This window comes from Rhodococcus indonesiensis, from assembly GCF_047782815.1.
In the GTDB taxonomy this organism is placed as follows: Bacteria; Actinomycetota; Actinomycetes; order Mycobacteriales; family Mycobacteriaceae; genus Rhodococcus; species Rhodococcus indonesiensis.
In genome coordinates, this window is record NZ_CP180630.1 from 2,724,546 (window position 1) to 2,955,231 (window position 230,686).

The window sequence follows — 230,686 nt, forward strand, 5'->3', positions numbered from 1 at the left end:
TGACCAGCCGCGGCGAGCTGACCGTCGAACTCCTGCAACGCCGCCGTCAACGCCGACCGAGCCGCCTTGCGGGCTCCGTCCCCGCCCTTGACCGTCGCCGTCGCCGCCGACAACGCCGCGTACAGCGCCCCCACCGCCGCGGGCACCGCAGGCACATCCCCGTCCGCCCGGGCGAGCCGAGCCACCACCTGCTCCGGCGCCGGCCACTCCACTGCCGCCGACGGCCACCGCAGCTCCTCCGAGATCCCCAGCAGCGCCAGCACATCTGGCCGCGCATACGGCGCCAGCTGCGCCGCATCAATCCCCGTCTCGGTCAGCGCCGACCGCAGCGCCTGCTCCGCCGCGGCATGTGCCGCCTCCGCCTTCCCGAGCTGTTCGACCGCGTCGTCGTGCGCGCGGCGCGCGGCGCGTTGCTCCGTCCGCGCCGCCTCGATCCGTTCGCGGGCCTGTGCGAGTTGCGCGTCGATCTGCTGCGCGTCGGCGCCCAACGCCTCACGCAGTGTCGCCAGCCGCTGCTGCTGTTGCCGCAGCGACTCCTCGGCCGTGACCGCCCGTTCGGCGGACGCACCGGCCGCCGCCCGGGTGTCCTCGCGCCGCACCTGCGCCTCCCGTGCGCGCTCGGCCGCCGCGACCCGCTCGCGCCGGGTGCGCAACACCGCCTGGCCCTGCGACTCGAAGAACCGGATCGCCGCCGCCAGCTGCTCGAGCTCGCGGGTCGTGTGCGGCGCCCGGTGCCGGGCCGCCACCGACCGCACCTGCCGCTCCTTCACGGAGCATTCGGCGATCACCTGATCGAGGTCCCGGTCGGCCGCGGCCGCCGCCTCCCCGGCGGTGCGCAGCGCCCCCGCACACTCGCTGACCTTCCGCAATGCCGCGAGCACCGCGCCGGTGCGCGGCACCGCCGAGGCGGCCCGATCCAGCCGCGCCAGCCGTTCGCCGACCGCCACCCGCGCCGACTCCGCGTCCGCCATCCGCGCCCGCCCCGCGGCGATCTCCGCCTCGAGCTCGGACGATCGTAGGTGCCGGCGACGGGCCCGCGCGGTCGCCCCGATGTACTCGGCCTGCGCCTTGGTGTGCCGACCCAGCTGCACCCCCTGGCGGTAGCCACCGCGCTCGTCGACGGCCGGGCCGGTCTCGTCCGTCACCGCATCCGGCACCGCGACGGACGCCAGCACCTCCCGCACCCGCTCGGCCGGCACCCCGGTGTCCGGTTCCACGACCAGCACGTCGGCCAGCGTCCGGCCCGCGGGCCGCTGCGCCGGCGGCGCCGGCACCAGCACCGCGGCCCCCGCGGGCGCGTCCTCTGCTGCGCCGCACACCCAGCCCGTCAACAGGTTCGCCGCCTCCAGCGCAGCCTCGAGTCCCGCGGCCGCCTCGGCGCTCACCGCGTCCGCGAACCGCACCAGCCGCCACAGCGGCGCTCCCGACGTGCCGGTCGGTGCGGTCGACGCAGGGAACGCCGGGGGAGCGTCGTCGCGCTCGGCCTCGATCATGTCCCGCTCGGCCTGCAGCAGCGCGATCCGCTCCTGCTCGTCTGCGATTTCCGCGTCGAGGCCGCGGCGGCGGAACCGCAACTCCTCGACCATCGGCGCCGTGTGCTCGGCTAGCACCGCCGCCGGCGTCGCCGCCTCGTCGCCACCGGCCGCTGCGATCGCCGCCCCCAGCGCCTTGAACAGCTCCTCCGGTCCGTCGACTGCCGACCACGCATCCCGATGACCGGTCCACCACTCCCGCAACAGGTTCGACGCCTCCGCGCGGGCCGCATCCACCGCCGCGTCCGCCGCGTCCACCGCCATCCGGGCCGACTCGAGCTGCGCGCGGGCGCGCTCGGCCGCCGCTTCCGCCCGCACCCGCGCCGCCGACGCCCCTTCGGCGGCCGCCACCGCGGTCCGCACCGCTCGCACATCCGCGGCCCGTTCCTCCGCGCACGCGGCGACCCTCGCTGCGATCTGTTCACCGCGGGTGTCCTCGGCCGGCACCGTCCACTCGATGCCCGCATCGCGCGCCGCCGCGGCGAGCGCGTCCTCGGCGCGGTGCGCGGCGGCCGCCGCATCCACGGCCGCCTCCGCGGCCCGTCGCGCTTCCTCCTCGCGTTGTGCCAGCTCCGTCTGCGCGCGCTGTGCCTGCTCTGCCTGCCCGGCCGTGGTGCGCTCGAGATCCGCCACCACCTGCGCCAGATCGTCGAGCTGCTGCTTGCCCTCGTACGCGCTCGACCGCTGCAGCGCCTCGAGCGTCGCGCGGGCCTGCTCGAGGTCCCGCTCGGCGACCTCGAGCCGCTCGAGGGTCAGCGCCCGCTCCGCACCGGCCCGATCGAACGCCGCCACCGACGCCGTCCACTCCGAGGTGCCGGCGTCGACCGCCGCCAGCCGGGCCCCGAGCCGGTCGACGTCGGCGCGAGCCTGCTGACCCAGGTAGGTCGTATACACCGCGACGAACCGCTGCGCCGCGTCGTCCGCCGCCGCCAACGATTCCAGCGTGCGGGACACCTCCTCCATGTCAGCGAACGACCGCGCCGCCTCGAGCACCAGCTGCTCGTCGAGCGGCCGCAACCCGTCGGTCAGCGCCTGCGACAACCCCTTCGGATCCAGATTCTTGGCCAGCTGCGGCCGGCGCAGCGTCAGGATCAGGTTGATCAGCTGCTCGTAACGCTCGATCCCGAGCCCGAACAACCGCGCGTCGATCGCCGCCCGGTAGTCCACCGGCCGGTCCGTGACCGCATCGGCACCGACCTCCTCGATCAGCTGCCGCCGCGTCAGCGGACGATCGGCCTCGTCGAGCAGCGAGAAATCCACACCGACCCGGCCGTCGACGACGAAGTACCACCGCGTGACCTTGTCGTTGCCGCGCGCCGCGCGCATCCCGACCCCCACGGTCACCGCTTCCGGATCGTCCCGGCGCCCGCGGCAGAACTCCATCCACACATACGAATACGCACTGTCCTGCCCCTGATACAGCAGGTTGGACCGCATCGTGCGCTCCTCGCCGGCGAACGGATTCAGCCGTCGCGGCTCGATGCGTCCGTCGAAGACGAACGGGAACAGCACCTCGAGCGCCTTGGTCTTGCCCGACCCGTTGGGTCCCCGCAGCACCAGCCGACCGTCCGCGAAGGAGAACTCCTGATCCCGGTAGTCCCACAGGTTGATGATCCCGGCACGTGTGGGCCGGAAACGGGCACTGCTCACGACATCTCCGCTTCGTTCGAATCCTCGCCGGCCAGTGCGAGACGCGGGTCGCGTTCGCGCACCGTCACCACCACCCCCCGGAACCGGGCCAGCGCCGGCAACGCCAGCACCCCGCCGGGCACCCGGGCCACCAGCCGTTGCCGCTCCAACACCGTCAGCGCCGCCTCGAGCAGGCCGGCCGGATCGGCCTGCCATTGCGCGGCGAAGGTACGGCCGAACTCGTCGGCCAGCTTCGCCGCCGTCTCCGCCAGCCAACTGTCCTCGACCAGCGGATGCGTCGGCGCCGGCTGCGGCACCGGCGGCGCCTCCGCCGGAGCCGCGTCACCCGCCAGGGACGCGAACACCCCGGCCGCCGGGATCGCGGCGTCCAATCCCGCCTCGAGCTCCGCCTCCGGGTCCGCCGGCCTCGGCCACCGCACCGGTTCCGACCCCGGCTCCGACACCCGCGCGCAGATCTCCCCAGCCAGCAACAACGCCACCTGCGGAACCGTCCCCACCCCCGGAAAACGCAGATCCGACATCCGCCCCGACGAGTCCACCAGCGCGACGCCCTCCGCGCGGCGCTCGGCCACCAGCCCCGTCACTAGCTCGATCCCCGCGGTCGTGCGCGGCAGCGCCAGCTGCAGCCGCTCCTCGTCGTCGAGTTCCTCGGCGTACACCACCGGCCGCTGCACCAGCGCCCGGCGCACCCGCCGCGCCACCTCCGCGGTGCCCACGCTCCGGCCGCCGTCGCGGCGGTCACCGGCGGTGAGCAGGCCCCGCACCGAGTGCAGGTGCTGCAGCGCGCGCGGCGGCCGGAACAGCGCCGCCACCACGGGCCGGTCGATGTCGTAGAGGGCCTCACCCCGGTCCGGGTCCGACACCCAGCCGCCGGCGTCGCCGTCCGCCAGCGCGATCGCCCCTCGCGCCGCCAGCCACGCCACCGCGTCGACGAACGCGTCCCGGTCCGTCGCCCGCTCGGGAGCCAGTTCGACCCCGGGCACCTGCCCGGCCTCGGACGCGACCTGCTCGGCCAGCTCCGACAGGGTGATCTGCCCACCCGCGCGTCCCAGCGCCGCCAGCGCCAGCGCCAGATATGCGTACCGGCGACGGTCGAAGGGCCGGTCGGTCACCGAGCGCGCGCCGCCCCCGGGATCGAGCCGGTCGGCGACGGTGAACAACCGTGCGGTCGTCTCGGTCACCTCGAGCCGGTACCCGAACAACTCGAGCAGGTCCTCGCGCAGCTCCGTCGCCCACCGGCGCAGCAGCGGCAGCGCGGCCCGGTCGGGGTACCGGGTGGTCACCAGGTGGTGCGACAGGATCAGCCGCGCCGCCCGCTGATAGGAATCCCGGTCGAGCGGCGAGATCCGCCGGGCTCTCACTGCACGCTCACCCGCAGCCCGTCCAGATGCAGCCGGCCGCGCGCCGTCCGGACCACGGTGCCCTCCGGGGCCGGGCTCAGCGTCAGCCGTACCCCGTTCTGGGTGCCCGTCGCACCCGGCACGGTGCCGCTGACCGGAACCCGCGCCGACAGCGCCGCGTCGAGCAGACCCAACAGCACCTCGGTCTCCGGCTCGGACAACTCCCGCTCGTCCACGCCGCCCGCCGCGAGGGCGCGTGCCGCCTCGGCGCGCGCCCGCTGCGTCGCCAACTGCCGCTCTCGCAACCGCCGGATCCCGGATTCGTTGCGCTGCACCCGCGCCGGTGCTCCCGCGGACGGGGTGCGCCCGGTCTCGGCCAGCGTCCGGGCGATCGGCACGGGTGGCGCGTCCCACCACGACGTTGTCACCGGGACTGTCTCCGGGTCGGGATGCACGACGGAGAAGTGCCGCGGGCGGCCCAGGTCGAACACCGCGTCGAACAGCGCGTGCGCCGACCGCTCGTCCGGCGCGGCCGCGAACCAGCCGGCCAGGTGCCGCAGTTGCGATTCCCGGCTCACCCCGCCGCGTCGGGTCTCCGTCAATCGCCGCAGCAGCGCCAGCACCGCCGCGATCGCGCTCATCGTGCCCTCCCGTAGCCGCTCCGACTCGCTCGGCACGTCGGCGGCGCCGACGAACCACCGTTCGAGGCCGCGCCACCGGGCCCGCCAGTCCGCGTGCCGCTCGGGCACGGGCATCAGCACCCGCTCGTCGTGCGCGGCGGCGAACCCCAGCATGCGGTCGATCCCGGTCTCCCGCACCCGCGCCAGCGCCGCCGCCAGTTTGGGTCCGTAGCGGGCCAGGTCGGTGCTGAACTCCCGCATGTGGGCCAGCACCGCATCCTTGTGCGCCAGGAACGATTCGGGTGTGACCTCGGTGGTGCGCACCAGGTCGCCGAGCATCAGGTAGAACCCCGCCGCGCGCTCGGCCATGTCCGACAACGTCGTGTCCAGGCGCGACAGTTTGCGGTAGACGAGCTCGCCGTCCCCGGCCTCGTTCGCCGCCGCCAGCTCGGTCAGGTCGGCCAGCAGATCCGCCAGCGCGAGACGCGACAGCGACGCGTCCTCGCCGCGCGCGCTCAGCACCTCCTCCACGGCGCGGAAGGCGTGGTAGCCGGCGCGGCCGAACTGATACACGTAGTGCCGGTTGCGGTACTCGGCCAGCGACGCCGCCCGGGTGCCGTCGTAGCTGCGTTCGAGCACCCCCCAGGCGTGCAGCTGCTCGAGCAGGGGCGCCACGTCCTGGGCGGACAGTGCCGCCGCCGGATCCGTCGAGCCGGTCCGCTCGAGTATCGCCCCGACCTCGGCGGCGTGCAGCAGCACGACGTAGTTGGCCCGAGCGATATCGAAAGCCCGCAGTACCCAGAGGTATTCGGCCCGCTTCTCGGCCGTGGCGAACGAGAACAACCGGAGCCGGTCGTCGGCCACTCCGGACCCCGGTTCGGTGTGCCCGACGGGCGGTTGCGTTTCGTTCACCGTGACAGGGTAGGCGGGGACGGCTCCCGGGCCGCGTAACCCCCGGTGCCGTGCCTGCCACACCGGCGACAGGGGAGGGGAGACCGGCCGACGACAGTCGCCGGTGACCGTGGTCGGCCGGAGGGAGCGGGCGGCCGGATGCCGACGATGCTGCCTGTCGGCGCCGGGTCCCGCAGGATTTTTCTGGGATCGTTCAGAATTTCGACGGTTGTTGCCGGAATGCCGGGTCAGCGCTTGTCGTCCGGCGTCCGGGGCGGGTCCTCGCCCTGGCGGCCGGTCCCGGCCGCGCGTGCCGCGTCCAGCTCGGTGCGCAGGCGATCGCGCTCGCTGCGGAGCGGGGCGACCTCGGCACGGAGCTCGGCGACCTCGGCGCGGAGCTGGGTGATCTCGGCGCGCAACTCGTCGCCGCGGTCCCGGGCCGCGGATTCGGCGGCCTGGGCTGCCGCCGCGGTGACGCGCGCCTGTTCCAGCGCGCCGCGCAGGTCCTCCACCCGGGTGCGCTCGGTGGTGAGTTCGGCGTCGAGTCGGGCCAGCGCCGCGGCGGCGGCCGCTGCCTCCTTCTCGGCAGCGGCTCGGGTGCGGGTCAGATCCTCGCGCAGGGTCTCGAGTTCCGGTTCGAGCCGGGCGAGCTGTTGTTGCCGTTCGGCGAGGGTGGAGCGGTAGCCGGCGACCTCCTCCGCGTGCGCCTTGTCGGTGGCGTCGATCCGTTCCTGCCAGCTGCGCAGGGTGTCGGCATGCTCCTCGGCGGCATGTGTCAGCTCGGTCCGGTGCGCGGTTTCGAGTTCCGCGACCCGGGTCTCGTGCGCCGCGCGGGCGTCCGCGAGTTCCCGGTCGACGGCCTCGACGGCTGCCTCCGCGTTGTCCCGGTCCTCGGTGGCCTGGGCGAGTTGCTCCCGCAGACGGGCGATGCGAGCGTCCGCGTCGGCCTTCACCTTGGCCAGCTCGGTGCTCGCGCGGTTCATCTGCGCTTCCAGGGCGTCCGCGTCGGTGAGCTTGTCGACCGCGGCCGTGATCTGCGCCGCGACCGCGCCGTACTGCTCGAGTGATGTTGCCGCCAGCGTGCGCAGCGCGGAGACCGCGGAGGTCAGGTTCGCGGCGGCCTCGGCCGGGCCCGGGGGAGTGCTCAGCTCCGCGAGCGTCGCCGCCTCCTTCTTCTGCCGTTCCCGTTCCCGATAGGCACGCACCCGGTCGGCGGCCGACGCGTACTTGCGCGGCCTGCCGGGTCGTGGGCGCTCGTCGGGCGCGGATTCGCCGGTACTCGGCTCGTTCATCGGTCCTCGTCTCGGTGGGGTCGGTGCGTTGCTGTGAGCAGAGCTTCGGGGGAAGCACCCGAAGCCGGTCGTTCAGAATCGGTGGCGGACGGAAACGAAAAGTTATCCGAACTCAACTCGTGCCTACTCCCGCGACGCTCAGGACACACCCCGAACACTTCCGACGGGGGGCATTCGGCGATACGCGACACCCTTTGAACGTTACTAGAAATGAAACAAAATACGAAACGTATTGTTATTAAATTAAAGGGCAGTGAGTCGGTCCAAGTGAACTGACCAGATGCCGGGGAGATACGGGAATCGTTACGGAGGAAGCGCCTGAGCGGGTTTTGGAGACGAAGATATGCGCATGTATTGATGTTCGAGGGTTGATCGTCATAATTCCCGCTTATAGTGAGTCAGGCGCCCGCGGGTGGGCGAAAAGTGGGAGGTGCCGTGCCGGGGTTCGGCGGCGGTCCTCGAGTACCCCGGGGGTGGGGCGCGGGGGGTGACTCGCTACGAATCACACTGGTGCGAAACAAGTTTCGTGGCCGGTCGGGCGCGAAGATGCGCTCGTTCGCCCTGCTTGCCGAACAGGCTGAGGAACTCGACCGGTTCGGCAACGGCGGCGCCGAACCAGTGCGGCACGCGAGTGTCGAACTCGGCCGTCTCCCGGGCGAGAGAACCAGGTCGTGCTCACCCAGGGCGAGCCGTCGCCGCCCGTTGAGGACGTAGATCCACTCGTGCCCCTCGTGGGTCTGGGGTCGTGGCGGTGGAGACAATCGACGACCGCCTCGCGGGGGTACGGCTGCGTGGGGATCGGACGATCGCCCGGGAGGCACTGGTGGTGGCGCCGCGGATGGTGGTGCGCGCCGAGTTCCTCGCGCCGCTCGGAGTGCGGCCGACGGAGCATCCCGCCGGGGTGGGACAGCACATTCCGGCGGACGCGACCGGTCGCACCGACGTCCCCGGCGTCTGGGTTGCCGGCAACGTCACCGATCCCGCCGCCCAGGTGGGTGCGGCCGCGGCGGCAGGCGCGGCCGTCGCCGCCCGCATCAACGCGGACCTGGTCGCCGAGGAGACACGGCAGGCAGTCGACGTCTGGCGTGCCCGAGTTCCGGGTCCGTCGCACACGCCCGGGCGCTGACCGGCGGGCACAGCCGATGCCCCGGTCCGAGCGACGCACGCCGCGCCGGACAGGACGCGCCGGCCGGTGGCACCGACGCGAGGTGCGCGGTCGACGCGTATCCTCCGTTCGCGAAGGGTCGGGCATGAGGAGTGGTGTCACCGTGACGAATCAGTTGCCGGGCAACGATTCCCCTGAGGCACCACTGCCTGCGCCGGTGCTTCCCCCCGGTGTGGAGGAGGCGATGCGCCGGCTCCGCGCCAAGGCCGCCTCGGAGAACACCCGCGCCGCCGTGACCAGCGACTGGAGCAAGTTCGCCCGGTGGTGCGACTCCGTCGGTCACGTACCGCTCCCGGCGGCGCCCGACCTCGTGGGCTGGTACCTGACCGAGAAGTCGAGCGAACTGCGACCCGACGGACGCTGGGCGTACGCCCCGTCGACCCTCGCGCGATGGGTCGCGACGATCAACAAGATGCACGCCTTGGCGGGACTGCCGAGGCCGGGACATCACGAGGCGGTGCGGGACGTGGTGCGGGGCATCCGGCGGACCCGTGCGGCGCCGCCGGCCCGCCGCACACCCCTGCTCACCGACGACATCCGGGCGATCGTCGGCGCGATGCGCGCCGCCGCCACCGAGTGGCCGGATCGGGTAGCCGAGCGCCGCGACTCCGCCCTGCTGCTGCTGGGGCTCGCCGGTGCGATGCGTCGGTCGGAGCTGTCCGCACTCACCACGTCCGATGTCGTCGCCCATCGGTCCGACGGGTTGTACGTGACGATTCGTCGTTCGAAGGCGGATCGGGACGCGCGCGGACGGACCGTCACGCTCCCGTACGGGCGGGATCCGCAGACCTGCCCGGTGTGCGCCTACCGGCGTTGGCGCGAGGTACTCGACGTGTGGGACGCGGTCGGTGGGGTGGCGGTGCGGGAACTGGTGAGCGACGAGTGTGCCGTCGGCGACGAGCACTGCTGCCGCGGGGTGGCGCCGGGGACGGGGGGTGGGGAACGGCCTCTGTTCCGCACGATCCACCGCACCGGCACCGTCGGCAGCGGCGCCCTGAGCGGGCAGTCGGTGCACTCGATGATCCAGCGTCGGGCGCGGCAGGCGGGGTTCGCGGCCGAGGTGGTCGCCACCCTGGGCGGACACAGCCTGCGCGCCGGGTTCGTCACCCAGGCCGTCCGCAACGGGGCCACGACCCAGACGATCATGACGCAGACGGGGCATGCCGACGAGCGGATGGTGGCGCTCTACAGCCGCCAGCACGCCGGGCTCGTCGGCAACGCCGTCACCGTGCTCGGCCTCTGACCCCGTTCACGTGCGCCCGACTCACGTGCGCCCGACGGGCCGGCGCCACGCGCTCGGGTCGGCGGTGAGCGCCGCGATCAGGTGTTCGGCGGCGTTCGGATTGCGGAACGGGCCGGCCAGCAGGTCCGCATAGACCTGGGACGGTGCCGCGAAGCGCAGTCCGTCGCGCCGCTGCATCCGCTCGAAGACCACCGACGACCACGGCGTGGCCACCACGACGTCGGCGCCGCGGTCGATCGGGCGCAGACCCAGGGCCTGGGCAAACGTGTCCGGGTCGTCGGCGTACACCTCGAGGACCTCGGCGCCCGCGTAGTCGGTGGCCCCGAGGCCGGTGATCGCGTAGCTCAGGTCGAGCGGTTCGGAAAGATCGGCCCGTACCGTGCCGATGCCGTCGGGTGCGGCGAATCCCCTTGTGACGCAGGGTTTACGGTCCGCAGCCCACGCGCGCAGCATCTTCTCCCAGTGCACCATCGTGATCGGACCGCGCGGAATGCGGCGGATCAGTTCCCGCTCCCCGAGGACCTCGACGACGCGGTAGGTGGCACCGGTGGAGGCGCCGGAGAGCCGGATCAGCTCCGGTACGGACATCTCCCCGGTGAAGTCCGCGAGCGCCCGGACCACGCGTTCGGACGGTTCACCGGTGAGTACCCCCGAGGGCCGGCCGGGCCCGCGCCACGGGTCGGCGTCGGCGCCGCGGTTGCGCACCCACATCGCCGGCCGGGACGCGACGAGCGTGAGGTTTCCGGTCGCGTCGGAGTACGAGATGCCATGCTGATCGAGCTGGCGGCGCACCGGATCGGAGAGGTAGTGGGCGCACACGAATCCGCGGTCGGACTCGGACAGTTCTGCGGCGATGCGCGCGACGTCTCCGCTGAGCACACCGCGGGACGCAATGACCGCGTACGACACCGACTCGCCGTCGGGCGCGGTCACGAGGATGCGATCGGGGGCCGCGGGGGAGCGGGGGCGGTCGGAGGTGACCGTCCAGCCCAGGGGCAGGCACGCCTCGACCACGGCGATGGCGCGCCGGTAGATGTCGATGGGCCGCTCCGGGCGGGGGCCCGTCGCGCTGTCGGCTGGTTCTGCGAGCGGTGCGGACGCTGTCATATGCCCACGATAGATAATCGGTACGACACGGAAGCCTGACAATTTACGAATACTTTCGCTGCCGACCCGCAACGTCGGGGGAGCGGAGCGCGCTGTGACCAGGCGAGAGGTCGGAGCCACCGTCTCGTCGAGAGGGTGATTCGGTGTGGCCGGCACCGATTCGAAGTGCCCTCGAAGACCTCGAGCGAGGAGATCGAGGCGAGGGCCAGTGGAGAGCCACCACGAACTCGCGATATATTCCGAATAATACGGAACTCTATAAAATACTGAACTCCCTCCCGGCTACAACCCAACCCCAACCCAAAACACAACGGCCAGCCCACCATCCGCCGCACCCGAGGGCTACAGTCCGGGAGTGCCTGCGCCGCGTCCGAATCGCCCGTCTCGCCGGGCTCTGCTGATGTCGCTGGTGGCGGCAGCGATCGCTGTGTACGCCGGTGTCCTCGTCCTGTTCGGGGTGAGCACACACGAACGGCGCGAGTGGCGGCCCGTGGAGGTGGCTGCGGACTCGGTGCTCGTGGTGGTGACGATGAAGTCGCTGCAGCCGACGGTCGACCGGGTCCACGCCGAGGTCACCATCTATCCCGGGGAGTCGTTCCTCGATGCGAACGGGGCCACACTCGCCGCGCCGTTGAGTGTGCTGCTCGTGCCGGCCGTCTCGCAGTCGGAGTTGTTCTTCCCGGCGCACACCGTGCCCGTCGGCTACCCGGTGGAGTTGCTGGCCCGTGGGCAGGCGATCCGCTGGCCTTTCGACGTCTTCGACGTCACGCCGGTCGTCGTGGAGGTCGATGTGGGGGAGGGAGCGGAGCGGGAGCCGGTGCCGTCGGATGTGCTGATCGACGGCCGCATCGACGGGTGGTCGATCGACCGTAGAGCTGTCGTGGCGGCCCCGGAGCTCGGTTTCCCCGACGGGGTGGACGGCACCGAGGTGGTGTTCGTGCGCACCGGGGGCACTCTGGTGTACGCGGCGATCCTGCTGCTGATGATGGTCGTCCTCGCGGTACTCGCCGCGTTCGTCGCGGTGCAGACGTTCCGGCGGCGCCGCGCAGTCGAAACCGACATGCTCGCCTGGATGGCGGCCATGTTGTTCGCCGTGGTTCCGCTGCGGGGCATCCTGCCGGGTTCGCCGCCGATCGGGTCGTGGGTCGACGTGACGGTGACCATCTGGGTGGTCACCACCCTCGTCGCCGCGCTGACGCTGTACGTGTACTGCTGGTGGCGTGACAGCCACCCGTCGCTCACCCGACGGTGACGACGATCCGGCCGTCGCGCACGTGCGCCGCGTAGGTGTGGACGGGGTCGATGCCGGGCGTGGTGCATCGGCCGGTGTCGAACCTGAACGCGTACTGGTGCAGGGGGCATACGACGAGGTCGTGGTCGATCTGGCCGTCGGCGAGTGGTCCGCCCCGGTGTGGGCACACCGCGTCCAGTGCCCGGACGGTGCCGTCGTCGAGCAGGAACACAGCGATCTGCCGTCCTCCCACGGTGTAGGTACGGCCTTCGCCCGGTGTCAGATCGGTCAGCGTGCCCACCTCGTACTCCGGCGCGGTGGTCCGGCTTTCGGTGGTGGTCATCGGACCGGCACCTGCGGCAGCGGGAGCAGCGGCAGCGCGGGACGGAACTGCGCCGGCGACTTCTGGGCCGTCCGTTCGAGCCAGGGGTCCCGGTATGCCGCGACGGCGGCGCCGATGCGTTCGTCGAGTCCGGTCACGATGTCCTCCTCGTCGCGGACCAGCAGCGCCTGGAGCCGGTCGATGCCGATGCGGGGCACGAAGTCGTAGGTTCGCTCGAGCCATCCGGCGTTCTCGCGGTAGTACTGAATGAACCGGCCGGCCAGGGCGAGGACGTCGTCACCGGACACGGGGCCGGCGAGCAGGTCACCCTTGCGGATGTGGGCGCCGGCGGCGCCGCCGACGTAGATCTCCCAGCGGCCGTCGCCGACCGCGACGACACCGAAGTCCTTGCAGAGTGCTTCCGAGCAGTTGCGGGGGCATCCGGCCACGGCGAGTTTCAGTTTGGCGGGAGTCTCGAGTCCCTGGAAGCGTTCCTCGAGGGCGATGCCGAGTGCGGTCGAGTCGCCGAGGCCGAAGCGGCAGAAGTCGCTGCCGACACAGGTCTTGACGGTGCGGAAACTCTTTCCGTAGGCGTATCCGGAGGGCATGTCCAAGTCGGCCCACACCTTGGGCAGGTCCTCCTTGCGGATGCCGAGCAGGTCGATGCGCTGGCCGCCGGTGACCTTGACCATGGGCACGTCGTACTTGTCGGCGACGTCGGCGATGCGCCGCAGCTGGGCAGGTGTGGTAACCCCGCCCTTCATCTGCGGCACCACGGAGAAGGTGCCGTCGCGCTGGATGTTGGCGTGGACGCGGTCGTTGATGAACAGCGCACCCCGTTCGTCGACCCAGTCCGGGCCCCACACGGTGCGCAGCAGGGACGCGAGCGGCATCTTGGCGGTGGCCTCCTCGCGGCCGCCGGGGGCGAGTTCGGCGAAGACCTGGGAGACCGCACGCAGCTCGCGGCGACGGATCTCGGCGATCAGGTCCGGTTTGGTGAGCGGGATGCACGGCACGTACCAGTTCGCGGCGGGGTCCTCGGCGAGGGCGCCGCCGGCGGCGCAGGCGACGATGTCGGCGACCAGGCTCTTGCACGAGCCGCAGCCCTTCCCGGCGCGGGTGCCGGCGCACACCTGCGCGAGGGTGTCGGCGCCGGCGCGGACGCAGGCGACGATGTCGCCCTTGCTGACGCCGTTGCAGTTGCACACCGGGGTTTCGTCCGGCAGGTCGGCGGCGACGTCGGCGCCCTGCGGGTCGCCGAGGTCGAACAGCAGCGCCGCGCGGTCCGCGGGGATCTCGATCCTGCCGTCGAAAGCCTGGGTGAGGGTGGTGGCTCTGCTCACGTCGCCGAGCAGCATGGCGCCGACGAGCCGGTCGTCGCGCACGACGATGCTCTTGTAGACGCCGCTGCGCGGATCGTAGAACTGGACGAACTCGTCGTCTTCGTGTTCGGGTCCCTTGATACCCATCGCGACGACGTCGATACCGGCGACCTTGAGGGCGGTGCCGGTGCGCGAGCCCTCGTACGCGGCGTGGGGATTCGTGCCGGTGAGGTGTTCGGCGAGGACGACGGCCTGTTCCCAGACGGGTGCGACGAGGCCGTACACCTCGCCGCGGTGCTGGGCGCATTCGCCGACGGCGTAGATGCTCGATTCTTCTTCGCAGCGCAGCTGGTCGTCGACGACGATGCCGCGTTCGACGACGAGGCCGCCGGCGCGGGCGAATTCGGTGTTGGGGCGGATGCCGGCGGTGACCACGACCATGTCGGTGCCGAGGACGGTGCCGTCGGCGAAGTGCACGGCGGTCACGGCGCCGCGGTCGTCGCGCAGGACGGCGGTGGTGCGGGTGCCGGTGTGCACGGCGATGCCGAGCCTTTCGATTTCGGTGCGCAGTACCCGTCCGCCGCGCTCGTCGAGCTGCTGGTTCATCAGGTGGGTGGGCGAGTGCACCACGGTGACGGTCAAGCCCTGGGTGCGCAGCCCGTAGGCGGCTTCGAGGCCGAGCAGGCCGCCGCCGACGACCACGGCCCGGACGTCGTCGTGGGCATCGGCCATCTGCAGCATGCCGTTGGTGTCGGAGAGGGTGCGGAAGCCGAAGACGCCGCGGCCGAGCCGCCCGTCCGGTTCGCGCAGCCCGTCCATGTTGGGGAAGAAGGTGTTCGATCCGGTCGCGACGACGAGCAGGTCGTAGGGGACCTGCCGGCCGGACTCGCACGTGACAGTCTTGCCGAAGCGGTCGAGACGGGTGGCGCGGTCGCCGGCGTACAGGGTCACGCCGTTCGCGCGGTACCAGCTCATGGGATTGAGGACGAGGTCGTCGTCGACGTCGGCCTGGCCGGCCAGCACGTGGGAGAGCATGATCCGGTTGTAGTTGCCGTACGGCTCGTCACCGATCATGGTGATGTCGAACTGGTCCCGGCCGCCGCGCGCGAGGATCTCCTCGACGGTGCGGGCGCCGGCCATGCCGTTGCCGACGACGAGCAGGCGCCGGCGCGGGCCGTGGTGGTGCGACGCGGTTGGGGTCATGCGTCCAGGGTTGCCGGGGGCGGTGACGGCTCGGCGGCACCGGGGTTACGCGGCGGTCAGGAAGTGCTCACTGCCGCTGGGGTGAGGATGTCAGCGGGAGGGGGAGTCGCGGCGCGGCATCGCCAGCGGGGAGACGACGGCGAGCACGAGGGCGGGCACGACGAAGCTCGCGACCGGGGCTGCGGCGTAGAGGGGGGTCAGTGCCAGCGGGGCGACGGCGCCGCCGGAGAACCGGAACGCCTGCACCACCGAGACGGCGCCGCCGCGGTTGCGGCCCGAGGAGCCGAGGACGGCGGCGTTGACCCCGACGAGCACGCACTGGGAGGCGATCCCGGCGACGAACCAGGCGGCCGCGACCAGCCACAGCAGTCCGGCGGTGCCGACGACGACGACGAGACCGGCGCCGGCGAGGGCGCCGAGCAGCACGGTGCGGGTGGCGCCGATGCGGTCGATGAGGGTGCCGACGCGGCGGGCGGTGAGGATGCCGGCGATGCCGAAGCCGGTCAGGAGCAGTCCTCGTTGCGTGGGGGTCAGGCCGAAGACGTCCTCGGCGCGGAAGGCGAGCAGGAAGTTCAATCCGCCGAGGGCTCCCCAACCGAGCAGGGCGACGACCCCGATGCGCACCACGTCGGGGCGCAGCGCGTCGCGCAGCCGTGGCGGTGCCTCCCCGGTGGGCGCGGTCAGCTGCTCGGGCAGGCCGATCACGGCGAGGACGGCGGCGGCCGCGGCGATCACGACGAACGCCCACCGCCAGTCGACCTCGGCGGCCAGCCCCCCGACGAGCGGGGCCGAGGTCTGTCCGGCGGCCTGCATCGCCCCGAACAGGCCCAGGGCGCGGCCCAGTCGTGCCCGCGGGACGAGCGCGGCGAGCGCGGCGAGCAGCAGCGGGGTGGTGAAGGCGTTGGCGACGCCCTGCAGGGCCCGGGATGCGAGCAGCAGCCCGAGGGTGGGGGCGAGCGCGGACGCCAGCGACGCGAGGGCGTAGACGAGGTACGCGGAGCGGACGGTGCGGACCCGTCCCCACCGGGCCCCGAGGGTGCCGGAGACGAGCATGGTCAACGCGAACGGCCCGAGATAGGCGGTGAGGGTGCTCGCGGCCGCGCCGGCGCTCACGCCGGTGGAGGCGCCGATCTCCGGCAGCATCGACGCCACGACACCGCCGCCGAAGGGGCCGAGGAATCCTCCGGCGTAGAGGGCGGCACGCGGCAGCGAGGCGCGTGCCGCCCTCACTGGGTGAAGCCGCCCGGGCCTCGCCGCCGCAGGTAGCGTTCGAACTCGGCGGCGAGGGCGTCGCCGTCGATCTTGGCGATGACCTCGGAGATGTCCGATTCGGCGTCGCCGCGTTCCTCGAGGGCGCGAACGTATTCGGCGATCTCCTCGTCGTCCTCGGTCATCGCGGTGACGGTCTGTTCCCATTCCTCGGCGAGGACCGGCAGTTCGCCGAGCGGGACCTCGAGGTCGAGGACGTCTTCGACGCGGCGCAGCAGCGCGACGGTGGCCTTGGGGTTGGGGGGTTGCGAGACGTAGTGGGGGACGGCGGCCCAGAACGACACGGCGGGCACGCCGGCGCGGACACACGCGTCCTGGAGGACCCCGGCGATGCCGGTGGGCCCTTCGTACCGCGAGCCTTCCAGGTTGAATCGTTTGGCGGCGTCGGTGCTGTAGGCGGTGCCGGTGACGGGGACGGGCCGGGTGTGGGGGGTGTCGGCGAGCAGGGCGCCGAGGATGACGACGGTGTGCACGCCGATCTCGTCGGCGAGTTCGATGATGGCGTCGCAGAAGCTGCGCCAGCGCATGTTGGGTTCGATGCCGCGCAGCAGCACGACGTCGCGCTCGCTGCCGGGGGGTGAGCACACCGACAGTCGGGTGGCGGGCCATTCGATCTCGCGGGTGACGCCGTCGACGAGCCGCACCATGGGACGGTTGACCTGGTAGTCGTAGTAGTCCTCGGAGTCCAGTTCGGCGAACGGTTCGGCGTCCCAGATGAGCTCGAGGTGTTCGACGGCGCCGCTGGCCGCGTCACCGGCGTCGTTCCACCCTTCGAAGGCGGCGACCAGCACCGGGTCACGCAGGGTCGGCACGTCCGGTTCCGGGGTCTCGGCGAACTCGCTTGCACTCACCTGTCCAGCCTACGGCGAGAGCCGGACGGGCCGCCCACTAGTCTGGAGCGCATGTCCACCCCATTGCACTCTGCCTTGCTCGATGCGCTCTCGCAGCGCGTTGTCGTGGGAGACGGGGCGATGGGCACGATGTTGCAGGCCGCGGATCTGAGTCTGGACGACTTCCGCGGCCTCGAGGGGTGCAACGAGATTCTCAACGACTCCCGGCCCGACGTCATCCGGGGGATTCACCGGGCGTACTTCGAGGCCGGAGCGGATGCCGTTTCCACCAACACCTTCGGTTGCAACCTGCCCAACCTCGCCGACTACGACATCGCCGATCGCATCCGGGACCTGTCCGAACGCGGCGCCCGCCTGGCCCGGGAGGTGGCCGACGAGATGGGTCCCGGCCCGGACGGTACGGGACGGTTCGTGCTGGGCTCGATGGGTCCGGGCACGAAGCTGCCCACCCTCGGTCATGCCCCGTTCGCCGTGTTGCGTGACGCCTACACCGAGTCCGCGCTGGGGATGCTCGACGGCGGCGCCGACGCCATCCTCGTCGAGACCTGCCAAGACCTGCTGCAGGCGAAGGCCGCGATCGTCGGCAGCCGCCGCGCGATGGAGCGGTCCGGCCGGCGCATCCCGATCGTCACGCACGTGACGGTGGAGACGACCGGCACGATGCTGCTCGGCAGCGAGATCGGGGCAGCCCTGGCGGCGCTCGAGCCACTGGGCATCGACCTGATCGGGCTGAACTGTGCCACCGGCCCGGAGGAGATGAGCGAGCACCTGCGGCATCTGTCCAAGCACGCCCGGCTCCCGGTGTCGGTGATGCCGAACGCGGGCCTGCCGGTGCTCGGGGCGAACGGCGCCGAGTACCCGTTGACCCCGGAGGAACTGGCGCAGGCACTGAGCGGGTTCGTCGCCGAGTTCGGGCTGGCGCTGGTCGGCGGCTGCTGCGGCACCACCCCCGAGCACATCCGGCAGGTTGCCGAGGCGGTGCGCGAGACCGAGCGCGCCGAACGCGATCCCCGGCCGGAGCCGGGCGTGTCGTCGCTGTACTCGGCGGTGCCGTTCGAGCAGGACTCGTCGATCCTGATGATCGGTGAGCGCACCAACTCGAACGGGTCGAAGGCGTTCCGGGAGGCGATGCTCGCCGGGGATCATCAGAAGTGCCTGGACATCGCGAAGGATCAGATCCGCGACGGCGCGCACCTGCTGGATCTGAACGTGGACTACGTGGGCCGCGACGGCGCCGCCGACATGGCGGATCTGGCGAGCCGGCTGGCGACGGCGTCGACGTTGCCGATCATGATCGATTCGACGGAGCCGGACGTGATCCGGGCCGGTCTTGAGCATCTCGGGGGCCGGTGCGCGGTGAACTCGGTGAACTACGAGGACGGCGACGGCCCGGGTTCGCGATTCGAACGGATCATGGAGCACGTGGTCGAGCACGGTGCCGCGGTGGTCGCGTTGACGATCGACGAGGAGGGCCAGGCGCGTACCGCCGAGCACAAGGTGCGCATCGCCGAGCGGTTGATCGCGGATCTGACCGGCAACTGGGGCCTCGGCGAGGAGGACATCATCGTCGACGCCCTGACGTTCCCGATCTCCACCGGGCAGGAGGAGGTCCGCCGGGACGCCATCGAGACGATCGAGGCGATCCGCGAGATCAAGCGCCGGCATCCGCGGGTGCACTTCACCCTCGGCATCTCGAACGTGTCGTTCGGGCTGAACCCGGCGGCGCGGCAGGTGCTGAACTCGGTGTTCCTGCACGAGTGTGTGCAGGCGGGGCTGGACACGGCGATCGTGCACGCGTCGAAGATCCTGCCGATGGCGCGGATCCCGGACGAGCAGCGGGAGACGGCGCTGGATCTGGTGTACGACCGGCGGCGCGAGGGATACGACCCGCTGCAGAAGCTGATGACGCTGTTCGAGGGGGTGTCGGCGGCGTCGTCGCGCGAGTCCCGCGCGCAGGAGCTCGCCGCGCTGCCGCTGTTCGAGCGGCTCGAGCGGCGGATCGTCGACGGCGAGCGCAACGGGCTCGAGGCGGACCTGGACGAGGCGATGCAGACGACGCCGCCGCTGGCGATCATCAACGACACGCTGCTGTCGGGGATGAAGACGGTCGGGGAGCTGTTCGGCTCGGGGCAGATGCAGCTGCCGTTCGTGCTGCAGTCCGCCGAGGTGATGAAGGCGGCGGTGGCATACCTCGAGCCGCACATGGAGTCCACCGGCGACGAGGGCAAGGGCCGGATCGTGCTGGCCACCGTCAAGGGCGACGTGCACGACATCGGCAAGAACCTCGTCGACATCATCTTGAGCAACAACGGCTACGAGGTGGTCAACCTCGGCATCAAGCAGCCGATCGCGACGATCCTGGACGCGGCCGTGGACAAGAACGCCGATGTGATCGGCATGTCCGGGCTGCTGGTGAAGTCGACCGTGGTGATGAAGGAGAACCTCGAGGAGCTCAATCACCGCGGGGTGGCGGAGCGGTTCCCGGTGCTGCTCGGCGGTGCCGCGCTGACCCGCTCGTACGTCGAGAACGACCTGGCCGAGATCTACGAGGGTGAGGTGTCCTACGCGCGCGATGCGTTCGAGGGGCTGCATCTGATGGACCGGGTCATGGCCGTCAAGCGCGGCGAGGGCCCGGCCCCGGACAGCCCGGAGGCGGTCGCGGCGAAGGAGAAGGCCGCCGAGCGCAAGGCGCGGCACGAGCGGTCCAAGCGGATCGCGGAGAAACGCAGGGCTGCCGAGACGCCGGTGGAGGTGCCGGAGCGTTCCGATGTGGTCGCCGACCTCGAGGTGCCCACCCCGCCGTTCTGGGGCACCCGGGTGGTCAAGGGTGTGGCGCTGGCCGACTACGCGGGCCTGATCGACGAGCGGGCGTTGTTCCTGGGGCAGTGGGGGCTGCGCGGGCAGCGCACCGGGGACGGGCCCACGTACGAGGAGCTGGTGGAGAGCGAGGGCCGGCCGCGGCTGCGGTACTGGCTCGACCGGTTGTCCACCGAGGGCATCCTGGCGCACGCCGCGGTGGTGTACGGGTACTTCCCGGCGGTGTCGGAGGGCGACGACGTGGTGGTGCTGGCCGAGCCGCACCCGGATGCCGCCGAGCGGTACCGGTTCACCTATCCGCGCCAGCAGCGCGGCCGGTTCCTGTGCATCGCCGACTTCGTGCGGTCGCGGGCGGATGCGCGCGCGAAGGGGCAGGTGGATGTGCTGCCGTTCCAGCTCGTGACGATGGGGCAGCCGATCGCGGACTTCGCGAACGAGTTGTTCGCGGCGAACTCCTACCGGGACTACCTGGAGGTGCACGGCATCGGCGTGCAGCTGACCGAGGCGCTGGCCGAGTACTGGCACCGGCGGGTCCGGGAGGAGCTGGTGCTCGCCGGCGGTCACAACCTGGCCGAGGAGGATCCGGCGGACGTGGCCGAGTTCTTCAAGCTGGGCTACCGCGGGGCGCGGTTCGCGTTCGGCTACGGGGCGTGCCCGAACCTCGAGGACCGCATCAAGCTGGTCGAGTTGCTCGAACCGGACCGGATCGGGGTGGAGCTGTCGGAGGAGCTGCAGCTGCATCCGGAACAGTCCACCGACGCGTTCGTCCTGCATCACCCCGAAGCGAAGTACTTCAATGTCTAGCGCGGTGGCCACGTCGACGCTGCGGGCAGTCCTGTGGGACATGGACGGCACGCTGCTCGAATCGGAAACGTTGTGGGACATCGGGATGCGGGAGTTGTCGCTGCACCTGGGCGGGCCCATGACGGACGAGACCCGGCGGGCGACGATCGGCGCGTCGAGCGCGTTCGCGTTGCAGACGGTGTTCGCCTCGCTCGATCTCGTCCCGGACCCCGACGCCCTGGTCGCGGCGAAGTCGTGGCTGTACGGGCGCATGGGGGAGCTGTTCGCGCAGGGGCTGCCGTGGCGGCCCGGGGCCCGCCGGACGCTGGGGGCGGTGCGCGCCGCCGGGCTCGGGTCCGCGCTGGTGACCAACACCGACCGGGCGTTGTGCGAGTTCGCCCTGGACACGTTGGGGCGCGAGCACTTCGACCATTCGGTGTGCGGTGACGAGGTGCCGGCCGGCAAGCCGGATCCGGCGCCGTACCTGCGGGCGGCGCAGCTGCTCGGGCTCGACCCGGCGCAGTGCCTGGCGGTGGAGGACTCGCCCACCGGGGCGGCGGCCGCGGAGGCCGCCGGCTGCACGGTGCTGGTGGTGCCGTCGTTGACGGACGTGCCCGGCTCGCCGCGGCGGGTGTTCCGGGCGAGCCTGGAGGGCGTGACCGTCGCGGACCTGCACGCGCTGCACCGGCCGGGGGCCGGCTGAGGTGGCGATCCCGAAGATCGTGTTGTTCTACCGGTTCACGCCGCTGGCCGATCCGGAGGCGATCCGGTTGTGGCAGCACACCCTGGCGGCGTCGCACGCGCTCACCGGCCGCATCCTGATCTCCGAGCACGGCATCAACGCCACCGTCGGCGGCGACATCGCCGACGTCAAGCGGTACGTGCGGGGCACCCGCGCGTATGCGCCGTTCGCCGACGCCGACATCAAGTGGTCGGACGGGACCGGGCGGGACTTTCCGCGCCTGTCGGTGCGGGTGCGGCCGGAGATCGTGACCTTCGGGGCGCCGCACGAGGTGAAGGTGGACGAGCACGGGGTGGTCGGCGGCGGGGTGCGGCTGTCGCCGCACGGGCTGCACGAGTTGCTCGGCGAACGCGGTGACGAGGTGGTGTTCTTCGACGGACGCAACGCGTTCGAGGCGGAGATCGGCCGGTTCCGTGGGGCGGTGGTGCCGGACGTGGCGACCACCCGCGAGTTCGTGTCGGTGCTCGACAGTGGCCGCTACGACCATCTCAAGTCGCGCCCGGTGGTGACCTACTGCACGGGCGGGGTGCGCTGCGAGGTGCTGTCCGCGCTGATGCGCAACCGCGGGTTCGAGCAGGTGTATCAGCTCGACGGCGGCATCGTCCGCTACGGCGAGACGTTCGGCGACGACGGGCTGTGGGAGGGTTCGCTGTACGTCTTCGACGGCCGGATGAACGTCGACTTCTCGGACGCGGCGGCGGTGCTGGGGCGCTGCACGGTGTGCGGGACCCCGACGTCGCGCTACCGCAACCACCCGGAGATCAACGGCCGGGAGCTGAGCCTGGTGTGCGAGGCGTGCGTGCCGGACCCGGTCGGGCCCTGACCGTGGCCGCGCCGCCGCTGCCGGTGCGTGACGGTCTCGGCCCGGACCGGCTGCGGCTGCCGGTGACCGATCCGGCCCGCACGATCCTGGGGTTCCTGCACCGCGCCGAGCCCGGTGAGGACTGGCAGCGCCACGCCGCGGCCGGGGAACTCGTCGACGAGCACGGCCGGCCGGTGACCGAGGACACCGGTTATCAGCCGGGCCGGTTCGTGTACTTCTACCGGGAGCCGCCGCCGGAGGTGCCGGTGCCGTTCCCGGTGACGGTCCTGCACCGCGACGAGGGACTGGTCGTCGTGGACAAGCCGCATTTCCTGGCGACGATCCCGCGGGGCGCACACATCCGGGAGACGGTGGTGGTGCGGTTGCGCCGCGACCTCGGTCTGCCGGATCTGGTGCCGGTGCACCGACTGGACCGGATGACGGCGGGCGTGCTGCTGTGCACCGTCGACCCGGAGTTGCGGGGGCCGTACCAGCAGCTGTTCGAGCGGCAGCGGGTGCGCAAGGTGTACGAGGCGATCGCCCCCTACCGGCCCGGGCTCGAGTTCCCCCGCACGGTGCGCAGCCGGATCCGGAAGCGGCACGGGGAGCTCACGGCCGTGGAGGAACCGGGCGAGGCCAACTCCGAGACGTGGATCGAGCTGGTGGAGCGGCGCGGCGCGCTGGCCCGGTACCGGCTGCATCCGCGGACCGGGCGCACCCATCAGCTGCGGCTGCACCTGAACTCGCTGGGGGCACCGATCGTGGGGGACAACTTCTATCCGCGGCTGCGGCGCCGCGCGCCGGACGACTTCTCCGATCCGTTGCGCCTGCTGGCGCGGACCGTCGAGTTCGACGATCCGCGCACGGGGCGGCGGCGCCGGTTCGACAGCGGCCTCACCCTCGGGTTCTGACGGTCCGGGCCGGGTCGGCGGGGGCACTGGGTGCGGGAGCGTGCCGCGGTCGTGAAACAATGAATCCCCGTGAAGACCTTCGATTCCCTGTTCGCCGAGCTGTCCGAGCGTGCCGTCACCCGTCCCGAGGGGTCCGGCACCGTCGCCGCCCTCGACGCCGGGGTCCATGCCCAGGGCAAGAAGGTGATCGAGGAGGCCGGTGAGGTGTGGATCGCCGCCGAGTACCAGAGCGACGAACAGCTGGCGGAGGAGATTTCGCAGTTGCTGTACTGGGTGCAGGTGCTGATGGTCGGGCGGGGGCTGAAGCTCGAGGACGTCTACAAGCATCTGTGACGGCGCGCCGCCGGGCCGTGGCCCGTGGCCGGCCGTCGTGCCCGCGAGACCTCCTGCACGTTTCCCCGCCCCTTGGTGTTCGCACCGTCGCCGAAAGGACCGTCCATGCTGCGCGTCGCAGTTCCGAACAAGGGCTCGTTGTCCGAGTCCGCCGCCGAGATCCTGCGGGAGGCCGGATACCGGCGCCGCACCGACTCGCGCGATCTGACCGTCATCGATCCGGTCAACGACGTCGAGTTCTTCTTCCTGCGGCCGAAGGACATCGCCATCTACGTCGGGTCCGGTGAGCTCGACCTGGGGATCACCGGCCGGGATCTGGCGCTGGATTCGGCGGCGCCGGTCACCGAGCGTCTCGCGCTGGGATTCGGGTACTCCACGTTCCGGTACGCGGCGCCCAAGGGCCGGGACTGGAAGGTCGAGGATCTGGCCGGTCTGCGGATCGCCACGTCGTATCCGAACCTGGTGCGCCGGGACCTGGCGGCGCGGGGGATCGAGGCGACGGTGATCCGGCTCGACGGTGCGGTGGAGATCTCTATTCAGCTCGGGGTCGCCGACGCGATTGCCGACGTCGTCGGCTCCGGGCGGACGCTGCGCCAGCACGATCTGGTGGCCTTCGGGGAGTCGCTGTGCGACTCGGAGGGTGTGCTGATCGAGCAGGAGGGCGCGAGCCGCGGGGATTCGGCGCGCAACCAGCTCGTCGCGCGCATCGAGGGTGTGGTGTTCGCGCAGCAGTACGTGATGCTCGACTACGACTGCCCCAAGCCGGTGCTCGCGGAGGCCGTGCAGATCACGCCGGGGCTCGAGTCGCCGACGATCTCCCCGCTGGCCGACGACTCGTCGGTGGCGGTGCGGGCGATGGTGCCGCGCAAGGGCCACAACGCGGTGATGGATCGGCTCGCCGAGATCGGGGCGCGGGCGATCCTGGCGACGGACATCCGGTCGTGCCGCGCGATGCGCGGCGTCGAGTAGCCGCGGCCGGGCGCCCGGCGCGTCAGCGCCCGGGGCAGGTGCCGGGGGCGGCGGTACCGGCGAGACGCTGTTCGGTCCAGGTGAGCAGGTCGGCTAGGAGGGGGGAGTCCTCGGCGACGAGCCCGAGGTGGTCCCGCCCGGGATAGCTGCGGTAGTCCAGGGCCCAGTTCTCGGCGCAGCGGTCGTGGACGTAGCGGTCCTGCACGGCGGCGGTGACGAGGGGGTCGGTGGCGCCCTGCGCGAGCAGGACGGGCACGGTCATCGGGCCGGTGGGGACGTTCTCCGCGAGGCGACGGCCGAGGGGGCCGGTGGTGGGGTCGGTGCGCAGCACGGGCCGGTCGCGGGTGAGCGAGAGTGCCGACAGGACCGAGACGTAGACGGCGGGTTCGGACAGGCACCTCGTCGCCATCTCGCGCACGAGGGTGCGGGCGGCGGGCCGGATGTAGGTGTCGCCGTCGACGTCGTCGTAGACCGCGGTGTAGGCGGCGAGGACGTACGAGGCGAACACACTGCCGCCGGGAACGGTGTCGAGACTGGTGGTCAGCGCGACGGTGTCGCTGGCGGGGGCCATCGCGGCGACCCCGGCGACGGGTGTGTCCGGGGCGTAGGTGGGGGCGAGCAGCCCGGCCCACAGGGCGGCGTGCCCGCCCTGCGAGTGCCCCCACACGACGGTGTCGTCGGCGAGGTCGAGGTCGTCGAGCTGGTGGGCCGCGCGTACAGCGTCGAGCACCGAGCGTCCTTCGCCCTGCCCGATCAGGTACGGGTGCGGGCCTGCGGTGCCCAGGCCGACGTAGTCGGTGGCCATCAGGACCCAGCCGCGGTCGAGGAGCGCGGACTCGGCGGGCAGGGCGCCGGCGCCGAGCGGGTCGTCGAGGAGGGTGGGCGCGCAGGGTTCGGCGAAACCGGTGGTTCCGTGGGCCCAGGCGATCACCGGTCGCGGTCCGGGCGGGGTGTTCTTCGCGACCATGACTAGGGCGCTGGCCACGGCGGGCTGGTCGTCGTCGCGGGTGGTGGTGTAGAGGATGCGCCAGGCCTCGGCGCCGTCGGGGACGGCGCGGGTGAACGGTTCGGCGCGCAGCAGCGCGCCGGGATGATCGGGGATCTGGTGCGGCGCGGTGTAGAACGCGTCGACGACGGGGGAGCCGGCGCGCAGGCGGACCGCCACGCCGGCCGCGGCGACGGCCACGAGCAGCGCGAGCACCGCCACGGCCGGTCGCCGGTACCGGGCCGGGGTGCGGCACGGCGCCGTTGCGGTGGGGTCGGGGGTGCGGCCGCCGAGGGCGGCGAGTCCGTCGCCGATGCGGGCGAGGCCGAAGAACACGGTGCGGATGCCGAACAGGAAGGCGACGACGAGGAGCGTGACGTCGGGCCAGCGCCAGGCGAGGACACCGAAGACGATGTCGGCGACGCCGAGGACGGCGGTGGTGAGTCGCTCGTCGAGGTCGCCACGGACGGCGCGGACCAGACGTAGGGCGCCGCCGACGACGAGGGCGAGCGCGACGGCGGGGGCGAGCAGATCCAGGGCCCGGCCGAGCCAGGCGAGGACGACGATGCCGAACCCGATCCAGGCGAGTGCGGTGGCGGTGGCCGCCGCCCCGGAGCGGTACGCGGCGAGCAGGTCGGCGGTGCCGGCGGTGATCGCGGCCAGCCCGATGAGCAGGCCCAGCGTGGACAGTGAGGTCAGCGGTCTCGTCGTGAGGAGCAGGCCGAGCAGCAGGCAGACGAGTCCGAGGAGCACGGACGTCCACCACGGTGCCGCGCGCAGCGCGGCGGTGGCGGCGCGGGCTCTGCGGCGGGGGCCGGTCGTGGGCATGTCGTCCTCCCTGACGCCGACCGAAATGTCCGGTCGAGTGTGGCACGATCGGCGGGCGCCCGACCGGTGATCGGGGTCGACGACCGGGCGCGGTCAGCGGGGGCGGACCTGCACGGTCTGCGCGATCCGTCCGACGGCGCCGTCCTCGTCGTAGAGCACGCCGGCGGTCATGCCCACCCCGTCCGGGCCGGTGGAGGTCTCGGCGCTGATGCCGACCCATTCGCCGGTCGGTTCCCGGAACAGGTGCACGGTCAGGTCGGTGTTGAGGAATGTCCACTCGGCGGGGTCGAGTTTGGACCCGACACCGTTGGCGACGTCGGCGACGGTGAACAGCCGCTCGACGGGGGTGGGGGATTCGCCCTCGACGAGGGCGACGTCGGTGCGCAGCCACGCGGCCGACGGCCCGGGCGCCCCGATGGGGGTGATCGTGCGCCAGTCCAGGGTGCGCACGAACCCGGTCTGCCAGAAGTCGGCGTCGGGGTGTTCGACGGTGCCGCGAGCGGGGGGTGGCAGCGGCGCGTCGGCGGCGTGGGCGACCGCGGGCAGTTCGGTGGTCTGCATGCGCCAGGCGGTGCCGCGGGCCACGGCCCGGGCGGTGCCGTCGGGGCCGGCGGCCCACAGTTCGGCGACGACGAGTTCGACCTTGCGGCCGGGGCGGTCGATGCGGGTGCGGACCTCGATCTCGGTCAGCGGCACCGGGCCGAGCAGTTCGACGCAGATGCGGGTCAGTCGGGCGTCGGGGCGGCGGCCGTGGCGGTCGAGGGCGCGGGCCAGCAGCGCCGACGGCGGGGCGCCGTGCTGCATCGTCGGTGCCCACGTGCTGACGGTGTGCGCGGTGGGTTGGAAGCGTTCGATGTCGGCGCCGGGGTTGCTGCCGTCGATCGGCACGAAGTACGCCGCGTCGCTCACTCGTTCGTCTCCTCCTCGGTGCGCCCCGCACCGGCGTGTTCGTCCGGGGGGTCCGGATAGGGCGGGGCGGTGCCGCCGAATGCCGGGCACCGCACCCGATGATCGCACCACCGGCACAGCGGTCCCGGGTTGGGCCGGAAGTCGCGTGCGTCGGTCGCGGTGCGCACGGCCACCCAGAGGGCGCGCACGGTGGTTTCGAAGCGGCGCAGCTCGTCCTCGTCGGGGGTGTAGTCGAGCACCTGTCCGTCCGCGAGGTACAGCAGCCGCAGCCGCGCCGGCACCACCCCGCGGGTGTGCAGCATCACCAGGGCGTAGAACTTCAGTTGGAACAGCGCCGCCGCCTCGCCGTCGGGCCGGGGGGATCGGCCGGTCTTGTAGTCGACCACGCGCAGCAGGCCCTGCGGGGAGATGTCGAGCCGGTCGACGAAGCCGCGCAGCCGCGGCCCGTCGTCCAGGTCGGTCTCCACCCGCAGTTCGCACGCCTCGGGGGTGAATCCGGTGGGGTCTTCGAGGGTGAAGTAGCGGGCGAGCAGGGTGCGGGCCTCGGCGAGGAACCGGTCGCGCTGGTCCTCGCCGATCACCTCGGCGAGGGCGGGTTCGTGCTCGACGAGCCGCTGCCAGGCCGGTGCCACCAGTTCGGTGGCCGGCGCGGGCAGCCGGTCGGCGGCGGGCAGGGTGAACAACGCTTCGAGGGCTGCGTGGACGAGGCTGCCGCGCAGCTGGGCTCGCGACGGGAGCTCCGGGATGCGGTCGATGGCCCGGAACCGGTAGAGCAGGGGGCAGCGTTTGAAGTCGGCGGCACGGGACGGCGACAGCGCCGGGGTCCGCGGCGCCGCGGGCCGGTCGTCGGTGGGGGGCGTGGTCGCGGCCGGGTTCACACCTGGCAGGGTATGGCCCGGGACCGACACGGTGTCGGTACCGCTGGAGCGGACGAAGGTGGATACGGCGATGGCAGCAGGTGGACTCGGGCGCAGCGGACCGTTCGAGGTCGGTGACCGGGTGCAGCTCACCGACGCCAAGGGCCGCAAGTACACGGTGGTGCTCGAGGCCGGTAAGGAGTTCCACACCCACCGCGGTGGAATCCTGCACGATGCGCTGCTCGGCGCGGACGAGGGCAGCGTCGTCACCTCCACGAACGGCACCCCGTATCTGGCGTTGCGGCCGCTGCTGACCGATTATGTGCTGTCCATGCCGCGTGGAGCGCAGGTGATCTACCCGAAGGATGCCGCGCAGATCGTGCACGAGGGTGATGTGTTCCCCGGTGCCCGGGTGCTCGAGGCCGGTGCCGGTTCGGGCGCGCTGACCTGTTCGCTGCTGCGGGCGGTGGGACCGACCGGCCGGGTGGTCTCCTACGAGGTGCGCGAGGATCACGCCGAGCACGCGGTGCGCAACGTCGAGACCTTCTTCGGGCAGCGTCCCGAGAACTGGGATCTGACGGTGGGGGACGTCGCGGACTACGACCTGGACCGGCACGGTCCGGTCGACCGGGTGGTGCTGGACATGCTGGCCCCGTGGGATGCGCTGCCGACGGTGGCGAAGGCTCTGGTGCCCGGTGGGGTGCTGATCGTGTACGTGGCGACGGTGACTCAGCTGTCGAAGGTGGTCGAGGCGCTGCGGGAGCAGACCTGCTGGACGGAACCGCGGTCGTGGGAGTCGATGGTGCGCGGCTGGCACGTGGTGGGTCTGGCGGTGCGGCCGGAACACCGGATGCAGGGGCATACCGCGTTCCTGGTCAGCGCCCGCCGGCTCGCCGAGGGCACCGTCACGCCGAAGCCGCAGCGCCGGCCGAGCAAGGGCTGATCCGGGCCGGGCGCCGAGGGCTCGGTCACGGGCAGGTCAGCGACCCCATCGCCAGGATCTGGCAGGTGCTCTCGTCCGCCAGGTGCCAGGTTCCGTCCGCCCGCTCGAATGTCAGCGGTATCGGGGCGCCGCCGTGCGGGCCGGTGACCTGCGCGGTCGCCGTGACCGTGTCGCCGTCGACAGCGGCGACGGTGTCGACGTCGGCGGTGAGTGGGTAGCCGGCGAGCATCCCGTTGAACTGTTCGAGCAGCGCGGCCCGTGCCGCGCCGTTCTCGACGATCGCGGTCTTGTCGGCCGCGGGCACCGCCGGGTCGAAGAACGTCGCCAGCACGGCGTCGAGTTCGGCCGCGGACGCCGCGGCGGACGGGGCCGGGGTGGACGACCTGTCGGCACCGGTGGAGTCGCCGGTGCCGCAGGCCGGCAGCGCGGTCAGGGCGGTGGCGGCGACGGCGGCAGCTGCCCACCTGGTGCGAGTGGTCACGGAAGTCCTTTCGACCCGACTGGGAGAAAGGCAAGGCTAACATCGGTCGCGGCGTCGCGGGTTGCCGCCGCCGTGAGGAATCCGACACGCATTCGCAGCATGCCGATTTCGCGTCGCACCACACAGTGGGCCGTCTGCCGGTAGCGTGGAATGACCGATAGTGGAGGGAGTCGCACATGAGCTCGACAGAGAACCCGGATTCGGTTGCGGCGGCACAGGAACTCGAAGCGCTGCGCGCCGAGGCGACCGCCCTGCGGCGGCGGCTCGTCGAACCGTCCGAACAGGTCCGTGACCTCGAGGCCCGGATCGACTCCCTGACCGTGCGCAACGGCAAGCTGATGGACACCCTCAAAGAGGCCCGCCAGCAGCTGATCACCCTGCGCGAGGAAGTCGACCGGCTCGGTCAGCCCCCCAGCGGTTACGGGGTGCTGCTCGGCATCTACGACGACCAGACCGTGGACGTGTTCACCTCCGGCCGCAAGATGCGGGTCACCGTGTCCCCGAACCTCGAACCCGATTCCTTCGTCTCCGGGCAGACGGTCCGGTTGAACGAGGCGCTGACCGTCGTCGAAGCCGGCGGCTTCGAGCGGGTCGGGGAGATCACCACCTTGCGCGAGGTCCTCGACGACGGCACCCGCGCCCTCGTGGTCGGACACGCCGACGAGGAACGCATCGTGTGGCTGGCCGCGCCGCTGGCCGCCGCGGCGGCGGCCGCGGCCGGGATCGTCGAGGTCGGCGAGGGCGACGACGACACCGAAGCGTCGTTCAAGCTGCGGCCGGGCGACTCGCTGCTGGTCGACAGCAAGGCCGGGTACGCCTTCGAGCGCATCCCCAAGGCCGAGGTCGAGGACCTCGTCCTCGAAGAGGTTCCCGACGTCGACTACAACGACATCGGTGGCCTCGGCCGGCAGATCGAACAGATCCGCGACGCGGTGGAACTGCCGTTCCTGCACAAGGACCTGTTCCGTGAGTACGCGCTGCGCCCACCCAAGGGGGTGCTGCTCTACGGCCCGCCCGGCTGCGGCAAGACCCTCATCGCCAAGGCCGTCGCCAACTCGCTCGCCAAGAAGATCGCCGAGGCCCGCGGCGAGGATTCGAAGGAGGCCAAGTCCTACTTCCTCAACATCAAGGGCCCCGAACTGCTCAACAAGTTCGTCGGCGAGACCGAACGCCACATCCGGCTGATCTTCCAGCGGGCGCGGGAGAAGGCGTCCGAAGGCACCCCGGTGATCGTGTTCTTCGACGAGATGGACTCGATCTTCCGCACCCGCGGCTCCGGGGTGTCCTCCGACGTCGAGACCACGGTGGTGCCGCAGCTGCTGTCGGAGATCGACGGTGTCGAAGGTCTCGAGAACGTCATCGTGATCGGTGCGTCCAACCGGGAGGACATGATCGACCCGGCGATCCTGCGGCCCGGCCGGCTCGACGTGAAGATCAAGATCGAACGGCCCGACGCCGAGGCGGCACTGGACATCTTCTCCAAGTACCTCACCGAGGGGCTGCCGGTGCACGCCGACGACCTCGCCGAGTTCGGCGGGCACCGCGGTGCGTGCGTGCGCGCGATGATCGAACGGGTCGTCGACCGGATGTACGCCGAGAGCGAGGAGAACCGCTTCCTCGAAGTGACGTACGCCAACGGCGACAAGGAGGTCCTGTATTTCAAGGACTTCAACTCCGGGGCGATGATCCAGAACATCGTCGACCGCGCCAAGAAGTACGCGATCAAGTCGGTGCTCGAGACCGGGGCCCCGGGCCTGCGGGTGCAGCACCTGCTCGACTCCATCGTCGACGAGTTCGCCGAGAACGAGGACCTGCCCAACACCACCAACCCGGACGACTGGGCACGGATCTCCGGCAAGAAGGGCGAACGCATCGTCTACATCCGCACCCTGGTCACCGGTAAGAACGCCAGCGCCAGCCGGGCGATCGACACCGAGTCCAACACCGGCCAGTACCTGTGACGCCGTCCCGGTGGGGCCGCCGCGTGGAGCGGTGGCCCCACCGGGACCCGACGCGACCGGCAGGAGGGTGAGCGTGCCGCTGCCCCGTGCCCTCGCCCTGTTCAACCGGGTGGTCACCAACCGGCTCGCCCGGCCCGTCGCCGGGTACCTGCCGGGCACGGCGGTCGTCGAGCACCGCGGCCGGCGCAGCGGACGCCGCTACCGCACCCCGGTGCTGGTATTCGGCTACGCCGGCGGCTACCGCATCGCGCTGACCTACGGTCCCCGGACCGACTGGGTGCGCAATGTGCGTGCCGCGGGCGGCTGCACCCTGCACCACCGCGGCCGCCGCATCGACCTCGTCGACCCCGTCGTCGGTCGCGACCCGGCGGCGGGCTGGGCGCCGCCCGGGGTCCGCCGGGTCCTGCGCGCGACCGGCTCGGTGGAGTTTCTCGATACCACCGTCGCCCCGCCGTCCACCCGTCCCGGCCCGCCCGGCCCGGCGCCGATCGCCTAACCTCGACGTCATGCAGCGGATCATCGGCATCGAGGTCGAGTACGGGATCTCCTCACCCAACGAGCCCACAGCGAACCCGATCCTCACGTCCACCCAGGCGGTGCTGGCGTACGCGGCCGCCGAGGGCGTGCCCCGCGCCAAGCGCACCCGCTGGGACTACGAGGTCGAGTCCCCCCTGCGCGACGCCCGCGGCTTCGACCTGGGCCGGTTCAACGGCCCGGCCCCGGTCATCGACGCCGACGAGGTCGGCGCCGCCAACATGATCCTCACCAACGGTGCCCGGCTCTACGTCGACCACGCCCACCCGGAGTACTCCGCGCCGGAGGTCACCGACCCCCTCGACGCGGTCATCTGGGACAAGGCCGGCGAACGAGTGATGGAGGCCGCCGCCCGGCACGCCTCGAGCGTGCCCGGAGCGCCGCGCCTGCAGCTGTACAAGAACAACGTCGACGGCAAGGGCGCCTCGTACGGCACCCACGAGAACTACCTCATGGCCCGCGACACCCCGTTCTCGGCGGTGGTCGCCGGGTTGACCCCGTTCTTCGTCTCCCGGCAGGTGATCACCGGTTCCGGCCGGGTCGGCATCGGCCAGTCCGGCGACGAGGCCGGCTTCCAGCTGTCCCAGCGCGCCGACTACATCGAGGTCGAGGTCGGCCTCGAGACCACCCTCAAACGGGGCATCATCAACACCCGCGACGAGCCGCACGCCGACGCCGACAAGTACCGGCGCCTGCACGTGATCATCGGCGACGCCAACCTCGCCGAGATGTCGACCTACCTCAAGGTCGGCACCACCGCGCTGGTGCTGGATCTGATCGAGGCCGGCGTGGACCTGTCGGATCTGCAGCTGGCGCGGCCGGTCACCGCCGTGCACCACATCAGCCACGACCCCACGCTGCGCAAGACCGTGGCCCTGACCGACGGCCGGGAGCTGACCGGTCTGGCCCTGCAGCGGATCTACCACGAGCGGGTCGCGAAGTTCCACGACGGCACCGACGACAAGCGGGTCCGTGACATCCTCGACAAGTGGGCGATGGTCCTCGACCTGCTCGAACGCGACCCCATGGACTGCGCGCACCTGCTGGACTGGCCGGCGAAACTGCGCCTGCTCGAGGGGTTCCGCAACCGGGAGGGCCTGGCGTGGTCGGCGCCGCGGCTGCACCTGGTGGACCTGCAGTACTCCGACGTGCGCCTGGACAAGGGCCTGTACAACCGGCTCGTCGCCCGCGGCTCGATGGAGCGCCTGGTCGCCGAGCAGGATGTGCTCGACGCGGTGCACACCCCGCCGTCGGACACCCGCGCATTCTTCCGCGGCGAATGCCTGCGCCGGTTCGGCGCCGACATCGCCGCCGCCAGCTGGGACTCGGTGATCTTCGACCTGGGCGGCGAATCCCTGGTGCGCATCCCCACCCTCGAGCCGCTGCGCGGCAGCCGCGCGCACGTCGGCAAACTGCTCGACTCGGTGGATTCGGCGGCCGCACTGGTCGACGAACTGACCAGCTGACCCGCCCGGGCGGGCGCGACACGCGCGTAGTCGCGCGGAGTGTCGCATCTGCTCGGTAGGGTGGAGGTCCGAGCAGTCGGTGCTCGCGCCGGTCGCGGCCGGGGCGGGCACCACGAACGAACGAGGAGGTCGACCGCTATGGCTCAGGAGCGGACCACACGCGGTGGCGGAGGCGACGACGACGAGGTCGTCGGCGACGGCGGTGCCGGTCAGGAACGACGCGAGAAGCTCGCGGCCGAGACCGACGACCTGCTCGACGAGATCGACGACGTGCTCGAGGAGAACGCCGAGGACTTCGTGCGTGCGTACGTGCAGAAGGGCGGCCAGTGACAGCGGAGCGTTCGCCGATCCCGTTCCCCGTCCACGCGCCGCACATGCCGTTCGGTTCGCCGCTGTCCTCGTTCTCCGACCACCTGCGCCTGCACGCGCCGGAACTGCTGCCGGAGAATCGTCCCGGGCTGCGCGGCGCCGATGCGGATATCGCCCCGCACGGCACCACGATCGTCGCGGTGACGTTCGCCGGCGGGGTGCTGATCGCCGGTGACCGGCGCGCCACCATGGGCAACATGGTCGCCAGCCGGGACGTGCAGAAGGTGTTCGTCACCGACAGCTACTCCGCGGCCGGGATCGCCGGCACCGCCGGCCTGGCGGTCGAGCTCGTGCGCCTGTTCGCGGTGGAACTCGAGCACTACGAGAAGATCGAGGGCGTCCCGCTGACCTTCGACGGCAAGGCCAACCGGTTGTCGTCGATGGTGCGCGGTAACCTCGGGGCCGCGATGCAGGGGCTGGCGGTGGTGCCGCTGCTGGTCGGCTACGACCTCGAGGCGCCGGACCCGCAGCACGCCGGCCGGATCGTGTCCTACGACGTGGTGGGGGGCCGTTACGAGGAGCGGGCCGGCTACCACGCGGTCGGCTCGGGTTCGTTGTTCGCCAAGTCGTCGCTCAAGAAGCTCTACCGCGCCGACGCGGACGAGGCGGCGGCGCTGCGCACCGTCGTCGAGGCCCTCTACGACGCCGCCGACGACGACACCGCCACCGGCGGCCCGGACACCGCCCGCGGCATCTATCCCACGGCGGTGGTCATCACCGCCGACGGCGCCGTCGAGGTGCCGGAGCAGACGTTGTCGGAGCTGGCCCGCACCGTCGTCGCGGACCGCACCGTCACCGAGTCCGGGCAGGGAGGTGCGCTGTGACGCTGCCGTACTATGCGTCCGCCGAGCAGATCATGCGCGATCGCTCGGAACTGGCGCGCAAGGGCATCGCGCGGGGCCGCAGCGTGGTCGTGCTGATCTATGCCGACGGGGTGGTGTTCGTCGCCGAGAACCCGTCGAAGGCCCTGCACAAGGTCAGCGAACTGTACGACCGCATCGGGTTCGCCGCGGTCGGCAAGTACAACGAGTTCGAGAACCTGCGGCGCGCCGGGATCGTGCACGCCGACATGCGCGGCTACTCCTACGACCGGCGCGATGTGACCGTGCGGTCGCTGGCCAACGCGTACGCCCAGACTCTGGGCACCATCTTCACCGAGCAGCCCAAGCCGTACGAGGTGGAGATCTGCGTCGCCGAGGTCGGCCGCGCCGAGTCCGCCGACATCGCGCAGCTGTATCGCATCACCTACGACGGGTCGATCGTCGACGAACCGCAGTTCGTGGTGATGGGCGGGCACACCGAACCCATCGCCACCGCGTTGCGTGAGTCGTACCGGCCGGGGCTGTCCCTCGCCGAGGCGGTGCAGGTCGCGGTGCAGGCGTTGCAGCAGGTGCCCGCCGCCGGGCCCGAGAACGGCACCCGGGTGCTCGGCCGCGCCGAACTCGAGGTGGCGGTGCTCGAGAAGGCCCGTCCGCGCCGCGCGTTCCGCCGCATCACCGGCGTCGCGCTCGACCAGTTGCTGCCCGGCAGTGACACCGCGCCCGGCAGCGACACCGGGCCGGGCAGCGACACCGCCGGAGCGGACGGAGCGGAGCCCGCTCAGGGTTCCTGATCGACGGGCCGGTAGACGGTCAGCGCGCCGGGGGCGCTGCGGAATTCGAACCGCGTGCCCTCGGCGAGGACCTCACCGTCGGTGGCCAGGGCGACCCGCCCGTCGCGCACCCGCACCGACAGCGCCGGCGCATCGCGCCGCACGTGGATCGGCGACCCGGCGAGGCTGCCGGTGACCGCCGCCGCGAGCAGCCGCGTCCGCGACCAGTGCAGGTCGGCCCGCAGATACCGCACGTCCAGGGTCCCGGTGTCGAGACGGGGCCGTGACATCGGCACCCGATCGTCCGGCGCGTACCGCCCGTTGCCGACGAACAGCAACCACACCGCGGTGGGCACCCCGTCCAGGGACACCCGCAGCGGGCTGGCGGTCGCGAGGACCGCGGCCAGCGCCGCCGCGGCGGCCGGCCATTTACCGATCCGTGGTTCCCAGCGTTCGCGCAGCCGCACCGAGTCCGGATAGCCGCCCACGCTGGCGGTGTTGACAAACACCGGGCCACCGTCCGGGCCGGACCCGTCGGCACCGTCCGGGCCGGACCTGTCGACCTGTACCCGGCCGAGGTCCACCCGCTGGGCCTGTCCGTGCTCGATCGCGCGCACGGTCTGCTCGAGGTCGAGCAGACCGGCATCGCGCGCGAAGTGGTTCAAGGTGCCGCCGGGGAACACCGCCAGCGGCAGGCCGTGCGACGCGGCCGCGCCGGCCGCGGCCCGCACGGTGCCGTCCCCGCCGTGTACGCCGAGCGCCGCGGGGGCGTGCTCGGCGACGTGCCGGTCGAGTTGGACGGTGAACTCCTGGTCCGGGTCGAGGACGATCACCCGTGCCCGGGGCAGCGCCGCGGCGATCACGTCCGCGTCGTCGTCCCGGCCCGCGTCGGGATTGACCAGCACCAGCAGGTCCCGGCCCTCGGGGAGGGCGGGGGCCGGGGCGGGTGGGCCCAGCCGGGCGGGCTCTTCGGTGCGGACCGCCCACCAGCGGCGGGTGGCCAGGGCCACCGCCGTGCCGAGGGCGACGCCGGTGACCACGTCGGCCGGCCAGTGCACCCCGGTGTGCACCCGGGAGTAGGCGACCGCCGCGGCCACCGGCGCGAGCACGGCCCCCGTCAGGGGGGATTCGAGGGCCATCCCGGTGGCGAAGGCCGCCGCCGACGCCGAATGCCCGGACGGGAACGACGACGAGCGCGGCGTCGGCAGCGAGCGGCGCAGCGGCCCGTCCTGCCGGGCGGGGGGACGGCGGCGCGGCAGTAGCGGCTTGAGCACGCCGTTGGCCAGGGCGCTGGCCCCGCCCAGGGCCAGCAGGCCGCGGACGGCGCCGCGCCGGGGCCGTCCGCCGATCGCGGCGCACGCCGCGGCGCAGCCCAGCCACAGCCGACCGTGGTCGGCGGCGCGGCTCAGGCCACGCAGCACGGGGTCGGCGGGGGAGGGCCGCAGGGCGGCGCTGCCGGCGAACAGGGACCGGTCCAGACGTGTCAGCGGGGCGTGGGTGAACATCACGGGTTCGACGGTAATCCCGTTGCGGCTCATGCTCGGTGATTCCGCGCGGTACTGTCGAAGTGTGCAGCGACGAATCATGGGCATCGAGACGGAGTTCGGGGTCACGTGCACCTTCCACGGGCACCGGCGGCTGAGCCCGGACGAGGTCGCCCGGTATCTGTTCCGTCGGGTGGTGTCCTGGGGGCGCAGCTCGAACGTGTTCCTCCGCAACGGGGCGCGCCTGTACCTGGACGTCGGGTCGCATCCGGAGTACGCCACGGCCGAGTGCGACGACCTTCTCCAGCTCGTCGAGCACGACCACGCCGGCGAGCGGGTGCTCGAGGAACTGCTGATCGACGCCGAGCAGCGCCTCGCCGAGGAGGGCATCGGCGGCGACATCTACCTGTTCAAGAACAACACCGACTCGGCCGGCAACTCCTACGGCTGCCACGAGAACTACCTCGTGGTGCGGGCCGGGGAGTTCTCCCGCATCTCGGACGTGCTGCTGCCGTTCCTGGTGACGCGGCAGTTGATCTGCGGTGCCGGGAAGGTGCTGCAGACCCCCAAGGCCGCCACGTTCTGCCTGTCGCAGCGCGCCGAGCACATCTGGGAGGGCGTGTCGTCGGCGACCACCCGGTCCCGGCCGATCATCAACACCCGCGACGAGCCGCACGCCGACGCCGAGAAGTACCGGCGGTTGCACGTGATCGTCGGTGACTCGAACATGTCCGAGACCACCACGATGCTCAAGGTAGGCTCCGCGTCGCTGGTGCTCGAGATGATCGAGGCCGGGGTGGCGTTCCGCGATTTCGCGCTCGACAACCCGATCCGGGCCATCCGGGAGGTCAGCCACGATCTGACCGGGCGCAGGCCGGTGCGTCTGGCCGGTGGCCGGCAGGCCAGCGCCCTCGACATCCAGCGTGAGTACCACGGCCGGGCGGTGGAGTACCTGCGCACCCGTGAACCCGATCCGCACGTCGAGCAGGTGGTGGATCTGTGGGGCCGGGTGCTCGACGCGGTCGAGTCGCAGGACTTCGCCAAGGTCGAAACCGAGGTCGACTGGGTGATCAAGCGCAAGCTGTTCCAGCGGTACCAGGACCGCTACGACCTGGAGCTGTCCGATCCGAAGATCGCCCAGCTGGACCTGGCGTACCACGACATCAAGCGCGGGCGCGGGGTGTTCGACCTGCTGCAGCGCAAGGGCCTGGCCACGCGGCTGACCGACGACGAGTCCGTCGACGCGGCCGTGCACACCCCGCCGCAGACCACCCGGGCGAAGCTGCGCGGGGACTTCATCGCCGCCGCACAGGACGCCGGCCGCGACTTCACCGTGGACTGGGTGCACCTCAAGCTCAACGATCAGGCGCAGCGCACGGTGTTGTGCAAGGACCCGTTCCGCTCGGTCGACGAACGCGTCGAACGGCTCATCGCCTCGATGTAGGAGTGTCCCGGGGTCGCCGGCCGTACGGGCGGCGTCCGGTAACCGGGTCGGCCGGCGGGCGGGGGATTAGGCTGCACCGCGTGGCGAATTCCAAAGTCGAGCGGCTGGTGAACCTGGTCATCTGCCTGTTGTCCACCCGCCAGTTCCTCACCGCCGAGAAGATCCGCGCCTCCGTCGCCGGATACGACGACTCGGGCAGCGACGAGGCGTTCAGCCGCATGTTCGAACGCGACAAGAACGAGCTGCGCGATCTGGGGATCCCCCTCGAGACCGGCATGCCGTCCCGGTTCTCCACCGTCGAGGGCTACCGCATCAACCGCGACGCCTACGAGCTGCCCGAGATCGAACTGACCAGCGCCGAGGCGGCGGCGGTCGCGGTGGCGGCGGCGCTGTGGGAATCGCCGGAGCTCACCTCCGCGGCGCAGGGCGCGCTGCTCAAGCTGCGCGCCGCCGGGGTGCAGGTCGATGCCGATCCGGCGGGCGCGATCACCGCGATGCCCACCCGCAGTCGCGGGTCCGAGCCGGTGCTGGGGCGGTTGCTCGCTGCCGTCGACGCGCGCCGCGCGGTGCGGTTCCGGCACCGCAGTTCCCCGACCGACCCGTGGACCGAACGCACCGTCGAGCCGTGGGGGGTGGTCACGGTGCACGGTCGCTGGTATCTGGTGGGGTTCGACCGGGACCGGGGGGCGCCGCGCACCTTCCGGCTCTCCCGGATCGACGACGACATCACGGAGTTCGGTCCGGCCGGGGCCGTGCGGATCCCCGAGGGGGTGGATCTGCGGGCGCACGCCCGCGCCGCCACCGTCGCCGGCGACGTGACCGGTCATGCCCGGGTGTGGGTCGCGGACGGGCGCGCCTTCGAACTGCGCCGGCTCGGCACCGAGCACGAACGTCGCGTGGTGGGCGACCGGCCCGGCACCGTCCTGGACGTGCCGGTGCGGTCGTGGGAGTGGATCGGGCGGGTGATCGCCGGGCAGGGCGCCGACGCGCTGGTCCTCGACCCGCCGGAGTTGCGCGAGGAGGTGCGCCGCATCCTGGCCCGGGTGCTGGCCACCACGACGGCCGGCGCCGGTGCCGGTGCGAGCGGCGGCGTGGCCGCCGAGCGGGGGGAGAACCGATGAGCACACGTCTGTCCGGTCGGCTGACCCGGCTGCTGAACCTGGTGCCCTACTTCCTGGCCCATCCGGGGATCAGCGCCGCCGAGGCCGCGCGGGATCTCGGGGTCACCCCGAAGCAGATCATGGACGACCTGAATCAGCTGTGGGTGTGCGGGCTGCCCGGCTACGGTCCCGGCGACCTGATCGATCTGTCGTTCTCCGAGGACAGCATCGTGGTGACCTTCACCGCCGGGATCGACCGGCCGCTGCGGCTGACGTCCACCGAGGCCACGGCGCTGCTGGTGGCGTTGCGGTCGCTGGTGGAGATGCCTGGTGTGGTCGACCCCACCGCGGCGCTCGGGGCGATCGCCAAGATCGAGGCGGCGGCCGGCACGGCTGCGGCCCCCGCCCGCCCCCCGGCGCCCGCCCCTCCGGTCGCCGAGGACCCGGTGGCGGCGACGGTGCGTTCGGCCGTGCAGCACGGCCGGGCGCTGCACCTGACCTACTATTCGGCCTCCCGCGACGCGGTGTCCGAACGTGACGTCGATCCGATCCGCCTCGTGCTGGTCGGGGAGCAGACGTACCTGCAGGCCTGGTGCCGGGCCGCCGACGGGGTGCGGCTGTTCCGGTTCGACCGCATCGACGCCGCCACCGAACTCGACGAACCGGCGAATCCGCCCGAGCGGGCGCTGGACGGGGACGACCACCTCGACCTGTTCGCGGGGGACCCGGCGTTGCCGGCGGCGCGGTTGCGCATCGACCCCGGCTACGGGTGGCTGCTCGACTACTATCCGCTCACCGATGTGCAGGCCCACGAGGACGGCGTCGTCGACGCGGTGATGCACTACGCGTCGCTGGACTGGATGGCGCGGCTGACCGTCGGCCTCGGCGCGGGGGTGCGGGTGCTGGGCCCGCCGGAGCTGGTCGCGGCGGTGCGGGATCGGGCGCAGGCGGCGCTGACGGCGTACGACGTGCTGCCCGGGAACGGGGTGTGAAGCCGCTGCGAACTCCCTGTGAACGCCCCTGTGCGGCGCGCCGCGGCCGGGGTGGTCCGGTAGCATCGACGCCAGCAGATCAGTGGAGGTTGATAATGGGTGCAATGAGCCCCTGGCACTGGGCCATCGTCGCGATCGTCGTGATCATCCTGTTCGGTTCGAAGAAGCTGCCCGATGCGGCCCGCGGTCTCGGCCGGTCGCTGCGCATCTTCAAGAGCGAGGTCAAGGAGATGCAGAACGACGACGCGCGCCCCGCGCAGCAGCAGGCTCCGAGCCCGTTGCCGCCGGCCCAGGCGCCCGTGGAGCCGCAGCCGCAGCCGTCGCATCCCGAATCGCGTTCGGCCTGACCGCATTACCCTGACCGGGACATCCACGCGGATGTCCCGGTCCTCCGCTGATCCCAGCGGCCGTGACAGGAGCTGAGAACCGCACCGTGCGCATCCCGTTCGATCCGCGTCGAAGCCGACGCAAGACCAATCCCGACGGCACCATGTCGCTGGTCGAGCACCTCTACGAACTGCGCACCCGCCTGCTCATCGCCCTCGCCGCGGTGGTCCTCACCACGATCGTCGGGTTCGTCTGGTACAGCACCAGCCTGTTCGGGCTGCCGAGCCTCGGCGAGATCCTGCGCGGCCCCTACTGTGATCTGCCGGCGTCCGCGCGCGCCGACATCAGCCCCGACGACAGCTGCCGGCTGCTCGCCACGGGGCCGTTCGAACAGTTCATGCTGCGGCTGAAGGTGGCGCTGACCGCGGGCATCGTGCTCGCCTGCCCGATCTGGCTGTACGAGCTGTGGGCGTTCATCACCCCCGGTCTGTATGCGAAGGAACGCCGCTACGCGATCGGGTTCGTCGTCTCCGGCGCGGCGCTGTTCGTCGCGGGCGCCGTCCTGGCCTACCTGGTGGTCTCGCACGCATTGTCGTTCCTGCTCACCGTCGGCAACGACGTGCAGGTCACCGCGCTGTCGGGCTCGGAGTACTTCGGGTTCATCATCAACCTGCTCGTGATCTTCGGGGTGTCCTTCGAGATCCCCCTCGTCATCGTCGCCCTCAACGCCGTCGGGGTGCTCAGCTACGCCAAGCTCAAGGCGTGGCGGCGGGGGCTGATCATGGCGATGTTCGTCTTCGCCGCCGTCGCCACCCCCGGCCAGGATCCGTTCTCGATGCTGGCGCTGGCCGCAGCCCTGACCCTGCTGCTCGAACTGGCCATCCAGATCGCCCGCCTCACCGACAAGCGCCGTGCCCGCCGCGACCGGGAACAGGGCTGGGGTGACCTCGACGACGACGAGAGCTCGCCGATCACACCGCCGGCCCCGGTGCCCGCGCCCACCTCCACGCCGCCGCCCGGGCCCGCGTCCGCCGACTACTCCGACACCCTCTAGTCGCCGCCTGTGACCGACTCACCCGACACCGGATCCACCGCGACCACGCTGCCGCCCCGGCTCGCCGAGTTCGCCGCCGAGCTGCCCTTCCCGCTCGACCCGTTCCAGGTGCAGGCCTGCCGCGCCCTCGAGGGCGGGCACGGTGTGCTCGTGTGCGCGCCCACCGGCGCCGGCAAGACCGTGGTCGGGGAGTTCGCCGTGCATCTGGCGCTGCGCGCCGGCAGCAAGTGCTTCTACACCACCCCCATCAAGGCGCTGAGCAACCAGAAGTACGCCGATCTCGTCGCCCGCTACGGCAAGGCCGCGGTCGGGCTGCTCACCGGTGATCAGTCCGTCAACCCGGACGCCCCGGTGGTGGTGATGACCACCGAGGTGCTGCGCAACATGCTCTACGCGTCCTCGACCACGCTGATCGGGCTGACCCACGTGGTGATGGACGAGGTGCACTTCCTCGCCGACCGGTTCCGCGGCGCGGTGTGGGAGGAGGTCATCCTGCACCTGCCCGAGGACGTGCGTCTGGTCAGCCTGTCCGCGACCGTCTCCAACGCCGAGGAGTTCGGCGACTGGATGGAGACCGTGCGCGGGGACACCACCGTCGTCGTCGACGAGGTGCGGCCCATTCCGCTGCACCAGCACGTCATGGTCGGCCCCCGCATCTTCGACCTGTTCGAATCCGCCGCACACCCGGACGCGGCGGACGGCACCGGCCGCCGCGGTGTCGTGGTCAACCGGGAACTCGTCGAGCAGGTGCGCCGCCGCGCCGCCCTCGACTCGGCCGGCCGGTGGGGCGGACCCCGCGGACGCATCGGGTTCCGGCCGCTGCCGCGTCCGGAGGTCGTCGCCCGCCTCGACCGGGAGGGGTTGTTGCCGGCGATCACCTTCGTCTTCAGCCGCGCCGGTTGCGACGCCGCCGTCGGTCAGTGCCTGCGCGCCGGACTGCACCTGACCTCCGAGGACGAGATCGCGCAGATCCGGGCGGTCGTCGACGAGCACACCGGCGACCTGCCGCGCGCCGACCTCGAGGTGCTCGGCTTCCGGGAGTGGCGCGCCGCCCTCGAACGCGGCATCGCCGCCCACCATGCCGGCATGCTCCCGGCGTTCCGGCACACCGTCGAGGACCTGTTCGTCCGCGGCCTGGTGCGGGCGGTGTTCGCCACCGAAACCCTCGCCCTGGGCATCAACATGCCGGCCCGCACCGTGGTCCTCGAGAAGCTGGTCAAGTACAACGGCGAAACCCACGCCGAGCTCACCCCGGGCGAGTACACCCAGCTCACCGGGCGGGCCGGGCGGCGCGGCATCGACATCGAGGGCCACGCGGTGGTGCTGTGGCAGCCGGGTCTCGAACCCACCGACGTCGCCGGGCTCGCCTCCACCCGCACGTTCCCGCTGCGCAGCTCGTTCCGCCCGTCGTACAACATGGCGGTCAACCTGATCGACGCGGTCGGCGCCGAACACTCCCGGGCACTGCTGGAACGGTCCTTCGCGCAGTTCCAGGCGGACAAGTCGGTCGTCGGTCTGACCCGTGGCATCGAACGCAACGAGAAGGCCCTCGCCAAGCTGCGCGACCAGCTCGGCGGCGAGGACGGCGAGATCCTCGACTACCTGCAGCTGCGCGAGGAACTGACCCAGCTCGAACGTGCCCGCGAACGCCAGGCGCGGCAGGACCGCCGGCAGGCGGCGGTCGCGTCGCTGCTCGCGCTGCGCCGCGGCGACATCGTCGCCATCCCCGGCGGCCGGCGTACCGGCCTGGCCGTCGTCCTCGAGACCGACACCGACGTCACCGACCCCCGGCCGCTCGTGGTCACCGCGGACGCCTGGTCCGGGCGGGTGTCGGCCGCCGACTTCCCGGCCCCGGCGACCGCGCTGGGCAAGCTCCGGCTGCCCCGGCACGCCGACGCCCGCACCGCCCGGGCCCGCCGGGACCTCGCGTCGGCGTTGCGCAGCACCGGGATCGCCGCGCCGCGCCGACCCAAGCGCGCCAAGAACGGCGACAGCCGCGAGATCGACACGCTGCGGCGGCGGCTGCGCCGGCACCCGGCCCACCAGCATCCCGATCTCGACCGTCTCGCCCGGGTCGGGGAGCGCTACAACCGGCTGGGCCGGGAGGTGGCCCAGATGCGCCGCCAGTCCGCGGCCACCACCAATTCCCTCGCGCGCACCTTCGAGCGGATCGTCGCGTTGCTGACCGAGCGGGGCTACCTCACCGCCGGCGACGATCCGTCGACCACCGAGGCGGGGGAGCGGCTCGCCCGCATCTACAGCGAGAGCGACCTGCTGGTCGCCGAATGCCTGCGCCACGGGGTGTGGGCCGGGCTCTCGCCCGCCGAGCTCGCCGCGGTGGTCTCGGCCGTGGTGTACGAGGCCCGCGTCGAGGAGGGCGCCACCGAGTACGGGCCGACCGGGCCGCTGCGTCGCGCGCTCGCCGACACCGTCCGTCTGTGCGGACAGCTGCGCGCCGACGAGGTCCGCTTCAAGCTGCCCCCGACCCGGGAACCGGATCCCGGATTCGTCGACGCCATCTACACGTGGGTGAGCACCCAGTCGTTGACCGAGGCTCTGCTCGCAGCCGGCACCGCGGGACGTGACCTGTCGGCGGGCGATTTCGTGCGCTGGTGCCGGCAGGTCATCGATCTGCTCGATCAGATCCGCACCGGCGCCGTCGACCCGCAGATCGCCAAGACGGCCGCCCGCGCGATCGGCGCGATCCGGCGCGGTGTCGTCGCGGTCGATGCGGCGTGAGGACATCGCGTGTGGTTTGATACGCGCGCTGCCACACGGCTTCCTCGTGGTGGATGGGGTGCTACGACTACGGTAATTGGACACAGCGAAGGCAGGTGGAGGCGACAATGAGCGGTCCGCACGACCCGCAGGATTCCGACGATTCGACCAAGCAGTGGGCGCCGTCGCCCCCGCCGTCCTCCGGAGCCGAGCAGGGGCCGGCGCCGACCCAGGCGTTCGGCACGCCGCAGCAGGGGCAGGCTCCCGGCCAGTCGTGGGCCCAGCAGGGCCCGGGCCAGACCCCGCAGCCCGGCCAGCAGTGGGGGCAACCGCAACAGGGCCAGCCGCAGCAGGGCCAGTGGGGACAGCAGCCCGGTCAGCCGCAGCAGGGGCAGTGGGGACAGCAGCCCGGCCAGCAGTGGGGGCAACCGCAACAGGGCCAGCCGCAGCAGGGCCAGTGGGGACAGCAGCCCGGTCAGCCGCAGCAGGGGCAGTGGGGCCAGCAGCCCGGCCAGCAGTGGGGGCAACCGCAACAGGGCCAGCCGCAGCAGGGCCAGTGGGGGCAGCAGCCCGGCCAGCAGTGGGGAGCGACCGGCGCGAACCAATGGAATGCCGGTGCACCGCAGACGAAGTCGAAGACCGGCCTGATCGTCGGCCTGGCCGTCGCTGCGCTGGTGCTGATCGGGGCGATCATCGGCGCCGTCCTGCTCCTCGGCGGCACCGACACCCTCGATCCCGAGGCCGCGCAGGCCGGCGTCGAGAAGGTCCTCACCGAGTCGTACGGCGCCACCGACGTCTCCGACGTGCGGTGCCCGGACGGTGAAGAAGTCAAGGCGGGCAACAGCTTCGAGTGCACCCTCACGGTGGACGGGCAGTTCCGGACCGTGACCCTGACCTTCACCGACGACGAGGGTACCTACGAGGTCAGCCGACCCAACTGAGCACGCCGGTCCGTCGCCCTCACACCCCGGCCACCGCCGCGGTCAACCGGGCGACGGACCGCCCGATCCCCAAGTCCTGCGCCAGCCGTTCGAGCCCTTCCGGATCGACCGGGGTCACCGGGATCGGGTCCGGCCGCGACACCCGGACCGGAGCGTCGGTGGCCACCCGCACCACCGGCACCGCCGCGTCCAGATACTCGCCGGCGTCGACCAGCTTGGCGCGCACCCCCTTCGCCAGTCCCGACGCCGGATCCGCGGCCGCCGCGCGCAGCGCCGCCAGCGACCCGTACTCCTGCAGCAGCGTCGACGCGGTCTTCTCCCCGACCCCCTTGACCCCCGGCAACCCGTCCGACGGGTCCCCGCGCAGCGCCGCCAGTTCGGCGTAGGCCGCTCCGGCCCGCGCGGGCGGAAGCCCGTACCGGGCGGCGACTTCCGCCGGACCGAACACCTCGGCCTTGGCCAGGCCCCGCCCCACGTACACCACCCGCACCGGCGCCGCGCCGTCGCGCACCACCTGCAGCAGATCCCGGTCCCCGCTGACCACCAGCACCGGACCCCGGGCCTCGCCGGCGGCGAGAGTGCCGATCACGTCGTCGGCCTCGAACCCGGCCGCCCCGGCGGTGGCGAGCCCGACCGCGGCCAGCACGTCGATGATCATCGGCACCTGCGGCGGCAGCGCCGCCGGCACCTCCTCGGCGGTGCCGTCCGACCCGGCGGCCACCCGGTGCGCTTTGTAACTCGGCACCGCCGCCACCCGGAACGCCGGCCGCCAGTCCAGGTCCAGGCACACCACCAGCCGCGCGGGCCGATGCTTGGTGATCAGCGACGCCACCATGTCGGTGAACCCCCGCACCGCATTGACCGGGCGGCCGTCCGGGGCGGTGAGCGACTCGGGCAGCGCGTGGAACGCGCGGAACCACAGGCTCGCCCCGTCCAGCAGCATCAACGGGCCGGTGGGGGGCACGGGGGCGGCGGAGGCCGGCGTCGCAGTCACACCGGTCATCCTGCCAAACGCCACTACGCTGTCGGCATGAGTTCCCCCGAGCGCCGCTTCCCCGCCTCCGTGTACGCCGACCGTCTCGCCCGGGCCGCCGCCCTCGGTCACGACGCCGGTCTCGACGCGCTGCTCGTCACCCCCGGCCCGGACCTGCGCTACCTGCTCGGCTCCCGAGCGGAATCGTTCGAGCGGCTCACCTGCCTGGTGATCCCCACCGCCGACGGCCCCGCCTCCGTCGTCGTCCCACGCCTCGAGCTGGCCTCCCTCACCGACTCCGCCGCCGCGGACCTGAACCTGCCGGTCCACGACTGGGTCGACGGGCAGGACCCGTACGGGCAGGTCGCGGCGCTGCTGCCGGAGCGTCCGCGCACCGCGGTCGTCGACGCCATGCCGGCCCTGCACCTGGTGCCGCTCGCGACCCGGTTCGCGGTGCCGCCCGTGCTGGCGACCGAGGTGGTGCGGCAGCTGCGCATGGTCAAGGACGACGAGGAGGTCGCGGCGCTGCGCCGCGCCGGCGCCGCCATCGACCGGGTGCACGCGCAGATGGAACGGTGGCTGCGGCCCGGCCGCACCGAGGCGCAGGTCGCGGCCGACATCACCGCCGCGATCGTCGCCGAGGGCCACACCGAGGCCGCCTTCGTCATCGTCGGGTCCGGCCCGCACGGCGCCGACCCCCACCACGAGGTCTCCGACCGGGTCCTCGAACCCGGCGACGTCGTGGTCGTCGACATCGGCGGCCCGGTCGAGCCCGGCTACTACTCCGACTCCACCCGCACCTACAGCCTCGGCGCGCCCCCCGACGACGTCGCGGCGAAGGTGGGGCTGCTCGAGGCGGCGCAGCGGGCGGCGGTCGACGCGGTCCGGCCCGGGGTCACCGCCGCCTCGATCGACGCCGCCGCCCGCGACGTCCTCGCCGCGCACGGCCTCGCCGAGGTCTTCGTGCACCGCACCGGGCACGGCATCGGGCTGTCCGTCCACGAGGAGCCGTACATCGTCGACGGCAACACCGATGTGCTGCGGCCCGGGATGGCGTTCAGCATCGAACCGGGCATCTACTTCCGCGGCGAGTGGGGTGCGCGCATCGAGGACATCGTGGTGGTCACCGAGGACGGCTGCGAGCCGCTCAACCACCGTCCGCACGGACTGACGGTGCTGCCGGGGTGAGCGGCCCTACTTGTCGAGCACCGAGCCCATCACCCGTTCGACGGTGATCTCCACCACCACCCGGGTCGGGTTGGGCCGCGGCGTCCGGTATCGCGCGGTGTAGCGGCGCACCCCCTCGGCGACGGCCTCCGGTTCCGTCCGCACCCGGGCGGGACCCTCGAGGGTGAGCCAGCGGCCCCGCTCGACCTGGCTGACGGCGCCGTACCCGCGGCGGTCGGCGTTGAGCGCCTTCTGCGAGGTCGCATTGGTGATCACCCGCACCACCCCGGCCTCCGGGTCCCACGTGAAGCCGACGGCCACCACGTGCGGGCTGCCGTCCTTGCGCAGCGTCGTGAGCGTGCCGAGATGGTATTCGGTGAGGAACTGCAACGCGGCGTCGCCGAGCGCGGCGGGGGTGCGGGCCATGCCTGCGACGGTAGCCGAACCCGGCCCGCGCGCCCCGCGGCGCCACCCGGCACACTGGTGCGGTGAGCAACGGGCAGGGTTCGATCGTCGTCTTCGGGGGCCGCAGCGAGATCGGGACGGCGGTGGCCGTCCGGCTGGCCCGCGGCCGCACCGTGGTCCTAGCCGCACGCCGCGCCGGCGATCTCGAGGCGCAGCGCCGCGCCGTGCTCGACGCCGGTGCCGTCGCCGTGCACACCGTCGAGTTCGACGCCGACCGGCTCGACACCCACGAGCAGACCCTCGCCGACCTCGCGATGCTGTACGGGCCGATCGACGTGGCGGTCCTCGCGTTCGGCATCCTCGGCGACCAGCACCGCGCCGAACACGACCCGGCACATGCCGTGGCGATCGTGCACACCGACTACGTCGCCCACGTGGCCCTGCTCACGGCGCTGGCGGAGCATCTGCGTGCCCAGGGGTCGGGCCGGATCGTGGTGTTCTCGTCGGTGGCGGGGGTGCGGGTGCGCCGCGCGAACTATGTGTACGGCTCCGCGAAGGCCGGTCTCGACGGATTCGCCTCCGGCCTGGCGGATGCGCTGCACGGCAGCGGCGTGTCGCTGCTGCTGGTGCGACCCGGGTTCGTCGTCGGCCGCATGACCGAGGGCATGAGCCCCGCGCCGCTGTCGAGCACCCCGGACCGGGTCGCCGACGCGACGGTGACGGCGCTGCGCCGCGGCCGCGGCGAGGTGTGGGTGCCGGCGGTGCTGCGGCCGGTGTTCTTCGGGATGCGGCTGCTGCCGCGGCCGATCTGGCGGCGACTGCCGCGCTGACCGGCGCGATCAGCGGCGGCGGGACTCGAGCAGCCGCAACCACACCTCGCCGACCGTCGGATACGCCGGTACCGCATGCCACAGCGTCTCGAGCGGCACCGCGCCGACCACCGCGACCGTCGCGGCGTGCAGCAGCTCGGCCACGTCGGTACCCGCGAACGTCGCCCCCACCACGGTGTCGGTGGCGCGGTCGACCACGAGGGCGGCGCGTCCGGTGAAATCGTCCCGCGCCAGCGCGGAGCCGGCCACGGCGATGTCGACCTCGAGCACCTCGACGTCGAGGCCGTCGGCGCGGGCGTCGGCCGCGGTGCGGCCCACGGCCGCGACCTCCGGGGCGGTGAACACCACCTGCGGCACCTGGCCGTGGTCGGCGCGCGCCCGGAACCGGGGCGCGTCGAGGGCGCGTCCCTCGGCGCGGGCGGCGATCACGTCGCCGCAGACCCGCCCCTGGTACTTGCCCATGTGCGTCAGCGCGGTCCGGCCGGTGACGTCGCCGACGGCGTAGAGCCAGTGCCCGTCCACCCCGGCGACGGTCATGTGGTCGTCGGTGCGCAGCGGGCCGTCCCCGTCCCACCCGACCGTGTCGAGCCCGAGTCCGGTGGTCGCGGGCCGGCGCCCGGCCGCGACGATCAGCTCGTCGACCTCGAGGCTGCCGCCGTCGTCGAGGCGCAGCCGCACCGGGCCGCCGTGGATGCGTCCGATGCCGGTGTCCGCGACGTCCGGGCGGGACACCTCCGCCGTCGTCGTGCCGAACCGCAGCCGGACGCCGTGCTCGCGCAGCGTCTCGGCGACGGCGGCGCCGGCGAACGGCTCGGTGCGGGCGAGCAGCCGGTGCCCGCGCACCAGCATCGTCAGATCCTCGGTGCCGAGCTCGCGCAGCCAGGTCGCGATCTCGCAGGCGACGACGCCGCCCCCGACGATCGCGGCGCGCCGCGGCACCTGGTGCAGGTTCGTCGCGTCCCGCGAGGTCCACGGCCGGGCCGCGCGCAGTCCCGGCACGTCGGGCACGGTCGCGGTGCTGCCGGTGGCCACCACCACCGCGTGCCGAGCCCGCAGCCGGCGCGGCTGCGGACCGTCCACGGTGACCTCGCACCGGGCGGTGAGGCGGCCGTGCCCGCGCACGACCGCGATCCCGGCGCCGCGCGCCCACTCGACCTGGGCGGTGTCGTCCCGGTTGTCGGTGAACGCGTCCCGGCGGGCGAGGACGTCGGTGACGTCGACGCCGTGGGCGGCGACCTTGGCGGCGACGCCGGGCATGTGCCGGGCCGCAGCGAGCACCTGGCCCGGGCGCAGCAGCGCCTTGCTCGGCATGCACGCCCAGTAGGAGCATTCGCCGCCGACGAGTTCGTGTTCGACCAGCACGGCGGTGCGGTCGCTGCCGGCGATCGCATAGGCGGCGGCGTTCTCCCCGGCGGGTCCGCCGCCGAGGACGACGACATCGAACACCTCGGACTCGGACCCGGCACCGATGCTCATGAGCCCACGGTAGGCCGCGTGCGGGTCGGGCGCGCCCGGAACACGACCGCGGCCGCAGCGTCCCCGCTCGGCTCAGGTCAGCTCGGGGGAGTCGGCGTCGAAGATCAGTCCCATCGGGGCGAGGACCCGCACCACCTGTTCGGCGGCCCATTCGTCGAGGTCGCACAGCAGCACCACCGACCACGGCGTCACCACCAGGGGACGATCCACGGCCGCGAGGAACTCCGCCATCCGCGCCGGCAGCACCGCCCCGGGCAGACCACCGCCGAGGGTGACCGCACCGTCGGGCTGGTCGAACCAGCCCACGGGCCGGGCCGGAGCCGGCGGGCGCGGCACCGGCGGCGCCGACGGCTCCAGGCCCAGGGCGGCGAGGGTGGCGGCGACCCCGGCCCGGTGGGGCCGCTGCGCCGCCGCGACCAGCGTCTCGACGACGTCGCCGGGAGACAGGCGCACCCCGGTGTCGGTGCCGTCGAGCAGCAGCGCCCACCGCCGGTCGGGCAGCGCCGCCGCCCCCACCTCGGGGGCCAGGGCCGCGATGTCGCCGCTGCCGTCGTCGATCCCGACGACGAGGTCGCGGTCCGGCGCGGGCGCGGGGAGGCGACGATGCACCTCGGCGAGGATCTCCCGCACGTCGACGTGCCCGCCGCGGCGGCCGGACAGCGGCGAGGCGAGCAGGCGGCGTCGGTGCTGTCCGGGCAGGTCGAAGCCGTGGCCGGTCAGCTGCGCGGTGAGCTCGGCGCGGTTCCCGCGCAGCCCGAGACCGTCGGTGGTGAGGACCAGGGTGCCCCCGGCGTGTTCGTGGGCGAGGTCGGCGAGGAGCTGCAGCTGCGCCGCCGCGAGCCGGCCGCCGGGCAGGGACACCTCGACCAGGTCGGCGGGTTCATGAGCGTGCGGCATGGCCTCCAGGCTAGACGGCGGCGGTCGGCGCGGCCCGCCCGTCCGTAGGGTGTGGCCCATGACCCCGACCTTCGGCGACCTCGCCGCCGCGAAGTACGTGCTGCTGACCACCTTCCGCAGGGACGGCACCCCGGTGCCGACCGCGGTGTGGGCGGCCGCCGACGCCGACCGGCTGCTGGTGTGGACCGTCACCGACTCCTACAAGGTCAGGCGGTTGCGCCGCGACCCGCGGATCACCGTCGCGGTGTGCGACGCGCGCGGCACACCGCGCAGCGACGCGGTGCCCGGCACCGCCACGGTGCTCGACGCGGCCGGCACCGAGCGGGCGCGGGCGGTGATCGCCCGCAAGTACGGGATCCTGGGGTGGCTCACGGTCAAGGGCAGTGTGCTGCGCCGCGGGCGCGCCGGCACCGTCGGGCTCGCCTGTGTCGTCGAGGCGGGCGACCCCGCCCCGGATCCCGGTCCCGGCCGGTGAGCGGAGACCGGCGGGGCCCGGGTCGCCGCGGGGTCAGCGGGCGCGGCTGACCGACGACATGTGGAAGTCGGGGATCCGCAGCGGCGGCATCGCGGTGCGGGTGAACCAGTCCTTCCATTCCCGCGGCAGGGTGCGCTGCGTGCCACCGGCCTCGGTGGTGCGCCGCAGCAGATCCAGCGGGCTCTCGTTGAACCGGAAGTTGTTCACCTCCGCCGTCACCGCACCGTCCTCGACCAGATACACACCGTCGCGGGTCAGTCCGGTCAGCAGCAACGTCGCCGGGTCGACCTCCCGGATGTACCACAGGGTCGTCAGCAGCAGTCCCCGCTCGGTGCGGGCCACCATCTCGTCCACGCCGGCCGTGCCGCCGCCGGTCAGGAGCAGGTTCTGCCCGGGCGCGGCGGCCGGCGCCCCGAACTCGGCGGCGGCGGCCCGCGGGTACGCCAGCGCGTGCACCGTGCCCGCCCGCACCCAGTCGACCCGCCCGAGGTCCATGCCGTTGTCGAACACCGACACCGAGTTCGACGAGGCGGTGGCCGTGACGAACGGCGCGTACTCCAGGCCGGGGGCGGCGGGATCGGAGAACAGCGTCAACGGCAGCGCGGTGAGCCGTTCGCCGACACGGGTGCCGCCGGGCCGCGACAGCGCGGTGTGCCCTTCCTCGGCGCCGCGGCCCTCCATCGACCACATCAGGTAGATCATCAGGTCCGCCACCGCCGACGGCGGCAGCAGCGTCTCGTAGCGCCCGGCCGGCAGCTCGACGGTGCGGCGCGCCCAGTCCAGCCGCCGCGACAGCTCCGCCAGCAGGGACGGGGTGTCGACATCGGTGAAGTCGCGGGTGCCGGCCCCGGCCCACGCGCTCGGCCCGGTCAGCCCGCCCCGTTTGCCGTTGATCTCCACCGATCCCTCCGGCTCGGTGAACCGGCGCCGCACCCCGCTCGAGGTGCCCAGCCAGGTCGTCGAGATCCGGTGGTGGGCGAAACCGTAGAGCTGATCGGCACCGTCGAAGCCGGCGGCGAGATCGTCGACGAGCCGCCCGAACACCGTGATGTCGGTCCCGGCCGCGGCGTCGGCCCAGTCGCCGGGCTCGCCGTCCCCCCCGACGAGCGGCACCGCGTCCTCGGCCGGGGCCGCCGCCGCGGCCGCCGCCACCGCCGCCTGCACGGTCGGGGCGATGTCGGCCGGGTCGACGCTGCTCGATGTCACCACCCCGACCCGGGTGGTGTCGCCGCGCAGGACCGCGATCACCGTCCAGCTGCGGGAACGAGAGATCCCGTTGGTGGTCATCGAGTTGCCGGCCCACCGCAGCGACGCCTCACCGGTGTCGGTGACCAGCACGATCGTCTCGTCGGCGGTCGAGCAGCGCAGCGCCCGCTCGAGCTGTTCCTGCGCCTCGATCATCGCCGGCCCTCCGCGCGGGTGTTGAGGACGTTCACCGACCGCAGCAGCGCCGACGGGCAGCCGTGGCTGACCGGGGCGACCTGCCCGGGCTGGGCCTTGCCGCAGTTCACGGCGCCGCCGAGTTGCCACGTCGACGGCCCGCCCACCGCCTCGAGCGAGCCCCAGAAGTCGGTCGTGGTGGCCTGGTAGGCCACATCGCGCACCTGCCCGGCGAGCGTGCCACCCCGGATCCGGTAGAACCGCTGGCCGGTGAACTGGAAGTTGTAGCGTTGCATGTCGATCGACCAGGACTTGTCGCCGACGACGTAGAGCCCGTCGTCGACGCGGGCGATGAGCTCGGCGGTGGTGGTGTCGGCCGCCGGGTCCGGTTGCAGCGACACGTTCGCCATCCGCTGGGTCGGCACGTGATGCGCCGAGTCGGCGTACGAGCAGCCGTTCGAACGCGGCAGGCCCAGCCGCGGCGCAAACACCCGGTCGAGCTGGTAGCCGACCAGGATCCCGTCCCGCACCAGGTCCCAGGACTGGGCGGCGACCCCGTCGTCGTCCCAGCCGACGCTGGCGAGCCCGTGCGCGACGGTGCGGTCCGCCGTCACCTGCATCACGTCGGTGCCGTAGCGCAGCGTGCCGAGCCCGTCGGGGGTGGCGAACGAGGTGCCCGCGTAGGCCGCCTCGTACCCGATGGCCCGATCGTATTCCGTTGCGTGCCCTATCGATTCGTGAACCGTCAACCACAGATTGGTGGGGTCGATCACCAGGTCCGTCGGCCCCGCCTGCACACTGGGGGCCGACGCCTTCTCCGCCAGCCACCCGGGGATCTGCGCCAGCTCCGCACTCCAGTCCCAGTGCGCGTCCCCGGCCGCATACTCCCAGCCCCGCCCCACCGGCGGAGCGAGGGTGCGCATCGTCTCGAACTCGCCGGTACGCCGGTCCACGGCGGTCGCCTCGAGCTGCGGGGCGATCCGGACCCGCTGCTGGGTGATCGTCGAGCCGGCCAGGTCCGCGTAGAACGTCTGCTCCTTGACCTGGACACAGTTCGCCGTCACATGATCGACCTCGTCGGCGTCGAGCAGGTGCCGGGAGAACTCCGCCAGCCGCGCCACCTTCTGCGCGGTGGGCACCGTGAACGGGTCGATCTCGTACGACGAGACCCACACCGCGTCCGGGTAGACCGGCTCGTCGGCGAGCTCGACCCGGTCCCGGTTCAGCGCCCGCAACGTCCGGGCCACCTCGATCGCCTGCCGCGCCGTGGCCGCCGCGACGGCCGGGCTCAGCTCGGCATGCGAGGCGAAGCCCCAGGTGCCGTCGACCACCACCCGCACGGCCAGCCCGGTGTCGACGCTGTCGACGGCGGCCTGCACGGCGCCGTCCCGCAGGCTCAGCGACTGGCTGTGCACGCGGTGCACCCGCAGATCCGCGTGGGAGGCACCGGCGGCGCGGGCGGCGGACAGCGCCGCGTCCGCGAGTGTCCGCAACGGCAGGGCGAGGAAGTCGGCGTCGACGGTGCTCACGGGCACCACCGTACTGGGTCGCACCCGGCGCGCCGGCTCACCCGAACTGCTGCCAGCCCAGACGCACCACCATCACCAGCACCACGACCAGCAGCACCGCCCGCACGAATCCCGCGCCGCGGCGCAGCGCCGTCCGCGACCCGGCGACCGCGCCCGCGATGTTGCACACCGCCAGCGCCAACCCCAGCGACCACCACACGTACCCGGCCGCCGCGAAATACACCAGCGCCCCGAAATTGGACCCGAGGTTGATCACCTTCGCCATCGCCGCCGACCGCACGAACTCGGTGCCGAGCAGCGTCGCGAACGTGATGATCAGGAACGTGCCGGTGCCCGGGCCGAGCAGGCCGTCGTAGAAGCCGATCACCGCGGCCGCGGTCAGCACCACCAGGACCGTGCGCCGCGCCGTCGGGGGTTCGTGCACCAGGGTCGTGCCGACCTGCGGCCGCAGCGTCACGAACACCGCGACCGCCACCAGCACCACCATCACCATCGGAACGAACAGGTCCTTGTCGATCCGCGAGACCGTCGCCGCGCCCGCCGCGGCCGCGACCGCGGCCAGGACCGCCGCCGGAGCCAGGACCGGCCACTGCAGCCGGATCCGCCGGGCGAAGGTCATCACCGCCGCGCCGGTGCCGCAGATGGCGGTGAGCTTGTTCGTCGCCAGCGCGGCCGCCGGTGTCAGCTGCGGGGCGACGACGAACAGCGCCGGCAACAGGATCAACCCGCCCCCACCGACGACGGCGTCGACCCACCCGGCGGCGGTCGCCGCCGCCATCAGAACCGCCCAGTCGCCCGCGCCCACGCGGCCATTCGATCACAGCGGCCGGGAGCAAAACCGCGTCGCCGTTCGTTGAGCGGGTATGACCGCCGCACCGTTCCCGGCAGCTGGAAGGATCACCTCATGATCGCGCTGCTGTTCCTGGCCTACGTCGTCGTCGAGATCGGGGCGCTGGCGTGGCTCGGGTCCACCCTGGGCATCGGCACGACCATCCTGGTGTTCCTCGGGGTGAGCGTCCTCGGGTACCTGGTGCTCGCCGCGCAGGGCCGGCGTGCCCTGCAGAACCTGGGCCGGGTCCGCAGCGCCGCCGGCGCGGACCGGGCCCTGACCGACGGCGCGCTGGTCGGTGTCGGGGCCGGGCTCGTGCTCGTACCCGGACCGGTGACCAGCGCCGCGGGGATCCTGCTGCTGCTGCCCCCGACCCGCGCGCTGCTGCGCCCGCTGGTGCGGGCGCTGGCCGCCCGCCGGGTCGCCGCCTCCGTCGCCCGGGGCGGCACCTTCCGCGGGGAGCGCGTCGTGATCGTCGACGGCGAGGTCGTCGAGCACACCGTGGTCGGCCCGGCCCGCCTCGACAGCCCCGCCTCCGGGACCGGGACCGTGCTCGAGGGCGAGATCGTCGACCCCCCGCACCGTCCGCGCCTGCCGTAGCGGGGCACACTGGGTAGCCGTGAAGTCCCCCGCACCGCGCACTCAGCTTCTCGTCGGCGGCCGCATCTACAGCGCCAGCGCCCCCGACGCCACCTCGATGGCCGTCACCGACGGGCAGATCGTGTGGGTGGGGGAGGACCGGCCCGGCCGCGCCCTGCACCCGGACGCCGAGATCGTCGATCTCGGCGGGGCGTTCGTCGCACCCGCCTTCGTCGACACCCACGTGCACGTCACCGCGCACGGCCTGGCCCTGACCGGTCTCGACCTGTCCGGCACCCGGTCCCGCGACGAGGCGCTGCACCGGGTGCGCGACCACGCCGCCCGTCACGCCGGCGCCGTGGTGTGGGGGCACGGCTGGGACGAGACCCGCTGGCCGGACCCCGCCGCCCCCACCACCGACGACCTCGACGCCGCCGCCCCCGGCCGCGCCGTCTACCTCACCCGCGTCGACGCCCACTCCGCGGCCGCCTCCACCGCGCTGCGCGCCGCCGCCGACCTCGCCGGACTCGACGGCTACCACCCGCAGCGGCCGCTGACCGCGGCCGCGCACCACGCGGTCCGCGCCGCCGCCCGCGCCCTGCTCACCCCGGACGAGCGGGCCCGGGCCCGGGCCGCCGCCCTCGACGACTACGCGGCCCACGGCATCGTCGCCGTGCACGAGTGCGGCGGCCCGGACATCGCCGGCCGCGACGACTTCGCCGAACTGCTCGCCACCGACCACGGGGTGCAGGTCCGCGGCTACTGGGGAGAGGCCGTCACCACCGCCGAGCAGGCCCGGGTGCTGCTCACCGCCACCGGCGGGCACGCCCTCGGGGGCGACCTGTTCGTCGACGGCGCCCTCGGCTCCCACACCGCGTGGCTCACCGCGCCGTACACCGACCGCCCCGACTGTTGCGGCACCGCCTACCTCACCGTCGAACAGATGGCCGCGCACCTGCGGGCCTGCACCGAAGCCGGCATCCAGGCCGGCTTCCACGTCATCGGCGACGCCGCGGTCGACGCCGCGGTGCAGGCGTTCGCCGCGGTCGCCGCCGACCTCGGCGGACCGGCCGTCGCGGCCCGCGGACACCGGCTCGAACACCTCGAGATGGTCACCGCCGCGCAGGGCGAGCGGCTCGGCAGCTGGGGTGTGATCGCCAGCATGCAACCGAGCTTCGACGCGCTGTGGGGCGGACCGGACCGGCTCTACGCCACCCGCCTCGGCGCCGGCCGCGCCGCCGGCCTCAACCCGTTCGCCCCGCTCGCCGCGACCGGCATGTCCCTCGCGTTCGGCTCGGACGCGCCGGTCACCGCGGCCCGGCCGTGGCCGATGCTGCGCGCCGCCGTGCACCACCGCACCCCGGGCAGCGGGATCTCCCCCCGCGCCGCGTTCGCCGCCGCCACCCGTGGGGCGTGGCGCGCCGGCGGGGTGCGGGACGGAATCGCCGGCACCCTCGATCCCGGGGCACCCGCGTCGTACGCGGTCTGGGACGCGGGCGAACTCGTGGTCAGCGCACCGAAGGACAGTGTGCAGCGCTGGTCCACCGACCCGCGGTCGCGGGTGGCGCCGCTGCCGAACCTCGAGCCGGGCACGCCCGACCCGGTGCTGCTGCGCAGCGTGCACCGCGGCCGCGTCGTGTACGCCCGGTGACCGGCGCGCGCGCCGCCGCCCGGCCGGTGGTGGTCCGCAGCGTCGCCGCCGTCACGGCGGGGCTGCTGTTGTTCGCGAGCTTCCCACCGCGTCCGCTGTGGTTCCTCGCGCCGCTGGGCATCGCCCTGCTGACCGGGGTGCTGGGGGCGCCGGCGCTGCGCCGCCGTGCCGGATTCGGCTACGGCTGTCTCGCCGGCCTGGGATTCTTCGTGCCGCTGCTGCCGTGGGTCGGGGAGTACGTGGGCCCGGTGCCGTGGCTGGCGCTCGCCGCCGCCGAGGCGGTCTTCGTCGGCCTGTTCGGGGTGGTCGCGGTGCAGGTGCGGGCCCTGCCGGGGGCACCGGTGTGGATCGCGGCCGGCTGGAGCCTGACCGAGTACCTGCGGGCGAGCGTGCCCTTCGGAGGGTTCCCCTGGGGCCGGCTCGCGTTCGGGCAGCCGGACGGGCCGCTGGTCGGTCTCGCCGCGGTCGGCGGTGCGCCACTGGTGTCGTTCGCGGTGGCGCTGACCGGCACGGGGCTGTGGGCGTGCGCGCGGGCCGGGCTGCGTTACGCCCGCGGGCACCGGGAGAAGTCACCGCTGCTGCGGGCCGCGGCAACGACCGTCGCCGCGCCGCTGCTCGCCCTGGCGACCTGGCCGGCGCTGCCCGCCCCCGAGTCGGGCGAGCGCACCGTGACGGTCGCCGCGATCCAGGGCAGCGTGCCGCGGCTCGGTCTGGACTTCAACGCCCAGCGCAAGGCCGTGCTGAACAACCACGTGGCGCGCACCTTCGAGCTGGCCGATCGGGTGCGGGCAGGCACCGCGCCGCGCCCGGACGTGGTGATCTGGCCGGAGAACGCCTCCGACATCGACCCGTTGCGCAACCGCGACGCCGCCGCCGACATCGGCGCCGCAGCGGCCGCGGTCGGCGCCCCGATCCTGGTGGGCGCCGTGCTGGTCAACGGGGACGGCACCACGACCAACTCGGTGATCGTGTGGGATCCGGCGACCGGGCCGGGGGAGCGGCACGACAAACGCATCATCCAGCCGTTCGGCGAGTACCTGCCGTACCGCTCGTTCTTCCGGCTGTTCTCCGACTACGCCGATCGGGCCGGGCACTTCGTGCCGGGCAGCGGCGACGGCACCGTCCACGCCGCCGGCATCCCGATCGGGGTGGCCACGTGCTACGAGGTGGCGTTCGACCGGGCCCTGCGGGACTCGGTGCGCGCCGGCGCGCAGCTGCTGGCCGTGCCCACCAACAACGCCACGTTCGGCGACACGGAGATGACCTACCAGCAGCTGGCGATGTCCCGGGTGCGGGCCGTCGAGCACGGCCGCGCCGTGGTGGTGGCCGCCACGAGCGGGGTCAGCGCCGTGGTCGCGGCCGACGGCACGGTCACCGCGCGCAGCGCCCTGTTCGTGCCCGAGGTACTGGTGGCGCAGGTGCCGCTGCGCACGACGGCTACGCTGGCTACTCGGCTCGGACCGATCCCGGAGCTCGTGCTCTGCGTCGGGGCCGTCGCCGCCGTCGGCGTGGCGCTGGTGCGCACACGCGGGCGGAGCACCACCGTGCCGGCCGCAGCCGGCACCGCGAGATGACCGGCCGCCGGCCGGTGCGACAGGAAGGACCTTCGATGGCAGCGGCGACGCCGGCCGGGAACGACAGCGCGCCGAGCGCCCGGACCCTGGTGATCATCCCGACGTACAACGAACGTGACAACATCGGCCTGATCGTCGGCCGGTTGCACGCCGCGCTGCCGCACACGCACGTGCTGATCGTCGACGACGGCAGCCCGGACGGCACCGGAGACGTCGCCGATCGTCTCGCCGCGGCGAGCGAGGGCCGCATCCACGTGATGCACCGCACCGAGAAGAACGGTCTCGGGGCCGCCTACATTGCCGGTTTCCGATGGGGACTCGAGCGTGGCTACACCGTGCTGGTGGAGATGGACGCCGACGGCAGCCACGCCCCCGAGCAGCTGCACCTGCTGCTCGAGGAGATCGACGCGGGCGCCGACCTGGTGCTCGGCTCGCGGTACGTGCCCGGCGGCACGGTCGTGAACTGGCCGTGGCATCGGGAGGTGCTCTCCCGCGGCGGCAACATCTACTCGCGGCTCGCGCTGGGGGTGCGGATCCACGACATCACCGGCGGCTACCGCGCCTACCGGCGTGAGGTGCTCGAGCACCTCGATCTCGCCGCGGTCGCCTCGCACGGCTACTGCTTCCAGGTCGACCTCGCCTGGCGGGCCGTGCAGGCGGGGTTCACGGTCGCCGAGGTGCCGATCACCTTCACCGAGCGGATCATCGGCGAATCGAAGATGAGCGGCAGCATCGTGCAGGAGGCCCTGATCAAGGTCACCGTGTGGGGCGTGCGCAACCGGTGGACGAAACTGCGCGGCCTGCTGCGCCGCTGAGCCGCGCGCGGGCGGGGGTGGACGGTCGACGGCCGGCCACCCCGATTCGGGCGCCGGGGCTCATTCGGCGTTCTTGACCTCGATCTTCTTCCCGGCCTCCTGCTGTTCGGCCAGACCGATCGAGACGGTGAGGATGCCCTTGGCGTAGGACGCCTCGACGTCGTCGTCCTTCGCACCCGGCGGCAGGGTCACCGAACGCCGGAACGAGCCGTAGTGGAACTCCGAGCGTCCCCCCTCGGATTTCTCCTCGGTCCGTTCGGCCGTGATCTCGAGCTGTCCGGCGTTGATCGAGACGTCGATGTCCTTCTCCGGGTCGAGGCCGGGCAGCTCGGCCCGCACGACGTACCGGCCGTTCTCGACACGGTCCTCGACCCGGATGAGGTTGCCGCCGAGAGCGGGACGTAGACCGGCGAAGGGGAAGGCGTCGAAGAACTCGGACAGGTCCGGGAACACCGAACGGGAACGGCGCGCTGGCACAGTGGACATGTCTGCTCCTCTCCTGGAAGCGGATCCACGGAAGGTGGTTCCGTGTCCATTCGACTCTGTGCGGGGCGCAACCGACAGGGCCGGAAGTCCCGACCACCCACACCCCGAACGTTCGCACCCGGGACGTTATCCAAACGATCGTTCGCACTCGCCGGATGCAGGCTACGAACGTTCGTCGCCCGGGTCCGGGTCGGGTCGGCCGCGTTCGCGCCGCAGTTCCGCGACCTGCATCCGCAGCTCGGCGATGTGGACCCGCGCCTCGCGCAGCTGGGTGGCCCGCTCGTCGGCCAGTTCGGCCCGCACCATCGCGAGATCGGCCTCGAGTTCGGCCACCCGCTGCCAGGCCTCGGCGGCCGAGCGCAGTGCCTCGTCGCGTTCGGTGCGCAGCCGGGTCGCCGCGAGGTCCACCGCCCCGGGGCCGGCCGTGCGGGGCGGATCCGGGACGGCGCCGAGGCGGGTGTCCGCGCGCTCGGGCGGCGACTGGGGCGCCGGCCGGGGTGGGTCGGGGGTCGCTGCCGGTGGTGCCGGGGTGGCGGTCCGGCGCTGGCGTTCGCGCCAGGCGCGCGCACGTTCGGCGCTGTTGGCGTACTGCTTGCGGCGGCCGCCCGTCGCGGGGGTTTCCCCGATCGGTGTGCCGGGCGACGAGGATGCATCGCTCACCACCGCAGATTACCAGGGCGAACCCGCTTCGAACGTTCGAGGGACGACGCCGGATCACGACTCGGGCATCATTCCGAACGTTCGAATCGTTCGTTCGGTATCGATCGTTCTACCAGGTGACGGGCAGCTCGTCCGCGACGCCCAGTTCGGCGCACAACCGGCGGATCGCACTGCAGTCCTGCACCACCCGCCGCGGGGGCGCCGCGGCCACGTCCGCGAGCATCTCCCGCCCACCCGGAACGCGCTCCGCGTCCACGACGGCCGCCCAGGTGCCCAGATCCGAGCCGGTGAACGCCTCGATTCCCGCCGCCAGGGCCGCGAGCAGCTGCGCCCGGTCGCCGGGCCCGAGCTCGGTGAACACCATCTTCAGCAGTTCCGCGGCGAGGGAGGCGTGACTGAGTTCGTCCCGCCGGTGCAGCGCCACCGTCGTGCGGTTGACCGGCTGCAGGTCCGCATCCTCGGTCATCAGACCGAGGAACGCGCTGATGGAGGTCTCGGCGACGGTGGTGAACGCCAACCGGACCAACGCCTGTGCCCGCGGATCCGGCGCCGCCGCCACCGCCGCCCGGTGCTCGCGCACGGTCCGGCACGGGGGCAGCGCCGACTCGGGCATGCGCCAGCCGCGGCGGCGGCGGATCACCGCGCTCGCGTTCAGGTGCATGAGGGTGTGGTACTGCTCGTCGACCATCGCCTGCAGCACGCCCGTGGTCACGGTGTCCGACGGTCCGACCTCGAAGAAGTCCGTCGTGATCAGCGCGAAACCGGGGTTGACCACGTACTGCTCGATGTCCATGACATTTTTGTTGTACGCAATCCAGCCCCAGCCGCGCAGCCGGGCCCGGTGCTCCTCGTCCAGGGCGCGGTACCCGGGGTGGGCGTGGAACGGCACGAGCTCGTCCGGGAAATCCAGCCGGCCCGGATCGAACAGCTCGTCCAGATCCGGTTCACTCTTCTTGACCGTGGCGCGCCGCCCCCACGACCGGGCCAGCCCCCGCACGACGGCGCTCTCGACGACGTCGTACGGATCGTGGTCGGGCAGCGCGGGCGCGAGCAGCGGACCCTGCGAGGCGGGCAGTTCAGGCTCGGCCATGACGGCTCTCCGTTTCCTCGTGCGTCAGCTCCGCGAACAGTTCCGCACACAGCTCACGGTACCGGTCGGTGTCCGCCCCCAGCGGCGTTCCCGCCCGGTCCAGCAGGTCCGCGAACCCGGCCACCGATCCGGTCTCGACCACCGCCTCGAGCTCGTCGAGGGAGGCCCGCAGCGCCGACCGGGCGGCCGCCGCGTGCGGATTGCCGGCCTGCACGTCGAGATACACCTCGGGGGCGCCGCCGGCGATCCGCGCCAGCAACGCCCGCAGCAGCACGTGGGGCGGCGGGGCGGTCGCGGCCGCCACGGACGGGGGCACCCCCAGCCGCCCCAACGCCAGCCCGAACGACAGAACGGCCGCGTGCGTGGCCGCCTGGGTGGCCGCCGCGACCCGGTCGTGGTCGTCCGCCGTCATCCGCACCACCCGCGCCCCCCACCGGTCCAGCGCCGCGAGCAGCGCGTCGACGGCCGGGCCGGGCCGGTACTCGACCGCGGCCACCGGCCGCCCCGCCATACCCAGCGCCGGAGCGAACATCGGGTTCAGTCCGACACACTGCGCGGGCCACCCCCGCTCGCGTCCCGCCCGCGCCCACGCCGACTTCACCGACAGCGTCTCCACCAGCACCGCGTTCGGCGACAGCAGCGGACCGAGCCGGGCGGCGGCCGCCAGCGCCGTGGCCTCGGGCACGGCCAGCACCAGCATCGACGCGCACCGCACCGCGTCCCGCACGGCCGCGGTGGGGGCGGTGACATCGTCGCGCAGTGCACCGGGATCGTCGCCGGCGGCCGGGTCGACCACCAGCACGGCGGCGCCGTCGCGGCGCAGCGCCTCACCCAGCATCCGGCCGACCGCGCCGGCACCGCCGACGACCACGACGAGGCCGGTCGTGTCGCTCACGCGGGGGGACCGTCCTCGGCGGGGTCGTTCATCGACAGGGTCCGGCGCATCGCCACCGCCTTGACCATCGTTTCCTCGAGTTCGTCCGCCGGGTCCGACAACGCGACGATGGCGCCGCCGATGCCGAAGCCCACCTCGTGTTCGGTGGCGACCATGGTGCGGATGACGATCGACAGGTCCGCCGCTCCCGTCGGGGACAGGTAGCCCAGCGCACCCGAGTACACACCGCGGGGGCCGTCCTCGAGCTTGTCGATGATCTCCATGGTGCGCAGCTTCGGCGCCCCGGTCATCGATCCTCCCGGGAAGGCGGCCCGCACGCAGTCCACCGCGGTCGCATCCGGACGCAACGTCCCCCGCACCGTGGAGACCAGCTGGTGCACCGCCGCGTACGTCTCGACGTCGAACAGCTTCGGCACGTGCACCGAGCCGGGTACGCACACCCGCGACAGGTCGTTGCGCACCAGGTCGACGATCATCAGGTTCTCCGACCGGTCCTTCTCGCTGTCGAGCAGGCTCTGCCGCAACGCCCGGTCCGCGTCCTCGGTGGTGCCGCGTGGCCGGGTGCCCTTGATCGGCTTGGATTCGACCACCCCGTCCGGGCCGATCCGCAGGAACCGCTCCGGCGAGGCACTGAGCACCGACACCTCGGGGAACCGCAGCAGGGCACTGTACGGGGTCGGGCTCAGTTCGCGCAGCGTCTCATAGGTGCGCAGGGGATCGACACGGCGCTCCACGGTCGCCGCATTGGTCAGGCACACCTCGTACGTCTCGCCGCTGCGGATCTCGGCGATCGACTGGGCGATCAGCTCGAGATAGCGCTGCGGCTCGTGCCGCAACCGTACCCGCGGATCCTGCTCCGCCCGCACCAGCGGGGCCGCGACCGGCGCCGCGGCGGACTCGGCCAGGGATTCGAGCACGGCAGCGGTCGCGTCGAACCATGCGGTCGTGGCCGGCTCCCCGGCCCGCTCGCTCAGCGCCAGCAGGTAGCAGCAGCGTGTCTCGTGGTCGAGGACCACGGCGCGGTCGGCGAAGACCATCGCCGCGTCCGCGATGGGGGAGGTGTGCACGAGCTGCCCGCCGGTGTCGGCCTTGAGTTCGTACCCCAGGTAGCCCACGTAGCCCAGGGCGAACGCGAACGGCAGGTCGGCGCGCCGGGCGACCGTGCGCTCGGCGAGGCGGCGGTCGACGTGGTCGAAGAAGGTGGTGTGGAACTCGGCGGTCGGGTGCCCGGCGCGCTGTTCCCGCACCAGGGTCTCGGCGACGCTGTAGGTGACGAACTCGGCGCGCGGACCCGACCCGTCCCCGAGGATGGAGAACCGCGAGTTCGGTTCGGTGGCGGCGCTGCCGTCGAGCCAGAAGCTGTGCGGGCCGTCGGCGAACAGCGTCTCGAACACCCGCTGCGGGTCCGGGTGGTGGTCGATCCGGCGGCTTTCGAGGATCAGCGCGGGCGGCGGTGCCGGCGGCGCGGGCGGCGGGACCGGCTCGGGGGGGTGCGGCCGGGCCGGGGTCGCGTCGCGGAAGTTCGCCAGCAGCTCGCGGCCGTATTCGGTGCAGATCGACTCGGGGTGGAACTGCACCCCCCACAGCGGCCGGGTCCGGTGGGCGACCCCCATGAGGAGCCCGTCCTCGGTCCAGGCGACGGCCTCGAGGTCGTCGGGCACCCGGTCGACGACCAGCGAGTGGTAGCGCACCGCCGCGAACGGGGAGGGAATGCCGGCGAACAGTCCGGTGCCGGTGTGCCGGATCCGTGACAACCGGCCGTGCACCGGCTGCGGTGCCCGCACCACCTCGCTGCCGAACAGGTTGCACAGGCCCTGATGACCGAGGCACACCCCGAGCACGGGCAGACCGGAGTCGAGCAGGGCGTGCGAGCTGATCCCGAAGTCGCGGGCCCGGTCGGGGCGGCCCGGCCCGGGGGAGACGACGATGTTGTCGAACCGGTCCAGATCCAGCGACTCCCACGGGGTGTCGTTGCTGACGACCGTGGGCGGGACACCGTTGACCTCGGCGAGCAGGCTGTAGAGGTTGTAGGTGAACGAGTCGTAGTTGTCGATCAGCAGGGTGCGGATCGAACCGGGGGGCGGCGGCGCGGCCATGACCGGTCTCAGGTCCGGGTCTCGCGCAGTTCGGCCGGTGCCGCGCCGGGACCGTCGATGATGAGGTCCTCGACCCGGCACGCCTCCGCGATCAGCAGCGCGTACAACGAATGCAGGAATTCCGGCGACATGTCGTTGCGGTGCGCGTAGGACTCGGCGCGGGCATGCACGACCTGCATCCGGCCCGGCTGCAGCATCGGGATGGCATGCCGCTGTTTCAGGTGCGCGATGCGGGCACAGATGCGCAGCCGGTCGCGGACGGTGTCGAGGAGCCGGGCATCGACCCGGTCGAGTTCGGTGCGCAGCCCGTCGAGCAGGTGGTCCGGTGCGGATTCGGCGGTGGCGCCCGCCGGGTGGTCGTTGCTGTTGTCCATTGCGTTTCGCCCCCTGTACCGCGTCCCGAAACCCCAGGGGGTCATTCCGTTTCGCGTCGTCCGAGGTCGCCGGTCCGAGAATCCGGCCGGTGTTCGATCATGATGACACGCGGGCGGAGCCGCTGTCGGCGTTTGATCTATTTGTGCCGTGCGTGCAACACGGCCGACCCGGCAGGACGCGCACCGCCCCCTCGGTACGCACGAGGCCGCCCCCGGGACGGATCCCGGGGGCGGCCTCGTGCGTACCGGTCGACCCGGTGTCAGGCGCCGCGCCGCTTGGTCTTGAGCAGTTCGAGACGCTCCTTGAGCAGCTCGTCGAGCTCGTCGATGGAGCGGCGTTCGAGCAGCATGTCCCAGTGGGTGCGCGGCGGCTTGACCTTCTTCGCCTCCGGTGCCGCGCCCTCGACCAGGGTGCCTTCCAGGCCGTTCTTGCAGATCCAGGTGCCGGGGATCTCCGCCTCGTCGGCGAACGGAACGTCGAACTCCTCGCCGTTGTCACAGCGGTAGCGGGCGATCCGCCGCGGCGCCAGATCGTGGTCACGGTCGGTCTCGTAGCTCACCGCCCCGAGCCGGCTGCCTCGCAGTACACGATCTGCCATGGTGGTGTCCTCTCTTGTGTGCTCCGCCCGGTGCGCTCGCCTCCGGGGCGAACGCGCGTCCACAGTGCGGTCGACATCGGCGGATGCCGGCCACTTCTGTTCAACGCACACGCGGTCGAATCGGTTCCCGACCGCCCGCGGTCGTGGGCGCGGGTGAGTCTACCGCCCCGGCCGCGGTGGCTCCGGCGGGCGGTAGGGTGTGCGGCCATGACCGGACGTACCCGTGAACCGGAGAACTGCCTCTGGTGTGGCCGTCCGGTCGCCGACGCCCCGCTCGGGCGGCGCCGCCGCTATTGCCGCCGGTCGTGCCGCCAGCGGGCCTACGAACAGCGCACCCTCACCCGGGAAGCGGGCCTGCCGGAGGACGCGGTGGTCCTGACCGCCGAGGAGGCGAGCGCCGTCGCCGACCGTGCCTTCGAGGTGCGGTGCGCGGCCGAGGACGTCGCGACCGCGGTGGGTGAGGGCGCCGGTCCGGCGGAACTGGCGGCCCTGTGCGACGAGCTGGTGCGCCTGGCCCGCGCCGCCGAACGGCTCCGCTGAGCCGTCCGCCTCAGGCGAAGAACGCTCCCATCGTGTACACCACCTGGCAGAAGGTGCCGTCGACGTACTGCACGGACCCGAACAGCGCCGACAGCACCGGGCCGGTGCCGGTATCGAGGGTCTTCGACAGCTGCGGCACCCCGCCCACGGTGTCGTCGAGGGTGTCCACGCCGCCTCGGAAGTTCTCCATGTTCAGCCACACGAACTTCAGGTCGGCCCGCGCGGGCAGGGTGGGGATCGTGGGGGAGACGAAGATCTTCAGCTGGCCGATCTGCACCGGGGGCACCGCGTTGGGGCCCGGCTGGGCCCAGCCGGTGGTCATCGCGTACGGGGTGAAACCGCCGCCGCAGCCGAGCCCGAACGTGGGGGCGGGCTGCATGAACGGCTGCGGGGTGTTGCGCGGGGGCGGCTCGAACAACGCCGGGGTGCGGGCCGCGTCGAGCAGCGACTCCACCGCCCGCAGCGCCTCGGGGGACTCCGCGGCCGCGGCGGCGCGCAACGCGTCCGGCGGCAGCCCCGGGGGGTCGGGTTCCGCGACGGCGTGAGCGGGCACGGCCACCGCCGCAGCGACCGCGGCCGCGGCGGTGAGCGAACGAACGGTCCATCGGCGCTGCTGCATCCAGAGCTCCTCGAGGATGGGACGGGCACGGGCGACGGCGTGGTCGGCTCGACAATAGGGGGGCCGGGGCCGGCGCGGGCCGTTTCCGGAAACCGGACCGAAAAGCGGGTCCCGAAACCGTGATTCGAGCGCATCCGGTGACCGGAGCGCGATGGAACGGTAACAATCTCCCGTCGATCCGCCGTCGAGACGGCCACGGACCCCCGCCCAGGTCTCGACTCGGGAACGATGCGGCCCCGGGGGTCGATTTTTCGCTCCGGTTTCGGGTCGGGACGTCGGCGCGGTGGTCTAGCTTGAGGGAGCGCCCGCTGTCACATCTTCGAGGGCGCGGACGATCGAAGGGGTGAGGGCTACAGCCACGTCGATCCGATCGAGAGGTTTTCCTGCACGGTGCCGGGGGGTGCCAGGACATCACTGGAATCACTTTCGTGAAGGGGAGTTCGTTGCAAGAGCGGCTGCACATTCCGCCCGGGGCCTTCCCGTTGTCGTCCGCCCAGCGTTCGATCTGGGTCGCGCAACAGCTGGCACCCGAGGTCCCCGTCTGCATCGCCCAGTACGTCGACCTGTCCGGAGACCTCGATCTGGATCTGCTGCGCGCCGTCGCGCACGAGGCCGCTCGCGAGTTCCAGTCGCCGTACCTGCGCGTCGTCGAGGTCGACGGCGAGCCCTACCAGTACGTCGATCCGGACCTCGACCGCAGCGACGTCCCGCTGCTCGACTTCTCCGATGCCCCGGACCCGATGACCGCGGCGCAGCAGTGGATGAACACCGACTACGCCACCCCGGTCGATCTGGCCCACGACCCGCTGGTGAACATGACGATCCTGCGGATCGGCGAGCGACGACACCTGTGGTACAGCCGGATCCACCACGTCGCCCTCGACGGTTTCGGCGCCATGACGATGGTCAACCGGATCGCGGCCCTGTACTCGGCGGCCCACGAGGGCCGGGCCCCCGAACCACCCACCGCCGCCGACCTGTACGCCCTCTACCAGTCCGACCTCGACTACCGCGGTTCGGGCCGGTACACGAGCGACCGGGACTACTGGATCGAGCGGGTCGCCGGGCTCGAGGACGGATCGACCCTGGCGCGGCGGACGGCCCCGACCGCCGCGCGCAGCACCCTCGACAGCGTCACCCTGCCCGACGACCTGGTCGCGCGGTTGACCGACGCGGACGCCGCGAGCGGATCGTCGGCGGCCGCGACGGTGGTCGCGGCGTTCGCGTGCTACCTCTCCCGGATCACCGGCCGCGCCGACGTGATACTCAACCTGCCGGTGTTCGCGCGGACCACCGTGGCGGCGAAGCGTTCCGGCGGCATGCTCGTCAACACCGCGCCGCTGCACATCCGCCTCGAGGACGACGACACCCGCGGTGACCTGGTGCACCGCGCCCAGCTGGAGCTGACCGGTGCGCTGCGCCACCAGCGGTTCAGCCTCGAGGACATCCGCCGCGAGACCGGCACCGCCGGCCGGGTCCACAGCTACGGCGGGCCGATGATCAACGTGATGCTCTTCCGGCAGGAGATCGCGCTCGGCCCCATCCGCGGCGAATTCCACATCATGACCTCGGGCCCGGTCGAGGACCTGCTGGTCAACATCTATCAGAGCGGCACCCCCGCCCGGACCTTCCTGGATTTCCGCGGCAATCCCAATCAGTACGAGCCCGGTGAACTGCGCGAGCACCACGGTCGCTTCCTCGAGCTGTTCACCGAGTTCCTGCGGGCCGAACCGGACACGCCGGTCGCGCGGATCCACCCCGCGACCGCCGCCGTCGCCGAGCGCCTGCGCCGCGACGCCGACCTCGAGCGGTTCTGGCGGGCCGCCCTGGCCGGGGCACCCGAACACCTCCAGCTGCCCACCGACCGTCGCCGCACCGGTCCGCGCAGCACCCCCGCCGCCGCCCGGCTCGACCTGCCCCTCCCCGCCGAGGTCGGGGACCGGGTGGGCGCCCTCGCCCGGCGCCACGGCGCCACCGCCCCCGAGGTGCTGCACGCCGCCGCCGCGGTCCTCGTCGGCCGGCTCACCGCCGGCACCGACACCCTCGTCGGCCTCTCCGCCCCGGCCGGGGCGTTGCCGCTGCGGGTCCAGCTCGACGAGAACGAGCCGTTCGCCGAGCTCCTCGGCCGGATCACGGCGATCCACGCTGCCGCCACCGGCCACGCCGACATCCCGGCCGACCGGCTCGCCCGGTGCTTCGACGCCCAGCACGTGCCCGCCCTGCCGGTGCTGCTCGACCCCGCCGGCACCGCCGCCGACGACGGCCTCGCGCACGCCGAACTCGTGCTGCACACCGCGACCGGTCCCGACGGCACCCACCTGCGGTGCACATACGCCACCGACCTCTTCGACCCCGCCACCGCACGATCGTTCTGCGAACGTTTGCTGCGGGTGCTGGGCGCCGTCGTCGCCGACCCCACGGCGCCGGTCGGCAACGTCGACGTCGTCTTCCCGGAGGAAGCGGGGGAGCTGAGCCCGGTCCGCGGACTACCCGGAGCGTCCCCGCAGCTGTGGCCCGAAATCCTCACCGCGGTGGCCTCGCACGTCCCGGAAGCGAGCGCGATCGAGTTCGATGGCCGCACGATGACGTACGGGCAGCTCGACGCCTGGTCCAACCGGGTCGCCCGGGTGCTGATCGACGCCGGCGCCGGCCCGGAGACGTTCGTCGCCCTCGGCATCGCCCGATCCCTCGAATCGGTGGCCGCGATCTGGGCGGTGGCCAAGTCCGGTGCCGCCTACATGCCGGTCGACCCCACCTACCCGGCCGAGCGGATCGAGTACATGCTCGCCGACTCCGGGGCGGTGCTCGGTATGACCACCACCGCCCACCGTGACGGCCTGCCGGACGACGTGCCGTGGCTGGTCCTCGACGACGCGGAGTTCGTCACGGCGCTGGATCCGGTCCCCGACGGCCCGGTGTCGGACCTCGACCGCCGCGGCGCGCTGCACTTCGACCATCCCGCCTACCTGATCTACACCTCCGGCTCCACCGGTCGACCGAAGGGCGTGGTGGTCCCGCACCGCGGTCTGGCGAACCTGTGCGCCGAACTGCACGGCCGGCACGGCCCCACCCCGCACTCGCGGGTCTCGCACTTCTCGTCCCCGAGCTTCGACGCTTCGGTGTACGAGTACATGACCGCCTTCGCGATCGGCGCCACCCTCGTCGTGGTGCCCCCGACGATCTACGGCGGCGAGGAACTCGCCCGTTTCTTCCGGGAGCAACGCATCACCCATGCCTTCTCCACCCCCGCGGCGCTGGCCTCGGTCGACCCGGAGGGCATCGCGACCGAGTCGGTCACCGTCGCCGGCGACGCGTGCCCGCCCGAACTCGTCGCCCGCTGGGCCCCGGGCCGGCGGATGTTCAACGCATACGGCCCGACCGAGTGCACCATCGTCGTCAACATCTGCGGCCCGCTGACGCCGGCACCGACGATCCCGATCGGCACCCCCGTGCGCGGCACCCACGAGGTCGTCCTGGATTCCCGGCTGCGGCCGGTGCCGGTCGGGGTCGCCGGCGAGCTGTACATCGCCGGACCGGGCATCACCCGCGGCTACCGCCGCCGGCCCGGGCTCAGCGCCGAGCGGTTCGTCGCCGATCCGTTCGGGGCGCCGGGGGAGCGGATGTACCGCACCGGCGACGTGGTGCGCTGGCGCACCGACGGCGCCCTCGAGTATCTGGGGCGTTCCGATTTCCAGGTCAAGGTCCGCGGGTTCCGGATCGAACTCGGCGAGATCGACACCGTCCTGACCGAGCACGACGATGTCACCTTCGCGGTGACGATCGGGCACACCGCCCCGTCCGGCGACACCGTCCTGGTGTCCTACGTGCTGCCGCCGGCCGGGCACACCGCCGAACCCGGCGCCCTCCTCGCGCACCTGACGCGGAGCCTGCCGGCGCACATGGTGCCCACGGCGATCGTCGTCCTCGACGCGATCCCGCTCACCCCCGTCGGCAAGCTCGACCGCCGCGCGCTGCCCGCTCCCGTGCTCGCGCCCGACGGCGGCACCTACGTCGCGCCGACCTCCGACGCCGAACGGACGGTGGCGCAGGTGTTCGCCGAACTTCTCGGCGTCGACCGCGTCGGTGTCGACGACAGCTTCTTCGACCTCGGCGGCAACTCGCTGATCGCCACCCGCGTCGTCGCCCGCGTCAACGCCGCCTTCGGCACCGACCTGGGGGTGCGGGCGTTGTTCGAGGCGCCGACGGTGCGGACCTTGGCCGCGCTGACCGCCGGCGCCGCCGCGAGCACCCGGACGGCGCTGGTGGCGGGACCCCGCCCGGACGTGCTTCCGGTCTCCGCAGCGCAGCAGCGGATGTGGTTCGTCAACCAGCTCGACACCACCTCCCCGGCCTACAACATCCCGATGGCGATCCGGCTGCGCGGCCGACTCGACCGCGACGCCCTCGCCGCCGCCGTCACCGATGTGCTCGCCCGCCACGAGGCCCTGCGCACCGAGTTCCCGGCCACCGCCGACGGACCCGTCCAGCGGATCCGCCCGGTCGAGCAGGTGCCCGTCGACCTCACCGCGACGACCGTCACCGCCGGGGAGCTGGCGCAGCGGGTGGCGGCGGAGGTGACCGCGGGGTTCGATGTGGCGGCGCAGGTGCCGGTGCGGGCGCGGTTGTTCGTGCTCGGCGACGAGGAGCATGTGCTGGTGTTCGTGGTGCATCACATCGCGGCGGACGGGGCGTCGATGGCGCCGCTGGCGCGGGATCTGATGACCGCCTACGCCGCCCGCACCGACGGCTCCGCCCCCGCCTGGACGCCCCTCGAGGTGCAGTACGCCGACTACGCGCTGTGGCAGCGGGCGGTCCTCGGCGACCCGGCCGACCCGGACTCGCTCGCCGCCGCCCAGCTCCGGTACTGGCGCGAGACCCTGTCCGGAGCACCGGAGGTGCTGGCGCTGCCCACCGAGCGGCCCCGCCCGCCGCACCAGTCGTTCCGCGGCGCCACCGTCCGCTTCGACATCGGTGCCGAGCTGTACCGGGCCGTCGGCGACCTGGCCCGCACCCACGGCGCCACCCCCTTCATCACGGTGCACGCCGCCCTGGCGGTGCTGCTGGCCCGGCTGTCGGGCAGCGACGACATCACCGTGGGCACCCCCGTCTCCGGTCGCGGCGACCGCGCCCTCGACGATCTGGTCGGCATGTTCGTCAACACCGTGGTACTGCGCACCCCCGTCGACGCCGGGCACACGTTCGCCGAACACCTGACCCGCGTGCGGGACCGGGACCTCGACGCCCTCGCCCACACCGACCTGCCGTTCGACGCCCTGGTCGATGCCGTCCCCGGCCACCGGTCCGAGGCGTACGCGCCGCTGTTCCAGGTGATGCTGGCGTTCCAGAACAACGAGTCGGCCCACCTGCAGCTGCCCGGCCTGACCGTCGACATCTCCGAAATCGACACCGGCACCACCAAATTCGACCTGCATCTGACCCTGACGGAGGTCCCCGGCCAGGACGGGGCCGCCCCCGCTCTCACCGGTGCCCTGTCGTATGCGACCGACCTGTTCGACGCCGGCACCGTCACCGCCCTCACCGAACGGTTCGTGCGGCTGCTCGCCGCCGTGACCAGCGCCCCGCACGTGCCCGTCGGCGACCTCGACCTGCTCGACGGCGCGGAACGCGAGCTGATCCTGCGGCGCTGGAACGCCACCGACGCGTCCCGCACCGCACACACCCTCGCCGACCTGTTCGCCCGGCAGGCCGCCCGCACCCCCGACGCCGACGCCGTCGTGTTCGGCGACGAGACCGTGACCTACGCCGACTTCGACGCCCGCACCAACCGGCTCGCCCGGCACCTGATCGCCGCCGGGGTCGGCCCGGACCGTCTCGTCGGCCTCGCGATGCGCCGCTCGGTCGAGCTGCTCGTCGGGATGTACGCGGTCGTCAAGGCCGGCGGCGCATACCTGCCGCTCGACCCCGACCATCCCGCCGACCGGCTGGAATACGTCCTGGCCGACGCCCGCCCGGTGTGCGTGCTCACCACCACCGCCGACCGGACGCCGCTGCCCACCCCCGCGCCGGTCCTCGAGCTCGACCGGCTGGAGCTGAGCGGCGAATCCGCCGCCGCCCTCACCCCGCAGGAACGCCCCGCCCCGCTGACGGGTGACCACCTCGCCTACGTGCTCTACACCTCCGGCTCCACCGGCCGCCCCAAGGGCGTCGCGGTCACGCACGCCGCGATCGTCAACCGGCTGCGGTGGATGCAGCACACCTACCCGCTCACCGCCGAGGACACCGTCCTGCAGAAGACCCCCTTCACGTTCGACGTGTCGGTGTGGGAGTTCTTCTGGCCCCTGCAGACCGGGGCGCGGCTCGTCGTCGCCGCCCCCGACGGACACCGCGACCCCGCCTACCTCACCGCCGTCGTCGAGCAGCAGCACGTCACCGTGGCGCACTTCGTGCCGTCCATGCTCGCGGTGTTCGTCGCCGCCACCGACGCGACCCGCTGCACGTCGCTGCGGCTGCTGTTCTGCAGCGGCGAGGCGCTGCCCCCGGCCACGGTCACCGCCGCCCGCGCGGCATTCCCCGCCGCCGCGCTGCACAACCTGTACGGGCCCACCGAAGCCGCCGTCGACGTCACCTCGTGGGCCTGCACCGACGACGACCTCGACGTCGTGCCGATCGGGGCACCGGTGTGGAACACCCGCGTCCACGTCCTCGACGCGCGGCTGCACCCCGTCCCCGTCGGTGCCGTCGGGGAGCTGTACCTGTCCGGCATCCAGCTCGCCCGCGGCTATGTCAGGCGCGGCGACCTGACCGCCGACCGGTTCGTCGCCGACCCCTTCGGCCCGCCCGGCACCCGCATGTACCGCACCGGCGACCTCGTGTCCTGGCGCCGCGACGGCAATCTGGTCTACCTCGGCCGCACCGACTTCCAGGTCAAGCTCCGGGGCCTGCGGATCGAACTCGGCGAAATCGAGCACGCGTTGCTCGCGGACCCGGGCGTCGCGCAGACCGCCGTCGTGGTGCACCGGCCCGCCGGCGCCGCCGACGGTTCCGACGGGGTGCTCGTGGCGTACGTGGTGCCCGAGTCCGACCGCACCGTCGACACCGCGGCAATGCTCGAGGCGGCCGCGGCCCGGCTGCCCGGCTACATGGTGCCCACCCACGTCGTCGTCCTCGACCGGTTCCCGCTCAACCCGAACGGCAAGCTCGACCGCAAGGCCCTGCCCGCCCCGGATCTCGCGGCCGGCCGGGCGACGGACCCCGTCGCGCCGCGGACCCCGGTCGAGCAGGTGCTGGCCGAGATCTTCGCCGATCTGCTCGCGGTGCCGAGGGTCGGGGTGCACGACAACTTCCTGGAACTGGGCGGCAACTCCCTGCTGGCCATGCGGATGGCCGCGCGCATCGCCGCCGCCACCGGCACCGACGTGGGCGTGCGCGACCTGTTCGACGCCCCCACCGTCGCGGCCCTGGCCGAGCGGCTGCGCGACCGCGACGCCGCGGCCCGGCCCCCGCTCGCCGCCGCCGCGACCCGGCCGCCGGTGGTCCCGCTGTCCCCGGCGCAGCAGCGCATGTGGTTCATCAACCAGTTCGACACGACGTCCCCGGCCTACAACATCGCCGTCGCGTTGCGCCTGACCGGGACGCTCGACCACGCGGCGCTGCGGGCCGCCGCCGCCGACGTCGCAGCCCGCCACGAGACGCTGCGCACGCGCTACCCGCTCACCGACGACGGCCCGGTACAGGTCGTGCTGCCCGTTGCGGTGTGGCAGCCCGACCTCACCGTCACCCCCGTCGAGACCGAGGACACGGTGCCCGCGCACATCGACCGGATCGTCGGCACCGGCTTCGACGTCGCCACCGAGGTGCCGGTGCGGATCCGGCTGCTCACCGTCACCGACACCGACCACGTGCTGGTCCTGGTCGTGCACCACATCGCCGCCGACGGATTCTCGATGGGGCCGCTGGGGCGGGATCTGATGACCGCGTACGCCGCCCGCGCCGAGGGGCACGCCCCCACCTGGTCGCCGCTGCCGGTGCAGTACGCCGACTACACGCTGTGGCAGCACACCGTCCTCGGCGACGAGTCCGAGCCCGCCACCCTCGCCGCGCGGCAGCTCGCGTTCTGGCACGAGGAACTGGCCGGGGCACCGGAACTGCTCGAGCTGCCGTGGGATCGGCCGCGTCCGGTGCAGCAGTCCGGCCGCGGTGCCCGCGTGGCCTTCGAGATCGGCACCGAGACCCATCGCGGGATGCTCGCGCTGGCCCGCGCGCACGACGCGTCGCTGTTCATGGTCGTGCACGCGGCGCTCACGGTGCTGCTGGCGCGGCTGTCCTCCAGCGACGACATCGTGATCGGCACCCCCGTCGCCGGCCGCGGCGACCGCGCCCTCGACGATCTGGTCGGCATGTTCGTCAACACCGTGGTGCTGCGGGCCCCGGTCGACGAACGCGAACGGTTCGACGCGCTGCTGCGGCGCATCCGGTCGGCGGACCTGGCGGCGTTCGGGCAGGCCGACGTCCCGTTCGAGCGGCTCGTCGAGGCCCTCGACCCGCCCCGGTCGACGTCCTACCCGCCGCTGTTCCAGGTGCTGCTCGAATTCCAGGACATCGAGCGCCCCGAGATCGCCCTGCCCGGCGCCACGGCCCGCGTGCTCGACCTCGATCCCGGCCTGTCCCCGTTCGACCTGCAGCTGTCGATCGCCGAACGGCCCGGACACGCCGGCGTGCAGGCGGCGTTCACCTACGCCACCGATCTGTTCGACGCCGCCACGGTCGCCTCGTTCGCGGACCGGTTCGTGCGGATCCTCGACGCCGTCACCGCGGATGCGGCCGTGACGGTGGGGGACGTGGAGATCGTCACCCCCCGTGAATTCGCCGCCCTGGCCCCGGCGCGGGGCCGGCCCGCGGTCTCCCCGCAGCTGTGGCCCGAACTGCTGTCGTCGGTGGCGGCGATCGTGCCGGAGGCGGTCGCCCTGTCGTTCGAGGGCCGCACCGTCACCTACGGGGAGCTCGACGCGTGGTCCAACCGGCTGGCCCGGGTCCTCGTCGAGCGCGGCGTCGGGCCCGAATCCTTCGTCGCGCTAGGGATTTCCCGGTCGATCGAGTCGGTGGCGGCGGTGTGGGCGGTGACCAAGTCCGGAGCGGCGTTCGTCCCCGTCGATCCCGGCTACCCGGCCGAGCGGATCGCCTACATGCTCGACGACTGCCGGGCCGTCCTCGGGCTGACCACCACCGCGCACCGCGACGTGTGGCCCACCGACTCGGTGCCGTGGCTGCTGCTCGACGACCCCGGCCTGCGCCGCGGGCTCGACGCCGTCTCGCCCGCCCCGGTCACCGACGACGACCGTCGGGCCCCGCTGCGGTACGACCATCCGGCCTATCTGATCTACACCTCCGGCTCGACCGGCCGCCCCAAGGGCGTCGTCGTCACCCACCGCGGCCTGACGAACCTCAACGCCGAAGTGCGCGAACACTTCTCGATCACCCACCGGGCCCGCGTGTCGCACCTGGCGTCGCCGAGCTTCGACGCGTCCCTGTTCGAGCTGACCAAGGCGTTCTGCGCCGGCGCCACCCTCGTCATCGTGCCGCCCACCGTCTACGGCGGCGAGGAACTCGCCCGCATCCTGCGTGAGGAACACATCACCCACGCCTTCGTGACCCCCACCACCCTCGCCTCCCTCGACCCCACCGGGCTCGACGAGCTGCGCGTGCTCGTCGTCGCCGGGGAGGCCTGCCCACCGGAACTGGTCGAGCGGTGGGCGCCGGGCCGGCACATGTACAACGGTTACGGCCCGTCCGAGGCCACCATCGAAACCAGCGTCAGCCCCGACATGCGTCCGGACACCACCGTCACCGTCGGCGGGCCCGCGATCGGCTTCCACGAAGTCGTCCTCGACGAACGACTGCGGCCGGTCCCCACCGGGGTCGCCGGTGAGCTCTACATCGCCGGCGCCGGCCTCGCCCGCGGCTACCATCGTCGCCCCGACCTCACCGCCGCCCGGTTCGTCGCCGACCCGTTCGGGGCGCCGGGGGAGCGGATGTACCGCACCGGCGACGTGGTGCGCTGGCGCACCGACGGCACCGTCGAGTACCTGGGGCGTTCCGATTTCCAGGTCAAGGTCCGCGGGTTCCGGATCGAACTCGGCGAGATCGACACCGTCCTCGCCGCCCACGACGACGTCGCCTTCGCGGTGACCATCGGGCACACCGCCCCGTCCGGCGACACCGCCCTCGTCGCCTACGTGCTGCCGGAGACCGGCCACCACGTCGACACCGCCGCGCTGCGCGGGCACGTCGCCGGGCAACTGCCGGCCCACATGGTGCCCGCCGCGGTCGTCGTCCTCGACGCGATCCCGCTCACCCCCGTCGGCAAACTCGACCGCCGCGCCCTCCCGGTGCCGGACCTGTCGGCCACCGGCGAATACCGCGCCCCGGCCACCGACACCGAGACCGTCATCGCCGAGATCGTCGCCGAGGCCCTCGGCCACGAGAAGGTCTCCGTCGACGACAGCTTCTTCGACCTCGGCGGCAACTCGCTGATCGCCACCCGCGTCGTCGCCCGCATCAACGCCGCCCTCGGCACCGACGCCGGCGTACGGGTGCTGTTCGAGGCCCCCACGGTGCGGACCCTGGCCGCCCGCATCCTCGACGACCACGCCGGCGGCCCCCGCATCCCCCTCACCGCGGGCCCGCGCCCGGACCGGATCCCGCTGTCCCCGGCGCAGCAGCGGATGTGGTTCGTCAACCAGTTCGACACCACCTCGGCCGCCTACAACATCCCCCTGGCGATCCGGCTGACCGGCCGCCTCGACCGGGCGGCGCTCACCGCCGCCGTGCACGACCTGATCGTCCGCCACGAAACCCTGCGCACCTGGTACCCGAGCGAGAACACCGGACCGGCGCAGCTGGTCACCGATCCCGCCCAGGCCACCCCCGACCTCGACCCGGTCCCGGTGTCCGCCGGGGAGCTGGCGCAGCGGGTGGCGGCGGAGGTGACCGCGGGGTTCGATGTGGCGGCGCAGGTGCCGGTGCGGGCGCGGTTGTTCGTGCTCGGCGACGAGGAGCATGTGCTGGTGTTCGTGGTGCATCACATCGCGGCGGACGGGGCGTCGATGGCGCCGCTGGCGCGGGATCTGATGACCGCCTACGCCGCCCGCACCCGCGGGCAGGACCCGGCCTGGACGCCGCTGCCGGTGCAGTACGCCGACTACGCGCTGTGGCAGCGGGCGGTCCTCGGCGACCCGGCCGACCCGGACTCGCTCACCGCCCGGCAGCTCGACTACTGGCGCACCACCCTGGCCGACCTGCCCGAGATCCTCGCCCTGCCCACCGACCGGCCCCGCCCGCCGCACCAGTCGTTCCGCGGCGCCACCGTCCGCTTCGACGTCGAACCCGAACTGCACCGCCGCCTCGCCGACCTCGCCGCCGCGCACGGCGCCACCGTGTTCATGGCCGTGCACGCGGTGCTGGCGGTGCTGCTGGCGCGGTTGTCGGGCAGCGACGACATCGCGGTGGGGACTCCGATCGCCGGGCGGGGGCATCGTGCCCTCGACGATCTGGTGGGCATGTTCGTCAACACCCTGGTGCTGCGCACCCCGGTCACCCCCGCGCTGCCGTTCACCGACCACCTCGAACGCACCCGCGAGGCCGATCTCGCCGCGTTCGGCCACGCGGACCTGCCCTTCGAGAAACTCGTCGACGCACTCGCCCCGACCCGCGCCACCGACCACGCCCCGCTCGTCCAGGTGGTCCTCGAGTTCCAGAACAACGAACGCGCCCACCTGCAGCTGCCGGACCTGACCGTCGACGCCCTCGACGCCGACGCCCCCGTCGCCAAGTTCGACCTGCAGCTGACGATGGGGGAGAACCCGACCGCCGGTCCCGACCCCGCCGGCATGACCGGTGCCTTCACCTTCGCCACCGACCTGTTCGACGCCGACACCGTCACCACCTTCGCCGAACGGTTCGTGCGGCTGCTCACCGCCGTCACCACCGACCCGGCCCGGCCCGTCGGCGACCTCGACCTGCTCGATCCCACCGAGCGACCCGCGCCCGCGCCCCGCGCCGGCCGGCACGCCGAGACCCTCACCGCCGTGTTCGCGCGGTCCGTCGCCGCCGGACCCGACACGGTCGCGATCACCGCCCCCACCGACCCGGCGACCCCGGCGCTGACCTACCGCGAACTCGCCGCGCGGGCCCGTCGCCTGGCCCGGGCCCTGGTCGCCCACGGAGCCGGACCCGACCGGCTCGTCGCCGTCGCCGTGCCCCGCTCCACCGACCTGATCGTCACCCTGCTCGCCGTCCTCGAGACCGGCGCCGGATACCTGCCCGTCGACGTGTCCTACCCGCCGGAGCGGCTCGCGTTCCTCTTCGACGACGCCCGGCCGGTGTGCATCGTCACCACCACCGCCACCACCGCCGCCCTGCCCGCCGGGGACACCCCGATGCTGCTGCTCGACACCCCCGACACCGCCGCCCGCCTCGCGGACCTGCCCGACGGCCCGCTCACCGACGCCGACCGGCTCGGTGCGCTGCACCCCGACCACACCGCCTACGTCATCTATACCTCCGGCTCGACCGGCCGACCCAAGGGCGTCGTCGTCCCGCACCGCAACGTCGTCACCCTCCTCGCCGAAACCCAGGGCCGATTCGGGTTCGACGAGCACGACGTGTGGACCATGTTCCACTCCTACGCCTTCGACTTCTCGGTGTGGGAACTGTGGGGCGCCCTCGCCTACGGCGGCCGCCTCGTCGTCGTCGACCACCACACCGCCCGCTCCCCGGAGGCGTTCCTCGACCTGCTGCGCCGCGAGCACGTCACCGTGCTCAACCAGACCCCCACCGCGTTCTACCAGCTGATCGAGGCCGACCGCGCCGCCGGTGACCACGCCCTGTCGCTGCGCTACGTCGTCTTCGGCGGCGAGGCCCTCGACCTCGCCCAGCTCGAACGCTGGTACCGCCGCCACCCGGACACCGCCCCGGCGCTGGTGAACATGTACGGCATCACCGAAACCACCGTGCACGTGACCCTGCAGCCGCTGGACCGGCAGTTCGCCGCGACCGCGTCGGCCAGCGTCATCGGCGACGCCATCCCCGGCCTGACCGTGCACGTCCTCGACCGGCGCCTGCACCCGGTGCCGCCGGGAGTGATCGGCGAGATGTACGTCTCCGGGGAACAAGCCGCCCGCGGCTACCTCGGCCGCCCCGACCTGACCGCCGCGCGCTTCGTCGCCGACCCGTTCACCGGACCGGGCGCCCGCATGTACCGCACCGGCGACCTCGCCCGCCGGCGCCGCGACGGCCGCCTCGAGTACCTCGGCCGCAGCGACTTCCAGGTGCAACTGCACGGTTTCCGCATCGAACTCGGCGAAGTCGAGGCGGCGCTGCTGCGCTGCCCGGGCGTCGCCCGCGCCGTCGTCGTGCTCCACCGCGACGAACGGGCCGCCGACCGCCTCGTCGGGTACGTGGTTCCGCAGACCGGCGCGACCGTCGACGTGGCCGCCACGCTCGAGCAGGTCGCCGGCGGTCTCGCCGCCTACATGGTCCCGGCCACCCTCGTCGTCCTCGACACCCTGCCGGTCACGGCCACCGGCAAGCTCGACCGCAGGGCACTGCCCGACCCCGACTTCGGTGCGCTGGTCACCGCAACCCGCGCCCCCGCCGGCCACCTCGAAAGGCAGCTCGTCGAGCTGTTCGCGCAGGTCCTCGGCCTCGACACGGTCGGCGTGGACGACTCGTTCTTCGCGCTCGGCGGGGACAGCATCATGTCCATCCAGCTGGTCTCGCGCGCCCGCGCCGCCGGGATCGAGCTGAGCCCCCGGGACGTGTTCGAACGCAAGACCCCCGCCGCGCTCGCCGCCGTCGCCACCCTCGGCGACGGCCCGGCCGTCCTCGCGGAGCTGCCCGGCCGCGGCGTCGGCGCCGTCCCCCTGACCCCGATCGTGCGGTGGATGCTCGAACGCGGCGGCAGCATCGACCGCTACTCCCAGGCCGCGCTGCTGCGGCTGCCCGCCGGGCTGGACCGCGCCACCCTGACAGCCACGCTGCAGGCGGTGCTGGACCGGCACGACATCCTCCGCGCCCGCCTCGTCCCCGACGTCGACGACCCCGCCGGAGTCGGCCTGCAGGTCCGCGGACCCGGCGCGGTCACCGCCGACACGCTCATCCACCGCGTCCCCGTCACCACCGCCGCCGACACCGACGACTTCTTCGCCCTCGCCGCCGCCGAACTCGACGCGGCCGCCGACCGGCTCGACACCGCCGCCGGAATCCTGCTGCAGGCAGTATGGTTCGACGCCGCCGCCGGCTCCGGGCGCCTGCTGCTGGTTGTGCACCACCTCGCCGTCGACGGCGTGTCCTGGCGCATCCTCGTCCCCGACCTCGCGGCCGCATGGGCCGCCGCCCGCCACGGCACCGCGATCGAGGACACCCCCGCCGGCACCTCCGTGCGGCGCTGGGCGCACGCCCTCGTCGACGCCGCGCACCGCGCCGACCGTGTCGCCGAACTCGACCGCTGGACCACGATCCTCGACGGGGACGACCCGCTGCTCGGGGACCGTCCCCTCGACCCGGTCGTCGACACCAACGCCACGGTCCGCACCGTGGCCACCGACCTGCCCGCCGACGTCACCGCCGCGCTGCTGACCACGGTGCCCGGCGCGTTCCACGGCACCGTCAACGACGGCCTGCTCACCGCCCTGGCACTGGCGGTCACCGCCTGGCGCCGCGACCGCGGAACCGTCACCGACGACGTGCTGATCGGCCTCGAAGGCCACGGCCGCGAGACCGCGGTCGCCCCCGGCGCGGACCTGTCCCACACCGTCGGCTGGTTCACCACCATCCATCCGGTCCGACTCGACCTGAGCGATGTCGACCTGCCGGACGCGCTCGCCGGCGGCGACGCTGCCGGCGCGGCCGTCAAGGCCGTCAAGGAACAGCTCGCCGCCGTCCCCGACCACGGCATCGGGTTCGGCCTGCTGCGCTACCTCAACGCCGACACCGCCGCCCGGCTGCGCACCCACCCCGCCCCGCAGATCAGCTTCAACTACCTCGGTCGTCTCACCCCGGCCGTCGCCGACACGGACACCCCGTGGCTCCCGGTCGACGCCTTCGACCGGGGCGGCGCGCAGAGCCCGGACATGCCGGCCGCCGCGGTCGTCGACATCAACGCCGTCACCGTGCCCACCCCCGACGGGCCCGTGCTGCGCGCCACCTGGTCCTACCCGCAGCACCTGCTCGCCGACACCGACGTCGCCGCCCTCACCGAGCGGTGGGCGGCCGCCGCCGCCGCCCTCGCCCGGCACGTCCACCGCCCGCACGCCGGTGGCCTGACCCCGTCCGACGTGCCCCTCGTCGCCCTCGACCAGCCCGCCCTCGACCGCCTCGAACGCCACTACCGCGGGGCCGGCCACGACGGCGGCCTGGCCACCGTGTGGCCCGTCGCCCCGCTGCAAGCCGGACTGCTGTTCCACGCCCTGCTCGCCGAGCAGTCCGCCGACGCCTACGTCGTCCAACTCGTCCTCGACCTGCACGGCACCGTGGACCCCGACCGGCTGCACCGCGCCGCGCAACTGCTGCTCGACCGCCACCCCAACCTGCGGGCCGCGTTCGCCGACGACGGCTCCGGCGGCTTCGTGCAAGTTGTGCCCGCCCGCGTCGACCTGCCCTGGACGGTGCTCGACCTGACCGGACTCGACGATCCGGACCGCCAGGCGGCACGCCTGCTCGACGAGGACCGCCGCACCCGCTTCGACACCGCCGTCGCCCCGCTGCTGCGCGCCACCCTCGTGCGGGTCGCCGTCGACCGGTACCGGCTGGCCCTGACCAACCACCACATCCTGCTCGACGGCTGGTCCACCCCGCTGCTGGTCAAGGATCTGCTGTTGCTCTACGCCACCGACGGCGACACCGCGTCCCTGGGCCGCCCGCGCAGCTACGGCGACTACCTGCAGTGGCTGGCCGGGCAGGACACCGACGCCGCCGCGGACGCCTGGGCCCACGCCCTCGCCGGTCTCGACGAGCCCACCCTGCTCGCTCCCACCCACCGGCCCGGCCGCACCGCCGCGGTCTCGCAGGACCTCGACCTGGACCTTCCGGGTGGGCTCGCCGCGCGCCTCGACGCCGTCGCCGCCGACCGCGGCGTGACCGTCAACACCGTGGTGCAGACCGCATGGGCGCTCGTGCTCGGTGCGCTGACCGGCCGCGACGACGTCGTCTTCGGCGCCACCGTCTCCGGCCGGCCCCCGCAGGTCACCGGAATCGAGTCGATGGTGGGGCTGTTCATCAACACCGTCCCGGTCCGGGTCACCGTGCGCCCCGCCGAGACCCTCGGCGCCCTGCTCGACCGGGTACAGGCCGAGCAGGCAGCCATGCTCGACCACCACCACATCGGTCTGAGCGCCATCGAACGCCGGGTCGGCGCCGCCGCCGGCTTCGACACCCTCACCGTGTTCGAGTCCTACCCCGTGGACCGGGCCGGTCTGACCGAGGACACCGACATCGCCGGGATGCGGGTGGCCGGGATCAGCGGCCACGACGCCACGCACTACCCGCTGAGCATCGTCGCCCACCCGGCCGGCAGCGGGGACACCGCCACCCTGCACCTGCGGCTGAAGTACCTGCCCGAGGTGTTCGACCGGGCGACCGTCGAGACCGTCGCCCACCGCGTCGAGAAGGTCCTGACCGCTCTCGCCGGCGATCTGCACGCCCCGGCCGCGGCCATCGACGTGCTCGTCGGCGACGAACGCGCCGCCCTGGCGCCGGTCCGGGGTCCCGTCGGCGGCACCACCCGCACCCTGCCGGAGGTGTTCGGCGCGACCGCCGCCGCGCACCCGGATGCCGTCGCGATCGTCGACGGCGCCGCCCGGTGGACCTACCGCCGCCTCGACGACTGGTCCACCCGTGCCGCGCGGATCCTGGCCGACCTCGGCGTGGGCCCGGAAACGTTCGTGGCCCTGGGGATTTCACGGTCACTGCATTCGGTGGCCGCGATGTGGGCGGTGACCAAGACCGGTGCCGCGTTCGTGCCCGTCGACCCGAACTATCCCACCGACCGCATCGCCTTCATGCTCGCCGACAGCGGCGCCGCCCTCGGGCTGACCACCGCCGCGCACCACGACACCCTGCCCGGCACCGTCCGCTGGCTCCCCGTCGACACCGACGACTTCGCCGCCCGGCTCGCCGCCACCCCGGCCGTCCCCCTCGGCGACGCCGACCGCCGCGGCCCCCTGCGGCTGGACCACCCCGCCTACCTCATCTACACCTCCGGTTCCACCGGCCGCCCGAAGGGTGTGGTGACCACCCACCGCAGCCTCGAGAACTTCGCCCTCGACCAGCGGGAGCGGTTCGGGGCCGGGCCCGGCGCGACCGTCATGCACTTCTCCTCCCCGAGCTTCGACGCCTCGATCTTCGAGTACCTGCTCGCGTTCGGCTCCGGCGCCGCCCTCGCGGTCGTGCCGCCCACCGTGTACGGCGGTGAGGAACTCGCCCGCGTCCTGCGCGAGCACGGCGTCACCCACGGCTTCATCACCCCCGCCGCCCTCGCCTCCCTGCCCGCCGCCGACCTCGACGCCTTCGTCGACCTCGCCGTCGGCGGCGAGGCGTGGCCGGCCGAACTACGCGACACGTGGGCACCGGGCCGACGCATGGTCAACGCCTACGGCCCCACCGAGACCACGATCATGGCCGCGATCAGCGCCCCGATGACCGCCGCCGGACCCATCACCCTCGGGGGCCCGCTGCGCGGTGTCCGCGCCGTCGTCCTCGACGCCGCCCTGCGCCCCGTGCCCGCCGGCGTCGCCGGCGAGCTGTACCTCGGTGGCCTCGGCCTGGCCCGCGGCTATCACGCCCGCCCCGACCTGACCGCCGCCCGGTTCGTCGCCGATCCGTTCGGGGCGCCGGGGGAGCGGCTGTACCGCACCGGCGACGTGGTGCGCTGGACCGACGCCCTCGAACTGGAATACGTGGGCCGCTCCGACTTCCAGGTCAAGGTCCGCGGGTTCCGCATCGAACTCGGCGAGATCGACGCCGCGTTGTGCAGTCACCCGGACGTCGCGTTCGCCGCGACCCTCGGCCACACCGCACCCTCCGGGGAGACCGTGCTCGTCGCCTACGTGCTGCCCACCCCCGGCCACGGAATCGGCACCGACGCCCTGCGCGCGCACGTCGGCGACCGGCTGCCCGCGCACATGGTGCCCGCCGCGGTCGTCGTCCTCGACGAGATCCCGCTCACCCCGGTCGGCAAACTCGACCGCCGTGCCCTGCCCGCACCGGACCTGTCCGGCGGCAGCGGGGACTACACCCCACCGGCCGACGGGCTCGAATCCGCCGTCGCCGGGGTGTTCGCCGACGTCCTCGGCCTCGACCGGGTCTCGGTGACCGACAACTTCTTCGACATCGGCGGCAACTCCCTCGTCGCCACCCGCGCCGCGTCCCGTCTCGGCGCCGCCCTCGGCGTCGACCTCGGGGTACGGGCCCTGTTCGAAGCGCCCACCGTCCGCGCCCTCGCGGCCCGGCTGGCCGCGACCCCGGGCGCCGAACCGGCCACCGGTGCCGGCCCGGTCCGCCGCCCCCGCCCGGACCGCATCCCCCTGTCCCCGGCCCAGCAGCGGATGTGGTTCGTCAACCAGTTCGACACCAGCTCCCCGGCCTACAACATTCCGCTCGCGATCCGGCTGACCGGTCATCTGTCCGTCGCCGCGCTCGACACCGCCGTCCGCGACGTCCTGGCCCGGCACGAGAGCCTGCGCACCGTCTACCCGGCCGGTCCCGACGGGCCCGTGCAGCGGATCCTCGACGCCGACGACGTCGGTCTCACCGTCGACGTCGTGCCCGCGACCGAGGACACCGTCCTCGCCGCCGCCGCGGAGTTCGCCGCCACCGGATTCGACATCACCGTCGACGTGCCGCTGCGGGCACGGGTGTATGCGCTCGGCCGCGACGAGCACCTCGCCGTCCTCGTCGTCCACCACATCGCGGGGGACGGTTTCTCCACCGGGCCTCTCGCCCGCGACCTGATGACCGCCTACCAGGCACGCACCCGCGGCGACGCCCCCGCCTGGGCGCCGCTCGACGTGCAGTACGCCGACTACACCCTCTGGCAGGTCGACCGCCTCGACGACGCCGCCGTCCCCGGTTCCCTCGCCGCCACCCAGCTCGACTACTGGCGCACCGCCCTCGCCGGTCTGCCCGAAGTCCTCGCCCTGCCCACCGACCGGCCGCGGCCCGCCCAGCAGTCCTTCCGCGGCGACGTCGTCCGCTTCCCCGTCGACGCCGCCCTGCACCGCCGCCTCGCCGACCTCGCCGCCGCGCACGGCACGACCGTGTTCATGGCGGTGCACGCGGTGCTGGCGGTGTTGCTGGCGCGGTTGTCGGGCAGCGACGACATCGCGGTGGGGACTCCGATCGCCGGGCGGGGGCATCGTGCCCTCGACGATCTGGTGGGCATGTTCGTCAACACCCTAGTGCTGCGCACTCACGTTCCCGGACAGCTCACCTACGCCGAGCTGCTCACCGCCGTCACCAGCACCGACCTCGACGCCTTCGCCCACGCCGACGTCCCCTTCGAACAGGTCGTCGAAACCGTCGACCCGGCTCGTTCCACAGCCCACACGCCGCTGTTCCAGGTCTCGCTCGAATTCCAGAACACCGCACGTCCCCGTCTCGAACTGCCGCACCTGACCGTCAGTGGGGTGCCGCTCGACCCGACGGTCGCCAACTTCGACCTCGAACTCCTCCTCGGCGAGAACCACGACGACACCGGCGCCCCCGCCGGCTTCGACGCCGCCCTCGTCTACGCCACCGACCTGTTCGACGCCGACACCGTCACCGCCTTCGCCGACCGGTTCGTCCGCCTCCTCGACGCCGTCACCGCCGCCCCCGACACACCTGTCGGTGACATCGACCTCGTCACCGCCGAGGAGAGCCGCGCCCTGGTCCCCGCCCACGGCCCGCACACCCTCGGCACCCGGGTGTGGCCGCAGATCCTCGCCGACGCCGTCGCCGTCGACCCGGACGCCCTCGCCGTCGTCGACGGGCCCCGCCGCGCCACCTACCGCGAACTCGACGCCCACTCGAGCCGCCTCGCCCGGATGCTCGTCGACTACGGCGTCGGCCCCGAGACCGTCGTCGCCCTCGGTCTGCCCCGCAGCCTCGACTCCGTGACCGCCCTGTGGGCCGTGACCAAGACCGGCGCCGCATTCGTGCCTGTCGACCCGAGCTACCCGCGTGAACGCATCGAGTACATGCTCACCGACAGCGGCGCCGCCCTCGGCCTCACCGTCACCGCCCATCGCGACGAGCTGCCCGCCACCGTGCCGTGGTTCGCGCTGGACTCCGCCACCACCACCGCCGAACTCGCACCGTACTCACCGGAACCCCCGACCGACGCCGAGCGCACCGCCCCCCTCGACCCCGATCATCCCGCCTACCTGATCTACACCTCCGGGTCGACCGGCCGCCCCAAGGGCGTCGTGCTCACCCACCGCGGGCTGTCCGACCTCGCCGTCGAGGAACACCTGCACCTCGACGTCCGGCCCGGCAGCCGCGTCTCGCACCTGGCCTCGCCGAGCTTCGACGCCTCGGTGTTCGAACAGATGATGGCCCTCTCCGCCGGTGCCGCCCTCGTGATCGTGCCCCCGGCCGTGTACGGCGGCAGCGAGCTCGCCGAGGTCCTGCACACCGAGCAGGTCACTCACGCGTTCATCACCCCGACCGCGCTGGCGTCCCTCGACCCGGACGCCGTCGACAGTGTCGGGGTGCTCCTCGTCGCCGGGGAGGCCTGCCCACCCGAACTCGTCGCCCGCTGGGCCCCCGGCCGCCGCATGGTCAACGCCTACGGCCCCACCGAGGCGACCATCATGACCTCCATCAGCGATCCCCTGGCGCCGGGTGAGCCCGTCACCATCGGCCGCCCCACCCGCGCCTTCCACGCCGTCGTCCTCGACGCCCGGCTGCGGCCGGTGCCCGTCGGCGTCGCCGGCGAGCTGTACGTCGCGGGACCGGGCCTCGCGCGGGGCTATCACGCCCGCCCCGACCTGACCGCCGCCCGGTTCGTCGCCGATCCGTTCGGGGCGCCGGGGGAGCGGCTGTACCGCACCGGCGACGTGGTGCGCTGGACGAAGGACCACAACCTCGAGTACGTGGGCCGTTCCGATTTCCAGGTCAAGGTCCGCGGGTTCCGCATCGAACTCGCCGAGATCGACGCCGCGCTCACCGGGCACCGGGACGTGGTGTTCGCCCACACCGTCGGCCGCACCGCCCCGTCGGGGGAGACTGTCCTCGCCTCCTACGTCCTACCGGCCCCCGGCGCTGCCCCCGATCCCGCCGACATAAAATCATTTGTGGCACAACAGCTTCCGTCCCACATGGTGCCGACGGCCGTGGTCGTGCTCGACGGGATCCCGCTCACGCCGGCCGGCAAACTGGACCGGCGCGCCCTCCCGGAGCCGGACTTCGCGGCGCTCGGCGGCACCTACCGTGCCCCGGCCACGGAACTCGAGCGCACTGTGGTGGGGGTGTTCGTCGACTACCTCGGCCTGGATCGGGTCTCGGTCGACGACAACTTCTTCGACCTCGGCGGCACCTCGCTGCTCGCCACCCGGATGCTGCCGGCGCTCGGTGAGCGTCTCGGGCGGCCCGTGCCGCTGCACTCGATCTTCACGCATCCGACCCCCGCCGGCCTCGCGGCTCATCTGAGCGGTCCGCAGGACCGCGCCGGCATCGACGCGGCGCTGCAGGTACTCGTACCGCTGCGCGACGGGACCGGCGCGCCGCTGTTCTGCGTCCACCCGGCCGCCGGGTTGTCGTGGGCCTACGCGCCGCTCGCCCAACGCGTCGGCGGTGACCGCCCCGTCTACGGGCTCCAGTTGCCCACTCTCAGCGGTGGTCCCGCCCCGGAGTCGGTCACCGCGCTGGCCGAGCGGTACGTCGAGGAGATCCGCCGCATCCAGCCGCACGGCCCCTATCACCTGCTCGGCTGGTCGCTCGGCGGGGTCGTCGCCCACGCCGTCGCCGTGGAGCTGCGCCGGGCAGGGGAGCGGGTGGACACCCTCGCCCTGCTCGACAGTCACCTCAGCGTCCGCGGCGCCGGCTCGGTCGGGGTCCGCGACATGCTCCGCGATCTGGGTGTGCCGTTCGACACCGAACAGGAGCCGACCTACGAGCAGGCGTCGGAACTGCTCGATGCGGCGCTGGGCGGCGACACCGGCCTGACGGCCGCGCACCTCGAGCGGATCCACCGGGGTTCGGCCGCCGCGTTGCGGGCGGCCCGCCGGCACGCGCCCGCCACCTTCGACGGGGACGTGCTGTTCTTCACCGCCGTCCGGTCCGCCGCCCCGGTCGCGGCGGTCGCGGCGTGGCACAACGTGGTGTCGGGGGAGATCCACCAGTACCGGATCGACTGCGATCACCACGAGATGGTGTCCCCGCACGCGGTCGAGGCGATCGTGCAGGTCCTGTCGGCGCGGCTGGCGGACCCGGCGGTCACCGGCGCGGGCCCGCGGAACTGACACCGCCGTCCGGACCGCATCATCTTCCGCCACCGGGCTGCTCATGCGATCCGCCGCGCGTCGCTCGAGGCGAGGGCCGGGCACGCGGCGGTGACCCGGGATCAGCGTTCGGTCACCGCCGCGAGTGCCCGCTCATCGTCCGAGCGGGCTGGAGAAGACCAACCCGTTGCCCTTGTTGTCGTAGACCGCGGCGCGGCGCTCGTGCGCGTCGTCGTACGGGCCCTTCACGATGCCGCCGCCGGCTTCTTCGACGGCCTGCTAGAACTTGATCGGCTCGTCGGTCGACAGCACGATCATCTTCACTTCATGGCTGCTCACGAAAACCCTCGTTCGGCGAATGTCCGGAAAGCCTGAGGTGATCGCCACCGAGACAACGAGAGTCGATCGTCCCGTCGGACACCGGTCGACCCACCCCGCCCGAGTTACGTCACAGTGTCGAATCGATGCGGATCTATCCACGGGCGAGGGGAGGAGGCTCGCGTCCGCATCGCGAGCCCACGGCGGCGATAGTCCGCCCCGCACGATGCCGGCACACGCCGGATGCTTCCGAGGTGTGCCGGCAACGCGCGCGAGCGAGTCGCCGTGGATCGAATGCCGGTGCGCCAGCGCACGACCCCGGACCTCGCCCCGTTAATCGTCACTGTGACGAATTGATCGTCAGCCGCCGAGCCGTGGAGGGGACGAGGCGGGTCGCGCCGGAACGCGAGCGAGGCCGAGCGGAGATTCGCGGGTGGCAGCCGGGACGCGTTCGGCCGGCGGGTGCATGCAGTCGTCGCGCCGGTCACGAACCGCCGATGCGAATGCCGGGCGGCGTGCGCCGCACCGGGGCGGACGAACGCCGTCAGTGCGGGCGCCGCCGGCACGGACACATTCGCGGCATTCTCGGCACTCGATCGGGCCTCGCGCGGAACAAGCTGCTGGTCACCGTCGTACACCGGATTGCCGATAAGGCACATTATGTCAAGTAGCGTGCCGGAAGCCTCCCCACGGGACGGTGGGACGCGGGTGCCCGAACCGGCCGATGGCCCGAACCGGGCGCGTGCAGAATCGGCACCGGCAGACGTGACCGGCCGGCCCCACCCGCGCCTCCCGCCGCCGGCGCGGCGTCACGCCCGGTCGTTTGCGTCGCCTCGACGATCAACCGAATCGTCGCATTCGACAGGCAATCTTCCCGGCGTGGATCCAGGCGTGACAGCCGGTGCCGCACGAGCCGTCGATGCCCGTGCCCCATGCGCCGCAGCACCGGCCCACGCCCTCTCCCCACCACTCCCGCGGACCACTCACCTATTATTGATAACAATAATGATGGATAATCACCGTTATCCATCACACCCGCAAGGGTGCGCGGCGGTGTCGTTGGACGAGCCGCGCCCGGTCCCCCCACGGCGCCGCCGCGGGCGTCGAGCCTCGGCCTACCCCGAGTCGTTGCCGACCGCCACGCCCGCTGACCGCCGGCCCCGCACCGCCCGCACTGTCGCGGCGAGGGCTGTCACACACCACCATCTCCTCCCCCTCGGTGGACGAGGTCGGCCACGTGGCCGGACCGGTCCCCCTCGCCGTACAGTCGGTGCGACGAACGGCAGGTCCGTGGGGCCGGCCCCGGAGTCGGGAGGAACGGCGATGCCGCCGAACGTGTGGTTGACCCCGGGCGAGTTGTCGGCCCGGTCGGGGGTGGCGGTGTCCGCGCTGCACTACTACGAGGCCCGCGGCCTGATCGCCAGCAGGCGCACCTCCGGGAACCGGCGCAGTTACCGGCGTGACACGCTCCGTCGCCTGGCCTTCATCCGCGTCGCGCAGGGGGTGGGGGTTTCCCTCGACGAGATCCGGGAGGCCCTCGACTCGTTGCCGGACAGCCGGGTGCCCACCGCGGCGGACTGGGCGCGGCTGTCGCGGCAGTGGCACGACCGGCTCACCGAACGGATCGAGGCGCTCACCGCCCTGCGGGACAGTTTCACCGAGTGCATCGGTTGCGGCTGCCTGAGCCTGGCGTCGTGCCCGTTGGCCAACCCCGGCGATGTGCTCGGCGCCCGGGGACCGGGACCCCAGCGCCTCGGCGGGACCGGGTCACCCCGGTAGTCCGCGACCGCAGGTCCCACCGTTCCCGTCGGCCCCGGATGTCACACTGGTATCGCACAGGTGTACGACGGGGATGCGGGGAGGGTGATGACAGGCCGGGTGGATCCGGGGCTGCTGGACTGGGTGGCCGCGTACCTCGAGACCCTGCAGACGGCGAAGCGGTCCGCGCACACGATCAAGGCGTATCGGCTGGATCTGCACGCGGTGTGCGAGGAGCTCGCCGTCCGGCTCTCGGTCGCCCCGGGCGAGCTGTGCGTGCAGGACATCACGATCCGGGCGATGCGCTCGGCGTTCGCCACCTTTGCGCGGGAGCGGCAGCCGGCGTCGGTGCGGCGGGCCTGGTCGGTGTGGAACAGTTTCTGCAACTTCCTGGTCTCCGAAGGCGTGTCGGAGGGCAACCCGATGGCGTCGATCGCCCAGCCGAAACGCCCCCAGCACACCCCGAAGTCGTTCACGCCCAAGGCGATCGGGCAACTCGTCGACACCCTCACCGTCGAGGCGCAGCGGCCCGCCGCCTCGGCGCGGCAGTGGCCCCAGCGGGATCTGGCGCTGATCGCGACCTTGCTGCTGACCGGTATCCGCTCGGAGGAGCTGATCCGTCTCGATCTCGGCAGCGTGCTCGGCGGCACCCGCTCCCCCGTGCTGCGGGTGATGGGCAAGGGCGCCGTGGAACGGCAGATCCCGCTCGAGCCGAGCTGGACCGCGATCGTCTCGGCGTATCTCGAGGAGCGCTACACCCGGTTCCCGCCGACGCATCGGCCCCGGCGCGGCGACGACGAGACGCTCGCGGTGTGGGAGCGTTATCCCCCGGCCGATCCGCTGTTCGTCGGCGCCGACGGCCGCCGGATCACCCGCGGCACGCTGCAGTACCGGGTGCGGCGGATGTACCGGATGGCGGGCATCGAGGGCGAGCGCAAACGCGGCGCCCTCGCCCACGCGCTGCGGCACACCTTCGCCACCAGCCTGGCCGACGGCGGGGCGACGATGGTGGAGCTGCAGCAGCTGCTCGGCCACCGGTCGCTGCAGACCGTGCAGATCTACACGTCGGCGACGGACGACGCGGTCCGGCACGCCGCCCGGCACAACCCGGTCTACGGGCTGCTCGACCGGCACGAGTGACGCCCGGGCCGCACGGGACGCGTAAGCCTGTGGCGAGCGGGTATAGCTGACAGACTGGGGGCGGCGCGGGAGCCCCGCCGCTCCTCCGCCACCGGTTGCCCGGTCGACCCGAGACATCGAGGAGCACGGAATGAGCATCCAGTCGGTTGAGCCACGTCGTCACCATGTGGTGGTGATCGGATCCGGATTCGGGGGTCTGTTCGCCACCAAGGCCCTCGCACGTGCCGACGTGGACGTCACCGTCGTCGCTCGGACCACCCATCACCTCTTCCAGCCGCTGCTGTACCAGGTGGCGACGGGCATCCTGTCGGTGGGTGACATCGCGCCGCCGACCCGGCTGGTACTGCGCAAGCAGAAGAACGCGCAGGTGCTGCTCGGCGACGTCGAGTCGATCGATCTGGCGCGGCAGACCGTGACGTCCCGGTTCCTCGAGCGGGAGACGGTCACGCCGTTCGACAGCCTGATCGTGGCCGCCGGGGCGGGCCAGTCGTACTTCGGCAACGATCACTTCGCCGAGTTCGCGCCCGGCATGAAGACGATCGACGACGCGCTCGAGTTGCGGGGCCGGATCCTGGGGGCGTTCGAGCAGGCGGAGCTGTCCGAGGACCCGGCCGAGCAGCGCCGGCTGCTGACGTTCGTGGTGGTCGGGGCGGGACCGACCGGGGTGGAACTCGCGGGACAGATCGCCGAGTTGTCCCATCACACGCTGCGGGGCGCGTTCCGCAACATCGATCCGGCGGCCGCGCGGGTGGTGCTGCTCGACGGGGCGCCGGACGTGCTGCCGGTGTACGGGGGCAAGCTCAGCGCCAAGGCCCGCCAGACCCTCGAGAAGCTGGGGGTGGAGATCCAGCTCAACGCGATGGTCACCGACGTGGATGCGACGGGCCTGACGGTCAAGGACAAGGACGGCACCGAGCGCCGGATCGAGTCGCAGTGCAAGGTGTGGTCGGCGGGCGTGTCGGCGAGTCCGCTGGGCCGCCGGCTCGCCGAGCAGTCCGGTGCCGAGGTCGACCGGGCGGGCCGAGTGCTGGTGAATCCGGACCTGTCGCTGCCCGGTCATCCGAACGTGTTCGTCATCGGCGACATGATGGCGCTGGACAAGTTGCCGGGCCTGGCGCAGGTGGCGATGCAGGGCGGCAAGTATGCGGCGCGGCAGATCGTGGCGGGCCTGGCAGGTCACAGTCCGGCCGAACGCAAGCCGTTCAAGTATTTCGACAAGGGGTCGATGGCCACGATCAGCCGGTTCAGCGCGGTCGCGAAGGTCGGCAAGCTCGAGATCAGCGGGTTCGTCGGCTGGGTGGCCTGGCTGGGGATCCACCTGCTGTACCTGGTGGGGTTCTCGAGCAAGCTGTCGACCCTGCTGTCGTGGGCGACGACGTTCCTGACCCGGGGCCGAAACGAGATGGCCTCGACGGAGCAGCAGGTGTTCGCCCGCAACGCGATCGACCGGCTGCAGCGACATACCGAGGAGGCCGAGCGCGGCAGCCGCGGGCGCCGCGCCGCGGGGTGAGGCGGGTCGGCAGCCGGGCCGCCGGTCAGTTGCCCAGGGCGTCGGGATCGAGGATGTTGGCCAGGCGCACCTGCCCGTGCGCGACGGTGCGCTGCTGCTCGTCGGTGATGGCGACCTGCCACAGCTGCTGGCTGCGCCCCCGCTGGACGGGGGTGGCGGTGGCGGTGAGCACCCCTTCGCGGGTGGCGCGGATGAAGTCGGTGTTGTTGTTGACGCCGACCACCTTGCCGCGGTCGCCGAGCCAGATGCTGCCGGCGAAGCTGGCGACGGATTCGACGACGGCGCAGTAGACGCCGCCGTGGACGATGCCGAACGGCTGGTGCTGGTTCGGGGTGACGGTCCAGTGGGCGCGGACCCGGTCGGGAGTCAGTTCGGTGAACTCGAGGCCGAGGACGGAACCGAAGCCGTCGTTGTGCTGGGCGGTGACGGCCGCGGGGTCGGAGAGTTGTTCCTGGGTGGGCAGATCGGTCATGTGTCACTCCGTCCGGGTCGTGCCAGCTTCCTGGCGCGGGCCCGGCGCCGGTCGCCGGGTCTGGAAGGGATGCTAGGACATCGCCGGCGGCACGCAGTGCCGGGACGAGCCGGCGGGCCTCGCGTAGTGCACGCGAGGCCCGCCGTGGGAAGGACCGGGGGTCTCTGCAGCCCTCAGGACTCCGGCGCGGTCCGGCAGTAACAACACCGCCAATTATAGGGAAGGCTTACCTAATTTGTAAAGCCCACGTACCGGCACACCCAGCGCCAGGAACGCGTCCAGCAGGAGCTGACCCCGGCGCGCCGCGACGGCGCGGGAGGTGCCGGCCAGCAGGGGGATCTGCGCGGCGCCCGCCACGACGGTGCGGCCGAGCAGGGACCACAGGCGCGGCTGCTCGACGGGGGCACACCGCGCCAGCGACGCGTAGGCGGCATGCAGCGCGGTGGTGGCGCGGTGTGCGGTCCACCGGGCGAGCGCCTCCTCGCACGGCAGCACGACGACCGTCTCGGCGGCGGCGGGATCGTCGGGCAGCACCCGCAGGGTGTCGTCCGCGACCGCGGCCCAGTCGATGCCGCCGTCGCTGTCCTGGTGGATCCACAGGTTGTCGAGCCCGGGGTCCCAGCAGCGCGCCTCGAGCAGGTAGGGGGCGAGGACCCGGCCCGCGACGACGTGGACGAGGGCGGCCGCCACCTGGTCGGCGGCGATCCGCGGATCGGCGACGTCCTCGAGCGCGCGGGCGTACAGCAGCGCGATCCGCCGGTCCCGGTCGGGGTCGGCGAGCCGCCACCAGCGGCGGCGGGGTTCGTCGTCGATGCGGGCGACGGCGTAGACGCGGGGAGCGTGCGGCACCAGCAGCCGCAGGCGGGCGTCGGTGTCCCCGAACGCGGGGACCTGCACCGGGGTGGATCTCGGTGGCAGCAGGGTTGTCATCGACACCTCCTGATCGGCGGATCATCACTATTAGGTAAGCCTAACCATGGCATCGCGGCCCGGTGGATGCAACCCCGGAAGATAGGGTTCGGTAACCTAACCCTCGTTCGGCCGAGAACGCGTCCCCCCGAGGAGCCCCCGCCTGTGACCACCCTCCGCCCCCCGGAGACGCCGCCTGTCGCGGACGCCCCCTCCCTCCCCCGCCGTCTCGCCGCCGAGGCCGGCGACCTGAGCCTGCTCGCCGTGCCCGCCGTCATCGGCGTGCTGCTCGTCCGCGCCCTGTCCGACGCCCACGGCGGCGGCCAGACCGACCGCGTCGTCTTCGGGGGCACCGCCCTCGCCGTCACCGTCGGCCTGTGGTGGTACAACCGCGGGCACCGCGAAGGCACCACCGGACGCAGCCTCGGCAAACAGTGGACCGGACTGGTCACCCGCGACCGCGGCCACGGCGGACCGGTCGGGGCGCGGCGCAGCCTGCTGCGCCGCGGCACCGAGGTCGTCACCGACCGCGTCGCGGCCGCCGACGGATTCGTCCCCCTCGCGGCCGACACGAGTGTCGGCGCCGTCCGCCGTCGCCGCCTGCTCGGCCTGCTGGCCATCGCCGCGGTACTGGTGGTGGTGCTGCTCGCCGGGATCGCCGTCGGCGCCCGGCCGATGACCATCGCCGAGGTCGTCCACGCCCTCACCGCCGCCGACGGCTCCGACACCGACGTGATCGTGCACACCCTGCGGATCCCGCGCACCGTGCTCGGCCTCGTGGTGGGCATCGCTCTCGGCGTCGCCGGCGCCCTCATCCAGGGCCACACCCGCAACCCCCTGGCCGACGCCGGCCTGCTCGGACTCAATGCCGGAGCGGCCTTCTTCGTGGTCCTCTCGATCTATCTGCTCGGGATGGCCACCCCCGGGCAGTACCTGTGGTTCGCCTTCGCCGGGTCGTTCACCGCCAGTGTCGTGGTCTTCGGGTTGTCCTCCCTCGGGGGCGGCCGCGCCGGACCGTTGACCCTGGCCCTGGCGGGCGCGGCCGTGGCGTTCTTCCTGCAGGCGATGACGCATGCGGTGGTGCTGCTCGACCAGACCACCCTCGACGGCTACCGGTTCTGGATCGTCGGTTCGGTCGCCGGCCGCGACCTCGAGGTGCTGTGGCAGGTGCTGCCGTTCCTCGCGACCGGACTGCTGCTGGCGGTGGTGAACACTCCCGGCCTCAATGTGCTCGGACTCGGTGAGGACGTCGCCCGGTCCCTGGGCACGAACGTCGCCGCCGCCCGCACCGTCGGCATCGTCGCCATCACCCTGCTCACCGGCGCCGCGACCGCGGCCTGCGGACCGATCGCCTTCATCGGCCTCGTTGTCCCGCACGTCGCCCGGGCGATCACCGGCCCGGACTACCGCTGGTTGCTTCCCTACGCCGGGCTGCTCGGCGGAGTGATGCTCGTCCTGGCCGACGTCATCGGCCGGATCGTGGTCCGCCCCGGGGAACTGCAGGTCGGCATCGTTCTCGCCCTGATGGGTGCACCGTTCTTCATCGCGCTCGTGCGCCGGCGCCGGCTGGTGGCCCTGTGACCGCGCCGGCCGACACCGGCCGCACCCGGGCGACGGTCCCGTCCCGACCGGCACTGCGGATCGGCCCGGTCTCCCTCGTGTGGCGACCGCGTGCGGTGGTCGTGTGCCTGGCCCTGGTGGCGGCGACGTTCCTGCTGCTGTGCGTCGGGCTCGGCCGCGGCGACTATCCGCTGTCGGTACCGCAGGTGATCTCGGTGCTCGCCGGCGCCGGGGAGCAACTCGACCGGTTCATCGTCCTGGAGCTGCGCCTGCCGCGCGGCCTCGCGGCGGTGCTCGTCGGCGCGGCACTCGCCGTCGCCGGTGCCCTGACCCAGACGGTGTCCCGCAATCCGCTGGCCAGCCCGGACATCCTCGGCGTCACCGCCGGCGCGAGCGCGGCCGCGGTCGCGCTCATCGTCGCCGCCGGATCCGGGACGCTCGCCGGGGTACTCGGCGCGCTCGGACTGCCCCTGGCCGCGCTGTGCGGGGCCCTGCTCACCGCCACGGCGGTGTACGTCCTGGCCTGGCGCGGCGGGGTGGAGGGCTTCCGGCTCGTGCTGATCGGGATCGGCACCAACGCGCTGTTCGTCGCGCTGACGAACTGGATGCTGGTCTCGGCCGACATCAACGACGTGTCCCAGGCGCAGGTGTGGCTCACCGGGTCGCTCAACGGCGCCGGATGGTCGCAGGTCGTGCCGACGGCCGTGGCGCTGGCCGTCCTGACCGGCTGGCTCGCCACCGCCGCCTTCACGATGGGGGCCCTGCGGCTCGGGGACGAGACGGCCCGCTCCCTCGGGGTGCGATTGCAGACCCAGCGGGCGGTGCTGCTGCTGTCCGCCTGCGCCCTGGTCGGTGTCGCCACCGCGGCGGCGGGGCCGATCGGGTTCGTCGCGCTCGCGGCCCCGCAGATCGCCCTGCGCCTCGTGCGCTCCCCCGGCCCGCCGCTGATCGCCTCCGCCCTGACCGGAGCGGCCCTGGTCACCGGCGCCGACATCCTCGCCCGCACGGTGCTGCCCGTCGCGCTGCCCGTCGGTCTGGTCACCTCCGCCCTCGGCGGACCGTTCCTGCTGTATCTGCTCGTGCGCTCGAACCGGAAGGTGTCGCTGTGACCCGAACCCCCCGCACCGACGACGTCGCCGCGCCCGATCCCGCGGACAGCGCCGGCGCCCCGCCGCGGCTCGTCGCGCGGGACCTCGCGCTCGGCTACGGCGACCGGCTCGTCGTCGACGGCCTGGAGCTGACCGTGCCCACCGGGGTGATCACGACCGTGATCGGGCCCAACGGGTGCGGCAAGTCCACCTTGCTGCGGGCGCTGGCCCGGTTGCTGCGCCCGCGCCGCGGCAGCGTGCTGCTCGACGGGCACGCGATCTCCTCGATGCGCACCCGCGACGTCGCGCGGGTGCTGGGCATGTTGCCGCAGGCACCGGTTGCGCCGGAGGGCCTGACCGTCGCCGACCTCGTCGCCCGGGGGCGGCACCCGCACCAGTCGTGGCTGCGGCAGTGGTCCGCCGACGACGAGGGTGAGGTCGCCGTCGCACTGGACCGGACCGGCATCACCGAACTCGCCGACCGCCCGGTCGACCAGCTCTCCGGCGGGCAGCGGCAGCGGGCTTGGATCTCGATGGCGCTGGCGCAGGGCACCGACGTGCTGCTGCTCGACGAGCCGACCACCTATCTGGATCTGGCGCACTCGGTGGAGGTGCTCGACCTCGTCGACCGGCTGCACTCGGAGCTCGACCGCACCGTGGTGATGGTGCTGCACGATCTGAATCTCGCGATCCGCTACAGCGACCACCTGGTGGTGATGAAGGAGGGCCGGATCGTCCGCGCGGGCCCGCCGGCGCAGGTGATCACCGAGGAGTTGCTGCGGGAGGTGTTCGCGCTCGACGCGGCGGTGATCGACGACCCGGTCTCGGACCGGCCGCTGGTCGTACCGATCGGCACCCGGCACGTGTTCGGCACGGCGGGCGGACCGGACACGAGAACACGTACTACTTCAGGTAGTACGACACACTCGTCGGAGACCCGGTAAACTTGTGTCATGGCAGCACTCGGAGAACTCGAACGCGCAGTGATGGACCACCTGTGGTCCTCCACCGAACCGCAGACCGTCCGGCAGGTCCACGAGGCCCTCGCCGCCCGGCGCTCCCTCGCGTACACCACCGTCATGACCGTTCTCCAGCGCCTCGCGAAGAAGAACCTCGTCATCCAGCAGCGCGACGACCGCGCCCACCGCTACGTGCCGGTGCACGGCCGCGAAGAACTCGTCGCCAGCCTCATGGTCGACGCCCTCGACCAGGCCGACGAGTCCGCCGGGCGGGTCGCCGCCCTCGTCCACTTCATCGGGCGTGTCAACCCCGACGAGGCCGCCGCGCTGCGCGAGGCCCTCGCCGCCCTCGAGGCCCAGCAGGACGGGCAGACCCGTCCCGCCGTCGCCGACCCGGGTACCGGTCGGGCGAGCTGACTGGCACACTCGGTGCCATGAACGCGACCACCGCGCTGGTCTTCGGCATCCTCGCGCTGCTGCTGGCCGGGCCGGTTCCGGCCCTGCTCAGTCGCGCCACCTGGCCGTACCGCAACCCCCGCCCCGCCCTGGTGCTGTGGCAGGCGGTGGCGCTCGCGGCCGTGCTGTCCGCGTTCAGCTCCGGCCTGGCCATCGCATCGCTGCTGCTCGTCCCCGGTGAGGACGGCCGGCCCACCACCGCCCCGCTCCAGGAGATCGACGCCCTCGGCCTGCCCCTGTGGCTGACCTACGTCGTGGTCTTCGCTCTCACCGTGCTGATCGGTGCACGGCTGATGTATTCGATTCTGCGTGTCGGTGTCCGCACCCGCCGCCGGCGGGCCCGGCACCGCATGCTCGTCGACCTGCTCGACCGGCGCGACAGCGGCGCCTCGGTGCGACAGCTGTCCCATGTGCGCGTCCTCGACACCGCCGAACCCGTCGCCTACTGCCTGCCGGGCCTGCGGCACCGGGTCGTGCTCAGCGAAGGCACCCTCGACCACCTCGCCGACGACGAGATCCGCGCCATCCTCCGCCACGAGCACTCGCACCTGCGGGCCCGGCACGACCTCGTCCTCGAGGCGTTCACCGCCGTCTACGAGGCCTTCCCCCGCTGGGTGCGGTCCCGGTCGGCGCTCGGCTCGGTGCAGCTGCTCGTCGAGATGCTCGCCGACGACTCCGCCGTGCGCGTCACCGGCCCCACCCCGCTGGCCCGGGCCCTGGTCGCCTGCGCCGGCGCCCGCACCCCCCAGGGCGCCCTTGCCGTCGGCGGCCCGTCCACCGTGCTGCGGGTCAAGCGCCTCGCCGAACCCGGACCGGACCTGCGCACCGCCGTGACCGCCTACACCGCGGCCGCCGCGATCCTCGTCGTGCCCACCGTCGCGGTCGCCGTGCCGTGGCTGACCGAACTCGGCCGCCTGCTGCGCGCCTGGTGACCCCCCGCCGGCCGCGCCGGTAGCACGCCCCCGATTTCGATCCCGTCCGGGTTCGGGGGAAGCTGTACCCATGACCGTCGAACGCACCGAGAATCCCCGCGCCCAGATCGGCGTGACCGGCCTGGCCGTCATGGGGTCGAACATCGCCCGCAACTTCGCCCGCCACGGCCACACCGTCGCGCTGCACAACCGCAGCGTCGCCAAGACCGACGCCCTGCTCGAAGCGCACGGCGACGATGGCGACTTCGTACGCACCGAAACCATCGACGAGTTCGTCGCCGCCCTGCAGAAGCCGCGCCGGGTGCTCGTCATGGTCAAGGCCGGCGACGCCACCGACGCGGTCATCGACGAACTCGCGCACGCGATGGAACCCGGCGACATCATCATCGACGGCGGCAACGCCCTCTACACCGACACCATCCGCCGCGAAGCCGCCCTGCGCGCACGCGGCCTGCACTTCGTCGGCGCCGGCATCTCCGGCGGCGAGGAGGGCGCCCTCAACGGCCCGTCGATCATGCCCGGCGGCCCCGCCGAGTCCTACGAGGCGCTCGGCCCGCTCCTCGAGTCCATCTCCGCCCACGTCGACGGCACCCCGTGCTGCACCCACATCGGCCCCGACGGCTCCGGCCATTTCGTGAAGATGGTGCACAACGGCATCGAGTACGCCGACATGCAGCTCATCGGCGAGGCCTACCACCTGCTGCGCGACGCGCTCGGCTACGACGCCCCGAAGATCGCCGAGGTGTTCTCCGAGTGGAACACCGGCACCCTCGAGTCCTACCTGATCGAGATCACCGCCGACGTCCTGCGCCAGACCGACGCGAGCACCGGCAAACCCCTCGTCGACGTCATCGTCGACGCCGCCGAGCAGAAGGGCACCGGACGCTGGACCGTCAAGTCCGCCCTCGACCTCGGTGTGCCGGTCACCGGCATCGCCGAGGCCGTGTTCGCCCGCGCCCTGTCCGGCTCCCGCACCCAGCGGGCCGCCGCCCGCGGCCTGGCCTCCGGCACCCTCGGCGACAAGCCCACCGACGCCGCACAGTTCACCGAGGACATCCGCCGCGCCCTCTACGCGTCGAAGATCGTCGCCTACGCGCAGGGCTTCGATCAGATCGCCGCCGGCAGCGCCGAATACGGCTGGAACGTCGACCGCGCCGCCCTGGCCACCATCTGGCGCGGCGGCTGCATCATCCGCGCCCAGTTCCTCAACCGCATCAAGGAGGCCTACGACGCCGACCCGCAGCTGCCCAGCCTGATCCTCGCCCCCTACTTCCGCGAGGCCATCGAGGCCGGCATCGACAGCTGGCGCCGCGTCGTCGCCACCGCCACCATGCTCGGCATCCCCGTCCCCGCGTTCGCCTCCTCGCTGTCGTACTACGACGGTCTGCGCGCCGACCGCCTGCCCGCCGCCCTCACCCAGGGCCAGCGCGACTTCTTCGGCGCCCACACCTACGAGCGCATCGACGCCGACGGCAAGTTCCACACCCTCTGGAGCGGGGACCGCACCGAGGTCCGCGCCTGACTGCGCCCGCACGGCACCTCGGTAGGGCATAGTTTGTGCCCATGAGCGGCACCGTCACGGCGTCCGTCGTGTGCGCGCTGGCCGCCGCGCTCCTGTTCGCGGCGGCCAGCGTCGCCCAGCAACGCTCCGCCGAAGCCGTTCCCGCCGGCGAGCCCCTCGTCGCCGCCCTGATCCGCAGCCCCCGCTGGTGGGCCGGGGTGGTCGGCGACGGCGGCGGCTACCTGCTGCAGGTCGCCGCCCTCGCCCTCGGGCCGGTTCTGGTGGTCCAGCCGCTGCTGGTGTCGTCGCTGCTGTTCGCCCTCCCCCTGTCCGCCGCGTTCTCCGGTTCCCGCATCACCCGCCCCACCTGGCTGACCGCGGCGGCGTTGTGCGCAGCGCTGGTGGTGTTCCTCGTCGTCGGCGACCCCACCGCCGGCGAGATCGACGCCCCCTGGCACGAGTGGATCCTCCCACTCGGCGCGGTGTGCGCCGTCGTGTCCGCCGCCGCCGCGACCGGGCTGCTCGGCCACGACCCCGGCACGCGGGCGATGGCGCTCGGCGCGGCCAGCGGCCTGCTCTACGGCGTGGCGGTGGCGTTCACCAAGTACGTCACCGACCTGTTCGAACACGGCCTGCGTCCCGTGGTCGGCGCCTGGCAGACCTGGGCCCTGCTCGGCGCCGGCCTGCTCGGCGTCTACCTCCAGCAACGCGCCTTCCAGGCCGGCCCGCTCGCCGCGTCCCTGCCGGCGATCACCATCGGCGAACCCCTCGCCGCCGTCTTCCTCGGCATGACCGTCCTCGACGAACGGCTCCGGGTCGACGGCCCGGCCCTCGCCCTCGTCGTCGCCTCGGTCGTGGTGATGCTGATCGCCACGGTGGCGCTCTCCCGCAGCCAGGCCCGGCTCACCACGCCCGCCGCCACCGGCGCGTAGCATTCGGCAGGTGCGCTTCCTCGACGGTCACCAGCCCCCGTACGACCTGACCTACGACGACGTGTTCCTCGTCCCGAACCGCTCCGCCGTCGCGTCCCGGTTCGACGTGGACCTGTCCACCGTGGACGGTTCCGGCACCACCATCCCCATCGTGGTCGCCAACATGACCGCCGTGTCCGGGCGCCGCATGGCCGAGACCGTCGCCCGCCGCGGCGGACTCGTCGTGCTCCCCCAGGACCTGCCGGCCGGCACCGTCGCCGAGACCGTCGCGTTCGTCAAGAGCCGCCACCTCGTCGCCGACACCCCCGTCACCCTCGGTCCCGAGGACTCCGTCTCCGACGCCCTCGCCCTCCTGCCCAAACGCGCCCACGGCGCCGTCGTCGTCGTCGACGAGAACCGCTGCCCCGTCGGGGTCGTCACCGAAGCCTCCTGCCGCGAGGTCGACCGGTTCGCGCGGCTGCGCACGGTCGCCATCCGCGACTTCGCCACCGCCTCCGTCGGCTCGTCGCCCCGGGAAGCGTTCGCACTGCTCGAAGCCAAACACGACCCGCTGGTCGTGCTCACCCACGACGACGGCACCCTCGCCGGGGTCCTGACCCGCACCGGCGCCGTCCGCGCCGGCATCTACACCCCGGCCGTCGACGCCGCCGGGGCACTGCGCATCGGCGCCGCCGTCGGCGTCAACGGCGACGTCGCCGCCAAGGCCGCGGGCCTCGTCGACGCCGGCGTCGACCTGCTCGTCCTCGACACCGCGCACGGTCACCAGGAGAAGATGCTCGACGCCCTGAAACGGATCGCGGCGCTCGACCTGCCCGTCCCTCTCGTCGCCGGCAACGTCGTCTCCGCCGCCGGCACCCGCGAACTGCTCGACGCCGGCGCGGACATCGTCAAGGTCGGCGTCGGACCCGGAGCCATGTGCACCACCCGCATGATGACCGGCGTCGGACGCCCCCAGTTCTCCGCCGTCGCCGAATGCGCCCGCACCGCCCGCGAACTCGGGGCGCACGTCTGGGCCGACGGCGGGGTGCGTCACCCCCGCGACGTCGCGCTCGCCGTCGCCGCCGGCGCCGCCAACGTCATGATCGGGTCCTGGTTCGCCGGCACCTACGAATCGCCCGGCGAACTGCGCTACGACGAGACCGGCCACCCCTACAAGGAGAGCTTCGGCATGGCCTCCAAGCGTGCGGTCGCCGCCCGCACCGTCGACGACTCCGCCTTCGACCGCGCCCGCAAGGCCCTGTTCGAGGAAGGGATCTCCACCTCCCGCATCCGCATCGACCCGCAACGGCCCGGTGTCGAGGACCTGATCGACCACATCTGTTCCGGGGTGCGCAGCACCTGCACGTACGCCGGTGCCCGCACCCTCGAGGACCTGCACACCAACGCCGTCCTCGGCGTCCAGTCGGCCGCCGGATTCGCCGAAGGACGGCCCCTGCCCACCGGATGGTGACCGCACCGCACGAGGCCGGACACGGTCCGTAGAATGATGCCTCACCGTGAACGCCCGCACCTCGGGCCCGACGAGAGGAAACCGGTGCCTGCGGCACCCACCACCATTTCGACACGACCTCCGGCCACCACGGGCGACGCGGAGTCCGACTCCGCCGGTTCGGAGGGCTCCCCTAGCGAGCCGGGTGACATACCCGGCCGGACCCCCACGACATCGGAGCGGAGCTTGCCACCGGCCCGGGAGCGGTGCTGATGTCCGTCCTCCTGTCCATCCTCAGCCTCATCGGGTTCATCGCCCTGACCGCGGGCACCGCGGTGTTCGTGGCGGCCGAATTCTCCCTCACCGCCCTCGAACGCAGCACCGTCGACGCGCACGCCCGCGACGGTGACCTGCGCGCACGCCAGGTCCAGCACGCCCACCGCACCCTGTCCTTCCAGCTCTCCGGCGCCCAGCTCGGCATCACCATCACCACCCTGATCACCGGCTACCTCGCCGAACCGGTCCTCGCCCGGTTCCTCGACCCGCTGCTGCGCGCAGCCGGACTCGGCGCCGCCCTCGCCTCCGGCATCTCCCTGGCCCTGGCCCTGATCATCGCCACCTCGTTCTCGATGGTCTTCGGTGAGCTCGTACCGAAGAACCTCGCCATCGCGCGGCCCCTGGCCACCGCCCGCGCCACCGCCGGCCTGCAGGCCGGCTTCTCACTGATCTTCAAATGGGCGATCCGCGGACTCAACGGCGCCGCCAACCGCATCGTGCGGCGCCTGGGCATCGAACCGGCCGAGGAACTGCGCTCGGCGCGCTCCCCGGAGGAACTCGGATCACTGGTGCGCGCCTCGGCGGAACGCGGCGCCCTCGACGAGAACACCGCGCTGCTCGTGGGACGCTCGCTGCGCTTCGGGGAACGCACCGCCGAAGATCTCATGACCCCCCGCGTCACCATCGAGTCCCTCGACGTCCACGACACCGTCCTCGACCTCATCGACGCCTCGTCGCGCACCGGCTACTCCCGCTTCCCGGTCGTCGACGGCGATCTCGACGCCACCGTCGGCGTCGTCCACGTCAAGCACGCGTTCACCGTGCCCGCGCGGCGCCGCGCCCACACCCAGCTGCACACTCTTGCCCGGCAGGTGCCCGTCGTGCCGTCCACCCTCGACGGGGACGCGGTCATGGAACGGGTCCGCTCCGACGGCATGCAGGTCGCACTCGTCGTCGACGAATACGGCGGCACCGCCGGCATCGTCACCATGGAGGACCTGATCGAGGAGATCGTCGGCGACGTCCGCGACGAACACGACGAACCCGAGCCCGAAGCGCAGCGCGTCGAGCAGGGCTGGTCCTGCTCGGGCCTGCTGCGCATCGACGAAGTCGCCCACCTGACGGGATACCACGCCCCGGACGGCGAATACGAGACGCTCGGCGGGCTGCTCCTCACCGAACTCGGGCAGATCCCCGACTCCGGCGACGAGGTGCTGCTGCCGCACCGGCCGGGCGATGCCGACCACCGCTGGCGGGCCCGGGTCCTCGACATGGACGGGCACCGCATCGACCGCGTCCTGCTCGTCCCCACCGGCGAGCCCCCCGACGTGGACGATCACGCACCCGGCCACGAGAACGGAGACCGGTGATGAACGACTGGCTCGCGGTGCTGCTCACCGTGCTGCTCCTCGCCGGCAACGCCTTCTTCGTCGGCGCCGAGTTCGCCCTCATCACCGCTCGCCGCGACCGGCTCGAAGCTCTCGTCGGGCAGGGTAAGAAACGGGCCCAGACCGTCATCGGCGCCGGGGAGCATCTGTCGCTCATGCTCGCCGGGTCACAGCTCGGGATCACCATCTGCTCGATCCTGCTCGGCCGCGTCGGCGAACCGGCCATCGCGCACCTGATCGAAACACCCATGCACGCGCTCGGCGTGCCGGACTCCCTGCTGCACCCGATCGGTTTCGCGCTCGCCCTCACGATCGTCGTGGTGCTGCACATCCTGCTCGGCGAGATGGTTCCGAAGAACATCGCCATCGCCGGACCGGAGCGCTCGGCGATGCTGCTCGTGCCGACCCACCTGCTGTTCATGAAGGTGGCCCGGCCACTGATCGCGTTCTACAACCTGTGCGCCAACGCCAGCCTGCGCCTGCTGCGGGTGGAACCGAAGGACGAACTGGACGTCACCGTCACCGAGCTCGAACTGTCCGAGATGATCGGCGAATCCCGCTCGGAGGGACTGCTCGACGAGGAGGAACACCGGCGCCTGACCCAGGCCCTCCAGACCAGCGGACGGACCGTCGCGGACGTGACGATCCCCCTGTCCGGGGTCCGCACGGTCCCGCTCGGACCGGCCGGCACCACACTCGGAGCTGTCGAGCAGGCCGTCACCGAGACCGGCTACTCCCGGTACCCGGCGGAGACCGCACACGGGGAACTGGCCGGCTATCTGCACCTGAAGGACGTCCTCGACCTCGTGCGCGACGAATCGGCGGGGCCGGACACCCTCATCGCGACCGCCGAGATCCGGCCCCTGCCCCCGGTGCCGGTCGACGCCCCACTCGACGACGCCCTGTCGCTGCTGCGGCGCACCAGCTCCCACCTCGGCGGAGTCGTCGACGGGCACGGGACGTTGATCGGCATCGTCGCCCTCGAAGATCTCGTCGAACAGTTCGTCGGCACCGTGCGGGACACCACCCACCGGATGGCCGACCCGGGACCGGGACCCCGGACGTGAACCCCGCCGTGAACCCCACCCCCACGCCCGCCGGTCGGCTCCGCCGCAGCCTGCCCGGTACCGCAATAAAATCATTGCAGCATCGATGCATTCGTTACGGGCGGGAACCGTGACCACGGTCCTGGCACCCGAGCAGTGGCTGCCGCGCCGGGAGCGGCACCGCCACCGCCTGACGACGCTGCTCGGCCCCTACCTCGACCGGCGAGCGCGCGGCGCCACCCACCCGGTGATCGACTTCCTGTTCACCTACTACAGCTTCACGCCGTCCCAGCTCATGCGCTGGCACCCCGGCTTCGGAACCACCCTCACCGGCTCCGCATCGACGGAGTACGCCGCCCTGCGGGGCTACCGGGCCACCGGTACCGGGGTCACGGCCGACCCCGCCCACCTGACCCGACGGCGCGAGACCGTCCGCTACGTCACCGGCCTGCTCGAGGCCACGTCTTCCCGGCCGGCACACCTGGGCTGCTTCGGTCTCCACGAATGGGCGATGCTCTACCGCACTCGGCCCGAAGACGTCCGCCACAGTGCCGTGCCGCTGCGCCTCGGGCACACCGGCACCGACGCCGTCGTCGAGTCGTTGCAGCTGCGCTGCACGCATTACGACGCATACCGGTTCTTCACCCCCGCCGCCGGGCCCCTCAACCTCGAACCACTCACCCGCGACGACCAGGTACGGCGGGAACAACCGGGCTGCCTGCACGCCGCGATGGACCTGTACAAATACTGCTACAAACTCACCCCGCTGCTCGACGCGGACCTGACCGTCGACTGCTTCGAACTGGCCTACGCCGCCCGCGAACTCGACATGCGAGCCAGCCCGTACGACCTGAGCGAATACGGCTATCCGCCGATACGGATCGAGACACCCCGCGGCCGGGCGGAGTACGTCCGCGAGCAGACGACCCTGGCCGAGCGGTCCATCACGCTGCGCGCGGCGCTGCTCGACCGGTGCCGGCGGTTGCTCGATGCCGACCGGGAGCACGCCGGCCGCTGAGCGGACACCGCTGCCCGCCCTGTCCCGGGACGTCCCCGGCGCGCGGCGCGGCACCCGCGACGAGGGATACCCGCCGGGTCTAGGCTGAACTCTGGAGAGGCCACGAGCTGATGCTGTACGTCTCCGTCCTGGGTGAGCAGTCGATCACCGACGACACGACCGGCGCCGTCGTGACGCGGTCCCCCCGCGGCACGACACTGGTTGCCTTCCTCGCCCTCCACGCCGGAGTTCCCCAGCCCCGCCAGCTCATCGCCCCCCTGTTCTGGCCCGACTCGACCACCGCCCAGGCCCTGACCAACCTGCGCCGCGAACTGCACCACCTGCGCCGTGCCCTCGACGACGACCCGGCCGTCGAGGTGACCCCGCGGGACCTGTGCTGGCGCGACACCGAGACCAGCCGGGTGGACCTACGGGTCTTCACCGTCGAGTACCACGCCGCCCGGGCAGCCGCGACCAGCGGCGACGACGACGCGGCGCTGCGGCACGCCACCACGGCGCTCTCCGAATACCGCGGCTCCCTGCTGCCCGGCATGTACGACGACTGGATCCTCGAAGCCCGTTCGGATCTCGAACGGCACTGCCTCGACCTGTGCGATCTGCTGTGCCGGATCCGGACCCGCACCGGCGACCTCCCCGGGGCGATCGACGCCGTCCGCCGCCGGATCCACCTCCGCCCCCTGGAAGAGAGCGGATACCGCACCCTGATGAACCTGCAGGCCGACCACGGCGACCGCGCCGGCGCGGTGAGCACCTATCACCGCTGCGCAGCCCTCCTCGAACGCGAACTCGGGGTAGCACCGGACCCGGCGACGCGCACACTTGCCGACCGCCTCCTCGCCCACGCCGCCCCCACCGCCGAACCGGCGACGAAGCGGCCCGAACTCGCCGCCCCGGCACTCGTCGGACGCACCCGCGAACTCCACCGGCTGCACGAGACATGGCGCACGGCGGCCGCCGGCCACCCCACCCTCGTCCTCGTCACCGGCGGCGCCGGCGTCGGCAAGACCCGCCTGGTCGCCGAACTCGCCGCCACAGCCCGCGCACAACCCGCGGTGGTGGCCGGCACCCAGTGCTTCGGAACGTCCGGACGGCTCGCCCTCGCCCCCGTAGCGGACTGGCTCCGTACCCCCGCGGTACAGCCCGCGCTCGCCGCGCTCGACCCGATCTGGCGCGCCGAAGTCGACAGGCTCGTACCGTCCGGCACGACCCGCCCGGACCCCGGCGCCGGCTTCCGGGCGATGGTCGACGCCTGGCAGCGCCTCCGATTCTTCGAAGGCCTGGCGCGGGCGCTGATCGGCGGCGGCCGCCCGGTGTTGCTCACCCTCGACAACATCCAGTGGTGCGACCCGGAGACACTGACGTTCCTGACGTTCTGCCTGTCCCTGACCCCCGACGCACCCCTGATGGTGGCCGCGACCGCCCGCACCGACGACACCGACGAGAGCCGAGACCTCGAGCAATGGGCGGTCCGCATGCGGACCGCCGGCCTGCTCACCGACCTGCCACTACGGCCCCTGGAGGCCTCCGGCACCGCCCGCCTGGCCGAAGCACTCGGGGGGCGCCCGCTCGACCCGCAGGCCACCGAACTACTGCACGCGACCACCGGTGGCTTCCCGCTCTACATCGTCGAAGCGATGCACAGCGGACCGGGCCGCGCCCCCGCCGGCAGCCTGACCGACGTGCTGCACGACCGGATCGGGCAGGTGAGCCCCGCCGCACGGGACGTCGCCGGACTCGCCGCGGCGGTAGGCCGCGACTTCACCCTCGACCTGCTCACCGAGGCCAGCGACCTCGACGCCGACGCCGTGGTGCGCGCCGTCGACGAGCTGTGGCAACGCAGAATCCTGCGACAGTTCCACGACGGCTACGACTTCTCCCACGACCTGCTCCGCGACGCCGCCTACGCCCGGATCAGCCCACCCAAACGCTGGCTGCTGCACCGCCGTCTCGCGCAGAGCCTCGAACTGCTGCACGCCGACGACAGCGACAGCGTCTCGGCGCAACTCGCCGAGCAGTACGCCCGCGGGGGACGACCGGACCGGGCCGTGACCTACTACCGTCGCGCGGCCGATGTCGCCTCGAGCACCTTCGCCCACACCGAGGCGATCCGACTGCACAAGAAGGCACTCGCCATTGCCCGCACCCAACTCGAGGGGCGCAGCGCCGCCCTGCAGGAACTCGCCGTCCGCGAAGCGATGGCGGCGCCGCTCAACGCCGGATACGGCTACTCCTCCCCCGAACTACAGCAGACCCTCGAGCGCTCGATCCGGCTGGCCGAATCCCTCGGCCGCAAGGACTCCCTCCTGGCCGGCCTCGTCGGCCTCTGGTCGTCGCGGTTCGTGCAGGGAAACATCGCCGGCGCCCACGAGGTCGCGACCCGCGCACTGACTCTCGTCGACCCCGGCTCCCCGCTGCGCGGATCGGCCCACTTCGCATTCGCCGGTTCGGCCGTCGAACTCGGCCGCCCCGAGGAGGCGCTCCACCACTTCGACCGTGCGGCCGCACTGACCCGGGGCGCTCCCTCGTTGACCGTCGGCACCCGGCCCGACGTGCACGGCAGCGCCTGGGCGGCCCACGCCCACTGGCTGCTCGGCCACACCGACGCCGCCCTGACCTGCTGCACCGAGGCTGTCCGGCTGGCCCGGACGATCGACCATCCCTACAGCCTGGCCGTCGCCCTGGCCTACAGCGGCATCACCCACCACCTCCGGGCAGACCGCGCCGCCCTCGACGCCGCCGTCGCGGAACTGACCGACCTGTGCACCCGGTACGGATTCGCCTACTACAGCGAATGGGCGCTGATTCTCGACGGGTGGTCCCGCGGCGGCGAGGCCGGCCTCGCGCAGACGCGGCGCGGCATCGACACGCTCCGATCGGCCGGTTCGTTCGCCCGGATGCCGTACTGGCTCTCGCTGCTCGCCGACCTGTCGGTGCGGGAAGGAGATCCCGGCGCCGCCCGGGCCGCGCTCGACGCCGCCATCGTCGCCGGACAGGCCCGCGACGACCTGTGGTGGCTGCCCGAGGTGATGCGGATGCGCGCGGCGCACGACGACCACGACGCCGCGATCACGCGGCTGCGCGCCGCCGCCCGGACCGCGGCCGCCCACGGCAGTGCCGCCCTGCTCCGGCGCTGCGCGCGGGACCTCGCCGAGCACGGCGTCGACCTGCCGCTCCCGGGCGTTCCCCCGGCCCGGTGACCGGCTGCGCGCACTCGAACGCTGCGCGAACGCCCTCTTCCTAGGGTCGACGGTACAACGCCCGCACCGGCGAGCGACCGACCCGAAAGGGACTCCCGTGACCACCATCTCGACCCGACCGGCCGGCGCTGTGCCGTACGACGACCTGGCCGCGACCCTGCGCGGCGAGCTGATCACCCCCGACGACACCCGTTACGACACGGCGCGTGCCGTCTACAACGGCATGATCGACAAACACCCCGCGGCGATCGCACGCTGCCGGGACGCCGCCGACGTCGTTTCCTGCGTCCGCTTCGGCCGCGCCCACGCGCTCACCCTGGCCGTGCGCGGCGGCGGGCACAACGCCGGCGGCCTCGGCGTGTGGGACGACGCGCTCGTCGTCGACCTGTCACTGATGTGCAGTACCACAGTCGATCCGGCACACCACACCGTCCGAGTCGACGGCGGATGCACCTGGGGCGACGTCGACCACGCCACGGTCGCCTTCGGCATGGCCACCCCGTCCGGCTTCCTCTCGTCCACAGGTGTGGGTGGGCTGACCCTCGGGGGCGGCATCGGGTACCTCTCCCGGCGCTTCGGGCTGACCGTCGACAACCTTCTGTCCGCCGATGTGGTCCTCGCCGACGGCACGCTCGTGACAGCCGACGAGAGCTCCCACAGCGACCTGTTCTGGGCGTTGCGCGGCGGCGGCGGGAACTTCGGCATCGTGACCTCCTTCACCTTCCGCTGCCACGACATCGGCGAAGCCGGCATTGTCGTCGGCGGCCCGGTGCTCTACGACCTCGCCGACACCGCCGACGTCATGCGCTGGTACCGGGAACTGCTGCCGGCGCTCCCGGAGGAACTCAACGGCTGGATCGCGCTGCTCACCGTCCCGCCCGCCGCCCCGTTCCCCGAGGACCTGTGGGGCCGCAGGTGCTGCGGCATCGTCTGGTGCTACACCGGACCGCACGCCAAGGCCGACGAGGTGCTCGACCCCGTCCGGACCTACGGCTCGCCGCTGCTGGTCGGCCTGCACGAGATGCCCTTCACTGCCCTGCAGAGCGCGTTCGACGCCCTCTACCCGCCCGGCCTGCAGTGGTACTGGCGGGCGGACTTCTTCGACGAGATCACCGACGCCGCGATCGACGTGCACTGCCGGTACGGGCAGCAGCTGCCGACCGGTCACTCCACCATGCACCTCTATCCCATCGACGGCGCCACCAGCCGCGTCCCCGAGGACGCGACTCCCTTCGCGTACCGGGGCGGCGGATGGGCGGGGGTCATCGTCGGCGTCGACCCCGACCCCGCCAACGCCGGCCTCATCACCCGGTGGGCTCGCGACTACTGGGAGCAGCTGCACCCGACCTCAGCCGGCGGCGCCTACGTCAATTTCCTGATGAGCGAAGGACAGGACCGGGTCGAAGCCGCCTACCGGGGCAACTACGACCGGCTCACCCGGATCAAGCGGCGCTACGACCCGGACAACGTCTTCCACATCAACCAGAACATCCGGCCCGCCGCGTCCGACCGGTAGCCCGCAATCGCACCTGCTCGGATCGGAGAGGAACGGACATGCCCACGCACAGGCTGGAAACGGACTATCTGGTGATCGGCTGCGGCGCGGCCGGCATGGCGTTCGCGGACGCAGTGATCACCGATTCCGACGCGGACGTCGTCATGGTGGACCGGCGTCACGCCCCGGGCGGGCACTGGAACGAGGCCTACCCGTTCGTACGGCTGCACCAGCCGTCCGCGTACTACGGCGTCAACTCGCTGCAGCTCGGGACGGACGTCATCGACCGCACCGGCCCCAACCGCGGCATGTACGAACAGGCGAGCGCACCGGAGATCTGTGCATACTTCGACCGTGTCATGCGCAGAAATCTGCTGACATCCGGAGCGGTGCGTTACTTCCCCATGAGCGAATACGTCGGTGACCACCGCTTCGTCTCCCGGATCTCCCCCGACCGGTACGAGGTGAAGGTCCGCACCGCCCTCGTCGACGCCACCTACCTCGAGCCCGCGATACCCGCAACGTTCACACCACCGTTCGACGTGGCCCCCGGCGTCCGCTGCGTCCCCGTCGACGCCCTCGCGCGCGTCGACGAACCGCCCGAACGGTTCGTGATCATCGGGGCGGGCAAGACCGCGATGGACGCGTGCCTGTGGCTGCTGCAACTCGGCCTGCCCCCGGATGCGATCCAGTGGATCAAACCCCGGGAGGCGTGGCTGCGCAACCGACGGTTCGCCCAGGGTGGGGAACTGGTCGACGACTTGATCGAGGGTCTGGCCCGGCAGATGGAAGCCGCCGCCCGGGCGAGGACGCCGGCCGAGCTGTTCGCCCGGCTCGAGGCGAGCGAACAGCTGCTGCGCGTCGACGAGCACGCCATCCCCACCATGTACAAGGGCCCGACCGTCAGCACCGCCGAACTCGAGCAACTCCGCCGCATCGAGGACGTCGTCCGGCTCGGGCATGTGCGACGCATCGAACACGACGCGATCGTGCTCGACCGCGGCACGATCCGCACCGGGCCCGGCCACCTGCACGTCCACTGCGCCGCCCCGGGCTTGAACCCGGCCCCGGCCGTCCCGATCTTCCAGCAGGGCCGTATCACCTTGCAGCCTGTCCGTACCGGGCTCATCCCGTTCAATGCCGCCCTCGTCGGATTCGTGGAGGCCACCGGCCGGGACCTGGTCGAGAAGAACCGGCTCTGCCCACCGAACCGGCTACCGGACGTCCCTCTCGACTGGATCCGCGGAACCCTCGTCGAGACGAACGCCGAGTACGCATGGTCCAAGGAACCGGACATGGCGGACTGGCTCGAGCGTTCCCGCCTCAACACCTCCCGGGGGCTCCGGCACCGCGCCGACCGGCCCCTCGTCCGGGAAGCGACGAGACGATTCGCCACTCACGTCCGCCCCGCCCTCGCCAACCTCACCGGACTGCTCGACGCCCGGCAAGCGGCATGAGCCCCCGGCTCGCCCGGCCCGCCCGGGCGGGCCGGGTTCCCGGACCACCCCGTATGATCTGAGCGATTACGGCTACTCGCCGATCACGATCGAGACTGCTTCCGGGCGCGCACAGTGCGCCCGGAAGCAGTCGGCGCTCACCATCGCGCCGCGGCCCTGGAGAGGAGCTGCTGAATCGATGTACCGCCGGCGGCGGGTCGAACCGACCGAAACTACCGGCGGGTAACGTGAGTGCTGTTCGTCGTGCTGCCCGTCGGCACCGCCGACGCGAGCGCACAGGTCCCGGAAAGAGTGAGGCAGGTAATGACTGAACGCGTGCAAGTCGGTGGACTCCAGGTCGCCAAGGTGCTCTACGACTTCGTCGTCGACGAGGCGATCCCCGGCACCGGGGTGGACGCGGCCGCGTTCTGGGCCGGCGCGGACAAGGTGATCCACGATCTCGCCCCCCGCAACCGCGCCCTGCTCGCCAAGCGGGACGAACTGCAGACACAGATCGACACCTGGCACCGCGACCGCAAGGGCCAGGCGCACGACGCCGCCGCCTACAAGGCGTTCCTCGAGGACATCGGCTACCTCGTGCCCGAGCCCGCCGACTTCCAGGTCACCACCTCGGGCGTCGACACCGAGATCGCCACCACCGCCGGCCCGCAGCTGGTGGTGCCGGTGCTCAACGCCCGCTTCGCCCTCAACGCCTCCAACGCCCGCTGGGGCTCGCTCTACGACGCCCTCTACGGCACCGATGCCATCTCCGAAGAAGGCGGCGCGGAGAAGGGCACCGGCTACAACAAGGTCCGCGGCGACAAGGTCATCGCCTGGGCCCGGGACTTCCTCGACACCGCCGCCGCCCTCGCCACCGGATCGCACACCGACTCGACCCGGTACTTCGTCGACGGCGCCGAGCTGAAGATCGAACTCGCCGACGGCACGACCACCACCCTGGCCCAGCCGGAGAAGTTCGCCGGCTACCTCGGCGACCAGACCGCCCCCACCGCGGTGCTGCTGCGCAACCACGGCCTGCACGTCGAGATCCTGATCGACCCGGACTCCCCGATCGGCAGCACCGACGCCGCCGGCGTCAAGGACGTCGTCCTCGAATCCGCGGTCACCACCATCATGGACTTCGAAGACTCGGTCGCCGCCGTCGACGCCGAGGACAAGGTCGTCGGCTACCGCAACTGGCTCGGACTCAACCGCGGCGACCTCGCCGAGGAGATCGCCAAGGGCGGCAAGACCTTCACCCGCGCCCTCGAGGCTGATCGCGTCTACACCGCCCCCGACGGCTCCGAACTCACCCTGCACGGACGGTCGCTGCTGTTCGTCCGCAACGTCGGGCATTTGATGACCAACCCGGCCGTGCTCGACGCCGACGGCAACGAGGTCCCCGAGGGCATCCTCGACGCGCTGATCACCAGCCTCGCCGCCGTGCACGGCCTGTCCGTCGGCGACGCGACCGGCCCGCTGATCAACTCCCGCACCGGCTCGATCTACATCGTCAAGCCCAAACAGCACGGCCCCGAAGAGGTCGCCTTCACCACCGAACTGTTCGGCCGGGTCGAAGAGGTCCTGGGCCTGCCGGCCAACACCCTCAAGGTCGGCATCATGGACGAGGAACGCCGCACCACCGTCAACCTGAAGGCCTGCATCAAGGAGGCCAGCGAGCGCGTGGTGTTCATCAACACCGGCTTCCTCGACCGCACCGGCGACGAGATCCACACCTCCATGGAGGCCGGCGCCATGGTCCGCAAGGCCGAGATGAAGAAGCAGCAGTGGATTCTTGCCTACGAGGACTGGAACGTCGACACCGGGCTCGCGTGCGGGCTGCAGGGCAAGGCCCAGATCGGCAAGGGCATGTGGGCGATGACCGACCTCATGGCAGACATGCTCGAACAGAAGATCGGCCAGCCCCGCGCCGGCGCCAACACCGCCTGGGTGCCCTCGCCCACCGGAGCGACCCTGCACGCCACCCACTACCACCAGGTCGACGTGTTCGGCGTGCAGGACGAGCTGAAAGGCAAGCGTCGCGCCACCGTCGACGACATCCTCACCATCCCGCTCGCCCCGTCCACCGACTGGACCGACGAGGAGAAGCGCGAGGAACTCGACAACAACTGCCAGTCCATCCTCGGCTACGTCGTGCGGTGGATCTCCCAGGGCGTCGGCTGCTCGAAGGTGCCCGACATCCACGACATCGCCCTCATGGAGGACCGCGCCACCCTGCGCATCTCCAGCCAGCTGCTCGCCAACTGGATCCACCACGGTATCGTCACCGCCGACGACGTCGTGACCGCCCTGCAGCGCATGGCACCGGTCGTCGACCGGCAGAACGCCGGCGACCCGACCTACCTGCCGATGGCCCCGGACTTCGACTCCAGCATCGCCTTCCAGGCAGCCAAGGAACTGATCCTCGAAGGCACCACGCAGCCCAGCGGCTACACCGAGCCGATCCTGCACCGGCGCCGCCTCGAGTTCAAGGCCGCCCACGGCCGCCGAGCCTGACCCCCAGCCACGGCCCCCGATCCACAGTGGATCGGGGGCCGTGGTGTCTCACAGCCGATCACTAGACTCCGGGAACGGCGGGGGCAGACACGACGACAGGCAGGAAACACGTGGGTCGACATCGCGGAACGGGTCGCGCCAGAGGCGTGAGCAAGGGCCCGATCATTGCCGTCGCCGTGGCACTCGTCCTCGTCCTCGCCGTCGTCGGCTGGTTCCGCCTGCGCGAACGCATCGACGAGCAGGCGACCGAAGCCGCGCAGACCTGCGTCGAGGGCGACGCGCTCCTCGACGTCGCCGCAGATCCCGCCGTCGCCCCCACACTGACCACCCTCGCCGCCCGCTGGGTCACCGACACCCGCCCCGTCGTCCGCGACCACTGCATCGACGTACGCGTCACCGCCGTCGCCACCGCCCCGGCCACCACCGCCCTCACCGCCGAGGACGCCCCACCGGCCGATCCCCGCTGGGACCCCGCCCTCGGCCCCCCGCCCGCCCTCTGGGTCCCTTTCAGCAGCGACGCCACCGCGCGCGCGGCACAGGCCCTCGACGGGCAGTCCCGCTCCCTCGCCACATCCCCCATCGTGCTGGCCGTCCCCGCCGAACTCGAGCGTGCCCTCGACGCCGCAGGCACCGGCTGGCGTCAACTGCCCTCCCTCCAGTCCGACGGCAGCGTCCTCGCCGGTCTGGGCCTCGACGGCTGGAACGGTCTCCGCCTCGCCCTGCCCACCGGTCCCGACACGGACGCCACCACACCCGCCCTCGAGGCCGTCGCCGCGGCGGTCACCGACGCCGGACCCGGCCCCCTGACCGTCGAACAAGCCGCTTCCCCAGCAGCCACCTCTGCGGTCGGTGCCCTCGCACTCGGCGCCGACACCCTCGGCGCCGGACCGACCACCGCCGCAGCCCTGGACACCCTCGCCGACGCACCCGGCGCGGACGGCACCGTGCACGCCGTACCGATCACCGAGCAACAGCTGCACACAGCGGTCACGTCCGGCGGAGCCCCCGGCCTCGCCGAGTTCGTACCCGCCGGCCCCACCCCCACCGCAGACTTCCCCGCCGCCGTGATCGACGCCCCATGGGTCGACGAGACACTCGCCCGCGCGGCCGCCGCACTGGCCGGCTACCTACGCGAACCCGACGCCGCCCGCGCCCTGGCCGACGCCGGGTTCCGGGTCGACGGTCAGCCCGCCCCCCGTAGCGACGCGGTTCCCTTCCCCCGCATTGCGCAGACCCTGAACCGCGCCGACCCGGCCGTCGCCGACATCCTCCTGGACCACCGGCGCGCACCGGTGGCGCCCCGCACCACCACGATCCTTCTCGACACCTCCACGTCCATGGACACCGTCGAGGGCGACGACACCCGTCTCGCTCACCTCGCCGCCGCCCTCGACCAGCACGTGGACCGGTCGCCGGACGCCTCGAGCCTCGCCCTGTGGATCTTCGCCGACAACCTCGACGGCACCACCCCGTACCGCTCCACGGTGGAGCGCGGCGCGCTCACCGCGGACCAGCGCACCGCTCTGACCACCGCCCTGAGCGGCACCAGCACCGCCGACGGCTCCGCCGTCTACCAGTCCTTGGCCGCCGCCTACGTCGACGCCGTCCGCAACTTCACACCCGGCCGGCCCAACTCCGTCCTCCTGATCACCGACAGCGCCAACGACGACGGCACCACACGCCAGCGCATCCTCGACCTCGTCACCGCCGCCGGCGACCCCGGCCGGCCCGTCCGGATCGACGTCGTGGCCCTCGGCGACGACACCGACCGCAATACTCTGCAGACCCTCGCCGACCGCACCGGCGGCGCACTCGTCTCCGTCGCCACGACCGACGGCCCCGAACTCTCCGCCGCCGTCCGAAAGTTGATGTCCTGACACCGTGATCCGACTACTCGTCGCGGGGACGTTCCTCGCCCTCATCACCTTCTGGCTCCACCGCCGTCTCGTCCGCGCCCCCGGCCTGCGCGGCCGCGCGGCGATCGCCGCGAACACCGCACTCGGTGTCCTCCTCGTCGTCGCACTGATCGGTGCGCAGAGCGGCACATCACTCGATCCGCGCTGGGCCCGCCCGTTCGGATTCCTCGGCTGGACGTGGCTCGGCGTCGTGCTGTACCTGGTTCTCGGGACGCTCCTGATCGGGATCGTCTGCCTCGCTGCACGCACGGTACGCCGGTTCCGGCGCGACGACGTCCCTCCGCCGGATCCTTCCAGGCGACGAGCTCTGCAGATCGCGACGGGTGCGCTGGCCGTCGGGGCGGTCGCCGCCGTCGGCTACGGGACCGTCGAGGCGGCTCGGCCCCGGATCGTGCACACCCGGATCCCCCTGCGCCGGCTCCCGACCGGATTCGAGGGACTGCGCGTCGCTCTCGTCACCGACCTGCACGTCGGCCCGTCCCGCGGCCGCGAGTTCACCCGTCGCACGGTGGATCTCGTCAACGCACAGCAGCCGGACCTGATCGTGCTGGGCGGAGACCTCACCGACGGCACCATCGCCCTCGTCGGGCCCGACCTGGCGCCCCTCGCCGACCTGCGGGCCCCACTCGGGGTCTACGGCGTCAGCGGCAACCACGAGTACTACGCCGACGACGCGATGTCCTGGCTGGATTTCTGGGAAACCCTCGGGGTACGCGCCCTCCGCAACGAACGGGTCACCCTCGAGCGCGGGGGTGATGCGATCGACCTCGCCGGCATCCACGACTATTCGGCGCCTGCCCCGAACGAAGCGGATCTGACCGCGGCACTGCAGGACCGCGATCCCGAACGCTTCGTTCTCCTGGCCGCCCACCAGCCCCGGCACGTGTTCGAGGCGCGCGACCACGGCGTGGACCTGCAGTTGTCCGGGCACACGCACGGCGGACAGATGTGGCCGCTCGGATACGTCGTGCCCCTGCAGCAACCGACGGTGACCGGTCTCGACCGGTTCGGAGACACGCTCGTCTACACCTCCCGCGGGACCGGCGCCTGGGGGCCGCCGGTACGCATTGCCACGCCTCCGGAAGTGGCGATTCTGCAACTGAACGCGTCTCTTGTCTGAGGATTTTTTGGGTGACCTGATGTGCTTTGGTGGGGACTAGTTCTGATATTCATTCGTTTCCGTATTGTGCGGAATATTGTCCACGGGTTTTCGGGGGGTGAGCTGCCGGAGCGGCTCACCCCCGAGGGCTCGGTCAGCTGCTGTAGGCCTCCAACGGCGGGCACGAACACACGAGGTTCCGATCCCCGTACACCCCGTCGATGCGCCGCACCGCAGGCCACACCTTCGCGCGCCCCTGCCCCAGCGGGTACACCGCGGTTTCGCGGCTGTAGGGGTGGGTCCATTCCCCCACCAGGCACTGGGCGGTGTGCGGCGCCCCGCGCAGCGGGTTGTCGTCCACCGGCCACTCCCCTGCCCCGACCCGGTCGATCTCGGCGCGGATGGCAATCATCGCGTCGATGAACGCGTCCAGCTCGGACAGGTCCTCGCTCTCGGTGGGCTCGACCATGAGGGTGCCCGCGACGGGGAAGCTCATGGTGGGCGCGTGGAAGCCGTAGTCCGCCAGACGCTTCGCGACGTCGTCGACGGTGACCCCCGTGTCCTTCGTCAGCGGCCGCAGATCGAGGATGCACTCGTGCGCCACCATGCCGTTCTCACCCGTGTACAGGACAGGAAAGTACTCGTCGAGCCGGCGCGCGATGTAGTTCGCCGACGCGATCGCGGTCAGCGAAGCCCGCCGCAGGCCCTGCGCCCCCATCAGCTTGATGTACGCCCACGTGATCGGGAGGATGGATGCAGATCCGAACGGCGCCGCCGACACCGGCCCGCCCCCACCGAGGCCCGGCTCCGCCGGGTGTCCGGGCAGGAACGGCACCAGGTGTGCGCGCACGCCGATCGGCCCCACCCCGGGACCACCGCCGCCGTGCGGGATGCAGAAGGTCTTGTGCAGGTTCAGATGGCTCACGTCGCCGCCGAACTTGCCGGGTCGTGCCAGACCGACGAGAGCGTTCAGGTTGGCGCCGTCGATGTACACCTGGCCACCGGCGTCGTGCACGGCGCCGCAGATGTCGGCGATCTCGTGCTCGTAGACACCGTGGGTCGACGGGTACGTGATCATGATCGCGGCGAGGCGTTCGGCGTGATCGGCGATCTTCGCGCGCAGATCGTCGAGGTCCACGTCACCGTTCGAACGGCACGCCACGACCTCCACCCGCATGCCGGCCATGACGGCGGAGGCGGCGTTGGTGCCGTGGGCGCTCGACGGGATCAGGCAGGTGTCGCGATGCTCGTCGCCCCGGCTCAGGTGGTAGTGGCGGATCGCCAGAAGCCCGGCGTACTCGCCCTGGCTACCGGCGTTCGGCTGCAGGCTCACCGCGTCGTACCCGGTCACCGCGGCAAGCCATCCTTCCAGGTCCGCGATGAGTCGGCGGATGCCCGCCGTCTGATCCGCCGGGGCGAACGGATGGAGCGCCGAGAACCCGGGCCAGGTGATCGCCTCCATCTCCGTGGCGGCATTGAGCTTCATCGTGCACGAACCCAGCGGGATCATGGTGCGGTCCAGGGCGAGGTCCATGTCGGACAGGCGGCGCAGGTACCGCATCATCGCGGTCTCGGTACGGTACCGGGTGAACGCCTCGTGCTGCAGGTACACGCTCGTGCGCGCGAGGTGCCGGGGAAGGGCGGGAGCGGCTTCCGCCGCGGTGTCCTCCGCCCCGAACGCGGCGAGAACTGCAGCCACATCGGCGTCGCGGGTCGCCTCGTCGCACGAGATCCCCACCTGGTCCCCGTCGACCCGCCGGACGTTGATGCCCGCCTCGAGCGCCGCCGCGACCACCGCGTCGGCGCGGCCGCGAACGCGGACCAGAACGGTGTCGAAGAAGTGGTCGTGCACCACCTCGAGGCCGGCGGCTCGCAGCGACGCCGCGAGCCGGGCGGCCTGGCCCGCCACGCGGGTCGCGATCCCGGCCAGACCCTCGGCGCCGTGGTACGACGCGTACATTGCGGCAAGGACCGCGAGGAGCACCTGCGCGGTGCAGATGTTGCTGGTCGCCTTCTCGCGGCGGATGTGCTGCTCACGCGTCTGCAGCGCCAGCCGGTACGCCGGCGCCCCGTCGGCGTCGACCGAGACGCCGACGAGCCGGCCCGGCAGGTTGCGGGCATGGGCGGCGTGCACCGCGAGGTAACCCGCATGCGGCCCGCCGAATCCCATGGGCACGCCGAAGCGTTGGGTGGTGCCGAAGCATACGTCCGCGCCCTGTTCGCCGGGCGGGGTGAGCAGGGTCAGGGCCAGCAGGTCCGCCCCCACCGCGACGAGGGCGCCACGCTCGTGTGCCGCCTCGACCAGGGGACTTGCGTCGAACACCCGGCCGGAGGCACCCGGGATCTGCAGGATCACCCCGAAGAATTCTCCCTCGGGCAGACCGTCGTCGACGAGATTCGCGGTGACGATCTCGATTCCCAGGGGTTCCGCCCGGGTCGCGAGGACCGCCGCGGTCTGAGCGAACAGGTCGGTGTCCACGACGACGCGCGTGCTCCGGCACTTGCGGTTCGCGCGGGCGAGCAGCGTCATCGCCTCCGCAGCGGCGGTCGCCTCGTCCAGCATCGACGAGTTGGCGACCTCCATGCCGGTCAGGTCCGAGACCATGGTCTGGAAATTGAGGAGGGCTTCGAGGCGCCCTTGGCTGATCTCTGGCTGGTACGGGGTGTATGCCGTGTACCAGGCGGGATTCTCGATGATGTTGCGGAGCAGAACCGGCGGAGTCAGCGTGCCGTAGTACCCCTGACCGATCATCGACGTCGCAACGGTGTTCCGCCCGGCGAGTTCCTGCAGGGCCTCGAGCACCTCGTGTTCCGACATCGGCGCGTCGAGCGACTCGAGCCCGTCCGCGACCCCGTCGGTCCGGGCGTCGAGAATGCCGGCCGGCACCGCCTTCGCGGCCAGTTCGTCGAGGGATTCGACGCCGACGACGTCGAGAATGCGGCGCAAGCCCGCCGCGTCGGGGCCGACGTGGCGGTCGGCGAAGGTGTACGTGGCAGCATCGGTCATCGCGACTCCCTGAGGTCGGAGGTCCGCATCCGGGCAAGGGTCGCACGGTGCGTGTCCTCCCCCTCTGTCGCGAGCTCGTCGAGCGAGCGCCTGAGAGATTCGGTACCGGAACGAACCGGCCCTTTCCCCGTGGGCGGGTGGGTGCTCCCACCGCTTTCCAGAGACGTCGGTGCCCGTACGGTCCTCGATGCCTGAGAGATTGACGGGGAGGTGCTGCTCCTTCGGCGCCCGGAACAGGTCCGGAACTCTCCCGCACGGCGGCGACGCACCCCCGATTCTAGGGCACCGGAACGCCTGGTAGCACCGAGGCCGCGGATGTTTCGTGTGACGAGCGTCTACCCGATCCGCCGATTGACGCGTTCGCGGCGGCGGGAGGCCAGCTCGTCCTCGGGTCGCTGTTCCACGTTGCCACCGTCCGCCCGCTCAGCCGGGAAGTCGGCGATGCTGCCGGTCAGCTCCCGCATGGCGCCGCTCACCGCGATGCCGAACACTCCCTGCCCGCCCTGCAGTAAATCGACCACCTCTTCCGGTGAGGTGCACTCGTACACGGTCGTGCCGTCGGAAAACAGGGTGATCTTCGCCAGGTCCCGCACCCCGCGTTCGCGGAGGTGGTCGACCGCCACCCTGATGTTCTGCAGCGAGATACCCGTGTCGAGCAGGCGCTTGACGATCTTCAGGACCAGGATGTCCTTGAACGAGTAGAGCCGTTGGCTGCCCGAGCCTGCCGCGCCCCGGATGGACGGAACGACCAGGTTGGTCCGCGCCCAGTAGTCGAGCTGACGGTAGGTGATGCCGGCGATCTGGCAGGCGATGGGCACGCGGTAGCCGACGAGCTCGTCGGGCACCGAATCGTCCGGGAACAGGCCCGGCTGCATTTCGTCGGCGTCGAGAGCTGCCCGTGACGGGGCATCGCGGTCGACGGCGTCGAAGCTGAGCTGCTGTCCCTGCGGCCGATCTCCCACTGTTGTGACTCCCTCTCGCGTGCACAGGCGTGCCCTGGAACGAACGACGGGCGGATCCCCACCCCCATCCGATCGTCGAGCGCTCGCTGACCCACCGAGTCGATCCGTAGCGATTCACTCAGCGTACGCCCCGTACGAAAAGTTGGGCAGCAACACGCCGACCGGACGACGATCTTCCGGTTCCGCATCTCACTCGCAGTGTGCGCTCCGGCCGTCGGCCGGAAGTCGCGACAGAACCTCGGCGACGTTCGACGATCAGCCGTCCGTCGCCTTGAAATCGTCGGGGGAGACGGATTCGAGAAATTCCTTGAACTTCTCGACCTCGTCCTCCCGCTCATCCGGCATGACGAGGCCCGCTTCCGCGAGCACCGGTTCCTCCACGAAGACCGGCGCGCCGATGCGCAAGGCTACAGCGACGGCATCGGAGGGGCGGGACGACACGCGCAGACCGCCGTCGAAGACGAGGTCGGCGTAGAACGTCCCCTCCTTGAGGTCCACGATCCGGACCTCTTCGAGGGTACGGCCGAAGGCATCGACCAGATTCTTGATCAGGTCGTGCGTCAACGGCCGGACCGGCTCGACGCCCTGCTGTTCCAGTGCGATCGCCGTGGCTTCCATCTGGCCGATCCAGATCGGCAGGTACCGATCTCCGTCGACTTCGCGCAGCAGCAGGACAGGCTGATTCTGCGGTTGCTCGATCCGGATCCCCACTACTCGCATCTCGCTCATCGAGCCGCCTCCCATCCCTGCTGTGCGACGGTGGCGAACCGTCCGCCGATATCCCCCTGAATTCTAGTGCCAAACGCGCCGCCGTCGAGGTCGACGCCCGCCGTTCACCGATCCAGAGCGCCCCGGACGGCGGCCTTGACGAGGCAGGTGTGCATCGTCAACGACAGCGCTGCCAGTTCCCGGACCATTTCCTCGGCCCGAGCACGCGCACCGACGTCCCGGCCCTTCGCGACCGGACCCGCGATCTGCGCCACCAGGCCCGCCTCCCGGTCGGCCGCGAGCTTGAAAGCACGCAGGTGCCGAACCTCGAGACCGAACTCGGACATGGCTTTGGCCGTGCGCGCCAGCAGTACCGCATCCTCGTCGAAGAAGCCGGCCGCGCCGGGCACGATGAGCCCGGCGCGGATCAGCTCCGTGAGGAAGGACGTCTCTATGCCCGCCTGCCCGCACAGGTCCTCCCGGCTGATCCGCACCTCCCGGTCCGCGCGCAGATCCTCCGGCGACACCTGACCCGGGGCCACGGCCAGGGTCCGGAGCCGCTTCGGGCGACCCTCCACCGAGCCCACCGTCGCGACACCGCGGTCGATCGCCTCGAGCTGTTCCTTGATCACCTTCAAGGGCAGGTACTGGTCCCGTTGCGCGGTCAGTACGTACCGCAGACGCTCACAGTCCGCGATCGAGAAACGACGATAACCCGACGGGGTGCGTTCCGGACTGATCAACCCCTCGGATTCGAGGAAGCGGATCTTCGAGATCGTCACGTCCGGAAACTCGGGCCGGAGCCGATCGAGCACGGAGCCGATCGACATACCCCCCGGTGACGGCTGGCGGGCAGCGGTCATCAGCTACCCGTGCCCTGCGAACCCCGCGGGCCGGTGAGGAACACCAGCCGGAACTTTCCGATCTGCACCTCGTCGCCGTTCGCGAGAACTGCCGAGTCCACCGGCTCGCGGTTGACGTAGGTCCCGTTCAGGCTTCCCACATCGACGACCTGGAACTCGCCCTCGTCCTGGCGGAACTCGGCGTGCCGACGGCTGACCGTCACGTCGTCGAGGAAGATGTCGCTGTCCGGGTGGCGCCCCGCCGACGTCGTCGGCTGATCGAGCAGGAAACGCGACCCGGCGTTCGGGCCACGCTTGACGACGAGCAGCGCCGATCCTGTGGGAAGCCCCTCGACCCCCGAAACCGGCGCTTCGGTCGTCCCCGCGCCCGTGCCGGTGGTATCGAGTTCGTTCAGGAAGTCGGCACGAAACACCGAAGTGGTTTCCGCAGGGGTTTCCTCGTAGCCCGCGTTGCCGTTCTCGCTCACCGTATCTCCTTATCCGTTCGGCCCTTCGGGATCGCTCCCCCGGGGCCGCAGTTTCGTTCAGCCACGATCACTTCCGGTACGGACCCGCGCCCCGACCCGGCACACGCCTACCGATGACCGTACCCTGCACAACGTCCTTCGTGCAGGCAGACGCGGCCCCGGCCGGATGCGGGGTCAGTTCTGCGTGATCGCGCGGTATCCGTCGGCGTCGAGCGTGTCCGCCAGAGCGGCGTCCAGCTCGTCCTTGCTGGCGACCTCGACGTCCACCAGCCAGCCGGCCTCGTACGGATCCCCGTTGACGAGTTCGGGATTGCCGTCCAGATCCGAGTTCACGCCAACGACTTTCGCCGTGAGCGGAGCGAACACGTCGGACACGCTCTTGGTCGATTCCACCTCGCCGAAGGACTCCCCCGCGGTGAGTTCCGCACCGGCCTCGGGCAGCTGCACGAAGACGACGTCGCCGAGCTGTGACTGGGCGTAGTCGGTGATGCCGAGGCGTGCGGTCACGTCGCCGGTTCGGCGAACCCACTCGTGCTCCGCCGTGTAACGCAGATCGGCGGGTGTTCGGAACTCACTCACGACAGGTCCTTTCGGGCAGCGACATTCGCGTGGAACGCCGGGTTCAGTTACCGGGCTGAGAGTATTGTCGCGGCTCGATCTCCCGCAAGGCGGGTACCTCGACCTGCGGCGACTGTTCGATCTGTACCGTCCCGCCGGCACGTGCCACCGTGTCGACCACACCACCGGGGATGTTCAGCGCCGCCGCCAGTGTGGGCGCGTCCCCGATCGCAGCGACGACGTAGGGCGCCGCGAGCGGCCGATCGTCGACGACCAGCGCACCGGCGGTTCCGCCCACCCAGGAGTCCACGCCGACACGCACGGCAGCGCCACCGGTTCCGGCGACCTGCACGGCTTCCGCTCCTGCGGCGCGCAGCTCCTGGATCGTGTCGAGAAGAACCTCCGGGCCCACTCCTCGCCGAGGGTCGGCGATGGTCAAGATCACGCCCGGACCGGTGGCCGGGGCGGTACCCACCTGGATCTGCAACGCCGACAGGCGCTGCTGCGCCTCCGCGAGCGCGGCCTCGGAGCCGTTGCGTTGCAGACTGGCCAGCGTCTGCTCCAGGGTGGTGATCTCCTGGCGCAGCTCCGCCTCACGCCGGTTGAGGTTGTCGAGTACCGCCAGCAGGTCGGCGGGCCGGGCGGAGTCGAGCGCATCACCCGAACCGGTGTTCCTGACCTGAGTGGCGATCCCCACCCCGAGCAGGACCATGAGCAGTGCCGCCAGAGCGGAGAAGACGATCCGCGATCGGCGCGCTGTACCGGTCTCGGCCGTCTCGTGCCGTTCGTGCTTGCCCTCGCCCATCCTGCTACGCCCCGAACAGCCTGCGGCGCAGAGCGGATGCGTTCCCGAAGATCCGGATACCGAGAACCACGACGATCGCCGTGGACAGCTGGGTGCCCACCCCGAGCTGGTCACCGAGCCAGACGATCAGTGCGGCGACCAGCACGTTGAAGACGAAGGAGACGACGAACACCTTGGCGTCGAAGATCTCGTCCAGATAGGCGCGCAGGCCGCCGAAGACCGCGTCGAGCGCCGCAACGACCGCGATGGGCAGGTAAGGCTGGACCACGTCGGGAACCTGGGGACTGACGATCACACCCACCACGATGCCCACACCGAGGGCCAGCACCGCGTACAGGGCGTATCCGCGTTTGGTCACCACCGTCTCACCGCTCTCCCGTTTCCTGTGCCGATGCGACGTCGCGCACCGTGGCGGCCGGCAGCGCCAGGTCTGCCGCATCCGCGATGGTGAAACCTACTCCGTAGAGCTGCTGCACCCCTGACATGCGCAGGTACGCGTCGCTGACCACGAACCCGGTCTGCAGCTCCGCAGGGGACCCGACGGCGGCGACTGTGTACGGGGAGAAGACCGGCCGGTTGTCCACGAGCATCGCTCCCCCGGCCTGCCGGACCGTGACACCCGGGCCGATCCGGACCCCGTTGATCGAGACGGCCTCGGCGCCACTGTGCCAGAGCGCGTTGACGACCGACTGCAGATCGCGGTCGAGGATCACCGAGGCGCTGCGGCCGCGGTCCTTCTCCGCCGAGTCCGTCAGGTCGGGCCGCGAAGCCGGATCGGCGAGAGTCACCGTGATCCCCGGTCCGTGCACAGGCGTCGACGCAGCGTCGTCCTCTGCGCGGGCGAGGCGGTCGAGCACCGCCGTCCCTTGCTCGTCGTCGGCGAGCACCGCGATACGGCGCTGTTCCACCTCGGTGGACAAGTCGTCGCGGGCCGCCGCGAGTACGTCGTTGCGGTCCTCGGTCGCGCGGACCGTGGCGAGGATTTCGTCGCGCGCCTGATCCGTCCCGGATTTGCGCTCGATGTTCTGGGCGTACGCTACCCCGAGGACGAGTCCGGCGAGCAGACCACCGAGGACCAGCCACACCCCGATCCCGATCCGGGTCGGGCGGGTGTGGCCGGCGGCGCGGTCGCGCGCCGCACCCGCGTACCCGGGATCGAGATGGTCCTCGAGCAGAGCTTTCAGCAGCGACGGGACGGGGTTGCGACGGATCTGCTCCCAGTTGCGGTTCATCCGGTGGCCGGCCCTCCCGACACGGGCACCGCTCGAGCCGTCTGCACCGCCTGCAGCAGATAGAGCGCGCCCGTCCACGTGTAGAGGGCAGTGCCCCAGAGGAGGGCGGCCCACCCGGCGGGTTCGAGGACGCCGGCAGCGGCGGGAAGCGCCTGCGCGGCCAGGAGGAGGGGCAACGCGAACATGAGCAGGAACGTGGCGCCCTTGCCCAGGTACAACACCTCCGGTGGCGGCAGACCACGGCGTCGATAGACGGCGAGGGTCGGGGCGAGCACCAGCTCCCGGCCGATCAGGAGCGCGGCGATCCACCACGGCACGATGCCACGGGCCACCAGCGCGAGGAGTGTCGTGACGATGTAGAGGCGGTCGACGAGCGGATCGAGCACCGCCCCGAGTCGCGACGCCTGGTCGAGCAGCCGTGCAAGCTTGCCGTCGGCCCAGTCGGTGATCCCGCTGAGCATCAGAACCGCGAGCGCCCACCCGTCGGCATGCAGGACGAGGACCAGGTAGAGGAAGATCGGGATTCCGGCCAGGCGGACGACACTCAGCACGTTGGGGACGGTGACGATGCGGTCGGATCGAGCCGGCGCACCGGTCGTCGTCGCGTCGTTCATCGTCGGTCCTGTCGTTCGTGGAGTAGGTCCCGACAGCCTTGCACACCCCTCGCCGCCGTTGCCCGTGCGACCGGTCACCTCCACGCGAACACGGGCTGTTCCAGGTCGTCGATACGGGTGCTTCGGCGATGGAGCACGACTTCGCGGAACTGGTACACCACCGCAGCGGTAGGTGCGTGGACGAGATGACCCCGGAACGGCCACTGGATCACCGGCTTGTCCGATTCCGGAATGGTGACGAACCGGGGTTCACTGTCGAGTTCGGACTCGGTGACGGCATAGAGTGCGGCGACCTCGTCCGGGTTGGGAACGAGATCGCCGATCGCCGCATCCACCCAGACGACGTAGGGCGAGATGACGTAGCCCGAGCGGGTGATGTAGTCGTCCAGGCGGCCGAGGATGCCGCCGGGATCGGCGCGCAGTCCGAGTTCCTCGTGCAGTTCGCGCAGCGCGGCCACGTCGGGGGTCTCCCCGTCGTCGAGGCGTCCGCCCGGCAGTGCGAACTGACCGGGATGAGATCGCAGGCGCGTCGGTCGGCGAGTGAGCGGCACGACCGGGTTCCCGTGGCCGTCGTCGAGTACGGCGACGACCACCGCGGCGTGACGCCGGCCGTCCAGGGGCAGAAAACGGGGCTCGAACGCGGCGAGTGCCGACCCGGCCTCGCACGGGTCCAGGGGGTTCCGGACAGTCATGGCACCGACATTAGGCGGTGGGAACTGCGATTCTGCGCATGGATTACCGAATCGCTCCGTCCGGCGCCCCCTGCCGGTGCATAGTTGTTCGACGAAACGAACAGATTCAGGGGCACACGAGGACGTGAGCATGCAGCGCACCATCCGATCGATGGCAGAGGTCCGGCGGGGAGTCGCAGAGCGAGTGGTGGGACGCGTCCGCGAGGCCGATCTTCTGCTCGCCGCGATCGGGGCAGGGCGCGACGTACTCCTCGAGGGGCCGCCGGGGACCAGCAAGTCCACTCTGCTCGGGGCCATCACCGCCGAGCTCGGCAGTCCGCTGATGTTCGTCGAGGGGAACGCCGATCTGACGCCGGCGCGCCTGGTCGGGTATCACGATCCGGCACGGGTGCTGTCCGAGGGCTACCACGAGGACAACTTCGTGCCCGGACCGCTGGTCGCGGCGATGCGCGACGGTGGCGTGCTCTACCTCGAGGAGTTCAACCGATCGCCCGAGGACACACTCAACAGCCTGCTGACCGCGATGGCGGAACGGCGGATCACAGTGCCGCGGGTGGGCACGGTGACAGCCGATCCGGCGTTCCGCGTGGTGGCCTCGATGAACCCGTTCGACAACATCGGTACCGTCCGGTTGTCGATGAGTGTGCACGACCGGTTCTGCCGGCTGTCGGTGAGTTATCAGGACACACGAGCCGAAAACGAGATCGTCGTCCGACGGACCGGATGCGGGTCGGCACGGCTCGTCGCCGATGCGGTAGCCCTCACCCGTGCGACGCGGGAGCACCCCGATCTGAGGGGTGGGTCCAGCGTCCGCGGCGCGATCGACCTGACCCTGGTCGCCATGCAGCTGTTCGATATGCGCGGGGTTGCGGACGATCTACCGGACTCGACCGACCCACCGCGGGATCTTCCGTCGGACTACACCGACGCTGTGCTCGACGCGCTGCTGGTGGCGCTGTCCGGACGGATCGCGGTCGACGAGGTCTCCGAAACCACTCCCGAAGCGGTGCTGCGGGAGATCTGGCAGGACCACTTCCTTCTCCGTCCTGCTGCCGCCGCCCCCGGTTGAAGGTCCGTCCCCGCCGAGAGCCCCGTGCACCATCGTGCTCAGCGCCACTCCACCGGCCGGGGAAAGCCGTTCCGGCGCAGGCCGAAGCAGCTGTCCCTCGACCCGGCCCTGTACGAGCACCGCGGTGGCGGCCAGGGTCTGGTGATGGTGGGTGGCCCGCATCGCGCCGGGCGTACCCCCGGATCGGGAGCCGGCGCGGGTCCCGGGCAGACCGACGAGCCGGCCGAGGTACTGCACCTGGCCGATCTCGATGCCTCCGGTCCGGTCGCGGACGCCGAGGTCCGACGCCGGGCACGCGAGATCGCTGCGCGGCTGTCCGTGCCGCGCCCACGACGTCGTCGTGCGCCGCGGAGGGGCCTCGGCAGGCTGCAGAGCCTGCCGTATCGGGACGGTGCCGAGGAACTCGACCTCGACCGCACTGTCGAGATTCTCGCCGAAGATCCGTTCGCGCGGTCCACGGATCTGGTGATGCGGGATCGGATCCGCGATCGCCGGAAGGTGGTGCTCGTCGTCGACATCTCCGGCTCGATGCGCGGCGAGCGCATCCGCACCGCCGCGGCCGCGGTCGGTGCCATGGCCGGCGAGTTCGGACACGACGATCTGGCCGTGGTGGCCTTCTGGTCCGAAGCCGCTGTCCTCAGTGCCCTCGGGGAGCCGGTCTCCCCCGCCGGGCTCGTGGACCTGCTGCTCCGGATCCCGAGCAAGGGCCTCACCAACGTCGGCTTCGCGCTCGAGGTGGCACGAGGTCAGCTCCGGGACGTACCTGCGGACGAGGGACGGGTGCTGCTCCTGTCGGATTGCGTGCACAACGCCGGGCCCGATCCGAGGACCGCGGCAGCCCGGCTCCCCCGGCTCGACGTGCTCGCCGACATCTCCGGCGAGCACGATCTGCTCACCGCTCGCGACCTTGCGCGGGCCGGGAGGGGACTCGCCCTGCCCATCCGTCGACACCGGGACGTCGCTGCAGCGATCTCGCGTGCATTCGGCGCCTGACGGGTGGGTCGGTGCTTGTTTGTGCTGGTGGTTGGGTGTTTTACGGAAAGTAGAGTTCGGTAATTTATTGATTTCCGTCAGCGTCGGATTTTCAACACGCCGAGTGGGAGATGTGGTGTTCCAGGAATCTCGAGTTTCCGTTTGATTCGAAGTCGGTTGCAGCGCCCGCGCCCCGCGCACTCCTCGACCAGGTGCGATCCGGGTTCTGTGGGAACGACGGAGAAGGTGCCCAGCCACATGCCTCGCCCGGTGGCCGGCCGTGTGACGTACTTCATCCCTCCCCCGTACCGGCATCCGTACGGGCCGGACGTCTCACCGGCAGCTACCACCGCCGGCAGAGGTCACAGGGCGCGCCACGATCCGCTGCCGCGGGGAACGGCCGAGAAGGACCCGCGATTTGTTTCCGGCCGGCGCCGCGTGCAAGGGCGTGGCCCCGCAGGGGTTCGACGCCGCGAAGACTCCACTCCCTCCGGACGGGGTCGTCGGTGACCGAGCGCGGACGCTCGTGGTGCGGAGGGCGCTGAGCGCGGACCCGGGTAACACCCTGCGCATCGGCGGCACGCACCCGCGGGTGCTGCCCTCCCCCGGCCTTCAGCTCTCGAGGCGCTTCTTCAGACCGGTGAGCGTACTGTCGACCAGGCCCTTGATCACGCGATTTCGCAAGAATCCGGGGAGCGGCAGATTGTGATGGATCGTCAGCTCGTACGTCACCGAGGTTCGGTCGGGACCGACCGCGACCAGCTGGTAGCGGCCCTCCTGTCCGGTCTGCAGGCGTCCCTGCAGCATCGTCCAGCTCATGCCGTCGTCACGGTGCTGGTAGGTGAGGGTGTAGCTGTCGGTGCCGACGGTGGCCGACGCCTTGAACCGGGCGGTGCGCGGAAGTCCGGACTCCTCCTCGACCTCGAGGACCTGGGCCTCGAGGATCTCGGGGATCCACTCGGTCTGGCTCTCGATGTCGCGGATGGTCGTGAGCACGGTGTCCAGGGGTGCGTCGACCTGGATCGTCTTGGTGGCGCTGTCAGTGGGCATGCTCACCGTCCCCGTAGTAACCGAGCCGCAGGAGCTCGGTGATCTCGCTGATCAGCGGCATCCGAGGGTTCGTGCGATTGCTCAGGTCCTGGAACGCGGTCATCGCCAGCTCCGGCAGCGCGGCCACGAACTCCTCCTCGGGGACGCCGATCTCCTTCAGGGTGCGCGGCACCTGCATGCGGCGGAGCAGATCTTCGACGCCCTGGAACAGCCGTCGGCGGCTCTCCTCCGGGTCGTGCCCGCCGAAGACGATCCGCCCGAGCTGGGCATACTTCTCCGGCGCGACGTAGGCGGAGTAGCCGGGGGCCGGCATGAATTTGGTCGGCAGGCTGGCGTTGTAGCGGAGGGTGTGCGGAAGGAAAACGCCGTTCACCCGCCCGTGGGCGATCCCGAACCGGGCGCCGACGGAATGCGCGAGCGCGTGGTTCGTGCCGACGAACGCGTTCGAGAAGGCGAGACCGGCAAGAGTCGCGGCATTGGACATGTCGGTGCGGGCGGCCAGATCATCCGGATCGTCGTACACCCGCGGCAGCGCCTCGAAGATCAAGCGCGCGGCCTGGACACAGAACGCATCGGTGTAGGGCGAGGCGAAGATGGAGGCCGCCGCTTCCAGCGCGTGGGTCAGGGCGTCGATTCCGGTGTCGACCGTCAATGTGCGTGGCATCGAGAGGGTGAGCATCGGGTCCACGATCGCCATGTCCGGAACCAGGGAATAGTCGACCAGGGTTTCCTTGCGGCCGGCGACGGTGAGTACGGCCGCGGGTGAGACCTCCGAACCGGTGCCGGCGGTGGTGGGGATCGCCACCAGCCGCAGCTTGTGCGGATCCTGCGGGTACTCCGCCATGCGCTTGCGCGGGTCGAGGAACGGCAGGCTCAGCTCGGCCAGGTCCTTCTCCGGATGTTCGTAGAACAGCCGGATGGCCTTCGCCGCGTCGATCACCGACCCACCACCGATGGCGACGAGCAGGTCCGGCGGGTTCCCCTCGAGCAGGGTGACTCCGCGGCGGATGGTGGCCTCGTCCGGTTCCGGCTCGACCTCGCTGAACACCTTGACGTGTTCGGCACGCAAGTGGGCGCGTAGGTCGTCGACCACTCCCCGCTGCTCACTGAGCGCGTCGGTGACGACCACGACGCTGGTGCAGGGGACGTCGCGGAGGTTCTCGAGTGCACCGGCGTTGAAGAAGGTGTTCGACGGTACCCGGAACCACTGCGGCGGAGTGCGCCGGTGCGCGACGGTCTTGATGTTGAGCAGTTGCTGGTAGTTGACGTTCTCGGTGGTGCTCGACCCGCCCCACGTGCCGCAACCCAGCGAGAACGTGGGCGTCAGATTGTTGTAGATCCCGCCGAGGGCCCCCACCGCAGTCGGAGCGTTGACGAGGATCCTGCCGGTGCGCACGGCCCGGCCGTACGCGTCGATCACGGACGGATCGGTGGCGTAGATGGCGGAAGTGTGGCCGAGACCGCCGTGTTCGGTGACGAGGACGGCGGCGTCGATGCCGTGCTGGACGTCGCGGGCCCGCACGAGGCCCAGGACCGGCATCAGCTTCTCCTGCACCAGGGGGTGCGCCGCGAGCCGTTCGAGGTCGGACGGCAGCGGCGCGAGCAGCACCTTGACCGCGGGATCCACCGTGAAGCCCGCGCGGGCAGCGAGTTCGGGAGCCTGCTGGCCGAGCGCGGCGAGGTTGACCTTGTCGCCGCAACCGAACGCGAAATCGGCGATCGCCTCCGCCTGTTCGTCCGTGAGCAGGTGCGCCCCCATCCGTTCGAACTCCGCGACGGTGGCGTCGTAGATCTCGTCGTCGATGATGCAGGTCTGTTCGGCGGGGCAGATCACGGAGGCGTCGAAGGTCTTCGAGATCAGGATGTCGACGACGGCGCCCCTGATGTCGGCCGTGCGGTGCAGGTAGATGGGAGCGTTGCCCGGACCCACACCGAGGGCCGGCTTGCCGGCGGCGTTGGCCAAGGCGACGATCTTCTGGCCGCCGGTGACCCAGATGAAGTCGACCTTCGGGTGTTTGAACAGGTAATGGGTGACCTCGTGAGCGGCGTCGGGGATGACCTGGAGCGCGCCCGGGGGCATGCCGGCGGCCTCCGCCGCCGCGCGCAAGATCTCCACCGTGCGCTCGCACGAGCGCACGGCGAAAGGCGACGGGCGGAAGATGACGGCGTTCCGGGTCTTCGCCGCGACGATCGCCTTGTACAGCACGGTGGACGTGGGGTTGGTGACCGGGGTGATGGCCAGGACGACGCCGATGGGTTCGGCGACGCGGACGATGCTGTGTTCGACGTTCTCCTCGATCACTCCCACGGACTTCTTGTCCTTGAGGTAGTCGTAGAGGAATTCGGTGGCCACGTAGTTCTTGACGACCTTGTCCTCGAAGACACCGAATCCGGTTTCCTCGATCGCGACCGCTGCGAGTTCCGCGGCCGCCCGGATGCCGGCCCGCACCATCGCTTCGACGATCGCATCGACCTGTTGCTGGTCGAGGGTGCGGAACTGGGCCGCTGCCGCGGTCGCCGTGTCGACCACCGCGTCGACCTGCTCGTGCCGGACCGGACCGGCATCGACGGCGGGAATGGTCTGCGCTGTGGCCACGTCGCCGGAGCTGTCGACGGCCTGGGATCCGGTGCCGTTCCGGGTTTCGGTCATGTTGTCTCCTCGGACTGGAGATGCCCGTCGCGCCTCGGTGTGGCCGCGGCTTCTGTTCGCGACAGTACTCGCGGCACGGGGGGTTGACTGCGGTCTTTGGACCCTGACCGTGGGCCTTTCGCGGACCTGTCCCGCCGCTGGGAAACGAACGATCCCGGGGCCGGAACGGCGCGGTGTATCGGCCCGGGTGTACAGACGCGAACGAGGCGGCCCCGGAAATCCGGGACCGCCTCGTTCGTCGGTCGGGCTGACAGGATTTGAACCTGCGACCACTTGACCCCCAGGTCGGGGGCTTGAGGACCTGAGCGTGAACCGACTGTCTGTAGTCGTCTGTCCTCGTCTGTCGCTGTCGCTGGTTCAGGCGTGAAATCGAGTGGTCGAACGTGACGTTGGTCCCCGCCGGGTCCCCGGTGGCGTAGCGCGTCGGCCGCTGGCTCCGCCTCCCCGTCGCTATGCGGTTTCGTCTTCGCCGAGGAGCCGTCCAAGTAGCGCGGCCAGGTCCCTGACGCGCGTCGTTGCGACCTCCCAGACGAGCTCGTTGTCAATGACGGCGTACCCGTGGATGAGCACGTTCCGGAAAGCGACGATCCGTGGCAGGTCCGGGATCAGGGTGGCGGTGTCCGGGTCGAGACGGCTGAGCCTGTTGAGCGCCTCGCCGATGATCTCGAACTGTCGCTCAACTGCTGATCGGAGCATCGCGTCGCTCTCGTACTCGTGCCATGTCCGGTCCGCGACGAACTGGGCGACCAGCCGAGCGGCCTTACGGGCGTCCCATAGCAGCCCCGGCGCCTCAGGCCGCATAGACCTCGTGCCCGTTCTCCTCGACCGACGCAGCGAAATAGGGATTCTCCAGGGCAACGGGAGAGACAAGATCGACCGGGTGGCCGAGCAGGGCTTCCAGCGACTCCTTGAGACCGAAGTAGGCGTCGAAGCGGTTCACGACGTCGTCGCGGAACTCGACGAGGAAGTCGACATCACTGGTCGACTCGTTGAAACGTTCGGTGACGGCCGAGCCGAAGACGACCAGCCGCTTTACGCCGTACCGCTCGCAGGTCTCGGCGATCGCCGCGCGATCAAACACGAGAGGCCCAGCCATGACGCTCTCCTCCCCCTCCCGGAGTCGACTTGCACCAGTCTGGCACGTCATGCCATCGGCACCCGACAATTCTGCCCGCGGGACAGGGGGCTGACGCTCTCGAGGGGCACGCCAAATCGTTCCGGAGCGACCTCGACGGCCGCCGAAGCTGCGTGAGACAGAACGGCTGGCCGCCGAGGTTGATCCGTGTCCCGGGGGCGGGAGTCACTTGGTACCACTCCCCTCGCGTCGGGACGGCCCGAGGACGGCGCGGCAGCGCCGCCCGCAGGGCCGTTGCGCCGCGCAGCGGCGCCCTGATCTTCGAATAATCCAATTCGGCAACGTATGGCTTTGTGGCGGTGTCGTGCCGGGTGATGTGCGACATGCGCAGCCGAGAAGATGGCCGGCGTCTACCTCTCTGCGGCAGATCCGCGCGAGTGGCACCGGGTTACATGAGGTTGACCAACCTCCGTGGAGGACTTGGGAAGGAGTGTGCTCGTCACCGGCGCCGCGCGTGGCTTCGGTCGGGCTGCGTCGAGGTCTTCTCGGCGGCCGGCTGGAACGTCATCGCCGCGGCACGTGCCCTTCCTTCAAACGCTGCAGCGGATCCGAGAGTCGCCTGGGTCCGCTGGGATGTCACTGACGACGACACCGAATCTCTGGTCGACGTGGTCGCCGGCCGCCCCTTGGATCTCCTGGTCGACAACGCGGGCTGTGGCACGCCTGGGACCGCGAGACGCTCAGTTCAGTTGTTTCACGAAGCGGCGTTCAAGCCGCGACGACGGCGCGTCACGCTTGGACTGCTTCGTGCGAACCCATCCGGATCACTCGTAGACAGCGACGGCTCGCTGGTTGTCGTCGATCACCCATAGTCCAGCGCGTCGAAGCCAAGCGCCCAGGCGTCGGCGTCCACCTCGGTCAGGAGCCCGCTCGCCACTCCCGCCCCAAGCGTCGGGATCAACTGCCAGGTAGTAGAGCTCAATCGCTGATGCGTTCGGGGCGAACAGCGCAAAGCCGGCGGGGACGCCGTCTCGCCGAGCAAGCAGCAACCGTGCTCCGTCCAAAGCCAGCTGGCGCTGAACACCCACGAGCGCCTCTTCGACCGAGGCTTCCTTCGGCTCACCGTCTCGACGAGCCTTTGCGCGCGCCCAGATCGCTGCAGACGACCTCGCCGCCTCCCGCTCGTTGCCGCGAGTATCTCGCTCAAACGCAACTGCCTTCACCGGAACCGCCTCTCGAGGATCGGTTCGCCGCCCAGATGCGGACCGAGGGGCGCGCTCGTCGCAAAAATGGCGGAGGTTCACCTGTGCGCGGCATGTCCGTATGTTTGCGCAAAACCAGTGTTCGGACTTGTGGCGACGGCGGGGGTCAGGAGGAGGGCGGACCTGCTCAGCGAGATAGACGCGTTCACCCGAAACCCACGTTTCCGCAACGCGGAGACTCGATGGGTCAGAGAGCGAGCCGTCGAGGACGACGAAGTCCGCACGTAGCCCACTCCGCAGTCGCCCACGTTCGTCGGCCTGGTCTCCGGCGTCGGCGCCGCCCGCCGTGTACATCTCCAGCCAGCGTTCAAACGGAAGCGATTGTTCAGATCCCAACTCGAGACCCGTTGTCGTCCGACGGGTCACGCCGAACGATGACTCCAGCAGCGGAGAAGACACCGAGCAGGGCGAGTCCGAAGATGCAGCCATGAGCACGCCGGCAGTGTCCAGGTCCCGGAACGGCAGCCACGTTTCCTCGTCGAAGTCCAATCGCGCGGCCATCGGTCCGACCAGGTCGATGAACGCAGGCTGCACGACCGCCGCGGCCCCGATTCGCTTCAGTTCCCGCACCTCGTTCGGACCCGCTAGGGTCGCATGCTCGATTCGTAGAGGCGGGGTCGAGGCCGTAGCTGCGTCCTGCCACGCCGAGATTGTGTTCCGCAGCCCCAGGTTTCCCATCGCATGCACTGCAACACTGAATCCGCGCTCGAACGCACGGTGCATTGTGTCGCGCATCTGCAGATTGAGGATCCCCGCCTCGATTCGTCGGCCGCGGATGCACGCGTCGATCGCGAAGTCTGGCGCACCGTCAGCGAAGAGTTTGATCGGACCGGTGCGGTATCGGTTGTTGCCTTCGCCGGTGGGGCCGAGCGTCCAGGCCGCATCGTCCATGCCCGTGAGGATCTCCTCGGCATGCGGGAATCCGAGCACGGAGATCGGCAGGCGACCGGACGACGCGAGGGCGGCGTAGACGGCTGCCGCCGAGGCCGAGACGGTGGTGTCGTGAACGGCCGTGATGCCGAGCCGCAGTAGCTCGCGACAGCGGGCGGCGATGAGGTCCCCCCAGCGGTCGGGGTTCCCGAACGAACGGATGGTCGCGGCATGGGCGAGTCCCCAGGCGGTCTCTCGCAGGAATCCGTTTGGAGCACCACGAGCGTCGCGGCCGTACTTGCCCCCCGGAGGGTCCTCGACGGTCGGCGAGAGGCCAAGAGCGTCCATCCCCGCCGAGGAGAGCAGACCGCGATGAAACGTGACACAAGCAACGAGAATCGGACGATCCGTGCCAACCGCGTCCAGATCGTCTCGGGTGAGTCGCACCGGCGCAGTCGAGTCCCACTGACAGCCCCGAAGCCAACCCGTACCCGGTAGCTCGGCGGCGCGGCGCAACCTATCGACGATCGCCTCTGCATCGGTGGCGCCACTCAGATCCACCCAGATCGGATGCAATGCCTCCACTGACAGGTGATGGTGTGCATCCACGAACCCGGGCATAACGAGGCGACCCGCCAGGTCCACCACATCGCTGTTCGGGTAGCCAGCGGCGATCTCGGATGGACCCACCTCGAGTATGAGCCCGTCCTTGACGGCGACCGTCTGCGCTGTAGGCAGCCGAGAGTCCATGGTGCGTATATCGGCATTGGCGATCAGCAAGGGCGCTGTCACAAATCACATGGTAGAGCCAGCCCGGCGCTGTATGCACCGGGGCAGAAGCGCGAATCGGGCTGTCTCCGTCCGTGGGCGCTCGGGGAGGTCGGCTCCCGGCCGCGCGCTCATCGGCACGAGAGTGAAACGGCTTGGCGCTCGCAAGGCGAAGGGCCAGTGGCTGGTCCCGCATGTTGGGATACTGCTATGTTCCGGCGATTTCGACTGCAACGGGAACAGGCCCCAGCAGCAGGTAACGACAACTGACAAGAAGACGCCGGAACTCCGCAGACCGCACCAGACGGATACAGACAACGCGCGCTTGATTTCTGACCCCATTCTCGGTCCTTGGGACACCGCGCTGATCTGGATGGCGGACGCGGGCGTCGAGCTGCACATCCTCCAGCGCGTCGCCGGCCACCAGGACCCAGCCGTCACCAGCCGCTACCTGCACCCCGACGTGCACGCGATGCTGGACGCCGGAGCTGCGTTCTCGGCCTGGTGGTCCCCTTCTGGTCCCCAGCGTCCCAACCTTGCAGTCGTTCGACGGAGCCGCGGTGGGGACGAAAAAGGGGCCTGACCTGCATGAACAGGTCAGGCCCCAGAAAGTCGGGCTGACAGGATTTGAACCTGCGACCACTTGACCCCCAGTCAAGTGCGCTACCAAGCTGCGCCACAGCCCGTCCGCGCTCTCGTCGAGCGCTCGTTGAGATTACAACAGAGACGGACCGATTCACCAATCGCCTGGTCACGGCACTTTCGGACGCTATTTGCTCCGGCGGTCCCGCTTCTCGCGCACGCGCACGGAGATCCGCACCGGGCTGCCCTCGAAGCCGAACTCCTCGCGCAGTCGCCGTTCGAGGAAGCGGCGGTAGCCGGCTTCGAGGAAGCCGGTGGTGAACAGCACGAAGGTCGGCGGTCGGGTGCCGGCCTGGGTGGCGAACAGTACCCGGGGCAGGCGGCCGCCGCGCATGGGCGGCGGAGTCGCGGCGATGACCTCCTTGAGCCAGGTGTTGAGACGGCCGGTGGAGATGCGCTTGTCCCACGACTCGAGGGCCGTCTCCATGGCCGGCACGAGCTTCTGCACGGCCCGGCCGGTCTTGGCGGAGATGTTCACGCGCGCCGCCCACGGCACGCGCAGCAGGTCGCGTTCGATTTCCCGGCCCAGCTCGTAGCGTCGGTCCTCGTCCACGAGGTCCCACTTGTTGAAGGCGATGACGAGGGCGCGGCCGGCGTCGGCGACCATCGAGATCACCCGCTGGTCCTGCTCGGTGATCGGTTCGGAAGCGTCGATCAGCAGCACCGCGACCTCGGCGGCCTCGATGGCGCCGCGGGTGCGCAACGAGGCGTAGAACTCGGCGCCGGAGGCGGTGTTGACGCGTTTGCGCAGACCGGCGGTGTCCACGAACCGCCAGGTCTTGCCGCCGAGTTCGACGAGGGAGTCCACGGGGTCGACCGTCGTGCCGGCGACGTTGTGGACCACGGATCGTTCGTCGCCGGCCAGCTTGTTGAGCAGGCTGGACTTGCCGACGTTCGGTTTGCCGACCAGTGCGACACGACGCGGCCCCTGTCCCCCAGTGCCTTCCCGCGGAGTCTGGGGCAGCACCGCGAGCAGTTCGTCGAGCAGATCACCGGTCCCGCGACCGTGGGTGGCCGACACCGAATACGGCTGTCCCAGGCCCAGCGACCACAGTGCCGCCGCCTCGGACTCGACGCGATCGTCGTCGACCTTGTTCGCGACGAGCAGCACCGGCGTCTTGGACCGGCGCAGCACCTTGGCCACCGCCTCGTCGACGGCGGTGGCCCCGACGGTGGCGTCGACGACGATCAGGATCGCGTCGGCCGTGCGCATCGCGATCTCTGCCTGCCGCGCGACGGACTGTTGCAGGCCCTTGGCGTCGGGTTCCCAACCGCCGGTGTCCTGCACCATGAATCGGCGACCGTTCCAGGTGGCCTCGTACGAGACGCGGTCGCGGGTCACGCCCGGCACGTCCTCGACGACTGCTTCGCGACGACCGATGATGCGGTTGACCAGGGTGGACTTGCCGACGTTGGGACGTCCGACCACGGCGACGGTCGGCACGGGCACGAACTCTTCGAGCTCGGCAGCCCCGGCGAGCTCGAGATCCCAGTCCGATTCCTCCGACCAGGTGCCGTCACCGGCGAATTCCGTCACGTCCTCGCTCACAGGGTCGCTCCCGTCTGCTCGGCGACCACGGCGGCGAGCGCGGCGATCACTTCGTCGATGTCCATCTCGCTCGTGTCGACGACGATCGCGTCGTCCGCCGCGCGCAGCGGGGACACCGCGCGGGTGGAATCGAGGTGGTCGCGGTGCTGCACCGCGGCGAGCACCGCCTCGTAGTTGTCGCCGCGGCCTTCGGCGATGTTCTGCTGGTTGCGCCGCTGCGCCCGGGCCTCGGCGGAGGCGGTGAGGTAGATCTTCACGTCCGCGTCGGGAAAGACGGCGGTGCCGATGTCGCGGCCTTCGACGACGATGTGTCCCGCGTCACGGCCGATGCGCTGCTGCGCTGCGACGAGGGTCCGGCGGACGGCGGGAACGGCGGACACGGCCGAGACGGCGCCGGTGACCTCCGCACCGCGGATGATCTCGCGGACGTCCTCCCCGGCGAGCCGGATGTCCTCGGTCTCCGGGTCGGTGCCGATCGACCAGGGCAGGGACTCGGTGGCGGCGGCGATGGCGGCCGGGTCGGTCAGGTCCGCGCCTGCACGCAGCACGTGCAGGGTCGCGACGCGGTACATGGCGCCGGTGTCCAGGTATGCCGCGCGGAGGAGCCGTGCGAGTCGCTTGGAGACGGTGGACTTTCCGGTGCCCGAGGGACCGTCCATGGCGACGACGAGGGAGCTCACAGGCCCACCGCCTGGTAGAGGCCGCCGACTTCCTTGCGGCCGAGCACCCGGAGGGTGCCGGGTCGCTGGTCGCCGAGCGCGACGGGTCCGATGTCGGTGCGCACGAGACGGATCACGGGGTGGCCGACGGCGTCGAGCAGGCGCCGCACGATGTGCTTGCGGCCTTCGTGCAGTTCGAGGCGGACCAGCGATTGGCCCTCGTTGACCTGCAGGAGCGCGAAGGAGTCGACCTTGGCGGGGCCGTCGTCGAGTTCGACGCCGGCGCGTAGCTGCTTGCCGATCCCGCGCGGGAGGACACCCTTGACGGTGGCGAGGTAGGTCTTGGTCACCTCGTAGGACGGGTGCATGAGCCGGTGGGCGAGTTCACCGTCGTTGGTGAGCAGCAACAGTCCTTCGGTGTCGGCGTCGAGCCGGCCGACGTGGAAGAGGCGCTGGCCGGCGGCGACGCGTTCGGAGACGATGTCGCCGACGCAGGGGCGGCCGAGGTCGTCGGACATGGTGGACTGCCAGCCGCGGGGCTTGTTGAGCACGAGGTGGACGAGGTCCTTGTCGACGACGACGCGGATGCCGTCGACGCGGATCACGGCGTTCTCCGGGTCCACGCGCAGGCCCTGCTCGGTGACGATGGAGCCGTCGACCTCGACGCGACCGGCGGCGATGAGTTCCTCGGCGGCCCGGCGGGACGCGACTCCGGCCTGGGCGAGGACCTTCTGCAGGCGGACGCCTTCGCCGGCGGGCAGTTGCGGGCGTTCTGCGGCGTGCTGGTGCCGGGCGGGTTTGGCGTTGCTGATCTTGGGCAGGGTCGCCGGGCGCTGGGCCTGGGGTTTGGGGGCGGCGGGACGGCCGCGCTTGTTGAGCGGGGTGTCGCCCTTGCGGTGTGCCTTCTTGGGTGTGGCCGCGCGGGCGGTGGGTTCGCCCCGTCGTTCGCGGGGTGGGTTCCCTGCGCGGGAGGTGGTTTTTCTGCGGTCCGGTGTGCCATCACGGCGAGCGGGCTTGTGCACTTTTTTCCTGTCTCAATCGGGATCGAACGGCGCGGGCGAGGTGGACTCGGTGCGCGGGTTCCTTCCCATTCTCGCAAATCGTGGGTCGGCCTCGAGACTTTCGCTGATGTCGTCGATCACATCGACGTCCGGAAGCAGCGGCGCGAGGGGTGGAAGATCCTGCAGAGAGGCCAGCCCGAGGCGTTCGAGGAACAGTTCGGTGGTGACGTAGCGGGTGCCGCCGGTCTCGGGGTCGGTACCGTCCTCGGCGATCAGGTCGCGGGCGAGGAGGGTGCGCATGACGCCGTCGACGTTGACGCCGCGGACCGCGCTGACGCGGGCGCGGGTGACGGGCTGGCGGTAGGCGACGACGGCGAGGGTCTCGAGGGCGGCGCGGGTGAGTTTGGTGCGGGCGCCGCCCTGCAGGAGGCGTTCGACGTAGGGGGCGTAGTCGCGGCGGGTGTAGAAGCGCCAGCCGTCGCCGGCGTAGCGCAGATCGATGCCGGAGCCGCGCGCGTCGAGGTCGGCGGCCATGCGGTGCAGGGTGGTCTCGACGCGGGTGGCGGTGACGCCGATGGCGTCGGCGAGCTGGGCGTTGGGGGCGGGGGTGTCGACGACGAGCAGCAGTGCTTCGAGGGCGGCGACGAGTTCGTCGTCGCTCATCTCCAGCAGTTCCGCGTCGAGTCCGTGCGTATCGGGGTCCGGTGTGTCGCTGCTCACCCGTAATCCTCCTCGAATGTGGTGACGGCGTCGTCGTTTTCGCCGGTCCAGGCCACGTGCAGCGGCCCGAGCGGTTCGGGTTGGTCGAAGGTGACGGCTCGTTCGCGGTAGAGCTCGAGCAGGGCGAGGAACCGGGCGACGACCTGCAGGCCGTTGTCGCATTCGGCGACGAGGTGGCCGAAGGTGGCCCAGGTGCCGGCGCCGTGGGCGCGCAGGAGGGTGAGCAGGCGGGCGGCCTGTTCCGGGACGGAGACGCGGGGGGTGTGGAGGTGGTCGAGGCCGACGCGGGGGGGCGGTTTGGGCTGGAAGGCGGCGGCGGCGATCTCGGCGAATCGGGTCGCGTCGACGCCGAGGACGACCTCGGGTAGGAGGTTCTCGTACTGCGGTTCGAGGGAGACCGCGCGGGGGTAGCGGCGCAGGGCGGCGGCCTCGAACTCGGCGAACCGGTCGGCGATCTGTTTGAAGGCGCGGTACTGCAGCAGGCGGGCGAAGAGCAGGTCGCGGGCCTCGAGCAGGGCGAGGTCCTCGGGGTCGTCGACGTCGCCGGACGGCAGGAGGCGGGCGGCCTTGAGGTCGAGCAGGGTGGCGGCGACGACGAGGAATTCGGTGGTCTGGTCGAGTCCCATCCGAGGGCCGAGGGCACGGGTGTAGGCGATGAATTCGTCCGTGACCTCGTGCAGGGCGACTTCGGTGACGTCGAGGCGGTGCTGAGAGATCAGGGTGAGCAGCAGGTCGAAGGGACCTTCGAAGTTGCGCAGTCGTACTTGGAATCCCGCGGGGGGTGCGGCGGGCTGGGCCGGATCCGGAACGGTCGGGCCTGGGTGGTCCACGGTCACGGGTTATCGGCCGGAGCGGTGGATCACTTCGCGGGCCAGGGCCCGGTAGGACTCGGCGCCGGCGGATTTCGGCGCCCAGGTGGTGATGGGTTCGCCGGCGACGCTGGTTTCGGGGAATCGCACGGTGCGGGCGATGACGCTGTCGTAGACGAGGTCGCCGAAGACCTCGACGACGCGGGACATCACCTCGCGGGCGTGCAGGGTGCGGGAGTCGAACATGGTCACGAGGATCCCGGCGAGGTTGAGCTTGGGGTTGAGCCGGTCGCGCACCTTGTCGACGGTGTCGTTGAGCAGGGCCAGTCCGCGCAGGCTGAAGTATTCGCATTCCATCGGGATGATGACCGCGTCGGCGCAGGCGAGCGCGTTGACGGTGAGCAGGCCGAGGGACGGCTGGCAGTCGACGAGGATGTAGTCGTAGCGGTCGAGGACGGGGTACAGGGCCCGGCCGAGGGCTTGTTCGCGGCCGACCTCGGAGACGAGCTGGATTTCGGCGGCGGACAGGTCGATGTTGCTGGGTAGCAGGTCCAGTCCTTCGACCCGGGTGTGCAGGAGCACGTCGTCGACGGAGATGCCGCGTTCGACGAGGAGGTTGTGCACGGTCAGGTCGAGGTCGTGGTGGGCGACGCCGAGCCCGGCGGACAGGGCACCTTGGGGGTCGAGGTCGACGAGCAGGACGCGGCGGCCGTATTCGGCGAGGGAGGCGCCGAGGTTGATGGTGGAGGTGGTCTTGCCGACCCCGCCCTTCTGGTTGCACATCGCGATGATCTTCGCGGGCCCGTGGCTGGGCAGCGGCTGCGGTTCCGGGACGTACCGGCGGGGTCGTCCGGTGGGGCCGAGTTCGGCCTCGGGTTCCGCGGTGTGGGCCGGATCCGGATCGGTGTGGGCCGTGTCGGCGTCGGCCCGGCCGTGGAGCAGGGCGTGCTGCGCGGCAGGCGCTGTGTTCGCGGCGGGCGCTGTGTCCGCTGCGGGCGGTTGTGGTGTCGCCACTGTCCCCTGCTCCCCCTGTCCTGCTCGCTCGGTTGTCGGGTCAACGCTACCGCTTCGGATGGTGCGATGGCGCCGTGGACACGCCCTGCCGTGGCGGCCGCTACCGGGCGCGGGGGTGGGCCCCGGCCCATACCTCGCGCAGCGCACCGGCTGTGACCTGCGTGTAGATCTGGGTGGTGGTCACCGAGGCGTGGCCGAGGAGTTCCTGGACCACGCGCACGTCGGCGCCGCCGTCGAGGAGGTGGGTGGCGAAGGAGTGGCGCAGGGTGTGCGGGGAGACGGCGGCAGTGATTCCCGCCCGGCCGGCGGCGGTCTGCAGTACCTGCCAGGCGCTCTGCCGGGACAGTCGGCCACCTCGGGCGTTGAGGAACAGGGCCGGGGTGTGTCCGGTGGCCAGGGCGGGGCGGCCGCGGACCAGGTAGGCGTCGACGGCGGCCAGGGCGGGACGGCCGACGGGTACGACGCGTTGCTTGCCGCCCTTGCCGCGCAGCAGCACCGACCGGTGGGTGGTGTCGAGGTCGTCGACGTCGAGGCCGACGGCCTCGGAGATGCGCGCACCGGTGGAGTACAGCAGTTCCAGCAGCGCCCGGTCGCGCAGGTCTCGTGGACCGTCGGCGCTGGTGCCTGCGGCGTCGAGGATGGCCGATACGTCGGCGACCGGCAGGGCCTTCGGCAGACGCCGGCCCGCGGCGGGGGGTTTGACGGCGCGGGCGACGTCGACGGGGGTGCGCCCTTCGGTGGTGGCGAAGCGGTGCAAACCGCGCACGGCGACGAGGGCTCGGGCGGCGGAGCTCGCGGCGAGGGCGGGCCTGCCGCGTTCGAGGTCGCCGCGGCGCAGCGCGGTCACGAAGTCGCCGACGTGTTCCTCACGCACCTCGGCGAGATCGTCGATGCCGAGGTTGGTGAGGTGCTCGAGGTATCGGGTCAGGTCCCGACGGTAGGACGCGAGGGTGTTGGGGGCGGCCCCGCGTTCGACGGTGAGGTGGTCGAGGTAGGCATCGAGCTGCCGGGCCAGCACGGCGTCAGTTCCCCAGGCTCTTGGTGCGCAGCAGGGCGCGGGGCCGGTCGGGCCACTCCGCGTCGGCCGGGCGCAGGGCTCCCCCGTCGCGGCGGGTGGCGGCGAGAGCGAGGATTCCGGCGACCGCGGTGGCGTTGACGATCTGTCCGCCGAGCACCATGGCGACGGCCTCGTCGACGGGGACGCGGCGGATCTCGAGGTCCGCCTCCTCGTGTTCGGGGTCGGGCCGGTCGGCCGTGGACAGGTCCCGGGCCGCGTATACGCGCACGGCCTCGTCGGTGAATCCCGGGGAGAGGGCGAGGTCGACGAGCAGGTCCCAGCGGGCGGCGGCCAGGCCGGTCTCTTCGGTGAGTTCCCGGCGGGCCGCGTCGAGCGGGTCCTCGCCGGGCGCGTCGAGCAGCCCGGCGGGCAGCTCCCAGAGGCGGTGGCCGAGCGGGTGGCGGTACTGGTGGATGAGGATCAGCCGATCCTGTGCGTCGACCGCGGCGATCGCGACGGCGCCGTGGTGTTCGACCACCTCCCGCTCGGCCTCGTGCCCGTCGGGCATGGCGACCCGGTCCACACGCAGCGACACGATGGCGCCGGTGTGGATCCGGCGCGTGGACAGCGTCCGGAACTCGTGTCGCTGCGTCACGGTCGGCTACTTCCCGCCGGCGGTGGCGTTCTCGGACACGGTGGCGTCCTCGGACACGGTCGCCACCGCGTCGCCGCCGTCGACCCGGGCGTGGTCGGCGTCGTCGCCGTGCACGTCCACGGGCAGCCGCTCGGCGGCCTTGTACCGGATCGCGGCCGCGACGAATGCGGAGAACAGCGGGTGCGGCCGGGTGGGTCGGCTCTTGAGTTCGGGATGTGCCTGGGTGGCCACGAAGAACGGGTGCACGTCGGCGGGGTATTCGACGAACTCGACGAGATGCCCGTCCGGGGAGGTGCCCGAGAAGGCCAGCCCCGACTTGGCGATCCGGTCCCGGTAGGCGTTGTTGACCTCGTAGCGGTGGCGATGCCGCTCGGAGACCCGTTCGCTGCCGTAGGCACGGGCGACGACCGAACCCTTGGTGAGCACGGCCGGGTAGGAGCCGAGCCGCATCGTGCCGCCCAGGTCGGCTTCTCCGGCAACGGCCTGCTCCTGATCGGCCATCGTGGAGATCACCGGATGGGTGGTGTCGGGGTCGAATTCGGCGGAGTTCGCGTCGGCGATGCCGACCGAGCGGGCCGCTTCGATGACCACGCACTGCAGGCCCAGACACAGGCCGAGCAGCGGGATCTTGCGGGTGCGGGCGTAGCGGATCGCGCCGAGTTTGCCTTCGATGCCGCGGATGCCGAAGCCCCCGGGGATCAGGACCGCGTCCACGTCGCCGAGTGCGGCCTGGGCGCCGGCCTCGGTTTCGCAGTCGTCGGAGGGTACCCAGCGGATGTCGACCTTGGCGCGGTGCGCGAACCCACCGGCCCGCAGCGCCTCGGTGACCGACAGGTAGGCGTCGGGCAGGTCGACGTACTTGCCGACGAGGGCGACCCGCACGGTCTCGCGCGGCTGGTGCACCCGGTCGAGCAGATCCCCCCACACGGTCCAGTCCACGTCCCGGAACGGCAGGCCGAGCTGGCGGACGACGTAGGCGTCCAGGCCTTCGCGGTGCAGGACCTTGGGGATGTCGTAGATCGACGGGGCGTCGGGGCAGGAGATGCAGCCGTCGACGTCCACGTCGCACATCAGCGCGATCTTCGCCTTGAGGGCTGCCGGGACCTCCCGATCGCAGCGCAGCACCAGCGCGTCGGGCTGGATGCCGATGTTGCGCAGCGCCGCCACCGAATGCTGGGTGGGCTTGGTCTTGAGCTCACCCGACGGCGCCAGGTAGGGCACGAGGGAGACGTGCAGGAAGAAGACGTTGCCGCGACCGACGTCGTGGCGGACCTGGCGCGCCGCTTCGAGGAAGGGCTGGGACTCGATGTCGCCGACGGTGCCCCCGATCTCGGTGATGACCACATCGGGAACGTTGCCGTCCTTGTCGGGGCCGGCCATCGCCATGATCCGGTTCTTGATCTCGTCGGTGATGTGCGGGATCACCTGGACGGTATCGCCGAGGTACTCGCCGCGCCGCTCCTTGGCGATGACCGTGGAGTAGATCTGGCCGGTGGTGACGTTGGCGGCGGCGTTGAGATCGCGGTCGAGGAAGCGTTCGTAGTGGCCCACGTCCAGGTCGGTCTCGGCGCCGTCCTCGGTGACGAAGACCTCGCCGTGCTGGAAGGGGTTCATGGTGCCCGGATCGACATTCAGATAGGGGTCGAGCTTCTGCATGGTCACGCGCATTCCGCGCGCGGTGAGAAGAGCGCCCAGGCTCGATGCCGTCAGCCCCTTGCCCAGCGAGGAGGCGACGCCCCCGCTGACGAAGATGTGCTTGGTGGCGGTACGCGAGTGGCGTGACTGTGGCAAAGAAGCTCCCGTGACGTCTGGTGCAGGACTTCGGACTGATGGCGGAACTACTGGGGCCTGCACGACCCACGGAACTTCACGGTAACACCTGTCGCGGGTCCCGCGTGCACGACTCGCCCGGATCGGACGGGGATCACACCGGCCGCCGTGCCGCGCACGTCAACGGGCGGCGGTTCCGACGGTGACGGCGCCGGCGTTGGGCCCGGTTCCGTACCGGCCGGACACCCCGGCGAGTTGTTCCTGCAGCGCCAGCACCGTGGTGATACGGCCGGATTCGCGGTCGACGGTGTCGACCGTGGACAGACCGGCCGACAGCGCCGCGTCGGCCCGCACCACGGCGACGGCCCCGTTGCCGACGGCGGCGCCGGGCCGTCCGGCCAGGACCGTGCCGGCGCCGCGGGAGTCGAGCGCGGCGGTGAAGCGGGCCAGCAGCGCACCGCGGTTGCCGCCAGCCTCGGCCCCGGCCTTCCCGTCGCCGGTGACGACGATGGCGGCCTGCGCGGGCTCGACGGTCCCGTCGTCGTATGCGACGAATCCGCCGCCGCGCAGCGTGGACAGGGCGAGGTCGCGTTCCTGGGGGGTGCTGCGCGGTTGCGCGTTCGCCGGATCGACGAGCAGCACGGCGCCGAGCAGGTCTCCGGCCAGGCTGCCCTGGTCCACGGCGCCGGTCTGCAACTGCACCCCGGCGGGCACGACGTTGGTGACGGTGGTGCGCAATTGGTCGGCGCCCGCGGCGTCGACGAAGGACTCGGTCAGCGAGATCCGGCCGGTCACGGCGGCGCCCGCGGCTTCCACGGTGCGGATCACCGCGTCCAGGTCGGCGGGGTCGGTGTCGGGGGTGGCGATCATGAGCACCGTGCGGCCGGCGAGCGTGTCGCGTACGACGCGGCCGGACACCGCGGCGTCGAAGCTGTCCGCCGCGTTGAGCTGCTCGGTGAGCGCGTTGGCGCGGTCCTCGGCGTCCTGCAGCCGGCGCTGCAACTCGGACCGGTCGTCGCGCAACCCGGTGACGACGCTGTCCGACAACAGCCCGGAACCGAGGGCGATGCCCACGGCCAGGGCGAGGAAGACTGCTGCGATCGATATTGCGTGGTGACGCAACGAGATCACGCGGTCAGCCCCTGCACCCACACCACGAGGCTGTCCCAGCTCTGCACGGCCCAGTCCACGACGTCGCCGCCGAGGTTGGACACGATCAGGGCGACGATCACGGCGATCAACGCGGCGAATACCAGCAGGGCGATCACCCCGCCGGAGACGCGGCTGCGGTAGAGGGTGGCGACGGCCTTGGCGTCGACCAGTTTCGGCCCCACCTTCAGCCGGGTCATGAACGCCGACGGGTTGCTGTCACGGCGGCCCTGGTCGAAGAACTCGTCGAGCGAAACGGTGCTGCCGACGGTGACGATGAGGGCGGCGCCGTGATGGTCGGCCAGCAGCAGCGCCAGGTCGGCGGGGGCACCGGTGGCGGGGAACGTCATCGCGCCGATGCCTAGGTCCTGAATCCGTTCGAGACCGGGTGCGTGACCGTCGTGATCGGCCGGCAGCACCACCTCGGCGCCGGACTTGAGGGTCTCGGTGCCGATCTCGTCCGGGTCGCCGACGATCAGATCCGGGCGGTACCCGGCCCGGACGAGCGTGTCGGCGCCGGTGCCGACACCGACGAGGACGGGCGAGTACTCCTTGATGAACGGTTTGAGGTTCTTCAGGTCCTGCTCGTGGTCCGGTCCGTCCGCGACCACCACCACGTGCCGGTCGCGCAGGTCCACGTCGACGTCGGGCACTCCGACCCCGTCGATGAGCAGCGGGCTCTCCGAGCGGATGAACTCGATGGTGTTGCCCGAGAACGCCTCGAGGTGGTCGACCAGACCGGTCTTCGCCTCGATCATGCGGTCGGAGATCTCGGTCTCGGTCTGCTCCTCGCCCTGGATCAGCAGCCGCTCCCCGGAATAGACCCCGCCCTCGTGCAGGCGGACCTTGGCGCCGTCCTTGATCTTCTTGAACACCTCGGGACCGGTGTTGTCGATCAAGGCGATGCCGTTGGCGACGAGCACCTCGGGACCCAGGTTCGGGTAGCGTCCGGTGATCGACGTGGAGGCGTTGATCACGGCGGTCACCCCCGCCTCGACGAGCGCGTCGGCGGTGACACGGTCCATGTCGACGGCGTCGAGAACGACGATGTCGCCGGGACCGACCCGACGCAGGAGCTTGGCCTGGTTCTTGTCGACCCGGGCAATGCCGCTCACTCCGGGCAACGTTTCGTTATTGCGTGACAGCAGCGCCGGCATCTTCATGGCATCGATGATGAACCCGGGCCGCGGCCGGGCAACGGAGGCGCGCCGGGGCGGGATCAGCCCCGTCGTTCGGCGTGCGCGGTGGCGAGCAGTTCCTCGGCGTGGGCCCGGCCCGTCTCGGTGTCGCCGAGACCGGCGAGCATACGGGCGAGTTCGGCGACTCGTTCGGTGTCGGTGAGGGTGCGCACCCCGCTGCTGACGACACCGCCGGCGTCGTCGACCTTGTCGACGACGAGGTGGGTGTCGGCGAACGCAGCGACCTGCGGCAGATGGGTGACCACGATCACCTGATGCGTGCGCGACAACCGGGCCAGGCGCCGGCCGATCTCGACCGCCGCGCGACCGCCGACCCCCGCGTCGACCTCGTCGAACACCATCGTGGCGCCGCGTTCGGATCCGGCCAGCACCACCTCGAGCGCGAGCATCACGCGGGAGAGCTCGCCGCCGGAGGCGCTGCGGGCGATCGGCAGGGACCGGGCGCCGCTGTGCGCAGCGAGCCGGAACTCGACGTCGTCGACACCCGACGTGCCGGCGTGCAGCAAGCGCCCGCCGACCTCGAGAGGGGCGCTGTCCTGCGGTCCCGCCTCCCGGTCCCGCACCTGCACGTCCAGGCTCGCCCGTCCCATCGCCAGGCCGGAGAGTTCCTTGCTCACCGCCTTCGCGAGCTTGTCGGCAACCTTCCTGCGGGCGGCGGAGAGAGCGGTGGCGGCTTCGGCGGTCGCGGTGGCCTCGCGATCGGCGCGTGCGGCGAGCTCGGCGACCGCATCGGCGGACACGTCGATCCGCGACAACCGTTCCCGGGCGTCGCGGGCCCACGCGAGCACACCGTCGATGTCGGCGGCGTACTTGCGGGTGAGCGATTTCAGCTCGGCCTGGCGGCCGAGCAGCGTCTCGAGGGCGCCGGGATCGGACGGCAGGTCCGACAGGTACCCGGACAGCTCGCCCGCGACGTCGGTGACCACGGCGATGGCCTCGTCGAGCCGGGGCCCGAGCTCGCGCAGCGCGGGGTCCTCGGCCGCTTCGAGGCGCGCCCGGGACTCCCCGAGCAGATCCAGCGCCGCCGCGCCGCCCACGTCGTCGCCGCCGGCGAGGGCGGCTTGGGCCCCCTGCGCGGAGTCCCGCAGCGAATCGAGGTCGCCGAGCCGGCGCACCTCGGCCACGATCCGGGTGTCCTCCCCCGGCTGCGGGTCGACGGCGTCGATCTCGTCGAGCGCGAACCGCAGGCGGTCCGCCTCCTGCGCGAGTTCGCGGGACTTCTCGGTGCGTTCGATCAGCTCGTCCCGTGCGGTCAGCCAGCGCCGGCGGTGTTCCTGGTACGTCGCCAGCAGCGACGTGATCGTCTTGCCGGCGAACCGGTCGAGCGCGGCGCGCTGCTGGTCGGGTCGCAGCAGCCGCAGCTGATCGTTCTGGCCGTGCACGGTCAGCAGTGGATCGGTGAACTCCGAGAGCACCCCCACCGGGACACTGCGACCGCCGAGGTGGGCGCGGGAGCGGCCGTCGCTGCCGACGGTGCGGACCGCGATGATGCTGCCGTCCTCGTCACGCTGGGCGCCGGTCGTCTCGAGCAGGCGTGCCACCTCCCGCTCGACGTGGCTGGGCACTGCGCCCGCCGCGCGCGAACCACCGTCGGCGTCGATGCAGAACCGACCCTCCACGACGGCGCGGGCGGCGCCGACACGGACGCGGGACGGGTCGGCGCGCACCCCCGACAGCAGATGCAGGCTGGTCACGACCATGGTCTTGCCGGCTCCGGTTTCACCGGTCAGGACGGTCAGACCGCCGTGGAACTGGGCGCCCGCCTCGGAGATGACCCCCAGGTTGTCGATCCGGATCTCGGCAAGCACCTCACAGTCTCCTTCCCCGCCAGCCCTTCACCGGAAGATCGAACTTGCGCACCATGCGGTCGGCGAACGGCGCCGAGTCCAGGCGCACCCATCGCACGGGATGCTTGCCGCGGACCACCTCGAGCCGTCCTCCCGCGGGCAGATCGAGGGTGCGGCGGCCGTCGCAGAACACGAGCCCGTCGTGGCTGCCGGCGAGGGTCTCCACGGCGATCAGCGATTCCGGGCTGGTCACCAGGGGCCGGGCGAACAGGGCGTGGGCGTTGCTGGGAATCACCAGCAACGCTTCGAGTTCCGGCCAGACGATCGGGCCGCCGGCGGAGAACGCGTAGGCGGTCGAGCCGGTCGGGGTGGCGATCAGCACGCCGTCGCATCCGAACGCCGACACCGGCCGCCCGTCGACCTCGAGTACCACCTCGAGCACGCCCAGGCGGGACTTGTTCTCGAGGCTGGCCTCGTTGAGCGCCCACCCCCGGTCGACGATCACGTCGTCGACCCGGATCGCCACGTCCAGCGTCATCCGCTCCTCGACCCGGTACTCGCGGCGCACCACCTGTGCCAGCGCCTCCTCGAGGTGCTCGGCCTCGGCCTCGGCGAGGAAACCGATGCGCCCCAGGTTGATTCCGAGCACGGGTACCGTCGCGCACTGGGCCAGTTCGGCGGCCCGCAGGAAACTGCCGTCGCCGCCGAGCACGATCACCATCTCGCAGCCCCGGGCGGCCTCCGGTCCGGGTTCGACGATGCGGACCCGTCCCTCCGGTCCGGCCAGGGGACCCAGACCGGTGCTGGCGACCTCGTCGTCGAGCACCCGCAGCCCGATGCCCGCGTCGCCGAGGATCTTCGCCGTGCGCTGTGCCGTCGTGGCGATCTCGACCCGTCCCGAGTGGGACACGAGCAGGACCTCGCGGCTCGCGCGCTCCGGGCCGGGCGCTGCACTATCTGTGGTCACTGGGGTCCTTCCTGCACGGCTCGTTCGACCAGCTCGACCATCTCCGTGTCCGGTTCGGCCGGGCCCGGTTCTCCGGCGCGCAACCACAGGAAGTACTCGACATTGCCGGAAGGTCCGGGCAGCGGACTGGCCACCGCCCCGAGGGTACGCAGCCCGAGAGTCTGAGCCTCGCGAGCGACACCGAGGACCGCCTCGGTGCGCAACGTCGCATCCCGGACGACACCGCCACTGCCCACTCGCTCCTTCCCCACCTCGAACTGCGGTTTGACCATGGGCAGCAGATCCGCGCCCGCAGTCACACACCGCACGAACGCCGGAAGCACCAGTTTCAGCGAGATGAACGACAGATCCGCCACCACCAGCTCGACCGGTCCCCCGATCGCATCCGCATCGATGTTACGCACGTTTGTTCGATCGATCACGTGGACCCGGTCGTCGGACTGCAGGCGCCACACCAGCTGGCCGTAGCCCACGTCCACGGCGACGACTTCCCGGGCGCCCTCGTGCAACAGCACGTCCGTGAAGCCCCCGGTGGAGGCCCCGGCGTCGAGACACCGCCGACCGGCGACCCGGAGTCCCTGGGGGGTGAACGCCTCGAGGGCGCCGAGCAGCTTGTGGGCACCTCGTGACGCCCACTCCACCTCGTCGGCCACCTCCGTGACCAACAGGGGCGCCCCGGGATCGACCTGGGTCGCAGGCTTCGTCGCGACGGTGCCGTGGACGAGGACCCGCCCCGCGGCGATCAGTTCGCCGGCGTGCTCGCGGGACCGGGCGAGGCCCCGGCGTACCAGCTCCGCGTCGACTCGCGCTCGCCGGGCCACGTCAGATCTTGTCCACGGTGGCGAGCGCCTGGACGAGCAGATCGTGTGCCTGCTCGAGCAGCTGCGCCTGCCGCGGGATGATCTCGGACGGATCGGCCGCGTCGACGGCGGTGTCGCGGGCACGCGCGAGCAGCCCCTCGACGTCGGTGTGGATCGACCGCGGATCCATACCCGGATGGGAGCCTGGAAGGTGATCGCCTGGGCGTGGTATCGACGTGCTCATCATCGACCACGCTAGTGCATGCCGGTGACGAACCGGCACACCGCGCAGAACGGTCTCAGCGGGGCATTCCCCACCGTGCCACCAGGTCGTCCGTCGCCACGACCCGGCCGAAGCCGGGGTGGGACCAGGCGACGTCGAGCACGGCACGAAGCGCGGCCATCGGATCTGCGGCCGGCTGTGGGGCCAGATGCACGTCCCGGCCGTCGAACGACACCGTGTAGGGCTCGCGCGTACCCGGCCGCAGCACGGCTGCCTCGCTGTCGAGGCTCGCGAGCGAGTCCGCAACATAAGTGGGACGTTGCTCCGCCGGGGCGCGGAGCAGGTCCGCGACCGTGCTCACACCGGTCAGCACCAGCAGCGAATCGACACCGACGGCATTCGCGCCGGCGATGTCGGTGTCGAGCCGGTCGCCGACCACGAGCGGACGCGAGGCACCGCTGCGCACGACAGCGTCCTCGAGCAGCGGTGCGGCCGGTTTGCCGGCCACCAGCGGCTCACGTCCGGTCGCCGACCTCAGGGCCGCGACCATGGAGCCGTTTCCGAGCACCAGACCTCGCTCGGTGGGCAGCGTCGAGTCGACGTTCGTCGCCACCCACAGCGCGCCGGAGCGCAGTGCGAGTGTCGCCTCGGCGAGAATCGCCCATCCGGTTTCCGGGGAATGCCCCTGCACGACCGCCACCGGTTCGGCATCGGCGGAGCGTACCGGCACCAGCCCGACGCCGGCGACCTCGTCGACGAGGGCATCGGTGCCGACCACCAGCACCGGCGCGCCGGCCGGCACCCGCTCCGCCAGCAGCCGGGCCGCGGACTGGGAGCTGGTGACCACGTTCGACTCGTCAGCCGCGAAACCGAGTTCGCGCAGGTGTTTGGCGACCTCCCCCGGGCGGCGGCTCGCGTTGTTGGTGACGTAGAACAACCGCTCGGCGCCGTCGGACAATGCCTCACGGGCACCCGGGACCGCTTCGGCGCCGCGGTAGACGGTGCCGTCCAGATCGAGCAGCAGGACGTCGTAGTGGGTCCGCAACGACGCACCCGTACCTGTCACTGATCCTCTCCGGTGAGTTCGGCGACGCGCTCCTCGGCGTCGGTGTCCCCGTCCAGATCCGCGGCAGCGGCGTTGAGGAACCACTTCAATCCGTCCTCGGTGCGTCCCGCTGCCACGAGCGCGTCCGCATACGCGTAGAACAGCCGTGCGGCGGATGGTCCGGTGCGTGAGGCGTCCAGTTCCGGCGTTTGAAGGGTGACCACCGCCTGGTCGAACTGTCCCAGATCCATCCGGGCACCCGCGACGACGATGCGCAGCTCGGTGGCCTCGTCTCCGGTCAGCGCACGAGCCTCGTCACTGCGGCCCAGCTCGATTGCCCGTTCCGGCCGGCCGAGTCCGCGCTCGCAGTCCGCCATGACCGCCAGCAATCCGGGTCCACCGGCCATCCGGCGGGCGGCGCGCAACTCGGACAACGCCTCGGCCCATTCGCCGGCGTGGTAGGCCGTGATGCCCGCTGCCTCCCGGACCACGGCGATGCGGCCGGCGCGCTGCCGCGCAGCACGCGCATGTGCCAGCGCGACACGGGGGTCGTCGTCGATGAGGCGGCCGGCCATGACCAGGTGCCGGGCCACCGCATTGGCGTTCGACTTGTCCAGGCTCAGCAGATCCCGGCGGATGGTCGGATCCAGTTCGGACGCTTCGACGTCTTCGGGAAGATCCGGCTCGTCCGGACGAGAGTCGCGACGCGCAGCAGGAGCACCTTCGCGACCCCGGCCCGGGCCGAAACCGCCTTCGCCGCCGCGGCGACGCGGAGCACCGCCGTCCCGACGCTCGGGTCCGTGACCGGAGCGGGACGCGCCTGCGCGCCGATCGTCCCGGGTCCGGTCGTCCCTGCGCTCACCGGTGCGACGATCGTCGGTGCGACGATCGTCGGTGCGGCGATCGTCGGTGCGGCGATCGTCGTTCGCGGCCCGATGCCGGCCCTCGGTGCGGGGTCGGTCGTCACGACGTTCACCGTAGGGGCGGTCCGGCCGGTCTCCCGCCGGGCGGTCACTGCGGCTTCGCTCCGGACGGCCGCTGCCTCGGGAATCGTTCCCGTGCCCTCCTGCGCCCTCGTTTCGACGTTGCCCACGGAAAGTGCGGTCGTCGCCGGGACGGTCCGGCCGGCCCGGAGATCCCTGTCGGCGCTCCTGTCCCCGGTCGGCGCCTTGGCGATGCTCGCCACCGTCTCCGCGTCCCGACCTGGGAGTGAACCCTCCACCCCGGAAGGATCGACGCTCACCACTGTTGTCGGACACAGAAAAATCCTTTCATGAAAAACAACGAGAGGGGACCCACCAGGTGGGTCCCCTCTCGTGAACGGGTGTTCGGCGGTGTCCTACTCTCCCACACCCTGTCGGGTGCAGTACCATCGGCGCAGACAGGCTTAGCTTCCGGGTTCGGAATGGGACCGGGCGTTTCCCTGTCGCTATGGCCGCCGTAACTCTGCGAAACGACACACACTCGCTTCGCTCGTGAATGATCGAGTGAACGCTGTTCCCCCCCTTTTCTGGGGGGCTTCGCCCTCACTCGATTCACGGAAAGCGTGTGAATCGAGTGTGCTGTTTCAGATACCGCACAGTGGACGCGTAGCTTCTTCGTGGTAAGTCCTCGGCCTATTAGTACCGGTCACCTGCATGCGTTGCCGCACTTCCAGTTCCGGCCTATCAACCCGGTGGTCTGCCGGGGGCCTTACCCCCTCGAGGGGGTGAGAAACCTCATCTTGGAACAGGCTTCCCGCTTAGATGCTTTCAGCGGTTATCCCTTCCGAACGTAGCCAACCAGCCGTGCCCCTGGCGGGACAACTGGCACACCAGAGGTTCGTCCGTCCCGGTCCTCTCGTACTAGGGACAGCCTTCCTCAAGTTTCTAACGCGCGCGGCGGATAGAGACCGAACTGTCTCACGACGTTCTAAACCCAGCTCGCGTGCCGCTTTAATGGGCGAACAGCCCAACCCTTGGGACCTACTCCAGCCCCAGGATGCGACGAGCCGACATCGAGGTGCCAAACCATCCCGTCGATATGGACTCTTGGGGAAGATCAGCCTGTTATCCCCGGGGTACCTTTTATCCGTTGAGCGACACCGCTTCCACATGCCGGTGCCGGATCACTAGTCCCGACTTTCGTCCCTGCTCGACCTGTCGGTCTCACAGTCAAGCTCCCTTGTGCACTTGCACTCGCCACCTGATTGCCAACCAGGCTGAGGGAACCTTTGGGCGCCTCCGTTACATTTTGGGAGGCAACCGCCCCAGTTAAACTACCCACCAGGCACTGTCCCTGAACCCGATCAGGGTCCGAGGTTAGAGGTCCAATACGATCAGAGTGGTATTTCAACAACGACTCCACCCACACTGGCGTGCGGGCTTCCCAGTCTCCCACCTATCCTACACAAACCGAACCGAACACCAATACCAAGCTGTAGTGAAGGTCCCGGGGTCTTTTCGTCCTGCCGCGCGTAACGAGCATCTTTACTCGTAATGCAATTTCGCCGAGTCTGTGGTTGAGACAGCAGAGAAGTCGTTACGCCATTCGTGCAGGTCGGAACTTACCCGACAAGGAATTTCGCTACCTTAGGATGGTTATAGTTACCACCGCCGTTTACTGGGGCTTAAATTCTCAGCTTCGCGGATCGCTCCGCTGACCGGTCCTCTTAACCTTCCAGCACCGGGCAGGCGTCAGTCCGTATACCTCGTCTTACGACTTCGCACGGACCTGTGTTTTTAGTAAACAGTCGCTTCTCTCTGGTCTCTGCGACCACCCCCAGCTCACGGAGCAAGTCCGGTCACCGGGCGTGGTCCCCCTTCTCCCGAAGTTACGGGGGCATTTTGCCGAGTTCCTTAACCACAGTTCTCTCGATCGCCTCGGTATTCTCTACCTGACCACCTGTGTCGGTTTGGGGTACGGGCCGTGTGAAAGCTCGCTAGAGGCTTTTCTCGGCAGCATAGGATCATGGAATTCGCCTCATTCGGCTACGCATCACCTCTCAGGCTGTGTGCGACACGGATTTGCCTATGTCACGCCCTACAGGCTTACACCGGTGCAACCACTGACCGGCCCCACTACCTTCCTGCGTCACCCCATCGCTTGGCTACTACCAGATCGGGTCCCGTGCATCCACACAACCGATTCCCGAAGGAACCGGCCGGCTTCAGGACGGTTAGCATCACTGATTCACCAGGGGCGCGTTCACACGGGTACGGGAATATCAACCCGTTGTCCATCGACTACGCCTGTCGGCCTCGCCTTAGGTCCCGACTCACCCTGGGCGGATTAACCTGGCCCAGGAACCCTTGGTCATTCGGCGGACGAGTTTCTCACTCGTCTTTCGCTACTCATGCCTGCATTCTCACTCGCGCCGCCTCCACACCTGGATCACTCCGGCGCTTCCCCGGCGGCACGACGCTCCCCTACCCACCCACACATCTGGCTCGAACCCCGCAGGATTCGAGCAGACTCATGTGAGTGCCGCGGCTTCGGCGGTGTACTTGAGCCCCGCTACATTGTCGGCGCAGAACCACTTGACCAGTGAGCTATTACGCACTCTTTCAAGGGTGGCTGCTTCTAAGCCAACCTCCTGGTTGTCTCAGCGATCCCACATCCTTTTCCACTTAGTACACGCTTAGGGGCCTTAGCCGGCGATCTGGGCTGTTTCCCTCTCGACTACGAAGCTTATCCCCCGCAGTCTCACTGCCGCGCTCTCACTCACCGGCATTCGGAGTTTGGCTGATTTCGGTAAGCTTGTGGGCCCCCTAGACCATCCAGTAGCTCTACCTCCGGTGAGAAACACGCGACGCTGCACCTAAATGCATTTCGGGGAGAACCAGCTATCACGGAGTTTGATTGGCCTTTCACCCCTACCCACAGCTCATCCCCTCAGTTTTCAACCTAAGTGGGTTCGGGCCTCCACGACGTCTTACCGTCGCTTCACCCTGGCCATGGGTAGATCACTCCGCTTCGGGTCTAGAACATGCCACTGATACGCCCTGTTCGGACTCGCTTTCGCTACGACTACCCCACACGGGTTAACCTCGCGACATGCCACTAACTCGCAGGCTCATTCTTCAAAAGGCACGCCGTCACCCCCAGCAGACCAAACTGCTCGAAGGCTCCGACGGATTGTAAGCGCACGGTTTCAGGTACTATTTCACTCCCCTCCCGGGGTACTTTTCACCTTTCCCTCACGGTACTAGTCCGCTATCGGTCACCAGGGAGTATTCAGGCTTATCGGGTGGTCCCGACGGATTCACAGCAGATTTCACGGGCCCGCTGCTACTCGGGTACCCTCCACGAGAGCCGGCGTGTTTTCGTCTACGGGATTCTCACCCTCTACGACAGGCCGTTCCAGACCACTTCGACTAACACACCGGTTTCTTACTCTCGCCCACCATGACAGTGATGGGAAGAAGGGCCCCACGACCCCACGGATGCAACGCCTGCCAGCTCTCACACACCCGCGGTTTAGCCTCTTCCGCTTTCGCTCGCCACTACTCACGGAATCACATGTTGTTTTCTCTTCCTGTGGGTACTGAGATGTTTCACTTCCCCACGTTCCCTCCACACGCCCTATATATTCAGGCGCGGGTAACACGACATCACTCGTGCTGGGTTTCCCCATTCGGAAATCCTCGGATCACAGCTCGGTTGACAGCTCCCCGAGGCATATCGCAGCCTCCCACGTCCTTCATCGGCTCCTGGTGCCAAGGCATCCACCGTACGCTCATAAACACTTACAACAAAGATGCTCGCGTCCACTGTGCAGTTCTCAAACAACACACAACAACCCCTACCGCAAGAAAACCAGTTCCTTGTTTCGCAGGTCATCGTCGCTGACAAAACACATTGCGTGTTCTCTCAGGACCCAACAGTGCACCGATATAACCACCGCGACGGGAACATGTGATCCCCGCCGGCGCGGTGATGGTTGCCAGCGTTCCACCCATGAGCTCCTGCCGTTCCACATGTGGGAACGAAACAGTCTCTGCCCGAGAGGACTTCACCTGTGTGAACCCTCGACGGGAGAAGTGCTCCTTAGAAAGGAGGTGATCCAGCCGCACCTTCCGGTACGGCTACCTTGTTACGACTTCGTCCCAATCGCCGATCCCACCTTCGACGGCTCCCTCCCACGAGGGGTTAGGCCACCGGCTTCGGGTGTTACCGACTTTCATGACGTGACGGGCGGTGTGTACAAGGCCCGGGAACGTATTCACCGCAGCGTTGCTGATCTGCGATTACTAGCGACTCCGACTTCACGGGGTCGAGTTGCAGACCCCGATCCGAACTGAGACCGGCTTTAAGGGATTCGCTCCACCTCGCGGTATCGCAGCCCTCTGTACCGGCCATTGTAGCATGTGTGAAGCCCTGGACATAAGGGGCATGATGACTTGACGTCGTCCCCACCTTCCTCCGAGTTGACCCCGGCAGTCTCCTGCGAGTCCCCAACTTGACTTGCTGGCAACACAGGACAAGGGTTGCGCTCGTTGCGGGACTTAACCCAACATCTCACGACACGAGCTGACGACAGCCATGCACCACCTGTACACCGACCACAAGGGAAACCCCATCTCTGGGGCGGTCCGGTGTATGTCAAACCCAGGTAAGGTTCTTCGCGTTGCATCGAATTAATCCACATGCTCCGCCGCTTGTGCGGGCCCCCGTCAATTCCTTTGAGTTTTAGCCTTGCGGCCGTACTCCCCAGGCGGGGCGCTTAATGCGTTAGCTACGGCACGGATCCCGTGGAAGGAAACCCACACCTAGCGCCCACCGTTTACGGCGTGGACTACCAGGGTATCTAATCCTGTTCGCTACCCACGCTTTCGCTCCTCAGCGTCAGTTACTGCCCAGAGACCCGCCTTCGCCACCGGTGTTCCTCCTGATATCTGCGCATTTCACCGCTACACCAGGAATTCCAGTCTCCCCTGCAGTACTCAAGTCTGCCCGTATCGCCTGCAAGCCCGCAGTTGAGCTGCGGGTTTTCACAGACGACGCGACAAACCGCCTACGAGCTCTTTACGCCCAGTAATTCCGGACAACGCTCGCACCCTACGTATTACCGCGGCTGCTGGCACGTAGTTGGCCGGTGCTTCTTCTGTACCTACCGTCACTTGCGCTTCGTCGGTACTGAAAGAGGTTTACAACCCGAAGGCCGTCATCCCTCACGCGGCGTCGCTGCATCAGGCTTGCGCCCATTGTGCAATATTCCCCACTGCTGCCTCCCGTAGGAGTCTGGGCCGTGTCTCAGTCCCAGTGTGGCCGGTCGCCCTCTCAGGCCGGCTACCCGTCGTCGCCTTGGTGGGCCGTTACCCCACCAACAAGCTGATAGGCCGCGGGCCCATCCTGCACCGGAAAACCTTTCCACCCCCCACCATGCGGCAGAAGGTCCTATCCGGTATTAGACCCAGTTTCCCAGGCTTATCCCGAAGTGCAGGGCAGATCACCCACGTGTTACTCACCCGTTCGCCACTAATCCACCCAGCAAGCTGGGCTTCATCGTTCGACTTGCATGTGTTAAGCACGCCGCCAGCGTTCGTCCTGAGCCAGGATCAAACTCTCCGTTGAAGACTCTCAACCAAACCCCGAAGGGCTGATCAGCCATAAGCGTAGAGCCGAATCACTAGCAAAAAAACTCAAACTAGCAAAAACACTGGACCATCACAGACGGAAGAATGCGATGTCCAGCAACAACCACCCCACAAGACTGCGGGGCGGCCGCACCAAAAATATTTGGCACTGACATTCATCGGCACACTGTTGAGTTCTCAAAGAACACGCACACACCATCACCTGACGCTCTCGCGTCAGGCTCCGGGGCAACCGTTCTATCCTAACACTCCGAGTTCGCCTACGCAAGTAGCGTCTGCGATCTTCGTGTCGGCCGTTCGACCGATCAGGACGCAACCAATTTCCGTACCTCTCGGTCCGGGTTGGTGTCCGTGTCGCTCGAACGACGACAAAGTTACGCCACCGCTAACGGGCCGTCAAACCCGCAGGTCAGGGGCCCGTCAGCGGGCGAAGAGGTTCTCGTCAGCCGCGTCGGATGCGGACGCCGGCGAAGTTGCGCTTGCCTCGCCGAAGAACGAGCCAGCGACCGTGCAGAAGATCCGCATTCGACGGGACCCAGTCCTCGGACGCGATGCGCTGATTGTTGACCGAGGCGCCGCCCTCCTTGATCGTGCGCCGGGCAGCACCCTTGCTCTCGCACAGACCCGTCGCGACGAGCAGGTCCACGATCGTGTCGGGCTGCCCGTCGTGCACTTCCGCGACCGAGGCCTCCGCCAGCGCGGCGGAAAGGGTTGCCTCGTCCAGCTCCGCCAGCTCGCCACGCCCGAACAGCGCCCGGCTCGCAAGCTCGACCGCGCGGGTGTTCGCCTCTCCGTGGACAAGCGTCGTCATCTCGGCTGCAAGGCGGCGCTGCGCTTCGCGCGCATGCGGCCGCTCGGCCGTCGCGGTCTCGAGGTCGGCGAGTTCGTCTCGATCCAGGAAGGTGAACCACCGCAGGTACTTCACGACATCGGCGTCCGCCGCGTTGACGAAGTACTGGTACCAGGCGTAGGGGGTGGTCATCTGCGGATCGAGCCACAGGCTTCCGCCGCCGGTGGACTTACCGAACTTCTTTCCGTCGGCCGAGGTGACAAGCGGGACGGTGAGCGCATGCACTGCGGCGGCGTCGGTCCGCCGGTTGAGCTCGACGCCCGCGATGATGTTGCCCCACTGGTCCGATCCACCCACCTGCAGAGTGCACCCGTGCTGACGACGCAACTGCACGTAGTCGTTGGCCTGCAGCAGCATGTAGCTGAATTCGGTGTACGAGATGCCGTCGCCCTCGAGCCGCCGTTTCACCGTGTCGCGCGCGAGCATGACATTGACGGAGAAATGCTTGCCGACATCGCGGAGGAAGTCTACGACGCTGAGGGACGAGGTCCAGTCGGCGTTGTTCACGACGATCGCGCTCGTCGGGGAATCGTCGAAGTCGACGAACCGCTCGAGCTGCCCGCGGATGCGTTCGGCCCATTCGGCGACAGTGTCCGCCGAGTTCATGGTCCGCTCCCCTACCTCGCGCGGGTCTCCGATCATGCCGGTGGCGCCGCCCGCCAGCACGATCGGCCGGTGGCCCGCCCGCTGAAAGCGCTTCAGTGCGAGCAACGGCACGAGGTGACCCGCATGCAGACTGGGGCCGGTGGGGTCGAAGCCGGCATAGAGCGTGACCGGGCCCGCGTCGAGGTCGCGGCGGAGTGTGTCGAGGTCGGTCGATTGGGCGATCAGCCCGCGCCAGGTCAGTTCGTCGAGGATGTGCTCAGTCACTGCTCGATCATCCCATCCGGCCCGGAGCGGCCGGCGCGCGCGGGCTGCGCCGGTAGGCCGACACTCCCACGGCCCCCGGGATCCACAGTCGCCACGGCCGCTCGGCCGCGACGCTGATCCCGACGCGGGGTCCCGCCGCGACCCGATCGGCGTCTCCCAGGGTGAGCTTCACCGAGGCACCGTCGTCGAGTACGTCGATCCCGTTGTCCGCGAGAGTCAGCCCCAGCGCCTCGGCGAGGTTGCCAGGTCCGCGGGCGAGGTTCGACGCGGGAGTCCCGGCCGTTCGCCGGGCGCGAACGGTTTCCTCTCCCGCAACGACTTCCGCGCCTCGCAGCAGCACCGCCGCAGCCACTCCGTCGGGGCCGACCGAGATGTTGGCGCAGTGGTGCAGCCCGTAGCTGCGGTAGACGTAGAGATGACCGGCGGGACCGAACATCACCGCGTTCCGAGGCGTACGCCCCCGGTAGGAATGCGCCGCGGGATCGGGCCAGGGACCGTCCTCGGGCCCCCCGTAAGCCTCCACCTCCGTGATCCGCAGGATTACTCCGCCCGCACACAGCGTGGCACCGAGGATCGTGTGCGCCGCCTTCAGCGGGTCGACCGCGGTGAGCCGCTCGAACGCCACGTTCAGTCCGTCACCGGGTCCTCGGTCCAACCGGCCACGCCGCGCGCGAGGTAGTCCTCGTGTTCGGCGTCGGTCACGTCTCGCGCCTCGTCGACGAGGAGGACGGGAATGCCGTTCTCGATCGGATATGCCCGGCGCAACCGCGGGTTGTAGAGGACCGAATCGTCGACGAGGAGCAGCGGCCCCTTGTCCTGCGGGCAGGCCAGGATGCTCAGCAACATGGGATCGACAGCCACGGTTGTCCTCTCGACGGTGTTGTGGGGTCGGACGGGCCCACGCTACCGTGCGCCCGGCGCCGGACCAGCGCCGACGCCGGCAAATCTCACCGCGACTGCTTTGGTGAACCGCTTGTAGGTTCCGGTGTCGGGATCGGCGAACCACGACCGCACCGTCGGCTTCGGCAGGCCTCGCGCCGGCAGATCGCCGGGCACGGGCCGGAATGTGGGCCCGAGTTCGATGTGCGGCACGACATGCACGAGATCGGGTCGTTCCGAGGCGGGGACTGCGTCGAGTGCCGCGGTGATCTCGGCGGCGCTCGGCGCGCGGTTCTCGCGCAGAGTGCAGGCGGCCACGGCGACTTCGGTGTCGGCGGTGCGCACACCGTAGACGACGCAGAGATCGACCTTCGGGATACTACCGAGAGCGTCTGCCACCGGCTGGCCGTATACCGGTCCGTGCGGGGTGCGGATGACAGTGTGCTTGCTGTCGAGCAGCCAGTAGTCACCGTCCTGGTCTCGACGGAAGAGGTTCTCGGTAGGCACCCATACGTCGCCGACTTCGAACACTCCCCGCATGACACCGGGCAGTGTTTCGGTCGAGGCACTGGGCCGCCCGAGCAGGAGTCCGACCTCGCCGTCCGCGCTTTCGCGGACGAAGCCCCGCGCATCCTCCACCAGGCGCCCGGTCGTGGGATCCCAGGTGGCCAAACGCGCCTCGGCGCTGCCGGGCAACGGTCGTCCCTTGCACCCGATCTTGGCACCCGAGACGTTGGCGAGGACGACCTCGCCGTCGGTGGAGGCATAGAACTCGAGCACCTGTGCGGGAGCGAAACGGTCGAGGGTCCGCCGCCACAGTCCGGGAGGCATGCCCGAGCCGATGAAGAGGCGGACCGGATGGATCTCGTCGATGTGCAGCGCGGGGCTGTCGAGGATGTCCCTCATCATCGCCCAGGTGTAGGTGACGACGGTGACGCCGTAGCGGTGAACTTCCTCGCTGAAGCGCGCGGGATCGAGACCGTGGGACAGCGCTATTCGGCAGCCACCCGCGAGTGCGCCGCCGAAGCTGACCAGCAGACCGGACGAATGATAAAGCGGGGCAAGGCAGTAGACCGTGTCGCCGCGGCCGAGCGCGGCGGCGGTGGCGGTCCCGAAGGCGGAGAGCGCCCATCGGTGGTTGGAGATCTGACGCATCTCCAGGGTCTCACCACTCCCGGTGAACAGGAGGAACGCAAGTTCCCGCGCGACACCGGGATCGGGGGCATACCAGCCGGGGAGTTCGATCGTGGTGATGTCGAGGTGCTCGAGATCGACGGCGTCTGCACCGGGCGCGATGTCGAGTTCGCGAATGCTGCCACCGCCGAGTACCAGGGTCGAAATCCCCGTGGCGAGTGCCCGATCGAGGTTCTCGGGGTCGGTGATGATCTTCTGGACACCACCCAACCGGATCGCTTCGTCGAGGTCGGGCCCGGGTGGGAGCAGGACCGACACCGCGCCGATCCGGGAGACGGCCGTGACCGCGGCCATAGCGCTGGGACGGGTGTCCATCAGGATGCCGATGTGAGCGGCGGGACGCACGCCGCAGTGCACCAGTCCGCGCACTACGTTGTCGATCCGGCGATTGACGTCGGCGAAGGTGTAGACGCGGTCCTCGTAGATGAAGCACTCGCGGTGCGGCCCCTTGCGGCACTGCTCGGTGAGGACACCGGCAAGGGAGATCCGGGTGCGGGGCTGGATCTGTCCGAGACGGGCCAGTCGCGGTAGTGCCCGGGCGGCTTCCCCCGACAGCTCCCGCGCGCCGCGCACCGTCTCCGACGCCAGATCGGCGATGCCCTTGCCGACCTCCACGCCGACCTCTGCGATGGTCGCGACGGTGTGGGTGAGCCGGGTCGCGACGGACACCCCGGTCTCCCCTTCCGCGTGGAGTTCGGGGATGGCCATCCGGCCGATGCCGACCGGTCGGTCGCCGTGTCCTTCACGCCACTGCACCCATTCGCCGACGGCGGGCCAGGTCTGCCGCGCCGCGGTGCCACCCACGACTAGTCCGAAATGCCCTGCGCGTAGCGAATATTCGAACACCTGAGCCCGGGGGGCGGCCTTTCGGATGCCGCGCACTGCGAGGGGCTGGCCGATGTCGTCCACCTCGCCGACGAACGCGAGGATCGGACAAGTTATCTCGGCCAGGCTCACAGCGCGGTCGTTGATGACGAATCCGCCGCTCACCATGCGGTTGTGCACGATGAACTGGCGCAGCAGTTCGGCCACCGCGGGGCCGGACCAGGCCACCCAACCCTCGGTGTCGAGGAAGCGGCGCTGAGGTTCGCGTGGCAGAAGGGCTTCCCGGTCGTGCAGCTGCATGAGGAACTCGATGCGCGACCGGACCGTCTTGACAGGGTCGAGGAATTGGAAGCCGGTCTTGGCCATCCAACCGGTGATGGCGAGACGGTTGAAGACGTGGTCGGCGAGGAAGTCGGCCGCCCGGACCGCGACGCCCTCCGGGATCCCGAACGGCAGCGCGGCCAGGGTGTCCACCGGGCTGCCGAAGGTGATCAGGCTCGCGACGTGCCGACTACGGCAGTAGGCCGCGGCCTGATAGCAGAACATCCCGCCCTGCGAGTACCCGGCGAGGTGGATGTCACGGCCGGTGTAGTCGTGTACGTGGTCGACGATCTCGTCGAGGGCGATGATGTGATCGGTAAGGGTGCGGTCCCACCCGCCTTCCTCCCGGTCCGGGGAACCGAAGTCGACCACCCAGGGATCGAGGCCCATCGAGTGCAGGATGCCGACCGCTCCCGTCTCACGAGTGACGTCGTACACGTCCGCCGACATCATCATCGGGGGAACCATCACCACGGGAGCGCCGTTCTCGGCAGCGTCGGATTCCGGGTAGTAGTGCCGCAGCCTGTACATGCCGGTCCGCTCGACGACCTGGAACGGGGAGGGTGTCGCCCCCGTTTCCAGGCCGCCGTGACGGATCACCTCGAGGCCGTTCTGCGCGGTCGCCACCACACGTCGCAGGGGCCCAATCACCGATCCACCGCCCAGTGCCACGAACCTCTTCCCATCCGCCGAGTTCTGCGTGTGTCGACCCTGTCAGGAATGACAGCCTGCCACATTACGTCGACCCGATGGCGGCGTTCGCCGAGCACGTCGGTCAGCCGCGTACCCAGTCCCGCAGCGCGCGGGTGACGGTACGGACACCGTCGAGCTGTTCACCGACCCGGACGCCTGCGGTGCCGCCGCGGGCGTTGCGCGAGGCGATCGAGCCCTCCACGGTGAGGACCTCACGTACCTGCGGGGTCAGTGCGGCGTCGACCGCGGCCAGTTCGTCGTCGGTCAGGTCCTCGAGTCCGACACCCCGTGCCTCCGCCGCGCGCACGCAGGCGCCGGCCGCCTCGTGCGCGACCCGGAACGGCACTCCCTGGCGCACCATCCACTCGGCGATGTCGGTGGCAAGAGTGAACCCGGCCGGTGCCAGCTCGGCCATGCGATCGGTGTGGAAGGTCAGGGTGGACACGAGCCCGGTGATCGCCGGCAGCAGGAGCTCGAGCTGCGCGACCGAGTCGAACACCGGCTCCTTGTCCTCCTGCAGGTCCCGGTTGTACGCCAGCGGCTGGGCCTTGAGGGTGGCGAGCAGGCCGGTGAGGTTGCCGATGAGGCGGCCTGCTTTGCCCCGGGTCAGCTCCGAGACGTCCGGATTCTTCTTCTGCGGCATGATCGACGAGCCGGTGGACCATTCGTCGGCGAGGGTGATGTAGCCGAACTCCGGCGTGCTCCACAGGATGACCTCCTCCGCCATGCGGGAAAGGTCGACCGCGATCATCGCGAACACGAACGCGGCCTCGGCGGCGAAATCCCGCGAGGAGGTGGCGTCGATCGAGTTCTCGGCGGCGGAGTCGAAGTTCAGCTCGGCCGCGATCGCGTCGGGGTCCAAGCCGAGAGAGGAGCCCGCAAGGGCTCCGGAACCGTACGGGGACACCGCGGCACGCGCATCGAAGTCCCGCAACCGCTGTACGTCGCGCAGAAGCGGATGGGCGTGGGCGAGCAGGTGGTGCGCGAGCAGTACCGGCTGCGCCGCCTGCAGGTGGGTCTTGCCCGGCATCACGGCGGTGGGATGGGCGGCGGCCTGGTCGGCGAGGGCGTCGACGACGGCGAGGACCCCGTCGGCGATACGTCGCGCCGCGTCGCGCAGCCACATCCGGAACAGCGTGGCGACCTGGTCGTTACGGGAGCGACCGGCGCGCAGCCGGCCGCCGACCTCGGGCCCGACCCGCTCGATGAGCCCGCGTTCGAGGGCGCCGTGGACGTCCTCGTCGGACTCGGCGGGGGTGAACGCACCGGAGGCGACGTCGGTGGCGAGCCGGTCGAGGCCGTCGAGCATGGCGGTGAGGTCGGCATCGCTGAGCAGGCCGGCCTTGTGCAGCACCCGCGCGTGTGCCTTGGAGGCACGGACGTCGTAGGGGGCGAGTGCCCAGTCGAAGTGGGTGGATTTGCTCAGCGCCGCCATGGCGGCGGCCGGTCCGGATGCGAACCGGCCGCCCCACAGGGCGCCTTCGTTGGTGCCGTGAGCGGTCATCGCTAGAGGCCCAGATCCCGCTTCGCGGCGACCTTGGAGGACAGGCCGTGGATCTGCACGAAGCCCTTGGCGTTGGACTGGTCGAAGCTGTCGCCCTCGTCGTAGGTGGCGAGGTTGAAGTCGTAGAGCGACTCGGGGCTGCGACGTCCGTTGACGGTGATGTGGCCGCCGTGGAAGACCATGCGGATGTCGCCGGTGACGCGCTCCTGGGTGTTCTTGATGAACGCGTCGAGGGCGTGCTTCAGCGGCGAGAACCACAGGCCGTCGTAGACCAGCTCGCTCCAGCGCTCCTCCACGCGCCGCTTGTAGCGGCCGAGTTCGCGCTCGACGGTGACGTGCTCGAGTTCCTGGTGCGCGGTGATGAGGGCGATGGCGCCGGGGGCCTCGTAGATCTCGCGGCTCTTGATACCGACGAGGCGGTCCTCGACCATGTCGAGGCGGCCCACGCCCTGAGCACCGGCGCGCTTGTTGAGCTCCTGGATGGCCTCGAGGACGGTGACGTGCTTGCCGTCGATGGCGACGGGACGGCCGGCCTCGAAGCTGACGATCAGCTCGTCGGGTGCCTGCCAGTGGGCGGTGGGGTCCTCGGTGTAGTCGTAGACGTCCTTGGTGGGGGCGTTCCACAGGTCCTCGAGGAAGCCGGTCTCGACGGCGCGGCCCCACACGTTCTGGTCGATGGAGAACGGCGAGCGCTTGGTGACGTTGATCGGCAGGCCGTGTTCCTCGGCGAAGGCGATGGCCTTTTCGCGGGTCCAGGCGTAGTCGCGGACCGGGGCGATGACCTGGAGGTCGGGTGCGAGGGCGCCGAAGCCCACCTCGAAGCGAACCTGGTCGTTGCCCTTGCCGGTGCAGCCGTGGGAGACGACGGTGCCGCCGTGCTCACGCGCGGCCTGCACGATGTGCTTGACGATCAGCGGCCGGCTGATGGCCGAGACCAGGGGGTAGCGGTCCATGTAGAGCGCGTTGGCCTGGACGGTGGGCAAGCAGTACTCGTTGGCGAACTCGTCCTTGGCGTCGACGACGATCGATTCGACGGCGCCGCAGTCGAGGGCGCGCTGGCGCACGACCTCCATGTCCTCGCCGCCCTGGCCGAGATCGATGGCGACGGCGACGACCTCCTTGCCGGTCTCCTTGCCGATCCAGCTGATGGCGACGGAGGTGTCCAGCCCGCCCGAGTAGGCGAGTACGACGCGATCGGCCATTGTGTTTGTGCTCCTTCTTGATTGAACGTGTGTCTGTGGTGCTCGGTGCGCGATCGGATCAGGCCAGGGATTCGATCTTCGCGGCGAGGTCGGCTCCGGTGAGGGGCTCACGCGCGATCACCGCGATGGTGTCGTCGCCGGCGATGGTGCCGACCACTTCGGGTAATGATGCCCGATCGAGTGCGCTGGCCAGATAGTGCGCTGCTCCGGGTGGGGTGCGGAGCACCGCGATGTTGCCGCTCGAGTCGGTGGAGACCAGCAGTTCGCCGAGGAGGCGGGAGAGCCGGTCGGTGCCTCCGGACACCCCCCGGACGGGGCTCCCGTCCTCGGGGACGACGTACACCCCGGGCCCGCCGTCGGCGCCGCGGAGTTTGACCGCACCGAGTTCCTCGAGGTCGCGGGAGAGGGTGGCGTTGGACACCTCGATGCCTTCGGCGGCGAGCAGCGCGGCGAGTTCCGGCTGGCTGCGGATCGCGCGGGTGGCGACGAGTGCGGTGATCCGGGCCTGCCGGGCCGCGCGGGTCGGGGCCGCGGCGGCGCCGGCCGGTCCGGCGCCGCTCGACGGTTCGGCCACGCTGCTCACGGTTACCGTTCGCGCTGCTCGAGCAGCCATACGAGCAGTGCCTTCTGGGCGTGGAGGCGGTTCTCGGCCTCGTCCCACACCACCGACTGCGGTCCGTCGAGAACCTCGTCGGTGACCTCGTCACCGCGGTGGGCGGGCAGGCAGTGCAGCACGACGGCCTTCGGGTCGGCGAGTGCGAGCAGCTCGGCGTTGACCTGGTACGGGCGGAAGGGACCGACGCGGTCGAGTCCGTCGTTCTCCTGGCCCATGGACGTCCAGGTGTCGGTGACGAGGGCGTCGGCGCCGGTGGCGGCGGCGCGCGCGTCCTCGGTGAGGGTGATCTGCGCGCCGGTTTCGGCGGCGCGGGCGCGGGCTGCGGCCACGACGGCGGGATCCGGGGCGAAACCGGCGGGGGCGGCGATCGTGACGTCGATGCCGGCGGTGACGCCGCCGAGCATGAGCGAGTGCGCCATGTTGTTGGCGCCGTCGCCGAGGTAGGTCAGTTTCAGTCCCTGCAGCTCCCCCTTGTGTTCGCGCAGGGTGAGCAGGTCCGCGAGGACCTGGCAGGGGTGGTACTCGTCGGACAGGGCATTGACGAGGGGCACGGTGGCGCCTTCGGCCATCGCCTGGAGTCGGTCCTGGCCGAAGGTGCGCCAGACGACGGCGTCGACGTAGCGGGACAGGACGCGGCCGGTGTCCTGCAGGGTTTCTTCCCGTCCGAGCTGGGTGGTGCGGCCGTCGACGACGACGGCGTGGCCGCCGAGCTGGGCGATGCCCATCTCGAAGGAGAATCGGGTGCGGGTCGAGTTCTTCTCGAAGATGACGCCGACGCCGCGCGGGCCCTCGAGGGGACGGGCCGAGAACGGCGCCTTCTTCAGGGCCGCGGCGAGGTCGAGGACCTCGCGCTGTTGCGCGGGCGTGAGGTCGTCGTCCTTCAGGAAGTGCTTCACCATGGGTCTAGTTTCCTTCCTGCCGGGCGGCGTCGAGCACGCAGGGCAGTGTCGCGACGAATCCGTCGGCCTGTTCCTGGGTGAGGATCAGCGGTGGGGCGAGGCGGACGACGTCGGGTGCGGCGGCGTTGACGAGATAGCCGGCGTCCCGGGCGGCCGCTTCGACGGCGGGGGCCCGGGTGTCGGTGAGGACGATGCCGAGCAGCAGGCCGGCGCCTCGGACGTGGTCGACGAGGGGGTGGCCGAGTGCCTCGATGCCGGTGGCGATGGATTTGCCGACGGCGTCGACGTGGGCGAGCAGGTCCTGCTCGTCGATGGTGCGCAGGACGGCGAGCGCGGCGGCGGCACACACCGGATTGCCGCCGAAAGTGGTGCCGTGCTTGCCGGGCTGGAAGAACTCGGCGGCCGGACCGGTGGCGAGGACGGCACCGATGGGCAGGCCACCGCCGAGGCCCTTGGCGAGGGTCATGACGTCGGGCACGATACCGGCGGCCTGGTGGGCGAAGAACGTCCCGGTGCGTGCGATGCCGGTCTGCACCTCGTCGAGGACGAGCAGTGCCCCGCGTTCGGCGGTGATGCGGCGGGCCTGGACGAGGTAGTCCTCGGGAGGCACGACCACACCGGACTCGCCCATGATGGGCTCGAGGAACACGGCGGCGGTGTTCTCGTCGACTGCGGCATCGAGGGCATCGGCGTCGCCGTAGGGGACGAACTCGACGCCGGGGGGCATGGGTTCGAACGGGGCGCGCTTGTCGGGCTGGCCCGTGAGGGCCAACGCACCCATGGTGCGGCCGTGGAAGGCCTTCTCTGCCGCGATGATCTTGGGCCGTCCGGTGAGCCGGGCGAGTTTGAACGCCGCCTCGTTGGCTTCGGTGCCGGAATTGCAGAAGAACGCCCGGCCGGGGTGCCCGAAGTGCGCGAGGAGGCGTTCGGCGAGTTCGACGACGGGTCCGCTGGCGTAGAGGTTGGACACGTGACCGAGGGTGTCGAGTTGTGCGGTGACGGCCTCCCGGATGGCGGGATGGCGGTGGCCGAGGGCGTTGACGGCGATGCCCCCGAGCAGGTCGAGGTACTGCTTGCCGTCGGCGTCGGTGACCACGGCACCGTCGCCGGCGACCAGGGCGATCTTGGGGACGCCGTAGTTGTTCATCAGCGACCCGGCCCAGCGCTGCTGGAGTTCGGACGTGCCGGTCATGGGGTGCCTTCCTGGGTGGGAGCGACCGCGGGTTGGGGGGTGACCATCGTGCCGATGCCTTCCTCGGTGAGGAGTTCGAGCAGCACCGAGTGCGGCTGTCGTCCGTCGATGACGTGGGCCGTCGGCACGCCGCCGCGGACCGCGCGCAGGCAGGCTTCCATCTTCGGGACCATCCCCGCGTCGAGGGACGGCAGTAGCTCGGCCAGCGCGTCGGCATCGATGGCGCTGGTGAGGGAACTGCGGTCGGGCCAGTCCGTGTAGAGGCCTTCGACGTCGGTGAGGACGACGAGTTTCTCCGCTCCGAGCGCCTCGGCGAGCGCGGCGGCCGCGGTGTCGGCGTTGATGTTGTGGACGATGCCGTCGGGGTCGGGGGCGATGGTGGAGACGACGGGGATGCGGCCGGCGGCGATGAGGTCGTGGACGGCGGCGGGGTCGACGGCGGTGACATCGCCGACGAGACCGATGTCGGTGTCCAGGCCGTCGACGACGACCGTTCGGCGCGTGGCGGTGAACAGGTGGGCGTCTTCGCCGGAGATGCCGACGGCGTACGGGCCGTGGGCGTTGATCAAGCCGACGAGTTCGCGTCCGACCTGCCCGAACAGCACCATGCGGACGACGTCCATCACCTCGGGGGTGGTGACGCGGAAACCACCGCGGAACTCCCCGGTCATGCCCAGTCGCTTCAGCATGGCGTTGATCTGTGGTCCGCCGCCGTGGACGACGACGGGGTGGACGCCGACGGTGCGCAGGAACGCCATGTCGGCGGCGAAGGCGCGCTTGAGCCGGTCGTCGATCATGGCGTTGCCGCCGTACTTGACCACGACGATCCTGTCGCGGAATTTCTGCAGCCACGGCAAGGCCTCGGCGAGGACGTAGGCCTTCTGGTGGGCGGTGAGCTGCGCGATGGGGTCGGTGCTCGCCTCGGTTCCGGTCATGACGAGTAGGCCGAGTTCTCTTCGACGTATCCGTGGGAGAGGTCGGTGGTGCGGATGGTCACCTCGACGTCGCCGACGCCGAGGTCGATGTCGAGGGCGATGTCGGGGCCGGACAGGTCGACCTCTCGGGCGCCGGGAGCGCCCACGCCGTCGATGCACACCGGGGATCCGTTGAACGTGACGGAGATGCGCTCGGGGTCGAGCGCGATGGGAGCGATACCGATGGCGGCGAGGACACGTCCCCAGTTGGGGTCGGAACCGAACAGGGCGGTCTTGACGAGGTTGTCGCGTGCAACGGTCCGCGCACCGACGAGGGCGTCCTGTTCGGTGGCGGCGCCGCGGACGGTGACGGTGACCCGCTTGGTGACGCCCTCGGCGTCGGCCGCCATCTGTGCGGCGAGGTCGTCGCACACTGCGAGGACGGCGGCGTCGAGCTGATCCTGGGTGGGGGTGATGCCACTGGCCCCGGACGCGAGCAGCAGCACGGTGTCGTTGGTGGAGGTCGACCCGTCGACGTCGAGACGGTCGAACGTGAGCCGGGTGGCAGCGCGCAGGGCGCGGTCGAGTTGCTCGGCGGTGGCGACCGCGTCGGTGGTGACCACGCACAGCATGGTGGCCAGGGCGGGGGCGAGCATGCCTGCACCCTTGGCCATGCCGCCGACGTTCCACTTGTCGGCGTGGTGCAGGGCGGCCTGTTTGGGGACGGTGTCGGTGGTCATGATGGCGTAGGCGGCGTCGGTGCCGCCGGAGATCCCGCCGGCGAGTTCGTGGACGATCTCCGCGACGCCGGCGAGGACCTTGTCCATGGGCAGTCGGTCGCCGATGAGGCCGGTCGAGCACACCGCGACCTCGCCGGCACCCGTTTCGGTGCCCCAGTTGCTGAGGGATTCGGCGACCTTCTCCGCGGTGGCGTGGGTGTCCTGGAAGCCGCCGGGTCCGGTGCAGGCGTTGGCGCCGCCGGAGTTGAGGATCACCGCGCGCAGCGCGCCGGACGTCAGGACCTGCTGCGACCACAGCACGGGCGCGGCCTTGATCTTGTTGGTGGTGAAGACGCCGGCTGCGGTCAGCTCCGGCCCCTCGTTGAAGACGAGCGCGAGGTCCGGGTTGCCGGAGGCTTTGATGCCGGCGGGGATGCCGGCGGCGCGGAACCCGGCCGGCGAGGTGACGCCCTGGGTGCGGATCAGGCGGCCGCCGGCGATCTCGACCGCGTCGGCGTAGACGTTGTCGTCGGTGGACTGTCTGTCGATGCTCACGGGGCGACTCCCACGGTGGACAGGCCGGCGGTCTCGGGGAGGCCGAGCGCCAGGTTCATGGATTGCACCGCCGCGCCGGCGGTGCCCTTGGTCAGGTTGTCGAGTGCGGTGACGACGACGAGGACGCCGGCGTCGGAGTCGACGGTGACGGCGAGGTGCACGGCGTTGGAGCCGAGTACCGCGCCGGTGCTGGGCAGCGTCCCTTCGGGCAGTACGTGCACGAACGGCTCGTCGGCGTAGGCCTTCTCGTACACGGCCCGGGCCTCGTCGGCGGTGGCGGTGGTGGGGGCGGTGCAGGTGGCGAGGATGCCGCGCGGCATCGGCGCCAGCACGGGGGTGAAGGAGACGGATACGGGGGCGTCGGTCAGGGTGGCGAGGTTCTGCTTGATTTCGGGGGTGTGCCGGTGCGCTCCCCCGACGGCGTAGGCCCGCACGGAGCCCATGACCTCGGAGCCGAGGAGGTCGGCTCGGAGGGACTTGCCGGCGCCGGAGGTGCCGGATACGGCGACGACGTGGACTGCCGGCTCGACGATGCCGGCTGCGACGGCGGGGGCGAGGGCGAGGGTGGCCGAGGTGGGGTAGCAGCCGGGGACCGCGATCCGGGTGGCTCCGATCAGGTGCTCGCGCTTGCCGGGGAGTTCGGGCATTCCGTACGGCCAGGTCCCGGCGTGATCTCCGCCGTACCAGCGCTGCCAGTCGGCGGACTCGGACAGGCGGAAGTCGGCGCCGCAGTCGATGACGACGGTGGTGTCGGGCAGCTGCTCGGCGATGACGGCGGAGTGGCCGTGTGGCAGACCGAGGAACACGACGTCGTGGCCGCTCAGGGTGTCGAAGTCGGTGGCGCCGAGGACGCGGTCGGCCAGCGGGAGCAGGTGGGGGTGGAATTCGCGGAGTTTCGCGCCGGCGTTGCCACCGGCGGTGAGTGCGCCGACGACGAGGCGGCCGTCCTGGTAGGCGGGATGACCGAGGAGCAGACGCAGGATCTCGCCGCCCGCATACCCGCTCGCCCCTGCGACGGCGACCCGAATCGGTGACTGTGCGGTCGCCGTGAATTCCGGTGAGTTACCCATGCGATCGATTATGCACCATCATGCAACTTCATTCACACGGGCGGGTGCGGGCGCACCCGTTCACTCCTGAGCCAGCGAGCGGCGGATCTCGCGCAGTCTGTCGGCGGCGGCCTGTCGGCGCTCGTCGAACTGCTCCTCGAGCGTGCGCCCCGCCACACTCTCGCGGGCGAGTTCCTCCGCACCGATTGCGGTGCCCGCGCGTCGCTCGATCTTCTCCCGCACCGAGTCGAACGTGGGCACTCCGGCCGGGGTGTAGCCGGAGTCCTCCCCCTCTGCGGGTGTCACGTCCGGCCCGACCGGGGACGCGGGAACGTCCGGCACCGACGGGGAACCGGGTTCCGCCGGGGTCACGTCCGGCACGGGCGCGGCCGGGGCGTCGGGATCGGGTGCGGACGGATCGGTAGTCATGCTCCCAGGCTACGTCCGCCGCGGTGGCTCAGTGCCGCAGTTCGGCGCCGACCGCCGCGCCGGCCGCGGCGACAGCGGAGTCCCGGGCCGCGCTGGCCTCGTCCTCCGTGAGGGTGCGGTCCAGCGCGCGGAAGCGCAACGCGAAGGCGAGCGACTTACGCCCCTCCCCCACCTGTGCGCCCTCGAACACGTCGAACAGGCGGATGTCCTCGAGCAGTTCGCCGCCACCCGCGCGCAGCGCCTCCTCGACGTCGGCGGCCGGGATCTCCTCGGCCACGACGACGGCGACGTCCTGCAGGACGGCCGGGAACGGGGAGATCTTCGGCGCCGGCAACGACTCTACGATCGGCAGCGCGTCGAGGTCGAGCTCGAAGGCGCACGTGCGGGCGGGCAGCCCGGCGCGCTCGAGCACCGCGGGATGCAGCTCACCGGCGTGACCGACGACGACACCGTCGACCAGCAGTTCGGCGCAGCGGCCCGGATGCCACGGCAGGTACTGCGCGGCGCGGCGCTGCAGCCGGACGCCGGAGGCGGCCGCGACGGTCTCTGCCGCGGCGAACGCGTCGGTCGCATCCGCGGGCCGGCCCGGTCCCCACGGCCCGGCGGGTTCCCGCAGGCCGCACAGCACCGCCCCGACGTGGACGGGCTGCGCAGGCAGCGAACCCTCGAGCAGCGCGATCTCCTCGTCCGTGGGGCGCCGGTCCACCGGCAGGGGCGGCACCGGCCGGGTACCGGGGCCGGGCAGGACGACCTGCGCGATCGCATAGAGCGCCAGGTCGCGCTGACCTCGGGAGACGTTGCGGGCGAGCACCTCGAGCAGGCCGGGCAGCAGCGTCGTCGCCAGCTCCGGACGATCGGCCTCGAGTGGGTTGAGGACCGTCGTGGTGGTGCGGCGGGGGTCGTCGGCGTCGAGACCCCACGTGTCGAACACGTGAGCCGGCAGGAAGACCGGGGCGAGCACCTCGACGTGACCGTCGGCGGCCAGGGCGCGGCCCACGGCGCGGCGTCGTTTCTGACTGGGGGTCAGTCCGCGGCCCGCCGGGGCAGCCGGGAGCACGGACGGGATCTGCTCCAGCCCCTCGAGCCGCAACACCTCCTCCACCAGGTCGGCGGGCTGACGCAGGTCGGGGCGCCAGGTCGGCGGTGTCACCACGAGCTGGCCGTGTCCGTCCGGGCCGACACCGACCTCGACGCCGCATCCGATCTGGGTGAGCCGGCGCGCGGCGGTGCCGGTCGGGTAGGCGACCCCGGCGATGCGGTCGGGCAGATCGATGTCCATGCGGATCGAGACCGGCTCGACGGGCACGGACAGGTCGGTCAGGACCGGCTCGACGCGGCCACCGGCGATCTCCACGAGCAGCGCCGCGGCGCGGTCCAGGGCCGGCAGCGCCACCTCGGGGTCGACGTTGCGTTCGAAACGCTTGCCCGCCTCGCTCACCAGCTTGTGGCGCCGGGCGCTGCGGAACACGGCCAGCGGGTCCCAGGTGGCAGCCTCGAGCAGGACCTCGGTGGTGGTGCCGCTCACCTCGGTCGCGGCGCCACCCATGATCCCGGCGAGGGAGACCACCCCGGAGTCGTCGGTGATGACGACGTCCTCGGGGTCGAGGGTGCGTTCGATGCCGTCGAGGGTGGTCAGCTTCTCCCCCGCCTGCGCACGCCGGACGACGAGCTCACCGCGGAGGGTGGCGGCGTCGAAGGCGTGCAGCGGCTGCCCGAGTTCGAGCAGCACGTAGTTGGTCACGTCGACGGCCGGGGAGATCGGGCGGATGCCGGACAGCAGCAGCCGCCGCTGCAGCCACCACGGCGACACGGCGCCGGGGTCGATGCCGGTGACCTTGCGGGCGGCGAAGCGGGTGGCTCCGGTCTCGCGTTCGAGCCGGATCGGGTAGGCCGGGCCTTCGGCGGGGTGGGGTGCGACGTGCGCGGGGTCGGCGAACTCGAGGTCGAAGCCGCACGCGAGTTCGCGGGTCAGTCCACGCAACGAGAAGCAGTAGCCGCGGTCGGGAGTGATGTTCAGCTCGATGACGGTGTCGCCGAGGCCGAGCAGGTCGTTGGCGTCGGTGCCCGGCTCGGCGGTGCCTTCCTCGAGCACGAGGATGCCCGAGTGGTCCTTGCCGACACCGAGCTCGGCGACCGAGCAGATCATCCCGTCGGAGACCCGGCCGTAGGTCTTGCGGGAGGCGATGGCGAAGCCGCCGGGGAGCACCGCGCCGGGCAGTGCGACGACCACCAGGTCGCCCTCGGTGAAGTTGCGGGCGCCGCACACGATGCCGCGCGGGGCGTCCTCCCCCACGTCGACCTGGCAGAAGCGGATGGGCTTCTTGAATTCGGTGAGCTCGGTGATCTCGAGGACGCGGCCGACGACGAGGGGGCCGTCGATGCGTGCGAGGGTGTCGACTTCCTCCACCTCGAGTCCGACCCGGACGAATCCCGCGTCGAGTTCCTCGGCAGTGACGTTCCACTCGGGGGTGGCGCGCTGCAGGATCTCGGTCAGCCAGGACTGCGCTACTCGCACTTTTCGCTCAGCTCTTTCGGTCGGTTCGGTTGTCGGATCTCGGGTTTGGGAGGTGTCAGCCCTGCACCCCGAAGGGGAGGGTGAAGCGGATGTCGCCCTCGACGATGTCGCGCATGTCGGAGATGCCGTTGCGGAACTGCAGGGTGCGCTCGAGGCCCATGCCGAACGCGAAACCGGTGTACTCGTCCGGGTCGATGCCGCTCGCGCGCAGCACGTTGGGGTTGACCATGCCGCAGCCGCCCCACTCGACCCAGCCGGCGCCGCCCTTCTTCTTGGGGAACCACACGTCCACCTCGGCGGACGGCTCGGTGAACGGGAAGTAGTTCGGGCGCATCCGGGTGCGGGTCTCGGGCCCGAACAGGGCTCGGGCGAATGCGTCCAGGGTGCCGCGCAGGTGGGCCATGGTCAGGCCCTTGTCCACGGCGAGGCCTTCGATCTGGGAGAACACCGGGGTGTGCGTGGCGTCGAGCTCGTCGGTGCGGAAGGTGCGGCCGGGGCACACCACGTAGATGGGGATGTCCCGGTGCAGCATGGTGCGCACCTGCACCGGCGAGGTGTGGGTGCGCAGCACCTGCCGTGAGCCCTCCGGCGCGATGTGGAAGGTGTCCTGCATCGTGCGGGCGGGATGGTCGGGCAGGAAGTTCAGCGCGTCGAAGTTGAAGTGTTCGGTTTCGACCTCGGGACCCTCGGCGATCTCCCAGCCCATGCCGACGAACACGTCGGCGATCTGGTCGGAGATGATCGTGATGGGATGCCGTGCGCCGGCGGGGCGTCGGCCGGCGGGCAGGGTGACGTCGATGGCCTCGGCGACGAGGACCGCGGCGTCGCGTTCGGCGAGGAGCACGGCGCGGCGCTCGTCGTACGCCGCGGTGACAGCACCACGGGCGGCATTGACCCGCTTGCCGGCGTCGGCGCGCTGGTTGCCGGGCAGGCTGCCCAGGGCGCGTTTGGCGAGGGAGACGGGCGCCTTGTCGCCGAGGTGGTCGATCTTGGCCTGGGCGAGCGCGTCGAGGTCGGTGGCGGCGGCGAACGCCTTCAGTGCGGCCTGGGTGGACGCGGCGAGCGACTCCTCGCTCAGGGCGCTCGGATCGACTGCCGGCGGGGTGCCGCCCTCGTTCTTGGCCACGACCGGTGCATCTCCTTCTTCGGGCGAACAATGGGTGTGGTGCCACGTTCGGCGTCGAGCGGATCGCGCCAGCGCAGCACCCGAATCCTAGGTGATGGCCGGGTCCCGCTAGGGCACGGCCCTGTCGGCGCGATGCTGCACGCGTGCGCTCGCGTACAGGCAGATCGAGGCGGCGGTGGCGAGGTTCAACGATTCGGCGCGGCCACGGATGGGAATGCGCACCCGATGGTCCGCCCGTGCCGCGACCGCCGGGTCGAGGCCGTGCGCCTCGTTGCCGAACAGCCAGGCGGTGGGGGCGGCGAGCAGCTCGTCGGCGTCGTCGAGGTCGACCTCGCCGTCGGCAGCGGTGGCGAGCACCTGCAGTCCGGCGGCGGCGAGCGCGTCGAGGACCGTGCCGGTGTCGCGTTCCCGGGCGAGCGGGAGGTGGAACACACTGCCCGCGGAGGCTCGGACGCATTTGCCGTTGTGGGGGTCGACGCTGTCGCCGGCCAGGACCACGGCGTCGGCGCCGACCGCGTCGGCCACGCGGATGACGGTGCCGGCGTTGCCGGGCTCGGCGATCCCGACGGGCACGGCGAGCAGCCGGGGCGGCGGTGTCAGGGCCCGCGCGAGGGGCACGTCGAGCAGATCACACACGGCGACGAGGCCCGGCGGGGTGACGGTGTCCGAGAGCCGGGCGGCGGCACGCTCGGTGACGGTGGAGACCCGCACGCCCCGGCGGTGGGCGGAGTCGAGCAGGTCGGGATAGCGGGCGGCGGCGGCTTCGGTGACGAACACCTCGTGCACGACGGCCGTGGCGAGAGCCTCGCCGACGGAGTTCTCGCCCTCGGCGAGGAAGCGGCCGGCCTTGCGGCGGTCGGCGGTGCGCAGCAGTTTGACAGCAGAAACGACCCGTGGGGTGCGCTCGGTGAGCGGGTCCACGGGTCGTTCCTGTGCCGGTGTGGCGTTCAGCGTCGTCTCGGCGCTGCGCTCAGGCGGCGTCGGCCGGCGCGTTGACGTCGGCGGGCAGCGCGGCCTTGGCCACGGCGACCAGGCCGGCGAACGCCTCGGCGTCGGAGACGGCGAGCTCGGCGAGGATCTTGCGGTCCACCTCGACACCCGCGGCCTTCAGGCCCTGGATGAAGCGGTTGTAGGTGATGTCGTTGGCGCGAGCAGCGGCGTTGATACGGCTGATCCACAGCTTGCGGAAGTCACCCTTGCGCGCGCGACGGTCGCGGTAGGCGTAGGTCAGCGAGTGGAGCTGCTGCTCCTTGGCCTTGCGGTACAGACGCGAGCGCTGCCCGCGGTAGCCCTTGGAAGCCTCGAGGATCGAACGGCGCTTCTTCTGGGCGTTGACGGCCCTCTTCACGCGTGCCACTGATATGTCCTGTCAATCTCGGGGGGCAGTAGATCGCCCCCGGGGGTCGGTCGGGGAAAGAAGCTCAGATGCCGAGCATGCGCTTGACGCGCGGGACGTCGACGTCGGCGACGGCGGCCTTGCCGTCGAGGCGACGCGTCACCCGGGAGGACTTGTGCTCGAGCAGGTGGCGGCGGCCGGCCTTCTGGCGCAGGATCTTTCCGCTGCCGGACACCTTGAATCGCTTCGCGGTGCCGCTGTGGGTCTTCGACTTGGGCATGGAGTCCTCAGTTCGTCGGGGATTTACTCGTGTTCGTCCGGCACGCGCGCAGCGGCCGGCCGGGCGGTGGGCCCGGTCGACCGGCGGAGCTACGCGGTGCCGTCGCCTGCTGCGGGCTTGTCCGCGGCAGGAGCCGGCCTGGCGGCGGAGGCCTGAGCGGTCTCCTGCGCCTTGGCGCGGGTCTTGGCGCCCTTGTGCGGGGCCAGGACCATGGTCATGTTGCGACCGTCCTGCTTGGGGGCGGTCTCGATGAAGCCGAGATCGGCGACGTCGGCACCGAGGCGCTGCAGCAGCCGGAACCCGAGTTCGGGACGGGACTGCTCGCGGCCACGGAACATGATCGTCACCTTGACCTTCGACCCGGCCTCGAGGAACCGCACCACGTTGCGCTTCTTGGTCTCGTAGTCGTGGTCGTCGATCTTCGGTCGGAGCTTCTGCTCCTTGATGACGGTCAGCTGCTGGTTCTTGCGCGACTCGCGCGCCTTCTGGGCAGCCTCGTACTTGAACTTGCCGTAGTCCATGATCTTGCAGACCGGCGGACGGGCGTCAGGGGCCACCTCGACCAGATCGAGATCGGCTTCGTATGCCAGGCGGAGTGCATCTTCAACACGCACGATTCCGACCTGTTCCCCGCCGGGTCCGACGAGCCGGACCTCGGGAACTCGGATGCGTTCGTTGATGCGGGTCTCAGCGCTGATGGGGCCTCCTAGGTAGAGCGGTGCGGTCCGGGTGACCGCGCCGCAGCACATGGGGCCGACTTCCGACGAAAAACCCCGCCGACGGCGCTCGCGCACCGGGCGGGGTCCGAATACCGACCGGCCCGACGAACCGCACGACACGACGGTCGTGCGTTCTCGTCCCCCGATCACTCGGGGTGCACACTCCCCGAACATCCCGGAGAGCGGCGGACCGGACCACTGAGCGAAGATCATGACCAGGTCATGGGCCGCGCAGAGGTGGGAGTCGGACTCCACTTTGCTGCCCGCGCGCAGGGCACGCGGACGGTCGTGTTCCAAATCCTAGCAAACTTCGAGCCCGCGATCGAATCGCCGGTTGCGGCCCGACCCGCTCTCGCGGCAGCGTGCGGCGGGTGGGATCGTGAAGTCATGACCGACACCCCCGATCCGACCGTGGCCGACGACGTCCGGCACCTGGGCGAGATCCCGGCCGTCGAGGTGATCAGCCGCGCCGCCGTGATGCTCATGAGTTCCGCCGCCGAGAAGCTCGGCCTGGCCGACGAGGATCCCGAGGCCGGCACCCACCGCGACCTGGACGAGGCGCGCCGCGTGATCACCGCCCTCGCCGGGCTGGTCACCGCGTCGGTGGAGTACCTGGGCCCGCACGCCGGGCCGCTGCGCGAGGGACTGCAGGCGCTGCAGCGGGCCTTCCGGGAGGCGTCGGCCTACCCGGACGAGCCGGGCAAGGGTCCGGGCGAGAAGTACACCGGCCCGGTCTTCTGACCGGGTCGGTCTCAGTGCAGCGGCACGCCGGGCTCCTCCCAGGCCCGCAGGCGCCGCAGCAGTGAGTCCTTCTTGCGCTGATGGTCGGCCATCCGGCACAGCACGTCGTCGAGGAACCGCACCGCGTGGTCGACGTACGGGCCCTTGTTGAGCATCACGCATTCGGCGCGGCCCGACGCTGCGGCGTCGGTGATCTCCGCACGCGAGGGACGGCCGGTGCGCGCGAGGGTGTCGAGGACCTGCGTCGCCCAGATCACCGGGACGTGCGCCGCCTCGCACACCCACAGGATTTCCTCCTGTACCTCGGCCAGCCGGCCGTAACCGGCTTCGACGGCGAGGTCGCCGCGCGCGATCATCACCCCCACCCGGGGTGAGTGCAGGGCCGCGAACAGGATGGCCGGCAGGTTCTCGAAGCCCACCACCGTCTCCACCTTGAGGATCACCCCGAGCCGGGTGCCGCCGAGCTCGGCGAGCCGGTCCTGCAGGCGCGCGACGTCGGCGGCGCTGCGGACGAAGGACAGGCTGACGGCGTCCGCGTGCGTGACCACGAACGGCAGCCGGTCCAGGTCCTCGTCGGTGAGCGCCGGCAGCCGCAACTCGGTGTCGGGCAGGTTGATGCCCTTGGCCGTGCCGAGCCGGGAGCCGCGCAGATCCGCGTCGGTGATGCGGATGCGCAGCCGTTCCGGGCCGGCCTCCTCGACGATCCCCCCGATCCGGCCGTCGTCGAAGAAGATCCGGTGCCCGATCCGGGTGTCGTCGAACACCTGGGGCAGGGTGCAGCCGATCCGGGGCGGACGGGCGTCGGGATCGGCCGGGGTGAGGTCCGGGTCCAGGATCAGCTCGTCGCCGACGTGCAGGGTGAGTCTGCGTTCGCGCGGGGAGAGGTCCGCAACGGCGGTGGCGTCGCCGCGCGCGGTCAGCCGGGTGCCGGGTACGAGGTAGGCGGTGTCGGTCAGTTCGGTGCGGACGTCCCCGGCGTCGGTGCCGGTGACGACCAGCGTGCGTCTGGAACCGCGGGTGTCGCGGAAGGTGATGCGGTCGCCGGGTCGGCGTCGGGCCAGCCACAGCTCGTCGGCGACGGGAACGACCACCTCGCCCGGGGCGGCCGCGGAGCCGCGGCGGGTGAGCCGCACCTGGACGGGCGCGACGGTGCGGCCGAGCGCGTCGCGTTCGGGTTTGGCGTGTACCACCGCGGGACCGGGGGCGACGGGGCCCGTGCGCAGCTTCGGCCCGGCGAGGTCCATGGTGACGGTGACGTGCCGGCCGTGGGCGCGTTCGGCGCGGCGCACGTGCTCGATCATGGCGGCCCACGCGTCGGGTTCGTCGTGAGCGCAGTTGATCCGGACGAGTTCGGCGCCGGCCCCGACGACCCGGTCGACGAGGTCGGCGTCGGTGGCCGCCTCGCTCGGCAGCGTCACCATGATGCGGGTCCGGCGGCCACCGCGGACGGGTCCGAGCAGGGCGGCGGCGTTGCGTTCGAGCAGGCGTTCGCCGGTGACGAAGTCCACCGGGCCGGGCCGGGTGTCGACCTCGGGCAGGTCCGCGAGGCCGGCCACGGCTCGGCGCACCGCGTCGACGGAGGCCAGGACGTGGGCTTCGGCGCGTCCCAGGGACGACAATCCCCACGCGGCGAGGTCGGATTGCAGCTCGCGGATGTCGCGGCGCCGCAGAGCGACGTAGTGCGCCAGGTTCTCCGCGCCGGCCCGGTGAGCGGGGTGTGCCTGCGCCCAGCGTTCGTCGGCGCCGGCCGCGGTGACGAGGCCGTCCCGCAGCTCGTCGAGCGCGGCGGCGAGGGCCGCGAGGTCGCCGTACGCACCGGTCATGCGCCCACCGTAGGGGCACGGCGTTGCGCGGGGTTTGCGCCCGGTTGAACAGTGCCGTTCCTGTGGGCGACCGTGTCGTTGACCCGCACCGTCGCCGGGATGACCGAGGATGGCCGTCATGGGCACACACCTGGTCCTCGTTCCCGGCTTCTGGCTCGGTGCGTGGGCGTGGGAGGCCGTCGCCGAGGAACTGCGGGCGCGGGGGCACCGGGTCGACGCCGCGACACTGCCCGGTCTCGAGTCCGTCCGGACCGACCGCTCCGGCATCACGCTCGACGACCATGTCGGTGCCGTCGTGGATGCGGTGGCGGGCGGTGCGGTCGTCGTCGCGCACAGCGGGGCCGGCCCGGTCGCGTACGCGGCGTCGGACCGGGTCCCGGCGGATGTGGCCCGCCTGGTGTACGTCGACACCGGACCGTTGCCGGATGCCGCTGCGCTGCGGCCGGATCTCGATACCGCCGTGACGGAGATCCCGCTGCCGCCGTGGGCGGAACTCGAGGCGGCCGGCAACAGCCTGCACGGACTCGACGACGCCGCGCTGCACCGGTTCCGGGAGCGGGCTGTGCCGCATCCGGCCGGTCCGGCGCGGACCCCCCTGGCCCTGCGCACCGACGCGCGCCTGGCGGTCCCGACGACCGTCGTGTGCACCAGCTTCCCGTCCGGGGCGATCCGGCAGATGGCGCGGGTGGGGCATCCCGTGGCCAGTGAGCTCGGTCGGCTCACCGACGTGCAGTACGTGGATCTGCCGACCGGGCACTGGCCGATGTGGTCGCGTCCCGCCGAACTCGCGGAGGTGCTCGACGCGGCAGCGCGCCGTTGAGGGTGGTGTCACCCCTCCGAGGCGAACAGTTCCCGGACGAACGCCGTCGCGTCGGACAGCGAGGCCCGCATCGTCTCGAGGTGACCGGCCGGGTAGGAGCGGAACACGAACCGCGTACCGGCCGCGGTCAGGTCGGCGACGAGCTTGACGGTGAACGGCGCCGGGGTGACGGTGTCCGTCAGGCCCTGGCCGAGGAACAGCGGCCGGTCGTAGCCGCGGGTGGGGATCTCGAGCATGTCGCGGGCAGCGCGGGCCAGGGCCGGGTCGTCGGTGCGCCGCGCCAACAGCTCGCCGATCGACAGATCCGGGAACTCGGCCGCTGCTTCCCGGTAGCACAGGTTCTCGAGCCGGGCGAGAACGTCGCGGCCCCGCGGGCTGAGGAAACGGTCGACCTCGACGTCGGGATAGGTCGCGCGCATCCCGGCCAGCAGGTAGGCGATGAAGACGGCGGTGCCGGTGAGCGGCAGCGGTGGAAAGGCGGGGTCGCCGAACGGCACGAGGTGCTCGATGTTGGACGGCACGCCCAGCGCGACGGCGCCGCGATAGTCGAGTTCGGGTGCGTACCGGGTCGCGAGGGAGGCCGCGACCATGACGGCCTGGCCGCCCTGCGACTGGCCGAGTGCGGCCCAACGCGGCCCGAGGGACGGTTCCACCGTCCGGGCGGCGCGCACCATGTCGATCAGGGCGTGCGCCTCCGACGGCCCGTCGAGGTAGGCGTGCACGCCGGGGGTGCCGAGGCCGACGTAGTCGGTGGCGACGATCGCGTATCCCTCGGAGAGCCAGTGCGCCAGGTATCCGTTGTCGATGCGGCCGTCGACCGTGGGGGCGCACCGGTCCGCGATCCCGACGGCGCCGTGCCCCCACGAGAGCACCGGCCAGCCACCGGCGGGCGCGGCACCCGGCGGCACGAACACCGCGCCGGTGCTCAGGGCCGGCACCCCGCGGGGACCGGTGGTGCGGTAGGTGATCACCGAGCCGGCGGCCGCGCCCGGCAGCCACCACTGCCGCGGCAGGGCCTCGACCCGGACGACGCTGCCCGGTGGGCCGATCTCACGGCTCGGGGGCTGTGCCGCCGCGACCCCCGCCGTGAGCAGCATGCTCGTCACCAGGACGGCGACGATCCCGCGGACACGGGCCTGGGCGAATGTCCGGGCCATCGTCCCCCCTTGCGGTCCACGGCGCGTCGGCGCCGTCAGGGTCAGCTCGCGGCTGCCACCTTCCGTGGTGCGCGCTTGCGCGCCGGCTTGCGGGCGGGCTCCGGCTCCGGCGCGACGGACTCGGCGAGCGCCTCGCTCAGGAATCTGCCGGTGTAGCTGCCCTCGACCGCCGCGACGTCCTCGGGTGTGCCCTGCGCGACGACGGTGCCACCGCCCGAGCCGCCCTCGGGGCCCATGTCGATGATCCAGTCCGCGGTCTTGATCACGTCGAGGTTGTGCTCGATCACGATCACGGTGTTGCCCTTGTCGACGAGCCCGTTGATCACGCCGAGCAGCTTGCGGATGTCCTCGAAGTGCAGTCCGGTGGTCGGCTCGTCGAGCACGTACACGGTGCGGCCCGTCGACCGCTTCTGCAGTTCCGCGGCGAGCTTGACGCGCTGGGCTTCGCCGCCGGACAGGGTCGGGGCGGGCTGGCCCAGGCGCACGTATCCGAGGCCGACGTCGACGAGGGTGCGCAGGTAGCGGTGGATCGAGGTGACCGGCTCGAAGAACTCGGCGGCCTCCTCGATCGGCATGTCCAGCACCTCGGAGATGGTCTTGCCCTTGTAGTGCACCTCGAGGGTCTCGCGGTTGTAACGGGCCCCGTGGCACACCTCGCACGGCACGTACACGTCGGGCAGGAAGTTCATCTCGATCTTGAGCGTGCCGTCGCCCGAGCACGCCTCGCACCGGCCGCCCTTGACGTTGAACGAGAACCGGCCCGGCTGGTAGCCGCGCACCTTGGCCTCGGTGGTCGCGGCGAACAGGGTGCGGATCTTGTCGAACACACCGGTGTAGGTGGCCGGATTCGACCGCGGCGTACGTCCGATCGGCGACTGGTCGACCTGGACGAGCTTGTCGAGCTGGTCGAGGCCGTTGACGCGGGTGTGCCGGCCGGGCACCTGCCGCGCGCCGTTGAGCTTGTTGGCCATGACCGTCGCGAGGATGTCGTTGACCAGGGTCGACTTGCCGGAGCCGGAGACGCCCGTGATCGCGGTGAGCACGCCGAGCGGGAAGGCCACGTCGATGCCACGCAGGTTGTTCTCCCGCGCGCCGACGACGGTGACCTGACGTTTGCGGTCGACCGGCCGGCGCTGCTGCGGCACCTCGATCCGCTGTCGTCCGGACAGGTACGCGCCGGTGAGCGAGTCGGTACAGTCGAGCAGTTCCTTGTACGGGCCCGTGTGCACCACCCGACCGCCGTGTTCGCCGGCGTACGGCCCGATGTCGACGACCCAGTCCGAGGCACGGATGGTGTCCTCGTCGTGCTCGACGACGATCAGGGTGTTGCCGAGATCACGCAGCCGCGTGAGGGTTTCGATGAGGCGGCGGTTGTCGCGCTGGTGCAGGCCGATGGACGGCTCGTCCAGGACGTACAGGACACCGACCAGGCCCGAGCCGATCTGGGTGGCGAGCCGGATACGTTGCGCTTCCCCGCCGGACAGGGTGCCGGCCGCGCGGGAGAGAGTGAGGTACTCGAGTCCCACATCGAGCAGGAACCCGAGACGTGCCTGGATCTCCTTGAGCACCTGCCCGGCGATGGCCTCCTCCCGCGCCCCGAGGGTCAGCGCGTCGAGGAACTCGGCACATTCGGCGATGGACAGGTCGGAGACCTCGGCGATGGACTTGTGCCCGTGTTCGCCCGCGGCGACCGTCACCGCCAGGATTTCGGGACGCAGCCGCGCCCCCTCGCACGTCGGGCACGGGATCTCCCGCATGTACCCGTCGTACCGTTCCTTCATCTGCTCGGATTCGGTCTGTTCGAGCCGGCGGTGCAGGAACGGCATCACGCCCTCGAACTCGGCGTAGTACGACCGGGTCCGGCCGTAGCGGTTCTTGTAGCGGACGTGCACCTGTTCCGGGCTGCCCTCGAGGATGGCCTTGCGGGCCTTGGCGGGCAGCTTGTTCCACGGGGTGGACATCTCGAAGCCCATGATGTCGGCCAGCCCGGACAGCAGCCGGGTGAAGTACTCGGAGGTCTGCCCCATCGACCACGGCGCGATCGCGCCGTCCTCGAGGCTGAGTTCCGGGTCCGGCACGACGAGTTCCGGGTCGACCTCCTTGCGGATGCCGAGGCCGGTGCACTCGGGGCAGGCACCGTACGGGGAGTTGAACGAGAACGAGCGGGGTTCGAGTTCGTCGATGGACAGCGGGTGCCCGTTCGGGCAGGCGAGTTTCTCGGAGAAACGGCGTTCGCGGTCGGCGGCGTTCTCGTCCCGGTCGACGAAGTCGAGGACGACGATGCCTTCCGCCAGGCGTAGCGCGGTCTCGATCGAATCGGTGAGCCGCTGCTTGGCACCGGCCTTGACCGCGAGCCGGTCGACGACCACCTCGATGTCGTGCTTCTCCTGCTTCTTGAGCTTCGGCGGATCGGTGAGCGGATGGACCACCCCGTCGACCCGCACGCGGGCGTAGCCCTGCACGGTCAGCTGTTCGAACAGGTCGACGAACTCGCCCTTGCGGGTGCGCACGACCGGTGCGAGCACCTGGAACCGCGTGCCCTGCTCCATGTCGAGGACCTGGTCGACGATCTGCTGCGGGGTCTGCCGCGCGATTCGCTCCCCGCACTGCGGACAGTGCGCCGTGCCGGCGCGGGCGTACAGCAGGCGCAGGTAGTCGTAGACCTCGGTGATGGTGCCCACGGTCGAGCGCGGGTTCCGGTTGGTGGACTTCTGGTCGATGGAGACCGCCGGTGACAGGCCCTCGATGAAGTCGACATCGGGTTTGTCCATCTGGCCGAGGAACTGGCGCGCGTAGGCGGACAGCGACTCGACGTAGCGGCGCTGCCCCTCGGCGAAGATCGTGTCGAATGCCAGGCTCGACTTGCCCGACCCGGACAGGCCGGTGAAGACGATCAGGCTGTCACGCGGCAGGTCCAGGTCGATCCCCCGCAGGTTGTGCTCCCGCGCGCCACGCACGATCAGGCGATCCGCCACGCCACGTCCCTCCTAGTCGGATCCCCTTGGACGGGCGGATCCGGTCGCATCTCGATTCACCGACGTCACGTCGCGCAACTCGGCCCTGGACCATGGTAGGCGCGCCCACCGACACGTTCCGGTTTCCGGCCGCCGCGCGCGCGGGCGACGGACCTCGGCGGTAACGTGCCTCACATGTCGCAGCAGCCCTTGGTCATCGACGACGACTACACCGGCGAGGTCACCCCCGGTGGTCCCGCGCAGCGCCGCACCGTGCCCGGCGCGACCATCGTCAAGCTGTCCGTCGGACCCATGGACAACAACACGTACCTGGTCTCGGATTCCGCCACTGGCAGATCTGTGTTCCTCGACGCAGCGAACGAGCCGGAGTTGCTCACCCGGTTCCTCGCCGAGCACGCCCCGAAACTCGAGCTGATCATCACGACCCACCAGCACTGGGATCACTGGCAGGGCCTCGAGGCGGTCGCGGCCTCGACCGGGGTTCCCACAGCCGCGCATCCCCTCGACGCCGAGCCGCTCCCGGTCACGCCCGATCGGTTGCTCATGGAAGGCGACACCGTCGCCGTCGGCGAGCTCGGTCTCGAGGTGATCCACCTGTCCGGGCACACCCCCGGCTCGATCGCGCTGGTCCTCACCGAGGCCGGCACCGGACGGCACCACATCTTCACCGGTGACTCCCTCTTCCCCGGCGGCCTGGGCAAGACCGCGGACGCCGAGAAGTTCACCTCCTTGTACGACGACGTCGACACCAAACTCTTCGGCCGCTTCGGTGACGACACGGTGATCTACCCCGGGCACGGCAAGGACACCACGCTCGGCGCCGAGCGCCCGCACCTCGCCGAGTGGCGCGAGCGCGGCTGGTGACCGGGTGGGCTGCGGGAGGCCGCCGTCCCCCGAAGGCCGTTCGCGCAGCTGCGACGCTGGCAGCTCCGTGGGCGGGGCCGGTGTCCACTGCGCAGACCGGTTCCTCGGCGGTCACGCGGAGGCTGTTCGCCGGCTCACAGACCCCGGTCGATGAGGTCGAGGATCTCGTCACCGGTCGCGGCGTGAATCCTGTCCACCGTGTCGGCGCGGCCCCGGTCGGCTCCCTCGAGCTCGGCGAGCAGGGCTTCGAGCCGCTGTGCGACCGCCGCGCGTGCCTCGTCGTCGGCGCCGAGGTCGGCGACGGCCGCCCGCAGGCGGTCGATCCCGGCGACGGCGACCGACACCGGGTCCGGGACCAGCTCCGCGCGCAGGAACTCGGCGAGGGCCCGGGGACTGGGGTGATCGAACACCACCGTCGGCGGTAACCGCAGACCGGTCGCGGCACCGAGATGGTTGCGCAGGGCCACCGCGGCGAGCGAGTCGAAGCCGAGTTCCTTGAACGCCTGGTCGGGATCGACCGAGTCCGACGCGTCGTGGCCGAGGACTGCGGCAGCTCCGGCTCGGACCAGCTCCAGCACGAGGTGCCGCTGTTCGGGCACCGACCGGTCGGTGAGCCGCTGCGCCCACTCGGACGGTCCTGATCCGTTCGGTGCGGACACGGCGGACTCCGATCCGGCCGCGCGCGGCCGCGACTGCCGCACCAGTCCCCGCAGCGGAGCGGGAACGGACGTCGCGGCCGCCCCGGGGTGTTCGAACCGGGCCCCCACCACGGCGGGTAGGTCGGACGCCAGGGCGCTGTCGAACAGGTCCAGTCCGTCGGCTTCGCTCATCGGCACCAGGCCGCTGCGGCGGGCCCGGGCGAGATGCACCGCGCCGAGCCTGCCGGTCATGGCGCTCGGCGGTGCCCACATTCCCCACGCGATCGACACCGCGGGCCGGTCGTGGGCTCGCCGATGCTCGGCGAGGGCGTCGAGGAACCGGTTCGCCGCCGCGTAGTTGGCCTGTCCGGGCGCGCCGAGGACACCGGCGAGCGACGAGAACAGCACGAAGGCGTGCACCCCGCCGGTCAGCCGGTGCAGGTGCCAGGCCGCGTCGACTTTCGGCCGCAGCACCGCGTCGAGCCGCTCGGGGGTGAGCGAGGTGAGGGTGGCGTCGTCGAGGACTCCGGCCGCGTGGATCACTGCGGTCAGGGGGTGCTCGGCGGGGATCCGGGACAGCAGTCCTGCCAGTGCCGCCTCGTCGGCGGTGTCGCAGGCGACGATGCTCACCTCGGCGCCCGCATCGCGCAGTTCGCGGCGCAGCTGGTCGCTGCCGTCGGCGTCGGGTCCGCGTCGGCTGGTCAACACCAGATGCCGCGCCCCGTGGGCGCTGACGAGATGGCGCGCCACCGACGTTCCCACGGTTCCGGTGCCGCCGGTGACGAGCACGGTGCCGCGAGGATCGAACAGCGGAGCGGACCGCTGCACGGCCGGTAGGCGTCGCAGTCGGGGCACGAGCACCGCCCGGCCCCGGACCGCGACCTGCGGTTCCCCGCTGGCCAGGGCCGGCGTGATCGCCGTGTCGACGTCCGTCTCCCGGTCGAGGTCGAGCAGCACGATCCGCCCGGGGTGCTCGTTCTGCGCGGAGCCCACCAGACCCCACACGGCCGCGGCCGCGAGGTCGATGTCGTGTCCTTCGCCCTCCTCGCCGGTGGCCGTCGCGTTGCGGGTGACGACCACCAGCACACTGTCGGCGAACTCGGCGTCGTCGAGCCAGTCCTGCAGCAGTCGCAGCGTTCGGGCGCACAGGTGGTGGGTCGCCTCCGGGCCCGGGTCGCCGTCGGTGCCGCACCCCACCAGCACCGTCCAGGGGCGCCCGTCGTCGGGTGTGGCCGCCCTCGCGGTGCGCAGCGCCGCCGCGTCGGGACAGCGCGGCAGGCTCGATCCCGGATCCGCGTCGCCGAGTACGACCGTCGGGCCGGCCGGCGGCCCGGAGGGGACGTCGTCGATCCGGGTCCAGGCCAGGCGGTGCAGTCGCCGCGCGCCGGACGGGCCCGCGCCGTCGCCGTCTCCCGTCCGGGGCACCACGTGCAGCGCCTCGACGGTCAGCACGGGTGCGCCGTCGGCATCGGTGGCGTCGACACGGTACTGCCCGTCCTCGCCGGTCGCGCACCGCACCGACACCGCCTGCGCACCGGTGCGGTACAGCCGGGTTCCCGACCAGGTCAGCGGCCAGTCGTCCGGGCCGAGGACGGGGTCGAGCGCCGCCTGCAGCAGGTGCGGATGGATGCCGAAGCCGCCCGGGTCGAGGCCGTCGTCGAGGCGCACCTCGGACGCGGTGTCGCCTGGGAGCCGGCCCGGTTGCGCGGCGGGTACGTCGTCGACGGTCGCCGACGCGTTCCGCACCCAGGGGCCGTCGGCCGGTCCGGTGTTCGACGAGATGGTGACGGTGCGCGCGCCGTCGTCACCGGCCGGCGACACGAATACCCGGATCGGCAGCGGTCCCGCGGCCGGCAGGACCAGGGGGTGGTGCAGGGTGAGAGCGGCGATGCGGTCGCACCCGACGTGGTGGGCGGCGTGCAGGGTCAGTTCGACCAGGACGGCCGGTACGAGTGTCTGCGGAGCGTCGGTCGGCGGATCGCCGGGCTGCGGCGCCGCGAGCGACGAATCCCGGTGCCGCGACAGCGCTCCGGTGAACACGGTGGTGTCGTCGTCGAGGGTCACGGCCGCGCCGAGCAGCGGATGGTCCGCCGGGCTGAGCCCCAGCTCCGTCGGATCGCCGCTGGGGCGTGCGGGCGCCGACGGCCAGAAGGAGCGCCGCCGGAAGGCGTACGTGGGCAGGTCCACCCGGCGGCGGCCGGGCAGCACCCGATCCCAGTCGATCGTCAGGCCCTGCACGGACGCGGCGGCGACCGCCTCGACGAACCCCCGGGCGTCGTCCCCGCGGCCGGGCAGCGCGGCGATCGGGTGCGGGACGACCTCGGCGGCGTGGGCGGCCAGGGCCGCGCCGGGTCCGATCTCGACGCAGCGGGTGACTCCGAGTTCGGCGAGGGTGCGCATGCCGTCGTGGAAGCGCACAGCTCGGCGCAGGTGCCGGCGCCAGTACTGCGGCGACGTCAGTTCCTCGGCCGTGGCGACGCGACCGGTGAGAGTGGAGACGACGGGGATCGTCGGCGGCTGCGCCGCCGGCCGCGACACGAGGGCGGTGAACTCGTCGAGGACGGGGTCCATCAGCGCCGAGTGGAAGGCGCGTTCGACCTGCAGCGTGGTGACCGGGATTCCCGCGGTGGACAGTTCGGCGGCGACGGCGTGCACGTCGGCTGCGGCGCCCGCGAGCACCACGGATTCGGCGCCGTTGACCGCGGCGAGGTCGACTCGGCCTTCGATCCGCGACCGGATGTCCTCCGGGCGGGCCCGGACGGCGATCATCGCTCCGGGGGCGGTGGCCTGCATCAGCCGGCCGCGCGCGGCCACCAGGGCGGCGGCGTCGGGCAGGCTGAACACGCCCGCGACGTGGGCCGCGGTGAGTTCTCCGATCGAATGCCCGGTCAGGTAGTCGGGTGTGAGGCCCCACTCCCGCAGTAGTCGGTAGAGGGCGACCTCGACGGCGAACAGGGCCGGCTGGGTGTACTCGGTGCGGTCGAGTCTCGCGGCGGCGTCGTCCGCGTCGCCCCAGATCGCCTGCCGTATCGGGGTGTCGACGTGCTCGTCGAGTGCGGCGCAGGTCTCGTCGAGGGCCCGGGCGAAGACCGGGTAGGTGTCGTAGAGGCCGCGGCCCATTCCGATCCGCTGCGCGCCCTGGCCGGTGAACATGAACGCCGTCCTGCCGCGGGTGCTCGTGCCGGCGACGACGTTGCCGCCGGCGCGTCCCTCGACGAGCCGGGCGAGGCCGTCGCGCAGGTCGGCGAGCGTCTCGCCGGTCACGGCGGCGCGGTGCGTGAAGCCGGACCGGGTGGTGGCCAGCGAGTAGGCGAGATCGGCCGGATCCGGTGGGGACTCGGTGTCGAGGACGTCCGTCAGCCGAGCGGCCTGCGCGCGCAGCGCCTCGTCGGTCTTGGCGGAGAGCACCCACACCAGGGGTGACGTCGGCCGTGGCGGGGCCGGTGGGGCGGCGATGTCGGGGGGTTGCTCGAGGATCATGTGGGCGTTGGTGCCGCTGATGCCGAACGAGGAGACGCCGGCGCGGCGGGGGCGCCCGGTCTGCGGCCACGCCACCGCGTCGGCGAGCAGCGCGACCTCGCCGGCGGTCCAGTCGACGTGCCGGGTCGGGGCGTCGCTGTGCAGGCTCGGCGGCAGCACCCCGTGGCGCATCGCCATCACCGTCTTGATCACGCCGGCCACCCCGGCCGCCGCCTGGGAGTGGCCGATGTTCGATTTGACCGACCCCAGCCACAGCGGCCGGCCGTCGCGTTGCTGCCCGTAGGTGGCGAGCAAGGCCTGGGCTTCGATCGGGTCGCCGAGTGTCGTGCCGGTGCCGTGGGCCTCCACCGCGTCGATGTCGGCGGGGTCGAGGGCGGCGTCGGCCAGCGCCTGCCGGATCACCCGTTCCTGCGACGGACCGTTCGGGGCGGTCAGGCCGTTGGAGGCGCCGTCCTGGTTGACCGCGGAGCCGCGGATCAGTGCGAGCACCCGGTGGCCGTGGCGCTGTGCGTCGCTCAGCCGCTCGAGCACGACCATGCCCGCGCCCTCGCTGAGTCCGGTGCCGTCCGCTCGATCGGAGAACGGTTTGCACCGCCCGTCCGGGGCGAGTCCGCGCTGGCGGCTGAATTCGATCAGCACGCCGGGGGTCGCCATCACCGTCGCCCCGCCGGCCAGCGCGAGGGTGCATTCGCCGTCGCGCAGTGCCCGCGCCGCCAGGTGCAGCGCCACCAACGACGACGAACACGCCGTGTCGACGGTGACCGCGGGGCCGGTGAAGCCGAGCGTGTAGGCGATCCGGCCGGAGGCCACGCTGTTGCTGGTGCCCGTCATGAGGTAGCCCTCGGCGTCGGTGCTCCGCCGGGTCATGAGGTGGAATCCGTAGTCGCCGCCCATCATTCCGACGTACACGCCGGTGTCGGTGAGCCCGGGCGAGTTCGGCGGGATTCCCGCGTGTTCCAGTGCCTCCCAGGCGCTTTCGAGAAGAAGTCGGTGCTGCGGGTCCATCGCGACGGCCTCGCGGGGGCTGATCCCGAAGAACGCGGCGTCGAACCGGTCGGCGTCGTAGAGGAAGCCGCCGTACCGCATGTAGGTCGTGCCGCTGCGCTCGGGATCCGGGTGGTACACCTCGTCGAGGTTCCAGCCGCGGTTGTCGGGGTACGCGCCCACCGCATCGCGGCCGTCGCGGACGAGGCGCCACAGCTCGTCCGGGCAGGAGACCTGCCCGGGGTATCGGCAGGCCATTCCGACGATCGCGATCGGGTCGTCGTCGTGGCGCCGGCGCGCCGGACGGGTCGGTTGCGGGGCGTCCTCGGGGCCGAGCAGCCGGGCCGCGATCTCGCGGGCGAGCGCGTCCGCGGTGGGGTGGTCGAACACCACCGTCGCGGCCAGCCGTACCCCGGTGGCCGTCGTCAGCTGGTTGCGTAGCTGCACCGCGGTGAGCGAGTCGAAGCCGAGTTGCTTGAAGGCACGCTCCGGATCGATGGCCTCCTTCCCGTCGTGGCCGAGGACCGCCGCGACGTGCGTGGTGACGATCTCGAGGACCCGGGCGTGCCGCCCGGCGGGGTCGAGCGCGCGCAGTTCGTCGGCGAGGCCGGGAGCCGACGGGGCGGCCGCGGCGCGCCGACGGGACGTGCCGAGCACTCGGCGCAGGATCGGCGGGAGGGCGTCACCGTCGGATCGGCGGGAGGGCGCCGCGAGCCGTATCGGCACCGTCAACGGACGGTTCGCGGCGAGTGCCGCATCGAACAAGGCCAGCCCCGCTTCCGGGGTGAGGGTGTCGATGCCGGTGCGCTGGAGCCGATCCAGGTCGGCCGCACTCAGATGGGAGGTCATCCCGCTGGGACGGTCCCACAGTCCCCAGGCCAGGGACAGTCCCGGCAGTCCCTCGGCGCGGCGGTGCTGCGCGAGCGCGTCGAGGAAGACGTTGGCCGCGGCGTAGTTCGCCTGGCCGGCGCCGCCGAGCACACCGGCCGCGGAGGAGAACAGCACGAACGCCGCGAGACCGCGATCGCGGGTGAGCTCGTGCAGATGCCAGGCACCGTCCACCTTGGGGCGCAGGACGGCGTGCAACTGGTCCGGAGCCAAGGTGGCGGCGGTGGCGTCGTCGAGCACTCCGGCGGCGTGGACGACACCCGACAGGTCGGGGACGGTGTCGAGCAGGGCGGCCACCGCGGCCCGATCGGCGACGTCGCAGGTCACGGCGCGGATCTCGGCGCCCGCGTCGGCGAACTCGGCGCGCAGGTCCGCCGCCCGCTCGGCGCGGACCGCGTGTCGGCCGGTCAGCACGAGCCGGCGCACCCCGTACCGTCGCACGAGGTGCCGGGCGACGAGCCGGCCGATGGTTCCGGTGCCGCCGGTGACGACGACGGTGCCCTCGGGGCCGAACGGCACCGGATCCGCGGGCGGTGCGTCGGTGGGGGGCGCCGCCGCTGCGAGCATGGGCGCGAGGAGGGTCCCGGCGCGGACCGCCAGTTGTGGTTCGTCGCAGGCCAGGGCCGCGGACAGCACGGTGGGATCGGGATGGCCACCGGGCGGCCCGTCCAGGTCCAGCAGGGTGATCCGGTCCGGATGCTCGTTCTGCACCGCACCGATCAGCCCCCAGACGGGCGCGGCGCAGATGTCGATCGGTTCGTCGTCGGCGATCGCCACGGCACGCCTTGTCGTCACCAGCAGTCGGGTCTCGGCGAGGCGGTCGTCGACGAGCCAGGCCTGTACCGCCCGCAACGCCGCCTCCGCGGCGGCGTGGGCGCGCGTCGGCACGTCGGAGTCGTCGTCCGGGGTCCCGGCCAGCAGCAGGGTGCGGCCGGCGGGATCGCCGCCGGTGAGTGCCTCCCCGAGCGGGGCGAGGTCTGCCGTCGCGGCGGCGCCGGCGTCGACCGGGATCCATTCCACGCGGTAGAGGCCGGTGCCGGTCGCGGCGGCCGGCGCCCGCGGACCTGCGAACGGCCGCAGCGCCAGCGACCGGGCGGTCAGCACGGGATTGCCGGCGGTGTCGTACGCGGCCACCCGGTAGCGTTCGGGTCCGGCAGGGGCGATGTGCACGCGCAGGGCGGTGGCACCGACGGCGTGCAGCTGCACGTCGTCCCATGCGAACGGCAGCCGCAGGTCGCGGGCGCCGGCCGCGGCGGCGGCGAACGCGATCAGGTGCAGCGCCGCGTCGAACACCGCCGGATGGATCCCGTACCCGGCGACGGCCGCGGCGGGGTCCTCTCCCCCCAGGCGCACCTCTCCGTACAGGTCGTCACCGCGGCGCCACGCCGCGCGCAGGCCCCGGAACACCGTCCCGTACCCGTATCCGGTCTCGTCGAGCGCGTCGTACAGACCGCTCACGTCGATCGGCGTCGCATCGGCCGGGGGCCACTGCCGGATCGGAACCGGCGCGGTGTGCGCCGCGCCCGTGAGGGTGCCGACGGCGTGCCGGGTCCACGGTGTCTGCGCCGGGGCGTCCGCCGGGCGGGAGTGCACCGACACCGTGCGGTGCCCGGCGTCGTCGGCGGTGAGGACGGCGACCTGCACCGCGAGTTCCCCACCGGTGGGAATCGTCGCGGGCGTCTCGAGGGTGAGTTCCGCGAGGCGGCTGCAGCCGGCGCGGTGCCCGGCGTGCAGGGCGAGTTCGGCGAACGCCGTGCCGGGCAGCACCACGGTGCCGTCCACGGCGTGCTCGTTCAGCCACGGCAGTCGGTGCGGCGACAGCACGCCCGTGAACACCGCGCCGCGGCCGTCGCCGAGTTCGACCGAGGCGGCGAGCATCGGGTGGTCCCCGGCATCCATGCCGGCTGCGGCGGCATCATGTTGCGGCGCGCCCCCGTCCAGCCAGTAGCGGCGGTGCTGGAAGGCATACGTGGGCAGGTCCACCCACGGCCGGTGACCGGTGCGGCGAGTCCACCCGATCCGGTCCCACGCGATGTGCGCCCCGGACACGTGTGCCTCGGCGAGGGCGGTGGTGAACTGGCGCAGGCCTGCCCGGTCGCGGCGGAGGGTGCCGAGGGCGCGACCCGCGACGCCGGCCGCGTCCAGGGTCTCCTGCAGCGGCACGGTCAGGACCGGATGGCTGCCCGACTCGACGAACAGCCGGTACCCGTCGCGGACCAGGGACCTCGTCGCGTCTTCGAAGCGCACCGGTCGGCGCAGGTTCCGGTACCAGTAGTCGGCGTCGAGTGCGGTGCCGTCCATCACGTCCCCGCTCACCGTCGAGTAGAACGGGATCCGCGAACGCTGCGGGGTGATCGGGGCGAGAGCGTCGAGAATGGGCCTGCGCAGCACCGAGACGTCCGCGCAGTGGGAGGCGTAGTCCACCGTGATGCGCCGAGCCTGGGCACCGTCGGCCTGCCACTGCGCGACCAGGACCTCGAGGGCGTCGCCGGGGCCGGACACGACCGTCGCGGCCGGACCGTTGATCGCCGCCACCTCGACGGTCCCGGCCCAAGGTTCGATCTGCTGCCGCACGGCGTCCGCCGGCAGGCCCACCGACGCCATGCCCCCGCCGCGCCGGGCGGATTCCGTGATCACCCGGCTGCGGGCCGCGACGACGAGCGCCGCGTCGGGCAGGGTCAGCGCGCCGGCGATGTGGGCGGCGGCGATCTCGCCCTGCGAGTGTCCGACCACGGCCGCCGGTTCGACGCCGTGTGCCTGCCACAGCCGCGCCAGACCGACCATCACCGCGAACAGCGCCGGTTGCACGACGTCGGCTCGGTCCAGGGCCGCCGGATCGCGGTCGCGGAGCACGTCGAGCAGCGCGAACCCGGTGTGCGGGGTGAGGGCGTCGGCGCACTCGCGCAGGCTGTCGGCGAACACCGGGGAGGACTCCAGCAGTTCGGTGGCCATGCCCACCCACTGCGCGCCCTGTCCGGGAAAGACGAAGACCGGTCGGTCGCCCGCCTCGACCGCCACGCCGGTGATCACACCGGGATCGGGGGCGCCTCGGACGAGCGCGTCGAGACCGGACAGCAGGGCCGCCGGATCGGCGCCGAGCACGGCGGCGCGGTGGTCGAAGGTCGCGCGCGCGGTCAGCAGCGGGCCGGCTACCTGTGCGGGTGTCAGCTCGGGATGGCCGGCGACGTAGTCGCGCAGCCTGTGCGCCTGCGCGCGCAGTGCCGGTTCGGTGTGGCCCGACACGAACCAGGCCACGACGTCGTCCGACGCGTCGACCCCCTCGGTGGGCGCAGCGTCCGGGGATGGGGTCGGCTGCTCCAGCACGACGTGGGCGTTCGTGCCGCTGATGCCGAACGAGGAGACCGCCGCCCGGCGGGGCCGGTCGGCCGCCGGCCATTCCCGGTTCTCGGTGAGCAGGGACACCGATCCGGCGGACCAGTCGACGTGGGGGGTGGGACGGTCGACGTGCAGGGTCTTCGGCAGCACACCGTGGCGCATCGCCATGATCATCTTGATCACGCCGGCCACTCCGGCGGCGGCCTGGGTGTGCCCGAGGTTCGATTTCACCGAGCCGAGCCACAACGGCCGGTCGGGGGGCCGATCGCGGCCGTAGCCGGCCAGCAGGGCGGACGCCTCGATGGGATCGCCCAGCGTGGTGCCGGTGCCGTGCGCTTCGACCGCGTCGACGTCGGCCGGGCCGAGTCCGGCGTCGGTCAGGGCCTGCCGGATCACCCGTTCCTGGGCCCGCTTGTTGGGGGCGGTGAGGCCGTTGCTGGCGCCGTCCTGGTTCACCGCGCTGCCGCGGACGACGGCGAGGATCTGGCGGTCGTTGCGCTCGGCGTCGGACAGGCGTTCCAGCGCGAGGATCGCGGCGCCTTCGCCCCACGCCGTGCCGTCGGCCGCGGCGGCGAACGCCTTGCAGCGCCCGTCGCGGGCCAGTCCACGCTGCCGGCTGAACTCGACGAACACGGCGGGCGTCGACATGACGGTCGCCCCGCCGGCCAGGGCGAGTTCGCACTCGCCGTTGCGCAGCGCCTGCATGGCAAGGTGGACGGACACCAGGGACGACGAGCATGCCGTGTCGACGGTGATCGCGGGTCCGTTCAGTCCGAAGCTGTAGGCGACACGGCCGGAGGCGACGCTCATCGCGGTCCCGGTGATGAAGTAGCCCGCGAGTTCCTCGGGCGGGGCGCCGCCCGCCCGTGCCGAGTAGTCGATCCCGGACAGGCCGGTGAAGACGCCGATCTGCCTGCCGTGCACGGACCGCGGATCGATGCCGGCGTGCTCGAAGGTCTCCCAGCTCGTCTCGAGCAGGAGTCGCTGCTGCGGGTCCATCGCCAGTGCTTCGCGAGGCGAGATTCCGAAGACCTCCGGGTCGAAACCCGCTGCGTCGTCGAGAAAACTACCTTGCACCGTGTACGTCCTGCCGGCCTGCCGGCCCGTCGGATCGTAGAGGTCCGCCGCTTCCCAACCCCGGTCCGCGGGGAACCCGGCGACGGTCTCCGAGCCGGATTCCACCAGGTGCCACAGATCCTGTGGGGAGCGGACGCCGCCGGGGAACCGGCACCCCATCCCGACGACGGCGATCGGTTCGCGGCTCACCCCCTCGAGCTCGCGAAGCTTCTCCCGGGCCTGATAGAGCTCTGCGGTCACCCGTTTCAGGTAGTCGAGGAGCTTCGCATCATCGGCCATAATCGAGCTCCAATCCGAGAGCCGTCGTGCCAGCGCCGAGAACTCGATGGTATCCGCCGCCCCCACCCGGACACAGCGATCTGCTCGTGCGATCGTGACCGCTGCGCGTCCGGGTGCGAGGGCGGGCCGCGGTTCGCTGTGCGAGAGGCACGGTGGGCACGCCGCAGCCGCACGCTACGGGCGGATCTGCGGCCACGACAGCTCCGCTGCACACCACCGGCGCAGCGCACCTCCCCGCCCCGTCCCCCGGCATCGCGCCCGGCCCCCTGGCGTCGTCCCCCGTACCCTGGGGAGGTGACCACGAGGAGGTCGCCGTGACGACCCGGCCGGAACCCGTCGAGCCTGCTGCGGGGCAGGAATCGGTCTGGGACTATCCCCGTCCGCCCCGCGTGGAGCCCTTCACCGGCTCGATCACCGTGGAATTGGGCGGCCGGACCATCGCGTCGACCACGCACGCCTGGCGGGTACTGGAGACCAGCCATCCGCCGACCTACTACCTTCCCGCCGACGCCTTCGCCGACGGGGTGCTGCGGGAGGCGCCGGGCTCGTCGTGGTGCGAGTGGAAGGGCAGGGCGAGCTACTACGACCTGGTGACCGACTCGCGGGTCGCGCCGAAGGCGGCATGGACCTACCACGATCCCACCCCCGCCTTCCGTGCGATCGCCGGGGCCGTCGCGGTGATGGCCGCGCAGGTCGACCGGTGCACCGTCGACGGCGAGGAGGTCGTCCCGCAACCGGGCGGGTTCTACGGCGGCTGGATCACCAGCTCGGTCGTCGGCCCGTTCAAGGGAATCCCCGGGTCGGCGGGCTGGTAGCCGCTCCGCTGTGCGTCGAAGCCGATGCGCGCCTGCGGGCGGCACGAGCACTAGACTGGGCCGATGGGCATCGTTTCCGATGTCGATACGCACCGCGCCGGTGCCGGGCACTCCCGCTGGCCGGTGGTCGAGTCCAGCCCTCCCTCCGGCGCGGGCTTCGCGGGTTCGCTCGGACGGTCACGCACCGGCCCGCACGAAGCGGTACCGCCCGGATGCGGTGAGCGACCGCCCCTCGGCGCCGGCCGCGTCGAGGATCCCGGCGCGGACCGGTCCGATCGTTCCCGACCGTGCCGGGCCGGAGAGGAGCCGACGTGACCGACGGCGAAGTGACCGGCCGCGTCGTGGTCGGAGTGGACGGATCGGAGCCGTCGAAGGGGGCACTGCGGTGGGCACGATTCGTCGCCCGCTCGGCAGGATTCGAAGTCGACGCCGTGGCGGCCTGGGAGATTCCCTGGGCTGCCGCCGAAGGCTGGCGGTCCGACTGGGACCCCGAGCGGGAAACGTCCGGGATGCTGCACGAGACGGTCACCGGCGTCCTCGGTAGCGAGCCCGGCGTGTCCGTGCAGGAACTGGTTCGCCGCGGCGGAGCCGCGCGGGTCCTGCTCGACGAGAGCCGCGATGCGCAGTTCCTGGTGGTGGGAAGCCGGGGGCACGGCGGCTTCAGCGGCCTGCTGCTCGGTTCGGTCAGTGCCGCATGCGCCGAGCACGCACACTGCCCGGTGCTGGTCATCCACGGCGACACCCCGCCCCCGCCCGTCTCACCCTGAGGCGATCGCGACGACGATCCCGCTCCCCCGTGGCACCGGGGCCGCCCCGATCTACCGGACCGGTCGTCCCCCTCCCCGGATCGGTCCCGCCGCGTCTTCTCGTCCCGGAAAACGCTGCGAACAGCCCCGGGGGCGGCGGATGATCGAGAAACAGCGCCCGAGGGCGGTGGATCGTACGCGCGACTCCCCTTCCTGCGCGTGTCCGACTCGTTCGCTCGACCTTCGGAAGAGGCCCGCCATGAGACTCGGCATCCTCGTTCTCGCCGTCGGCGCGTCGCTGCTCGCCGGCACCGGTATTGCAGCGGCCGCCGATCCGGCCGTCCTCGGCGGCGGTTCCGGCATCGTCATGGACGGCCGGAACTACTGCACCCTCACCACGATCGGTCCCGATTCCGGGGGCCGGCTGGTCGGATTCACGGCGGGGCACTGTGGAAACGCCGGGTCCACGGTCGCCTCGGAGGCAGATCCGGATGCCGGGGTGGTCGGCACGATCGCCTACACCGATGCGGACTTGGACTACGCGGTGATCGTGTTCGAGCCGGCGAAGGTGGTGCCCGTGAATCGGGTCGGAAACACGACGATCACGGGGATCGGGGGTCCGGCGCAGTTCCCGGACATCGTCTGCAAGCAGGGCCGTACCACGGGGCATACCTGCGGGGTGGCCTACGGCGATGTGTTCGGTTCGGGGCAGACCTGGACGCAGACGTGCGTCGACCTCGGCGACTCGGGAGGTCCGGTGGTGGTCGGAACCACCCTCGTCGGCATGGTGAACGGCTACCTCACCGTTGCCTGCCTCGGTCCGGAGGTCGGCACGAGCATGACGGCCGTCGTCGGTGACGCCGATGCGCGGGGCGGGGCCGGGGCGGGGTTCCGTCCGATCTAGGACGCGCGGGTCGGGACGATGTCGTCGCCCGGGTGAGGGGCCTGACGGACCGGGCGCCACGCACCGCCGGGAGTGTTCTCGCCGGTCAGCCGATCTCGGCGAGGAAGCGCTCCAGGATCCCGGTGACCCGGGCCGGGTCTTCGAGCGTCGCGCTGTGACCGACGCCGTCGAGTTCGACCAGTTGCGAGCCCGGGATCAGGGTGTGCATCTCGCGGGCGAGACGCGGTGGCATCTCGACGTCCAGTTGCCCCGCGACGATCAGCGTCGGCACGCTCACGCCGGCAAGCTCGTCCCGGATGTCGGGACGGACCATCATGCCGAGCATCGTGTTCGCCAGTGACGACCGATCGGCGGTCTCCCATCGTCTGCGCCACACCTCACGGTCGGCCTCCCGGCCGGGTTCGCTGCGGAACGGTTCGCCGTAGAGTTCCTTCTCGATGCCCCGCAGCACGGGGGCCGGCGACGGCCCGAGCAGCCGTGCCACGGCCGTGAGGGCAAGGTGCAGCGGGTACCGCCCGGGCGGGTGCGGGGATGCGCCGGTATTGAGCAGGGTCAGCGAGCGCAACAGGCCCGGTTCCCGCGCGCCGATGCGCATGCCGACGAAGCCGCCCATGGACAGACCGACCAGGTGTGTCGGGGCGAGGTCGAGCCGCCGGATCACGGTGAGCACGTCGGCGGTGAGTTGCTCGAGCTGGTATCCGGTCCGGGCGTGCCCGGACCGGCCCTGCCCGCGGAAGTCGAGGGTGACGCAGCGGTACCGATCCCGCAGTGCCGCGATCTGCGCCTCGTACATTCGCCCGTCGAAGAGAAACCCGTGCAGGAACAGGATCGGCTCGCCCTCACCGCCGGTGTCCTCGCAGTACAGGTCGACGTCGCGCACCCGCAGGTACGACCGTCGCGTGTCCGGAATTCGGGGCATGGTCATGGCGTGCTCCGGGTCGGGGCGGGACGCGGAACCGTCTCGGATGGGTCGAGGATCGGCGCCGAGCGCCGCCCGTGTCAAGGGGCAGCGACGGCCCTGTCCGGTAGCGCATTGCCGAGATATCATTGCTGATATGTCGACGTCGCCGCGCCGAACGTCGTTCCCGGGTCTGGACCGTCTCTCCGACCGGCGTCGAGCGCTGGTGGACGAGCTGGCGGCGGCCCGGCGACGACAGGGACTGAGCCAGACCGAGATTGCCGCCCGGATGGGCACCTCCCAGTCGGCGGTGGCCCGACTCGAGCGCGGCGATCTCGATCCGCGCCTGTCCACCCTCGAACGGTATGCACAGGCGGTGGGACAGACCGTCGACTGGCAGATCCACCCGCCCCCGGAGACGACATGAACATCTGGCCGCCCGTTCCTCCCCCTCCCCCGCCCCCGCCGATGCCCCCGTGGCAGCCCGAACCGCGCCCGCCGGCTCCGGCACCGGCACCGGCACCGGCGCAGTACACCTCGCTCGTCGCGCCCGGCTCCGACTGGCTCACCGAGCGACTGTTCGACCAGCGGATCGTCCGGCTCACAGGTCGTCTCGGCCACGACGCCGCCAACCGCGCCGCCGCCACGCTCGCGCTGCTCGACGCCTCCGGCGACGACCCGGTGCAGCTGTGGCTGCACGACGTCGACGCCGATCTCGACACCGCGACGACGCTCCTCGACACCCTCGACCTGATGGGTGTGCCGATCCGGGTGAGTTGCCTCGGCGCCGTCACCGGCGCGGCCGTCGCCCTCCTGGCGGCCGCCGACCGGCGCACCGCCGCGCCGCACGCCACCTTCCATCTGCGCGAGCCCCGCACCGCGTGCGACGGTCCCGCGACAACCGTCGACGCCCAGGTGGACCGCTACCGGCAGCAACTGCAGGCACTGCAGCAACGGCTCGCGGACCTGTGCCGCCGCCCCGTGGACGAGATCGCGCGGGACATGCGCGCCCACCGGATCCTGACCGCCGAGCAGGCACGTGACTACGGCCTGGTCGATGCGGTCGGCCGGGATCGGGAGCTGCACGCACCGACGCCGCCGGACCGCATCCCGTAACCGGTCGATTGCGGTTGCGGTGCTCGCGCCGCGACAGAGAGCTGTCGACGCTTTCACCGGGGATGATTGCGGCAAGAGTGCCATTCGGGCGGAGCCTCCGGCGGCGGACTCGGCCCATAGAGTGTTGTTGCGCCCCAGTTCTGGTGGAAGGTCTCATCACCCGGAAGGATGAGATTCAGAGGAGTGTGGTCTGTCCACCCGGGGCAGCGGTTCATGAATGCCACAACCGGCGACCTCGAGTCCGTGACGGGGTGTACCACACCGTCACGTGTTCCCTCGTCGATCCGGCAGACAATGAGGGCCGAGACGGCGCATCGTGAGTGGGTGGGGCGAGCCGTCGGGTCGGCGGCGGGGAATCTCGGCAAGGGCTATCGACACAGGAGGACGCGATGACCTCACATGCGCACAGCACCCCGATTCCGCCAGGCATCGAGATGCCGGACGAGGTCCGCACCCGGTTGGGCACGCTGCGGTTCTTCGACGGAGTCCCGGACGACGAGACGACCCGGACACTGTTCGACAATCTGGACTTCCAGCGGGCGGTGCAGGCGTACCTGCTGGCGCAGCATCCGGTGTCTTGGGCGGCGTGGCGCCGGGGACTGCTGCGCTGGGGTCCGGCGAACACCACGGTGGCGCTCTGGGAGGACCTGTGCCACCCGTGCACCGTCGGACCGGCGATGCACACGACCGTCGTGTACTTCTACATGTGGATCGACCTCCACGACGGACCCCTCGTCCTGGACGCCCCGCCCGACGTGTACGGCCTGATCGACGACTCGTGGGGGCGCTGGGTCGTCGACATCGGCGCGACCGGACCCGACAAGGGCCGGGGTGGCAAGTACCTGTTCCTGCCGCCTGCATACGACGGCGAGGTCCCGGACGGCTACTTCGTGGTGCGGTCCCGTAGCTACGGGATGTGCCTCGTCTCACGCGGTTTCCGCGACGAGCACGGCGACCCGCATCCGGCCGCCGACATGATCAAGGCGAAGACCCGGGCTTACCCGCTGGCTCAGGCCGACGACCCGCCGCCGATGCGATTCGTGAACGTCTCCTTCGAGCCGTGGGTCACCATCCCGGCCGCCGACTACCAGTACTGGGAGCTGCTCGACGAGGTGGTGCAGTCCGAGCCGCCGGAGTCATCCGACCCGGTCACGCTGGGGATGTTCGCCGCCGTCGGCATCCAGCACGGCAAACCGTTCGACCCCGACGAGCGGATGCGCGCAATCCTGACCGAGGCAGCCGCGGTCGGCGACGCGACCGCCCGCGCGCTCCTCTACCGGGTCCGCCAGCCCGAGGCACGCTACTACCCGGACGGCGCCTGGCGGGTCTTCCTCTTCGCCGGTTACCAGTTCCAGGACCGTGGCGCCGCGATGCTCGACACCGCCGCCGCGCTCGGCTTCATCGGGAGCGGATCGAGTCCGGTGTACCTGACGGAGATGGTCGGCGCCGGATCGCAGTATGTCACCGCGTTCGTCGATGCCACCGACGCGCCCTTCGACGGCGGCCGGACCTACCGGCTGCACGTCCCGCCGAACGTGCCGGTCAACACCTTCTGGTCGATCGTCGTCTACGACACCCAGACCCGGTCGATGCTGCAGACCGACCAGGAATTGCCCACCGTTGCCAGCGACCGCGACATGATCTCGAACGAGGACGGCTCAGTCGACGTCGACTTCGGTCCCGACCGGCCCGAGGCCAGCCGCAACTGGATCCAGACCCTGCCCGGCAAGAGCTGGTTCGCGATAGTCCGGCTCTACGGTCCGCTGGAACCGTGGTTCGACAAGACATGGAGACTGCCCGACATAGAACCGTTCGGGTAACACTACGGAGGAGAGCAATCCATCTCCGGCCGCGAAGAACCGGAATCCGCTACGTCTTTCCCCGCCATTCCCCTGGAGGGCGCGGAGCGTTTCGAACTCCCGACTGATGTCCCCGGGTCGGTGATTGTTCTGTCGAGGTCCACGAAGCCGGCCGGGGTCGGTTCCCGGTGCACATCGACTCGACACCGACACCGAGCTTCGGGGCGGTGTCTTCGCACGCGGTGGGGGCTGCCGGCCGGTGCTGCGCGGCGCACTCGTCGGACGACCCCGAGCCCGACGAGCCCACCGACAAGCGGTAACCCGGCCGCGGGGTGGGCGGCCCGCCGACGCCGTCTCCTCGTCCCGTCCACACCCTTCGACCTTCCCACCCCTGGTGTATCCGGACACGATCCGGGCAGAACTCCCCGTTGGTCGCGACGTAGTGGTGCGGCACCAGTCGTGGGGACTGTAAGAACAACGGTGTAACTCTGAAAGGAGATGCACCACCATGACCGATGTGATTGATCGTGAGGACGAATCGAACTCGGCACCTGTGGGTGTCAGCGATGCCCGGCTGCAGGAACTGGTGGATCAGGCGCGGGCCGAAGGCCTCCAGCTCACCGGCGAGGGCGGGTTGCTGGCGAAGTTGACCAAGCTGGTGGTGGAGTCCGCCCTCGAGGGCGAGATGGACGACCACCTCGGCTACGGCAAGAATGACCCGGCCGGCAGGGGCAGCGGCAACTCCCGCAACGGCAGACGCGCCAAGACCGTGCTGACCGAGGCCGGCCCGGTCGAGCTCGACGTACCCCGGGACCGGGAGTCCTCGTTCGAGCCGAAGATCGTGGCCAAGCGGCAGCGGCGGCTGACCGGGGTGGAGGACATGGTGATCTCGCTGTCGGCCAAGGGACTGACCACCGGTGAGATCTCTGCGCACCTGGCCGAGGTCTACGGCGCCGAGGTGTCCAAGCAGACGATCTCGACGATCACCGAACGGGTGATGGACGGCATGGCCGAGTGGCAGAACCGGCCGCTGGACCCGGTGTATCCGGTGCTGTTCATCGACTGCATCCACGTCAAGATCCGCGACGGCAACGTGGCCAACCGGCCGATCTACGTCGTGATGGGGGTGACTGTGGACGGCACCCGCGACATCCTCGGATTATGGGCCGGCGAGCACGGCGACGGGGAGGGGGCGAAGTATTGGCTTCGGGTGTTGTCGGAGCTGAAGAATCGTGGTGTGCAGGATGTGCTGATCGTCGTGTGCGACGGTCTGAAGCATCTGCCCGACTCGATCGGGCAGGTGTGGCCGCAGACCATCGTGCAAACCTGCGTGGTCCACCTCCTCCGCAATACCTACGCCTACGCCTCCCGCAAGGACTGGGCCGAGATCGCCAAGGACCTCAAACCGGTGTACACCGCGCCGTCGGAGCAGGCCGCGCTGGACCGGTTCGCCGAGTTCAGCGACAAATGGGAGAAACGCTATCCCGCGATCATCCGGCTCTGGACCAACACCTGGGCCGAGTTCGTGCCGTTCCTGCAGTTCGACAACGCCATCAGACAGGTCATCTACACGACCAACGCCATCGAGAGTGTCAACGCCCGAATCCGCAGGGCCGTCAAGGCCCGCGGTCATTTCCCGACCGAGGCCGCGGCCCTGAAATGCGTGTACCTGGCCATCATGAGCCTCGATCCCAAAGGCACCGCCCGCCAACGCTGGTCCAACCGCTGGAAGGCAGCACTGAACGCCTTCGAGATCACCTTCGACGGACGCCTGTCCGCTGGACGAAAGTAGCTACAGTTCAACCAGTTACACCGTTAACTTGACAGACCCCAGTCGTGGCGTTTCTGCGCGGTGATCTGGAGCGGGGATCCGGAGCGTCGGCTCAGGTGTCCGAGGTGGAGGGACGAACGCGGTGTCGGCTGAGGATAGAGATGCGGTTGAAGGCGTTCATCGCGATGGCCACCCACACGATCGCCGAGAGTTGGTCGTCGGTGAGGTGGGTGCGAGCGTTGGTGTAGTCCCGATCCTGTTGGTCGGATGTCGGCAGGGTCGTTACCGTTTCGGCGAGGGTCAGGGCGGCGCGCTCGCGGTCGGTGAACAGGTCGGTGTCCCGCCAGGCGGGAAGGACGGCGAGTCGCTGCGGTGATTCCCCACCGGCGAGGGCGTCGCGGGTGTGCACGTCGAGGCAGTAGGCGCAGCCATTGATCTGGGAGACGCGGATGTTGACCAGTTCGACGAGCGTGCGATCGAGTCCCGCCTGGGCGACGGCCTCGCGGACGGCGACCGCGACGGCGACCTGTGCGCGGTACACGGGGCGCGCCTGCCTGTCGATCGCGATGCGGGCGGGTGTGGCTGTGGTCATTGCTGGGCCTCCGGCCAGTCGACGAGGTGGTCGTAGTTGTGGTGGGTACGCAGGTATTTCGCGACATAGGGGCACACCGGGACGATGCGTTCGCCGGCGGCGGCGACGTCGTCGAGCGCGAATTCCACGAGTCGGGCGGCAAGACCGAGGCCGCCGTAGGCGGGATCGACCTCGGTGTGGACGAACACTCGCCGGGGGTCGCTGCCGGTGCGCGTGCGGTATCGGGTGAAGCCGATAACGGTGTCGCCGTCGCGGAGTTCGTAGCGGTGCCGGTCCGGGGCGTGAGCGACGGCGATGTTCGTGAGGCGGGGGTCGGGAGTGTCGGTGCTCATCGCTTGTCCTTCCTGGGGGGAACTATGAAGCTCACCCTAACAGAAGTAATTGACTGAGCAACTATATCGCGCGGCCCACTCGAAATGGGGACGGGACTCGCCGGAGAGCTTCACGTCTCCGAGGGTGAATTTCCGGCCCGGTAACAACGAGCCCCCGTGTCTCCCGGGCGTCGGGCAGGAACTGAGCGGAACCGGGCGACCGGAACACGCTCATGCAAAAGTGATTCGGCCTCGAGTAGCAACGCGTGTACATCGGCCCCATCTTCCGGCGGCGGGGTACCGTCGGAACGCACCAAGCCGATCGGTGGTGTCTTCCCGGGTGCCGGTTCCTCCTGGCCGCGCCCGGTCCCGTTCGGTGCTCGGCGCCGTGCACACCCAGACCACGGCCGAGTCCCGCTACGCGGGCAGGTCCCCGCCGCATTCGCTGCCGACACCCGGCCGGATGCGCCAAAATCGGGGGTATGGCTTCGTCCGCGACCGCCGGCACCACGTATCTGATCTCGTCGCAGGGAAGACTGCCGCGATGGCAGGACATCCTGCCGGGCACACGGCACGTCGAGCACCCCGCCCCCGAGCACCGCAGCATCTACCTCGACACCGCGGGGCGCGACCTGCGGCGGTGGGATTGTATGCTGCGGTACCGCACTCCGGGTCCCGACAGGGAGGCCGGCTGGGAGCTGGTCGTTCCGGGTGGCAAGCTCGGCACCGAACTGCACATCGATTCGGACACGAGCGATCTCGCGCCCGACGAACTCACCGCAGCAGTGGCGGGCCTGACGGGCGGGCGGCCGCTGCGGCGTTCGGTCACCGTCGACACCGGTGAGCACCGGCACGAGTGGTACGACCGCAACGACCGGTTGCTGGCGCGGATCGGTGTCGAGACGGTCGCGGCCACGGTGATCGGCGAGGCGGCGACCGTCGAGCAATGGCAGCAGATCCACCTCGACATCAGTGACGCCGCGTCGAAGAAGCACCGCACCGCACTCACTGCGGCCCTGGCCCGTACCGACGCCGCGCCGACGCCGCAGCGCGGCGAACTCGACCGCGCTCTCGCCACGATCGAGGCGCACTTCTCCCTCGCCACCCCCGCCGGCAAGGCCGCCGACAAGGTCGTGCGAGCCCGTGGTGTGCTCGCCGACTACCTCGACACCCAGCTCGAGGCTATCGCCGCGGGGGACGTGTGGCTGCGCCGCGGTCTGGACCCGATCCATCCCACCCGGGTTGCCATCCGGCGCCTGCGTAGCACCCTGCGGACGTTTCGGAAGGTGTTCGAGCCCACGCAGCGGTCCTGGCTCGACAGCGAATTATATTGGTATGCAGGGGTACTCGGACAGGTCCGGGATGTGCAGGTGCAGCGCGTCCGGCTGGCCGCCGCGCTCGAGGACCTGCCGCCGGAGCTGGTGATGGGCCCGGTGGCGGCACGGATCGACACCGATCTGCGCGCCGACGAGCGTCACCGGCTCGACGAGGTGCTGCGCACCCTCGACTCCGACCGGTACCGCACGTTGCTCGCTACCCTGGCACGCTGGCGGATCCAACCTCCGCTGACCGAGGAAGCGGACCGGCCGCGTGTGATCGTGAAGGCGGCGCGGCGGGCCGAACGCAAGGCCGACACTCGGGCGCGGACCGCCGCCGACGGCGAGGATGAGCAGGCGCTGCACCTGGCCCGCAGGTCAGCCAAGCGGGCCAGGTATGCCGCCGAGTTGGCCGCCCCGCTGCTCGGCCGCCACCGCGCCAAGCGAACGATCAGCCACTACACCAGGATCCAGCAGGTGCTCGGTGAACATCAGGACAGCGCCGTCGCCACCGACCTGCTACGTGAGTTCGGCGCCCGGGCAGGGACCACACCCGGAGAGAACGGATTCACCTTCGGGTTGCTGTACGGGCTCGAACTGCAGGCCGCCGAACGGGCGCGCCGTCAGGCCGCGGAGGTGACTACCTGAGCGGCAGCCACCGGCCCGGGTGAAGGGGCGGCGCACCTGCCGTTCGTGGCGTTCACCGGCCGGCGCAAGGAAAGAGCACGTCGCGTGCCGGCTCGTCGTGCAGCGGGTCCGGCGCCTGCAACCGTCGGTCGGGGACGGCAGCGAGCAGGGCGAACTGTTCGCCACCTACCGACACCATGCGTTCATCATCCCGGCGTCGTGCCCAGCCCGCGTCACTCGCTGTCCCAGGCCGCCCCTCGGCGATGCTCGGCTCACCGGCTGCAGCCCCTACAGCCTTGCGCCTGCCGCCGCCGAGACCGGCCACACCGTCGGGGCCGCGACGGCGGTGGCGGCACTGTCCGCACCGTGGGGGCGACCGGAGCGCCGGTCACATCGACCGACAGGTCGCTCGTCTCCCCGGGGTGGGCACCGGCAGCACGATCCCACCGCGCGGTCCGGGGTTGCCCGTCCTGCATTCACCGCACCGATCGGCCATCGTCGACTTCCCCTGATCGTGGTGACGCCTCGATGCCCTGTCGAACAACCGCCTCCCCGGTGCCGTGCCGAGCACGATGGCCCCGACCGGGCGGCTGGTCTGCCGGTCCAGCCAAGACCGCTCCCCCGGCCCGCCGTAGGTGATCGTTCCGTATGCCGCGGCGAGGGGGCCATCACCAGCACGAACACCATCCCCACCAGCGCGGGGCCCGATTCGATCCGGTCGTACCAGCGCATCAGGGGACTGCGGCTCCACGGCGCCCGACGCCTCAGGCCAACGGTCCGGGACGATTCGGTCTCCAGCACCTCCACCCCGCACGTCTTCTTCGACCCGATGTCAGGCCGGCGCACGCGGTCACCGTACGGGCACCTCGCGCAGTCGCCCGTCAGCGGCGGAGCATACCGTCGCGCCGGCGACGATGCGAGTGTCGGTGGTCGGCTGCAGAAATCCTCGTCAGGGCGGGGGAAGGATCCGAGGGCACCTCGATGGGGCTGTCCCATCGGTCCCACCGACGGGGTCGAGCTCATCGCGCTTTCGAGGCTCGGTGAGTGCGTAGACGGCTCCAGAGTATTTCGAGCACCACCGCCAACGCCACAATCGCGATCATCGCCGCGAATGTCTCGGGCGAGGTCTGCAGGGTCTGCACTGCAAAGACGGCGAGCACGATCACGGTCAATACGATGCCGGTGACGAGGATGCCAGCACGAGAGGCTGTTTCATGGCGGAGGCGATATGCCGCGATCGAGGTCACCAGGAAGATCGTCAGGGCCACGACGCTGCCGAGGGAAGCAATGGCGGTCAGATCCACCAGATTCGCAAGCAGCAGAATCAGCACGACCGAGATGGTCAGCCCCCGTGTGCCCCCGATTCTGGCTCGACTGCCGAACACCGGAGGGAAGGTGCCTGATTCGGCCAGCTTGGCGGTGGAGCCGACCGCCGCATAGACGTTGGCGTTGACCGAGGAGGAGGTGGCCAGCAGGGCAGCGAGGGCCATGATCGCGAAACCGGCGTCGCCGAGGGCGGGTCTGGCGGCGACGGCGAGAGCGGTCTCGCCGTTGTCGATGACCTCTTGCACGGTCAGGGTTCCGAAGACTCCGACGGCAATCGATACGTACAGGGTGACCGTGATGCCTAATGCCAGGTACATCGCACGCGGCAGGTTACGGCTCGGATCGGGAAGGTCGTCGCCGGTGAAGCTGACCACGGTGAAGCCGAGGTAGGCGAAGAAGGTCAGCGCCACACTGGAGACGATGTCGAGCCTCGGCGGGTACGTGGACGGCGCCAGCAGATCGGGGTCGAGTTGAGTCAGGGTGACGACGACGAAGACCGCGAACACTACCAGCAGTATCACCACGATCACGCTCTGGACCCGGTCGATGAACTTCGTGCCGGCGATGTTGACCGCCGCCACGAGCACGACCACAGCGGTGGTGAGGATTTTGCTCCAAGTGGTGGACTCGTCGAAGAACAGTGCGGCGCCGTAGCTGCCGAACGAGACGGACACCATGGCGGTGACGATGACGGCCGCGAAATAGAGCAGCCAGGAGGTGATGGCGGTGATGTGCCCTCGGCCGTAGGCCTGCAGCAGGAACGTCACGATGCCGCCCGAGGACGGGTAGCGCGCCCCCAGCTTCGCGACGGCGTAACCCTGCAAGGTGGCCACCACCCCCGCCAGCAGGAACGATACCCACACCGCCGAACCGGCCACGGCCCCGGCTTCTCCGAGAAGCGCGAAGATGCCGGCTCCGACCATGGAGCCGACCCCGAGGAAGGCGCCGCCACGCACGGTCATGGTCCGGGCATTTGGGGGCGCCGCATCCGGTGCGGAAGGCTGTTGCGGGCCGCTGTCGCGGCCGTCGGACGGCCCTGGGGCCCTGTTGTCCATGTCTTACATGATGCAACCGGCACGGTCGGCCACGGCCGAGTTCGATCCGATCAGTCTGCTATCCGACCGCGACTTTGGACGGTGACCCCGGACGACCGTTCGGAGCCGGGCTCGGAGGCGGCCGGAGGAGGCGAGTGCTCCCCGGTAGGGGCATGCGATTCGGACTACGACGCGAGGGCACCAACCCGCGCCCTTCGGGATCGGGTCGCTGCCGCGAGCTCCGACATGGCCGAGCTCAGTGACGACACCGCGAGCACGCACCGATCAGGGCACCTGCGAGGCATCACGATTCCGTACGGGCACCGCGGGTTCCTGGGGCGGTTCCCCTGCGCTCGTGACAGGGCACCACTGCAGCTCAGCGGTGTCCGATCCCGCCAGTAACTCCTGTATGCGATTTGCCTGCGGTGCCATCGTGGCGGGTGCACAATTCGGGATAACGGGCTATGCACGCCGTCGTAGAGGTGAGTCGTGTCGCTGGAGGGTCGATCGAGGCGTGGCCCTGGGCGACCTCGCTCGCAACGCTGGGGAGGTACCGGGTTGTGTGTAGTCGATTCTGTGTCTCGGGGTTGACTCGGCAGTTGCATATCTCCCGAGGCCGTCGGAGGCCGCGATGACATCGATCGTGCACCCGGCACCGTTCACCGGCGACGATTACGCGGCCCGCATGGCACGAGTTGTGCGCGATGTCGTCGGGTCTGGTCTGGACGGTGTGCTCGTTACTCCCGGACCGGATTTGGTCTGGCTCACGGCATATCGGCCGACAGCGATCACCGAACGCCTCACCGTTCTGGTGTTGCGCCCCGATCGGCAACCCACCCTGGTGGTACCCGCGCTCGAACGACCCGACGCCGAAGCCGCGGCCGGTACCGCCGCCGTATCGTTCGTCGAGTGGACCGACGGCACCGACCCGTACCAGGTGGCCGGCGCGCTGCTGTGTCCCTCCCACACGTACGGGATCTCGGACGCGGCGTGGGCAATCCATCTGTTAGGGCTGCAACGGCAGGTGCCGCACTCGTCCTATGTGGCCTTGGCCGAGGGTCTGCCGATGTTGCGTGCTGTCAAGGACGCCGGTGAACTGGCTCGATTGACGGCGGCCGGAGCGGCGACCGATATGGTCTTCGAGCAGATCGTGCAGACTCGGTTCGCCGGGCGGCGCGAACTGGAGGTCGCAGCGGAACTGGCCGCTTTGTTGCGGCAGTTCGGGCACGAGCAGGTCGACTTCACTGTGGTGGGGTCCGGCCCCAACGGGGCCAATCCGCACCATGAGGCCGGTGACCGGGTGATCGAACACGGCGACACCGTCGTCCTGGACTTCGGCGGGTTGATGTTCGGTTATGGATCGGACACCACCCGCACGGTCTCGGTCGGAGAGCCCAGTGCCGAGGTGCGGCAGGTACACGGGATCGTCCGGCAGGCCCAGCAGGAAGCGGTCGAGGCGGTCCGGCCTGGGGTGAGCTGCCAGCATATCGATCGGGTGGCGCGATCGGTGATCGGCGAGACCGGATACGGCGAGCAGTTCATTCACCGCACCGGGCATGGGATCGGGGTCACTACACACGAGCCGCCGTACATCGTCGAGGGCGAACAGCAACCCCTGGTACCCGGCATGTGCTTTTCCATCGAGCCGGGAATCTATCTCGCCGGTCGCTTCGGGATCCGCATCGAAGACATCGTCACGGTCACCCCCGACGGCTGTCGCCGTCTCAACAACACCAGCCACGAACTGTGGGTCGTCGACTAGCTGCTGCAGGAGGTGGGATCGAACTGAAAGCCGCCGGTCCGGTACCGGCACAGCAGTTTCCCTGACGAGAGCGCCTCGACTGCGCCGCGACGAGAAGGACACTGTGATGACTTACTGCACCGAGGTATCGAACACCCCCGGCCGGCTGTGGCGTCACCGCGCTGCGGTCGAGAGGGCCGAGTGCCGGATTCGCGGCGGGTGGATGTCATGAGCGCACCCGACGTACCCGCCGATCAGCCCCCCGCCGAAGTCGGGACCCGCACCCGAGCACCGGCAGGTTCCTGGATCTCCTGGATCGCCCTGGCGTTGATGACCACCAGCTCGGTGGCGAGTTTGCGGCCGTCGCCGACCATGGCCGTGTACGGCCTGGCGTGCGTGTTCTTGTACCTGATCCCCGCGCTGGTGTTCCTGCTGCCGACCTCGCTGGTGTCCGCCGAGTTGGCGTCGGGATGGGAAGGCGGGGTCTACAACTGGGTGGCTCTAGGAATCTCCAAGCCGATGGGGTTCTTGGCGGTGTGGTGCCAGTTCGCCATGACGATCTTCTACTACCCCAGTTTGCTCGGGTACGTTGCCAGTACTTTGGCCTACGTCATCAACCCGGCACTGGCCAGCAGCGGAGTATGGACCGCGCTGGTTATCATGGTCGCCTACTGGTCCGGGGTCTACATCTCCTCCCGGGGCACCAAGGGCGTTGCCGGTCTGGCCAGCGGTGGCCTGATCATCGGCACCCTGGTGCCCGGCGCACTGCTGGTGATCCTGGGCATGGTCTTCCTCGGCCAGGGCAATCCCTCCGCCGCGCCGATGACCGTCGACAATCTGCTGCCGGCCTGGGCCGGTCTGGCCAGCCTCGTGCTGATCGTGAACAACTTCCTCTCCTATTCCGGGATGGAGATGAACGCGGTGCACGTGTCGTCCCTCCGTAACCCCGCCAAGGAATTTCCCCGATCGATGTTCCTGGCCATGGCCCTGGTGCTGTTGATCTTCATCCTGCCCGCGTTGGCGATCAGCTGGGTGATTCCGGCCGAACAGTTGTCCCTGACTGCCGGGGTGATGCAGGCCTTCGACGCGGTCTTCGCCCAGTTCGGCTGGCAATGGCTGACCCCGGTGATCGGGATCATGCTGGTGGCGGCCTCGCTCGGGGGCATGTTGACCTGGTTGGCGGGCCCGTCGAAGGGTCTGCTGTTGATCTCCCGGCAGGAAGGTTATCTTCCCCCGTTCCTGCAGCGGGTGAACAAGCACGGCGTCCAGCAGAACATTCTCGTCACCCAGGGTCTGCTCACCACCGTGATCGCCCTGCTCTACGCCTTCATCCCGGACGTGTCCAGCGCGTACTGGATCTTCTCGGTGATCACCACCCAGGTGTACCTGATCATGTACCTGCTGATGTTCGTCGCCGCGATCCGGCTGCGCCGACGGTTCCCCGACCATCCGCGGGGCTACCGGGCACCGATGCTGGTGGGATTGTGCGGAATCGGGTTCGCTGCCTCGCTTGCCGCTCTGCTCATCGGCTTCATCCCGCCGTCACAATTCAGTTCCGGCAACGCCGGGGTGTACTTCCTGATCGTCGCCGGCGGCGCTCTCGGCCTCGGCCTGCTCGCGCCGTACCTGTTCTACAGGTCGCGTAAGCCCTCCTGGAAACAACCGGAGGTGACCGAGTCATGACCACCGAGACGGAAACCTCGAACGCCCGCGAGCGCAGGATCATCTATACCGTCGTCGCATTTGTTCTCGTCCTGCTGGTGTTCATCGCACTGCTCCTGTTTCCCTATGTCCGGCCGGGCGGAGAGGCCGAGGCCAAGGCGGACCAACTCATCGCAGCACTCGACGAGGCCGGCGCCCGCACCCCCTCGCGCGAACAAATCACCCGGGTGCTCGGTGACGACGGCGGCGCGATCTGCGCCAACCCGAATGCGGCGCTGACCCGGGCAACGCTGTTGTCCCAGATGGTCAACGGAGCAGGAGGACCGGGTACCCGGCCGGTTGTCGTCGACGATCGGGTCGTACAGGGAGAATTGTTGGTCCTCGAGATCTACTGCCCCGAGGAACTGGCCGAATTCCAGCAATTCGTCGGCGACCTCGCAACGAGCGACGTGGCAGGAGAGTAGGCGATGAACCTGAGAGAACGCATCGCTGAACTGATGCCGCAGGTGCGAGAAGAACTCACCGAACTCGTCGCCCTGCGATCGGTGGCCGACCCACGCCTGTATCCACCCGAAGAATGCCGGCGTGCTGCACAGTGGGTGCGGGAGAGGTTCCACCGGCTCGGCTTCACCGATGTCCGACTGGAGCCCACCCCGGATGGCAGCGCCGCCGTGGTGGGATCGCGGCCCTGCCCGAACCCACACGCCCCCACCGTGCTGCTCTACGCCCACTACGATGTCCAGCCGCCGCTCGACGAAAGCGCTTGGCAAACACCTCCATTCCAGCTCACCGAGAAGGACGGCCGCTGGTACGGTCGCGGAACCGCCGACTGCAAAGGCAACATCCTCGTCCATCTGACCGCGCTGCGAGCCCTCGGCGACGAACTGCCGGTGCACCTGAAACTCGTCGTCGAAGGCTCGGAAGAACAGGGCACCGGCGGCCTCGAGGCCTTCGTGCCCGACCACGCCGATCTTCTGCGGGCCGACGCGATCCTCGTGTGCGACACCGGTAATGCCTCCGTCGGTCACCCCGCCGCCACCGTCAGCCTGCGCGGCATGGTCAACGTGGTGGTGACCGTCGACGCCCTCGCCTCCGAACTGCACTCGGGCATGTTCGGGGGCGCCGCCCCGGACGCTCTCGCCGCCCTGGTAGCAATGCTGGCGACCCTGCGCGACACCGCGGGCAACACCACCGTCGAAACCCTGGACAACACCCAGATCTGGGACGGAGAGACCTACCCGCACGAACAGTTCCGCACGGACGCCGGCATGCTCGCCACCGAATCGTTGCTCGGCGACGGCACCGTCTCCGACATGCTCTGGGCCCGCCCCGCCCTGACCATTCTCGGCATCGATTGCCCCTCCGTGCTCGGCTCGGCGGCCGCGATCGTCCCACGCGCACGCGCACGCCTCAACCTGCGCATACCGCCCGGGGTCGAGCCAGCGCACGCCCAGCAAGCTCTGATCGACCATCTACATGCCGCCGCGCCGTGGGGAGTCCAGGTCGAGGTCGAAGTCGAAGCCTCCGGATCACCGTTCCGGGCCCGCACCGACGGGCCCGCCTACCGAGCCCTGGACGCGGCCATGCAGGAATCCTACGGTCGGCCCATGGTCATGCTGGGACAGGGCGGATCAATACCCCTGTGCAACGTCTTCGCCGCCACCTACCCCGACGCGGAGATCATCTTGATGGGCGTCGAAGAACCCCAAGCACTGATCCACGCCCCCAACGAAAGCGTCCACCCCGACGAGATCGCCGCGATGGCACAGGTCGAAGCCCGGTTCCTGCAGAACTACTCGAGCACCCAGACATGATCTCCGATCTCGGCGACGTCACCTCCGGCATTCGAATCCCCCGGTCATTGTGAGCCTGCGCTCTTGAGGGGGCACAGGAGTTGCCGGCCGAAGTGGTGGGCGCACCGGGACAGCGGCCTTCGCCGGTCTGTCCCGCGGTCAGCCCCGCGGCGTCAGGTCATCGGCGCCGGTCGTCGCGTCCTGCGTCGTCACCGCTGCGCGCGGTCCCGTCGAAAGATCCCGCCAGCCGACGAGCACCGTGTGCACGGCCTCGGCGCCGTGCAGCGGGTCGGGCGGGGCGGGCAGGTCGGCGGGGTAGACGAGAAACGGAGTACTCTGTGGTCCGCCCATGCCGCCGTGCGAGCCGACCTGCTCCTCGAACGCCGCGACCTCGTCGGTGTCGGGCCAGTACGTGCCGCCGACCATGATGTCGGCAACGTTGTCGAAGGTGTCGGTGCGACGCACCTTCGCCAGCGCGTCGGGGCCCATCACCGCCAGCGGATTCCGGCCGGTGACCTTCCCCGTGGTCACGTCGACCTCGCCGTGGGGCCCGAGCACCACGGACCCGCCGGGAGCGCCCACGAGCAGGAAGCCGATCCCGGGATGCTCGCGCAGCCCGGTAAGCAGACCGGGGTGGGCGGCCTCGATGGCGTGGACGTCGGCACGTCCGGGCAGGTGCGGGAAGTAGACCAGGCCGAGGTTGCCCGAGCCGAGCACGATCGGCTCACCCGCGCAGGCGTGCGCCTCCTCGGCGGCGGCCGGCGAGTGCACGCTGGCCGCGGCGTAGGCGCGCCCCTCCGACCCGGGCTCGGCGGAGACGTCGGATTCGCGCTCGTACCAGTGGCGCTTCGCTGGTTCGCGCCGGGCGGCCAGCCGGATAACCAACTGCCGTAGGGTTTCCCCGTAGCGTTGCAGAAAGGTCGCGCCCTGACTCTGCCCGTGGTCCGAGAGCACGACGGCGCGGTAGGGCCGATCGGCCTGCGCCACCACGGCGAGCAGCATCTCGACGATCTCGTCGAGTTTGGTCAGCACCGCAAGGGTCTCGGGCCGGGAGATGCCGGAGTGGTGCGACACCTCGTCGTAGCCGATCAGGTCGACGTAGACGACGCTGCGACCCTTGATCAGATCCCCGACCACCGCCGCGACGGCGACATCGGTGGCGAGCACGGTCGCGAACGCCCGCACGAACGGATAGAGCCCACCCCGCCGCACCCGCGGCTGGATGTCCTTCCGCTTCTGCCGCAGCGACTGGCGTACTTCCCGTTGCAGTTCCGCAACCATCCGGATGAACGTGCGCAGCGCGCTCGCCGGGTCGGCGAAATAGTCGCTGTAGCCGGCACCGCCGCCGAGGCGGGCACCACGCATCCGGCTGACGACGAGCACGTTGTCGTGCGCGCCGCCGGTGAACAGGTTGCCCCGGCTCGTACCGTCGTGCGCCAGCAGGCCGGGGATGTGGGTGCGTTCGAGTTCGCGTTGCTCGTTGTCGACCGGGTTGCTGAACACCGAGACGTGCTCGGTGGTCTTGTCGTACCAGCGGAACGCCGGCACGTTGTGGTTGGAGCCGTGCAGCACGCCCAGCTGGGTCGCACCCGTCTGACTGCTCCAGTCGGTGTGCCACGGCATCAGCCGGTGGGTCTCGCGCACCAACTTCGCCAGCGCGGGGGTCACACCGTCGGCGATCGCGCGACGCAGCACGTCGTAACCGAGGCCGTCGATCTGGATGCACAACAGCCCCGGGGACGCGTCCACGAGTGCGGTGTTGCGACGCAACCGGAACCGCTGTCGGCGCACCTGCATCAGCCGGTACGCGGTATCGGAACGGGACGCGATGGCGCCCGAGACGACGGAGGTGAACAGTGAGAGCAGCGCCGCGAGGTAGAACGCATCCCGGCGCTGGTCCACCGACGCGACCGGTACCAGGTAGAGCGTCAACAGCATGATCACACCGCCGGCCACGAACACCCCGACGAACAGCAGCACCGGACCGATCCACGACATCAACCGCATCATCACCGGCCACAGCGCCGCGTTCAGGAGGCCGAACACCAACGCGAGCACCAGCGCGGCCGGCAGCGTCGGTAGCGGAGTGAAGCCCGACGGGTCCAGGGTGATGCCGTCGAGGATGCGGTCGAGCACGATGAGCGCGAGCGCCGACGACCCCCACAGCACCAGGAACTCGACGAGCACCCGCACCATGCCGCCCACCGTGCGCATCGCGGCCCCTTCCCTCGTCTGGAATCGTAAGGGTCGTGAGCACGCCACCGGGTCCGAATACCGCCGCATCCGGTATGCGCTGGCTCGGACATGCCAGCGCGCTGATCATGGACCGCGGGACAGTCGTCCTGACCGATCCGGTGCTGACCGACCGCGTCGCGCATCTGCGCCGCCGCCGGGGGCCCACCCCGATCGGGCCGCACGTGCGCCACCCGGACGCCGTCGTGCTCTCGCACCTGCACGCCGACCACACCCACCTGCCGTCGCTGCGGCTGCTCGATCCGGACGTTCCGATCGTGGTCCCGTGGCGGGCGATCGACGGCCTGCCCGCGCTGCGCCGATTCGCCGACCGCCTGGTGCCGCTGCGGCCCGGCGACGAAACCCGGATCGGCACCCTCACCGTCCGGGCGGTGCCCGCCCGACACGACGGGCGGCGCTGGCGGCGCGGTCCGGAGCTCGCGCCGGCGATCGGGTACGTCGTCGAGGGGGACCGGCGGACCTACTTCGCCGGCGACACCGACCTGTACCCGGACCTCGCCGACCACGTCGGCCCAGTGGACCTCGCGCTGCTACCCGTGGGGGGCTGGGGTCCGACCCTCGGCACCGGCCACCTCGACCCGTCCCGGGCCGCGGTCGTCGCGCGCCTGGTGGCGGCGGGTCTGGCGGTGCCGATCCACTACGGCACGCTGTGGCCGATCGGCCTCGACGCCGTGCGCCCCCGATTGTTCTTCGGTCCGGGCGCCGAATTCGTCCACCACGCCCAGCGGGCGGGGATCTTCGCGGTGGAATTGCCCCCGGGTGGCGCACTCGGCGAACCGGACACCGGCGTCGATTCACCGGACGCACGCTGCCCATGAATTCCGAGGTGCTGGCCCCTCGCTCGAGCGCGTAGGTAACCAGCCCGACGCCTCCGCATATCCCCATTCCGGCAAGCGACGAGCCGGGCCCCATGGCCAAGCCCGGCGGTGAGCTCGGAATACAACCATTCGCGATCGTGCTCTCCGGCCATTGCGATGCCCCGGCAACTGCGGGAACCTTGCCCCAGCCGCGTGCGGAATTGGAGTCCGCGATCGGGAAAAGGCCTGCAGGGGGAGGGCAGGCACCACGGGAAGCGCTCTCGGCCACCGTCGGTGACGGCGAAATCCGTCGTGGCGTCACACCTCCCAGCCGCAGAGGCATCCTGTGCTCCCCCGCGAACGAATCCGGACCGGCGGTGATCAGCGCACCGTCGGCGGCGACCTCGACCCAGGGATTGGGCCGTAGTCGAGTCGAATCGACAGCTGCATCCGCATGGAACCCAGCCACGTAGACCATCGACGATCGGCATCAGCCGTGGCGGTCCGTCACCGCGGCGAGGTATGAACTCGATGCCCCGGACGGCGCCGTCCGAAGTCTCGCAGTTCGTCTCCGCCGGGACGAACGATCCCGAAGCCGTCTCCGTTGGTGATGGTGGCTCCGAGCCGCGAGGGCAGACTCTGGTCGATCAAGGGGTGCTCAGGTCTGAACAGCAGGTCCTCGACTAGGGTCGAATCGCCGGAGTATGCCCTCGATCTACACACCACCTCATGCACCACCCTGGCGCTCGCCGCGACTGGATAATGCCGAGCTTGCCCCCGAAGCCGAGCCGTTCCGGAGCACGCCTCGCACCCGAACTGCGATGCGTGAGCATAGTTTTCATGACCACGACCAAGAGCGCAGGGTCGCCACCCGACACCGCGCAACACGGACAGCCGGACCCAGTTCCGAGCACGAACCCCGCGGCGGTGAGCAACGCGGTCTGAGGCTGGGCCGTGTTTCAAAAGCCCGCTGCCTCATAACCACTGACTGATCGCAGCGACCTGGACGGTGGCCAGGTATCGCACCGCGAGCTTGTCGTAGCGCGTGGCCACCGCCCGGAACTGCTTGAGTTGATTGATGCCGCACTCGACCGCATGCCGTTGCCAGTAGACGGTGCGATCGAACACTGGGGGCCGCCCGCCGCCGGAGCCGCGGTTGCGGCGGTGGGCGAGCTGATCGGACGGGATCGCGATGGTGGCCTTGATCCGACGACGGCGCAGATAGGACCGGTTCGCCCGGGAACTGTAGGCCTTGTCCGCCAACACCCGATCCGGCCGTGTCCGTGCCCCGCCCGGCACCTGATCGAGGCACTCGGATCGCGTCCAACACGGCAGCGAACTGCGGACTGTCACCATGCTGACCGGCGGTGAGCAGCAGCGCAAGCGGGCGCCGATGCTGTTCACACGCCAGATGCAGTTTCGTCGTCCACCCACCCCGCGAACGCCCCAACGCGTGATCGACTGGTTCGATCACGACACCACCGGCGAGCTCGACCTGCTCGTCACCGTCGCGGCGGGCGCCGGCGGCGTGCTGATGCGCCCGCATGATGGTCGAATCGACGCTGACGTCCCAGACGATCTCGCCAGCGGCATCGGCGATCGTCTGAAACCCGGTCAGGACCTGCGCCCACACCCCCGTCGCGTTGCCGGCGGCGGCGACGGAACAGCCCGTACCCGGTCTGCCAGGGTTTGTAGCGGTCCGGGACGTCCCGCCAGGGCGCGCCGACACGGATGCACCAGCGGATTCCGTCGATGAGCTGGCGTTTCGTCCACTTCGGTGGACGGCCGTTCTTCTTGGCGCAAGGCAGCAGCGGAGTCAGACGCGCCCACTGCCCGTCGGTCAGGTCCGCTCGCCCCGCTACCGCTACGCTGGGCACGAGGGCTCCGAGATATTCAGGTTTTGCTTGGTCGCTGAACCCAGATACCGGAGACCTCACTCATTCCACGACTGCGACATCCCTTCCTGCGGGAACGCGGTTCAAGATCACTTTTGAAACACGGCCTAGGTCGCCTCGAGCCGGTCTGTACGGCGGCCACAGCCCCGCCGGCCGGCTTCTCCTCTCACCCGGCGGGGTCTTTGCTTCGAACCGTCACCGGCCGTCGGCAGGATCGGTGTCTCCGCCGGGGTCCTGCCCGTGCGTGACGGCAGACATCGACAGACGAGTGGAGGAACCGCCGATTGTAGGCACCGGGCGCCTCGGCCTGGACTACCCTCATCGACACGGCCGTCGCCGGGATCTTCCCGGCGGGGACCGGGACCCCGCCGAAGTGTGCTCGTCGGCCGAACTCCGGTGGGGTCGTCGAGTGCGCCTTCAGCGCTTGTTCCGGCGCGCAAAGTCTATCCAGCGGTGGAAGTTCCGTGAAAAGGACCGTGCGTGAGGTGCAGTGGGCACAATGAGTTCGGTGATCGGCACCGGAGGATCGCGGTCGCGACACTCACACTGATGAGTCGGTTCCGGTATGCCTGCAGATGTTCTCGGCGGAAAGGGCGGTCCACCATGGAGGTCGCAGCTGGGGCGGGCGTGTCCATGGCGCCGCGTGGGACGTCGGCGGCCCATCCTTTTCTATACGAGATCAACACGTGGCCGTGGCTGGATCGGTTGAGCGGCGAGATCGGTCGTCGCCTCGATCTCGGGAGCGTGCCCGACGAGCAGTGGGATGCCATCGCCGCGCTGGGTTTCGACGCGGTATGGCTGATGGGTGTCTGGGAACGCAGCCCGGCGGGCGTGGCCATGGCCTTGGCCGACGACGGGCTCGTCGCCGGCTTCGAGGCGGCGCTGGGGGACTATGAGTCCTCCGACGTAGTCGGATCGCCGTACTGCATCCGTGCCTATGAGGTCGACCCGCGCTTGGGTGGTCGGGCTGGTCTCGGAGCCGCGCGGGCAGCGCTCGGCAAGCGGGGACTCGGCTTGATCCTGGACTTCGTCCCGAACCATGTGGCGCCCGATCATCCGTGGACGACCACTCACCCCGAGCGGTTCGTCCAGGGCACGGCGGACGATCTACGCGGCGATGCCGCGTCGTTCGTCGAGGTGGCCGGCCGGGTGCTGGCCAACGGACGTGATCCGTACTTCCCGGCATGGCCCGATGTCGTGCAGCTCGACGCCTTTTCCCCGAGTCTGCGTTCGGCGGTGGTGGACACACTCTGCCGGATCGCCGATCAGTGCGACGGGGTCCGATGCGACATGGCGATGCTCATGATGAACGACGTGTTCGCTCGGACGTGGGGAGATCGGGTCGGCGCCGCCCCCGCCGACGATTACTGGGCTCACGTGATTCCCGCGGTGCGCAGGACCCATCCGACGTTCCGCTTCATCGCCGAAGCCTACTGGGATTCGGAATGGGCACTGCACAAGCAGGGCTTCGACTTCTGTTACGACAAGCGCCTCTACGACCGTCTGGTGCAGAGGGACGCCGGGCAGGTGCACAGCCATCTCCTTGCCAACGTCGGCTACCAGGAAAAGCTGGTGCGCTTCCTCGAAAATCACGACGAGCCGCGGGCCGCGGCGGTGCTCGACCCGGCACGGGAGAAGGCCGTCGCGGTGGCAACGCTCACCCAGACCGGGGCGCGTCTGGTGCACGACGGCCAGATCGAGGGCCGACGGGTACGGCTACCGGTCTTCCTGGGTCGGTTCCCCGCAGAGCCGGCTGACAGCGATCTGTCCGCGTTCTACCACTCGCTGCTGGCGACGCTGCAGGACACCACGTTCCGGACCGGCACGTGGCGGCTGTGTGCCCGTTCGGGCTGGCCCGGCAACGACAGCGTCGACAATCTCGTAGCGTGGTGCTGGGACGGTGACCGTCGCTGGCTGGTCGTGGTGAACCTGAGCCCCGGCACCGCAACGGGGCGCGTGGGCGTTCCGTGGGACGACCTGAGAGGTGTGTCCTGTCGGCTGGTCGACCCGACCAACGACGTCGTCTTCGACCGAGCCGGCGCCGACCTCTGCGATGGCTTGTATGTCGAGCTCGGACCGTGGCATTGGCACCTGTTCCACATCGAATCCGCCCAGGAGGAGCAGTGAGTAACCAGGCATCCGACGGACCTGCGACGGTGGAACACGCTCGCCTTGCCGAAGCCACCGGGCGCGCCGAGGACGATCTGTTCGAGGCGAACCCGTGGTACGAATGGGGTCCCTACCTGTCGGAGCGGGCGTGGGGCACGGTGCGTGAGGACTACAGCGACAACGGGGACGCCTGGAGTTACTTTCCGCACGATCAGGCCCGCTCCCGGGCCTACCGGTGGAACGAGGACGGCATGGCCGGGTTGTCCGACATCCACCACGACCTGTGCCTGGCGTTGGCGCTGTGGAACGGGACCGATCCGATCCTCAAGGAGCGGATGTTCGGCCTCACCGGACCGCAAGGCAACCACGGTGAGGATGCCAAGGAGTACTGGTGGTATCTCGAGGGCCTGCCGAGTCACGCGCTGCTGCAATGGCGGTACCACTATCCGCAGGCAGAGTTTCCCTACCAGCGGCTGATCGACGAGAACGCCCGCCGCGGACGCGAGGACTTCGAGTTCGAATTGCTCGACACCGGGGTGTTCGACGAGGGGCGTTTCTGGATCGTCGACGTCACCTACGCCAAGGCCGACCCTACCGACATTCTCGTGCACATCACCGTCCACAACCACGGACCCGAGGCGGCCGACCTCGATGTCCTTCCCACACTGTGGCTGCGCAACACGTGGCGTCCGTCCGGCAGCGCCGACATCCCGCGCCTCTTCTTCGACCGGGGCGCAGTGGCCGTCGACCACCCCCATTTGGGTGGGTATCGACTCGAGGCCGGGCCGGCGAGTGATGGCACGCGGCCTGCACCGCTGTTCTGTGACAACGAGACCAACACCACCAGGTTGTACGGTGCCGCGCCGATCACACCCTTCCCCAAGGACGGCATCAACGACCACGTCGTCTCCGGCGCCGACACCGTCAACCCCGAGCGGGAGGGAACGAAGGCGGCGTGGCGGTACCACCTGACCGTTGCCGCCGGGGACACCGTGGAGCTGCGGCTGCGCCTGCGCCGACCCGCGACGGCCGAGTTCACCGCGCCCCCGACCGAGTGGTCGACGGTCTGGTTCGACGGCATCCTGGCGCGCAGGCGCGCCGAAGCCGACGAGTTCTACCGTGCTATCGCTCCCAGCGATATCGATTCCGAACGCATGCGGATCCTGCGCCAGTCGTGTGCGGGTCTGATCTGGAGTAAGCAGATGTACCCGTACCGGATGGCGAACTGGCTCGACGGCGACCCTGCCGAACCGGCTCCGCCGGCGGGGCACGTCAGCGGACGCAACACCGGGTGGCGGCACCTGGACTCGTTCGATGTGCTCGCGATGCCCGATCCGTGGGAGTACCCGTGGTTCGCTGCCTGGGATCTCGCGTTCCACACGATCCCGTGGGCGCATCTCGATCCCGCGTTCGCCAAGTATCAGCTGCTCGTCCTGCTCAAGGAGTGGTTCCTCCATCCCAACGGCGCCCTGCCCGCCTACGAGTGGAGCTTCGACGACGTGAACCCGCCGGTGCATGCCCTCGCCGCGGTGCGGGTGTACCTCATCGACGGCGGCCGTGACGTCGAGTTCCTCGAGCGGGTCTTCCACAAACTCCTGCTCAACTTCACCTGGTGGCTCAACCGCCAGGATCCCGACGGAAACAACCTCATCGGCGGCGGCTTCCTCGGGCTCGACAACATCAGCCCCGTGGACCGCTCGCACCTCCCGCCGGGGGTTCGCCTGGAGCAGGCCGACGGGACGGGGTGGCTGGCCTACTACTCGGCCGCCATGCTCCTGCTCGCCCTCGTCCTCGCCGACCGCAACGCGGTCTACGAGGACATGGTCGTCAAGTTTCTGGAACAGTTCGTGCTGATCATGGACGCGCTCGACGAGTCGGGGCTGTACGACCCGGACGACGGATTCTTCTACGACCGACTCCTCGACGCTGCCGGCAATGCCACCCCGATCCGGGTGCAGACCCTCGTCGGCGTGATACCAGCCCTGGCAGCGGTGTCCATTGCCGAGCGCAACCCCGAGCGGCTGCGCAGGCTCAGCAGGCGTTTCGCCCGCATGATGGATCGGCGCGGAAACCGTTCGGATCCGTCGTGGCGGGTGCGCACCACCGACACCCCCCGCCGGTTGCTGCTGTCGGTGCTC

165 protein-coding genes, 1 tRNA gene, 3 rRNA genes, 5 pseudogenes and 1 riboswitch (2 of these 175 only partly in view) are annotated in these 230,686 nt (G+C 71.1%); of the genes and pseudogenes, 74 read left to right on the forward strand and 100 right to left on the reverse strand.

All coding sequences use genetic code 11. The annotated features are described in order from the left end of the window. From ACM26Y_RS12745 to ACM26Y_RS12765, 5 genes and pseudogenes are all read right to left on the reverse strand, one after another. Positions 1-3,182: the 5' portion of a TIGR02680 family protein gene (locus ACM26Y_RS12745; RefSeq protein ID WP_416063581.1), read on the reverse strand. Its footprint begins 970 nt before the window's first position; the window shows 3,182 of its 4,152 coding nt (coding positions 1-3,182); its start codon is at positions 3,180-3,182; the stop codon falls past the left edge of the window. Continuing rightward, on the reverse strand, positions 3,179-4,543 hold the full coding sequence (locus ACM26Y_RS12750; protein ID WP_416063582.1) for a TIGR02678 family protein: 1,365 nt from the start codon (positions 4,541-4,543) through the stop codon (positions 3,179-3,181). The genes ACM26Y_RS12745 and ACM26Y_RS12750 overlap by 4 nt, the downstream gene beginning before the upstream one ends. Beyond that, positions 4,540-6,006 carry a TIGR02677 family protein gene (locus ACM26Y_RS12755; RefSeq protein WP_416063664.1) on the reverse strand — a complete coding sequence of 489 codons (1,467 nt, stop codon included), beginning with the start codon at positions 6,004-6,006 and terminating at the stop codon, positions 4,540-4,542. The genes ACM26Y_RS12750 and ACM26Y_RS12755 overlap by 4 nt, the downstream gene beginning before the upstream one ends. A gap of 275 nt (positions 6,007-6,281) precedes the next feature. Next, positions 6,282-7,325, reverse strand: coding sequence for a hypothetical protein (locus ACM26Y_RS12760; protein WP_416063583.1), 1,044 nt, complete (start codon positions 7,323-7,325; stop codon positions 6,282-6,284). A gap of 495 nt (positions 7,326-7,820) precedes the next feature. After that, positions 7,821-8,074, reverse strand: a pseudogene (locus ACM26Y_RS12765) (cupin domain-containing protein); the annotation flags it as partial. A 2-nt stretch (positions 8,075-8,076) separates the two neighbouring features. On the opposite strand from ACM26Y_RS12765, the gene ACM26Y_RS12770 reads away from it, so the two are divergent. Next, positions 8,077-8,451 (forward strand): hypothetical protein, encoded by a 375-nt coding sequence (locus ACM26Y_RS12770; RefSeq protein WP_416063584.1) that lies wholly within the window; start codon positions 8,077-8,079, stop codon positions 8,449-8,451. A gap of 223 nt (positions 8,452-8,674) precedes the next feature. Then, entirely contained in the window at positions 8,675-9,733 is a 1,059-nt protein-coding gene (locus tag ACM26Y_RS12775) for a tyrosine-type recombinase/integrase (protein ID WP_416063665.1), read from the forward strand. Between the two features lie 21 nt (positions 9,734-9,754). Here the strand turns inward: ACM26Y_RS12775 and ACM26Y_RS12780 are convergent, their stop codons facing one another. Beyond that, positions 9,755-10,840 (reverse strand): hypothetical protein, encoded by a 1,086-nt coding sequence (locus tag ACM26Y_RS12780; protein ID WP_416063585.1) that lies wholly within the window; start codon positions 10,838-10,840, stop codon positions 9,755-9,757. Positions 10,841-11,240: 400 nt separating this feature from the next. Between ACM26Y_RS12780 and ACM26Y_RS12785 the strand changes: the two genes are divergently transcribed. Continuing rightward, positions 11,241-12,092 carry a DUF4436 family protein gene (locus ACM26Y_RS12785; RefSeq protein ID WP_416063666.1) on the forward strand — a complete coding sequence of 284 codons (852 nt, stop codon included), beginning with the start codon at positions 11,241-11,243 and terminating at the stop codon, positions 12,090-12,092. Here ACM26Y_RS12785 and ACM26Y_RS12790 read toward each other — a convergent pair. From ACM26Y_RS12790 to ACM26Y_RS12805, 4 genes are all read right to left on the reverse strand, one after another. Then, positions 12,079-12,414: a Rieske (2Fe-2S) protein gene (locus ACM26Y_RS12790; protein ID WP_003937704.1), complete on the reverse strand. Its 336-nt coding sequence runs from the start codon at positions 12,412-12,414 to the stop codon at positions 12,079-12,081. The genes ACM26Y_RS12785 and ACM26Y_RS12790 overlap by 14 nt on opposite strands. Then, on the reverse strand, positions 12,411-14,918 hold the full coding sequence (gene nirB, locus ACM26Y_RS12795; protein WP_416063586.1) for a nitrite reductase large subunit NirB: 2,508 nt from the start codon (positions 14,916-14,918) through the stop codon (positions 12,411-12,413). Before nirB ends, ACM26Y_RS12790 begins: the two co-directional genes overlap by 4 nt. A gap of 90 nt (positions 14,919-15,008) precedes the next feature. Beyond that, positions 15,009-16,148 carry an MFS transporter gene (locus ACM26Y_RS12800; RefSeq protein WP_416063587.1) on the reverse strand — a complete coding sequence of 380 codons (1,140 nt, stop codon included), beginning with the start codon at positions 16,146-16,148 and terminating at the stop codon, positions 15,009-15,011. Then, positions 16,145-17,038: a PAC2 family protein gene (locus tag ACM26Y_RS12805; protein ID WP_054374821.1), complete on the reverse strand. Its 894-nt coding sequence runs from the start codon at positions 17,036-17,038 to the stop codon at positions 16,145-16,147. The genes ACM26Y_RS12800 and ACM26Y_RS12805 overlap by 4 nt, the downstream gene beginning before the upstream one ends. 51 nt (positions 17,039-17,089) lie before the next feature. Between ACM26Y_RS12805 and metH the strand changes: the two genes are divergently transcribed. The 6 genes from metH (at position 17,090) to hisG (ending at position 24,395) form a co-directional block, all read left to right on the forward strand. Beyond that, on the forward strand, positions 17,090-20,659 hold the full coding sequence (metH, locus tag ACM26Y_RS12810; RefSeq protein WP_003937708.1) for a methionine synthase: 3,570 nt from the start codon (positions 17,090-17,092) through the stop codon (positions 20,657-20,659). Further along, positions 20,652-21,341: an HAD family hydrolase gene (locus ACM26Y_RS12815; RefSeq protein WP_054374822.1), complete on the forward strand. Its 690-nt coding sequence runs from the start codon at positions 20,652-20,654 to the stop codon at positions 21,339-21,341. The genes metH and ACM26Y_RS12815 overlap by 8 nt, the downstream gene beginning before the upstream one ends. Before the next feature lies 1 nt (position 21,342). Beyond that, on the forward strand, positions 21,343-22,203 hold the full coding sequence (locus tag ACM26Y_RS12820) for a rhodanese-related sulfurtransferase (protein ID WP_416063588.1): 861 nt from the start codon (positions 21,343-21,345) through the stop codon (positions 22,201-22,203). After that, complete coding sequence (locus ACM26Y_RS12825) at positions 22,176-23,093, forward strand: pseudouridine synthase (protein WP_416063589.1); 918 nt, start codon at positions 22,176-22,178, stop codon at positions 23,091-23,093. The genes ACM26Y_RS12820 and ACM26Y_RS12825 overlap by 28 nt, the downstream gene beginning before the upstream one ends. Before the next feature lie 69 nt (positions 23,094-23,162). Then, positions 23,163-23,426, forward strand: a complete 264-nt coding sequence (locus ACM26Y_RS12830) for a phosphoribosyl-ATP diphosphatase (RefSeq protein ID WP_003937712.1) — start codon at positions 23,163-23,165, stop codon at positions 23,424-23,426. A 105-nt stretch (positions 23,427-23,531) separates the two neighbouring features. Continuing rightward, the gene (gene hisG / locus ACM26Y_RS12835) at positions 23,532-24,395 is read left to right on the forward strand and encodes an ATP phosphoribosyltransferase (protein ID WP_003937713.1); all 864 of its coding nucleotides are present in this window, start codon (positions 23,532-23,534) and stop codon (positions 24,393-24,395) included. A gap of 22 nt (positions 24,396-24,417) precedes the next feature. Here the strand turns inward: hisG and ACM26Y_RS12840 are convergent, their stop codons facing one another. The 3 genes from ACM26Y_RS12840 to ACM26Y_RS12850 form a co-directional block, all read right to left on the reverse strand. After that, positions 24,418-26,208, reverse strand: a complete 1,791-nt coding sequence (locus tag ACM26Y_RS12840) for a lipase family protein (protein WP_416063590.1) — start codon at positions 26,206-26,208, stop codon at positions 24,418-24,420. A 93-nt stretch (positions 26,209-26,301) separates the two neighbouring features. Then, positions 26,302-27,117: a thioesterase family protein gene (locus ACM26Y_RS12845; protein ID WP_289381584.1), complete on the reverse strand. Its 816-nt coding sequence runs from the start codon at positions 27,115-27,117 to the stop codon at positions 26,302-26,304. After that, a complete protein-coding gene (locus ACM26Y_RS12850; protein WP_416063591.1) occupies positions 27,114-27,995 on the reverse strand; it encodes a PD-(D/E)XK nuclease family protein in 882 nt (293 codons plus the stop codon). Before ACM26Y_RS12850 ends, ACM26Y_RS12845 begins: the two co-directional genes overlap by 4 nt. A gap of 70 nt (positions 27,996-28,065) precedes the next feature. Here ACM26Y_RS12850 and ACM26Y_RS12855 point away from each other — a divergent pair, with 70 nt between their 5' ends. After that, positions 28,066-28,917: a tRNA (adenine-N1)-methyltransferase gene (locus tag ACM26Y_RS12855; RefSeq protein ID WP_054374826.1), complete on the forward strand. Its 852-nt coding sequence runs from the start codon at positions 28,066-28,068 to the stop codon at positions 28,915-28,917. Between the two features lie 25 nt (positions 28,918-28,942). Here ACM26Y_RS12855 and ACM26Y_RS12860 read toward each other — a convergent pair whose 3' ends face one another. After that, positions 28,943-29,398: a nuclear transport factor 2 family protein gene (locus tag ACM26Y_RS12860; protein ID WP_416063592.1), complete on the reverse strand. Its 456-nt coding sequence runs from the start codon at positions 29,396-29,398 to the stop codon at positions 28,943-28,945. Between the two features lie 176 nt (positions 29,399-29,574). On the opposite strand from ACM26Y_RS12860, the gene arc reads away from it, so the two are divergent. From arc to prcA, 6 genes are all read left to right on the forward strand, one after another. Then, on the forward strand, positions 29,575-31,359 hold the full coding sequence (arc, locus tag ACM26Y_RS12865; protein ID WP_416063593.1) for a proteasome ATPase: 1,785 nt from the start codon (positions 29,575-29,577) through the stop codon (positions 31,357-31,359). A gap of 73 nt (positions 31,360-31,432) precedes the next feature. After that, the gene (locus ACM26Y_RS12870; protein WP_416063594.1) at positions 31,433-31,855 is read left to right on the forward strand and encodes a nitroreductase family deazaflavin-dependent oxidoreductase; all 423 of its coding nucleotides are present in this window, start codon (positions 31,433-31,435) and stop codon (positions 31,853-31,855) included. Positions 31,856-31,865: 10 nt separating this feature from the next. Next, complete coding sequence (dop, locus tag ACM26Y_RS12875) at positions 31,866-33,359, forward strand: depupylase/deamidase Dop (RefSeq protein ID WP_054374829.1); 1,494 nt, start codon at positions 31,866-31,868, stop codon at positions 33,357-33,359. 138 nt (positions 33,360-33,497) lie between these two features. Further along, positions 33,498-33,689 carry a ubiquitin-like protein Pup gene (locus ACM26Y_RS12880; protein ID WP_003937722.1) on the forward strand — a complete coding sequence of 64 codons (192 nt, stop codon included), beginning with the start codon at positions 33,498-33,500 and terminating at the stop codon, positions 33,687-33,689. Positions 33,690-33,733: 44 nt separating this feature from the next. Continuing rightward, entirely contained in the window at positions 33,734-34,552 is an 819-nt protein-coding gene (prcB, locus tag ACM26Y_RS12885) for a proteasome subunit beta (protein WP_052033997.1), read from the forward strand. Next, positions 34,549-35,340, forward strand: coding sequence for a proteasome subunit alpha (prcA, locus tag ACM26Y_RS12890; RefSeq protein WP_416063595.1), 792 nt, complete (start codon positions 34,549-34,551; stop codon positions 35,338-35,340). The genes prcB and prcA overlap by 4 nt, the downstream gene beginning before the upstream one ends. Here prcA and ACM26Y_RS12895 read toward each other — a convergent pair. Beyond that, positions 35,328-36,824 (reverse strand): bifunctional phosphatase PAP2/diacylglycerol kinase family protein, encoded by a 1,497-nt coding sequence (locus ACM26Y_RS12895; RefSeq protein ID WP_416063667.1) that lies wholly within the window; start codon positions 36,822-36,824, stop codon positions 35,328-35,330. The two genes, prcA and ACM26Y_RS12895, sit on opposite strands and share 13 nt — an antisense overlap. 64 nt (positions 36,825-36,888) lie before the next feature. On the opposite strand from ACM26Y_RS12895, the gene pafA reads away from it, so the two are divergent. From pafA to ACM26Y_RS12930, 7 genes are all read left to right on the forward strand, one after another. Next, positions 36,889-38,247 (forward strand): Pup--protein ligase, encoded by a 1,359-nt coding sequence (pafA, locus tag ACM26Y_RS12900; RefSeq protein WP_003937216.1) that lies wholly within the window; start codon positions 36,889-36,891, stop codon positions 38,245-38,247. Between the two features lie 80 nt (positions 38,248-38,327). Continuing rightward, positions 38,328-39,368: a helix-turn-helix transcriptional regulator gene (locus ACM26Y_RS12905; RefSeq protein WP_054375313.1), complete on the forward strand. Its 1,041-nt coding sequence runs from the start codon at positions 38,328-38,330 to the stop codon at positions 39,366-39,368. Beyond that, positions 39,365-40,339, forward strand: a complete 975-nt coding sequence (locus ACM26Y_RS12910; protein ID WP_416063596.1) for a helix-turn-helix transcriptional regulator — start codon at positions 39,365-39,367, stop codon at positions 40,337-40,339. Before ACM26Y_RS12905 ends, ACM26Y_RS12910 begins: the two co-directional genes overlap by 4 nt. Positions 40,340-40,434: 95 nt before the next feature. Continuing rightward, on the forward strand, positions 40,435-40,686 hold the full coding sequence (gene tatA / locus ACM26Y_RS12915; RefSeq protein ID WP_054375311.1) for a Sec-independent protein translocase subunit TatA: 252 nt from the start codon (positions 40,435-40,437) through the stop codon (positions 40,684-40,686). 86 nt (positions 40,687-40,772) lie between these two features. Continuing rightward, positions 40,773-41,720, forward strand: coding sequence for a twin-arginine translocase subunit TatC (gene tatC / locus ACM26Y_RS12920; RefSeq protein WP_416063668.1), 948 nt, complete (start codon positions 40,773-40,775; stop codon positions 41,718-41,720). 9 nt (positions 41,721-41,729) lie between these two features. Continuing rightward, positions 41,730-44,459 carry a DEAD/DEAH box helicase gene (locus ACM26Y_RS12925; protein WP_416063597.1) on the forward strand — a complete coding sequence of 910 codons (2,730 nt, stop codon included), beginning with the start codon at positions 41,730-41,732 and terminating at the stop codon, positions 44,457-44,459. A 107-nt stretch (positions 44,460-44,566) separates the two neighbouring features. After that, on the forward strand, positions 44,567-45,379 hold the full coding sequence (locus tag ACM26Y_RS12930) for a DUF4333 domain-containing protein (protein ID WP_416061100.1): 813 nt from the start codon (positions 44,567-44,569) through the stop codon (positions 45,377-45,379). Positions 45,380-45,398: 19 nt separating this feature from the next. Here ACM26Y_RS12930 and ACM26Y_RS12935 read toward each other — a convergent pair whose 3' ends face one another. Next, a complete protein-coding gene (locus tag ACM26Y_RS12935) occupies positions 45,399-46,382 on the reverse strand; it encodes a 5'-3' exonuclease (RefSeq protein ID WP_416061101.1) in 984 nt (327 codons plus the stop codon). A gap of 27 nt (positions 46,383-46,409) precedes the next feature. Between ACM26Y_RS12935 and ACM26Y_RS12940 the strand changes: the two genes are divergently transcribed. Continuing rightward, a complete protein-coding gene (locus ACM26Y_RS12940; protein ID WP_416061102.1) occupies positions 46,410-47,540 on the forward strand; it encodes a M24 family metallopeptidase in 1,131 nt (376 codons plus the stop codon). 6 nt (positions 47,541-47,546) lie between these two features. Here ACM26Y_RS12940 and ACM26Y_RS12945 read toward each other — a convergent pair whose 3' ends face one another. Then, positions 47,547-47,945 carry a TIGR03618 family F420-dependent PPOX class oxidoreductase gene (locus ACM26Y_RS12945; RefSeq protein WP_371383278.1) on the reverse strand — a complete coding sequence of 133 codons (399 nt, stop codon included), beginning with the start codon at positions 47,943-47,945 and terminating at the stop codon, positions 47,547-47,549. 62 nt (positions 47,946-48,007) lie between these two features. Here ACM26Y_RS12945 and ACM26Y_RS12950 point away from each other — a divergent pair, with 62 nt between their 5' ends. Continuing rightward, on the forward strand, positions 48,008-48,754 hold the full coding sequence (locus ACM26Y_RS12950; RefSeq protein ID WP_054375259.1) for an SDR family NAD(P)-dependent oxidoreductase: 747 nt from the start codon (positions 48,008-48,010) through the stop codon (positions 48,752-48,754). Between the two features lie 9 nt (positions 48,755-48,763). Here ACM26Y_RS12950 and ACM26Y_RS12955 read toward each other — a convergent pair whose 3' ends face one another. Continuing rightward, complete coding sequence (locus ACM26Y_RS12955) at positions 48,764-50,230, reverse strand: dihydrolipoyl dehydrogenase family protein (protein WP_416061103.1); 1,467 nt, start codon at positions 50,228-50,230, stop codon at positions 48,764-48,766. 72 nt (positions 50,231-50,302) lie between these two features. Beyond that, on the reverse strand, positions 50,303-51,127 hold the full coding sequence (locus tag ACM26Y_RS12960; RefSeq protein WP_416061104.1) for a precorrin-3B synthase: 825 nt from the start codon (positions 51,125-51,127) through the stop codon (positions 50,303-50,305). Positions 51,128-51,185: 58 nt separating this feature from the next. On the opposite strand from ACM26Y_RS12960, the gene ACM26Y_RS12965 reads away from it, so the two are divergent. Further along, a complete protein-coding gene (locus ACM26Y_RS12965; protein ID WP_416061105.1) occupies positions 51,186-51,602 on the forward strand; it encodes a PPOX class F420-dependent oxidoreductase in 417 nt (138 codons plus the stop codon). Positions 51,603-51,635: 33 nt separating this feature from the next. Here ACM26Y_RS12965 and ACM26Y_RS12970 read toward each other — a convergent pair whose 3' ends face one another. From ACM26Y_RS12970 to ACM26Y_RS12980, 3 genes are read right to left on the reverse strand one after another with little or no spacing between them, the layout of a single operon-like run. After that, positions 51,636-53,003: a metallopeptidase TldD-related protein gene (locus ACM26Y_RS12970; RefSeq protein ID WP_416061106.1), complete on the reverse strand. Its 1,368-nt coding sequence runs from the start codon at positions 53,001-53,003 to the stop codon at positions 51,636-51,638. Further along, positions 53,000-54,511: a TldD/PmbA family protein gene (locus ACM26Y_RS12975; protein ID WP_416061107.1), complete on the reverse strand. Its 1,512-nt coding sequence runs from the start codon at positions 54,509-54,511 to the stop codon at positions 53,000-53,002. The genes ACM26Y_RS12970 and ACM26Y_RS12975 overlap by 4 nt, the downstream gene beginning before the upstream one ends. Before the next feature lie 37 nt (positions 54,512-54,548). Beyond that, complete coding sequence (locus ACM26Y_RS12980) at positions 54,549-55,316, reverse strand: TSUP family transporter (protein WP_416061108.1); 768 nt, start codon at positions 55,314-55,316, stop codon at positions 54,549-54,551. A gap of 99 nt (positions 55,317-55,415) precedes the next feature. Between ACM26Y_RS12980 and ACM26Y_RS12985 the strand changes: the two genes are divergently transcribed. From ACM26Y_RS12985 to ACM26Y_RS13000, 4 genes are read left to right on the forward strand one after another with little or no spacing between them, the layout of a single operon-like run. Beyond that, positions 55,416-55,940, forward strand: coding sequence for an FxsA family protein (locus tag ACM26Y_RS12985; RefSeq protein WP_416061109.1), 525 nt, complete (start codon positions 55,416-55,418; stop codon positions 55,938-55,940). Between the two features lie 19 nt (positions 55,941-55,959). Then, complete coding sequence (locus ACM26Y_RS12990) at positions 55,960-57,570, forward strand: amidohydrolase (protein WP_416061110.1); 1,611 nt, start codon at positions 55,960-55,962, stop codon at positions 57,568-57,570. Beyond that, complete coding sequence (lnt, locus tag ACM26Y_RS12995) at positions 57,567-59,144, forward strand: apolipoprotein N-acyltransferase (protein ID WP_416061111.1); 1,578 nt, start codon at positions 57,567-57,569, stop codon at positions 59,142-59,144. Before ACM26Y_RS12990 ends, lnt begins: the two co-directional genes overlap by 4 nt. 35 nt (positions 59,145-59,179) lie before the next feature. Next, complete coding sequence (locus ACM26Y_RS13000; RefSeq protein WP_003937236.1) at positions 59,180-59,959, forward strand: polyprenol monophosphomannose synthase; 780 nt, start codon at positions 59,180-59,182, stop codon at positions 59,957-59,959. Between the two features lie 60 nt (positions 59,960-60,019). Here ACM26Y_RS13000 and ACM26Y_RS13005 read toward each other — a convergent pair whose 3' ends face one another. From ACM26Y_RS13005 to ACM26Y_RS13035, 7 genes are all read right to left on the reverse strand, one after another. Beyond that, positions 60,020-60,445 carry an Hsp20/alpha crystallin family protein gene (locus ACM26Y_RS13005; RefSeq protein ID WP_003937237.1) on the reverse strand — a complete coding sequence of 142 codons (426 nt, stop codon included), beginning with the start codon at positions 60,443-60,445 and terminating at the stop codon, positions 60,020-60,022. A gap of 162 nt (positions 60,446-60,607) precedes the next feature. After that, a complete protein-coding gene (locus ACM26Y_RS13010; RefSeq protein WP_416061112.1) occupies positions 60,608-61,105 on the reverse strand; it encodes a hypothetical protein in 498 nt (165 codons plus the stop codon). Between the two features lie 109 nt (positions 61,106-61,214). Further along, positions 61,215-62,195 (reverse strand): AurF N-oxygenase family protein, encoded by a 981-nt coding sequence (locus ACM26Y_RS13015; RefSeq protein WP_416061113.1) that lies wholly within the window; start codon positions 62,193-62,195, stop codon positions 61,215-61,217. After that, complete coding sequence (locus ACM26Y_RS13020; protein ID WP_416061114.1) at positions 62,182-63,090, reverse strand: prephenate dehydrogenase dimerization domain-containing protein; 909 nt, start codon at positions 63,088-63,090, stop codon at positions 62,182-62,184. The genes ACM26Y_RS13015 and ACM26Y_RS13020 overlap by 14 nt, the downstream gene beginning before the upstream one ends. Beyond that, positions 63,087-65,186, reverse strand: a complete 2,100-nt coding sequence (gene pabB, locus ACM26Y_RS13025; RefSeq protein WP_371383291.1) for an aminodeoxychorismate synthase component I — start codon at positions 65,184-65,186, stop codon at positions 63,087-63,089. Before pabB ends, ACM26Y_RS13020 begins: the two co-directional genes overlap by 4 nt. An 8-nt stretch (positions 65,187-65,194) precedes the next feature. Continuing rightward, positions 65,195-65,560, reverse strand: a complete 366-nt coding sequence (locus tag ACM26Y_RS13030; RefSeq protein ID WP_003937242.1) for a chorismate mutase — start codon at positions 65,558-65,560, stop codon at positions 65,195-65,197. A gap of 260 nt (positions 65,561-65,820) precedes the next feature. Next, entirely contained in the window at positions 65,821-66,159 is a 339-nt protein-coding gene (locus tag ACM26Y_RS13035) for an RNA polymerase-binding protein RbpA (RefSeq protein WP_003937243.1), read from the reverse strand. Between the two features lie 207 nt (positions 66,160-66,366). Between ACM26Y_RS13035 and ACM26Y_RS13040 the strand changes: the two genes are divergently transcribed. Beyond that, positions 66,367-66,699, forward strand: a complete 333-nt coding sequence (locus ACM26Y_RS13040) for a hypothetical protein (RefSeq protein WP_003937244.1) — start codon at positions 66,367-66,369, stop codon at positions 66,697-66,699. 10 nt (positions 66,700-66,709) lie between these two features. Here ACM26Y_RS13040 and ACM26Y_RS13045 read toward each other — a convergent pair whose 3' ends face one another. Beyond that, positions 66,710-67,318 carry a hypothetical protein gene (locus ACM26Y_RS13045; RefSeq protein WP_054375003.1) on the reverse strand — a complete coding sequence of 203 codons (609 nt, stop codon included), beginning with the start codon at positions 67,316-67,318 and terminating at the stop codon, positions 66,710-66,712. Between the two features lie 443 nt (positions 67,319-67,761). Here ACM26Y_RS13045 and ACM26Y_RS13050 point away from each other — a divergent pair, with 443 nt between their 5' ends. Then, complete coding sequence (locus tag ACM26Y_RS13050) at positions 67,762-89,775, forward strand: non-ribosomal peptide synthase/polyketide synthase (RefSeq protein WP_416061115.1); 22,014 nt, start codon at positions 67,762-67,764, stop codon at positions 89,773-89,775. A gap of 132 nt (positions 89,776-89,907) precedes the next feature. On the opposite strand, the pseudogene ACM26Y_RS13055 reads toward ACM26Y_RS13050, so the two are convergent. Further along, positions 89,908-90,033: pseudogene (locus tag ACM26Y_RS13055) on the reverse strand (VOC family protein); the annotation flags it as partial. Positions 90,034-91,395: 1,362 nt separating this feature from the next. On the opposite strand from ACM26Y_RS13055, the gene soxR reads away from it, so the two are divergent. From soxR to ACM26Y_RS13070, 3 genes are all read left to right on the forward strand, one after another. Next, entirely contained in the window at positions 91,396-91,851 is a 456-nt protein-coding gene (gene soxR / locus ACM26Y_RS13060) for a redox-sensitive transcriptional activator SoxR (protein ID WP_416061116.1), read from the forward strand. A gap of 87 nt (positions 91,852-91,938) precedes the next feature. Next, positions 91,939-92,970, forward strand: coding sequence for a tyrosine-type recombinase/integrase (locus ACM26Y_RS13065; protein ID WP_289382433.1), 1,032 nt, complete (start codon positions 91,939-91,941; stop codon positions 92,968-92,970). 130 nt (positions 92,971-93,100) lie between these two features. Further along, entirely contained in the window at positions 93,101-94,480 is a 1,380-nt protein-coding gene (locus tag ACM26Y_RS13070; protein ID WP_040782818.1) for an NAD(P)/FAD-dependent oxidoreductase, read from the forward strand. A gap of 25 nt (positions 94,481-94,505) precedes the next feature. Here the strand turns inward: ACM26Y_RS13070 and ACM26Y_RS13075 are convergent, their stop codons facing one another. Beyond that, complete coding sequence (locus tag ACM26Y_RS13075) at positions 94,506-94,952, reverse strand: PaaI family thioesterase (protein WP_054375012.1); 447 nt, start codon at positions 94,950-94,952, stop codon at positions 94,506-94,508. A gap of 213 nt (positions 94,953-95,165) precedes the next feature. Next, positions 95,166-95,882: a hypothetical protein gene (locus ACM26Y_RS13080; RefSeq protein WP_416061117.1), complete on the reverse strand. Its 717-nt coding sequence runs from the start codon at positions 95,880-95,882 to the stop codon at positions 95,166-95,168. A gap of 144 nt (positions 95,883-96,026) precedes the next feature. On the opposite strand from ACM26Y_RS13080, the gene ACM26Y_RS13085 reads away from it, so the two are divergent. The 17 genes from ACM26Y_RS13085 (at position 96,027) to ACM26Y_RS13165 (ending at position 120,127) form a co-directional block, all read left to right on the forward strand. Then, a complete protein-coding gene (locus ACM26Y_RS13085) occupies positions 96,027-97,442 on the forward strand; it encodes an iron chelate uptake ABC transporter family permease subunit (protein WP_416061118.1) in 1,416 nt (471 codons plus the stop codon). Next, positions 97,439-98,530, forward strand: a complete 1,092-nt coding sequence (locus ACM26Y_RS13090; RefSeq protein ID WP_003937254.1) for a FecCD family ABC transporter permease — start codon at positions 97,439-97,441, stop codon at positions 98,528-98,530. The genes ACM26Y_RS13085 and ACM26Y_RS13090 overlap by 4 nt, the downstream gene beginning before the upstream one ends. Then, positions 98,527-99,453, forward strand: coding sequence for an ABC transporter ATP-binding protein (locus tag ACM26Y_RS13095; RefSeq protein WP_416061119.1), 927 nt, complete (start codon positions 98,527-98,529; stop codon positions 99,451-99,453). Before ACM26Y_RS13090 ends, ACM26Y_RS13095 begins: the two co-directional genes overlap by 4 nt. 9 nt (positions 99,454-99,462) lie before the next feature. After that, positions 99,463-99,885 carry a BlaI/MecI/CopY family transcriptional regulator gene (locus ACM26Y_RS13100; RefSeq protein ID WP_040782821.1) on the forward strand — a complete coding sequence of 141 codons (423 nt, stop codon included), beginning with the start codon at positions 99,463-99,465 and terminating at the stop codon, positions 99,883-99,885. Positions 99,886-99,902: 17 nt separating this feature from the next. Further along, positions 99,903-100,856: a M56 family metallopeptidase gene (locus ACM26Y_RS13105; protein WP_003937257.1), complete on the forward strand. Its 954-nt coding sequence runs from the start codon at positions 99,903-99,905 to the stop codon at positions 100,854-100,856. Positions 100,857-100,926: 70 nt separating this feature from the next. Then, a complete protein-coding gene (gene gndA, locus ACM26Y_RS13110; RefSeq protein WP_003937258.1) occupies positions 100,927-102,378 on the forward strand; it encodes an NADP-dependent phosphogluconate dehydrogenase in 1,452 nt (483 codons plus the stop codon). Positions 102,379-102,419: 41 nt separating this feature from the next. Further along, a complete protein-coding gene (locus ACM26Y_RS13115) occupies positions 102,420-103,289 on the forward strand; it encodes a DMT family transporter (RefSeq protein ID WP_003937259.1) in 870 nt (289 codons plus the stop codon). Between the two features lie 10 nt (positions 103,290-103,299). Then, on the forward strand, positions 103,300-104,739 hold the full coding sequence (locus tag ACM26Y_RS13120) for a GuaB1 family IMP dehydrogenase-related protein (RefSeq protein ID WP_416061120.1): 1,440 nt from the start codon (positions 103,300-103,302) through the stop codon (positions 104,737-104,739). Between the two features lie 251 nt (positions 104,740-104,990). After that, positions 104,991-106,364, forward strand: a complete 1,374-nt coding sequence (locus ACM26Y_RS13125) for a hemolysin family protein (protein ID WP_416061121.1) — start codon at positions 104,991-104,993, stop codon at positions 106,362-106,364. Further along, on the forward strand, positions 106,364-107,449 hold the full coding sequence (locus ACM26Y_RS13130) for a hemolysin family protein (protein ID WP_289381657.1): 1,086 nt from the start codon (positions 106,364-106,366) through the stop codon (positions 107,447-107,449). The genes ACM26Y_RS13125 and ACM26Y_RS13130 overlap by 1 nt, the downstream gene beginning before the upstream one ends. Positions 107,450-107,534: 85 nt before the next feature. Further along, on the forward strand, positions 107,535-108,446 hold the full coding sequence (locus tag ACM26Y_RS13135; protein WP_416061122.1) for a 3-methyladenine DNA glycosylase: 912 nt from the start codon (positions 107,535-107,537) through the stop codon (positions 108,444-108,446). A 110-nt stretch (positions 108,447-108,556) separates the two neighbouring features. Further along, a complete protein-coding gene (locus ACM26Y_RS13140) occupies positions 108,557-111,643 on the forward strand; it encodes an ATP-binding protein (protein ID WP_416061123.1) in 3,087 nt (1,028 codons plus the stop codon). Positions 111,644-111,740: 97 nt separating this feature from the next. Then, positions 111,741-113,159 carry an FAD-binding oxidoreductase gene (locus ACM26Y_RS13145; protein ID WP_289382190.1) on the forward strand — a complete coding sequence of 473 codons (1,419 nt, stop codon included), beginning with the start codon at positions 111,741-111,743 and terminating at the stop codon, positions 113,157-113,159. A gap of 38 nt (positions 113,160-113,197) precedes the next feature. Continuing rightward, positions 113,198-114,595: a hypothetical protein gene (locus ACM26Y_RS13150; RefSeq protein WP_416061124.1), complete on the forward strand. Its 1,398-nt coding sequence runs from the start codon at positions 113,198-113,200 to the stop codon at positions 114,593-114,595. Positions 114,596-114,898: 303 nt separating this feature from the next. Beyond that, the gene (locus ACM26Y_RS13155) at positions 114,899-117,091 is read left to right on the forward strand and encodes a malate synthase G (protein ID WP_416061125.1); all 2,193 of its coding nucleotides are present in this window, start codon (positions 114,899-114,901) and stop codon (positions 117,089-117,091) included. Between the two features lie 146 nt (positions 117,092-117,237). After that, on the forward strand, positions 117,238-118,968 hold the full coding sequence (locus tag ACM26Y_RS13160; protein WP_416061126.1) for a substrate-binding domain-containing protein: 1,731 nt from the start codon (positions 117,238-117,240) through the stop codon (positions 118,966-118,968). Between the two features lie 4 nt (positions 118,969-118,972). Beyond that, positions 118,973-120,127 (forward strand): metallophosphoesterase, encoded by a 1,155-nt coding sequence (locus ACM26Y_RS13165; RefSeq protein ID WP_416061127.1) that lies wholly within the window; start codon positions 118,973-118,975, stop codon positions 120,125-120,127. A 133-nt stretch (positions 120,128-120,260) separates the two neighbouring features. Here ACM26Y_RS13165 and gcvP read toward each other — a convergent pair whose 3' ends face one another. The 11 genes from gcvP to ACM26Y_RS13220 form a co-directional block, all read right to left on the reverse strand. Beyond that, positions 120,261-123,113 (reverse strand): aminomethyl-transferring glycine dehydrogenase, encoded by a 2,853-nt coding sequence (gcvP, locus tag ACM26Y_RS13170; RefSeq protein ID WP_416061128.1) that lies wholly within the window; start codon positions 123,111-123,113, stop codon positions 120,261-120,263. A 168-nt stretch (positions 123,114-123,281) separates the two neighbouring features. Continuing rightward, positions 123,282-123,376: riboswitch (glycine riboswitch) on the reverse strand. A 72-nt stretch (positions 123,377-123,448) separates the two neighbouring features. Next, a complete protein-coding gene (locus ACM26Y_RS13175) occupies positions 123,449-124,075 on the reverse strand; it encodes a MerR family transcriptional regulator (protein ID WP_003937271.1) in 627 nt (208 codons plus the stop codon). Positions 124,076-124,330: 255 nt separating this feature from the next. After that, complete coding sequence (locus ACM26Y_RS13180; protein WP_003937272.1) at positions 124,331-124,804, reverse strand: bifunctional nuclease family protein; 474 nt, start codon at positions 124,802-124,804, stop codon at positions 124,331-124,333. Positions 124,805-124,908: 104 nt separating this feature from the next. Then, positions 124,909-125,646, reverse strand: a complete 738-nt coding sequence (locus ACM26Y_RS13185; RefSeq protein WP_040782825.1) for a MerR family transcriptional regulator — start codon at positions 125,644-125,646, stop codon at positions 124,909-124,911. Then, positions 125,646-126,113: a glycogen accumulation regulator GarA gene (garA, locus tag ACM26Y_RS13190; protein ID WP_003937274.1), complete on the reverse strand. Its 468-nt coding sequence runs from the start codon at positions 126,111-126,113 to the stop codon at positions 125,646-125,648. Before garA ends, ACM26Y_RS13185 begins: the two co-directional genes overlap by 1 nt. A gap of 174 nt (positions 126,114-126,287) precedes the next feature. Further along, a complete protein-coding gene (gene gcvH, locus ACM26Y_RS13195; protein ID WP_003937275.1) occupies positions 126,288-126,692 on the reverse strand; it encodes a glycine cleavage system protein GcvH in 405 nt (134 codons plus the stop codon). 43 nt (positions 126,693-126,735) lie between these two features. Continuing rightward, positions 126,736-127,476 (reverse strand): DUF881 domain-containing protein, encoded by a 741-nt coding sequence (locus ACM26Y_RS13200; RefSeq protein ID WP_003937276.1) that lies wholly within the window; start codon positions 127,474-127,476, stop codon positions 126,736-126,738. 4 nt (positions 127,477-127,480) lie between these two features. Further along, on the reverse strand, positions 127,481-127,837 hold the full coding sequence (locus tag ACM26Y_RS13205; RefSeq protein WP_003937277.1) for a small basic family protein: 357 nt from the start codon (positions 127,835-127,837) through the stop codon (positions 127,481-127,483). A gap of 4 nt (positions 127,838-127,841) precedes the next feature. Further along, on the reverse strand, positions 127,842-128,708 hold the full coding sequence (locus tag ACM26Y_RS13210; protein ID WP_416061129.1) for a DUF881 domain-containing protein: 867 nt from the start codon (positions 128,706-128,708) through the stop codon (positions 127,842-127,844). Then, positions 128,705-129,322, reverse strand: a complete 618-nt coding sequence (locus ACM26Y_RS13215; RefSeq protein WP_416061130.1) for a CDP-alcohol phosphatidyltransferase family protein — start codon at positions 129,320-129,322, stop codon at positions 128,705-128,707. Before ACM26Y_RS13215 ends, ACM26Y_RS13210 begins: the two co-directional genes overlap by 4 nt. Positions 129,323-129,396: 74 nt before the next feature. Beyond that, positions 129,397-130,014: an NUDIX hydrolase gene (locus ACM26Y_RS13220; protein ID WP_416061131.1), complete on the reverse strand. Its 618-nt coding sequence runs from the start codon at positions 130,012-130,014 to the stop codon at positions 129,397-129,399. A 130-nt stretch (positions 130,015-130,144) separates the two neighbouring features. Here ACM26Y_RS13220 and ACM26Y_RS13225 point away from each other — a divergent pair, with 130 nt between their 5' ends. Further along, on the forward strand, positions 130,145-131,083 hold the full coding sequence (locus ACM26Y_RS13225; protein ID WP_416061132.1) for an AAA family ATPase: 939 nt from the start codon (positions 130,145-130,147) through the stop codon (positions 131,081-131,083). Between the two features lie 24 nt (positions 131,084-131,107). Continuing rightward, complete coding sequence (locus tag ACM26Y_RS13230) at positions 131,108-132,076, forward strand: vWA domain-containing protein (RefSeq protein ID WP_371383316.1); 969 nt, start codon at positions 131,108-131,110, stop codon at positions 132,074-132,076. Between the two features lie 591 nt (positions 132,077-132,667). Here ACM26Y_RS13230 and ACM26Y_RS13235 read toward each other — a convergent pair. The 5 genes from ACM26Y_RS13235 to ACM26Y_RS13255 all read right to left on the reverse strand — a co-directional run bounded on the left by ACM26Y_RS13235 (position 132,668) and on the right by ACM26Y_RS13255 (position 139,754). After that, positions 132,668-133,105: an SRPBCC family protein gene (locus ACM26Y_RS13235; RefSeq protein WP_003937283.1), complete on the reverse strand. Its 438-nt coding sequence runs from the start codon at positions 133,103-133,105 to the stop codon at positions 132,668-132,670. Further along, positions 133,095-135,755 carry a bifunctional acetaldehyde-CoA/alcohol dehydrogenase gene (adhE, locus tag ACM26Y_RS13240; RefSeq protein WP_416061133.1) on the reverse strand — a complete coding sequence of 887 codons (2,661 nt, stop codon included), beginning with the start codon at positions 135,753-135,755 and terminating at the stop codon, positions 133,095-133,097. The genes ACM26Y_RS13235 and adhE overlap by 11 nt, the downstream gene beginning before the upstream one ends. Positions 135,756-136,205: 450 nt before the next feature. Further along, on the reverse strand, positions 136,206-136,556 hold the full coding sequence (locus ACM26Y_RS13245; protein ID WP_416061134.1) for a DUF86 domain-containing protein: 351 nt from the start codon (positions 136,554-136,556) through the stop codon (positions 136,206-136,208). Then, on the reverse strand, positions 136,546-136,851 hold the full coding sequence (locus ACM26Y_RS13250) for a nucleotidyltransferase family protein (RefSeq protein WP_416061135.1): 306 nt from the start codon (positions 136,849-136,851) through the stop codon (positions 136,546-136,548). Before ACM26Y_RS13250 ends, ACM26Y_RS13245 begins: the two co-directional genes overlap by 11 nt. An 803-nt stretch (positions 136,852-137,654) precedes the next feature. Further along, a complete protein-coding gene (locus tag ACM26Y_RS13255) occupies positions 137,655-139,754 on the reverse strand; it encodes an amidohydrolase family protein (RefSeq protein WP_416061136.1) in 2,100 nt (699 codons plus the stop codon). Positions 139,755-140,055: 301 nt separating this feature from the next. On the opposite strand from ACM26Y_RS13255, the gene ACM26Y_RS13260 reads away from it, so the two are divergent. After that, positions 140,056-140,313, forward strand: a complete 258-nt coding sequence (locus ACM26Y_RS13260; RefSeq protein WP_416061137.1) for a hypothetical protein — start codon at positions 140,056-140,058, stop codon at positions 140,311-140,313. Positions 140,314-140,342: 29 nt separating this feature from the next. Here the strand turns inward: ACM26Y_RS13260 and ACM26Y_RS13265 are convergent. The 40 genes from ACM26Y_RS13265 to infC all read right to left on the reverse strand — a co-directional run bounded on the left by ACM26Y_RS13265 (position 140,343) and on the right by infC (position 184,011). Next, positions 140,343-140,416, reverse strand: a tRNA-Pro gene (locus ACM26Y_RS13265). Positions 140,417-140,499: 83 nt separating this feature from the next. Then, complete coding sequence (gene der / locus ACM26Y_RS13270) at positions 140,500-141,921, reverse strand: ribosome biogenesis GTPase Der (protein WP_003937289.1); 1,422 nt, start codon at positions 141,919-141,921, stop codon at positions 140,500-140,502. Continuing rightward, positions 141,918-142,580: a (d)CMP kinase gene (gene cmk / locus ACM26Y_RS13275; RefSeq protein WP_054375182.1), complete on the reverse strand. Its 663-nt coding sequence runs from the start codon at positions 142,578-142,580 to the stop codon at positions 141,918-141,920. The genes der and cmk overlap by 4 nt, the downstream gene beginning before the upstream one ends. A 17-nt stretch (positions 142,581-142,597) precedes the next feature. Next, on the reverse strand, positions 142,598-143,602 hold the full coding sequence (locus ACM26Y_RS13280; protein ID WP_003937291.1) for a pseudouridine synthase: 1,005 nt from the start codon (positions 143,600-143,602) through the stop codon (positions 142,598-142,600). Between the two features lie 12 nt (positions 143,603-143,614). Next, entirely contained in the window at positions 143,615-144,301 is a 687-nt protein-coding gene (gene scpB, locus ACM26Y_RS13285) for an SMC-Scp complex subunit ScpB (RefSeq protein ID WP_054375170.1), read from the reverse strand. Next, positions 144,298-145,137 carry a segregation and condensation protein A gene (locus ACM26Y_RS13290; protein ID WP_003937293.1) on the reverse strand — a complete coding sequence of 280 codons (840 nt, stop codon included), beginning with the start codon at positions 145,135-145,137 and terminating at the stop codon, positions 144,298-144,300. Before ACM26Y_RS13290 ends, scpB begins: the two co-directional genes overlap by 4 nt. Before the next feature lie 3 nt (positions 145,138-145,140). Further along, positions 145,141-146,124 carry a ParA family protein gene (locus ACM26Y_RS13295; RefSeq protein ID WP_003937294.1) on the reverse strand — a complete coding sequence of 328 codons (984 nt, stop codon included), beginning with the start codon at positions 146,122-146,124 and terminating at the stop codon, positions 145,141-145,143. Between the two features lie 100 nt (positions 146,125-146,224). Beyond that, entirely contained in the window at positions 146,225-147,142 is a 918-nt protein-coding gene (gene xerD, locus ACM26Y_RS13300) for a site-specific tyrosine recombinase XerD (protein WP_416061138.1), read from the reverse strand. A gap of 4 nt (positions 147,143-147,146) precedes the next feature. Then, positions 147,147-147,776, reverse strand: coding sequence for an NUDIX domain-containing protein (locus ACM26Y_RS13305; RefSeq protein WP_416061139.1), 630 nt, complete (start codon positions 147,774-147,776; stop codon positions 147,147-147,149). Between the two features lie 6 nt (positions 147,777-147,782). Next, on the reverse strand, positions 147,783-149,567 hold the full coding sequence (locus ACM26Y_RS13310) for a CTP synthase (RefSeq protein ID WP_416061140.1): 1,785 nt from the start codon (positions 149,565-149,567) through the stop codon (positions 147,783-147,785). 159 nt (positions 149,568-149,726) lie between these two features. Continuing rightward, complete coding sequence (locus ACM26Y_RS13315) at positions 149,727-150,677, reverse strand: copper transporter (protein WP_003937298.1); 951 nt, start codon at positions 150,675-150,677, stop codon at positions 149,727-149,729. After that, on the reverse strand, positions 150,674-151,858 hold the full coding sequence (gene steA, locus ACM26Y_RS13320; RefSeq protein ID WP_003937299.1) for a putative cytokinetic ring protein SteA: 1,185 nt from the start codon (positions 151,856-151,858) through the stop codon (positions 150,674-150,676). Before steA ends, ACM26Y_RS13315 begins: the two co-directional genes overlap by 4 nt. Before the next feature lie 56 nt (positions 151,859-151,914). Further along, positions 151,915-153,702 carry a DNA repair protein RecN gene (recN, locus tag ACM26Y_RS13325; RefSeq protein WP_371383326.1) on the reverse strand — a complete coding sequence of 596 codons (1,788 nt, stop codon included), beginning with the start codon at positions 153,700-153,702 and terminating at the stop codon, positions 151,915-151,917. 1 nt (position 153,703) lies between these two features. After that, on the reverse strand, positions 153,704-154,648 hold the full coding sequence (locus ACM26Y_RS13330; protein WP_003937301.1) for an NAD kinase: 945 nt from the start codon (positions 154,646-154,648) through the stop codon (positions 153,704-153,706). Next, positions 154,645-155,469: a TlyA family RNA methyltransferase gene (locus ACM26Y_RS13335; RefSeq protein WP_003937302.1), complete on the reverse strand. Its 825-nt coding sequence runs from the start codon at positions 155,467-155,469 to the stop codon at positions 154,645-154,647. The genes ACM26Y_RS13330 and ACM26Y_RS13335 overlap by 4 nt, the downstream gene beginning before the upstream one ends. A gap of 1 nt (position 155,470) precedes the next feature. Beyond that, a complete protein-coding gene (locus ACM26Y_RS13340; protein ID WP_003937303.1) occupies positions 155,471-155,638 on the reverse strand; it encodes a hypothetical protein in 168 nt (55 codons plus the stop codon). 109 nt (positions 155,639-155,747) lie between these two features. After that, complete coding sequence (locus ACM26Y_RS13345; RefSeq protein WP_416061141.1) at positions 155,748-156,737, reverse strand: HAD-IIA family hydrolase; 990 nt, start codon at positions 156,735-156,737, stop codon at positions 155,748-155,750. Continuing rightward, positions 156,734-157,975, reverse strand: a complete 1,242-nt coding sequence (locus tag ACM26Y_RS13350) for a hypothetical protein (protein ID WP_416061142.1) — start codon at positions 157,973-157,975, stop codon at positions 156,734-156,736. Before ACM26Y_RS13350 ends, ACM26Y_RS13345 begins: the two co-directional genes overlap by 4 nt. Positions 157,976-158,042: 67 nt before the next feature. Beyond that, positions 158,043-158,159 (reverse strand): 5S ribosomal RNA (gene rrf, locus ACM26Y_RS13355). A 156-nt stretch (positions 158,160-158,315) separates the two neighbouring features. Then, a 23S ribosomal RNA gene (locus ACM26Y_RS13360) occupies positions 158,316-161,449 on the reverse strand. A 299-nt stretch (positions 161,450-161,748) separates the two neighbouring features. Continuing rightward, positions 161,749-163,271, reverse strand: a 16S ribosomal RNA gene (locus ACM26Y_RS13365). Together the 16S, 23S and 5S rRNA genes form the textbook arrangement of a ribosomal RNA operon. Before the next feature lie 465 nt (positions 163,272-163,736). After that, positions 163,737-165,014, reverse strand: coding sequence for a tyrosine--tRNA ligase (gene tyrS / locus ACM26Y_RS13370; RefSeq protein WP_003937980.1), 1,278 nt, complete (start codon positions 165,012-165,014; stop codon positions 163,737-163,739). 7 nt (positions 165,015-165,021) lie between these two features. Further along, positions 165,022-165,639 carry a DNA-3-methyladenine glycosylase gene (locus tag ACM26Y_RS13375; protein WP_289381928.1) on the reverse strand — a complete coding sequence of 206 codons (618 nt, stop codon included), beginning with the start codon at positions 165,637-165,639 and terminating at the stop codon, positions 165,022-165,024. Between the two features lie 2 nt (positions 165,640-165,641). Next, a complete protein-coding gene (locus ACM26Y_RS13380) occupies positions 165,642-165,875 on the reverse strand; it encodes a Trm112 family protein (RefSeq protein WP_054374152.1) in 234 nt (77 codons plus the stop codon). Positions 165,876-165,917: 42 nt separating this feature from the next. Continuing rightward, the gene (locus ACM26Y_RS13385) at positions 165,918-168,881 is read right to left on the reverse strand and encodes an AMP-binding protein (RefSeq protein ID WP_416063669.1); all 2,964 of its coding nucleotides are present in this window, start codon (positions 168,879-168,881) and stop codon (positions 165,918-165,920) included. Positions 168,882-169,008: 127 nt separating this feature from the next. Next, positions 169,009-170,430: an argininosuccinate lyase gene (gene argH, locus ACM26Y_RS13390; RefSeq protein WP_416061143.1), complete on the reverse strand. Its 1,422-nt coding sequence runs from the start codon at positions 170,428-170,430 to the stop codon at positions 169,009-169,011. A gap of 2 nt (positions 170,431-170,432) precedes the next feature. Further along, complete coding sequence (locus tag ACM26Y_RS13395; protein ID WP_003937975.1) at positions 170,433-171,632, reverse strand: argininosuccinate synthase; 1,200 nt, start codon at positions 171,630-171,632, stop codon at positions 170,433-170,435. 58 nt (positions 171,633-171,690) lie between these two features. Beyond that, a complete protein-coding gene (locus ACM26Y_RS13400) occupies positions 171,691-172,245 on the reverse strand; it encodes an arginine repressor (RefSeq protein ID WP_414706298.1) in 555 nt (184 codons plus the stop codon). Then, positions 172,218-173,147 carry an ornithine carbamoyltransferase gene (gene argF, locus ACM26Y_RS13405; RefSeq protein ID WP_003937973.1) on the reverse strand — a complete coding sequence of 310 codons (930 nt, stop codon included), beginning with the start codon at positions 173,145-173,147 and terminating at the stop codon, positions 172,218-172,220. Before argF ends, ACM26Y_RS13400 begins: the two co-directional genes overlap by 28 nt. A gap of 4 nt (positions 173,148-173,151) precedes the next feature. Continuing rightward, a complete protein-coding gene (locus tag ACM26Y_RS13410; protein WP_371384586.1) occupies positions 173,152-174,339 on the reverse strand; it encodes an acetylornithine transaminase in 1,188 nt (395 codons plus the stop codon). Beyond that, positions 174,336-175,274 (reverse strand): acetylglutamate kinase, encoded by a 939-nt coding sequence (argB, locus tag ACM26Y_RS13415; RefSeq protein WP_416061144.1) that lies wholly within the window; start codon positions 175,272-175,274, stop codon positions 174,336-174,338. Before argB ends, ACM26Y_RS13410 begins: the two co-directional genes overlap by 4 nt. After that, positions 175,271-176,527 (reverse strand): bifunctional glutamate N-acetyltransferase/amino-acid acetyltransferase ArgJ, encoded by a 1,257-nt coding sequence (gene argJ / locus ACM26Y_RS13420; RefSeq protein ID WP_003937970.1) that lies wholly within the window; start codon positions 176,525-176,527, stop codon positions 175,271-175,273. Before argJ ends, argB begins: the two co-directional genes overlap by 4 nt. After that, the gene (gene argC / locus ACM26Y_RS13425) at positions 176,524-177,597 is read right to left on the reverse strand and encodes an N-acetyl-gamma-glutamyl-phosphate reductase (RefSeq protein ID WP_416061145.1); all 1,074 of its coding nucleotides are present in this window, start codon (positions 177,595-177,597) and stop codon (positions 176,524-176,526) included. The genes argJ and argC overlap by 4 nt, the downstream gene beginning before the upstream one ends. Positions 177,598-177,657: 60 nt before the next feature. Continuing rightward, on the reverse strand, positions 177,658-178,005 hold the full coding sequence (locus tag ACM26Y_RS13430) for a PspA/IM30 family protein (RefSeq protein WP_416061146.1): 348 nt from the start codon (positions 178,003-178,005) through the stop codon (positions 177,658-177,660). Between the two features lie 28 nt (positions 178,006-178,033). After that, positions 178,034-180,520, reverse strand: coding sequence for a phenylalanine--tRNA ligase subunit beta (gene pheT, locus ACM26Y_RS13435; protein WP_416061147.1), 2,487 nt, complete (start codon positions 180,518-180,520; stop codon positions 178,034-178,036). A 55-nt stretch (positions 180,521-180,575) separates the two neighbouring features. Further along, on the reverse strand, positions 180,576-181,646 hold the full coding sequence (gene pheS, locus ACM26Y_RS13440) for a phenylalanine--tRNA ligase subunit alpha (RefSeq protein WP_003937966.1): 1,071 nt from the start codon (positions 181,644-181,646) through the stop codon (positions 180,576-180,578). A 108-nt stretch (positions 181,647-181,754) separates the two neighbouring features. Further along, positions 181,755-182,567, reverse strand: coding sequence for a TrmH family RNA methyltransferase (locus ACM26Y_RS13445; RefSeq protein WP_416061148.1), 813 nt, complete (start codon positions 182,565-182,567; stop codon positions 181,755-181,757). Positions 182,568-182,616: 49 nt separating this feature from the next. Next, positions 182,617-183,003 (reverse strand): 50S ribosomal protein L20, encoded by a 387-nt coding sequence (gene rplT / locus ACM26Y_RS13450; protein WP_003937964.1) that lies wholly within the window; start codon positions 183,001-183,003, stop codon positions 182,617-182,619. A gap of 64 nt (positions 183,004-183,067) precedes the next feature. Continuing rightward, on the reverse strand, positions 183,068-183,262 hold the full coding sequence (gene rpmI / locus ACM26Y_RS13455) for a 50S ribosomal protein L35 (RefSeq protein WP_003937963.1): 195 nt from the start codon (positions 183,260-183,262) through the stop codon (positions 183,068-183,070). A gap of 89 nt (positions 183,263-183,351) precedes the next feature. Further along, positions 183,352-184,011 (reverse strand): translation initiation factor IF-3, encoded by a 660-nt coding sequence (infC, locus tag ACM26Y_RS13460; RefSeq protein ID WP_003937962.1) that lies wholly within the window; start codon positions 184,009-184,011, stop codon positions 183,352-183,354. A 357-nt stretch (positions 184,012-184,368) separates the two neighbouring features. On the opposite strand from infC, the gene ACM26Y_RS13465 reads away from it, so the two are divergent. Then, complete coding sequence (locus ACM26Y_RS13465) at positions 184,369-184,722, forward strand: DUF1844 domain-containing protein (RefSeq protein ID WP_003937961.1); 354 nt, start codon at positions 184,369-184,371, stop codon at positions 184,720-184,722. 11 nt (positions 184,723-184,733) lie between these two features. On the opposite strand, the gene ACM26Y_RS13470 is transcribed toward ACM26Y_RS13465, so the two are convergent. Further along, entirely contained in the window at positions 184,734-186,545 is a 1,812-nt protein-coding gene (locus ACM26Y_RS13470) for a pyruvate kinase (protein ID WP_416061149.1), read from the reverse strand. A gap of 118 nt (positions 186,546-186,663) precedes the next feature. On the opposite strand from ACM26Y_RS13470, the gene ACM26Y_RS13475 reads away from it, so the two are divergent. Further along, entirely contained in the window at positions 186,664-187,365 is a 702-nt protein-coding gene (locus tag ACM26Y_RS13475) for an alpha/beta fold hydrolase (protein WP_003937959.1), read from the forward strand. Between the two features lie 8 nt (positions 187,366-187,373). Here ACM26Y_RS13475 and ACM26Y_RS13480 read toward each other — a convergent pair whose 3' ends face one another. Together ACM26Y_RS13480 and uvrA are read right to left on the reverse strand one after the other, a co-directional pair. After that, positions 187,374-188,522, reverse strand: coding sequence for a lipase family protein (locus ACM26Y_RS13480; RefSeq protein WP_416061150.1), 1,149 nt, complete (start codon positions 188,520-188,522; stop codon positions 187,374-187,376). Between the two features lie 41 nt (positions 188,523-188,563). Next, positions 188,564-191,497, reverse strand: a complete 2,934-nt coding sequence (uvrA, locus tag ACM26Y_RS13485) for an excinuclease ABC subunit UvrA (protein ID WP_416061151.1) — start codon at positions 191,495-191,497, stop codon at positions 188,564-188,566. A 174-nt stretch (positions 191,498-191,671) separates the two neighbouring features. On the opposite strand from uvrA, the gene ACM26Y_RS13490 reads away from it, so the two are divergent. Next, positions 191,672-192,361 (forward strand): MBL fold metallo-hydrolase, encoded by a 690-nt coding sequence (locus tag ACM26Y_RS13490; RefSeq protein WP_416061152.1) that lies wholly within the window; start codon positions 191,672-191,674, stop codon positions 192,359-192,361. Between the two features lie 134 nt (positions 192,362-192,495). Here the strand turns inward: ACM26Y_RS13490 and ACM26Y_RS13495 are convergent, their stop codons facing one another. After that, a complete protein-coding gene (locus ACM26Y_RS13495) occupies positions 192,496-203,043 on the reverse strand; it encodes an SDR family NAD(P)-dependent oxidoreductase (RefSeq protein WP_416061153.1) in 10,548 nt (3,515 codons plus the stop codon). Between the two features lie 314 nt (positions 203,044-203,357). On the opposite strand from ACM26Y_RS13495, the gene ACM26Y_RS13500 reads away from it, so the two are divergent. From ACM26Y_RS13500 to ACM26Y_RS13510, 3 genes are all read left to right on the forward strand, one after another. Further along, complete coding sequence (locus tag ACM26Y_RS13500; RefSeq protein ID WP_054375223.1) at positions 203,358-203,858, forward strand: DUF427 domain-containing protein; 501 nt, start codon at positions 203,358-203,360, stop codon at positions 203,856-203,858. A gap of 311 nt (positions 203,859-204,169) precedes the next feature. Then, complete coding sequence (locus tag ACM26Y_RS13505) at positions 204,170-204,625, forward strand: universal stress protein (RefSeq protein WP_416061154.1); 456 nt, start codon at positions 204,170-204,172, stop codon at positions 204,623-204,625. Between the two features lie 238 nt (positions 204,626-204,863). Beyond that, positions 204,864-205,508 carry a serine protease gene (locus ACM26Y_RS13510; protein WP_416061155.1) on the forward strand — a complete coding sequence of 215 codons (645 nt, stop codon included), beginning with the start codon at positions 204,864-204,866 and terminating at the stop codon, positions 205,506-205,508. Positions 205,509-205,593: 85 nt separating this feature from the next. Here ACM26Y_RS13510 and ACM26Y_RS13515 read toward each other — a convergent pair whose 3' ends face one another. Beyond that, a complete protein-coding gene (locus ACM26Y_RS13515) occupies positions 205,594-206,433 on the reverse strand; it encodes an alpha/beta fold hydrolase (RefSeq protein WP_416061156.1) in 840 nt (279 codons plus the stop codon). 130 nt (positions 206,434-206,563) lie between these two features. On the opposite strand from ACM26Y_RS13515, the gene ACM26Y_RS13520 reads away from it, so the two are divergent. The 4 genes from ACM26Y_RS13520 to ACM26Y_RS13535 all read left to right on the forward strand — a co-directional run bounded on the left by ACM26Y_RS13520 (position 206,564) and on the right by ACM26Y_RS13535 (position 211,113). Continuing rightward, on the forward strand, positions 206,564-206,833 hold the full coding sequence (locus tag ACM26Y_RS13520) for a helix-turn-helix domain-containing protein (RefSeq protein WP_054375225.1): 270 nt from the start codon (positions 206,564-206,566) through the stop codon (positions 206,831-206,833). Then, complete coding sequence (locus tag ACM26Y_RS13525) at positions 206,830-207,522, forward strand: ATP-dependent Clp protease proteolytic subunit (RefSeq protein WP_416061157.1); 693 nt, start codon at positions 206,830-206,832, stop codon at positions 207,520-207,522. Before ACM26Y_RS13520 ends, ACM26Y_RS13525 begins: the two co-directional genes overlap by 4 nt. 389 nt (positions 207,523-207,911) lie before the next feature. After that, positions 207,912-209,342, forward strand: a complete 1,431-nt coding sequence (locus ACM26Y_RS13530) for a DUF1254 domain-containing protein (RefSeq protein ID WP_416061158.1) — start codon at positions 207,912-207,914, stop codon at positions 209,340-209,342. Positions 209,343-209,829: 487 nt separating this feature from the next. Further along, complete coding sequence (locus tag ACM26Y_RS13535) at positions 209,830-211,113, forward strand: IS256 family transposase (RefSeq protein ID WP_106201846.1); 1,284 nt, start codon at positions 209,830-209,832, stop codon at positions 211,111-211,113. Between the two features lie 91 nt (positions 211,114-211,204). On the opposite strand, the gene ACM26Y_RS13540 is transcribed toward ACM26Y_RS13535, so the two are convergent. After that, entirely contained in the window at positions 211,205-211,684 is a 480-nt protein-coding gene (locus tag ACM26Y_RS13540; RefSeq protein ID WP_416061159.1) for a carboxymuconolactone decarboxylase family protein, read from the reverse strand. Next, on the reverse strand, positions 211,681-212,016 hold the full coding sequence (locus ACM26Y_RS13545; protein WP_416061160.1) for a GNAT family N-acetyltransferase: 336 nt from the start codon (positions 212,014-212,016) through the stop codon (positions 211,681-211,683). Before ACM26Y_RS13545 ends, ACM26Y_RS13540 begins: the two co-directional genes overlap by 4 nt. A 461-nt stretch (positions 212,017-212,477) precedes the next feature. Here ACM26Y_RS13545 and ACM26Y_RS13550 point away from each other — a divergent pair, with 461 nt between their 5' ends. Continuing rightward, positions 212,478-213,959 (forward strand): CHAD domain-containing protein, encoded by a 1,482-nt coding sequence (locus ACM26Y_RS13550; protein WP_416061161.1) that lies wholly within the window; start codon positions 212,478-212,480, stop codon positions 213,957-213,959. 30 nt (positions 213,960-213,989) lie between these two features. Next, a pseudogene (locus ACM26Y_RS13555) lies at positions 213,990-214,167 on the forward strand (IS1380 family transposase); the annotation flags it as partial. A 790-nt stretch (positions 214,168-214,957) separates the two neighbouring features. Here ACM26Y_RS13555 and ACM26Y_RS13560 read toward each other — a convergent pair. Then, a complete protein-coding gene (locus tag ACM26Y_RS13560) occupies positions 214,958-216,319 on the reverse strand; it encodes an APC family permease (RefSeq protein WP_416061162.1) in 1,362 nt (453 codons plus the stop codon). A 664-nt stretch (positions 216,320-216,983) separates the two neighbouring features. Between ACM26Y_RS13560 and ACM26Y_RS13565 the strand changes: the two genes are divergently transcribed. From ACM26Y_RS13565 to ACM26Y_RS13580, 4 genes are all read left to right on the forward strand, one after another. Further along, entirely contained in the window at positions 216,984-218,060 is a 1,077-nt protein-coding gene (locus ACM26Y_RS13565; RefSeq protein ID WP_416063670.1) for a M24 family metallopeptidase, read from the forward strand. 207 nt (positions 218,061-218,267) lie between these two features. Continuing rightward, complete coding sequence (locus ACM26Y_RS13570; protein ID WP_416061163.1) at positions 218,268-219,722, forward strand: APC family permease; 1,455 nt, start codon at positions 218,268-218,270, stop codon at positions 219,720-219,722. Further along, positions 219,719-220,165: a hypothetical protein gene (locus ACM26Y_RS13575; protein ID WP_416061164.1), complete on the forward strand. Its 447-nt coding sequence runs from the start codon at positions 219,719-219,721 to the stop codon at positions 220,163-220,165. The genes ACM26Y_RS13570 and ACM26Y_RS13575 overlap by 4 nt, the downstream gene beginning before the upstream one ends. A gap of 3 nt (positions 220,166-220,168) precedes the next feature. Next, positions 220,169-221,515, forward strand: coding sequence for a dipeptidase (locus ACM26Y_RS13580; protein WP_416061165.1), 1,347 nt, complete (start codon positions 220,169-220,171; stop codon positions 221,513-221,515). Between the two features lie 138 nt (positions 221,516-221,653). On the opposite strand, the gene ACM26Y_RS13585 is transcribed toward ACM26Y_RS13580, so the two are convergent. Continuing rightward, positions 221,654-223,708 carry an alkaline phosphatase family protein gene (locus ACM26Y_RS13585; RefSeq protein ID WP_416061166.1) on the reverse strand — a complete coding sequence of 685 codons (2,055 nt, stop codon included), beginning with the start codon at positions 223,706-223,708 and terminating at the stop codon, positions 221,654-221,656. A gap of 35 nt (positions 223,709-223,743) precedes the next feature. On the opposite strand from ACM26Y_RS13585, the gene ACM26Y_RS13590 reads away from it, so the two are divergent. Continuing rightward, positions 223,744-224,565, forward strand: a complete 822-nt coding sequence (locus ACM26Y_RS13590) for an MBL fold metallo-hydrolase (RefSeq protein WP_416061167.1) — start codon at positions 223,744-223,746, stop codon at positions 224,563-224,565. A 564-nt stretch (positions 224,566-225,129) separates the two neighbouring features. On the opposite strand, the pseudogene ACM26Y_RS13595 reads toward ACM26Y_RS13590, so the two are convergent. Together ACM26Y_RS13595 and ACM26Y_RS13600 are read right to left on the reverse strand one after the other, a co-directional pair. Then, positions 225,130-225,267 (reverse strand): annotated as a pseudogene (locus tag ACM26Y_RS13595) (class II glutamine amidotransferase); the annotation flags it as partial. 252 nt (positions 225,268-225,519) lie between these two features. Next, a pseudogene (locus tag ACM26Y_RS13600) lies at positions 225,520-226,421 on the reverse strand (IS5 family transposase). Positions 226,422-227,042: 621 nt separating this feature from the next. Between ACM26Y_RS13600 and ACM26Y_RS13605 the strand changes: the two are divergent. Together ACM26Y_RS13605 and ACM26Y_RS13610 are read left to right on the forward strand one after the other, a co-directional pair. Next, positions 227,043-228,566 carry an alpha-amylase family glycosyl hydrolase gene (locus tag ACM26Y_RS13605; RefSeq protein ID WP_416061168.1) on the forward strand — a complete coding sequence of 508 codons (1,524 nt, stop codon included), beginning with the start codon at positions 227,043-227,045 and terminating at the stop codon, positions 228,564-228,566. Further along, positions 228,563-230,686, forward strand: the 5' portion of a protein-coding gene (locus tag ACM26Y_RS13610) for an MGH1-like glycoside hydrolase domain-containing protein (RefSeq protein WP_416061169.1). The gene runs 621 nt beyond the window's last position; only the first 2,124 of its 2,745 coding nucleotides appear in the window; its start codon is at positions 228,563-228,565; the stop codon falls past the right edge of the window. The genes ACM26Y_RS13605 and ACM26Y_RS13610 overlap by 4 nt, the downstream gene beginning before the upstream one ends.

Excerpts from the sequence above, each read along its gene's own strand:
- ACM26Y_RS12760 (WP_416063583.1), bottom strand. The coding sequence starts at position 7,325 with ATGAACGAGCCGAGTACCGGCGAATCCGCGCCCGACGAGCGCCCACGA.
- ACM26Y_RS12775 (WP_416063665.1), top strand. The coding sequence starts at position 8,675 with ATGCGCCGGCTCCGCGCCAAGGCCGCCTCGGAGAACACCCGCGCCGCC.
- ACM26Y_RS12780 (WP_416063585.1), bottom strand. The coding sequence starts at position 10,840 with ATGACAGCGTCCGCACCGCTCGCAGAACCAGCCGACAGCGCGACGGGC.
- ACM26Y_RS12785 (WP_416063666.1), top strand. The coding sequence starts at position 11,241 with ATGTCGCTGGTGGCGGCAGCGATCGCTGTGTACGCCGGTGTCCTCGTC.
- ACM26Y_RS12790 (WP_003937704.1), bottom strand. The coding sequence starts at position 12,414 with ATGACCACCACCGAAAGCCGGACCACCGCGCCGGAGTACGAGGTGGGC.
- nirB (WP_416063586.1), bottom strand. The coding sequence starts at position 14,918 with ATGACCCCAACCGCGTCGCACCACCACGGCCCGCGCCGGCGCCTGCTC.
- metH (WP_003937708.1), top strand. The coding sequence starts at position 17,090 with ATGTCCACCCCATTGCACTCTGCCTTGCTCGATGCGCTCTCGCAGCGC.
- ACM26Y_RS12815 (WP_054374822.1), top strand. The coding sequence starts at position 20,652 with ATGTCTAGCGCGGTGGCCACGTCGACGCTGCGGGCAGTCCTGTGGGAC.
- hisG (WP_003937713.1), top strand. The coding sequence starts at position 23,532 with ATGCTGCGCGTCGCAGTTCCGAACAAGGGCTCGTTGTCCGAGTCCGCC.
- ACM26Y_RS12840 (WP_416063590.1), bottom strand. The coding sequence starts at position 26,208 with ATGCCCACGACCGGCCCCCGCCGCAGAGCCCGCGCCGCCACCGCCGCG.
- ACM26Y_RS12855 (WP_054374826.1), top strand. The coding sequence starts at position 28,066 with ATGGCAGCAGGTGGACTCGGGCGCAGCGGACCGTTCGAGGTCGGTGAC.
- arc (WP_416063593.1), top strand. The coding sequence starts at position 29,575 with ATGAGCTCGACAGAGAACCCGGATTCGGTTGCGGCGGCACAGGAACTC.
- dop (WP_054374829.1), top strand. The coding sequence starts at position 31,866 with ATGCAGCGGATCATCGGCATCGAGGTCGAGTACGGGATCTCCTCACCC.
- ACM26Y_RS12880 (WP_003937722.1), top strand. The coding sequence starts at position 33,498 with ATGGCTCAGGAGCGGACCACACGCGGTGGCGGAGGCGACGACGACGAG.
- prcB (WP_052033997.1), top strand. The coding sequence starts at position 33,734 with ATGCCGTTCGGTTCGCCGCTGTCCTCGTTCTCCGACCACCTGCGCCTG.
- ACM26Y_RS12895 (WP_416063667.1), bottom strand. The coding sequence starts at position 36,824 with ATGTTCACCCACGCCCCGCTGACACGTCTGGACCGGTCCCTGTTCGCC.
- ACM26Y_RS12910 (WP_416063596.1), top strand. The coding sequence starts at position 39,365 with ATGAGCACACGTCTGTCCGGTCGGCTGACCCGGCTGCTGAACCTGGTG.
- tatA (WP_054375311.1), top strand. The coding sequence starts at position 40,435 with ATGGGTGCAATGAGCCCCTGGCACTGGGCCATCGTCGCGATCGTCGTG.
- ACM26Y_RS12930 (WP_416061100.1), top strand. The coding sequence starts at position 44,567 with ATGAGCGGTCCGCACGACCCGCAGGATTCCGACGATTCGACCAAGCAG.
- ACM26Y_RS12935 (WP_416061101.1), bottom strand. The coding sequence starts at position 46,382 with ATGACCGGTGTGACTGCGACGCCGGCCTCCGCCGCCCCCGTGCCCCCC.
- ACM26Y_RS12940 (WP_416061102.1), top strand. The coding sequence starts at position 46,410 with ATGAGTTCCCCCGAGCGCCGCTTCCCCGCCTCCGTGTACGCCGACCGT.
- ACM26Y_RS12945 (WP_371383278.1), bottom strand. The coding sequence starts at position 47,945 with ATGGCCCGCACCCCCGCCGCGCTCGGCGACGCCGCGTTGCAGTTCCTC.
- ACM26Y_RS12955 (WP_416061103.1), bottom strand. The coding sequence starts at position 50,230 with ATGAGCATCGGTGCCGGGTCCGAGTCCGAGGTGTTCGATGTCGTCGTC.
- ACM26Y_RS12960 (WP_416061104.1), bottom strand. The coding sequence starts at position 51,127 with ATGCCGCACGCTCATGAACCCGCCGACCTGGTCGAGGTGTCCCTGCCC.
- ACM26Y_RS12965 (WP_416061105.1), top strand. The coding sequence starts at position 51,186 with ATGACCCCGACCTTCGGCGACCTCGCCGCCGCGAAGTACGTGCTGCTG.
- ACM26Y_RS12970 (WP_416061106.1), bottom strand. The coding sequence starts at position 53,003 with ATGATCGAGGCGCAGGAACAGCTCGAGCGGGCGCTGCGCTGCTCGACC.
- ACM26Y_RS12985 (WP_416061109.1), top strand. The coding sequence starts at position 55,416 with ATGATCGCGCTGCTGTTCCTGGCCTACGTCGTCGTCGAGATCGGGGCG.
- ACM26Y_RS13000 (WP_003937236.1), top strand. The coding sequence starts at position 59,180 with ATGGCAGCGGCGACGCCGGCCGGGAACGACAGCGCGCCGAGCGCCCGG.
- ACM26Y_RS13005 (WP_003937237.1), bottom strand. The coding sequence starts at position 60,445 with ATGTCCACTGTGCCAGCGCGCCGTTCCCGTTCGGTGTTCCCGGACCTG.
- ACM26Y_RS13015 (WP_416061113.1), bottom strand. The coding sequence starts at position 62,195 with ATGGCCGAGCCTGAACTGCCCGCCTCGCAGGGTCCGCTGCTCGCGCCC.
- pabB (WP_371383291.1), bottom strand. The coding sequence starts at position 65,186 with ATGGCCGCGCCGCCGCCCCCCGGTTCGATCCGCACCCTGCTGATCGAC.
- ACM26Y_RS13030 (WP_003937242.1), bottom strand. The coding sequence starts at position 65,560 with ATGGACAACAGCAACGACCACCCGGCGGGCGCCACCGCCGAATCCGCA.
- ACM26Y_RS13035 (WP_003937243.1), bottom strand. The coding sequence starts at position 66,159 with ATGGCAGATCGTGTACTGCGAGGCAGCCGGCTCGGGGCGGTGAGCTAC.
- ACM26Y_RS13040 (WP_003937244.1), top strand. The coding sequence starts at position 66,367 with ATGACCGGACGTACCCGTGAACCGGAGAACTGCCTCTGGTGTGGCCGT.
- ACM26Y_RS13045 (WP_054375003.1), bottom strand. The coding sequence starts at position 67,318 with ATGCAGCAGCGCCGATGGACCGTTCGTTCGCTCACCGCCGCGGCCGCG.
- soxR (WP_416061116.1), top strand. The coding sequence starts at position 91,396 with ATGCCGCCGAACGTGTGGTTGACCCCGGGCGAGTTGTCGGCCCGGTCG.
- ACM26Y_RS13065 (WP_289382433.1), top strand. The coding sequence starts at position 91,939 with ATGACAGGCCGGGTGGATCCGGGGCTGCTGGACTGGGTGGCCGCGTAC.
- ACM26Y_RS13070 (WP_040782818.1), top strand. The coding sequence starts at position 93,101 with ATGAGCATCCAGTCGGTTGAGCCACGTCGTCACCATGTGGTGGTGATC.
- ACM26Y_RS13075 (WP_054375012.1), bottom strand. The coding sequence starts at position 94,952 with ATGACCGATCTGCCCACCCAGGAACAACTCTCCGACCCCGCGGCCGTC.
- ACM26Y_RS13080 (WP_416061117.1), bottom strand. The coding sequence starts at position 95,882 with ATGACAACCCTGCTGCCACCGAGATCCACCCCGGTGCAGGTCCCCGCG.
- ACM26Y_RS13100 (WP_040782821.1), top strand. The coding sequence starts at position 99,463 with ATGGCAGCACTCGGAGAACTCGAACGCGCAGTGATGGACCACCTGTGG.
- ACM26Y_RS13105 (WP_003937257.1), top strand. The coding sequence starts at position 99,903 with ATGAACGCGACCACCGCGCTGGTCTTCGGCATCCTCGCGCTGCTGCTG.
- gndA (WP_003937258.1), top strand. The coding sequence starts at position 100,927 with ATGACCGTCGAACGCACCGAGAATCCCCGCGCCCAGATCGGCGTGACC.
- ACM26Y_RS13115 (WP_003937259.1), top strand. The coding sequence starts at position 102,420 with ATGAGCGGCACCGTCACGGCGTCCGTCGTGTGCGCGCTGGCCGCCGCG.
- ACM26Y_RS13125 (WP_416061121.1), top strand. The coding sequence starts at position 104,991 with ATGTCCGTCCTCCTGTCCATCCTCAGCCTCATCGGGTTCATCGCCCTG.
- ACM26Y_RS13130 (WP_289381657.1), top strand. The coding sequence starts at position 106,364 with ATGAACGACTGGCTCGCGGTGCTGCTCACCGTGCTGCTCCTCGCCGGC.
- ACM26Y_RS13135 (WP_416061122.1), top strand. The coding sequence starts at position 107,535 with ATGCATTCGTTACGGGCGGGAACCGTGACCACGGTCCTGGCACCCGAG.
- ACM26Y_RS13140 (WP_416061123.1), top strand. The coding sequence starts at position 108,557 with ATGCTGTACGTCTCCGTCCTGGGTGAGCAGTCGATCACCGACGACACG.
- ACM26Y_RS13150 (WP_416061124.1), top strand. The coding sequence starts at position 113,198 with ATGCCCACGCACAGGCTGGAAACGGACTATCTGGTGATCGGCTGCGGC.
- ACM26Y_RS13155 (WP_416061125.1), top strand. The coding sequence starts at position 114,899 with ATGACTGAACGCGTGCAAGTCGGTGGACTCCAGGTCGCCAAGGTGCTC.
- gcvP (WP_416061128.1), bottom strand. The coding sequence starts at position 123,113 with ATGACCGATGCTGCCACGTACACCTTCGCCGACCGCCACGTCGGCCCC.
- ACM26Y_RS13180 (WP_003937272.1), bottom strand. The coding sequence starts at position 124,804 with ATGAGCGAGATGCGAGTAGTGGGGATCCGGATCGAGCAACCGCAGAAT.
- ACM26Y_RS13185 (WP_040782825.1), bottom strand. The coding sequence starts at position 125,646 with ATGACCGCTGCCCGCCAGCCGTCACCGGGGGGTATGTCGATCGGCTCC.
- ACM26Y_RS13200 (WP_003937276.1), bottom strand. The coding sequence starts at position 127,476 with ATGGGCGAGGGCAAGCACGAACGGCACGAGACGGCCGAGACCGGTACA.
- ACM26Y_RS13210 (WP_416061129.1), bottom strand. The coding sequence starts at position 128,708 with ATGAACCGCAACTGGGAGCAGATCCGTCGCAACCCCGTCCCGTCGCTG.
- ACM26Y_RS13215 (WP_416061130.1), bottom strand. The coding sequence starts at position 129,322 with ATGAACGACGCGACGACGACCGGTGCGCCGGCTCGATCCGACCGCATC.
- ACM26Y_RS13220 (WP_416061131.1), bottom strand. The coding sequence starts at position 130,014 with ATGACTGTCCGGAACCCCCTGGACCCGTGCGAGGCCGGGTCGGCACTC.
- ACM26Y_RS13225 (WP_416061132.1), top strand. The coding sequence starts at position 130,145 with ATGCAGCGCACCATCCGATCGATGGCAGAGGTCCGGCGGGGAGTCGCA.
- ACM26Y_RS13235 (WP_003937283.1), bottom strand. The coding sequence starts at position 133,105 with ATGCCCACTGACAGCGCCACCAAGACGATCCAGGTCGACGCACCCCTG.
- adhE (WP_416061133.1), bottom strand. The coding sequence starts at position 135,755 with ATGACCGAAACCCGGAACGGCACCGGATCCCAGGCCGTCGACAGCTCC.
- ACM26Y_RS13245 (WP_416061134.1), bottom strand. The coding sequence starts at position 136,556 with ATGCGGCCTGAGGCGCCGGGGCTGCTATGGGACGCCCGTAAGGCCGCT.
- ACM26Y_RS13250 (WP_416061135.1), bottom strand. The coding sequence starts at position 136,851 with ATGGCTGGGCCTCTCGTGTTTGATCGCGCGGCGATCGCCGAGACCTGC.
- cmk (WP_054375182.1), bottom strand. The coding sequence starts at position 142,580 with ATGGACGGTCCCTCGGGCACCGGAAAGTCCACCGTCTCCAAGCGACTC.
- steA (WP_003937299.1), bottom strand. The coding sequence starts at position 151,858 with ATGAAGATGCCGGCGCTGCTGTCACGCAATAACGAAACGTTGCCCGGA.
- ACM26Y_RS13340 (WP_003937303.1), bottom strand. The coding sequence starts at position 155,638 with ATGGATCCGCGGTCGATCCACACCGACGTCGAGGGGCTGCTCGCGCGT.
- argH (WP_416061143.1), bottom strand. The coding sequence starts at position 170,430 with ATGACCGCTCACGGCACCAACGAAGGCGCCCTGTGGGGCGGCCGGTTC.
- ACM26Y_RS13395 (WP_003937975.1), bottom strand. The coding sequence starts at position 171,632 with ATGGCCGATCGCGTCGTACTCGCCTACTCGGGCGGGCTGGACACCTCC.
- ACM26Y_RS13400 (WP_414706298.1), bottom strand. The coding sequence starts at position 172,245 with ATGGCTGCTCGAGCAGCGCGAACGGTAACCGTGAGCAGCGTGGCCGAA.
- argF (WP_003937973.1), bottom strand. The coding sequence starts at position 173,147 with ATGGTGAAGCACTTCCTGAAGGACGACGACCTCACGCCCGCGCAACAG.
- ACM26Y_RS13410 (WP_371384586.1), bottom strand. The coding sequence starts at position 174,339 with ATGACCGGCACGTCCGAACTCCAGCAGCGCTGGGCCGGGTCGCTGATG.
- argB (WP_416061144.1), bottom strand. The coding sequence starts at position 175,274 with ATGACCGGAACCGAGGCGAGCACCGACCCCATCGCGCAGCTCACCGCC.
- argC (WP_416061145.1), bottom strand. The coding sequence starts at position 177,597 with ATGGGTAACTCACCGGAATTCACGGCGACCGCACAGTCACCGATTCGG.
- ACM26Y_RS13430 (WP_416061146.1), bottom strand. The coding sequence starts at position 178,005 with ATGACTACCGATCCGTCCGCACCCGATCCCGACGCCCCGGCCGCGCCC.
- rpmI (WP_003937963.1), bottom strand. The coding sequence starts at position 183,262 with ATGCCCAAGTCGAAGACCCACAGCGGCACCGCGAAGCGATTCAAGGTG.
- infC (WP_003937962.1), bottom strand. The coding sequence starts at position 184,011 with ATGTGCTGCGGCGCGGTCACCCGGACCGCACCGCTCTACCTAGGAGGC.
- ACM26Y_RS13465 (WP_003937961.1), top strand. The coding sequence starts at position 184,369 with ATGACCGACACCCCCGATCCGACCGTGGCCGACGACGTCCGGCACCTG.
- ACM26Y_RS13470 (WP_416061149.1), bottom strand. The coding sequence starts at position 186,545 with ATGACCGGTGCGTACGGCGACCTCGCGGCCCTCGCCGCCGCGCTCGAC.
- ACM26Y_RS13475 (WP_003937959.1), top strand. The coding sequence starts at position 186,664 with ATGGGCACACACCTGGTCCTCGTTCCCGGCTTCTGGCTCGGTGCGTGG.
- ACM26Y_RS13480 (WP_416061150.1), bottom strand. The coding sequence starts at position 188,522 with ATGGCCCGGACATTCGCCCAGGCCCGTGTCCGCGGGATCGTCGCCGTC.
- ACM26Y_RS13490 (WP_416061152.1), top strand. The coding sequence starts at position 191,672 with ATGTCGCAGCAGCCCTTGGTCATCGACGACGACTACACCGGCGAGGTC.
- ACM26Y_RS13495 (WP_416061153.1), bottom strand. The coding sequence starts at position 203,043 with ATGGCCGATGATGCGAAGCTCCTCGACTACCTGAAACGGGTGACCGCA.
- ACM26Y_RS13510 (WP_416061155.1), top strand. The coding sequence starts at position 204,864 with ATGAGACTCGGCATCCTCGTTCTCGCCGTCGGCGCGTCGCTGCTCGCC.
- ACM26Y_RS13515 (WP_416061156.1), bottom strand. The coding sequence starts at position 206,433 with ATGACCATGCCCCGAATTCCGGACACGCGACGGTCGTACCTGCGGGTG.
- ACM26Y_RS13520 (WP_054375225.1), top strand. The coding sequence starts at position 206,564 with ATGTCGACGTCGCCGCGCCGAACGTCGTTCCCGGGTCTGGACCGTCTC.
- ACM26Y_RS13525 (WP_416061157.1), top strand. The coding sequence starts at position 206,830 with ATGAACATCTGGCCGCCCGTTCCTCCCCCTCCCCCGCCCCCGCCGATG.
- ACM26Y_RS13530 (WP_416061158.1), top strand. The coding sequence starts at position 207,912 with ATGACCTCACATGCGCACAGCACCCCGATTCCGCCAGGCATCGAGATG.
- ACM26Y_RS13535 (WP_106201846.1), top strand. The coding sequence starts at position 209,830 with ATGACCGATGTGATTGATCGTGAGGACGAATCGAACTCGGCACCTGTG.
- ACM26Y_RS13540 (WP_416061159.1), bottom strand. The coding sequence starts at position 211,684 with ATGACCACAGCCACACCCGCCCGCATCGCGATCGACAGGCAGGCGCGC.
- ACM26Y_RS13545 (WP_416061160.1), bottom strand. The coding sequence starts at position 212,016 with ATGAGCACCGACACTCCCGACCCCCGCCTCACGAACATCGCCGTCGCT.
- ACM26Y_RS13550 (WP_416061161.1), top strand. The coding sequence starts at position 212,478 with ATGGCTTCGTCCGCGACCGCCGGCACCACGTATCTGATCTCGTCGCAG.
- ACM26Y_RS13560 (WP_416061162.1), bottom strand. The coding sequence starts at position 216,319 with ATGGACAACAGGGCCCCAGGGCCGTCCGACGGCCGCGACAGCGGCCCG.
- ACM26Y_RS13565 (WP_416063670.1), top strand. The coding sequence starts at position 216,984 with ATGGCACGAGTTGTGCGCGATGTCGTCGGGTCTGGTCTGGACGGTGTG.
- ACM26Y_RS13570 (WP_416061163.1), top strand. The coding sequence starts at position 218,268 with ATGAGCGCACCCGACGTACCCGCCGATCAGCCCCCCGCCGAAGTCGGG.
- ACM26Y_RS13575 (WP_416061164.1), top strand. The coding sequence starts at position 219,719 with ATGACCACCGAGACGGAAACCTCGAACGCCCGCGAGCGCAGGATCATC.
- ACM26Y_RS13580 (WP_416061165.1), top strand. The coding sequence starts at position 220,169 with ATGAACCTGAGAGAACGCATCGCTGAACTGATGCCGCAGGTGCGAGAA.
- ACM26Y_RS13585 (WP_416061166.1), bottom strand. The coding sequence starts at position 223,708 with ATGCGCACGGTGGGCGGCATGGTGCGGGTGCTCGTCGAGTTCCTGGTG.
- ACM26Y_RS13605 (WP_416061168.1), top strand. The coding sequence starts at position 227,043 with ATGGAGGTCGCAGCTGGGGCGGGCGTGTCCATGGCGCCGCGTGGGACG.